The organism is Sphingopyxis sp. OPL5, from assembly GCF_003797775.2.
GTDB lineage: Bacteria > Pseudomonadota > Alphaproteobacteria > Sphingomonadales > Sphingomonadaceae > Sphingopyxis.
Genome location: NZ_CP060725.1, coordinates 449806 through 675877, shown reverse-complemented (window position 1 = coordinate 675877; position 226072 = coordinate 449806). Strand labels below are relative to the sequence as shown.

Sequence of the window (226072 nt, the reverse complement as noted above, 5' to 3'; positions counted from 1 at the left end):
AGATGTCGTCGGCGCCGAGTTCGCGGCTCGTCTCGTCGGCGAGCGCCTGGACGATGTGGCTGAAGCTTGCCTGCATCTTCTTGGGCAGTTTCAGGCCCTTGTCCTGTTCGAGCACCCAGGCGACGCCGCCCTTGCCCGACTGGCTGTTGACGCGGATCACCGCTTCATAGCTGCGGCCGAGATCGGCGGGGTCGATGGGCAGGTAGGGGACGTGCCAGCGTTCGTCATTCTGGCGTTCGCGCGCGGCGAAGCCTTTCTTGATCGCGTCCTGATGGCTGCCCGAGAAAGCGGTGTAAACCAGTTCGCCGCCATAGGGGTGGCGCGGGTGGACGGGGAGCTGGTTGCAATATTCGACCGTCGCGATGACCTCGTCGATGTTCGAGAAGTCGAGGCATGGGTCGATGCCCTGCGTGTACATGTTGAGCGCGATGGTGACGAGGCACGAGTTGCCGGTGCGCTCGCCATTGCCGAACAGGCAGCCCTCGACGCGGTCGGCGCCCGCGAGCAGGCCGAGCTCGGCCGCCGCGACCCCGGTGCCGCGGTCGTTGTGGGTGTGCAGGCTGATCAGCGCGCGGTCGCGGTTCGGCAAATTCTTGGCGAAATATTCGATCTGGTCGGCGTAGATATTGGGGGTCGCCGCCTCGACCGTCGCGGGCAGGTTGAGGATGATCGGGTTCTCGACGGTCGGCTGCAGAATGTCCATCACCGCGGCGCAGCATTCGAGGCTGAAATCGAGCTCGGCGGTCGAGAAGGTTTCGGGGCTGTATTCGAAGCGCCAGTCGGTCTGCGGCAGGCGCGCGGCATTGTCGCGCAGCTGCTTGGCACCCTCGATCGCGATTTGTTTGATCTCGGGCATTTCCATGCCGAAGACGATCTGGCGCCAGGCGGGGCTGACCGCGTTATAGACGTGGACGATCGCGGTCTTGGCACCGGCGAGGCTGTCGAAGCTGGTGCGGATGAGGTCGGCGCGGCTTTGGGTCAGCACCTGCGGGGTGACGTCGTCGGGGATGCGGCCGTCGCGGACGAGGCCCGAGATGAAGTCGAACTCGGTGGCGCCGGCGCTGGGGAAGCCGACCTCGATTTCCTTGAGGCCGACGCGGACGAGCAGATCGAAGAAGCGCGCCTTCTTTTCGGCATCCATCGGGTCGATCAGCGCCTGATTGCCGTCGCGCATGTCGGTCGACAGCCAGATCGGCGCCTTGGTGGTGACGCGGCTGGGCCAGTCGCGGGTCGCCAAGGGAACCTGCGGGAAGGCGGTATATTTGACCGAAGGGTCGCGGAGCATGGTCATGGGTCTGGGTTCTTCTGCGAGAAGGGAGTTGGTGTCGAATTACCCTTGGGCGGTCGCGCGCCACCTTGGGCGCAGCGTCATCGTCACGCCCAAGGGCGTGTAAGTCGCAGAAGAAGGAGGGCGTTGCCGCGCATGGGCGACCCAATGATGCAAAATGTCGCGCTTGGCAAGGGGGAGGGGCGCAAAATGTCGCCGGACCGCGATACGGCGTTCGCGGTCCGGCGCAGGGGGGATGCGGCGGCGGCGGGCGTCAGGCGGCCTCGCTGTCGGCGTCATCCTCTTCCTCGAATTCGAAAATCTCGTCCTCGACCAGATTGTCGATGGCGTGGACGCGGACGCCGACGACCCAGTCGTCGAGCGGGCCTTCCCACGCGGCCTCGACCGGGGTGAGGGCGTCGGCCGACGTTTCCGCAGGACGATCGCCGACGAGGTCGAAGTCCTGATAGCCGTCCTCGGGCGGGGTGATATAGACATGCGCGTCGAGCCGGACGGCGGTCCAGCCGGTCGTCGCGGCCAGACCCTCGGCCTCGACGGTGAGCAGCGGATTGTCCTCATCGCCTTCGATGAAGGCGTTCACTTCGACGATTTCGCGTACCAGTTCGCTCATCACATACGCTCCTTGCGCAATGGGGCGGGGCGGGGATGGCCCCGCGTCCGGGCATAGCGGGCGCGTGTGACAGATTGGGGGGCGGAGCTAGCCCTTCACCCAGCCGACCGCGGGATCGTCGAAGTCGACGACGTCGCCGAGTTCCCAGACATTGGCATAGCCATAGCCGACGAGGTTGATGAAGGTCTGGATGTTGAGCGCCAGCGGGCGCGCCTTGGTCGGCACCGGGGCGCGGTTGTTCGAGAAATTATTGTTGCAATAGATGAGGATGGGGCGGTCCGGATTGGCGCCGACGACCGCCGCGAGGCTGTCGGCGGTGAAATCGGTGAAGGGCAGGTTGACCGCGCCCGCGATATGGCCGCGCGCGAAGGCATCCTTCGAGCGGGCATCGAGGAGCAGGACTTCGGACTTCGCGGCCTCGGCCTTGAATGCGGCGAAGGGGAGCAGGCGTTCGGCGCGCTGCGGCCCGACTTCGGCGGTGAGCGCCTGGAAGCCGGGATAGTCGATCAGCGGATTGGTCTGCGCCAGCGCGGGGGACGCGGCGAGAATGGCGGCGAGCAGCAGGGCCTTGCGCATGATGATCCTCCCTCTTGGTGGCGGGAGGTTAAGGGGTGGGGGATGGATGGGCGATGAACCATATCCCGTTGTCATTGCGAGCGAAGCGAAGCAATCCAGGGCGGCTTACGCACGCTCTGGATTGCCGCGTCGCTTCGCTCCTCGCAATGACGAGGGTGTTTACTGTTTCTCGAACGCCGCGTGGATTTCGAGGTCGACCGCATCGCTGACCGCGGGGATGCCGAAGGCGATGCCGAAGTCGCTGCGCTTGATCGTCGCCTCGGCGTTGAAGCCGACGGTGGCCTTTTTGTTATACGGGTTGGTGCCGGCGCCGTGGAAATCGACGTCGAGGGTCACGGGCTTGGTCACGCCGTTAAGGGTGAGGTTGCCGGTGACCTTGGCCTCGTCGCCGTCGTCGTCGAGGACGACGCGGGTCGAGACGAATTTGGCGTCGGCGGGGGCGGCGCCGAAGAAGTCGGGCTTGCCGCCGTCCTTGCCCGCGCGCAGCAGGTGGCCGGTGAGGCCGGCGCTGGCGGTGGTGACCTTGGCGACGGGGATGGTCACCTCGACCTTCGACGCCGCGGGATTGGCGGGATCGATCACCAGCGTGCCGGTGACGTCGCCGAAGAGGCCGGTGTATTTGCTGAAGCCGAAATGATCGACCTCCCACACGACCATCGTGTGGCCGGGGTCGGCGGCATAGGTGCCCGCGGTGACGCGCGCCTTGTCGGGCGCGCCCGGCGGGCCGCTCTGCTGCGCGATGACGGGAACCGCGATGATCGCGGCGATGGCGGCGAGGGGGAGGGCGTAACGCATGAGGAAGCTCCGGGCTGGTGGGGGAGGGCGGAGGCTAGAGCGGCGCGGGGGGCGGCGTCAATGGCGCGCCCCCGGGCGCGGCGGCGCTTTTTCGCCGCAATGGACGATTTCGCGGTCATCAAGTTGACGGGGGCGGCACGCAAAGATAGCTTAAAGATCAAATAAATAGAAAATCGAGCATTTCCTTCGATTCGCGGAAAAAGGGATTGATCGCTTATGAGGATCTACCGAACGGCGTTGACGATTGCTGCCATATTGGTACCAATTACTGCGGTTAATGCGGCAGAAACTATCGCATATAGTTACGATGCTAAGGGCCGGCTGGTGAAGGTCGTGCGCACCGGTACCGTGAACAACAATGTCACGGTGGAATACACCCATGACAAGGCCGACAACCGCACCCGCCTGAAGACCACCAACTCGCCGAACCCGCCGCCCTAGGGGCTGTCGGGCGGCGTTTGGCCGCTCACCAGAAACAGATTGGGGCGCAGGAAACGGGGCGATGGGCATCGCCGCGACAGCGCCTGCTTGTCCCGCGCCGAGGCGCACATCGCAGGGGTTTGTATGAAACAGGGTCGCAACAGGGGAAATATGCGGATCGCCGCATTGCTGGCGGGCACGATCATCGCGTCGGGGTCGGCGACGCAGGCGCTGGCGCAGCCGACGCCGGTCGTGCCGCCGGTCCGTCAGGAGATCGACGAGAATGGCGTCGATCTGATGCATATGTCGTTCAACACGTCCGAATCCGACCTGTCGATCGGTGAGGGTGAACAAGGGTTGAGTTTCGGACGCATCTGGAGTGAGTCGGCGTGGCGGTACAATCTGCTCGCGACGATCAGCTATGTCGGCTCCACCTATACGGTGAGCTTCGGCGGCCGGTCGGACAGCTTTACCTATACGACATGGCCCAATTTCGTGTCGACCGAGGGCAATGGCGCGACGCTGGTGCTGACCGGCAGCGAATTCACCTATACCGGGCCTGACGGGACCGTCGCGGTGTTTGGCGCTCCGGTCTCCGACTTCTATACCGGCAAGAATGTCGGCATGGCGCGGCACATCACTTTCCCGAGCGGCGACCGCTGGACCTATCACAACAAGACGGCGCAATATTGCCAGCCCGACTGGAATGGGGTGAATTGCAACCAGCCGGTGCAAATGGTCAGCGTGGAACGGCCGCAGTCGATCACCAATCGCGCGGGGTACCAGATCAAGCTGGAATATGCGTCGAACAGCCTGGCCGATTATCCTGGCCTGACCGAATGGCGGCGCGTGACGAAGGCGACCGCCGTCAACAATGCGGTCGAATATTGCGACCCGATGGCCGACAGCTGCTCCTTCGCCAATGCCTGGCCCTATGTAACCTATACCAAGTCGGGGACGAGCGAGACCGTCGCCGATTCCACCGGCACGCTGCGCAGCTATAGCTATGACGCGCCGGGAACGAAGATTGTCGGCATCCGCCGCGCGACCGCAGCGAGCGATTCGGTCACCGTTGCCTATGCCAGCGGACGGGTGTCGAGCGTGGTCAACGAGGGGGTGACCTTTAATTATACCTATTCGGCGGGACCGATTCTGCGGTCCGTATCGGTGGTCGGGCCGCCGTCCTACACGCGCAACGTCCAATCGCACGTCACCTATAATTTCGTCACCCGCGACAACGACGCGCTCAACCGCGACTGGAGCTATGTCCGCGACGCGTCGGGGCGCATACAGGTCGCTTCGCTCAGCTACGAAGGCATCCAGATCCATTATAGCTATGATGCGCGCGGCAACGTCACCCAGACGCGGACCGTTGCCAAGACCGGATCGGGACTGGCGGATATCATCACCACCGCCGGCTATGATGCCAGCTGTACCAACCCGCTGATCTGCAACAAGCCGCTGTGGACGCGCGACGCCAAGGGCAACCAGACCGATTATACCTATGACCCCGTTCATGGCGGGGTGCTGACGGTGACGTTGCCTGCGGCGACGGCGGGCGGGGTGCGGCCGCAGACCCGCTATACCTACCAGTCATATCAGGCCTATGCAAAGAACAGCGCGGGATCGATCGTCGCGTCCGGGGCGCCGGTGTATCGCCTGACGGGGGTTTCAAACTGCCAGACAGCGGCAAGTTGCACAGGCGTCGCCGATGAGACGAAGGTCGCGGTCGGTTACGGACCGCAGGTGGCGGGGACGCCGAACAATTTGCTGCCTGTTTCGGTCACCAAGTCCTCAGGCGACGGGGCGCTCAGCGCCACCGCCGCATTCACCTATGACAATGTTGGCAACCGGCTGACGGTCGACGGCCCCCTTGCCGGAACCGACGACACCAGCCGGACGCGCTATGACGCGCGGCGGCGCGTGGTGGGCACGGTCGGGCCCGATCCCGATGGCGCGGGCGCGCGCAAGCCGCTGGCGCAACGCACGACCTATAATCTCGACAATCGGCCGACCAATGTCGAAGTCGGCAATGTGAACAGCCAGTCCGACGGCGACTGGGCGGCGATGAGCGTCGCCCAGAATGTCGCGACCACCTATGACGCCAATGCGCGCCCAGCCAAGACCGAGCTGAAGTCGGGCGGGGTCACGCAGGCGGTGACGCAGGCCAGCTACGACGGCCGCGGGCGCGTCGATTGCGTCGCCGAGCGCATGAACCCGGCGATCTACACATCGCTGCCGACGAGCGCCTGTACGCTCGGCACCGCGGGCAGCTTCGGCGAGGATCGCATCACCAAGACCAGCTATAACGCCATGGATATGGTGACCAAGGTCCAGACGGGCTTCGGTACCGCGTAGCAGGCCGACGAAGTGACCGTGGCCTATAATATCAACTATGGCACCGTCGCGCATGTGATCGATGCCGAGAATAACCGCACCGCCTATACCTATGACGGGTTTAACCGCCGTTCGAAGACCGAATATCCCTCGACCACCAAGGGCGCCAATGCGGCGAATGCGGCCGATTATGAGGAGGTGACCTTTGACGCCAACGGCAATGTCGCCAACCGTCGGCTGCGCGACGGGACGAGCATCGCCTACACGATCGACAACCTTGATCGCGTGACGCTGAGCGATCTCACCGGGACGGTCGATGACACGTCGTACAGCTATGATCTTCTCGGCCGGGCGGTGAGCGCGACGCGCAACAGCGAGACTTTGACCTTCGCGCACGACGCGCTGGGCCGGCTGACGAGCGAGACGCAACATCTGGGGACGACGACGCACACCTATGATGCGGCGGGGCGGCGGCTGTCGCTGGCCTATCCGGGGGGCGTGCTGACGGTCAATTACGACTATGACGTCGCCGGCAATGTGACGAAGGTCCGCGAAAATGGCGCGACCAGCGGGGTCGGCGTGCTCGCCGACTATGCCTATGACAATCTGGGGCGGCGTTCGAGCATCACTTTCGGGAACGGCAGCGTCCAGAGCTTTGCCTATGGCGCCGACCAGCGGCTGGCGACGCTGACCAACAATCTGGGCGGCGCGGCGACGACGCACGACCTGGTGCAGAGCTTCGCCTATAACCCCGCGGGGCAGATCGCGAGCGTCACGCGCGGCAACGACGCCTATGCCTGGCCAGGGCATTATAATGTCGATCGCGCCTATGTCGCCGACGGGCTCAACCGCATCATGAACGTCGGCAGCACGGCCTTTGCCTACGACGCGCGCGGCAACCTGACGAGCGACGGGACGAACAGCTTCACCTACAGCCCCGACAATCTGTTGACCGGCGGGCCGGGCGGGTCGCTGTTCCGTTATGACGCGCTGGCACGGCTCGGCGGGGCGAAGGTCAATATCAGCTCGACGCTGATCCGCTATACCTATGACGGCACGAACCGCATCGCCGAATATCAGGGCGTCGCGTCGGTGCACCGCCGCTATGTCCACGGCCCCGGCGTCGACGAGCCGATCGTATGGTATGAGGGCAGCGCGATCAACAACACGACGCGCCGCTTCCTGATGGCCGACGAGCGCGGCAGCATCGTCAGCGTGACCGACAGCGCGGGCGCGACGATCGCGGTCAACAGCTATGACGAATATGGCATCCCGGCATCGGGCAATGTCGGCAAGTTCGGCTACACCGGCCAGATGTGGCTGCCCGAGGCGGGCATGTGGTATTACAAGGCGCGGATGTATTCGCCGACCTTGGGGCGGTTCATGCAGACCGATCCGATCGGGTATAGCGACGGGATGAACTGGTATAATTATGTGCGCAGCGATCCGGTGAACAATAGCGATCCGCTGGGGCTGGCGATCAATCGGTCTGAGGATTGTGCTAGCCGGCCCAATACTTGTCCGCCGGATGATCCGAACAGGGATCAGATCGTGGTTACGGGAACGCGGGCGGTGCCGATGCCCGCACCGCTTGGTCCGCTTTCTGTTGTTAGTGGTGTGCCGCGTGGCATGGCGGGTGGCGAGTTCGCGGGTATGGCCGCAGCTGCGGCAGATACGAAAAAAGGAGAAAGCAAAAAAGCTCCGGCGCGGAAGCATGATAGATGCAGTATTGGGAAGGCGGTTGCTAGTTCATCGGAAGCTACGATGGTTGCTGGAAGTACTATTGGGGCTGCTGGATTCTTAACTCCTTTGGTTCCTGATGGGGAAGCTGTCGGAGCTATACTTATCGTTCTGGGAGGAATCGGTTGGGCAGGAGGAAAGCTCGCATCGCTGGGTTGCCCGTGAAAAATTTTCTGAAAATTTCGATATTAATATTTGCTATTTTCTCTATTATTGCAATTTACTTTTATGTTTATAGTGGAGAATATGGCGCCATAGTAATATTTTCTTCTTCTGCATTTGTCCTGTCACTGATACTGAAAAGACATAATTCTGGTACCGTTGACTAGGGGAGTCATGGGTTTCGACAAGGAATGTAGCGAAGAGTAGGGTTGTCGTGCAGGCGTGGGATTCGGCGGGGTTACGGTTTTCTGTTCGCTAAATTACAGATTTCCCGTATCCTGCCATGATCTTGCCCGGCCCACGTATCATGTCACCAAGCGGGGTAATCGTCGCGATCGGATGTTTTTGAGGATGGGATTATGCACCGGGGGCCGCTGTACCGGGAGGCACAGATAGTTCGTGGCGTCGGCTCCATGAACGATGTGCAATTGCTGAGGCAGGTGCAACAATCCCTGAATTGTCGTGCTCGCAGACAATCGTACCGATCATCGGCGGGAGCACTGGTCGATGGCATCACTCGGTGAAGGTTCCTTCGTCGCCGCGAGCCAATGGCTCGCCAGCGTCGCCACCGGCTCGATCGCCACCGGGGCCGCGACCATCGCGGTCGCCGCGATCGGTTTTGCGATGCTCGCGGGGCGGGTCGATCTGCGGCGCGGGGCGACGGTGATCCTCGGCTGTTTCATCCTCTTCGCGGCGCCGTCGCTCGCGTCGGCGTTCGTGCAATGGGCCAATGGCGGTGATGCCGCGGTGCAGCAGGCCGCGCTCGCGCCGCCGTTGCCGGCGACGCCCGCGCCGCCGCCCTATCAGCCGCACGATCCCTATGCCGGCGCGTCGCTGATCCGCTAGGCGGGGGCGAGGCCTATTGCGTCGAGCGGCGCTCGGCGAACCACTGGCGCAGCATCGCGCTGGTGCAGCCGGTGAAGCCGTAGGTGCCGACCACCGAGCAGCTGTTCGGGCGGCTGAGGCGGGCGATGTCGTCGTACCCCTCGACCTTCGAGGCCCAGCTGCCGCCGCCGACATTGTCCTCTTCGCGCAGTTCCTCGCGCAATTCCTTGGGCACGCGGTAGCGGTCGGCCTCGGGCTCCTGCGCGCAGACGACGATCTCGTCGCCCTGGGCCTCGGGGCATTCGTCCTTGCCATAGGCGATGAGGAAGGAGAATTTTTCGGGCGGCTGCGACGACATGGCGAGGCTGTCGTCCTGCGCTTGCGCCTGCGCGGGTACGGCGAAGGCGAGCGTCATCGGCGCCAGCGCGGCGAGCAGCGGGAGCAGGAGGCGGGCAGGCGTGGTCATTCTGGCGTCATTCCCTCGAACCGTCCCCGTCCTGTGGCGACGATAGGCGGGCGAGATGAACCTAAGCCTAACCCGCGGGCAAGTCACGCCCGCGGGATCGGGGCGATAGCGGTTCGGTTCGCGCCGATGAAGGCGGCAGGCGTTGGCGCAAGGCCGCGGCCCCTCCACCACTCGCTTTGCGAGCGGTCCCCCTCCCCATGGCTTCGCCACAGGGAGGATCGCTTTACAGGGCGTCGAGCGAGGCGGCGATGCTGGTCCACACCTGCGCCAGGTCTTCGGGGGTGATGCAATAGGGGGGCATCACGTACAGCGTGTTGCCGAGCGGGCGGAGGAGGACGCCGTGGTCGCGGTAGAAGGCGATCAGGCGCGGGGCGAGGGCCGAGAGATATCCGCCGTCGGGCTGGGCGATGTCGAAGGCGGCGATGGTGCCGAGGCGGCGGGGGCGCTCGACGCGCGGGTCGTGGCCGAGCATCGCGAGGTGCGCGGCCTGTGCGTCGGCGAGGGTGTCGATGCGCTGCTGCACCGGCTCGTCGCGCCAGATCGCGAGATTTTCGTTGGCGGCGGCGCAGGCGATCGGGTTCGCGGTGTAGCTCGACGAATGATAGAAGGTCTTGGCGCGGTCGGTCGACCAGTGCGCCTCGAAAATCGGTTCGATGCAGAGGGTGACCGCGAGCGGCAGGCTCCCGCCGGTCAGCCCCTTCGACAGGCAGACGATGTCGGGGATGACGCCGGCCTGGTCGCAGGCGAAGCGGGTGCCGGTGCGGCCCCAGCCGGTCATTACTTCATCGGCGATGAAGAGCACGTTGTGGCGGGCGCAGATGGCGCGCATCTCGGCGAGCACCCACGCGGGATAGATCAGCATGCCGCCGGCGCCGAGGATCAGCGGTTCGACGATGAAGGCGGCGGGGTGCTGGGCGCAGGCGGCTTCGAGCGCGTCGAGCGTGGCTTGTTCCTGCCTCTCGTGCGGGAAGGGGATGGTATCGACGTCGAACAGAAGCGGCTGCCAGGCGCGGTTGTAGACGCCGCGCTCGCCGACCGACATCGTGCCGATCGTGTCGCCATGATAGCTGTGTTCGAGGACGAGGATGCGGCTGCGCGGCTCGCCGATATTATACCAGTAACCGAGCGCCATTTTCAGCGCGACCTCGACGCTGGTCGAGCCCGAGTCCGAGAAGAAGACGCGGGTGAGCGGCGCGGGGGTGATGCGGACCAGTTCGGCGGCGAGGCTTTCGGCGGGCTCGTGGGTCCAGCCGGCGAAGATGAGCTGGTCGAGCTTTTCGCTCTGGTCGCGGATCGCGGCCATGATGCGCGGGTGGGCGTGGCCGTGGGTGGTGACCCACCAACTGGAGATGGCGTCGATCCAGTATCGGCCGTCGGCATCGTAGAGGCGCGCGCCGTCGCCGCGGGCGATGAGCGGTATGGTGTCGCCGAGGCCGTGCTGGGTGAAGGGGTGCCAGACGGGGGATTGGTCGGTGTGGGTCATTGCTTATGTCCGTTATGTTCCCCGGCGAAAGCCGGGGCCAGTGCGACGCTTCCATGGACCCCGGCTTTCGCCGGGGAACACGAGGGGTTAGCCGAAATCCGCCAGGTCGAAGTTTGCTGCAAATGCGCGTGCAAGATTTTCCGGCGTTAGTGGATCGACGATCGGCAGGCGGCCGAGGCGGCGGACGCCCGATATCTCCGCAATGATTGCCTCACTGTCTTCGACCGCGTCGCCGAGGAAGGCGAGGCCGTGGATCGGAACGTCGCGGGCGCGGAGCGCCTCGATCGTGAGCAGGCTGTGGTTGATCGTGCCGAGGCTGGTCCGCGCGCAGATAATCACCGGAATCTGCCAGCGCGCGAACAGGTCGGCGTAGAGCAGGGTGCGGGTGAGCGGGACGAGGGCGCCGCCGGCGCCTTCGACGATCAGGTCGCCTTGGGGGGGTGTGAGCTGGTCGGGGTCGATGGTCACGCCGTCGATCTCGGCGGCGCGGTGGGGTGAGGCGGGGGTGACGAGGCGGTAGGCCTCGGGCACTACCGCGACGTTGGCGAGGCGGGCGACGACCTCGCTGTCGGTTTCGTCGTCGAGGCCAGCCTGCACCGGTTTCCAATAGGGGGCGCCGGTCGCTCCCGCGAGCGCGGCGGCAAAGACGGTCTTGCCGATGCCGGTGTCGGTGCCGGTGACGACGAAGCGCGGCATCAGGCGTCGGCCATCGCGGCGGCGAGGGTGTCGGTCATGCGGTCGATGTCGGCCTCGCCGACGTTGAGGGTGATCGCGATGCGCAGGCGCGCGGTGCCGTGCGGGACGGTGGGAGGGCGGATGCCGCGGACGTCGAACCCGGCTTCCTGCAGCGCGCCGGCGATGCGCATCGTGCGCGCGTTGTCGCCGATGACGACCGGGATGATCTGGCTGCCGCTGGCGGGCAGGCCGAGCGCGGCGAGGCGGGTTTCGGCGTGGGCAACGAGGTCGTGGAGGCGCGCTGCGCGTTCGGGTTCGCCCGCGACGATTTCGAGCGCCTGGCGCACGAGCCAGGCCATCAGCGGCGAAGGGGCGGTCGAGAAGATGAAGGGGCGGCCGCGGTTGACGATGAAATCGCGCACGATCGCGGGACCGCAGAGCAGGGCGCCTTCGCAGCCGAGCGCCTTGCCGCAGGTGTGGAGGGTGATGAGATTGTCGCGCGGCGCCAGCGCGTGGGCGAGGCCGGCGCCGGCGGGGCCGTAGACGCCGGTGGCGTGCGCCTCGTCGACGATCAGCACCGCGTCGTGGCGGTCGGCGACCGCGGCGAGGTCGGCCAGCGGGGCGCGGTCGCCGTCCATCGAATAGAGGCTTTCGACCGCGATCCACGCGGTGCCGGTGCCTCCCCTGGCGCGCCAGCCGGCGATCGCGTCGTCGAAGGCCTGCGGGTCGTTGTGCGCGGCGGCGGCGCGGTCGGCGCGGCCGAGTTTCATGCCGTCGTGGGCGCTGGCGTGGATGAGCTCGTCGTGGACGATGAGGTCGCCGCGCTGCGGCAGCGTCGCGAAGAGCGCGGCGTTGGCGGCGAAGCCGGTGGGGAAGAACAGCGCCGCCTGGCTGCCGTAGTGGCGCGCGGCGTGGGCCTCCAATGCTTCATGCTCTTCGTGGTTGCCGCGCAGCAGGCGCGAGCCGCCCGAGCCGGCGGGCAGGCCGCGCTGGAGGCCCTGCGCGACGGCTTCGTTGAGGACGTAGGAGCCGGCGAGGGCGAGATAATCGTTCGAGGCGAAGTCGATGCCGGCGCGCGGCACGAGGGTGCGGCGGCGGTCGTCCGCCGCGAGTGCGGCGAGGTCGGCGTGGTGGGCGGCGAAGGGGGCGTTTGGCATCCTAATCCTCATTCGTCATTGCGAGCGAAGCGAAGCAATCCAGAGTCGCGTAATCCGCTCTGGATTGCTTCGCTTCGCTCGCAATGACGAAGTTTAGCGGCGCAAGGCCCGCCGCTCTTCGCCGGTCAGGCGGTGCGGCGTGGCGATCGGTTCGAGCGTCCGGGTGTCGAACAGTTCGCAGCGGCGGCGATCGCCCGAGAGCATGTCCTTGATCATCCGCGGGAAGAAGCGGCGCATCAGCTGGCCCATGCTCATCTTGGGCAGCGCGCCGGTGTCGCCGATGCCGTCCTGCGTGAAGAGGTGGCCAAGCGGCGGGCCGACCAGCGTGTCGCGCGTCGCCGGGTCGCAAGCGGCGAGCTGGGTGGTGATGTAGGGGATTTTGCCGTTCGCATAGCTGTTGAACAAGGGCATGCCGCAGCAGGTCGCATACCAGCGCAGCGTCGGCTTGTCGGTCAGATGGACGCAGGCGAGCCGCTCGCGGCCGGTGTCGAGGCGCATTTTTGCGCAGCGCGACTGGTAGAGCGCGCTGCCGCCGTGCGCGTCGAGCACGCGGTTCGCGTGGCCGAGGTGGCGCGTCAGGTCCTGGCAGTCGGTGCAATGGCATATGACATGGTCGCCCTGGTCCGGACCGACGTTGAGGAGGGTGCCGGAAACGGTGCCGCATGGACAGGCGAAGGCGAGGTCGGAGGACATGCCGCGGTCCTAGCTCTTTGCCTGCGATTGCGGAAGGCCGTGCGATCCTCCCTGTCGCGGAGCGATGGGGAGGTGGCAGCGCGGAGCGCTGACGGAGGGGTAATAACGCTGGCGTCGAACCCCTCCACCACCGCTTCGCGGCGGTCCCCCTCCCCAACGCTTCGCGATGGGGAGGATCGGGCTTGTCGCCGACGTCAGTTCTTCGACTTGTCGACGAGCTGGTTCTTGGCGATCCACGGCATCATCGCGCGCAGTTCGCCGCCGACCTGTTCGATCGGATGCGCCGCGGCGGCCTTGCGGCTCGCCTTGAGTTCGGGCTGGCCGGCCTGGTTGTCGAGGACGAAGTCCTTCACGAAGCGGCCCGACTGGATATCCTGAAGCACGCGCTTCATTTCGGCCTTGGTCTCTTCGGTGATGATGCGCGGGCCGGTCTTGATGTCGCCATATTCGGCGGTGTTCGAGATCGAGTAGCGCATGTTCGCGATGCCGCCTTCATAGAGGAGGTCGACGATCAGCTTGGTTTCGTGGAGGCATTCGAAATAGGCCATTTCGGGGGCGTAGCCCGCCTCGACCAGCGTTTCGAAACCCGCCTGGATCAGGTGGGTGATGCCGCCGCAGAGCACAGCCTGTTCGCCGAAGAGGTCGGTTTCGCACTCTTCCTTGAAGCTGGTTTCGATGATGCCGCTGCGACCGCCGCCGACGGCGGAGGCGTAGGAGAGGGCGAGCGCCTTGGCGAAGCCGTTGCCCGACGAACCCGCGCCCTGCGCTTCCTGTGCTACCGCGATCAGGCAGGGGACGCCGCCGCCCTTCTGATATTCGCTGCGCACGGTGTGGCCGGGACCCTTGGGCGCGACCATGAAGACGTCGATGTCGGGGCGCGCTTCGATCAGGCCGAAGTGGATGTTGAGGCCGTGGGCGAAGGCGAGCGCGGCGCCGGGCTTCATGTTCGGGCCGATGTCGTCGGCGTAGATTTTCGCCTGATGCTCGTCAGGCGCGGCGATCATGATCACGTCGGCCCATTCGGCGGCTTCCTTGTTGGTCAGCACCTTGAAGCCCGCGGCTTCGGCCTTTTTGGCGGTCGCCGAACCGGGACGGAGCGCGATCGCGACCTCCTTCACACCGCTGTCGCGCATGTTCTGCGCATGGGCGTGGCCCTGGCTGCCGTAGCCGACGACGGCGACCTTCTTGTTCTTGATCAGATCCTGGTCGGCGTCGCGATCGTAATAAACCTGCATTGGATAAGTCCCTTCATATGCTCAATTAATTCGTCATCCCGGCGAAGGCCGGGATCTCGACGGTGCGGCAGGCCGCGAGGGTGAGATCCCGGCCTTCGCCGGGATGACGGGTGTGAAAATTCCTAAACCGCCTCCGCCCCGCGGGCGATGGCGACGACGCCGGTGCGGCCGACTTCGACCAGCCCGCATTCGCGCATCAGCGCGATGAAGCGGTCGACCTTGTCGCTGTTCCCGGTGATTTCGAAGATGAAGCTGGTCAGCGTGGTGTCGACCACCTTGGCGCGGAAGACGTCGGCAAGGCGCAGCGCCTCGATGCGCTTTTCGCCGGTGCCCGCGACTTTGACGAGCGCGATCTCGCGTTCGACATGCGCGCCCTGGTCGGCGAGGTCGACGACATTGTGGACGGGCACGAGCCGGTCGAGTTGCGCGATGATCTGGTCGATCACCGCAGGCGGGCCCGAGGTGACGATGGTGATCCGCGACAGCGCATGGTCGGCGCTGATGTCGGCGACGGTCAGGCTTTCGATATTATAACCGCGCGCCGAGAACAGCCCGGTGATCTTGGCGAGGATGCCCGCCTCGTTGTCGACGGTGACGGCGAGCACATGGCGCTCGCCCGCTTCGGTTTTGATTTTCATGTCTTACACCAGTGCCTTGGCTTCGTCGTCCATCGTGCCGGTGACGTCGCTCGGCTGGAGGAGCATTTCGGTGTGGGCGGCGCCCGACGGGATCATCGGGAAGCAGTTGGCGAGCTTGGCGACGCGGCAGTCGACGATCACCGGTCCCGGGGTGTCGATCATCTTCGCGATGCCGTCCTCGAGGTCGCCGAGCGTGTCGATGCGCAGGCCCGTCCAGCCATAGGCTTCGGCGAGCTTCACGAAATCGGGCAGGCTGTCCGAATAGCTGTTCGAATAGCGGCTTTCATAGGTCAGTTCCTGCCACTGGCGGACCATGCCCATATATTCATTGTTGAGGATGAAGATCTTCACCGGCAGCCGGTACTGGCTGACCGTGCTCATTTCCTGGATATTCATCTGGATGCTGGCTTCGCCCGCGACGCAGATGACGAGGCGGTTCGGGTGCGCGATCTGCGCGCCGACCGCGGCGGGGAAACCGTAACCCATCGTACCGAGCCCGCCGCTGGTGAGCCAGCGGTTGGGGGCCGAAAAGCCGAAATGCTGCGCCGCCCACATCTGGTGCTGGCCGACCTCGGTGGTGATGATCGGGTCGCGACCGCGGGTCGCGTCGAACAGCGCGCGGACCGCGCGCTGCGGCATGATTTCGGCGGCGTCTTCCTTCTTTTCGGGGAAGTCGAGGCAGCGCGTTGCGCGCCAGCCGTCGATGCGGCGCCACCATTCGCCCAGATCGCGCGCCTTGTGGCCCGCGTCCTGCCAGCCCGCGATGATCGCGTCGAGGGCGCGGCCGGCGTCGCCGACGACGGCGAGGTCTACGGCGACGATCTTGTTGATCGAGCTGCGGTCGATGTCGATGTGGATCTTTTTCGCTTCGGGCGCGAAGGCGTCGAGGCGGCCGGTGACGCGGTCGTCGAAGCGCGCGCCGACCGCGATGATCAGGTCGGCGCGGTTCATCGCCATGTTCGATTCATAGGTGCCGTGCATGCCGAGCATGCCGAGCCATTTGGGATCGTCGCACGGGAAGGCGCCGAGGCCCATCAGGGTCGAGGTGACCGGCGCGCCGGTCAGCGACACCAACTGACGCAGCGCGGCGCTGGCGTCGGGGCCGGCGTTGATGACGCCGCCGCCGGTGTAGAAGACCGGTCGTTCGGCCGCAGCGATCAGCGCGACGGCTTCGGCGATCGCATCGGCGTCGGGTTCGACCTGCGGGCGATAGCTTTTGTGCGCGATCTTTTCGGGGATGACATAATTGCCGGTGGCGACCTGCACATTCTTGGGGATGTCGATCACGACCGGGCCGGGGCGGCCGTGGGTGGCGATATAGAAAGCCTCGTGCAGGATCGGGCCGAGGCGTTCGGGGTCCATCACCAGATAATTATGCTTGGTGCAGTGGCGGGTGATGCCGACGGTGTCGCATTCCTGAAAGGCGTCGGTGCCGATCAAGGCGGTCGACACCTGGCCGGTGAGCACGATCATCGGGATCGAATCCATCAGCGCGTCGGTGATGCCGGTGACGGCGTTGGTCGCGCCGGGTCCAGAAGTGACGAGCACGACGCCGGGCTTGCCGGTCGAGCGTGCATAACCCTCCGCCGCATGCGTCGCCGCCTGTTCGTGGCGGACGAGAATGTGCTTGATCGTCGGGTGCTTGTAGAGCGCGTCATAGATGGGAAGGACCGCGCCGCCCGGATAGCCGAACACCGTGTCGACCCCGAGGTCGACCAGCGCCTGAACCACCATGTCGGCACCACTCATTTCCGTCACGACTATACTCCTCGTTTCTCGATCGTTGCGCACAAAGGCGAGGCTTGTGCGCTGCAACAGGTCGGCGGGCAATAGGTATATGATTCTATCCTGTCAACAGCATATCACGTAATATAATTGCTATTTTGTTGATAGAATCCTTGTTTAATGATTCTGTATGGCGTGGCCAGTCGGCGGGTGGCTGGTGGCGGAACCACGTAAACTGGCGCTTGGCATATTGGCGGGTGGCGGCCTGGGCGAGGGTGAGGGCTTCGGCGCGGTCGATCTCGCCGCGCAGATATTGCGCGATCTGGGGCACGCCGATCGCGCGCATGACGGGGAGATCGGGATCGAGGCGGCGCGCCAGCAAAGCCTCGACCTCGGCGATCGCGCCGCCGTCGAACATCGCGTCGAGCCGCAGGTCGCAGCGCTCGCGCAGCCAGTCGCGCGGTGGGAGCAGGAGGAAGGGGGCGAGCGCGATCTCGCCCGCGATGCCGCCCGCCTGCGCCGCCTGCCAGTCGGCGAGGGTGCGGCCGGTCGAGCGGACGACCTCGAGCGCGCGGGCGACGCGGGTGCGGTCGGCGGGGTTCAGCCGCGCGGCGGCGGCGGGGTCGGCGGCGGCGAGCGCGGCGTGGGCGTCGGCGACGTCCATCGCGCGCACCGCCTCGCGCACTGCGGGATCGATTTCGGGGACGGGGGCGATGCCGTAGAGCAGGCTGCGCAGATAAAGGCCGGTGCCGCCGACGAGGATGGGAACCATATCCGCGGCTTGGGCGTCCGAGATGGCCGCGCGCGCCTCGTCGGCCCAGCGTGCGGCGTTATGCGCCTCGGCGCCGTCGATATGGCCGAAGAGGCGGTGGGGAATCCCCGCCATCTCTTCGGTCGAGGGACGCGCCGAGAGGATGGCGAGGTCGGCATAGACCTGGCTGGCGTCGGCGTTGATCACGACGCCGTTGGTGCCGACGTCGCGAAGGGCCTTCGCAAGCGCCACCGCCAAAGCGCTCTTGCCGCTGGCGGTCGGTCCGGCGATAAGCGCGATGGGCGGCCTCGCGGCCGAAGAGAGTGAAGGAGATGCCATGTTCGTTGCGACGCTGATAGCAGCCGGGAAGCTGACCGACGAGGTGGTTCGCGAGGCTATCGACCGGCTTGATGCGACGGGGCACGAGGTCGGCGCGCCGCACTGGCTCGACGTCGGCGATGCCGCCGATATCGTCTTCCAGGGCAGCCTGGTCAGCGCGCGCGAGGAACTGGCGAAGATGGACCATGGCGCGCTCGACGTCGTCGTCCAGCCGCTGGGCGACCGCACCAAGAAATTGATCGTCGCCGACATGGATTCGACGATGATCACCGTCGAATGCATCGACGAACTCGCCGATTATGCCGGGATCAAGGACCAGATCGCCGCGATCACCGCGCGTGCGATGCGCGGCGAACTGGATTTCCGCGCCGCGCTGTTCGAGCGTGTCGGGCTGCTCGGGGGCCTCGCCGAAGGCGTGCTCGCCGAATGCCGGATGGAACGGGTGCGGCTGACCCGCGGCGCGCGGACGCTGATCCAGACGATGAAGGCGCATGGCGCTTATTCGGTGCTGGTGTCGGGGGGCTTCACCGCCTTTGCCGACCCGGTGGGGGAGGCGATCGGCTTCGACAAGGTGGTCGCCAACCATCTGGAGATTTCGGGCGGAAAATTGTCGGGCCGGGTGCTCGAGCCGATCGTCGACAGCGCCGCGAAGCTGGAAACGTTGAAGGCCGAGGCCGCGAAGCACGGCCTGCCGCTCGCCGAGACGCTGGCGGTCGGCGACGGCGCCAACGACATCCCGATGATCACCGCGGCGGGACTGGGCGTGGGCTATTATCCGCACCCGTCGGCGGGCGCGGCGGCGGCGGCGGTGATCCGGCACCATGACCTGACGGCATTGCTGTGGGCGCAGGGTTATCCGCGGCGGCAGTGGGTGATGGGGTAGCGGCGAGCGGCGAGTTTCGACCGGCTTCTACCGTATCCCGGCGGAGGCCGGGGTCCAGAGCGGAGCTAGCAAACGCCTGCTCTCCACAGCCCTGGGCCCCGGCCTTCGCCGGGGTACTGGAGTTGTAGCCAACGGCAGCTTCCCACCTCAAATCCGACAGATGACGGCGGGTCTCCGGATCAAGTCCGGGGTGACGGGGATGGGCAAGGGGAGTATCGTGCGGGTCGGAGGATCGCATGGCCCAACACCGCATCTATTCGATCAGCGTCGCGAGCGTGTACCCGCATTATATCGCCAAGGCCGAGAAGAAGGGGCGCACCAAGGCCGAGGTCGACGAGATTTTCCGCTGGTTGACGGGCTATGACCAGAAGGCGCTGGAGGCCGAGCTCGCGGCGGCGACGAGTTTCACGGATTTCTTTGCGCAGGCGCCCAAGCTCAATCCCGCGCGCGAGCTGATCACCGGGGTGATTTGCGGCATCCGCGTCGAGACGATCGAGGAGCCGCTGATGCGCGAGATCCGCTATCTCGACAAGCTGATCGACGAGCTGGCGAAGGGCAAGAAGATCGAGAAGATCCTGCGCGGCTAAAGGATGAAATCGCTGGCGCTCAGCAGGCCGAGATTGACATTGTGCAGGACGATGAAGTCGCCGTTGCCGAGATTGATCGCGCCGTCGCTGCCCACCTGACTGAACCCGGCCTTGAGCGCGGCGAAGCTTGTGAAGCCGAAGGCCGCCAGGTTGATCTTGTCGGTACCGCGAAGGAAATCGCCGATCACGTCGCCGCCGGTGCCGCGCTCGAACACAAATGTGTCCGCCCCGGCCTCGCCGAACAGCACGTCATTGCCGCCCTTGCCGTTCAAGATATCGTTGCCTGCGCCGCCGAGCAGATAGTTGGCGACCGCATTGCCGGTCAGCCGATTGTCGAGGGCGTTGCCGACGCCGAATGCGGTTGTGCCGCGCAGTTCGAGATTTTCGACATTGGCGTAAAGATAGACGCCGGCATTGGGGACGTTGATTTCCGCAATCACCGTGTCGTTGCCGCCGCCGACCGCCTCGAAGGTCAGATCTGCGCCGGTATCGACATAATAGATGTCGTCGCCGGCACCGCCGTCCATCAGGTCATAATCATTGAGCCCGGAATTGCCGAACAGCTGGTCGTTGCCCGCGCCGCCGACCAGGATGTCGGTGTCGAAGGTTGCGCCGCCGTCAAGGATATCGTCGCCATCCTCGCCATAAAGCGCGTCGGCGTCCTCGCCGCCGTAGAGCTTGTCGTTGCCCGTGCCGCCGGCGAGATAGTCGACGCCGATGCCGCCATAAAGGGTATCGTCGCCGGCTTCACCGAACAGGCTGTCGCGCGCATGGTCTGGATGGCCGATGCGCGAACCGCCGCCGTAAATGATGTCGTTGCCGCCGCCGCCGATCAACAGATTCTCGGAATCATTGCCGGTCAGGATATTGTCGGACGCGTTGCCAACGAGCCAGGACGTTCCCGCGTCTTCGGCGATCACGCCATTTTCGACATTGGCGTACATATAGTGGAAACCGCGGGTGATGACGGTGTCGTTGCCCTCGTCGGGATTCTCGAAATAGACGGTGCGATGGATATTGTCGCTGAATGCCGTGAGATAATAGACATCGTCGCCGGTGCCGCCATAGAAGCGGTCTTGACCAAGGCCGCCCTTGAAGCTGTCGTTGCCGGCGCCGCCGATGAACAGATCGTTACCGTCGTTGCCGAAGAACTGGTCGTTGCCGCCAAAGCCATAGATGGTGGAATCGCCGACACCGTTCGAGACGAGGATATTGTCGCCCTCGTCGCCGTTCAGATTACCGCCGCGGGTGTCGAGGATGATCAACCTCAGCCCGCTGTCGACGCCGAAGGCCGCGATGCGGCCGTCGCCGAGCGGTACCAGCGACGTTTGAGAACCCGGCAACATGATGGTCAGCAGCGAATCCGACAGAGGCGTGCCGTCGGCGTCGAACCAGCGAAAGCCCGCGGCCGGGGTGCCGTCCTGGCTGCCGGCATAGGATATGATGAAACTGTCATCCTCCAGGATCGTGATATTCGGGGCGCTCGCCGAGGAACGTTCGTTGACGACAAATTCGCTGCCGATCGGATTGCCGTCGGGATCGAACAGTTGCGCGTGCGCCGAATAGCCGCCGTTCGCCGCCTGGAACTCCCACACCGCGAGGTAATTGCCGTTCGCAAAGGTTTCGACATGCGCTCTTCCCGACGAGCCGCCGGCGTCGGTGGACACGGCAAATTCGTTGCCGATCCGTTGCCCGGTCAGCGTCATCATCTGACCGCGGATATCGCCGGTTTCGCGGTCCCACCAGGCGATGAACAGATTGTCGCCATTGGTCGCGATCCGCGCGTCGAGCTGATGGCCCGGCGTCGTGGTGTTGATCAGGATAGGGTCGCCCGGAACGCCATTCGCGCCAACGATGCGGAGCGCGATATTCGCGCCGTCGGCAGGGGGCATCGAGTAGACGATGGCATAGGTGCCGTTGGGCAGCGTTTCGATGGTGGCGGGGCGATTGCTGCCGGTCAGCAGGAAATCGGTCGCGATGCGGATCGCCGGCCCGGTCGGTTCCATCGCGGCATTGTAATGCCGCATGTTGAGCACGTCGCTGTTGTTGACGATCTCGCGCGTGAGTATCGAGAAACCCCCGTCGTCATGGAAGTCGATGTCGAAGAAGCCACCGGGGTCGATCGTGCCGCTGGAAACGGGGCGTCCAAAGAGATCGAACGTCCTGTACTCCATGCCGGAGCTGCCGTTCACGATGACGACGAAATTGCCGTTGGGGAGGCGATAGCTGGCGGGATAACCCGCAGCACTGCCGCCGACGCCGGTTTCGAGTTTCCAGATATCCAACGCCATGACGCAGCCCTCTCCCTTGATCCTTCCCGCGTCCTAATCGAATAGCGGGAAAGCGCAACGGATGGTCCGCTTGCAATGACAGCTATTTAGCGGCGAGGGTTCGCCGGTTATTTGCTGTTCATCACCACGCAGGGCTGGCTCGCCGATCCGACGGTGGCGCAGAATTTGTCGGCTTCGGCCTTGGTCGCGAAATTGCCAGCCTGGAGGCGAGTGAGCTTGCCGTTCTTGACGAGATAGGGCTGGCGGTCGGCGAGGCCGGGATATTTGCGTTCGAGCGCGGCCCACAGATTGCGGGCGTTGCCGTCCTGCGAGAAGGCGCCGAGTTGGGCGCGCCAATTGTCCGCGCCGGCGGTGTGGACGGCGGCGGCGGGCGGGGCGGGTTGCGGTTTGGGCGGGGCCGCCTTCACCGGAGCGGGCACGGGTTTCGGCGCCGCGGGTTTCGGCGGTGCGGCGGGGGGCAGGTCGCCGCTTTCGGGTGGCGCGGCGTAGCTGGTGCCGGGCGCCGCCTTCGCGTCGGTGGCGGCAGCGGCAGCTTCGGCGGCGGCGTTTGCCGCGGCGTTGGCGGCGGCCGACGGCGGCAGCTCGGCGGTCTTGATCGGTTGCGGCACCGCGGGACGCGGCTCGGGCGGCGGCGGCGCGGGCAGGTGGTCGGGCGCGCGGGGCGGCGGCGGACCCGGGTCGGCCTTGATCACCGGCGGCGGCGTGTAGCTGGTGCCGGGGACCGAAACGGGCAGGCTCGCGGTCTTGACCGGCGAGGCGGCGGGCCTGGGCGGCGGCGGCGCGGCGGCGTTGACCGCGGCGAGGCGTTCGCGCTGTTCAGCCTTTTCCATCTCGGGCAGCATCGCGAGCCCCGCCTGGCGCTGTTCGAGCGGGATCAGGCTGTCGAGTTGGGCGAGGCGCGCCGAGGCGATGCCGAGCCCGGCGTCGCTGGCGCGCTTGGTGAGCGCATAGGCGCGCGGCCAGTCCTGCGCGGCGAGGTCGCCGTTGAAGTGCGCGGTGCCGAGGACATATTGCGCGCGGGGCTCTCCGCGCGCCGCCGAGCGGACGATCATCGGCATCGCCTCTTCGCGGCGGTTGGCGGTGAAGAGCACGAGGCCGAGATTATCCTCGGCCTGAAGATGCCCCTGTTTGGCGGCGCGGCGGTACCAGCTTTCGGCCTGCGCGAGGTCGGCGGGGACTCCGCGGCCGAGCTTGTACGCCTGGCCGAGATTGAATTGCGCATCGGGATCGCCAGCGAGCGCGAGCGGGCGCCAGATCGACACCGCCTGCTGGGCGTTGCCGGCCTCCCATTGATCGACGCCGTCCTTGACGCTGGGCGTCGCGGCGGCGGGCTTGCTCGCCGCGGGCGTCGCGGGCGCCGCGATGGCGGGTGCGGCGGACATCGCAACCGACAGCAACGGAAGCAAGGCGATGGTGCGGAATAGACGCATGACAATCTCCACTGACGTCAGCAGCCCGGACCCGGGCGGCGACAGTCCCCGGCCCGGCGCTAGGGGGTAATGGCTAACACCCCGTTAGCGACGCGTCGACCAGAGTGTTTCTGATCCGATACGGCACAGTTTTATCTTAAGTCGCTGTTTACCATGATGTCCAACGGACCGTTTACCGTCATTTTCACATCGTTAACCCAATCTTAGGCCCCCGCGTGGCATTCCACCGCCAATTCGTGGTCACATTAGGGGGACAGCTGTGCGCGTTTTGGCATTGGCTTCACAAAAGGGCGGGTCGGGTAAGACGACATTGTCGGGGCACCTTGCGGTGCAGGCCCAACTCGCCGGAGCAGGGCCCGTTGTCCTGATCGATATCGATCCGCAGGGTTCGCTCGCCGACTGGTGGAACGAGCGCGAAACCGACCTTCCGGCCTTTGCCCAGACCACGGTCGCACGGCTCGCCTCGGACCTCGAAATCCTGCGCCAGCAGGGCTTCAAGCTCGCGGTCATCGATACGCCGCCGGCGATCACCATGGCGATCCAGAGCGTCATCGGGGTTGCCGAGCTGATCGTCGTCCCGACACGCCCCAGCCCGCACGATTTGCGCGCCGTCGGCGCCACCGTCGACCTATGCGAACGCGCCGGCAAACCGCTGGTGTTCGTCGTCAACGGCGCGACGCCGAAAGCCAAGATCACCAGTGAGGCCGCGGTCGCGCTGTCGCAGCATGGCACCGTTGCCCCGATCACCTTGCACCACCGCACCGATTATGCCGCGTCGATGATCGACGGCCGCACGGTGATGGAGGTCGACCCCAACGGCCGCTCGGCCGACGAGATCCGCCAGCTCTGGTCCTATATGAACGACCGGCTGGAAAAGAATTTCCGCCGCACCGTGTTCAGCGGTGCGCCGATGCCGTCGCAAGGCGGCTATGGCGCCGTCCGTCCGATGGGCGGTGGTTTCGGCCGCCGCATCGCCGGTCAGTAAGGGGAGATGGAAGCCATGGGCGAACCCAAACCCCTCGCATCGCTGAACGCCGGCCTGCTCGCCCGCAAGGGCGCCGCGCGCCCCGCGATGCGCCGCCAGCCGCTCGGCAGCGGCCCGGTTCCGGTCAACACGGTCGGTTACGACGACCTGGGCTGGAACGACATGGGCTATGACGTCGACCCGGTACAGTCGAGCGAACCGACGCATATGGTCGACCTGAAGCCTTTGCTCAGCGGATCGGTGCCCGAACATAATCTGGAGGCCGAACATGCGGTCGAGGACAGCGCCGGCCACGAGGTCGTCGATTGGCTCGGCGAAAGCGAAGCCGCCGAGGAATTCGTCCCCGCGCCGTTGCCGGTCATTCCCGAAATCGTCCGCCAGCAGGAATCGCTGAGCGACCGCGTCGCCGCGGTAGCGCGCAAGGTCGAAGCGCGGCCCGCCGAGCCGAAGGCGCCGCGCGCGTCGCGCGCCCTGCGCGCCCGCGACAAGGCCGCGTTCACGCTGCGCCTCGACGCCGAACGCCATCTGCGGCTGCGGCTGGCGAGCGCGGTGACCAACCGCTCTTCGCAGGTGATCCTGACCGATCTGCTCGACGAATTTCTGTCAACGCTGCCCGAAATCGACGCGATGGCGAGCCGCCTGCCGGCCACGCGCCCGTCGCGCCGGACGATGCAGTCCTAAGTGAACAAGGGGGACCTGTCATGAACCGCAATATGCTGATGAAGCTTGCCGTGTCGGGCTTTGTGCTCGGCCTCACGACCACCGGCTGCAGCATGAACAAGATGGCGAATGCGCCGTCGAACGCACTCGGCAAACCCGAAACCGCAGTGAAGTCCGCCGACAAGGCGCGCGACGCGCTTACCGACGGCAAGGTCAGCAAGGCTGTCGCCTACGCCGAAGCCGCGGTCGCGGCGAGCCCGCGCGACGGCGCCTATCGCGCGCTGCTCGGCCAGGCTTACCTCAGCGACGGACGGTTCGCCTCGGCCTCCGCCGCGCTGACCGAAGCGATGGAATTGGGCACCACCGATGCCAATACGGTGATCGCGCTGACCCTCGCCAACCTCGCGCAGAACAAGACGAGCGAAGCGATGGCGCTGCTCAACGCGCATCGCGATATCTTGCCCGCACCCGACATGGGGCTGGCGCTGGCGCTCGCGGGCGACAGCGAGTCGGCGATCTATGTGCTGAGCGAAGCGGCCCGCGCCGAAGGCGCCACCGCGCGCACGCGCCAGAATTTCGCGCTCGCGCTCGCGCTGTCGGGCCGCTGGGCGCAGGCGCGCATCTTGGCGTCGCAGGACCTGTCGCTCGACAAGGTCGAGGGGCGGATGGCCGAATGGTCGAAGCTCGCCAATGACAACAACAGTGCGTTGCGCGTCGCGAGCCTGATCGGCGTGACCGCGCAGGCCGATGGCGGGATGCCGGTGCGCCTCGCGCTCAGCAATTTCACCGGCACGCAGATGGCCGCCGCCGACGCGCCGATGGTGCTGGCGAGCGCCGATCCGGCGCCGGTCGACAGCTTCGCGCCGCCGCCGCCGGCGGTCGAAGCCGCCGCGATCCGTACTGTCGAACTGCCGATGCCGCAGCGCGATGCCAATGGCGTCGTGCCGGTCACCGAACTGCCGGTGCCCGCCGCCGCCCCCGTGATCATGGCCAACGCCGCGCCCTATCGCGCCGCGCCGCGCGTCGCGGGCGAAGCCGCCGCCGCGCGTCCGTTCCACGAAGAAGCGCGCGCGCTGGCGACCAAATTCCTGCCGCAGCTGGCCTTCGACGCCAAAAAGCCCGCGGGCTGGGCGGTGCAGCTGGGCGCCTATGACAGCTTGGGCATCGCCAAGGAAAAATGGGGTTCGCTGAAGTCGCGCAACGCGATGCTGGCGAATTTCCCGGCGTCGAGCCACGCCGCGACCGTGAAGGGCCGCACCTTCTATCGTCTGACCGTCAACGGCATCAAGACGCGCGCCGACGCCGACAGGCTGTGCGGCCAGTTGCGCGCGGACGGCCAGAAATGTTTCATCCGCCAGATGGGCGGCAGCGAGAGCATCCAGTGGGCCGCGCGCGGCACCCCGGTGCGGCTGGCGTCGCGCTGATATAGCGCTTTCCGGTTTTGGGAGAGACGAGGGGGCGTGGCCGCTAGGCTGCGCCCCTCTTCGTTTTGGTGATCCTCCCCATCGCTACGCGACAGGGAGGATTTGGATTACCCGTCCTTCGCCGCCGGCAGCCGCGCGAGGGTGGCGACGAGCTGGGCCTGGCTGGTCGCGCCGGTCTTGCGGAACACGCCTTTGAGCAGGAAGCGCGCGGCGTTGACGCTGATCGCGCGCCGCGCGGCATAGTCCTGCACCGACTGGCCGGCAACGAGCGCGACCGCGAGGCGCGCTTCGGACGGGGTGAGGCCGAACCATTGCGCGACGCGGTCGACCTCGACCACCGGGGTCTCGCCGGGCGCGCTGCCCAACGTGACGATCAGCGACGCGCCGAGCACGACGCCGCCGATCTGCGGCGCCGATTGCCGGGTGATGCGCGCGACGAGCACGGGGCATTCGCGGTCGTCCTTGCCGAGCGCCTGAAAGGCGAGCCCGGCCGGATTGGGGCTGCGCAAGAGGTCGTGCAGCCGTTTCTGGCTGGCGGGATGGGCGAAGGCGAAGCGGTCGCCCGCGATGTGGATGAAGCCCGCCTTTTCATATTGCCCGGCGCGGCTATTGGCGGCGAGGATGTTGAGCTGGTCGTCGAGGCTGAAGATCGCGAAGGGCGCGGCGTCGGCGGCCGCGCGTGCGGCGCCGGCGGCGAGTTCGAGCGTGGCGAGGCGGTCGCTGATCCGCATCGCGCGCTGGATGTGCGGCGCGAGCGTGCGCAGACCGCGCTTCAGCCGGTCGACATCGCGGTCGCCGGGGCCGGGGAGCAATAGCCCCAGACGCTCGCCGCCCCGACGGTCGAGCAGCACCGCGATCAGGCGGTCGATCCCCCAGGGGGCCAGGAAATTGCGCGAAAATTCGGTCTCGGCAAACTCTTCGCGGGTCATGATGTCGTTGCTGTCGATGACGCTGCCATTGCCGTAGCGCATCATCTTGTGCGACCATTCATGGCGCCCGGCATAGACCGCGGCATAGATTTCCTGCACCCCGGCGGCGAGCCCGGTCGCCGCGACGAAACGGGCGCCGGGCGGATTGCTGCTTTCCCACAGGATGAAGGCGGCGTCCCAGCTCAGCGGGCAGAGCGCGTTGCTGATGTTGGCGAGGGTTTCGTTCCAGCGTTCGGGGTGCAGCACCGAATCGTAAATCTCGCCGATCAGCCCGTTGAGGACCTCCCATTCGGCCGACGCATTATGGCCGGACGGCGCAATCTGGACCTGATCGTTCGGCATCGGCTTCCCCAAAAGACGACAGCGGTGGGCGGGACGGTCGGATGGGGAAGAATGTCCCCATTTATCAGCGGATAATCATATCCTGCAAAAAAGTTTCGATCCTACCCATATGGGTAGCGCGAGCGGGGGTCAAATGGGTCATTCCATGGGGGCGACCCAAGCACAGGATGGCCGGAAACGGCCATCCTGTTTTTCTTGAAGCCCGTCGGTTTCCCGGCGGGCTTCTTTTTGTGGGTGAGCGGGCCGCGCATTTCAGCGCGCGCACCCCGGTCCCGTTCGCATCGAGCGAAGTCGAGATGCCCCTAGGCCTTGCGCTGCCCCGATGGGTGTCTCGACTTCGCTCGACACGAGCGGAAAGAGGGCGCTTCCTATCGTCAGTGCGTCAGCGAATTCTTTGGCCACCCTTCCAGAGTGCGGTCGCGCGGCCCTGGACCGGCATGCCGTCGAAGGGGGTGTTGCCGGCCCATGCCGCCATCTTTTTCGCATCGACCTGCCAGGGCGTGTCGGCGTCGATGAGGATGAGGTCGGCCTCCTTGCCCGTCGCGAGTTTTCCGGCTTCGACGCCGAGCAGGCCGGCGGGGGTGGCCGCGAGCAGTTCGAACAGGCGGCCGGGCGTGACATGACCGTCGCGGACGAGATTCAGGCCGAGCGCGAGCAGCGTTTCGGCGCCCGCCATGCCGGGCTGGGCCTCGGCGAAGGGGAGGCGCTTGTCCTCGGGGCCGCGCGGGTCGTGGCCCGAGGCGAGGACGTCGATCGTGCCGTCGGCGATCGCGGCGAGGCAGGCGTGACGATCATCCTCCGACCGCAGCGGCGGCGACAGGCGCGCGAAAGTACGGAAATCGCCGATCGCGGTGTCGGAGAGCAGCAGGTGCGCCGGGGTGATTCCGCAGGTGACGGGGAGGCCCTTCGCCTTGGCGGCGCGGATGAGATCGAGGCCGCGCGCGGTGCTGACCTGGCGGAAATGGACGGGGGCGCCGGTTTCCTCGACGAGCGCGAGGTCGCGGGCAATCGCGATCGCCTCGGCGATGGCGGGCGCGGAGGCGAGGCCGAGGCGGGTCGCCATCTCGCCATCGGTCGCGACCGCGCCGGCGGTGAGGCCCTCGTCCTCGGCGTGGATGATCGTGACGAGACCGAGCGCGGCGGCATAGCTCAGCACGCGGCGCATGACGCCGCTGTCGGCGATGCGCGCGCGGCCGGTGGCGATGGCGCGCGCGCCGGCCTGTTTCATCAGGCCGATTTCGGCGAGTTCCCGGCCCTCGAGGCCCTTGGTCGCGGCGGCGATCGGATGGACCCAGAGGTCGGGCTTGCCGCCCTTGGCGGCGCGCTCGACAAGGCCGGCGCCGTCGAGCGGGCCGCTGTCGGGCATCAGCGCGGCGCGGGTGATGCCGCCGAAATGGAAGGCGGGCTTGTCGGTCGCGAAGACGCCGAGGTCGATGATCCCGGGGGCGAGCCACTGGCCCCTGGCATCGACGGTTTCGGTGCCATCGGGAACTTCGGTCGGGTCGATCGCGGCGATGCGGCCACCGACCGCGAGCAGGCTGCCCGGGCGCGGCGTGTCGCCGTCGACCAGCAGCGCGTTGACGATGTGAAGCGGGGTCACGCCCATCCTGCGACTCCCCGCTTGCGGCGCGTGAGGATGTCGAGGCACGCCATGCGCACCGCGACCCCCATTTCGACCTGTTCGGTGATCGTCGAGCGGACGGGATCGTCGGCGACATTGCTGTCGATCTCGACCCCGCGGTTCATCGGGCCGGGGTGCATGACGATCGCATCGGGTTTCGCTTTTTCGAGGCGTTTGGGGGTGAGGCCGTAGAGCGCATGATATTCGCGTGGCGACGGCAGATAGGCGCCGTCCATGCGCTCGTTCTGGAGCCGCAGCATCATCACGACGTCGGCGTCCCTTATGCCTTCGTCCATGTCGGTGAAGCTGGTCACGTGCATGCGCTCGATCGCGGGCGGGGTCAGCGTCGGCGGGGCGACGATACGCACCTCGTTACCGAGCAGGGTGAGCGCGAGGATGTTCGAGCGCGCGACGCGGCTGTGCAGCACGTCGCCGCAGATCGCGATCGTCAGCCCCTCAACCTTGCCCTTGCGGCGGCGGATGGTGAGCGCGTCGAGCAGCGCCTGGGTCGGATGTTCGTGGCGACCGTCACCGGCATTGAGGACGGGGCAGTCGACCTTGTCGGCGATGAGCTGGACCGCGCCCGAACTGCCGTGACGGATCACCATCGCGTCGGCGCGCATCGCGTTCAATGTCATCGCGGTGTCGATCAGCGTCTCGCCCTTTTTCACGCTCGACTGCGCGGCGTGCATGTTGACGACGTCGGCGCCGAGGCGTTTGCCGGCGATTTCGAACGACAGCAGGGTGCGCGTCGAGTTCTCGAAAAAGGCGTTGATGATCGTGAGGCCCGCGAGCCGGTCGTCATGCTTGGCGGCGCCGCTGCGGTTGAGGTCGACCCACTCTTCGGCGGCGTCGAGGACATAGCTGATCTCCCACGGGGTCAGCTGCGCGATGCCGATCAGGTGGCGATGGCGAAAGGCATCGCCGCCGGGCGGATAATCGCTGGCGGGTCGGGTGGTGGAGGTTGTCATTAAAGCCGAGCGTTTAAGAGGCGGCGCGCCAATAGGCAAGCGCCGTGGCCGCCAGCGGATCGAGGAAACCGAAAAGCCACAGGCCGAGCAGCAGGAGCTGGAGGCCGAGGTAAACGAACATGGTGGTCGCGAAAGGCTGTTTGCGCGTTTTGTGGCGGACGAGCCGCGACGCCAGGACGGTGCCAGCCGCGCCGCCGAAAAAGGCCCAGCCGAGCAGGGCGTTTTCGCTGATCCGCTGATCGCCGGTCTCGGCGCGGCGCTTGTCGATCACCATCAGGACGAAGGCGATGCCGTTCGCGGCGATCAGCCAGTAGAGGATATATTCGGTCAAGCGCGCGGCGTCAGGCGCGGGTCAGCGCGTCGATCGCGCCCTGCAGGATGAAGGCGGCGGCGGCGCTGTCGACGCGTTCGGCGCGTTTGGCGCGGCTGACGTCGGCGGCGATCATCGCGCGTTCGACCGCGGCGGTCGACCAGCGTTCGTCCCAGAGCAGGATCGGCAGGGCGAGGGGGAGGAGGTTGCGGGCGAAGGCGCGGGTCGACTGGGTGCGCGGGCTGTCGCTGCCGTCCATGTTGAGCGGCAGGCCGACGACGAGGCCGACGACCGATTGCGTAGTGACGAAGGCCCGTATCGTCGCGAGGTCGGCGGTGAACTTCTTGCGGATGATCGTCTTGTCGGGGGTCGCGAAGGACCAGCCGGCGTCGCAGACGGCGACGCCGATGGTCTTGGTGCCGACGTCGAGGCCCATGAGGCGGCCGCCGTTCGGCAGCGTGGCGGCGAAATCGGGGGCGGCGGTGGTGATCATCGTCCGCCCTCTCTAGCCGTTGGTGTCGAGCGAAGTCGAGACACGCTTGGGACGCGCAACGCCTCAGCGTGTCTCGACTTCGCTCGACACCAACGGGATCAGGGGCGGGCGCCTTGGGTCAGGACCGGGCCTTCTCTTCGGCCACAGCTGTTTTGGGCGTCGCCGCCGCGGGCACCGCTACCGGCTCCGCCGCCGGCGGCACCGGCGAGGGTTTGCCTTCATAGGTCGCCAGCCGCCGCAGCACGTCGGCGCGGACATTCGCCCAGAACAGGGTGATGTCGAAGACGTGGTAGTTGTTGCCCGGCAGCACGTAGCTCGGCGCATAGTCCTTGGCGATATCGGCGTTGCCGACCATCAGCAGGCCGCGCGTGTCGTCGCATCGGGCACCGATCTTGCCCGCGATCAGCGAGCCGCCCTTGAACCCGTCGATCGGCTTGAGCGTACCGATGTTGGCCTTTGCTTTCGCCGTCGTGTCGGGGATGCCGGTGATCGGGTTGGTGCAGAGCATGCGCGTGTCGCGGCGCGGGCGGCCGTCGAAGCCGACGGTGCCGTCATAGGCGCCCAGCACCATCGACGGATCGGCGGGTTCGGCGAAGCTCGCCCAGCTGAGGATACAGCCCTTTTGCTCAGGGGTTTCGCAGGCGGGAAGGCCGAGGCCGGCGAGGTCGGTGTCGACGCTGACCGGCCAGCCGATGATGTAGGCGGCAACGATGCGTTTGGCGAGCGGGGTGCCCGCGATGCGGTTCTTGAGCAGGGTGGTGAGGTGCAGCGCGCCCTGGCTGTGGCCCGCAAGGATGATCGGCTTGTTCTTGGGAATGCCCTCCAGAAACGCGTCGAACGCCTGTTCGACGTCGCGATACGCCGCGTCGATCGCCTTGCCCGCGGTGACGCGGTCCTCGGCGAGGAAGGCGCCCAATGTCGCCTGGCGATAACGCGGCGCCCAGACTTCGCCGGCATCGCCGAACGCGCTCGCCATGCCCTGCATGAACAAAGTCGCGCGGTAATTGGCGTCGCGGTCGTCGAGCGGGGCGTTCCAGCTCGACCGGCTGTAATAGCTGGTCGGGTGGACAAAGAAGATCGCGGCGTCGCCCTTTGACGGGGCGGTGTCCGCCGACGCGGTTTCGACCGCTGTAGCCGCGGTGGCGGCCCTGGCGGGCGGGATCAGCTTGTCGGTCGCCGCCTTGGCGCTGTCGGGGGCGCGGGCTTCGCCGCCTTCGGCGGGCGGGCGCCAGTCCGACGGGTCGTTTTCGAGACCGGGGCGCGAGAACCACATTTTCGGATCGTCATAGGCATTGGGCGCCGCCGCTGTCTGTTCGACGAATTCGGCGCTGGGCACCAGCGCGGTGCGCGCGAACCAGCCCGGCGCGAATTGATAGGCAAGACCGACGCCGAGGATGAGGAAGATGACGGCGGCGATGAGGTAGAGGAACTTGCGGGCCATTTGGGCTCCATTGGGGACGGGGAGAGATGGGGGTCGGCGCCTCTTTACCCGTTCGGATCGCTTGAAGTCGAGATGCCCCTCGGCGACGCGTGCCTGCGGGGTGCCTCGACTTCGCTCGACACGAACGGAAACAACAGTCCGGTCGTCCGGCGCCATCGCGTGCTATCTGGCTTGCGCGCGCGGCTTAAACAAGCCCAGATGTGGGGAATGACCGACATCCCCGCAAGCGCGCCCGCGCCCGATTCGCCCCATCCGTCGCACCGTCTGGACGACAGCGACGCGCCATGGCCGCAGCGGCCGTGGATCATGGCGGCGATCTGCGCGGTTGCGGGGCTGATCTTTCACATGCTCGTCGATCGCGGTGACGCGGCCAGCGAGCCGGGACGCAGCGCCCTTGCGGCGTTCGTGGCGATCGCGACGGTGGTTTTCGTGCTGGGGGCCGAATTGCGGCGCTGGCATTGGGCGCTGGGCTTCGCGCTGTTGTGGGGCGCGGCGATGGGGCTGATCGCCTGGTCGTCGGCGGGGTACAATCTGCATAGCTCGATGATCGAATGGCCCTTCTGGTCGGGCCTGCTCGCGGTGCTGGTCGCGACGCCCTTGTTCCAGACGCGGCGCGATGTCGCGCCCGACGGACGGTTCTGGAAGCTGTGGCAGATGCCCTATGCGCGGCTGCACAGCCATGCGTGGACCGATGCGGTGATCGGCGCGGCGGGGCTGGTCTTTACCGGCATCACCTTTCTGCTCGTCTTCCTGATCGGCCAGATGTTCAGCCTGATCGGGATCGACCTGATCGAGCGTTTGTTCCGCGACGACTGGTTCCCGTGGATGCTGGCGGGGGCGGCGTTCGGCGGTGCGGTCGGGTTGCTGCGCGAGCGCGACAGGCTGGTCTCGACCTTGCAGCGGCTGGTGATGATCGTGCTGGCGGTGCTCGCGCCGGTGCTGGCGGCGGCGCTCGTGATTTTCCTGTTGTCGCTGCTCGGCACCGGGCTAACCAAGCTGTGGGATTCGGGGTTCTCGACCGCGGCGCTGATGATGGCGGTGGCGGCGTTCGCGGTGCTGCTCGCCAATGCGGTGATCGGCAATGGCACCGACGACCGCGCGAACAATAGCCTGTTGCGCGTGGCGGCGGCGGTGCTGGTCGTCGCGGTGCTGCCGCTCGCGGTGATCGCTTATTATTCGATGCATTTGAGGGTGATCCAGTACGGCTGGACCCCCGAGCGGATCTGGGGCGTCGTCGCGGCGATGATTGCGCTGGCCTATGGCGTCGCGGGATTGTGGTCGGTGGCGAAGGGGCGCCGGGGCTTCGACGATGTGCTGCGGCCGTTACAGCAGAAGCTGGCGATCGGGCTGACGTTGCTCGCGCTGTTCCTCGCGCTGCCGATCGTCGATTTCGGGGCGATTTCGACGCGCGACCAGGTGGCGCGGCTGAAATCGGGCGCGGTGGCGTCGGAAAAATTCGACTGGGCGGCGCTGGCGTTCGATTTCGGACCCGATGGGCGCGCGGCGCTGAAGGATCTGGCGAAGTCGGTCGACAAGACGCGCGCCGGCCTCGCCGAATGGGCGCTGAAGGCGAAGGATCGCTGGGAATTGAACGGATCGGGTAGTGCGGTCGACGAAAGCGACATGGTCTATGGCGCGAAGCCGATCGAGCAGAAGATCCGGATTTTCCCCGTGGGCCGTAGCTTGCCGGCGGAGGCCTATGCCGCGTTGGCGGCGCAGGGCCAGTGCAAGACCGCGCCGTGCATCGCCTATGTGCTGGGCGACAGCCGCATCGCGGTGGTCAGCCGCGGCGGCAATGTCGGGCTGCTGGTGCGCGATGCGAAGACGCAGCAATGGTCCGAGAATTATGACGCGTTCCGGTCGGGGGATACGACCCGCGGGCTGACGATCGACGAACTGGAGAAGGTGGTCGTCGAGGTGCGGCCGGTGACGCGGCAGCAGGTCTTTGTCGACGGCAAGCCGGTCGGTGAGGATTTCGAGTGATCTGATCCTACCTGTCGCGCAGCGATGGGGAGGGGGACCGTCCGCGAAGCGGATGGTGGAGGGGCCGCAACGTCGCGCCAATGCCCCTCCGTCAGCGCTTCGCGCTGCCACCTCCCCATGGCTTCGCCACAGGGAGGATCATGGTTGAAGCATTTCGGCGGTGATGCTAGCGGCGCAGCTTCTCCCGCAAAGGCAAGATGAATGGCAATCGATCAGGCAACGGTAAGGAAAATCGCGTCGCTGGCGCGCATCGCGATCAGCGATGCGGAAGCCGCCGCGATGGAAGGCGAATTGAACGGCATCCTCGGATGGGTCGAGCAACTCGGCGAGGTCGATGTGACCGGGGTCGAGCCGATGACCGCGGTGATCCCCAATGTACTGCGGCTGCGCGACGATGTGATCGACGCCGACCCGCTGACCGGCGGCAACCGCCGCGACGATGTGCTGGCGAATGCGCCGGCGGCGATGCACGGCTTTTTCGGCGTGCCCAAGGTGATCGAATGATGGTCCATCATTCGATCATCCCGGACAGCGGCGTAGCCGCGACCGATCCGGGATCCAGAAACGAAAAATTGGGCGCTGTGACGCCCTGGGCCCCGGCTTTCGCCGGGGAACGGTGAAAAGACATGACTGATCTTACGAATTTAACGGTGGCCCAGATCCGCGACGGGCACCGCGCGGGCGATTTCAGCGCCGTCGAGGTCGCCGAGGCGTTCAGCGCCAATGTCGCGGGCGCGAAGGCGCTCAACGCGTTTATCGTCGAGACCCCCGAGCATGCGCTGAGCGCGGCGAAGGCGGCCGATGCCGATCGTGCGGCGGGGGCGCTGAAACCCTTGTCGGGTGTGCCGATCGGGATGAAGGATCTGTTCTGCACCGACGGCGTGCAGACCACGGCCGCGAGCCATATGCTCGAAGGCTTTGTCCCGCGCTATGAATCGACCGTGTCGGCGAAATTGTGGGACGCGGGCGCGGGGATGTTGGGGAAACTCAATCTCGACCAGTTCGCGATGGGGTCGTCGAACGAGACGAGCTATTTCGGCAATGTGATCAGCCCGTGGAAGCGCAAGGACGGCGGCAATGCGGCGCTCGCGCCGGGCGGGTCGTCGGGTGGCAGCTCGACCGCGATCGCGGCGCGGCTGTGCCCCGCGGCGACGGGGACCGACACCGGCGGATCGATCCGCCAGCCCGCGGCCTTTACCGGCATTTCGGGGATCAAGCCGACCTATGGCCGCTGCTCGCGCTGGGGCATTGTCGCCTTCGCGAGTTCGCTCGACCAGGCGGGGCCGATGGCGCGCGACGTGCGCGACTGTGCGATCATGCTCGAAAATATGGCGGGTTTCGATCCCAAGGATTCGACGAGCCTCGATTTGGCGGTACCCGCTTGGGAAGCGGCTTTGTCGGGCGATCTCAAGGGCAAGAAGGTCGGTATTCCCAAGGAATATCGGCTGGAGGGCATCGATCCCGACATCGACGCGATGTGGGATGCGGGGATCGCGATGCTGAAGGACGCGGGGGCCGAGGTCGTCGAGATCAGCCTGCCGCACACGAAGTACGCGCTGCCCGCCTATTATATCATCGCGCCCGCCGAGGCCTCGTCGAATCTCGCGCGCTATGACGGCGTGCGTTATGGTTTGCGTGACCTGCCCGATGGGGCGGGGTTGCAGGATATGTACGCCGCGACGCGTGCCGACGGCTTCGGGCCCGAGGTCAAGCGCCGGATCATGATCGGCACCTATGTGCTGTCGGCGGGCTTTTACGACGCGTACTACACGCAGGCGCAGAAGGTGCGGACGCTGATCGCGCGCGATTTCGAGGCGGCGTTCGGGACGTGCGACGTGATCCTTGCGCCGACCGCGCCTTCGGCGGCGTTCGGGCTGGGCGAAAAGATGGCCGATCCGCTGGCGATGTACCTCAACGACGTGTTCGCGGTGCCCGCGAGCCTGGCGGGGCTGCCCGCGATGTCGGTGCCCGCGGCGCTGAACCGTGAAGGGCTGCCGCTGGGGCTGCAGATCATCGGCAAGGCTTTCGACGAGCAGGGCGTGCTGAACGCCGGGCTGGCGATCGAAGAGCGGGCTGGGTTTACAGCGCGGGCGGAGAAGTGGTGGTGAGCGCATTAGGAGAAATCGTCGAAGCGGCTATTCAGGCCATTGGCGAACTCCTATCGGGACCTGGAAAGAAGGATTCTCAGCTAACCGACCAGGATTGTGCCCGGCACAAGCGGAAGGTTTGGCGCGAGATTATCCGTTCAAATCGAAGAGACGAGAGATGAGCGATTATCGCATCAAGGGTGAAACCGGCGAGTGGGAGGTCGTGATCGGCCTCGAGGTCCATGCCCAGATCACGACCAACGCCAAGCTGTTTTCGGGCGCCGCGACGGCGTTCGGTGCCGAGCCGAACACGCAGGTGTCGCTGGTCGACGCCGCGATGCCCGGCATGCTGCCGGTGCCGAACCGCGAGTGCATCCGCCAGGCGGTGCGCACGGGGATGGCGATCGAGGCCGAGATCAACAAATATTCGCGCTTCGATCGCAAGAATTATTTCTATGCCGATCTGCCGCAGGGTTATCAGATTTCGCAGCTTTATCATCCGATTGTCGGCGAAGGTTCGCTGACGATCGAGGCCGATGAAAAGGCCGGACTGCCCGAAGCCAAGGTGATCGGGGTTGAGCGCATCCATGTCGAGCAGGATGCCGGCAAGCTGATGCACGACCAGCATCCGACGATGTCGTACGTCGACCTCAACCGGTCGGGCGTCGCGCTGATGGAGATCGTCTCGCGCCCCGACATGCGCTCGCCCGCCGAAGCCGGCGCCTATGTGCGCAAGCTGCGCTCGATCCTGCGCTATGTCGGGTCGTGCGACGGCAATATGGAAGAAGGCTCGATGCGCGCCGACGTCAACGTCAGCGTGCGCAAGCCCGGCGACGAATTCGGCACGCGCACCGAGACGAAGAACGTCAATTCGGTGCGCTTCGTGATGGCGGTGATCGAGGGCGAGGCCAAACGGCAGGTCGAACTGATCGAGAGCGGCGGCACGGTGGTGCAGGAAACGCGGCTGTACGATCCCGACCGCAACGAGACGCGCTCGATGCGGTCGAAGGAAGATGCGCATGATTACCGCTACTTCCCCGATCCCGACCTGTTGCCGCTGATCCTCGACGAGGATTTCCTGACCGAGTGCCGCGACAGCCTGCCCGAACTGCCCGACGCCAAGCGCGCACGCTATCTGGCGGCCGGGATTTCGCCGTATAATGCCGATGTGCTGACCGCCGAGGTCGAGAGCGCACTGTGGTTCGATACGCTGCTGGCGACCGGCGCGAAGCCGGCCCCGGCGGCGAATTGGGTGACGAGCGAATTGTTCGGGGCGCTCAACCGGCTCGGCAAGAGCTTCGAGGATTGCCCGGTCGGCCCGGCGCAGGCGGGCGAATTGCTCGGCCTGGTCGCCGACGGCACGATTTCGGGGACGATCGCCAAGACGGTGTTCGAGAAGATGCTCGAAAGCGGCGACGGCGCGGGCGCGATCGTCGAGCGCGACGGGCTGAAGCAGACGAGCGACACCGGCGCGATCGAGGCCGAGATCGCCAAAATCCTGGCCGCCAATGCCGACAAGGTCGAGCAGTATAAGGGCGGCAAGGAAGCCTTGTTCGGCTTCTTCGTCGGGCAGACGATGAAGGCGATGCAGGGCAAGGCGAACCCGCAGGTCGTCAACGAGTTGCTGAAGAAGGCGCTCGGCTGACGCGAGGGTCCAGGGTTCGTTGCAAAGTGGCCGCAAAGGCCCTTGTCTCCCCGCAAAAACTGTCATAGCAAGCCGTTATTGGGGAAAAACGGGGGTTTTCAGTGGGTCGCAAAACGGGTGCGGCAGCGTTGCTGCTGCTTTTATCGTCATGTCCGGCGTGGTCGGGGGTGGCCCTGGCCGCCGCGCCGGAGTCCGAGGCCGAGCAAGCCCATACGGGCGACGATCGCGCGAAATTCTTTCTGTTTCACAAGGCCGGGGTTTCCATCGATCAGGCGCGCGGCGACCTGATCTATTGCATCGGTCAGGCGCGACCGATCCTGTCGTTCCGCGACCGTTACGGCGGCAGCGGCGGGCTGTTGGGCGCGATGATCAATGGCCGGATGGCGGAGATCGACCGTTTCCGGATGCGCAATGCCGCCATGCGTAAATGCATGGGGATGATGAATTACGATCGTTACGCCATGCCGCAGGAGCAGTGGAAAACGCTCGTCAACGAGGGCGATATCGTCCTCGACAATGATGGGCTGGTGAGCGCCGAAGTCGTCGAACGCATGGCCGCCTATGCCAGCGGGCCGGTGCCCGCGACGGAGAAATTGTCGCGATGATCAGGAAAACCGCAATCGCCCTCGCTGCCGCCGCGATGCTGTCGGGGCCGCTGGTGACGACGGCCTCCGCCGCCGAGAAGCCGGCGAAGGTTCCGAAGATCAAGCTGGAGCCGCTGAAGCCCGGGAAGATCAAGCTCGATCCGCGGCTGGGCTACATCCTCGTTCGTATGGGGCCCAGCAACGCCAGCGAAAAGCCCACTCCCGTCGCGTTCGTCCGGATCAACGCCGCCACCGGCAAGCCGTTCGAACCGGGCGACGAAGAAGCCGCCGCGCCCAATTTCGACCGGACGGTGCTGGTGGTCGTGAACGCCGGACGCAGTTTCGGGGAAGTCGATGGGCAGTCGGTCTATTTGCTGTCGGCCTATCCCGGCCAGTGGATAATCTCGAACGTCGGCGAAACCTGCCTGTCACTCGGCACCTATCAATTCGAGGTCAAGCAGGGCGAAGTCGCCGATATCGGGAGCCTGTGGACGGCCCGCGAGGATGGAAAGTCCGCCGTTCCGCAACTGGCCGGCGTCACATTGTCGCAGGATCTCGTCGAATTCGGGACGATGATGAATATCGTCATGTCGACCGCGCTGTTCGCCGCGCCTGCTGAGAGCACGCCGGCGCTTCCCGCCGAACTCGCCGGCTTCCCGGTGTCCAAGGCGGCTCTGTCGCCCGATTTCCGTATGGAAAACCGGTGCCAGGGCTTGATCAATCGTGCGGCAAGCCTGCCCCCGATGGAAAGCGCGCCGCCGATGACGCAAGCCGAAGCCTTGGCCGCCATCGACAAGATGAACCCGCCCGACCGGGTCGAAGCCGCGCGCAAACGCGCCGCGCAGAAGGCTGCGTCGGCAGCGGCGGCCAAATAGCCAAGGCCTTTGCAGTTGGTCGATGAGGCCGGGAAGGCGCTCAGCGGACCGGTGGGGGTCGATGATCGGTGCGCATGTGGGGGTGAAATGCGGAATTTCCATCTATCGGTCGCGATCGCGGCGATCTGTCTGACGATAGCGCCACCGGACGGCCACGCGCAGGCGATCAAGCCGCCGCCGCCGATGCGGGCTTTCTCCGCCGAGGAAGTCGCGGCGGTCGCCATGCCGGATACTGCGTTCGCGGCAACGCCCGACGATATCAAGACATATGACAAATATTTTTATTTCCATCGCGACGGCACGGATTTCGATACCGCCTTCAACGATCTGAGCGAATGCGATGCGCTGGCCAGTGGGCTTATCTATTATGCGGGGCGGGATCCGGTCCTGGCGAGTTATTATGCCACACAATATGGACTTGCCGGGGCTTTGAGCAACGTGATCACCGCGCCAATCGACGATGCGATCCTTGGGTCGACCGAGCGTCGCAAGATTCGGCGGCTCAATATGCGCAACTGCATGGGATATAAGGGATATGACCGTTACGGCCTGGAAAGGGAGCGCTGGCAAGCCTTTCATTTCGAGGAAGGCTTCAATCGCGTCGATGACGACAAGCGTACCGCCTATCTGATGAAACAGGCGCGGGTGGCGTCCGGTCCCAAGCCGACGGCGGAGGTTCTGATACGATGATCCGTATGGTGACGCCCGCGCTGGCGTTTGTGGCGGTCGCCGTCTCGTCGATCGCCTGCGCGAAGCCGGCCGGCTATGCCGACACGATCCAGGAGCGGGACCTGTTGTCGGGCAAGGAAAAGATCGAGCCGGAGAGCGGTTATGTCTATATTCGCAGTCCGATTCCGCAAGGCGGCGTACTGCTGCTTTTGCCCGATGAGGCGGCGATCGCCCGATACGAAGCGGAATGGACGGCGGCGCTGGCGGTTGTTCAGCAGAAATATCCCGCCAAGCTGGAGGATTGGGAGTTTCGCACCCGCCTCGCCCACGGCAAGGGGCAAAAGTTGCCGGAAAAGCCGATCGAGCCGACGCCGGAGAATTTTTCGATCGAATCCATCGAAGAACGCAATCCGGTATTCTATGGTCTGCATATCTCGGCCTCGACCGAAAGCCCGCAGAGCTACAGCTATTTGTTGCGCGTGGAGCCGGGGCGCTATGCCTATTACGGTCCGATTTCCAAGAAACCGGGCGGCTTGAGCGGAACCTGCTATTGCATGGGCACGGTTTCGTTCGAGGTGAAGGCGGGAAGGATCACCGACACCGGGAAATTTTTTCCCGGTGGGATGCTCGCCTTTGGCCTGCCCGCTTCCCTGCAATCCTATCCCAACGAACAGGCGGATTTTCGCGCCCATGGGAAACTCGACAATTTTTTCGGCCTTGCCATCGGACGCATGCCACGGGTTGCCGGCATCCTCGCCTATGACCGCGACAGGGTTATCGACCTGAAGGCGCAGGCCGAGGCTGCCGCGGTCGCGACGCCGAATGCCGGAGCGGTCGAAACGGCACCCGTCGCGGCGGCGGGGGCCGAAGGCTAAGCGGCCAAGGGGGCTTGGACCCTAGAAACGCCGCTGGCCCGCGCCCCAGTCGCCGCTGTCGCACTGGCCCGAAAAATTGGTGATCGCGTCGATCGTGATCCGGCCCGAGCGGCGGTCGACGGTCAGCTTCGGCTTGTTGAGCCCGTTGATGCGATAGCTGGCGGTGATGCGGTCGGGGGTGACGACGAGGTTGTCGAGGTCCCACCAGCCATGATCGTCGCCGCTGTGGATCGGCGCGACGAGCTTCGGGCCGAGGTGGATACGCCCCTGATCGCCGTAGAGTTCGATCTGGACGTCGCTGGTGAAGCCCTGCGCGCTATTGCCGACCTGGTTGCTCCACTCCCACTTATGATCCCACGGGTTCCACTTGTAGGTCGGTTTGACATCGACGGTGGGACGGGTGCCGGCGCCGTAACAGACGAGGACGAGCGAGCCGGGGTCGCGATAGCCGCTTTCGGCGGGGCGTTCATAGCTGTGCGGTTGCGGCGCATAGGCATCGCGCGGCGGGCCATTGTCGCAATTTTCGGGGGGCACCGCGATCAGTGCGCCATAGCGGCCGTCGACGGTCGAGACCGACAGGCAGCGGCCGGTGCGCTGGCTCCACCAGAAGGTGTAGCGCTGTTCGCCGACGGTGGTCGAGTGGCGCGATTCGTAGCCGCGTGCGAGCAACTGGGTTTCGCCGCCCGCGGCGCGCGCGCCGACGAGGTCGGCGACATCGGACGCCGGCTGGGCCGAGGCGGCGATGGGCAGGGCGACGGAGGCGAGAAGCAGGATGGCGAGAGGCGAGCGCATGGCGTGTCTCCTGTTGCGAGGCATGGTCAAGCTTATCAGAAAAGCGTCTCGCCCCAAAATGTTACCGCGCGGCGACGCGGGTCGAACGCTATCATTTTGGCGTCATTTTTCCGCCCGCCACACGCTGCGGCCTTCCTTGATGGTTTCCAGGACCTTGATGGCCTTGATACCGTCCACCGGCGTGGTCAGCGGGTTGCGGTCGAGGACGACGAAGTCGGCGAGCAGGCCGGCTTTGATGCGGCCCTTGCGCTTCTCCTCGAAGACCTGCCAGGCGGGGGCGGTGGTGAGCGCCTGCAGCGCTTCATAGGCGCCCAGCCGCTCGTCGGGGCCGCTGACGACGCCGGTCGGTGAGACGCGCGCCATCGAGGTCCAGAGCATGAAGCGCGTGTCGAGCGGGGTGACGCTGTAGTCGCTGTGGTTCGATGGCGTCAGGCCCGCCGCACGCGCCGAGCGGAAGGGGCTGATGAAATCGACGACCTCTTTCGGGAAATTGGTGCGGTGGACATCGGCCCAATACCAGGTGTGGTTCGAGAAATAGGCGGGACCGACGCCGATGCGCTTGTAGGCGGCGAGCTGGTCGGGACGCTGGAACTGCGAATGGATGACGATCGGGCGGCGATCGTCGGCGGCCTTGATGCCGAGCGCGTCGAAGCAGCGGATCGCCATGTCGATCGCCGCGTCGCCATTGGCATGGGCGAAGATCTGCCAGCCGCGGTCGTGGACCTTGCGCGCCTGGGTGCAGAATTCCTCCTCGGAAAGGACGGGCTGGCCGTGCCAGGGGTGCGAGCCGTCGGGGCTGCCGCGCTGATAGTCGCGGGTGAAATAGCCGGTGCGCGCCTGGACCGATCCGTCGAGGACGAACTTGATCCCCTGCAGCTTCACATGGTCCTGATAGACGCCGAATTTGACCGCCGGATCGGCGAGCAGCGCATCGAGGCCGGTCGAGAAGGGCAGGAGGGCAAGGTCGATTTTCAGCCGCTCGCGCGCGGCGGGGCTGGTCAGGAAGGCGATGTCGGGGGGCTGGGTCGCGCCGTCCTGCGCATGAGTATAGCCTTCGGCGAAATAGGCATTTTGCGCGGCGTCGAGCGCGGCGAGCTTCTGTTCGGCCGTCGGCTGCGGCATTTTGGCGAACAGCAGATACATCGCCTTTTCGAGGAGAACGCCGTTGAGCTTGCCCGCGTCGTCGCGGAGCATGATGCCGCCGGGCGGGACGGGGGTCGCGTCGTCGATCCCCGCAGCCTTGAGTGCGGCGCTGTTCGCCACCGCGCCATGGAGTGAGACATGGAGCACGACGATCGGCCGGTCGGCGGCGACCGCGTCGAGTTCGGCGCGGGTAATGTGGCGCTTTTCGGCGAGGGTTTCATGATCATATTGCCAGACGACGATCCATCGGTCGGCGGGAAACGATTTCGCATAGTCGCGTATCGCGGCCTGCAATGCGGGAATGTCGGTCACGCCCGCGTGCGCCTTGTCGCGCAGGTCGAGTCCGCCCGCGCTCATCGTCGCCGCCGTGAAATGCGAATGGGCGTCGATGAAGCCGGGGAGCATGGTCGCGCCGTTGAGGTCATGGACCGCGGGAGCAGGCCCGGCGGCCTGGCGCGCTTCCGCTTCCGACCCGGCAAAGGCGATCTTGCCGTCTTTGGTCACGACGGCCTCTACTGTCTGCGGTGTATCGCCGTCCATCGTCAGGATCGGGCCGCCACGGTAAATCGTGGCGTCCTGCGCAATGGCGGGTGCCGCCAGCGCCGTGAGCATCAGGGCAAATGCCCCGGTCGATATTTTCATCATCGTCTCTCCCCGCCCGCATCGTGGCGGCGGGAGAGGGGGTGGGTCAAGTGGTTCGCTTGCTAATTTTCTCTCCGCCCGATCGCTGTGCAACAGGCGGGGGTGGCCTCTATATCTGCTGCGGTGGCACTTCGCTGGGGCCGCGCCCCGGCTGGTCGATATCGCCGCCACCGGGGCTCCCGGGAATTTCGAGCGGCTGGCCGGCGGGGTCCTCCTGCGGGGTCGGCTGGACCGGATGTTCGGGCGGCGCCATCGGTTCGATCGTGTCGGGCTTGGGCTTCGGCAGCGGGTCGGCCGCATGGACGTGCAGGCTGGCGCTATAGCTTGTCATCATTCGTCTCCTTAGCCGACCAACGTCCGGCACGCCCCGACGTTCCGGCTGCGTTGCGGGCCTTGCCCTCATCCGTCCGTCTGCTATAGCGCCGCGCGGCCCGCACGGGCGTGCGCGGCTTTTTCGCGCGTATTCGTGCATCCGGCCGAAGCTTCTCAAGCGGGCGTGGCGGAATTGGTAGACGCGCTGGTTTTAGGTACCAGTATCGCAAGATGTGGGGGTTCGAGTCCCTTCGCCCGCACCATCTTCGCGAGCAGAGGCACGGAAATGGGGAACGCCGTCGTCAAGACGGGGTTCGGATAGAGATTTTGAGCAAGGATAAGACCAAGGCAATGAAGACCGTCGAAACGCTGAACGAAGGCCTGAAGCGCGAATATCGCGTGACCATCACCGCCAAGGATATCGATGCCCGCGTCGATGACGAAGTGAAGAGCATTGCCCCGACGGTGCGCATGCCCGGCTTTCGCCCCGGCAAGGTGCCGGCGAACCTGATCCGCAAGATGCACGGCGCCGCACTGTCGGCCGACGCGCTGAACAAGGCGATCGAAGCCGGCGTTCGCGACCTGATGACCAGCGAAAAGCTGCGCCCCGCGCTGCAGCCCGCGGTCACGCTCGACGAGGGGTATGAGACCGGTAAGGACGCCGAGATCACCGTCGCGCTCGAAGTGCTGCCGGTCATCGAGACCCCGTCGATCGACGGGCTGAAGCTCGAGCGCCTGACGGTGCCCGCCGATGATGCTGCGGTCATGGCCAAGATCGAGGAATTCGCCACCCAGATGAAGCGCTTCGAAGAGGCGCCGAAGACCAAGAAGGCCGCAACCGGCGATCAGGTCATCATCGACTTCGCAGGGTCGGTCGACGGCGTCGCCTTCGACGGCGGCACCGGCGAGGACATGGCGGTCGAAATCGGTTCGGGCCAGCTCATCCCCGGCTTTGAAGACCAGCTGGTCGGCGTGAAGGTCGGCGACGACAAGATCGTCAAGGTGACCTTCCCCGCCGATTATCCGGTCGCGGACCTCAAGGACGCCAACGCCGAATTCGCCGTCACGGTGAAGGAAGTGAAGGTCCCCGCCGCGTCGAAGATCGACGACGAGTTCGCCAAATCGCTGGGTCTCGAGAGCCTCGACAAGCTCAAGGAGATCATGAAGGACCAGGTCGAGCAGGAACTCAACGGCCTGACCCGCACCCATATGAAGCGCAAGCTGCTCGACCAGCTCGCCGCGAGCCATGACTTCGAAGTGCCGCCGACGATGGTCGAGGCCGAATTCGGCCAGATCTGGCAGCAGCTCGAGCATGAAGCGAGCCACGAGGAAGACGTCGAGGCGGCGAAGGCCGAACTCGAAAAGGACAAGGACGAATATCGTTCGATCGCCGTCCGCCGCGTCCGCCTCGGCCTGCTCCTCTCGGAAATCGGCCAGGCGCATGGCGTCCAGGTCAGCCAGCAGGAAATGCAGCGCCTGGTCAGCCAGGCGGCCCAGCAGTATCGCCCCGAAGACCGCCAGCGCTTCCTGGAATATGTCCAGCAGGACGCGCTCGCCGCTGCCCAGCTCCGCGCGCCGCTCTATGAGGACAAGGTCGTCGACTTCCTGTTCGAAAAGGCAGAGATCAGCGATCGCGAAGTGACCCGCGAAGAAATCGAAGCGGCGATCGAAGCCGACGACGATGGCGGCCACGTTCACGGCCCGGGCTGCGGTCACGATCATGACCACGACGCCAAGCCCGCCAAGAAGGCGGCGGCGAAAAAGCCCGCCGCCAAGAAGGACGTAGTGACCGAAGACGTCGCTGCCGAGGCGCCCGCCAAGAAGGCACCGGCGAAGAAAGCGGCTGCTCCGAAGGCTGAAGCCGAGGAAAAGCCGGCTGCCAAGAAGCCGGCCGCGAAGAAGGCTCCGGCGAAGAAATAAGCTTTGCGCTTAGCGCATGGCAAAAGGCCGGGTGGAGCGATCCATCCGGCCTTTTTCTTTTTGGGCGGTGTGAAGGGGGTGCCTGTCGGCGATCGGTCCTAAATCGTCGCCCCCGCCTTCGCGGGGGAGACGGGAAGTCAGAACGCCCGCGTCCAATATTGCAGTTCGTGCCGCTCTTCCCCGCCTCCGACGGTCTTCCAGTCGAACCACGCCGTGACGCCCGCCAGCGGCGCATAGCCGCGGCCGTGCCAGAAGGTGTCGAGCGGGCGGTGATCGGCAGGGCGGGCAGGGTGATCCGCGGCGCGGATGACGCTGCAGAAGGCGGCGGCGGTGGCGCCGCACGTGCGGGCCTGCGCCTCGCGGTGGTCGAAGAAGGCGTGGCCGATGCCACGGCCGCGATATTCGCCGCGCAGCACCGATTCGCCGAAATGGAAGGTGCGGGCGATGTCGAAGCCGGCGGCGGCGAGCGGCGCGCGCCAGGCGGTGTCCTGCGTCGCCAGCGGGGCCGCGGTGGCGGCGCCGACGATTTCGCTGCCGTCTCGCGCGACGACGATCACGGCGCCCGCGGCGGCCGCGAAATCGGCGAGATAGGCGGCTTCATAGGCGGGGTCGCCATCGTAGAGATAGGGGAAGTCGCGGAACACCGCGATGCGCAAACGCGCGAGCGCGGGCAGCACCTCGACGAGGGCGCCGCCCGTGACCGGCGCGACGGTGACCGTCATGCGCCGACCTGTTTCAGCCAGTCGGAGAGGTTATAATAGGTGGTGATGCGGTCGATCCGCCCCTCGGCATTCACCGACAGGAAGGCGCCGGCGGGCAGGCGGTAGGTCTGGCCCGTCGCTTCGGGCAGGCCGTCGTCGGTGGCGAGATAGGTGCCATTGACCATGAACTCGGCGGCGGCGCGCTCGCCCTCGGCAAAGATCAGCATGTCGGTGAGCCGTTCGCTGTAGCAGCGTGTCATATGCGCGTTGAAGTCGGCGAACAGCGCCTTGCCGTGGCGCGGTTCGCCCTGGTTGACGTCGTGGCGCAGATCGTCGGCGACGAGCGCCAGCATCGCGTCGGTGTCGCCCGCGTTGAAGGCGGCGTAATAAGCGGTGACGATGTCGCGGGTCGTGGTCATGGCTATTCGGTCCCAATTTCAAGCTCGTCATTGCGAGGGAAGCGAAGCAATCCAGGGCGGTGCCAGGCAACGCTGGATTGCCGCGTCCCCCGGATCAAGTCCGGGGTCCTCGCAATGACGAAGTTTGTGATATTTCGGCGCTAAATCACCGCCATATTATAGCAATGCCAGCTGAAGATCGCCGCGGCGCCGCGGTGGGGGCGCCAGGCTTCGGCGATCTCGCGGATCGCCTTTTCGCTCGGGCGGGTCTCGTGCTGCATGATGCGGCCGACCGCTTCCTGCACCGCGAGGTCGCCGGCGGGCCAGATGTCGGGGCGTCCTTCGGCGAAGAGCAGGTAGATTTCGGCCGACCAGCGCCCGATGCCCTTGACCTTGGTAAGCAAGGCGATCGCCTCCTCGTCGTCGGCGGGGAGGGCGTCAAATTGCAGCTCGCCGTCGCGGATCAGCTGCGCGAGGCTTTTCGCATAGCCCTGTTTCTGTCCCGACAGGCCGCAGGCGCGCAGCGCGTCATATTCGGCCGCCGCCATCACCTCGACCGGACAACCCTCGCCGAACGCCGCCTCGAGCTTGTTCCAGATCGAGTTCGCGGCGGCGACGCTGACCTGCTGGCCGACGATGGTGCGCAGCAGGGTGGTGTAGCCGGGGGCGCGGATGCGCGGTTCGGGATAGCCGGCATGGCCGAGCGCGCGCGCGAATCCCGGCTCGATCCCGGCGAGCGCGTCGATTCCGGCGTTTAGCTGCTGCTGGGTCAGGCCCATGCCGATATTCTCCTTTTGTTCCGAGTTGTCTAACTAGCAGCGCTTGATTTGCCGCGCAACGCGCGACATAGCGCACTCGAATCGAACGATATGGGGATGCACATGGCCAAGCTGATTGTCGTGACGCGCGACGGGACCGAACATGAGATCGAAGGCGACACCGGCCTGACCGTGATGGAAAATATTCGCGACGCGGGGTTCGACGAACTGCTCGCGCTGTGCGGCGGTTGCTGTTCGTGCGCGACCTGCCACGTCCATGTCGAGGCTGGCGCGACCGACCAGCTGCCCGCGATGAGCGAGGACGAGAACGACCTGCTCGATTCGACCACCGACCGCGACGACACATCGCGTCTGTCGTGCCAGCTGCCCTTTACCGAGGCGATGGACGGGCTGAAGGTGCGAATCGCCGCCGAGGATTGAGGCGTCGCCCCCGCCAAGGCGGGGGCTGCCATCAATTTAGCGCCAAGTTGACAGCGGCCCCCGCCTTCGCGGGGGCGACGATCACTTTGCCGCCGTCGCGACCGCGTAGAGCGCGACCGCCGCGGCGTTCGAGATGTTCAGGCTTTCCATGCGCGGCGAGATCGGCAGTTTTGCCAGCACGTCGCAATGTTCCATGACATTGTGGCGCATGCCGTCGCCTTCGGAACCGAGGACGAGCGCGACCTTGCTGCCGTCCAAGACCGACCCCAGCGTCGTGTCGGTGTCGCCCATCAGCCCGATGCGCCAATATTGCGCTTCGGCGATCTCCTCGAGCGCGCGCGACAGGTTGACGACGCGAATCCACGGCACGATTTCGAGCGCGCCCGACGCCGAGCGCGCGATGACGCCGCTTTCGGGCGGGCTGTGGCGGTCCTGCGTGACGATCGCTGCGGCATCGAAGGCGGCGGCCGAACGCAGCACCGCGCCGATATTATGCGGGTCGGTGACCTGGTCGAGGACGATGATCGGGCGGCGGCTGTCCGAATCGATCTCTTCCTGCAGCAGGTCGCCAAGATAGATGCTCTCGAGCGGGTCGACCTCGATCACCAGCCCCTGGTGCGGCGCATCGCGCGCGACGAGGCGCGCGAGGTCGGTGACCTCGGCATAGCTGATCGGAATCACCGGCGGCAGGTCGAGCTGCCCCAGCGCTTCGCGGGTGCCCCAGATGCGCTTGACGGTGCGTTCGGGGTTGGCGAGCGCGGCGAGGACGGCGTGGCGGCCCCAGAAACGGATGGGCTGGCCGCGCGTGCTCGGGCCCTGCGTACGGCGATGACGGGAAAATTGTCTCATGGCCGCGCCTTTCCCATGACTGCCATTGACAGGCAAGCCTCGTTTCGCCATTGGGCCACTTCCCAAAGCGGACCCCATGGACAGGTGGCCGAGTGGTTAAAGGCAGCAGACTGTAAATCTGCCCGGGTTTCCGTACGCTGGTTCGAATCCAGCCCTGTCCACCACCCTCCGATCCGAGGGCATCCGCAGAACCCCCTAGAAGTCCCAGAAAACCTAGTGTATTGTCCTCGCATCGTCCGCATGCGTCCGGGGCAATTTGCCTGCAGCCGGAACGCAGTGTGGGGGAAGTGTGGGGGAAGATCGGCTTTCCCCCACACTCTCGTTCCCCAAAATGTGGGGAGAAAGTGTGGGGGAAAATCCCATGGGCAAACTCACGGCGGTTGCGGTCAAGGCCGCTCTTGCGAATCCGGGCACCTATCAGGACGGTGACGGATTGTTTTTGAAGGTCGACAAGCGGGGCGGGGCCTCTTGGACTCTTCGCCTGCAGCGCGATGGCAAGCGCCAAGACATTGGATTGGGCAGCGCGAAATTGTTTACCTTGGCGCAGGTCCGCGAGAAGGCCGGTGTGCTTCGCAAGGCGGTCAAGGTCGACCGGCGCGACATATTGGCTGAGCGAAAAGACGAGGCGGCGGCCAAGATGACCTTTCGCGAGGCAGCCAAACAGTATCACGCCGAGAACGAGGCAGGCTGGAAAAGCGACCTTTACGCTCGCCAATGGCTGACTAGCCTCGAGAATTATGCCTTCCCAAAGCTAGGCGACGAGCAGACCGGTGCGATTGTCTCGGCTGACATCATAAATGTTCTCACGCCGATATGGCAGGAGATACCCGAGACCGCCCGTCAGGTGCGCAACCGGATCTGCACAGTGCTGGATTATGCTCATGCCAAGGGATGGCGATCACGCGAAGCTCCCTCAGGCAATGGCAGCCTCAAAGCGGGGCGCGGCTTGCCGCGGCAACTCAAGAAGCCCGAAAACCGCAAGGCGATGCCATATGCGGCTTTGCCCGGTTTCATCACGGCCCTGCAGCGCAAGCCTTCCTACAGCAGGCTTGCCCTTGAGCTACTCATTCTGACCGCTGCGCGCAGCCAGGAGGTGCGTCTGGCGACGTGGGACGAGTTCGATATCGAGGCGCGGCTGTGGACTGTGCCCGCCGATCATATGAAGCGGGGCAAGTCGCACATCGTACCACTGTCAGATGCCGCTCTGGAAGTGATTGCGAAAGCGCGTGCCCTCCGACTCTCGAATACAGACGTTGTTTTTCCCGGTTCTGGTGGGAAGACGATGTCCGATATGACGCTGCTCAAAGTGCTTCGAGACATGGCCGAGCCATTCCATGTCCATGGCTTCCGGTCGACGTTTACCGACTGGGCTGCGAATGAAGGCTTTAATGACGCTGTCGTCGAGGCGGCGCTAGCACATAAGACGCCCGATGCCGTGCAGGCTGCTTACCGTCGAACGACCTATCTCGGCACCGAGGATAAGCCCGGCGCACGCGTCAATCTCATGGGCGCCTGGGGGAACTATTGTCTTGGAAGGGAAGCGGTTACGAAAGCCGGAGAAGACACGGACGTTGGTGAACCCGCAAAGTCATAGGAGCGGTTATTTCGACGATGCCGGGATGAGTGGCCATCTTCCGCGCGATTCGCGGGCGCTGTCTGCTGGGGCAGAGGCCGCGATTGGTGTTCCGTTCTACACCGTAGCGACACACTTTCTCGGGATGGCCCGGCCTGCGGCCGGAGAGAGATAGAGGCGGATTGGCCTTTGCGGCGCACATGGAGCGGGGAGAGAGTCTTCCGGCGGTGCGCCTCGGAGGTGGCTTATGGCCAAGCATCAATCCAAACTCGTCCTTAACCCGTCGCGCGACATCCCGCTCGACCGGCTGGAGCTTTCCCAATCCAATGTCCGGCGCATCAAGGCCGGCGTATCCATCGAAGCACTCGCCGCGGATATTGCGCGTCGCGGGTTGCTCCATGGCCTCAATGTGAGGCCCATTCTCGACGAGACGGGGGAGGAAACCGGCCGGTATGAGATACCGGCCGGTGGCCGGCGCTACCGCGCGCTCGCCCTGCTCGTGAAGAGGAAGCTTCTCGCGAAAGATGCGCCGATCCCCTGCGTTGTCCGCGCCGCTAACGATGACATCCTCGCCGAAGACGACAGTTACGCTGAAAACGCGATGCGCGAGGCGTTGCATCCCCTCGACCAGTTTCGGGCCATGCAGGCGATGGTGGACAAGGGCGACGATGTCGAGGCGATCGCCGCGCACCATTTCGTCACTCCGGCAGTGGTCCGCCAGCGCCTGAAGCTCGCCGGGGTCTCGCCAAAGCTGCACGACGCCTATGCGGACGACGAAATCTCCCTCGAACAGTTGATGGCATTCACCATCTGGGAATTTCACAAGGCTTTCCGAACGAGCGTCTTACAACTCGGCATCGCGCGCCTGCTTGCCCGATGCAGGACAAGCATAGCCCGACGTAACGTCAGGGCAAGCCCGCGGTGGCGAGATTGGTCCAGATTGAATCAATCGGCTGCCGGTCAGCGGCCGCGATAGGGCTCGCAGGCGATGCCGTCGCCATCGCCATCCATCTCGGGCCGGTAGCCCGGCTGGCCGCGATAGATTGGCGCCGCGCCTGCGGCCCATGCTTCTTTGCAATTCCGGAAGAAGGTGCCTGAAGGCTGGGCCGGTCGGTCGGGTGCAATTGATCGTGCCCGGGTGTCCGGACGGGCCGCCGGCCGGGGATTTGCCGCCCGGTAGTCTGCCGGCATCTGGAAGGATCCGGCCCACAGGCCTATCTTGGCATCGCGTGCGCGGGCCTCTGCGCCGACATATTGCGTGCTGAACTGAGTAAAGGCGACGGCGAGCCCTGCGCTCACCATCGCATCTCCCAGGTCGGTGGAGCCGACCCGGCAGGCGGCGACAACGCGTCCATGGTCGTCATAGTCTCGCTGTTGGCAATAGACGGATCCGCCTGCGACCAACGCGGCGAGCTTCGCAGCTGCTTCTCTCCCGCACGACCAAGTCGATCCCGCTCGCTCGCAAGTCTGGGCCAGTTCCGGGGCATCGATGCCGTGGATCCGGACCGCGATCCCGCCGAAGTCGAGCGAATCTCCGTCGACCGCCCGTGCGGAGCCGCTGACATCCTGGGCGCACGCCGGGAAGGCGAGCAGGGCTAGCAGGGCGGCGACGATCCATCTCATGCCCATCTCTTAGCGCCAACCGATGAGCAAGTCCTTGCCGACAAGTGCCATTCTGAACCGGGACGGGAAGCCATCCGGGGCTAGATCGGCGCTGTGAATGGCGCGCTCGCGGGCGCAACGGCGGCGCCCCGCCTTTTTCCCCGGCCGCCTTGCGGCCTCCTCGCGGGCGCTTCGCGCGCAAAAAGCCGGGGCGCCGCCGTCCTTCGCTGGCGCTTCGGCCCGTACGGGTGCGCCCGCTTCCTGGCCGCCATTCCCGGGCTGCCGACGCCCCGGGGGATGGCCCCGGGCGGTGCAGGAGAATGGATCATGGGTGCTATCGGCCTTGTCAGCGGGACGATGGAGAAGGGTTATGTCGGCCAGCTCACGACCATTACGATCCGCGTTCCAATCGAAATTCGCCTCAACCCGTCCAAGAGGGGCGACGTGCAGCCCGACTATCGCGTCTGGTCCGATGGCGTGGAATGCGGGGCAGGTTGGCTTCGTAGAAGCGAGGCTTCGGGAAAGCTCTACGTGACGCTCAGCCTCGAGGCCCCCGAATTCGGGCCGCGACGGATCTATGCGCGGCTCGGCCGCGCTGCGGGCCAGGACAATCCCGAGGTGTATGCTCTCATCTGGAATCCGGTCGACTAGGAGGCGAAGCGATGCTTTCGAGGACGACCATATTTTCTTGTTTCCCTTACGGTCAGGCCGTGCCTATCGCCGCCGAGCCAGCAGGGGGGTTCCGGCTGGCGACAGGGGCCAATCATCTCTCCCTTCCTGACTCCGGTCGGCCGGGCAAGCGACCCGTCCGGCCGCAAAATGGCGGCATCCTTGCGACCGGATCAATCTCGGCGTGCAAGGGTGTCGCCATCTTGTTAGGGTGACGGGCAATGCGTAGCAGCCTCGATCACCTCCCACCCCATAAACAGCGTGAGCTGGAACGGATCGTCGAGATCGTCTTCGAAGAGTTCGAGGATGCGCTGGCCCTCGCGACCCAGGACTGGAAGCGCAAGGGGCGGATTTCCAAGATCATTTTGTACGGGAGCTACGCGCGCGGCGGGTGGGTCGACGAGCCGCACACGGCGAAAGGTTATCAGTCGGATTATGACCTGCTGATCATCGTCAACGACGACCGGCTGACCGACCGCGTCGAATATTGGTCGAAGCTCGACGACCGATTGATCCGTGAGCTGTCGGTGACCAAGACGCTGCGGACGCCAGTGAATTTCATTGTGCATAGCACCGGCGAAGTGAATGCTGGCCTGTCGCAGGGGCGCTATTTCTTCATGGATGTCGCGCGTGACGGGATCGCGATTTACCAGGCGGTCGATGACGAGTTGCCCGAGCCGCAGCCGAAAACGCCGCATGCGGCATTGGAGATGGCGCGGGAATATTTTGACGAGTGGTTTCCGAGTGCTGAGAGCTTCGTTCGCGGGTTTCGTCACGCAGTCAATGACGGAGATCTAAATAAGGCGGCTTTCGATCTACATCAGGCTACCGAGCGCTTCTATCACTGCGCCTTGCTAGTATGTAGCTTCTACACGCCACATGTGCACAATCTCGCCTTTCTCCGGACGCAAGCCGAGCGGATCGATGCAAGGCTGGCCGAGGTCTGGCCTCGCGAAGCGAAGGCGGATCGGTCTCGCTTCGAGAAGTTGAAAGAGGCCTACATAAAGGCACGGTATTCGAAGCATTACCGGATCAGCGAAGAGGAACTCTCATGGCTCGGTGATCGAGTGTCCGCGCTCGCAACAATCGTGGAAGAGATTTGCCGCGAGCGGATCGCCGATCTTGAATCGACTGCAAGGGATGCTGGCTAGGCCTACTTGCCGCGGAAGCGCTTGAAGCGCTCCCGATCTTCGGCGACCTTGGCCGCCAGGGACGCGTTTGTGCATTCTGCACCCGTGACGGATCCGTCGGTGCAAGCCGCGATCACCTCCTGCGCCACGTTGGGATGTGCCTCGAAATATTCGACGCTGCGAGCCTCGCGATGGGAACAGGCAGTGAGGAACAAGGCCGCCAGCACTGCACTCACTTTTCGCATTCAACCCTCCTGCGGATCGCGGAAGGCATGATCCTTGTTTTGCGCGGCGAAAGCGAGAAAAACTGGGTCATTTTGATTGCAATCTCATTTCGGGTTTGCGCCCGAAATCCGACATTCGACTTAGCGGCAGTATCGGCAGAAAGCGGGCGTATTCCTGATGGTGATTATGTCAGCTTTCGGCCAGAAACTGCGGCTCTGTTCGCGGAATCGGCACGATCGGCAACCTCGAGCCTAGTTCGGGTTGCGCCAGTCAGGAGCGCCCGGGTCAACTGCGCCTGGCTGTGCTTCCCGGTCTCCTCGACGATCGCGCGAAGACGACCTTTTGCCGTCGAGCTCTTCAGCGGCGCCAAGTTCTTTTGCCTTGACCCCGGCGCGAACAGATGGTCGGCGACGGCAGGCGGGAACAGGAGAGGCGAGGCAGAGATGGCAGTGACGATCGAGACGCTCCTCGACGAGCGCGAAATCCACCGGCAGCTTTGCCGCCTCGCGGCCATCATGGACAGCCGCGATTGGGAGGCGCTCGGTGAAGTCGTAGCCGATGATGCTGCGGGGGACTTCGGCGAGGGCTATGATGTCAGCGGCTGCGCCGGCTTCGAAGCGATCTTCCGCCAGTTTCTCGGGAAATGCGGGCCGACGCAGCACCTGCTCGGCAATCTTGTCGTCGAGATCGAGGGAGATGCGGCCACCAGCCGCTGCTATGTGCGAGACATGCACCAGGGCCTGGGTGAGCGCGCCGGGCTTTTTCTGTCGACGCCGGGCGAGTATCGCGATCGCTGGATCCGGACCTCGTCGGGATGGCGGCTGGTCTACCGGCAAAAGATCAATCTGATGATGATTGGTTCGGTCGGCGCGCTCGGCGTGGATGAGGTCTGAGCGGCTAGCTTATGGGATCATTGCTCCGGCAAGCCGCGCATGTTGGCGTGCCGGGGCGCGAGGCGGAAAAAAAGGGGCGCCGCCGAGAGAGAGGTGGCGGCGCCCGGACCGGCCGGTCAGAACTTGATCGATAGGTCGATGCCGTAGTTGCGAGGCGTCTGGAAGCTTCCCACCACCCAGGTATCGAGGATCGGGAACAGGAACTCGAGCTCGTCCGAGTCCGTCAGGTTCTTGCCCCAGAGCGATATCGCCGCTTTCGTCGAACCGAGCGGGATGTCGCCGAGCGTCACGCGCGCGCCGAGCTGCCAGGTCGCCGGGATGATGAGCGCCCGGTCGAGCGCGAGGTCGGCGGCCGCGAGATTCGAGCACCCGATGAGGGGCGACTGCGTCGATCCGATCGGGCACTGCAGGCGGACATGGCGCCCGATATATTGCCCGTCGACGCGAAAGCTCAGCACAGAATTGTTGGCGGCGCGAGCCGATCCCGGCGGCGGCGAATATGTCGTCGGGGGTGAAGCCGAGCCGATCCATCAGCGCGACGAGGTCCTGTCCGACGACGGCGGCGTCGTGACGCCGCGAGACTTTCGCCACATGCTTGCTGGGATGCGATCGGTGCGGGGCTGCTCGCAGACGCTGGCTCATTGCGGCGTGCACCGGCATGGCCCTCTACGCAGGGTCGAAAGTTCCAGAAGATGATTTCCGGTCATGCCATCGTTTCCCGTTGCACAATGCCGCAAAACATGAAAATCCTAATGGCGAACGCAGCTTTGCGTATAAGATAAAATGGTGGAGCGGGATATGCGTCATGACGGAGGCAAAGAACGAGAATGATCGGTCCGGCGCCTGGGGCTGGCCGCCCTTCGTGCCCGAACAATTTCTTTCCTACTGGCCGGTCGGATGGAAAGCCGAGCCCTGGATGGCAGCGGGCGCTGACTTCCTGAAGGAAATGACGAGCATCGCTGCCGGAACCTCGGCGCTGGCACCCGACAGCAAGGACTGGCGCTTTAAGGACAAGGCCTGGAGCGAGAACCCGCTCTACCAGCGCTGGGCGCAGGCCTATCTCGCAATGTGCACGGCGGTTGAGGCGATGATCCCCGACAATATCCCGTGCAAGGAGCGTGCGCGCGCCGAGATGGTGACGTCGATCGTCACCAGCATGTTTGCGCCGACCAATACGCTCGTCGGAAATCCCGCGGCGCTGGCCAAGACGTGGGATACGAAAGGCGACAACCTCGCCAAGGGCTTCCAGAATTTCCTGCGCGATCTTGGCGAGAATGGCGGGATGCCTGCGCAGGTCGACGACAGCGGCTTCGAGGTCGGTCGCAATCTGGCGGTCACGCCCGGCAAGATCGTGCTCAGGACGCCGATGTTCGAGCTCATCCACTATGCCGCGGCGACCGACAAGGTCAGCGCCGTCCCGGTTCTGCTCGTCCCGCCGCAGATCGGCCGATATTATTTCACTGATCTCGCCCCCGGCCGCAGCTTCGCCGAATATACCGTGTCGCAGGGGATCAACTATTTCGCGATCAGCTGGCGCAATCCGTCGCCGAGCGAGCGCGAATGGGGTCTTGATGATTATCTCGAAGCGGCATTCGAGGCGGTCGAGGCCGTAGCCGAGATCGCCGGGGTGCCGAAGATCAACATCGTCGGCTTTTGTGCGGGCGGAATTCTCTCGGCGATCCTCGCAGCATGGCTCGAGGCGCGAAAGATCTCGCTCATCAACAGCCTGACGCTGTGCGTGACGATGCTCGATTTCAGCAGCGACGCGGCCCTCGGCGCGTTCCGCTTTCCGGCGATGCTAAGCGTCGCCAAGGCCCAGTCCGAACTGAAGGGCGTGTTGCCTGGCGACGATCTCCACAAGGTGTTCACGCTGATGCGGCCGAACGATCTCCTGTGGAATTACTGGGTCAATAATTATCTGATGGGCGACAGCCCGCCGGCTTTCGACATCCTCGCCTGGAACAAGGACGGCACCAACATGCCGGCGCGGCTCCACAGGGATTTTCTCGAGCTCTTCGAGACCAATCCGCTGATCGAGCCAGGCCGCTTCAAGATCGCGGACGAGGCTGTCGATCTAGGGCGCATCGGCTGTGACGCCTTCGTCGTCGGCGCGGTGACCGACCATCTCACCCCGTGGAAGGCTTGCTACAAGGCAGTCCATCTCCTCGGCGGCGAGGCGATGTTCGCGCTCAGCAACGGGGGACATATCGCAGCGCTCGTCAATCCGCCCGGGAACCCCAAGGCGTGGCACAAGCTCGCACCGGCGACGGCGCCCGACGCGGATGGCTGGGAGGCGGCGGCGGTAACGATGCCGGGTAGCTGGTGGGAGAGTTGGACAAAGTGGATTGCCGACCGGAGCGGCAAGGCGGTCAAGGCACCGGGCTCGCCCGGCTCCGCGAAACACAAGCCGATTGCAGACGCGCCGGGTCAATATGTCAAGGAAAGCCCGGCGCTCTGACCGGGCCAATGCAGGGGGATGAATGATCTACACAGCCTATGAAGCCGCCAGGCTCCTGACGCGGCCCATGGCGGCAACGCTCGAGACATGCGGAACGATCGCGCGTCACGAACTCAACCCGCTTCGCAACAGCTTCGCGAACAGGGCCTTTTCCACCCTTTGCGAAGTGCCGTTCCGGGTGCTGCGCGACTATCCGAAGCAGGGCTTCAATGTGGAGAGCGGCGACGGCTATTACCGCGAACATGTCGTCCGGAGGCTGCCGTTCGCCGACCTCATCGGCTTCGATGTGCCGGACGCCGACGCGAGGCCGAAGGTTCTGATCGCCGCGGCGCTCTCGGGGCATCATGCCACGCTGCTGCGCGATACGGTGCGCGGCTTCGCGCGCGACTTCACCCCCTATATCACCGACTGGCGCGACGCGAGGCAGGTGCCACTGGCGGACGGGGATTTCGGCCTCGACGACTATGTCGCCTATCTCGTCGATTTTCTCGAAACGCTCGGCCCCGGGACGCATCTGGTCGCGAGCTGTCAGGCCGCGCCGCCCGCATTGATGGCGGCGGCAGTGCTCGCGAAGCGCAGGCCCGAGCTGGTTCCGGCGAGCCTCACGCTAATGGCGGGGCCGATGGATACACGCGTCAACAAAGGGCTTATCAACAAGGTCGCGGACCATGTGCCGCTGAAACTCTTGCGGGCGAACAATATCAAGAAGATCCCGCCCGGTTTTCCGGGTTCGGGCCGCCGCGTCTATCCCGGTTTTTACCAGCTTGCCGGGTTCATGCTGCTCAATCTCAAGCCGCACGTCAGGAAGCACACGGAATTCGTGAAGGACGGGCTGCGGGGCGATGCCGATGCGCAGGAGGCGTTTCGCGGCTTCTACGACGAATATTTTGCCGTGCTCGACATGACCGAGAGCTTCTACATCGACTCGCTCCAGCGGATTTTCTTCGAGCATCACATGCCTCGCGGGGTGATGACATATGAGGGGGAATCGATCGATTTCGAGGCGCTCGATACGATGCCGCTGCTCACCATCGAGGGAGCGAAGGACAATATGTGTACGCTCGGGCAAACCGAGGCCGCCCATGCCCTCTGCCCGAACATTCCCGACGCACTGCGCCGGCACCATGTGCAGGAGGGGGTCGGTCACTACGGAGTGTTCTCGGGCTCGCGCTTCCAGAACGAGATCTATCCCGTCGCGCGAGATTTCATTCGCGCGCATGACAAGGGCTGAGCGACGGTAGGGGCAGGCGTAGCGGCGGCCCCGACGGCCTGGCTTAGGCGAGGCCGGCAGCCTTCAAAAGCTCGCTCGAGTCCGGAGCGGCGTGCAGCGACTGCCCGCCGTCGACGCTGATTGCCTGACCCGTGATCCAGCGCGCGCCCTCGCCGAGCAGGAAGCAGGCTAACTCGGCGACGTCGCCAGGCTGGCCGAGGGGGCCTGCAAGCGGCACATTCGCGCGGCAGGACTGGTGGAAAAGCGTGCCTTCGCCGACATATTTGTCGTTGATCTCGGTGTGGATATAGCCCGGCCGGATCGAATTGACGCGAATGCCGTCGCCGCCATATTCCGCCGCTGCGACGCGCGCCATCTGATCTATCGCTGCCTTGGCCGCCGAATAGGCGCCGGTATATTTGGCGGCTACGCGCGCATCGCCGTTCAGCGACGAGATGAGCACCAGCGCTCCGCCACCCGCCTCGCGCATCGGTGCGATACCGGCCTTCATCGTCACAAGCGTCGAGATGATATTGGACGTGAGCACGCGCTGGAACTCGTCGACCGATATCTGGTGCATGGCACCGGGCATCCCGCCACCCCCGGCGTTCGCGACCATTCCGTCCAGACGGCCCGCAACGTCGAGCGCTGCCTCGACCACCCTGGACATCGCGATCTCATCGGATGCATCCGCGGCGACATAAGCAACCGAGCCATTGCCGCTGAGCTGATCTCCTATGCGCGATGCCGATGCGGCCAATGCGCTTTCGGTGCGGCCGCAGATGACGACATGGGCGCCGCGCGCCGCCAACCCCGCCGCGCAGGCATGGCCGATGCCCGTTCCGCCGCCGGTTACGACAAATGCACGGCCCGCAAAGTCCTGCTGCATGGTGGTCACGCTCTTCGATCCTTCTCGGCAGCAGCGAGGACGGATCGAGGCCGCTTCCTTCTGCCTGCATGCTTGGCCAATGCCGCAACAACGACCAGACCCAGTATCGAGAAAGCTTCGGATATGATCAGGGGATAGCCTGGCATCAGGCAGCAGCCTTGTTGCGGACCAGTCGCCCAGGCAGGGCTCCGGTGCGCTCACCGCGGCGCCTTGTGATCACGCCGCTCACGATCGTGGCATCATAGCCGTCGGCGCGTTGCACGAGCCGGCGCCCGCCGGCGGGAAGGTCGTGGACCGCCGTCGGCGCGTGGAGGCGCAGCCCATCATAGTCGATGACATTGATGTCGGCCTTCATGCCCGCCGCGATGAGACCGCGATCCTTGAGGCCGAGCGCCACCGCATTGTTGTTCGTCAGCGCCTTGACCGCCCAGGGGAGTGGCAGCCTCGGACCCCGGGAGCGGTCGCGGGTCCAGTAGGCGAGCAGCGTCGTCGGGTAACTGGAGTCGCAGATCATGCCATAATGGGCTCCGCCGTCACCGAGCGCGACGAGCGTGTCCGGATGTTCGAGCATCGAGCGCACCGGCTCCAGCGAACCGCCGACATAATTGGCGGCCGGCAGCATGAGCGTGGCATGGCCCTCCTGCTCGAGGAGCAGGTCGTAGGCCAGTTCTTCCGGCGACATGCCGAGGGCCTCGGCGCGCGCGCCGATGCTATATTCGGGAAGCGGCTCATAGTCCGGCGGATCGCCGAGCGGAAAGAGCTGGGCCGTCTGTCCCGCCAGATAGAGAAAGGTCGGATTGCTGTGCTCGGCCTTCTCTGCGAGCAACCGGGCGCGCATCGCAGGATCGCGCATGGCGGCGACACGCTCGGCAAGCGATAGCGCCTCGATCTTTCTGTAGCTTGGGTGGAAGCGGAAAGGGTGGAAGGAGAGATCGAGGCCGTAGAGGATACCCACCGCGCGCGGAAAGACCTGGGCGCGGATCGGAAGTCCGTCCCCGGTCGTCTCGGACAGGAGTCCGAGCGTTGCTTCCATATTGTCCGGATGTTGAACCGTGTTCAGCAGGGAGAAGGAAAGGGGGCGCCCGGCGATCTCCGACAGGCGGCGCAGCATGGCCATCTCCTCGGCGGGGTCCTTGCCTTCCTGGGCGCCGGGAATGAGCTGGAATACCCCCGACCCGGCAACGCGAAGTCCTTCGGCAAGCGCGCGATATTCCTTTTCCTCCGAAGTTACCGTCGGGGCGAGATCGCCGCTGGCGGTTCGGTGCGCGAGGCTGCGCGATGTCGTCACGCCGAACGCGCCGGCGCGCACGCCTTCCGCGACGATGCGCGTCATCTCGGAGAGATCCTCGTCGGACGGCGGCTCGCGGTCGGCGCCGCGCTGGCCCATGACGTGAATGCGGACCGGCGCATGCGGGATCTGCGCCGCGAAATCGATGTCGGCTCGCCGTGCCTCGAGCGCGTCGAGATATTCGGGAAAACTCTCCCAGTTCCAGGGCAGCCCTTCGACCATCACGACTTCGGGAATATCTTCCACACCCTCCATGACCCGGACGAGCATGTCACGATTCTCGGGCTTGCACGGCGCGAAGCCGACCCCGCAATTTCCCATGACCACTGTGGTGACCCCATGATTTGACGACGGAGCAAGTGTGTCTTCCCACGTTACCTGGCCGTCATAATGGGTGTGGATGTCGATGAAGCCCGGCGTGACGATGCGTCCTCGCGCGTCTATCTCTTCTTCGCCCGTGCCCTCGATGGTCCCGACAGCGCAGATCTTCCCGTCTTGCACGGCAACATCGGCTTCGTAGGGGGCGCTTCCGCTCCCGTCGATCACCAGACCGCCGCGGATGACAATGTCGAAGGTCGGCGCGCTCGCTGCCACTCTGTCTCTCCCCATTTTACGCGAATCATCATTATATGTTCGATTTTCTTCATTATGCGGCATTTCTGCGGCGATTGCTCTAGCAAATCGTCGCAGTTGGCGCGATGGTCATCTCATAATCAGGCCCCGCCGCATGAGCGTGGGTCGAAGCGGAGAGAGTCAATGACGACTGGTTTTGACGAGGCGACGGCGATCGGAAAGGGCGCGATCGATCCCGAGGCGCGAGCTTCGCGGCTCGGACGGCGGATGGTCGCGATCGGTTTCCTCTCGATCAACCTTGGAATCGGCCTATGCTACGGCACCTTCGGTGTGATGGTGCTCGACATCGAGCGCCATTTCGGCGTGGGACGTGCCGAGGTGTCGCTGGCGCTCTCGTTCGTGGCGCTGGCGCACGGGCTCATCGCGCCGGTCATCGGGATGCTGATCGGCCGGATCGGCATCCGGCCCCTGATGATCGCGGGCGCCTTGATGTCGTCCCTCGGTTTCATGCTCATTCCCAGTGCGAGCGGCAGCCTCGCGATGTTCGCCATTTACGGGCTGCTCGTAGGGCCGGGAACGGCGCTCCTGGGCGTCGTCCCGGTGCTGACCCTCGTCAACAACTGGTTCAGCAGAAACCAGGGACGGCTCATGGGCATCGTCATGATGCCGGTCGTGATCACGGTTGCGCCGCTCGCCGTTGTTGCCGCCAAGCCCGTCCTCGGCCTTGCGGGGATCTTCTATGTCGTGGCCGGCCTGTTCATCGGGGCATTGCCGCTGCTTTTCGCCGTGATCGACGCCCCGGAGCGAGTCGGCTTGGAGCCCGTCGGCGGTGCGCCCGCACATGCGAGTGCGTCCGGCGCATCGGAAGCGCTCACGGCGTTCCAGCTCTGGCGGAGCCCGCACTTCCTGCTGATCGTGCTGGCGTCAGGGCTGATCGTCGGCGCCGGTGTCAGCAAGAATGTGCACTTCGTACCGATCCTCACCGAACAGGGCTGGGACATCTCGCGGGCAGCGTTCCTGCTGTCGATCTCGGGCGCCACGGGGATCGCGGGGTCGCTCCTCTTCGGCTATCTCGCCGATCGCTTCTCTTCTTCCGGTGCCCTCGCAATCAATGCTCTTCTCCAAGCCTGCGTGTGGCTCATCCTTATTTTGCCGTCGCCCTTCGCACTGCTCGTCGTCGACGCTGTGGTCATCGGCGCGTGCGGCGGCGGGGTAGCGAGCGCGAAGGGTGTCTTCGTCAATCGCTTCTTCGGACGGGCGAATTTTGCGCGGGTGAGCGGGCTCTCGGCGCTGACCACCATTCCATTCGTCTTCGCGATCTCACCGATTGTAGGAGCTCTACGCGAAGGTTTCGGCAATTATGATTTGCCGCTCGCCGCCATCATCATTCTCTTCATCGTCGCATCGGCCTGCTGTGCATCGCTCGTCCGGACCGAGAAGCGATTGATCGCAGCGAATTGACTGGGGAGGCGGTTTGCACGGCTCTCGGCGCCGCCAACAGGCGTCGGCGGTTCAGCTTGCCGTCTCTGTATCCGCGGCGGTGCAGGCGTCCCTTGGCTCAGTCGGCGCCGTTCAACAGCGCACGCGCTCTCGCCTCGCGTTCCTCGCGCGTCGCGATGTAGAACAGCCCGGCAGCAACCACGAAAAGTCCGACCATCAGACCCATCGGCAGATGATAGCTGCCGCTTGCCTCGTAGAGGAGGCTCGCGATCGGGGTGAGCCCGAACAGGAAGGGTAGAGTGAAGAGCGCCATCAGCCCGAATGCGCGGCTGAATGACCTGGTGCCGTACAGGGTTGCCAGCGTGACGCCGAAGGCCGCTTGAGCGCCCGCTCCGCAAGCGCCGACGACGACCGCGTCGAGTATCAGCACCGGCAGCCCGACAGGCGCGAGAAAGACCGTCCACATGACCGCCTGGACCAGGCAATTCGCCATCAGCGCCTTGGCGCCTCCGATGCGGTCCGCGATCGCGCCAAACAGAAAAGATCCGAGCAAGCCGGCGCCGCCGGTGATGGCGAGGAGCGTATTCGCCTCTTCGAACGTCCGTCCCTGTTCGATGAACAGGGGGACGAAGTGCGCAAGCTTCATCGTACCCGCGCCGACAAGCAGGCCCTGGGCTACGACGAGGATCCAGAAGATCGGTCGCCGGGTGAGCGGTGTCGATGGTTCGCGACCCCCTTTCGCGATGACAGGTGCAGCCTCGCTCATCGCCAGTTCCTGGCGATCGCGCACGAAAAACAGCAATGGCAGGAACAGGACCATGGCGCCCGCCAGTGCCTGGTAGACGGTTCGGATGCCTTCCGCCTGAAGGAGCGGTGCGATCGTGATCGGAACGACCATGACCATGAGCGGCATGTTGACGATCCCGAGCGCAACGCCGCGGTGTCGGCTGCTGGCCCAGCGCGCTGCGAGCGTATTCGATGGCAGGGTGCCGAGCATGGCCGTGGCGGGGCCGAGAAGGAAAAAATAGACGGCTAGCAGATGGCTTGCTTCCTTCACTTGGGAAGCGGCCAGGAAGGCGGCGGCAGCAAGCAGTGCGCCGAATATCATGATGGTGCGGATGGAGACTTTCTCGACGATGCGGCCGAGGGCGGCAGCAGTCAGCGAGAGAGAAACGAGCATGAGCGATATTGCGAGCGACGAGGTGGAACGGGTCGCGTCATATTCCTTTTCCATCGCCAGAACGAGTGTGCCGAAACTGCCGAACGCGAGCCCGGTGGCAAAGTTTTGCGCGAGGGTCGCGATCGCGACCTGGAACCAGTTGGTGCCGTTAGCGGTGCGTGCGCCGAGCATCTCATCTCCCTTGGCGTCGTTGCGCCGGATCGCTTCTCGATATGTTTTTCAGGCTATCTCAAAAATGGGCCGGACAGGCCAGACGATCGGATCCTAAGAAACCGAACCGTCTGGCTTGCCCGGCCATCAGGTTGAGGATGCCGTGGCCGGAACGCTTCTAGCAAGGCGAAGCGCTCCGGCCGAACCCGGATTAGAATTCAAAGCCGACGTCGAGGCCGTAGGTGCGCGGGACCTGGAAATTGCCGATCACGTTGGTCGAGAGGTTGCGCGCAAATTCGAGCTTCTTGTTGTTGGTCAGATTCTGGACCCAGGCCGAAATCTTGGCCTTTGTGCCGCCGAGCGGAAGATCGACGAGCGACAGGCGCGCGTTGATGTCGAAGCGCGAGGGAAGCGTGGTGAGCGAGGCTGTGGCTGCGTTCACGATCGGGTCCGACAGGCGCTTGTCCTTGAGGAACCCGTCGACGCGAAACTGCAGGAAGCTGTCGTTCGAGAAATGCGGCGAGTCATATTGCGCGCCGACGCTCAGCGTATTTTTCGGCGCGAGCGAGGCGACCGGACCGGCGACGGGATCGTCGGCAAGCTTCGCATCGAGGTAGCCGTAGCTCGCATTGAACGAGAAGTTGTCGGAAGGCTGTGCCGTCAGTTCGAGCTCGAAGCCGGTCTCGCGCGCTTTCGGCGCCGAGATGATGAACGTGCCCGCCGATGCGCTGAACGACAAGGTCTGCACGTTGCGGCGATCGCTGCGGAAGACCGCCGCATTCAACCGCAGCGTTCGGTCGATGAGATCGGCCTTGAGCCCGAGTTCGTAGCTCTTGACGGTCTCGGGGCGGAACTCGACCCCGCCGAGGACGCCGCCCGAGAGATAGCCCGTCGCGAAACGGGCATAGGCGCGGATGTCGCTGCTCGCGATCCAGGTGGCGGTCGCATCGAAGTCCCAATGGTCGAAGCTGACGTCATAGGTGCCCGGAGGCGCGAAGGCCGGAACGAGACCCGCGGCGCGGACCACTTCGCGGCGATCGTCCTTCGTATAGCGGATGCCGCCGGCGACTTCGAAGGCATCGGTCTTGTAGCCAAGATGCGCATAACCCGCGATCGACTTGTTGCGCACCGACGTGTCGGCTCCTGCGAGATAGTCGCTCGGAACGCCGAAGATGTCGATGGTGTTGCCGTCGGTCGGCGTCGTGCGGGGCACGATCGTCACACCCTGCGGAAAGAGCACGCCGATGAAGACCGGGTTGTTGTCGCGGCCCGTTTCGCGGAAATAGAAGCCGCCCAGCACCCAGTCGAGATTGCCCATCTTCCCAAGCAACTGCACTTCCTGCGTGAACTGCTTCTGGTGACGGTCTTCGATCGACGAGATGTTGGTGAAAGGCAGGCCGCCGACGATGTAGGCGCCGCCATCGATGTCGTTGCCGCCGACGAATTCGTCGAGCTTGCGATAGCCTGAAATGCTCTTGATCGTGATGTCGTCGCTGAGATCATAGGCGAGCGTCAGGCTGTGGCCCTGGATCTTCAGGTGCGAAGCGGTCGTCAGGTCGAGCGCCAACGCGTCGCGGCGCGTCGTCGACGGCGGCAGGAACACACCTGGTGCACCGGTGTAGAAAGGCGGATTTCCAACGCCGGCAGTGAAGCTCGGATCATAGCCGAGAAGCTGCTGGCCGAGCTGGGTGCTGACCTTGTCGGTATAGTCGAACTTGTAGTCCGCAGTGAAAGCGCCACCGTCGAAACGGACCGCCGCCGAGAAGGCGTCGGTATTTTCGGCGCCGAACGTCTTGGCGGACGTCACGGTGCCGAAGGGTTCGGCGAAGGTGAAGGTGCGGCCGGGGGTCAGGTTGTCGACATATCCGCGATTCTCATCATGAAGATAGGAAACGCGGGCGGAGAACGGCCCGAGCGCGGGCAGGTTGACGGTAATGCGGCCCGAATAGCGATCGTAGTTGCCGACCGTGCCCTGCGCCTTCACGCCGAACTCGCCCGAGGGAGCTGCGGTGATGAAGTTGATGGCGCCGCCCGTCGAGTTGCGGCCGAACAACGTGCCCTGCGGACCGCGGAGGACTTCGACGCGTTCCACGTCGGCGAGATCGAAGGCGGTGCCGGCCGGACGGCCGAGATAGATGCCGTCGATATAGAGGCCGATGCCCGCGTCGGCTTCGAACTTCAGCGTGCCGGTCGAAACGCCGCGAAGATAATATTGCGGGGCGCTCGCCGAGCCGAACTGACGCTGCACGTCGAGATTGGGAACCGTCTTCCCGATATCGCCAAAGCCCTGGATGTCGAGGGCGGCGAGCTGCTCCTGATTATAGCCCGTAACCGCGACCGGCACGTCCTGCAGCCGTTCTTCCGAGCGGCGGGCGGTGACGACGATATCCTGGATGCCTCCTTGGCTTGCCCCTTCCTCGCCCGCAGTCTGGGCAAAAGCGGTAGCGGGCTGCGCGCCGGCCAGGATGGTGCACGCAAGCATCGCGAGACGGTAGTTCATTCTCTCTCTCCCTCTGGTCGTATTCTCGGCGGCCGTTCATCGACCGTTCCATCATTCGCGACGGTCTATGACAGTCTTTGCCGAGCAAATCAAACCGATTTTAACGTAAACCGTAATTTGTGTGCCAGCATATTGACGATTTGCGTAATCTAGAGCACATCGAATGACGAAATCCGCCTTCCACGGCAATGCCGGAAGAGGGGGCGGCGAACGGAAACAGGAGAGGTCAGGCCATTGAATCCCGTCATTATCTCGGGTGGAGCATCGGGGATCGGACTCGCGACGGCCGTGGCGCTGTGCGAGGCCGGACGGTCCGTCCTGCTCTGGGATTATGATGCACCGAGCCTTCAGGATGCGGGGTCGCTGCCCCGGTCCCGCACCAGCGCGAATGTCTCGAGCCGGCTGGGCGACCTTCGAGATGTCGACGCGATTCGGTCAGCGGCGGATGCGGCGAGTGCGTATCGGAGAGGCCAAAGAAGTCGGTCGCGCCATCCGGTTCCTCCTGTCATCCGACGCAAGCTACATCACCGGGGCCGAACTCGTCGTCGATGGCGGAACGATGCCGTCGCAGCGACAATGATATAAAAACGGGAGAGACTTTGATGCAATATTCTTATCCGGAACCTTGGTCGATAACGCCATCGGTCGCACCGGCCATCGCGGGCCTCGGGCTCGAGCAGAATGTCGTCCAGCTTCGCGACGAAGGCTATACCATCGTCGAGAACGCCTATTCCCCCGACTTCTGCGCGCGGCTGCGCGAGGCGATCCTGCGGGTCACCCGCGAGGAAGGCGGACATTATTTCGACATCAAGCCGGGCGAGGGAATCTCGGCCTATCACCTGCTCGGCGCCGACGACCTCTTTGCCGAAGCGCTGCTGAACCCAAAGCTTAGCGCCCTCTCGGAATATCTTTGCGGCGGCGATTATCTCCTGAGCCAGATCGCCGCATCGGTCCGCTTCTCGGGCGCGTCCGCCATGGGACTCCATGTCGATGCGCAATGGGTTCCGCCGACCGATTACAATCCCTTGTTCACCGCGTGTCTGGCGCTCGACGATCTCACCGAAGCCGCGGGAACGACCAAGGTCATTCCAGGGTCGCACAAGTTCATGCGCAATCCGGACGATGCGGAAGCGGCGGCTGCGGTCGGCGCCGTGCCGATCGCCTGCAAGGCAGGATCCTTCGCGATCTGGACCGGCTATAGCTGGCACTCCAACTATCCGCGCACGTTGCCCGGCGAGCGGGTCATGCTGCACATGACCTTCTGCCGCCTCGCGTACAAGCCGGCCGAGGACTATAGTGCGCTCGGGGACGAATTTCTGGCCAAATGGCCGCCGGCCATAGCGACGATGCTTGGCCGCAACAGCTGGCTCGGCGTTGCCGGGCGCAATGGGGGAGCTTGCGACATGACGCAATATTCGCGCATGTGGTCGGCGGCGCGCAGCTAATGGCACCGCCTTCACTGGACTTCGCCGGCAAGGCGATCATCGTAACGGGCGCGGCAAGCGGCATCGGCGCCGCGACGGCGCGCCTTCTCGGCGCTGCGGGCGCCAATGTCATCGTCGCCGACCGGTGTGGAGAGGCGGCCGAAAGGGTCGCGTCGGAAATCGCCGGTTCGGTCGCCTGCCAGACCGACGTCACCGATCCGGCGGCCTGCAAGGCGATGGTCGAGGTCGCTCGGCAAAAATTCGGCCGGCTCGACGGTGCCTTCAACAATGCCGGCATCACCGAGGTCAGCCTGCTGAAGGACGCCCCGATACCCGAGACGCATCTCCTGCCGCTCGAGATCTGGCGCGGCGTTCTCAGTGTCGATCTCGACGGGGTCTTCTACTGCCTGCAGGCCGAACTGCCTTTGATGCTCGAGACGGGTGGCGGCGCGATCGTCAACACGACCTCGCTGCAGGCGCATATCAGTTATCCGCGTACCGCGCCCTATACCGCTGCCAAGCATGGCGTTCTCGGGCTCACCAAGACCATCGCCAAGGAATATGGCGGGCAGGGGATACGGTGCAACGCCGTCTCGCCAGGTGTCGTCGACACGCCGCTGACATCGGACGTCATCCACCTTCCCGACTATAAGGACATGCTGCTCGCACCAATCCCGCTGAAGCGCTTCGCCGAACCGCTCGACATCGCTCGCGCGGCGCTTTGGCTGCTTTCAGACCAGTCGGCTTATGTCAACGGCGCCGTGATCGCGGCCGACGGGGGCTATCTCGCCTGAGGTCTTGAGGCCTGACGCATCGCGTCAGGCCGCTGCTATCGCATATTTGCCGTGCGCGCTGAGATCGCCGAACAGGTCGTTCGTGATGTAGCGCTCGGCGAAATGCCATTCGCCGCCGGTCTTGAGGAAAGTGTCTCGATAGTCTCCGGTGATGATCGGCTGCAACGGTCCGCCGGGCGCCTGCTGTACTACAAGGACGGTGCTTGTCGCGGTCGCGCGTCCGGGTCCCGCGGGCGTCACGATGAGGTTGACGATATTGTGGCGCGTTCTCGGCACGCCTTCGTACATCCTGACGAAGTCGGCGAACATCTTCGTGATCTCGCCCGGATCGGCCGTCACCGGCTCGTCGCGGTCCTCGAAATGCACAGCGGCGCGGTCGAAGAGCTTGCCGAGCCTCACGAGATCGCCCCCGTCGAGATAGCGGGGATAGGTGTGCACGAGCGCCTGGATCGCGAGAAGGTCCGCCACGGTGAAGTCTTCGTCTGTCATATCTGTCATCCTCTTGCTGCGTCTACCGTCCAGGTCCAGTATCCCGCAGGCGGACCGTCCTCGAAACCGAGCGCCTCTCGCGCCACTTCCGTCGGCACGTCGATCCAGTCCTCCCATTTGATCATGAAGAGCGGCTTGGTTTGCTTATTGCCAAGAGCATCGCCGCGCGCGAACGCATCGAGCATAGCCGGTACGACCGTAGGATAGTGGCAGGCCATGCGCATCAGGCTCGTCGACGCGAGAAACATCGTTTGAAAGGTGAGTTCTCCCGCCAGCTCGGGCGAGAAATAGCGGTGGATCGCGCTGCAGTTAGCCACGATCAGGCCGATTTCGCCGACCGGGCTCGGATCGAGTCCCGTGACCATATGTTCGATATCGTGATTCTGAACCCGCCGCTTCGTCATATATTCGAAGTCGTTCGCCGGCTCGCCGCGAAACATGAAGTCGATCTCCATGCCGCTCTCGGCGATAAACTGGTGAATGAGCCAGCCCACCGTTCCTTCGGCGCAGTGCGCCACCTTCTCGGCACACCAGTCGGATACGAACCGTGCGTCGAGCCAGGCGGCAAAGTCGGGAAGACGGTCGCGCTCGGCAGCGATCAGGGCATGGAGCCTCGCGAAATCGGACTCCTCGGCGATCGCCCGGTTGACCTCGGGAACAAGAAAGGCGTCGGGCAGATCGTCGCCGTTCCGCTTCAGGCCCATCTGGGCATAGATGTCCCGCATTCGCGGATTGTTGAGGAAGCGCGAATTGCTCGTGAGCACCGAGCTGCGCGCGGGCTCGACGTTGCCCATCAGATATGCGGCGTCGCTTCCCTTGATTTCCATCAGGCTTCTCCCGGCCGGACCTGCTCAGCGAGCGGGGTCGAAAATGTCGGAGTAGAAAGCGAAATCCTGCTTCAGTGCATCTGACGATACACCGAAGTCCGCGACGTCATATTTGTGCGATGGCCGGTTATCGCGCTGGTTCGCCGCCAGCCACGCTGACCATGCTGCCTCGTCGGCATCGGTTAGCGGCATTCCTGCCGCCTCGAACGTGCGGCGCGCGTGAACCAGCGGCTCTTCGAGCAGCGAGCGATAGTGAACGTCGATGAAGCGGTCCTCGGCCTTGGCCCGCGCTGTCATCATGTCCTCCAGATTGCGGCGCAGGCGCTGCGTCCAGTGCGCGGCCTGCGCGGCGGAGAAATCGGTGTCGGTGTTGCCGCCGGTCAGCGAGGCAACCATCGAGTACCAACTTCCCATGACATGATCGACCCGGCGATGCGTCATCGCCATCACCGCTTTGGGGAACGCGTCGAGAACCGTTTGCACGGCGGTCAGGTGATGCGGCGCTTTCAGGATCCACTTCTGCCCGGCGCGCGTCGGATCCTGCCACTGGAGGATGCGGAGCCAGTCGATCAGTTCTTCATAGGCGGGGCGCTGATCGGCGCCGAGGAGATATTCGCCATAGCTCGGTACATAGAGCATCGACTCCGGAATGTTCGACATGAAGGACTGCTCGATCAGCGGCAGTTCTTCATCGAAGGCGTGGGCGTCGAGCGGATGGATCGCGTCGAACCCCGCCGATGATTCGAGAAGCTGCGCGGCAAGCGCTTCAGCGTCGGTTTTCCTGGAGGCGATGTCAGCGTCGCCATCATCGCGGCGCGGCAGAGGAAAGATCGTCTCCCACCAGCGCGTGGCGGTAGCGTGGGGCGAGGCGGCAAGCAGGCGATGGAGCATCGTGCTGCCGGTACGTGGCAGGCCGACAATGACCGCGGCAACATGGACCTCCTGCTCGCGGATTTCAGGCTGTTTCGCGAGAAGAGCGTGTTTTCGCAAGCGATTGGAGAGGGCGTTGACCAGTCGACCGCCGTGTACGGCCGAACCGGTATCGTTGAGCTGCGCCTCTTCCACCATCGCCCGAACGAGAATCGTCAGCGGCTCGACGAAATGGTCCGGGCCGAAATCGGTTAGCCCGGTGCGCTGGCGCGCGAGAGCCATCAGGCCATCGACGTTGAACTCCGCCGGATAACGCATTTTCTTATCTCTCCCGTGACAAAATATCTATTTGCGTAAACAGATATGCCATTATGCGACGCAATATGCAATTCTTTCGTTGACCTGTTGATCATCTGCGCTATGTTCCCGCGAAAATTCAGGAGAGCAAAATGACGTATCCACGGGAAGAGGTTGAACGCGCGATCGAGGGTCTGCGCGAGGCGTTCGTCGAGGCCGAGAAGCGCAACCACTGGGCGTGGATCGCCGACGAATTCTACCACGAAGATGCGACCTATTATTGCCCCTATGGCGGCATCATGCCGGTCTTCGCCCGAAGCCGGGACGAGATCCGCGCGACCCACTATGGCCGCGATATGGACGTCGGCTCGGGCTGGACGGGCTGGAGCTTCCCGATCGTCGACTTCGCCGTCAACGGCGAACGCATCTTCAGCCGCTGGGTCAATCGCGGTCCCGGCACGCGCCCCGATGGCAGTTTCTATGAAACCGAGGGCGTGAGCTTCATCACCTATGGCGGCGACGGCAAATTCTCGTCGCAATATGATCTGTTCGATATCGGCCACCAGATGAAGCTCTGCGATGAACTCAAGGAAGCCGGGCTGCTCAACGAAAGGCTCGAGACCGAATGGGTGCGGCCGATGAAGCGCCGCATTCTCGATGGGGTGATGCAGGGCATTCAGCCGGCCTGATCCGCAGCCGCACTGGGCAATTTTTGCAAGAACGACAATCACCTGCCGCTGCTGCGGCAGCGGGGAGGATATGATGAGAGTGAACTACGGCCTTTCGGCGCTCGCCTTTGCCGCCGCGCTGGCGGTGCCGCATGCCGCGTTCGCGCAGGCAGCGGCTGAAGGCCAGGACGATCAGGGCGTCTCGGACATTGTCGTTACCGCGACGAAGATGGGCGAAACGCGCCTGCAGTCGACGCCGATCGCGGTCACCGCTGTGTCGGGCGAGGAACTCGCCGCGCGCGGCATCCGCGACGTTCAGGATCTGAAAGCCTATGTCCCCAGCCTGCAGGTCTCCGACCTCAGCGGCTACACGCAGCTCTATGTCCGCGGCATCGGCTCGAACAGCGTCTTCATCGGCTCGGATCCGAGCACGACGATGCACCTCGACGGCGTCTATCTCGCTCGCCCCCTCGGCTATCTCAACGACTTTCTCGACGTCGAGCGTATCGAAGTCCTCCGCGGACCGCAGGGCACCCTCTATGGACGCAACTCGGTCGGCGGCACGATCAACATCGTCTCGCGCCGCCCATCGGACGAGTTTACCGCCGAGGTCCGCGGCGAATATGGCAGCTACGACCGCTATGCCTTGAAGGCCTATGTATCAGGCCCGATCGGTAAAGGCGGCGTCGCAGCCAGTCTCGCTGCGGACCTCTCGGGGCATGATGCCTTCCGCGAGAATGTCTCGACCGGCAACGACATGGAAGATCTGAAGTCGCGCGGCATTCGCGGACAGCTACTCGTGCCGTTGGGCGAAGGCGCGCGGGTAACCCTTCGCGCCGACTATTCCCGCCAGTCGGGTGCTTTTGGCGGATATCCGAAACTCATCGGTCCCGTCGGGGTTCCGCTGGACGATTCGATCCTCGGTGATCCCGACAAAGTGTCGCTCGATGGTGTCAGCCATACCGTGCTCAAGAACCACGGCGTATCGGCAGAAATCGAGATCGAACTTGCCGATGGTATCGATCTGCGCAGCCTGTCGGCGTACCGCGGCTTCCGCGGGTCGATCGACGCCGACGCCGATTCAAGTTCGATCACGCTCTTTCGCAACCTTGTCGCGCCCATCCGCCAGAGCCAGTTCAGCCAGGAATTCAACCTCGTCGGGAAGAGTGAGAGCTTGGATTGGGTTCTCGGCGCCTATTATTTCGAGGAGCGGAACCGCGAGCCTCTTACACTGACGCTCTATCCCTTTGGAGCCTCGCATGTGCAGCGCCCGCTGCTGCGGGCGGATTCGGTGGCATTCTTCGGGCAGGGCGAGTTCCACATTTCCGAGCAGCTTTCCGTCGTGTCCGGACTGCGTTACACGACGGAGCGCAAGCGCTACGAACTTGAAGACCGTTTCACGGCCTCCACGGACCCTGACCCCGACGTCGTCGAGGCGGCATTCCCGATCAGCGGTGCACCGGGCATTCCCGACCCCTTCATTGTCGACACGCGTCGGCGCGACAATGCGTTGACGCCGAAGTTCGGCATCAACTTCAAGCCCTCGAATAACCTGCTGGTCTACGTGTCGGCGACGCGCGGCTTCAAGAGCGGCGGCTATGACTATGGCGCCAGCAACGCCGCCGACGCCTCGGCGGGCTATGGACCCGAGAAACTCTGGTCCTACGAGATCGGGGTCAAGAGCGACTGGCTCGATCGCCGCCTTCGCGCCAATCTTACGGCCTTCTACTACGACTATACCGACCTTCAGGTGCAAAGTTTCGTACAGAACGGGGCCTCGTTCGGCGCCCGCACGCAGAATGCAGCGACCGCACGGGTCAAGGGCATCGAGGCGGAGTTCGTAGCCAAGCCGGCGGGCGGGCTGACCCTGCATGCCAATCTTGCCTATCTCGACGCGCGCTACCGCGAATATCTCAACGCGTTCGTCCCGACGTTCGGAAGCTTCGATGCGTCGGGAATGCGGCTCAACAATGCTCCCAAATGGTCGGCCACGCTCGGTGGCAGCTACGAATTCGATCTTAGCGGAGCGGGGCGTCTCAACGCAGGCGCCGATGTCCATCTCCAGTCGCGGGTCTTCTTCACGGCAGCCAATGATGGCGTGAATGGCGTTTCGGGATATCCCGAGCAGCAGAAGGGGTACAGCCTTCTCAATGCCCGCATCGGATGGACGAGCGCCGACGATCGCTGGGGGATGAGCCTCATCGCCTCGAACCTGTCCGACAAGAATTACTATGTCGGGACCGCCAATTATACGCCCGCCATTTCCGCCCGTCAGGGCCGTCCGCGCGAGATCGTCGGGCAGGTTTCCTTGAAGTTCTGAAACCTGCCGCGACCGGTGGTGCACGTCTTGCGAAAGCGGGCGTCGCCAACCGGGGCAGGACGAGTTGGGAGGCTCGCCGAAGATGCGCATCGCTGTCTTGAAGGAGCTCGCCCCCGGCGAGACCCGCGTCGCCGCGACCCCGGAAACCGTGAAGAAATTCATCGGGCTGGGTGCTGAAGTTGCCGTTGAAGCCGGGGCAGGGGAGCAGGCGTCGATCGCTGACGCCGATTATGCCGCCGCGGGTGCGAGCGTTGCCTCGCGCGCCGATGTGCTGAAAAGCGCGAACATCATCCTCGGCATTCAGGGACCCGATCCCAAGGGGCTGAAGGGCTTTGCCGACGGCGCCTGGCTGGCGGCGGGCCTCAACCCGTTCGGCGAGCGTGCACGCGTCGACGAATATGCCAAGCTTGGGCTCGAAGCGCTGGCGGTGGAATTCATGCCGCGCATCACGCGCGCGCAGTCGATGGACATCTTGTCGAGCCAGGCGAACCTTGCGGGCTACAAGGCGGTGCTGATCGCCGCCAACGCCTATGGCCGTGCCTTCCCGATGATGATGACCGCGGCGGGCACCGTCAGCGCCGCCAAGGCGTTCGTGATGGGCGTCGGCGTCGCCGGGCTTCAGGCGATCGCGACCGCGCGCCGGCTGGGGGCACAGGTCAGCGCGACCGACGTGCGTTCGGCGACCAAGGAACAGATCATGTCGCTCGGCGCCAAGCCGATCTTCGTCGAGGCCGTCGCCGGCATCGAGGGTGAGGGCGCGGGTGGCTATGCCACCGAAATGTCCGACGAATATAAGGCGGCGCAGGCCGAACTCGTGTCGTCGCACATCGCCAAGCAGGACATCGTCATCACCACCGCGCTGATCCCGGGGCGCCCCGCGCCGCGGCTGATTTCGGACGCGCAACTCGCGACTATGCGCACCGGCAGCGTGATCGTCGACATGGCGGCCGAAAGCGGCGGCAATGTCGAGGGCGTGGTTTCGGGCGAGGCGAAGAAGATCCACGGCGTCACCGTGATCGGCGCGAAGAATATCGCCGCGCTGATGCCCGCCGACACCAGCGCGCTGTTCAGCCGCAACCTGTTCAACTTCCTGTCGGCCTTCTGGGACAAGGAAGCGGGCAAGCCCGTGCTTGACGAGGAAATCGGGACCGCCGTTCGACTGACGCAGAGCGGCAGAATCGTTCACGAAAGGCTGATGACATGACTGCCATATTGTTCGGTATCGGACTTCTCGCGATTTTCGTTCTCGTCGTTTTCCTGATCGGGTACGAGGCTCCCCCGCCCGGCGCGGCCGATGGTTTCGATAGCTCGGAGCGAAACAGCGAAGCCATTCTGGAGGGCTTCAGGGACTATATTCGCCAAGCGGAGATCGAAGCTTTGCGGATCGGCGATGGCGCCCCTTCGCCGCGCCGAGTTTCGGGAAGCAAGTGATGGATTTCATCGCAATATTCTCGATTTTCGTCCTGGCATGCTTTGTCGGCTATTTCGTCGTCTGGTCGGTGACTCCGGCGCTGCACACGCCGCTGATGAGCGTCACCAACGCGATTTCGTCGGTGATCATCGTCGGCGCACTGATCGCCAGCGCCGCTGCGGGATCGGCCTCGTCGAAATGGCTCGGCCTCGCTGCGGTCGTGATGGCCAGCATCAATATCTTCGGCGGCTTCGCGGTCACCGCGCGCATGCTCGCGATGTACAAGAAGAAGGAGCGCTGAGATGGAGTTTCAGTCGATCCTTTCCGCCGCGACCGGCGGCCATGGCCTCGCGGTCAATCCCTGGGCGGCGGTTGCCTATCTGGTAGCGGGCGTCCTGTTCATCCTCGCGCTGCGCGGGCTGTCGAGCCCGGCGACGGCGCAGGCCGGTAACCGCTTCGGTATGGCGGGCATGCTGATCGCGGTCGTGACCACGCTGCTCACCCACGCGCCGGCGACCGCCGACGGGCTCCTCGATACGGTCGGGCTGGTCGAAATCCTCGCGGCCATCGGCATCGGCGCCGTGATCGGCATCTTGATGGCGCGCAGGATCGCGATGACCGCGATGCCGCAGCTCGTCGCGGCGTTCCACAGCCTTGTCGGTCTCGCCGCGGTCGCGGTGGCGGCCGCCGCCTATCTCAATCCCGTCGCTTTCGGCATCGCCGATGCCGCGGGGCAGATCCATGTCGTCAGCCGTGTCGAAATGGGCCTCGGCATCGCGATCGGCGCGATCACCTTTTCGGGCTCGGTCATCGCCTTCCTCAAGCTCAACGGCAATATGTCGGGTTCGCCGATCATGCTGCCCGGACGGCATATCATCAACCTCGGCACGCTCGCCGCGATTGTCGCGCTGACCGCCTATTTCACGCAGGACCAGTCGCCCTGGGTGTTCTGGACGATCACGGGCCTCAGCTTCGCGATCGGCTTCCTGCTGATCATCCCGATCGGCGGCGCCGACATGCCCGTCGTCGTGTCGATGCTGAACAGCTATTCGGGCTGGGCTGCGGCGGCGATGGGCTTTACGCTCGGCAACACCGCGATGATCATCACCGGCGCACTCGTCGGCTCGTCGGGTGCGATCCTGTCGTACATCATGTGCCGCGCGATGAACCGCAGCTTCATCAGCGTGATCGCGGGCGGTTTCGGCGGCGACGATGCCGCAGCAAGCTCGGGCGGGTCGAAGGAACAGCGCCCGTGGAAGCCGGGCAGCCCCGACGATGCCGCCTTCCTGATGAGCCAGGCCGAAAATGTCATCATCGTCCCCGGTTACGGCATGGCGGTCGCGCAGGCGCAGCATGCACTCCGCGAAATGGCCGACCAGCTCAAGAAAGAGGGCGTGAACGTCAAATATGCGATCCATCCGGTCGCGGGCCGTATGCCCGGCCATATGAACGTCCTGCTGGCCGAAGCGAACGTGCCCTATGACGAGGTGTTCGAGCTCGAGGACATCAATGGCGAGTTCGCGCAATGCGACGTAGCCTTCGTCATCGGCGCCAACGACGTGACCAACCCCGCGGCGAAGACCGACAAGTCGTCGCCGATCTACGGCATGCCGATCCTCGACGTCGCCAATGCCAAGACGGTGCTGTTCGTGAAGCGCTCGATGGGCGGGGTCGGCTATGCCGGCGTCGACAACGACGTCTTTTACATGGACCAGACGATGATGCTGCTCGGCGATGCCAAGAAGATGGCCGACGATATCGTCAAGGCGCTGAGCGGTAGCGGCCACTAAGGCCCCAGACGGCAGCGGGCACTAAGGCGCGGCGGGCACTAGCGAAAATTGTAGCTGTTGCTCCCATTCTCGAAGACGGGATGCTCGACGCGCGAGCTGATGCGCCAGCCCTCCATCGTTCGCACATAACAAGTGCGGTAGAAACCGCCGACAAGACCCTGCCGGACGTGGCCATCGCCGCCGGTGCGCAAATGCCGGAACTCGAAGAATATGAGCGACGTCGCGTCGCCGTCGCCGATGTCGACCCGCGGCGGATGCATGAAATGAAGTCCTGTCCACTGCTTCGAAATGTCGGCGCAGAAGGCTTGCAGTTCGGATCGGCCAACGAGCTTCACCGCCGGCATCGCGCCGGCTTCAACGATCTCGAAGCGGCCGTCCTCGACATAGAGGCGGCTCCAGCCCTCGGCATCGCCAAAATCCCACAGCGCCGCATAATCGGCCTCGAGATCGGCGATGGCAAACCGGTCCTCGATGCGCCGGAGGCGAGCCTCCGTGTCGCCAGCCATGTCACCCACCAGCGGTGGTCGGCGCGATCCCGAAGCTTCGTGCAACAGTTTCCGCGAGGCCAGCGTCCTTGACGGCGCTGCCGACGAACTTGGCGAGTACCTGCGAAAGGACCGGATAATCGGCGCTGCCGGCGGCCTCGCCGCCGGTGAAAGCGCCTGGCGCCGGGAGACCGCAGATCGCGCGAAGCAGGAGTGCGCGTGTCTCGAACGGCATATTGCCCTTGAGCATCGCAAAAATCTTCGAATCCTCGCCAAGCTGCTGCCGGAACGGGACGGCGGGCGCGGTCACCGCGTCCGCGATCGGTCCGATCGCCAGGGCCGGGTCCCGGCCCCATGCGTCGAGGTTCGAAATCCCCGGAAGCGCGCCTTCGATCCATTGGGCATAGGCACCGCCGGTTCCCGACACGAACTGGACATTGCCGGCAAATTCGGTGCGGTGGGCGCCGGGCTGAATGAGCGCGAGATCGACGCCATAGGGAGCGATTTCCATGGCGAGGCCTTCGGCCCAGCCCTCCAGTGCCCATTTCGAAGCGGCATACATGGTCAGAAGCGGATGCGGCGAATTGACGGCGTTGCTCGTCACGACGACGATCCGCCCATGCCCGGCGTCACGCATCGACGGGAGCACCGCGCGGGTCACCGCCAGCACGCCGAAAAAGTTGGTTTCCATCTGCTGGCGGCAGTCGGCATCGCTGAGGTCTTCGAAGGCGCCCAGCACGGAATAGCCGGCATTGTTGAGAAGCCCATCGAGCGTGCCGCCGCAGCGGGCGAGAACATCGGCAACAGCCGCCTCGACCGACGCCGGGACCGTGACGTCGAGCTCCACGACCTCGATGCGGTCGGCGACACCGCCGGCTTCGGCGGCCTCGATCAGACTGCCACTTTTCCCGGTATCGCGCATCGCGGCGAAAACGCGCCAGCCGCGCTGCGCGAGCTCGACCGAGACGCCGCGGCCGAAGCCGCTCGATGCACCGGTGATCAATATGGATTTCATCGCAAAATATCCTGTACCGCGAGGAAGCCGAAGGTCATGGCGGGCCCGAGGGTCGAACCCGCTCCGGGATAGGCGGGCCCCATCACCGACGCGGCATTGTTGCCGATGGCATAAAGACCGGGGATCGGTGCGCCCTGGCCGTCGAGAACGCGCGCTGCCTCGTCGGTCGCCAGCCCGCCCTTGGTCCCGATATCGCCGGGATAGACCTTGAGCGCATAGAAGGGCGCCTGGTCGATCGGAGCGAGATTGGGGTTGGGCTTCACCGACTGGTCGCCATAATATCGGTCATAGGCAGCACCGCCGCGTCCGAAATCCGCATCCTCGCCGCTGCGGGCAAAGCCGTTGAACCGGGCGACCGTCGCCTCGAGCGCGGCGGGCGGAACCCCCATCTGCCCGGCCAGCGCTTTCAACGTCGGCGCCTTCAGATACATCGACCGGAAGCGCGCGGGTAGGGTCCAGTCCGGGAAGACCGGGATGAGCGGACCCATCGGATATTTGCTGCGGAACCGCGCATCGAGGACGATCCACGACGGGATCGTGCGCGCATCGGGCCGGTCCGCGTCGATCATCGCCTTGCCGGCGATATCGTAGCTTCGCGCCTCGTTCATGAAGCGCTCGCCGCGCTGATTCACAATGATGTTGCCCGGAAGCGCCCGCTCGTAGAACAGAGGGCGCCCGCGCGGTTCGCCCGGAACGCTGAGCGTCGGCGCCCACCAGGCTTCGGCCATAAGATCGGTCGCGGCGCCGATCCTTATTCCGGCCTCGATCGCGTCGCCGGTATTGCCTTCCTGTCCTCCCGACCATTCGGGTCGGCCTTCGCCTGGTAGATAGCGGTCGCGCATCGCCTGGTTCCGCTCGAAGCCGCCCGCGCCGAGGATGACACCGCGCGTCGCGGTCACCGTCACGGCCGCCCCGCCACGCTCGATCACCGCGCCCGTGACACGGCCGCTCGCGTCGCGCGTCAGTTCCTTCAGCGCCGCACCGAGCCAGAGCTCACCCCCGTCGCGGTCGAAAGCAAGTTTCAGATGGCCCGCGATCGCATTGCCGAAAACGAGAAAGCGGCTGCGCTTCGATCGCAGGCGCTGGCCCACGTCGCTATAGTAGCGCCACAACACCTTCGCCATGGTCCGCATCCAGCCCGGACCTCGGGTCACCATCGGCGCGGCTTCCATGGTCGTCCAGGGGATGTAGCCGAACAGCGCAGCTGCGGGATGCGTCGGGCGAAGCGTCTCGAAATCCCGGCGCGGAAGACGCCGCGCGTTGAGCGTGTTGGTCTCGTGGCTGCGAAAGCCCATTTTGCCGCCAGGATTTTCGGCATGGTAATCGGTATAGGGAATGGCGGTGAAGCGGAGATCGGAGATGCTCTCGACATGCCGCACCATGAACCGTGCGTTCTCGACGAAGGCCCGGATCTTGGCATCGGCCACCGTGTTGCCGGTCAGGCTCTTGATATAGGTGAAGGCCTCGTCGGGGGAATCGGACTGGCCCTGCGCGATCGCGGAGTCGCTCGCGGGAATCCAGACGCCGCCGCCCGATGCCGCCGAACTGCCGCCGTAAAGCGGGGTCTTTTCGATCATCAGAACGCTGGCACCGCGCGCTGCTGCCGTCGCGGCGGCAACCATCGCCCCGGCTCCCGTGCCAACGACGAGAATATCGACGGTCTTCTGAGCCGGCGTGGTCACGAACTGGCAGCCTCGTTGACGAAGTTTCCATAGGTCTCGAGGATCGGAAGGGGGTTCACATACTCCTTCCAGTAGACGACGAGGTCGCCCTCGAAGCGCAGGATGCCGAGATAGGTGTTGGCGTATCGGTCGCCCGACGGTTTGACGACCGAATCCGAGTGATATTCGACGATCAGTGTGTTTGGGTCGAGCTGGTCGTAGAAGCGGTCGACCTTGTGATTATAGCCGTCGCTGTTCGCCATCCCGGTCTTGGACGTCTCGATGAAGGCATCGCGGCCCTTCATCGTCGTCGGGAATTCCTTGAGCGGCAGATAGGGCCATTCGAACAGCGCATCGGGATCGACGAAGCGAGCGAAGGTCTCGAAATCCTTGCTGCCGTAGGCAGCGATCAATTGTTCGAACAGCCCGCGAATATGCTGGCGCCGCGCGTCGTCTTCCATATCCAATCTCCCTGCGCCGATTTTCAGGGAGTCGCCGCGGCTTGTCAACGCAAAACATAATTACTATCTCAAAAAATGATGCTTTGCGTAAAACCTGTAGCGAACAGAAGCGCGATCCATCGATTTCGTGTCTTGCGGATGCAGGCGTCTGCACATTGCTGATGGAGAGGGGGCCATGCTTGCTGCCATGCCGGGGATGCCGGAGCTTCGCGCCGGCGCGTTCGATCTCGCGTCGCAAGGCTATGTCGCCGCAGAGTTCGAACTCTCCGGCACTGCATCCTCTTTCCGGCTGAGCGGGGCCGGTACGGACGGCCGCTGGAGCGCCGACAGCGAAACAAGGGCCGGTTTCGTCACGCGGCTGGTCGTCTTCCGGCCCTCCAATCCCGATCGCTTCAGCGGCATCGTTCTCGCCGAATGGCTCAACATAAGTTCGGGGGGCGACGTCGCAGCTGCATGGGCCAATTTGCACCGCGAAGCGATCCGCGCCGGCCACGCCTATGTCGGTATTTCGTGCCAGCTCGGAGGTATCGAGGGCGGCGGGGGCGATCTCGGCATCGGCAATCTTCCGCTGCGAGCGGCCGACCCCGGTCGCTACGCGCGGCTTGATCATCCGGGCGATGCCTTCTCCTTCGACATCTTCGCGCAGGCGCTCGCTGCGATCGAACGCGAGCCGGGCAAGCTCTTCGGAAGCTCGGGCTATCGCTACGCCATCGCCACCGGCGTCTCCCAGTCGGCCTGGTTCCTGACGAGCTTCTTCAATGTATTTGCCGGAAGCGCGGCTTGTCGAGGCTATCTCGTCCATGCGCGCTTCGATGGCGTCGCCCCACTTGAAGCGCCCGACATCTATGCGCCGCCGGCCAACAGCGGCGTCGGCTTTCGAACCGACTTCGACATACCGCTCCTCGCCATCCTGTCGGAAACCGACGTTCTCGATCTCGGCCTTCCGCAAGGCGGCTATGCGCATGCGCGCCAGCGTCCGAGCGACCATGTCCGGATATGGGAGATCGCGGGTTCGGCCCATTCGGACCAGGCGATATTCTCGGTCGCCGAACATGACGTCGACGGGCTCGCGCCTTCGCGTCGCCGTCTCGTCTGGCGGCCGCGCGCGAATATTCTCGGACGCGAACTTGCGCAGCCGATCAACGCCGCGCCGCAGCAATATTTCATCGCGCAGGCCGCGCTCCGCCGGCTCGTCGAATGGATCGACCACGGCATCGCGCCGCCTCTCGTTCCGCCGATCGCGCTTGCAGCGCCCGAACCCGCCACGGCCCGCAGGGACGCTTCCGGGATCGCCGAGGGCGGGGTTCGCTCGCCTTGGACCGACGCGCCGCTGATGGCGCACTCGGCGCTGCCGTCGAGCCCGGACATCGTCGCGCGTCTCGCCGGTCAATCGCGTCCGCTCGGCCGCGAGGCGATCGAAGCGCTTTATCCGGGTGGGCGCGCCGATTATCTCGCGCGGTTTAGGGCCGCGCTCGACCGGGCCGTCGCAGCGGGCGTCCTGCTCGAAGACAACCATGCCGAAATCATCGATCTCGGCGATGCGGCCTGGGACTGGGCCAGCCGGTACGCCGGGGCCGGTGAGGCCAGCTAGCGGACGATCGTCGTCAGACGATAGTCGTGCTTGATGAGGCGGTGGGTCAGCTCATAGTGAATTCGGCCGATGCCCGGGATACGGTCGATCGTATTGTGCAGATAATCGGCCAGCTGGCTTGCATCGCGAACCCATGTGATCGCCAGAATATCGGCGCGCCCCACAAGCGAGGCGACGTAGGAAATTTCGGTCTGCTGGACGAGCGCGTCGATCACTTCCGACATCGGAAAGGCAGTGTCGACATGGATCCAGAGGTAAGCGACGAGAGGGTCGGGGAGATGATCGTAGCTCGTCACCGCGGTGACGTGGATCGCATTTTCGTCCGAGAGCCGCTTCAGGCGGGCGCGTATCGTGCCCTCGGTCATCCCGAGGTCGCGCGCGATCTCGCGGTTGCTCTGCCGCGCGTCGACCGAGAGCCGGTCGAGGATCTGGCGATCGAGGTCGCTGAGCTCAATTGCCTTCATCGAAGCGCCCCCAAGGCTGGACATATTTGTGGATTTTCAGCGCGAGCGCGGACTCGAGCGAGATGATCCCGGAGATAGCAGGGATCCGGTTTGTCAGCAGCTCGTTGAGCGCGTCGGTCGTCGGCGCGATGATCTGGATTTCGAGATCGTTGCGGCCGATCACCGACAGGATCGAGATAATCTCGGGAAAGGCCAGCAGATCCTGACCGACTTCGTCGATCGAGCGTCCCTTGATCTTGAGCCCGACGACCGCCGAAAAGGGATAGCCCGCCGAGCCGAGATCGACGCGCGCGACCACGCGCATGATGCCAGCCTGTTCAAGACGCCTGATGCGGGTACGCACCGTCGCTTCGTTGAGGCCGACACGCTCGGCAATCGTCCGGACCGCCATGCGGCCATCTTCTCGCAGCAGTTCGATGATCGCCTCGTCGTGATCATCGAGCGGCTTCTTGACTGGGGTTTCGCTCATCGCTGCTGGACTATGGGAACGGCCTTCGCAAATCAATCGTATTTGCGCCGATTTTGCTCATTCTCGTCACCGGGCGGCACCCGGTTCTGCGCACATGCCGTGATTTGCGCGCGATGTCGGTCGGATCGCGATGCGGATCGATCTTCGGCGCAGTATCTGATCTATCCAAGCGCCTGAAATACGCAAATGATCATTTCGATGCATTAAAAATAGCATGTTGCGTATCGACAAAGCTGTTTTGATCTGCAATTAGGCAATCAATATCGAATGAAACGGGAGAGAGAGACGTGATTCGTTCCCTTGGGTCCGATTTTCCGGATGGCGTTGCGCTCGTCGTCGGCGGCAGCGGAGGCACCGGCCAGGTCATTTCCGAGCGCCTTGCGGCAGCGGGCGCGAATGTCGCCATCACCTATCGCAACAATCGCGACGGCGCGAGCGAAGCGGCGAACGACGCTGCCACACATGGCGGCAAGGTCGAGCTCGTTCAGCTCGATGTTACCGATCCTGCCAGCATCCAGAAGGCGGTGGCCGAACTGGTTGCCAAATTCGGCCGTCTGCACACGGTCATCGTGGCGACCGGCTACGACATCCAGATGCGGATGATCCATGAGGTGACGCCCGACGAGTGGCGCAAGGTCGTCGACAATGATGTAAACGGCTTCTTCAACATCGTTCACGCGACCCTTCCCGAACTTCGCAAGTCGGGCGGCTCCTATGTTCACATCGGTTCGGCCGGGGTGGGGAAGTGGCCCGAGCGCGACGTGCTCTCGGTCGCTCCGAAGGGCGCGATCCAGCAGCTGATGAAGGGCATCGCCCGCGAGGAGGGCGGCAATGGCGTCCGGGCCAACACGATCGCGATCGGCGTGATCGATGCCGGCATCTTTCATCGCCTGAAGGACACCGCCTTCGACGCCGCCTGGCATGAGCAGGTGCAAGCGACGATCGCGCTCCATCGCTACGGTCTTCCCGAGGAGGTCGCCGAGACGGCGGTGTTCCTTGCGTCGGCACGCGCCGGTTATGTGACCGGGCAGACGATCAGCTGCGACGGGGGGTGGAACCTGTGACCCGCGCGCTTACCCATCTCGAGCGGCTTGAAGCCGAGGCCATCCACATCATGCGTGAAGTGGTGAGCGAGGTCGAACGGCCGGTGATGCTCTACAGCGTCGGTAAGGACAGCGCGGTAATGCTCCATCTCGCGCGGAAGGCCTTCTACCCTTCGCCGCCGCCGTTTCCGCTGCTGCACGTCGATACGACGTGGAAGTTCAAGGCCATGTACGAGCTGCGCGACAAGATGGCGGCCGAGATCGGCATGGATCTGCTCGTCTACCAGAATCCGGAAGCGGCCGAGCGCGGGATCAATCCGTTCGACCATGGGGCGCTTCACACCGACATGTGGAAAACCGAGGGGCTGAAGCAGGCGCTCGACAAATATGGCTTCGACGCGGCCTTTGGCGGCGCAAGGCGTGACGAGGAAAAGAGCCGCGCGAAAGAGCGCATCTTCTCGTTCCGCACCGCGAGCCATGGCTGGGACCCGAAAAACCAGCGGCCTGAGCTCTGGAATCTCTACAACGCGCGCAAGGCCAAGGGCGAAAGCATCCGCGTCTTCCCGATCTCGAACTGGACCGAGCTCGATGTCTGGCAATATATCCAGCTCAACGACATTCCGATCGTCCCGCTCTATTTCGCGGCGCCAAGGCCCACCGTCGAGCGCGACGGGATGCTGCTGATGGTCGATGACGAACGGTTCCCGCTCGCAGAAGGCGAAGTACCCGTCGAGCGGTCGATCCGCTTCCGCACCCTCGGCTGCTACCCGCTCACCGGAGCGGTCGAGAGCGAGGCGGCTACCCTGTCCGAAATCATTCAGGAAACGCTGCTGACGACGACCAGCGAAAGGCAAGGCCGCGCGATCGACAAGGATGCCGGCGGCGCTGGCATGGAGAAGAAGAAGCAAGAGGGGTATTTCTGATGGTCGAGACCCTGACCGACGAGCCGGTCTACAAGACCGATGCTCTCATCGCCGAAGATATCGACGCCTATCTCGATCAGCATCAGCACAAGACGCTGCTGCGCTTCATCACCTGCGGCTCGGTCGACGACGGCAAGTCGACGCTGATCGGCCGCCTCCTCTACGACAGCAAGATGATCTTCGAGGATCAACTGGCAGCGCTCGAGGCCGACAGCAAGCGTGTCGGTACGCAGGGGGGCGAAATCGATTTTGCCCTGCTCGTCGACGGCCTCGCGGCCGAGCGCGAGCAGGGGATCACCATCGATGTCGCCTACCGCTTCTTCACCACCGAGAAGCGCAAGTTCATTGTCGCCGATACCCCGGGGCATGAGCAGTACACGCGCAACATGGTCACCGGCGCCTCGACCGCCGACCTGGCCGTCATCCTGATCGACGCGCGCAAGGGTGTCTTGACGCAGACGCGGCGGCACAGCTTCCTCGCGCACCTTATCGGAATCCGCAATATCGTGCTTGCGGTGAACAAGATGGATCTCGTCGGCTACGACCGGAAGGTCTTCGACGATATTCTGGCCGATTATCGCGCCTTCGCCACCTCGATCGGCATCAAGGAATTCACAGCGATCCCGATCTCGGGTTTCAAGGGCAACAATATCACCGGCCCGTCGGACAACACCCCCTGGTACCAGGGTCCGGCGCTGATGGAACATCTCGAGACGGTCGAGGTCGACCAATTGTCGGCGCAGGCGCGCCCGTTCCGCATGCCGGTCCAGTGGGTCAACCGTCCGAACCTCGACTTCCGCGGTTTCTCGGGGCAGGTCGCGACTGGTCGGATCGCGCCGGGCGACGCCGTCCGCATCCTGCCGAGCGGCAAGACGTCGACCGTCAGCCGCGTCGTCACGCTCGACGGCGACCTTGAGGAAGCCGTCGCGGGCCAGTCGGTGACGCTGACGCTCGCCGACGAGGTCGATTGTTCGCGCGGCGACGTGATCGCCGCGGCCGATGGTCCGCCCGAAGCGGCCGACCAGTTCGAATCCACCATCGTCTGGATGGACGACGAGCCGATGCATGTCGGACGCGCTTATTGGCTGAAGATGGGCTCCCAGACCGTGTCGGTCACGGTCCAGCAGCCGAAGTATCAGATCAACGTCAACACGATGGAACATCTGGCGGCCAAGACCCTCGAACTGAATGCGATTGGCGTCGCCGAGATTTCGACCGACAAGCCGCTCGTCTTCGAGGCCTATAACGACAACCGCGCGCTCGGCGGCTATATCCTGATCGACAAGATCACGAACCGCACCGTCGGTGCCGGCATGCTGCATTTCAGCCTGCGCCGTGCGCAGAATGTCCATTGGCAGTCGACCGATATCAGCCGCGACATGCATGCTGCGCTGAAGAACCAGAAGCCGCGCGTTCTCTGGTTCACCGGCCTGTCGGGTTCGGGCAAGTCGACGATCGCGAACGAGCTCGAGAAGGTCCTCGCGGTCATGAACCGCCACACCTTCCTTCTCGACGGGGACAATATCCGCCACGGGCTCAACAAGGACCTCGGCTTCACCGAAGCGGACCGGATCGAGAATATCCGCCGCGTCGGCGAGGTTGCGAAGCTGATGGCGGATGCCGGCCTGATCGTCATCACCGCCTTCATCTCGCCCTTCAAGGCCGACCGCGAGCTCGTGCGCTCGATGATGCCCGACGGCGAGTTCATCGAGATATTCGTCGACACGCCGCTCGAAGTCGCCGAAGCGCGCGACGTCAAGGGACTCTACAAGAAGGCGCGTGCGGGCGATCTCAAGAACTTCACGGGCATCGACAGCCCCTATGAGGCTCCGACATCGCCCGAGATCCGCGTGAACACCGTCGAAATGTCGCCGCAGGAGGCCGCCGAATATATCGTGCGCGCCATCATGCCGCTGAAGTGAGGTCCTGACCATGTTGGATGATGCGGAACTTGCAACGCAGCTCGCAGAGCGCGCTGGGGCGATCCTTCTCTCGGTGCGCGAAAGCGGGATGCTCTCGCTCAAGGCGCTCGGAAAGGCCGGCGATGCGACGGCCAACCAGTTCCTTGTCCATGCGCTGCGCGAACAGCGGCCCGACGACGGGCTGCTCTCCGAAGAAAGCAAGGACACCGACGAACGGCTCGGCAAGTCGCGCGTCTGGATTATCGACCCGGTCGACGGCACGCGCGAATATGGGGAGGCGCGCGCCGACTGGGCGGTGCATGTGGGCCTTGCGATCGATGGAGTCGCGACTGTCGGCGCGGTGGCGCTTCCGGGAGCGGGAGTTGTCCTGCGCACCGATCGGCCTGCGGCGGTGCCGCCTGCGCCCGCACGGCTCAGGATGGTGGTGAGCCGGACGCGTCCGGCGCGCGAGGCGACCGAAGTCGCCGCCGCCCTCGACGCCGAACTGGTGCCGATGGGATCGGCCGGGGCCAAGGCGATGGCGATCGTCCGCGGTGAGGCCGATATCTATCTTCACAGCGGCGGCCAGTTCGAATGGGACAGCTGCGCGCCGGTTGCGGTCGCGCTCGCCCATGGGCTCCACTGCAGCCGGATCGACGGCAGTCCGCTCGTCTACAACCAGTCGGATACCTATATGCCCGACCTTCTCGTCTGCCGGAAAGACCATGCCGAAGCGGTGCTTGCCGCGGTGAAGGCGCTCCCGCAGCAAGTCGCGGCATGACGCTCCTTACGGGCAAGTCGGTCATCATCACCGGCATCGGGCCCGGTCTCGGCCGCGTCATCGCGGAAGAGGCGGCGCGTCTCGGGGCGGACGTCGCGATGGTCTCGCGCTCGGGTGCGATCATGGCCGAGGTCGCCGCATCGGCTCCCGCCGGCGCGCGAATGATCGCGATCCAGGCGGACATCACGAGCGATGCCGACTGCGCGGCGGTGGCCGAGCAGACGGTTGCAGCATTCGGGATGATCGACGGGCTCGTCAACAGCGCCTATCGGCCGGGCGATATCAAGCCCGTCATGGACATCGATCTCGACGAACTTGCGCGTGCCTTCGACGTGACAGTCCTCGGGACGCTTCGCATGATCCGCGCGGTGGTTCCGCAGATGGAACGCCAGGGCGGCGGCGCCATCGTCAATATCGGCAGCCAGGTCGCGCGCAAGCATGTCATGAACCAGGGCGGCTATGCCGCGACGAAGGCGGCGCAGTCGGCGCTGACGCGTTATCTCGCGATCGAACTGGGGCCCAAGAACATCCGCTTCAATACGCCCTCCTTCGGCTGGACGATCAGTCCGCCCGCGCGGGCCTGGCTCGAGCAGCAGGAGGCCGACGGTGGCCCGAGCGTATCGGAATCGATCGCCGGCATTGCCGGCGGCCTCGCCCTCAACCGGGTGCCGGCGGACGAGGAATATGCAAGGGCTGCACTTGCGCTCGTTTCGGACTATTTCTCCAGCGTGACGGGCGCGACGCTCGATGTGAACGGTGGGGAGTATATGCCGCTATGACCATATTTGCCGGGAAGGCCGTGCTGGTAACCGGCGCGGCCTCGGGTATCGGCAAGGCCGCTGCGATCCGCTTCGCGCAAGAGGGCGCCCGGGTCTTTGCTGCCGATCTCAACGCCGAAGGCGTACGACAGCTGGCTGGCGACATAGGGAATGGGGCGGTCGCCATCGAAGTCGACGTCGCCAGCGCGGCGGCGAACGAGGCGATGGTCGCAGCGGCGGTGCATGCGGCAGGCGGCGTCGATGTGGCCTTTCTCAACGCTGGATATCTCGGGCCCATGGACGGCCTCGAGGCGACCGACGAGGCGCTTTTCGACCGTCATGTCGCGATCAACCTCAAGGGCGTTTTTCTCGGCATCAAGAGCCTGCTTCCCGCGATGAGGCCTGGCGGCGCCGTGGTCGTCACATCGTCGACGGCGGGCCTGCTGGGCCTGCACGAAAGCCCTGCGTACAGTGCCGCCAAACATGGCGTGATCGGCCTCGTCAAATCCTGCACCCCCGCCTTTGCGGCACGGGGCGTGCGCATCAATGCCATCTGCCCGGGCGCGGTCGCGACCCCGATGATCGGGGGCGAGGACAGCGGTATTGTTGCGCCGGCCGACCTGCAGCGAGTAGCGCTCCGTGACATGGGCTCGGCGCAGCATGTGGCCGAGCTTGCGTTGTGGCTTGCCAGTCCGGCCGCGGGATATGTGAATGGTCAGGCCCATATCGCCGATGCGGCGCTGCTCTCGACCTTCGTGCCTTCCGAGCCTGGACCCTGACAGCGGTTCAGTCGAACAGACAGCCCTCGTCATAGGCAATGCGAACATGGGCGATTTCGCCGCGGTCGTTGAACCTGAAATTGTGGATGAGGTGCAGGCGCGCGGGAACCTCGCCGCGGACGCCCCAGCTGCCTCGCGTGATCACGAAGGCTTCGTCGCCCATCACGATGATCTTCTCGGGTTCCATTTCGACGTCCCAGCCCGTCCCTATGATCAGGCGAAAATAGTCCGCGGCGGCGTCGCGCCCGATCGCGGGCGGGGGCACGCCGACGGTGTCCTCGAAGACGACATCTTCGGAAAGGAGCGATGCGCGCTTTTCCCAGTCCTTGACCCGGTATGTGGCCTGAAAATCCCTGACCGCCGCCTCGATATGCTCGCGGGGAAGCTTGCCGCGCGCGGCGGCAATCTGGTCGAGGGCTGACTGGCGTGACATGGCGGCTAATCTCCGAGTGCAGGATAGTCGGTGTAGCCCTGCGGGCCGGGGGTATAGAGACAGGCGGGATCGAATCCGGCGAGCGGGGCGCCGCGGCGCAGACGTTCGACGAGGTCGGGATTTCCGATGAAGGGACGTCCAAAGGAGACCGCGTCGGCGATGCCTGCGCTGACGGCTGCGGCCGCGGTTTCGGGCGTGAGCTCGTTGTTGAGGATCAGCGGTCCGTCCCAGGCGGACCGGACGAGGTCGAGCGTGTCACGATCCGGCAGGCGAAGACGAATGAGGTGGAGATAGGCTAAACCCAGGGGCGAGAGCGCCCGCAGAAGCTCGCCGTAGCTTGCCTCGGGATCATCGTCCTGGACATCGTTATAGTCAAAGCCCGGGCAGATGCGGAAACCGACGCGGCCGCTGCCGATAGCCCGGCTTACTGCCTCCAGGAGCTCGACGGGGAAGCGGCAGCGCTTCTCGACACTTCCGCCGTATCCGTCGGTGCGGTGGTTCGAACTCGGCGAGAGGAACTGCATCGGGAGATAGCCGCTCGCGCAATGAATTTCCACGGCGTCGAACCCGGCGGCACGAGCGGCGCGGGCCGCCGTCATATAATCATCGATCACCGCGGCGATTTCGTCTTCGCGCAGCGCCCGCGGCTCGTCCATCGGCACGAGACCGTCGCGATCGGTGAAGATCGTTCCGCGGGCCCGGATCGCCGACGGGGCGACGATTTCGCTGTCGTCTTCCTTGTTCACACGTGCCGCAACGCGGCCGCAATGCATCAGCTGCAATGCGATACGGCCGCCGCGGGCGTGCACGGCATCGACCGTCAGGCGCCAGCCGCTCTGTTGCTCGTCGCTCGTTATTCCGGGCGTGCGGCAATAGCCTTTTCCGACCGGGGAGGGCTGGGTACCTTCGGTTATGATCAGTCCCGCCTCGGCCCGCTGAGAATAGTAGCTCGCCATGAGCGGCGTTGCGACGTCGCCGGGCCCGGCCCGGCTGCGCGTCATCGGCGCCATGGCGATGCGATTGGCGAGGTCGATTTCGCCCAGACGGACCGGCTCGAAGAGCGGGCCCAGCCGCTCCATCGGGGAGGGCAATTCCCCGCGGGCGATGGGATCGTCCGAAATATCCTGGCTGATATCGTTCATGACGCCCGTCAGGGAAGGTCGATGAGGCGGGTCGTGGGAATGGGATGGCTGCCGGCACGCACCCAGCGCAGCAGGACAAAGCCGCGATCATGCCCTGCGGTCGTGATCCAGTTTCCGAAGCCCGGATCGCGGGGCGCGAGGACGATCGTTGCGCGGCCCTTGTCGTCGAGCTTGGCCGAGGCCTTGTTTACATGAGCGTTGAGGTAGCGATAGTCGAACGATTCCATCCACCAGTTATTGGCCTGGATGTTCCAGTGCTCACATTCTGGAACGTCGGTCTCGATGACCAGCGCCTGGTCGGGACCGAGTTCCCAATAGCCGTGCACGTAGAAGATCGCGGGATCGCCGCCCGCCTTGATGAATATGTCCTGGCCCCAGTCGCGCATCTCGTTGGGTGCCGACATGAAGAGCTCCGCCCAGCCGGCAAACAGTTTCGAGGTGCCAACGACGAAGTCGGCCGCCGCCATCATCCGCTTGTCGAGCGCCTCCGGGTCGAGGGGTGCCGGCGCGTCGGGGCCGGGACTGATTCGCCGGATGGAGAGCGTCGCCGGCGTTTCCCGGTGGCGATCGAGGAAAGTCTGGCGAACGTGTAGCATCGTCGAGTCGGCGGCAAGCGGCAGCCAGGCCTGACCGGGGTCGTCGGGCCGCTCTACCGACGCGATCACCGAGAAATTCCCGTTGGCGTCGGGCCGAAGCTCCGAGCTCGCAAGCTCCCCGGTCGACGGCATCGTGCCGTCGATCGCGTAGCGATTGGCCTTCGATCCCAGACTGAGGTAGGTCACGGTCCCGATATTGCCGTCGATCCGGTAGACACGATCGCCTGCGATGGTCGAGGACAGATAGTAATTGTCGGGATTGTCGCCGCCCATCTTGGCGGTCTCGTGACTCGGCACGTAGAAGGTCGGAAAATCGGGATCGCCCGCCTCGACATAGATTTCGAGGCCGAGGCGAACGAGCCGGCTGAGATAGCGCGTGCCTTCCGCCTGGTCGAAAACGGATGTCGGCGCACCCGGCGCCTGCAGCGTCGCGCGCGCTTCACCGAGGCGGGCCGTGAACCTGTCCCAGAGGCCGGTGGACGGATCACTCATATATTCTCCCGATTATCCGCAAAGCGTGATTTTGTCTGGACTTGATAGCATATAGTGCGGCATATTCGAGATAATAAATACGCAAAGCGAAAATATGGCGGCGGAGAGGGTAGGTGATGACGGCGGCGCATTCTGACGCATGTCCTGACCCCCGGTTCGCGGTCCAGATCGGAAAACCACCTTTGCAAGACCCATTCGCATGCAGCCGGCAGACTTTGTCGGCGCTGCCCCGAAGAAAGGAAAATATGTGACCGCAACCCTCGAAGCGCTCGCCGCCCGCCTTGCCCAGCTCGAGGCGAAGGACGAGATCAAGGAACTCAAGGCTCGCTATCTGCGGGCGTGCGATGTCAAGGATGTCGCCGCGTTGCGCGAGACGCTGCTGCCCAAGGGCGCGGTGATCGCCTATGAGGGGTTCCCGCCGTTCGACGACCGCGAGGCCTTCGTCTCCATATTCGAGCAAATGGGATGTCAGCCTGGTGTCTACGACATCCACCATGCGACCAACGCAGTGATCGAGCTGGTCGGCGAAAACGAAGCGACCGGCAAATGGTCGCTGAACTTCCAGTCCATCATCCTCGCCAATCGCAGCATCACGCAGATGGGGGTCGAATATGAGGACCGCTATCTCCGCGAGGACGGCCGATGGTATATTGCGGAGACCCGGACGCGCCGGATTTCCTGCCTGATCCAGACGCTCGACGACGACGGCCGCGCGCAATATGTCGCGGTCGGCGATCCGCCGGCGGTTTACGGCGACGCGCCGGCCTGAGGGTCAGCGCGCGAAGGCGCGGGCGAGGGCGGTGCGCCGTTCGGCTTCGGCGCGTTTGCTGACATCGGCTTCGGCAGCGAGTTCGAAGCCGTGAAAGGCTCCGGGAAAGAGGTGAAACTCGACGGGGACGCCCGCCCGCATAAGCCGGCGGGCAAATTCGAGGTCTTCCTCGACGAAGAGGTCGAGGGCGCCGACACTCATATAGGTCGGCGGCAGCCCGGATAGATCGGCCGCCCTCGCTGGCACCACATAGGGGCTGTCGCTCGCATTCTCGGCGAGCAGCGAATCCCAGCCGAAGCGATTCGCCGCGCGGGTCCAGACGAACTCGCCCGTGAACGGATGCTCGTCGCCGCTTTGGCCGGTCGACGCATCGAGCATCGGGTAAATGAGCATCTGGAAGCAGGGCACGACCTCTCCGCGGTCGCGCGCGAGCAGCGCCAGCGCGGCGGCAAGTCCGCCCCCTGCGCTTTCGCCGCCGACGGCGATCCTGCTCGGGTCGATGCCGAGATCGTCAGCGTTTGTCGCAAGCCAGGCGAGCGCGGCATGGCATTGTTCGACCGCGCCGGTCCCGCTCGTCTCAGGTGCGAGCGAATATTCGACCGATGCCACGAGACATCCCACCTCGCGAGCGGTCCGCATGTTACCGAGCGCCGATTGCGTCGCATTGCCGAGGACGTAGCCGCCACCGTGAATGTGGAGGAACGCCGGCAAGGGTGCGCTTGCCGCGCCCGCTGGGCGGAAGAGCTGCAGTTCCAGCGGTGCGCCGCCCGGCCCGGATATGGTGACGACCTCCACGTCGACACCGTCGCATGGAAGCGTCTCGAGCTTCGGGATCAGCGCGTCCATTCCGGCGCGCAGCTCGGCGAGCCTTGCCGCATCGAGGTCGAGGTCGGGCATGAGATCGAGCGCCGGAAGCAGCTCCGGATCGACAAGGTGGCGCGAACCTGCGTTCATCAAAGTCTCCTGTAACGGACCTGTGGCGTGTCGGGGGCAACCTAGCCGGTCGACTGCCCGCCATCGAGGATGAGGACGGTGCCGGTTGCGTAACGCGCTTCGTCGGACGCGAGATAAGCGATCGCCGCCGCAATCTCGGGAGGCGTGCACGCTTCTCGGTCGGTGAGCTTCGGCATGTTGCGGGCAGCCGCTTCGGTGAAGATCGACGGATCGACGCCGCCGCCGGCGGCGCTCTTCTCGTGCATCGGCGTCGCGACACCGCCGGGGGCAACAGCGTTGACCCGAATGCCGTCACGGGCGAATTCGAGTGCGCAGGCTTTGGTCATGGCGATGACGCCCGCCTTCGACACGCCATAGGCGGTCGTCCCGTAGACCGGATGCATTCCGCCAACCGAGGCGACATTGACGATGCAGCCCTTGCTCTCCCGCAGCGGCGGTATCGCGGCCTGCGACAGGTAGAAGGGGCCCGACAGATTGATGTCGAGCGTTCGCTGCCAGGCCGATGCGCTCGTCTCCTCGAAACGTCCCCAGGTCATGATGCCGGCGACATTGAGAAGACAGTCGATCCCGCCGAGCGCCTCTTTCGCCTTCGCAACCAGCTCTCCGGCAGAGGCGGGGTTCGAGGCATCGTAAGCAAACGCCTCTCCGCCAAGCTCTCTTGCGGCCGCCTGCGCTCCGGCAAGGTCGATGTCCCCTATGACAAGCCGCGCTCCTTCGCGCGCGAAGAGCTCGGCGGTCGCGCGCCCGATCCCCGATGCGCCGCCGGTCAGCAGGACGCGCTTGTTCTCGAAGCGACGACTCATGTTTCACTTTCCTTCTGCAGAAGATCCCGGCGATGGCGCAGGATGATATAGATGCCGACGACGAGGAGGACTGCGCCGACCACCAGGAACGCATTTCCCGGGCCGTACGATCGGCGAAGCGGGTCGAATATAAGCGGATTGAAGAATTGGCCGGCGTTGAGCGCGCTGACGATCAGGCCCATCGCGATGGCGTGGCTGGCGGCGCTGGCTTTCCTGAAGATCAGCGACGCGATCGCGGGTTCCGACATGCCGGCACCGATCCCGACGAGGCAGCATCCCGCGAAGATCATGGCCGTGCTCGATGCGAGCCCGATCAGCACGATTCCGGCGCCCATGCACATGGCGTCGATCACGAGGAAGCCGTGGAGTCCGATCCAGCGCCTCAGATGTCCATAAGCCCAGGCTGTAAACATGGCGACAAAGGACGTTGCCGCGATGACGCTCCCGATCGTCTGCTGGCTGCCGATGCCGCGCGCCTCAAGTACGAAGCCCGCCTGGATCGCAGGCGTAAACATGCCGAGGGTGAGGAGGATCAGAAGCAGATAATAGGGCCACACCTTCCCGATCTCGCGGGCATGCCCCCGTGGCGCCGCAGCGGCCCGGGCCTCCTGCTCCGCCGCGCGAACCGGCATGTCCCGAATAACGGCCATCGCAACGAGCAAAGTAGGGATTCCAAGTAGATATAGCGCGAAGGGGGCCTGCCATCCCGCGACGTCCACGAGTCGGCCGCCGAACACCAGCGCCAGTCCCGCGAGCAGTGACGCCGCCGAGGTTGCATAGCCGAGCAGCCGTTCGCGGGCATGACCTTCGAAATGGTCGCCGATGAGCCCGAGGCAAGACGTCAAGACGCCGCCGCCCGCGATCCCGAGCAGGACGCGCAGCGCCATCAACGCTTCGCTGCTCGAGATGAGCAGCACGCCCGCACCGCCAATCACATACAGGACGAGGGAGGCGAGCAGCACGGCACGCTGGCCTATTTTGCCCGCAAGAAGCCCTGCAAGGGGCGCAGACAAGACCAGCATTGCGGCGGGCAACGTCATAACGATCTGCGAGAAGAGCTGGCTGTCCGCGCTTGCGCCGAAATGGCGCGCCATCGCCACCATTGCGGGCGCCGCCGCCATCGGGATCAGCGAAACCAGCGCGGGGCCGCCTATACAGACCGCAGCGACGAGTCCGCTGCCGCTGCGGTGCTCGGCGCGGGGCATTGTCTGGTCCATCACAGGGCCTGCGTCGCAAGCGTCGCGTCGCGCATCGCCCCCTCGATATAGCCGACACCCGTACAGTCGCCGACGAGCTGAACCGCAAACCCTGCCGCCTCCAAACTGTCTGCAAGGGACTGATCGCCCGTCGCGCCCTGCGCGACGATCACGGTGTCGGCGCGCACGCTGCGATCCTGACCGCCGTCGTTCCGATAGGTCACGACATGATCGCCGATGCGGAAGTCTCCGCTATTGGTGACCATCGCGACGCCAAGCTCGCGGCACTCGTCTACGACGCGGAAGCGCCGTACCAGCGGCAGGCCCTTACCGACCCGGCTGGTCTCTTCGAGGACGGTGACCTTGCGGCCGCGGTGCGCTAGAAATTCCGCGAGTTCGAGTCCGACGAGCTCGCCGCCGATGATCACGACGCGCTCGCCGATCGGCATCCAGTATTTGGAGCCGAGCCGCAGCATCTCGAGCTTGCCCGTGATGCCGGTAAGGCGTCCCATTTTCATCGCGAGCCGGGTCGCGCCTCCGACCTTGTCCGAAATGCTGTCGAGATTCTGCCCCAGCACGAGATTGCGCATGTCGTCGCCCGAGAAGACGAAGTCGCGGTCGCTCCCGGCGATGGGTGGCATCGTGCGCTTGGCGCCGGTCGCGACGACGATCTCGTCGGCGCCGAGCGCTCGCGCATAGTCGGCGTCCACGGTAGTCGAGAGCCGGACGTCGATCGGCCTGCGGGCGACCTCACGCTTCAGCCAGTCGACGATGCGCTGGTTCGGCGCATAGGCGACCGAAGCGAACTGGGCCGTGCCGCCGAGGCGCGGCCCGGCTTCGCACAGGATGACCTCATGCCCCTTGTCCGAGAGCAGGCGCGCCGATTCCATGCCGCCGGGACCTCCGCCGACGACAAGAATGCGCTTGCGGCTTGAGGAGGCGATCGGCTGGCGCTCGGTTTCGAAGCCGGTCATCGGATTGACCGCGCACATGATGTGCTCGGAATTGAAGATTGCGCTGATGCAGGTGTAGCAATAGACGCACGGCCGGACGCGCTCCGGCGTGCCTTCGCCGAGCTTGCGCGGCAGATGCGGGTCGGCGAGCAGCTTGCGGCCCATCGTGACGAAATCGAACTTGCCCTCGGCGATGAAGCGATCGGCATCCTCGGGCTCGATGCGGCCGGGACAGATGACCGGAATGCTGACAGCGGCCTTGATGGCCGCGGCATTGTCGACGAAGCAGTTCCGGATATCGGTCGCATGGCCGGTCGAATAGGTCCGCCCATAGTTGCCGTCGCCATGCGCGCTCACATGGATTGCATCGAGCCCTGCGGCCTCGCCCAGCTGCGCCACGCGCACGGCGTCCTCGATCGAAATGCCGGTATCCATCAGGAATTCCTGGCTGTCGAAGCGGATCCACACCGGATAGTCGGGCCCGACAGCCGCGCGTACGGCAGCGATCGTCTGTGTGAGGAACCGCGCTCGGTTCTCGACCGAGCCGCCATATTCGTCGGTGCGCCGGTTGTAGGCCGGCGAGATGAAGCTCGAGAAGATATAACCGTGCCCGCCGTGGATCTCGACGGCATCGATACCTGCTGCCTTGGCCCGGACGGCAGCGGCGGCGAACATCGCGATGATGCGGTCGATGCCGGCCTGGTCGAGCGCATTATACTGGATCTCGCCCATCGTTGCATAAGGTTCGAAGAAGCGCTGCTGCTCCTCGTCGAGCATGACGTCGACGAAATCGCCGCTATCCTTCGACGCCTTGGGAGGCGAGGGGCAGGCGACGGGGCGACCGTCGAGCATGTCCGTCATGGCAAGGAGGCCGCCATGCTGGAGCTGCGCCGCGAGCTTGGCACCATGTTCGTGCACCTCGTCGGCGAGACGCTTCAACCCGGGAATGAAGCGATCGTCCGAAATCGCTTCCTGCCGCCAGTTGCTCGCGCCTTCCGGAAAACCCACCGAGACCGAGCCCATGGTGACGAGTCCGGCGCCGCCCTTGGCGCGCTCGACATAATAGGTGCGCAGGGCATCGCCGACCGTCCCATCCACTTCGGCGAGGTTCGATCCCATAGGCGAGAAGAAGATTCGGTTGCGCAGCTCCATGCCGTTGATGCGGCCTGGGCTCAGCAAATGCTTTAATCGCGCCGCGCTCACAGCGGTTTAGTCCCGGACATGATCACTCTCCCACCGCTATCTCGCGGCATTTGACTCTACGCCTAACGGTAGAATCGTTCGCCAGCAATCACAAAATCAGCAAAATTCCCGTCCGCGCTCTACGCAAACGCGTATCTTCAATTGACTTATGCTGCGTATTGCGTATTTCACAATGCCACCAAGCCCGCGAAGAAGGGCCTCGACATTTGGGAGAGCGGCCATGTCCAGCCTGTCATCCGACAAGCTCGAAACCATGTTTTACCGGATGGCCCTTGCAAGGTCCATCGAACGGCTGATCCAGAAGCACACGCGCGAGCATAAGTTCTCGGGCTGGTGGCATCCGGGCGAAGGGCAAGAGGCCGCGCCGATCGGTGCCACCGCCGCGCTCGAGGATGACGACTACCTCTGGTATCAGGGACGCGGCAGTGCCTGGGCGCTCGGCAAGGGCATGAAGCCCGGACCCATTCTCGGCGATCTTCTCGGCAAGATGAACGGCGCGACGCGCGGCAAGGGCGGCGGCGTGCCGCATTGGGCGGACTATAGTATCGGCGTGATGGGCGAAGGCGCAACGCTCGGCAGCGTCTATCCGCTCGCCGGCGGCTCGGCGCTCGCCTCGAAGATCCGCAAGGACGGCCGTGTCAGCCTCGCCAATTTCGGCGATGGCACCACCGCCCGCGGCACCTTTCACGAGACGATGATGCACGCGGCTGCGTGGAAGCTGCCGCTCATCTACTTTTGCGAGAACAACGGCCTTCTGGTGGGGACGCGTCTCAGCGACGTATCGCCGACCACGAACATCGCCGATTTCGCCGCCGGCTATCATATTCCCGGTGTTACCGTCGATGGCCAGGATACGGTCGCCGTCTACGAAGCGACCCGCGAAGCGGTCGCGCGTGCGCGCGCCGGGGAGGGGCCGACCCTCATCGAGGCGAAGGTCGTGCGCCGCCGCGGCCATTATTCTGGCGACCCGCAAAACTATCGCAGCGAGTCGGAGTTCGACGATTACCGCGATCCGCTCGACGTCCATGCGCTGCTGCTCGGCGGCAACACGGCGGCGCGCCTTCTGGAAGAGGCCGAGGCCGATGTGAAGGCCGCCTATGACGAAGCGATGGCGGCACCGTCGCCCGATGCCTCGGTAATCGAACGGGATCTGTATCATGTCGCATGAAATGATGGGCTATAACGCGGCGATGGGGCTCGCTCTTGTCGAGGAAATGCGCCGGGACGATTCGATCTTCATTCTCGGACAGGGTGTCGCGACCGGCGGCTGGTTCGGTGCCGAGAAGGGACTTGCATCCGAGTTCGGCACCGACCGGGTCATCGACTGCGGCATCTCGGAAGCCTTCGAGGCCGGCCTCGCGGCCGGTGCCTCGATCGCGGGCATGAAGCCCGTCGTGAACATGGGCTTCGGCGACTTCGCGCTCATCGCGGGCGACGAGATCTACCACAAGCTCGCGAAATGGCGTTACATGCACGGCCTCGACGTGCCGATGCATGCGGTAATCATCTTCCCGATCGGCACAATGGGCGGCGCAGGCCCAGAGCATTCGAGCTGCACCGAAGTGCTCGGGATGCATTTCCCCGGTCTCAAGGTCGTCGTGCCGTCGAACGCCGAGGATGCGAAGGGATTGATGAAGGCGGCACTCCGCGAGCCCAATCCCGTGCTCTTCCATTCGGTGCAGGGGCTTGGCTGGAGCCGCGGCGATGTTCCGCTCGATCCCGAATTCATCGTCCCGATCGGCAAGGCGGCCATCAAGCGGCCGGGCACGAGCCTGTCGATCATCACCTATGGATCGATGGTCCCGAGGTCGCTCGAGGCGGCGGAGGCGCTTGCGGGCGAAGGCATCGACGCCGAGGTGATCGACCTGCGCTCGCTCGTTCCGCTCGACTGGGACTGCGTGCTGTCCTCGGTCAGCCGGACCCACCGCGCGATGGTCGTGCACGAGGCCGCCAAGACCGCCGGTCCCGGCGCCGAGATTGCGGCGCAGATCCAGGAGCGCATCTTTTTCGATCTCGAAGCGCCGGTCATGCGGCTCGGCGCCCGCGATTTCCCGCTCGCCCAGCATGCCGACCTCGAGGCACTGGCGATCCCTTCGGTCGACGCCATCGCTGCCATGGCGCGCGAACTCGCGGCAATCTAGGAGCAGGCCATGAGCATATTGAAGGAACTCAAGATCCCGCACATGGGATCGGTGGAAAATGCGAAGCTGCTGTCCTGGGTCGTTCGCGAAGGCGAGACCTATGCGGACGGCGACATTCTCTACGAGGTCGAAACCGACAAGACGGCCACCGAAATCGAAGCGGATGGCCCCGGCATTCTCGTCCGCCAGCTCGCCGAGCCCGATGCGCCGATGAAGGTCGGCGACCTCGTCGGTCTCTGGGCTGCGGCCGGAACGTCGCAGGGCGATATCGCGGCGGCGCTGGCGGCGCGCGATAGCGCGGCGCCGGCTGAAGCCGGAGCGCCGGCGGCGGTTGCCGCCGACGCGCCTGTCGCCCCGGCAGCTGCCGCCGCTGCGCCAACCGAGGAGGGGCAGCGGCTCTCGCCGCTCGTGCGCCGCCTTGCCGCGGAGCATGGGGTCGACCTGACGACGCTGGCGGGGACCGGACCCGGGGGCCGCATCACCGGTGACGACGTGCTTGCGGCTGCTGGCAAGTCCGATGGCGGAGCAGGGGCGCCGGGCGACTGCGAGACTATCGCCCACAGCCTCCGGCGCCAGACCATCGCGCGCCGCATGACCGAGGCCGCTGCGATCCCGACGCTGACCGCCGACATGGAAATCGATCTTGGCGGGCTCTTTGCGCGCCGCGCGGCGGACAAGGCGGCGGGGCGCTCGATCTCGGTGCTCGGCCAGATCGCGCACACGGCGGTCGAAATACTCGTCGAGCAGGGGCTTCTCAACGCGCACTGGACCGATAGCGCGCTCCTGCGTTTCAAGTCCGTGCACCTCGGTGTGGCGGTCGAGACCGACGACGGTCTCGTCGTGCCCGTCATTCGCGACGCCCAGTCACTCGATGCCGAGGGACTGACCGCGGCTATCGCCGAGCTCGCCGAGAAGGCGCGCTCGGGCGCGCTGAAGCCTGCCGATCTCGAAGGCGGCACCTTCACCATTTCGAACCCGGGTTCGCTCGGGCCCACGATCCGCGCCGAGGCGCTCCTCAACCCGCCGCAAATCGCGCTGCTCGGGCTGCCCGGCATCGTTCGTGCGCCGCGCGCGGTCGAACGGGACGGCGCGTGGGCGGTCGAGGTCCGGCAGGTCGTGCGGCCGTCGCTGTCCTTCGACCATCGCGCGGTCGACGGCGGTCCCGTGATCGCGTTTCTCAACCTGCTCAAGGAGCGCCTGGAACAATTATGAGCAAGCCACTGAGATATATTGTCGTCGGGGCCGGTATGTCCGGCATCCTCGCCGCTGTCCGCCTGAAGCAGCAAGGCATCGACGATTTCACCGTCTACGAGAAGGGCGAGTCGATCGGCGGTACCTGGCGGGAGAATAGATATCCCGGCCTCACCTGCGACGTGCCGGCGCATAACTATACCTACAGCTTCGCGCCGCACGCGGGCTGGAGCGCATTCTACGCACCGGGACCCGAGATCCGCGACTATTTCGAAAAGGTCGTCGACGACTTCGGCGTTCGTTCGCACCTTCGCCTGAACAGCAATGTCACCGCCTGCGAATGGGATGGCGCGCGCTGGAATGTCGAGATCGAGGACGGCACCAAGGACAGTGCGGACATTGTGATCGCCGCCTCGGGGGTCCTCCACCATATCAACATGCCCGCCATCGAGGGCATCGAGAGCTTCGCCGGCGACATGTTCCACTCGGCGCGCTGGAACTACGACGTCTCGACCGCCGGCAAGCGGATCGGTGTCATCGGCAACGGATCGACGGGCGTCCAGATCGTCACGGCGCTTTCGCAGCAGGACTGCGAGATCGTCCATTTCCAGCGTTCGCCGCAATGGATCATGCCCGTCCAGCAATTTGCGTACAGCGACGAGGATCGCGCGCAGTTCGCCTCGGATCCGTCGCGGATCGAGGCGCTCCGCAACGGCGATGAATATTGGGGCGGCATCCGCCGCTTCAACGAGGCGATCATCGATCCCGATTCGCCCGCGATGGAAGAAATCGAGCGGCTTTGCCGCGAGAATCTCGAAACCTCGGTGCGCGATCCCGAGCTTCGCGAGAAACTGCGCCCCGACTATCGGGCCGCCTGCAAGCGTCTCATCTACAGCTGGGGCTATTATGACGCCGCGCAGCGTCCGAACGTTGCGATCGAAGTTGGCCGCATCGCGCGGATCGAACCCGAGGGCGTCCGCATGGCTGACGGCACCTTCTACGAGCTCGACGTCATCGCGCTCGCGACCGGCTTCCGCGCCGACCGCTTCATCCGGCCGACGCGGGTCATCGGCCGCGACGCGATCGATCTCGACGATGTCTGGCGCGAACGCCCGTCGGCCCATTATGCCGTGACCATCCCGGGCTTCCCCAATTTCTTCATGCTCAACGGGCCGACCGGTCCGGTCGGCAATTTTTCGCTGATCGACATCGCCGAACGTCAGTGGGACTATATCGAGCAGCTGCTCGAACCGATCCGGTCGGGAGCGAAGGCGCAGGTCGAATGCCGGAGCGACGCCTTCGACGACTATAACGAGCGCCGGACGCTCGCGGCGCGCGACACCATCTTCGGGAGCGGCTGCACGAGCTGGTATCTCGACAAGGACGGCGTCCCGCTCACCTGGCCGTGGAGCTACGATGCATTCGCCGAAGCGATGGAAAAGCCCCGTCTCGGCGATTTTGCATATGCCTGACGCAATCCACGAAAAAGCGCGCGACCGGTCGGGCCAAGGCTCCGGCTACCCGCGGCCGGTTGCGGCGCCGAGACGCTATCGGGCTCCATCCGAGTCGGACCTGGAGGCCTATCTGTTCGATTTCGGGCTCGAGCGCAGGGTCCATGACGAGCTGATTTCAGCCTGACGTTCGAGACGGCCTCGGCTCTTGGTGGAACCGTCGAGATGCGCTGGAACGCCGCTTCGCGCAAATGGAAAAGGGGGTAAGGCATGGGACATTCTGCATGGCTGGGGGTCGCAGCGTCGCTCGCGGTCGCCATAGGCTCTGCGGGAGCGCGCGAGGGCGGGGGGCCGCAGGTTCGGACCACGCTCGGCACGCTTGAAGGGGTCCGCGAAGGCGAAGTCGACCGGTTCCTCGGAATCCGTTTCGCCGCGCCGCCGACCGGCGAACTTCGCTGGCGCGCCCCGCAACCCGCTCCGTCCTGGCAGGGGGTGCGCGCCGCCAAGAGCTTCGGGCCGAGTTGCCCGCAGGCGCTCGAGGCGCCGACGCAGTTAGCGCCCCTGGGGCCGACGAGCGAGGACTGTCTTTTCCTCAACATCTGGCGGCCCGCGGGCGCCGGAAAAAAATCGCTTCCCGTTCTGGTCTGGATCCACGGCGGCGGTTTCATCGCGGGATCGGGCAGCGAGGCGGTCTTCGACGGCACCCCATATGCGGAGCGCGACGTCATCCTCGTGACGATCAACTACCGGCTCGGGCGCCTCGGCTTCTTCGCGCATCCGGCACTGGCCCTCGGACATGAGGACGAGCCGACCGGCAATTTCGGATATCTCGATCAGGTCGCCGCGCTCCGCTGGGTGCAGGCGCATATCGCCGAATTCGGCGGCGACCCGGGCAACGTCACGATCGCAGGAGAATCCGCGGGCGGTGCGGCGGTGCTGGCGCTCGCGGCGTCGCCGGTGACCGAGGGGCTCTTCCACAAGGCGATCGTCCAGTCTGGCGCCGGGCTCGAGCCCGCACGTTCGATCGATGTCGATGCCCCCGGCCGACCGTCGGCGATCAGCGCCGGGCGAAGCTACGCCGAGCGCAACGGGATAAAGGGCGAGGATGCGGCCGCAGCGGCGGCGCTCCGCGCGCTTCCTGTCGACGTGCTCGCGCCGCCGGCGCCGTCGATCGTGGAGATCATGGGTATTTTCGCCGAGGGCGGGCCGATGATCGACGGCCGGCTCGTCGTTGCCGCGCCCGGAACGCTGCTCCGCGATGGGAAGGGCCCGGCTATTCCCTTCCTGATCGGCAACACAACCATGGAGACCGCCGTCTGGTCGTTCAATGCCGCTGGGCCGGGACTTGTGCCGCTCGGCGGTCCGTTCACGGCCGAGGGACTTATGCCGGCCGCGACGCCGGAGGAGCGCGAGGCGCTCGTCGGGCGCTATCTCGAAACTGCCAGGGGCGACAGGCAGACCGCGCTCGCGATGCTCTCTAGCGCACTGCAATGGGGAATGGCGTCACGCGATCTGGCCGCCGCGACCTCGCAAAAGGCGCCGACCTATTTCTACAGGCTCGAGGCGGTGCCGACCCCGGGGCGTGCGGTCACGGCCGGTTCGCCCCACGGGACCGACATCTTCTACATGTTCAGTGCGATCGACCACTTTCGCGCTCGGCCAGAACTCGTCACCGATCAGGATCGGACGACGGCGGCGCTGATGACCGATTATTGGGCGGCGTTCGCAAAGTCGGGCGTTCCGTCATCGCGCGCGGGTCCGGTATGGCCGGCCTACACGCCCGCCGACGAGATGGCGCTTGTCATCAGCAACGGTGGCGCCGCCGCCGGGCGCATTCCGAATGTCGATGCACTGGCGGCTGTGCGGCGCTGAAGCGGCAGGCGAGGGAGCTCTGCGCATCCCGCCGACAAGGGGAGGGGAGGTTGTGCCAGCAGGGTCAGGCGCAGCCCTCACCCGCATCTGGTCCGGAACCGCTCCTTACTCGTCGGCCTCCATCCATGATTGCATTTCGGCGATCCCGATCGGGCGGGTCATCATGAAGAGCGAACTCCACTGCCGGTCTTGCGAGGGATGCCCCACATAACCGGGTCCCCGCAGAATCTCTTCGCAAAGCGCCTCGAACCGGGAAAACACATATTCGCGGCCTTCCTCGTCAAGGAGCGCGAATTGCGAGACATAGTGCGTGCCCTCCCTCCCGAAGCCGGGGCCCAACATCATCGACATCACCGTTTGCTCGAATGCCGTTGCGAGCGGTCCGCCAGGCTGCCAGCGAACCGATCTGCTGACGAGAGGGCGAAGGCGTCCGCTGCTCGTCTTTGCGACCAGCCCCAGGCGCGCCAGCCTTTCGACGAGATCTTCGCACCGCTCCGGCTCGATCGCGAAATCGCGTTCGAGCGACTCCCGCTGTGCGCCGTTCAGGATCAGAAAGAACAGGAGGGACAGCCGCCGGTCGGCGGCCAAAATGCGCTCCTGCCGGAGCGACAGCCGATCCGTGCCGGGATCGCTGGCCTGCTCGATCAGGGTTTTGAGATCGGTGCCGATACAGACGCATAGTTGATCGAGCGCGTCGACGGTAAGCGCCTGCCCGCGTAGCCACCGCGAGACGGTGGGCTCCGAGACACCCATCTGCCGTGCGATCCGGTCGATCGAGATACCGCTTCGCTTGCGGGCGCTTCTCAGCTCGCTGAGGATCATCGTCACAACTGGGCTATTGCCGGCCATTTTCCGAAACCATCATCATGTGAAAGAAACATTTCATACCATGAAGTTCCGGAGCTGCGCCAGATTGTGATGCGGGCTCAATGCACGCATCGATGGGGCAAGAGAAATTGACGTGGAGCGTGACGGGATGGAAGCGGTCAGGGATCTGACAAACGAAGAGCTCACGACGTTTCGGGAGCAGGGCTGGGTCTACGTCCCGGGCCTTATTCCCCCGGAACTAGCCGGCCGTCTGTTCGAGCGTGCCCGGGATGTGATGGGCGCAGACGCCCTCGTCTCGACCGGAGCAGGGGGCGGCGCAGAGGACGATGTCTTCGCGGAATATAAGGACATCCTGCGCAATTATCTCGGCATGTGGCGCGTCGAACCGATGATGGAGCAGCTGTCGCACTCGCCTCGGCTGGCTCGGAACATATCCCGGTTGATGCGGGATCATCCCGTCCGCTTCTTCAACGACGAGGTGCTGGTCAAGCCGCCGGCAGAGCAGGGGGGCAAGTCGACGCCGTGGCATCAGGACTTTCCCCACGGCGCCTTCGATCGGACGGGTCTGGTCAATATCTGGTTCGCGCTCACGGACCTGCCGGCGAATGGCGGCGGCATGTCCTTTCTTTCCGGCTCGCACCATAAGGGACCGCTCGGCCGCACGCTTCTCGACAGCGAGGACGTGCTGGCGCAAAACCCGTGGCTCGCGACGGAATGTCCGCCTTCTCCGGTCCCGGCGATGAGGGCGGGTGACGCGACCATCCATGGCGATCTCACCGTTCACGGCGGACCGGCGTTCCGCGGTCCGCATTGGCGCTGGGCCTATCTGGTCAATCTCATGGACGCGACGGTGCGCTATTCCGGCGGTCCGAGCTACGGCGAGGATCTCGATGGCCTCGTTCCCAACGAAGCTTTTCCCGCCGAGCGCTTCCCGGTCCTTTTCGGGGACGCGATGTGAAAGCATCGGCTGGGTCAGGGGGCTTGCCCGAGACCGGTCAGGGCGGGGCAATCAAAAGAGGGGGCAAGCGAGCCGGTCGTTCGGTGAGCGGGCTATGCCGTCTCCCTTGCCGGATTTGACGCCTCCTCCGCATCGTCCTCCTGCACAGCCGTGATACGCGCGATGCGCGCATCATATTTGATGGTGCGGACGACGATCGAGGTCTCGACATGATGAACGCCGTCGATCGACAGGATCTGGTCCGAAGCCAGATGGAAGAGATCGTCGAGCTCGCTGAACATGCACATGGTGAGGATGTTGAACTGCCCCATCATGATGAGGACGGCATTCACCTCGGGCATCGTCGCGATCTCGCCGGCGATGCGCCGGACATGCTCGATCTCGGCCTGGACGCGGACGAAGGCCATGCGCGAGCGGTCGGTGACCTCGAGCCCGCGGATCGCGGTGAAGGCAATGAGGCCCTCCTGCTGGAGGCGGCGGATGCGCCCGCGAACCGTTCCCTCGGTCACCCCGAGTTCGGCGGCGATCTTGCGGTTCGAGATGCGTGCATCGGTTCCGAGCAGGTCGATGAGCTGCATGTCGAGGGCGTCGAGTTGAGCGGCTCTCATCTCAGCTCTCTCCACCGATCGGGGCCACGTCGAACTGATATTTGACGATATCGACCGCAATCGACGGCACCGCGGACCGGATCCCGCTCACCTGCGAAATCTTCTCGAGCACGAGCGGCGCGAGCTCATCGACATCGCGAAGCGCAACGAGCATGTCGATATCGTAGCGGCCGGTCACCTGATGGGCAGCAAAGACCTCGGGGAAGCGCGCCAGCTCCTCGATCACGTCGCTCGCGGGGCGGCCTTCGACCTCGATCATCACCTGCATGAGCAGCGAATAGCCATGCGCAGTGAAATCGGAGACGGCCACCACGCGCAGCAGGTTCGCCCCCTCCATGCGCCGGATGCGGCCGGCGACCGTCGTTGCGGTGAGGCCGAGCCGCTCGGCGATCTGTTGGTTGGTAGCGCGCCCGTTGCGCTGAAGCTCCGCGACGATGTCGCGGTCGATGCTCTTGACCTGGCCGTTCGCCCCCACCTCGCGGCTCAATAGACTGCCGCCGGGTTCTTCTGCCGCGGACTTCCCAGCATCTCGCGATAGGAGGGGCGCTCGGCGCCGCGGTCGGTGACCCCGAGCTCTTTCGCAATCTCGGCGCCGATCAGCGTCTCGCCCGATAGCTCGGCAAGGCGCGGCGAGCGCGCGATCGCATCGAGGATCTGCGCGGTGAACTCGGGATTTTCGGCGACCGCCATGAAAGCCTCGAACTTCTCGGGCTCGGCGTCCTTCGCGATCTGCGATCGTTCGGTGACCTGCGGCCCGAGCCAGATCGAGACCGCGCCGACGCCGGTGCCGCGAAGATCATGTTCCATGTCGTGCGCAAGCTTGTCGATGCCGGCCTTCTGGGCGCCATAGGCGGGGCCGTGCATGTAGCAGCTCGCCCCGAAGGAGGAGGTGAAGGCAATGAGCCCCGATCCCTGCGCGACCATGATCTTCGCCGCGTGCCAGCTCGCGACATAGGAGGAGCGCAGGCCGACATCGATGATCTTCTGTGCATCGAGCGATTTCTCCCAGAAGGGCTTCTGCGCGATGAGCTCGGGATCGATATAGGCGGCGTTGTTCACGAGAAGGTCGAGCCGGCCGCTCTCGACTTCGATCCGGCTGAAGAGGCCCGCGACATCTTCGTCATTGCTATGGTCGCAGGCGACCGCGATGCCGTGGCCGCCAAGCGACGTTACCGCCGCGGCGACTTCGGAGATCGTGCCCGGCAGCGTGCTGCCGTCCCAGCCGACGGCGCTGCTCGACTGGACCGAGCGGCCCGTCACATAGACGGTATAGCCAAGCTCGCCGAGACCTCTGGCGATGCCGGCACCCACGCCGCGGCTTGCGCCGGTCACGAGCGCTACCTTGTCATTCTGGCCAGCCACTTCTCTCTCCTCATCCCGTTTTATCTTTGGTTTCGGTCGATCGCCTCAGGCGGTGCGCGCCTTCAGCATGTCGAGCGCGACATCGACGATCATGTCCTCCTGGCCGCCGACCATCTTGCGGCGCCCGAGTTCGACGAGGATCTCGCGCGTGTCGAGGCCGTAGGTCTCGGCCGCCTTCTCGGCGTGGCGAAGGAAGCTCGAATAGACGCCGGCATAGCCAAGCGCGAGCGTCTCGCGGTCGACGCGCACCGGGCGGTCCTGGAGCGGACGGACGAGGTCTTCGGCGGCATCCATCAGCGCCATCACGTCGCAGCCATGGTTCCAGCCCTTGCGTTCGGAAGCGGCGATGAACACCTCCAGCGGTGCATTGCCGGCGCCGGCGCCCATCCCGGCGAGACTCGCGTCGATGCGCACCGCGCCCTCCTGCGCAGCGACGATCGAGTTGGCGACGCCGAGCGACAGATTGTGATGCGCGTGCATCCCGCGCTGCGTCTCGGGTTTGAGGACCGCGTCATAAGCGCGGAGGCGCTCGCGCACCCCGTCCATATCAAGCGCGCCGCCGCTGTCGGTGACATAGACGCAGTGCGCGCCATAGCTTTCCATCAGCAGCGCCTGCTGCGCGAGCGCCTCGGCCGGAATCATATGGCTCATCATAAGGAAGCCGGAAACGTCCATCCCGAGATCGCGCGCGATGCCGATATGTTGCTTCGCGACATCGGCCTCGGTGCAGTGGGTCGCAACGCGAACCGATCGGACGCCGAGATCATAGGCGCGGCGCAGCTCCTCGACGGTGCCGAGACCGGGCAGGATGAGCGTCGTGAGCACGCTCTTCTCGAGCACCTCGGCAACCGCTTCCAGCCATTCCCAGTCGGTATGGGCACCGAAGCCATAGTTGAAGCTCGTGCCCGACAGACCGTCGCCATGCGCCACCTCGATGGCGTCGACGCCGGCGCGGTCGAGCGCGCTCGCGATCGCGCGGACATGCTCCAGACCGTACATGTGGCGGATCGCGTGCATTCCGTCGCGCAGCGTGACGTCCTGGATGTAAAGCTTGTTGCCCGCGGCAACGTCGAAACTGGCCATGGTCTTGCTCCTCAGGCGGCGGCGGCGAGGCGGCGCGCGGCGAGCAGCTCGCCCGTGGCCTTGGCGGCGGCGGTCATGATGTCGAGATTGCCCGAGTAGCTCGGCAGATAGTCGCCGGCGCCCTCGACCTCGAGCAGGATCATCGTCTTGATCCCGGTGAACTCGCCGAGCCCCGGGATCTTGACCGGGTTGTTGTCGCCGTAGCGCTCGAACTGCACCTGCTGCTTCAGCCGGTAGCCCGGTACATATTCCTGCACCTTGGCGACCATCTTCTCGACCGAGGCACGGATCGCTTCCTCGTCGGCGCCCTCGGAGAGGGTGAAGACCGTATCGCGCATGATCATCGGCGGCTCGGCGGGGTTGAGGATGATGATCGCCTTGCCCTTGTCGGCGCCGCCGACGACCTCGATGGCGCGCGCGGTGGTGCGGGTGAACTCGTCGATGTTGGCGCGCGTGCCGGGTCCCGCCGAGCGCGAGGACACCGAGGCGACGATCTCGGCATAATGGACCTTGGCGACCTGGCTCACGGCGGCGACCATCGGGATCGTCGCCTGGCCGCCGCACGTCACCATGTTGACGTTGGGCTGGTCGAGGTTCGCCTCCATATTGACCGGTGGCACGGTGAAGGGGCCGATCGCGGCGGGCGTTAGGTCGACGACCTGGATGCCGTCGGCGCGCAGCGCCTCGTCGTGGACCTTGTGGGCGTAGGCGCTCGTCGCATCGAAGGCGATGCCGATCTCGGAATAGCAGGGGAGGCGCTTCAGCCCCTCGATGCCTTCGTGCGTCGTCGCGATGCCATGCGAGCGCGCCATCGCGAGCCCTTCGGAGGCTTCATCGATGCCGACCACGGCGGCAAGTTCCATATTCTGCGGATATTTGATCATCTTCATCATCAGGTCGGTGCCGATATTGCCCGAGCCGATGATGGCTGCCTTTACGCGGGTCATTGCCATTCCTTCATTCAAAGCGCGCGATGCACTGGCCGACCGTGCGGTGGCCATCGCCGAGGATCATTTCGAAATTGTCGCCCTTCCGGGCGGGCTCGAGCGGCACGAGGCTGCCCGACAGGATCACATCGCCCGCATCGAGCGTGACGCCATAGGCGCCGAGCGTGTTCGCGAGCCAGGCCACCGCCTGCGCGGGATCGCCCTGGACGGCGCGGCCATAACCTTCGGAGAGCGGCCGGCCATTCTTGATGACCGCGACATGGAGGTTCGGAAGATCGAGGCCCGCGGGATCGAGGCGCGCCTCGCCGATGACGAAGACGCCGCACGAGGCATTGTCGGCAACCGTGTCGACGATTCCGATCTTCCAGTCGCTGATGCGGCTGTCGACGATCTCGAAACAGGGCGCGACATAGTCGGTCGCAGCGATCACATCGGCCGCGGTGACCCCGGGTCCTGCGAGCGACGACTTCAGCACGAAGGCGATCTCGGCCTCGGCGCGCGGCTGAATGAGCCCCGCCTTGTCGATGTCGATCGCGCCTTCGATCCACATGCGGTCGGTGAGAAAGCCGAAGTCGGGCTGATGGACGCCGAGCATGTCCTGCACGGCTTTCGATGTGACGCCGATCTTCTTGCCGACCACACGCTCGCCGTCGGCGGTCCGGCGCGCGAGCGCCCCGAGCGAGATGGCATAGGCGTCGTCGATCGTGAGTTCGGGATGGCGCTCGATGAGCGGAGCGACGGTTCGCCGCTCGCGGAGCGCGGCATAAAGCTCGTCCGACAATTGCGCGTTCAACGCTTCACTGGCGCTCACAGATAGGCTCCGTCCTGGTAGATGAGTGGGGCGACGTCGTCGCTAATGCGGGCTTCGAGCACGCGGGCGATGACGATGCTGTGGGTGCCGTAGGCCAGCATCGCGTCGATGACGCAGCACAGATTGGCCTGCGCGCCCTCGAGCGCGGGGAGACCGTTGCCGCCCTCGTACCAGCCGCCGATCCCGAAGCGCTGCTCGCGCGGCACGCCGCCGCCGAAGGCCGCCGAAACATCCTGCTGGTGCCGCGAGAGAAGATTGACCGACAAGGGCGCAGTCGGGACGAGCAGTGCGTGGAGGCTCGTCGCCCGGTTCACGCAGACGAGCACCGCCGGCGGATCGACCGTCAGCGACGTGATCGAGGTCGCCGCCATGCCGACCGGGCCGTCGTCGCCCTTGGCGACGACGATCGAGACCGAGGCGGCGAGCCGCCGCATCGCCGCGCGGAATATCTGCGGCACGTCTTCGGGAATTTCGGGATAGCCCTCAGGCACGGAGGAATTCGATCGCGTGCCGGTTGAACTCGTCGGCGCGCTCGACCTGGACCCAGTGCCCGACCTTGTTGAAGGTAATGCACCGCACATCGGGGCAGGCGTCCATGAAATAGCCGATGCCGCTGAGCGGCATGAAGGTCTCGTTGTGACCCCAGAAGAGGAGGATCGGCATGGCGAGTTCGCCGAGGCGTGGTTGCACATTGTGCGTGCGCATGCGCGCAAGCACATCCTTGGACTGGGTTTTCGCGACCGCGTAGCGCTCGGCGACGAGCGCGTCGGTGATATGGCGCTTGTCGTAGACGAGGCTTTCGCCGAGCCGGCGCTGGTCCTCGAGCGAGAATTCGGGGCTGCCGAACGCGGACTTCATGTTCGCGATGCCGGGCATCGCGAAATAGACGGGTAGCTCCTCGATGCAGCCGGGCGCCATCAGGACGAGCCGGTCGACGAAGGAGGGATCGTCGAGCGCCATCTGGATCGCGATGCCGCCGCCGAGCGAATTGCCGACGAGCGTCGCCTTCGCGACGCCATGCGCCAAGAGCGCTTCCTTCAGCGTGTCGGTGAAAAGCGTCAGCGTATAGTCGACGTCGTCGGGCTTCGACGATGCGCCATAGCCGAGAAGATCGGGAAGGATCACGCGGTAGCCGGCCGCGACGAACGCCTCGACATTCTGCCGGAAGTTGGAAAGGCCCGACGCGCCGGGTCCGCTTCCGTGAAGAAAGACAAGGGCGGGACCGCTGCCCGCTTCCTTGATGTGGATCCGGTGCCCGCCGGCGACGTCGTAGGCCGCTTCCTTGATCTCGGTCATCGCGTCGCTCCTCAGAGGAAGTTGAAGGCCGGCGCTTCGCCGAGGATCGTGCCCACGACATCGCCGGTTCGGTTCGCGGGATCGTTCGCGACGTGCGCGCGGCCGGCGTGAAGGTCGAGCCAGGGCTGGATGATCTCGCTGGTCATATAGATGGCGCGGCCGCCGAGGAGCTGGACCATGCCGTCGGTGAGCTCGGCGAGACGCCGCACAACGGTCGAGGACTGGTAGGTGAAGAAGGCCCGCTTCTCCATCGGGATATCCTCGCCGGCCTCGGCGTAGCGCATCAGCTCGTCGAAGGTCAGGCGGAGCGTCGCTTCCATTTCGACGATCTGCGCATGCGCCTTGGCGATCGCGGCGTGGAGCATCGGATCGGCCTTCGATGCCTTGCCCGTGTTGGTCGAGATGCGATCCTTCATGATGGCAAGCGCCGCATTGACGGCCGCGCGGGCGCCGCCGAACGCCGCGGTCGAAACCGAGCGCGTAAAGACCTGCGCCCAGGGCAGGCGATAGAGCGGGGCGTCGTTCTCGGCCTGGCCGGGATTCTGGCAAAGGAAACCGTCGATCGCACGGTGGGTGCGATATTCGGGCACGAACACATCCTCGACGATGACGTCGTGGCTGCCGGTTCCCTGAAGGCCGAACACCTTCCAGGCGTCGCGTTCGATCCGGTAGTCGCTGCGCGGAATGAGGAAGGTCCGCATGTCGGGCGGTCCGCCGGCCTCGGCGGGGGGAACGAGCGCACCGAGCAGCACCCATCCGCAATGCACCGAACCGGTCGAAAAACCCCAGTGGCCCGAGAGGCGGAAGCCGCCTTCGACCCGCGTGACCTTGCCGACGGGCTGATAGGAGGAAGAGGCGAGCATCGCCGTATCCTCGCCCCAGACCTCGCGCTGTGCCTCGTCGTGGAAGAGCGCGAGTTCATAAGGGTGGCATCCGACGACGCCATACATCCAGCCTGTCGACATACAGCCCTCGGCAAGCGCCTTCTGCACATCGAAGAAAACATTGGGGTGCATCTCATAGCCGCCCCAGCGGCGCGGCTGCAGGATGCGGAAGAAGCCGGCTTCCTGCATCTCTGCGATCGTCTCGACAGGAACGTCGCGGGCCTCGACGCACTGGCGTGCGCGCGCTTTGAGCGTCGGAATCATCGCACGAGCGCGCGCAACAAGCTCGGCGGGATCGGGAATCGCGCCAGTCGGGTTCGTATCAGCCTGCAAGGTTGCCATCGCCATTCTCTCCGTATTCCCGGCGGGCTTTCTGTCGTGGCGCCGCCTCTTCGTAAAAATAAGTCTCACAGAATACGCAAATCGTCAATTGAAAACGTCAAAATTATCGTATAGTGAGTTTTGGAAGGCAAAAAATGCGGCAATTCGTGAAATTGGTGCCTAAAATTGGAGAGAGGGCTTTGGAAGGCCGGCAAGAGTTCGATTTCAAAGGGAGAAGCGCGATCGTCACCGGCGGTACGCGAGGCCTTGGGCGTGCGGTCGTCGCGCGACTCGCCGACGCGGGTTGCCGTGTCGCGACCTGCGGACGAAATGCACCCGCTGATCTCCCCGATGGCGTGAGCTTCCACCAGGTCGATGTTCGCGACCCTGAGGCGGCGGTGGCCTTCGTCGACGCGGTCGCTGCCGACCAGGGCGCCCTCGACATTCTCGTCAACAATGCCGGCGGCTCGCCGGCAAGCCCGGCCGAGGCCGGTTCGCCGCGCTTTCACGAGGCGATCCTCCGGCTCAACCTGCTGGCGCCGCTCACGCTCTCGCAGGCTGCATTCCGCCACATGGCCGGGAAGGGCGGGAGCATCGTCAATATCGCGAGCGTCTCGGCGCAGCGTCCTTCGCCGGGGACGGCCGTCTACGGCGCCGCAAAGGCGGGGCTGGTCAGCCTGACCCAGAGCCTCGCCCAGGAATGGGGCGGACAGGGCGTCCGCGTGAACGCGATCATCGCCGGCCTGATGGCGACCGAGACCACCGAGGCCACCTATGGCAGCGAGGCATCGCAGGCGCGGATCGCGGGCTCGATCCCGCTCGGTCGGTTCGGCGATGGCGACGACATCGCCGGCGCCGTGCTCTGGCTCTCGTCCGACGCGGCCCGCTGGGTAAGCGGTGCGCGCCTCAATGTCGACGGCGGCGGCGAACGGCCGCTCTTTCTCGAACTTTTGAAAGGAAACTGACGGCAATGGCAATCAAGGCGCTCGGCTATGTGGTTATTGAGACCGCCCAGCCCGAAAAATGGGACGAATTCCTGACCGAGCTCGCGGGCGTGATGCGTGCGCCCGACGCCGAAGACGGGGCCGCGCTCTACCGGATCGACGCGCGGCCTTTCCGCTTCCGGATCGAGACCGGCGCGCGCGAATATTTCCTTGCCGCGGGCTATGAGGTCGCGGACGCGGCCGAGCTCGATCGTCTTGCAGGCGCGATCCGCGACGCCGGCCGGCCCGTCGAGATCGCCTCGGCGGAAGAGGCCCGGCTCCGCGGCGTCGCCGCGCTGCTGCGCACAAGCGATCCCGCGGGCAACACTATCGAACTCTTCCATGGCGACAGCCGCACCGATGCCGCTTTCGTCTCACCGAAGGGCGTACCGGCCTTCGTGACGGGGCCGATGGGCATGGGCCATGCCGTTTTCTCGGCCCCCAATTTCGACGAGACGGTCGCTTTCCACCGCGATGTTCTCGGTTTCCACGAAACCGACATGCCGCGCTTCCAGCTTTTCGGCCCCGAGGGGCCCTCGATGGGCTTCGCCTTCCTCCACGCGGACAATGGACGGCATCACAGCATCGCCTTCGGCGAAGGACCGGTGCCGCCATCGGGCGCGGTCCATATCATGCTCGAGATGCCGACGCTCAACGAGGTGGGCAAGGCCCACGACCGGATGAAGGCGCTTGGATATGCCGAGTCGGCCACGCTCGGGTGCCACATGAACGACGAAACCACCGGCTTCTATGTCCAGACGCCCGGCGGCTTCGATCTCGAGATCGGCTGCGACAGCCTCGTCATCGACCCGGCGAGCTGGGAGACGACGCGGCACGAGGCGATCAGCACATGGGGCCATGAATGGGCATGGCAAAAAGCCATGAAGGAACAGGAGGCAGCAGGATGAGCGGGCAGGCACCGGCGCTCGACAAGCGCATGACGGCCGCCGACATCGTCGGCCGTCTCAAGGACGGCATGACGATCGGCATCGGCGGATGGGGACCGCGGCGCAAGCCGATGGCGCTAGTTCGCGAGATCCTCCGTTCGGATCTCAAGGACCTCACGATCGTTGCCTATGGCGGCGCCGACGTCGGCATGCTCTGCGCGGCGGGCAAGGTGAAGAAGCTCGTCTTCGCCTTCGTGTCGCTCGACGCCATCCCGCTCGAGCCCTGGTTTCGCAAGGCCCGCGAGGCGGGCCAGCTCGAGGTTCTCGAAGTCGACGAGGGCATGTTCCAGTGGGGCCTCAAGGCTGCGGCCTTCGGTCTGCCTTTCCTGCCGACACGTGTCGGCCTCGGCACCGACCTTGCCGCGCTCGGCGGGCTGAAAACGGTGCGCTCGCCCTATGATGACGGCGAGACCCTCATCGCGATGCCGGCCCTGAAACTCGACGCGGCGCTGCTCCACGTCAACCGGTCCGACTGGCGCGGCAACGTCCAGCTCTTCGGACCCGACGTCTATTATGACGAATGGTTCGCCAAGGCCGCGGCCGCGACCTACCTCTCGTGCGAGGAACTGGTCGACGGGATGGAGGATCATTATCCGGACGATGCGAAGGCGAATGTCTTCGAGCGCTGCTTTGTGACCGGCGTCGTCGAAATTCCCTGCGGCGCGCATCCAAGCTCGATGCCGCCGGCCTATGGCTGGGACATGAAGGCCCTCAAGGCTTACGCGGACGCCGCGAAGGACCCGGGCGACTGGCAGGCGGTTGCCGGCCGGTTCGTCGGCTCCGACGAGGCGGCCTATCTGGAATCGGTTGGTGGAAAGGAGGCGGTAGCGGCTCTGGCGCTGCCGATATTCTGATGCGCGATATCACTCTGGCAGAACTATGCATTTTCGCCTGCTCCGAGGCATTTCGTACCGACCGCGAGATCGTCGCGACCGGCATCGGCCCGGTGCCGCGCATCGGTGCGGGGCTTGCGAAGCTCACCCATTCGCCCGGTCTCATGATGACCGACGGCGAGGCCTATCTCGTCGAACAGCCGGTGCCGCTCGGCCCGCGCGGCGACTATCAGGTGAAGTTCGCGGGTCATCTTCCCTTTTCGCGCTTCTTCGACAGCGCGGTCTGGAGCGGCCGGCGCCACGCGATGGTCACCCCGACGCAGATCGACCGCTTCGGTCAGACCAACCTCTCGCAGCTCGGCGGCACCCACCATCAGCCGAAGACGCAGATGCTCGGCGTTCGCGGCTTTCCCGGCAACTCCATTTACCACGCCAATTCGATGTTCGTGCCGGCGCACAGTCCGCGCGTCTTCGTCGCCGGCGAGGTCGATATGGTCTCGAGCGCGGGATATAATCCCGCAAAGCGCATCGAGGGCGGCAATTATTCGGGCATCGACCTTCGCTGCATGGTGACGAACCTCTGCGTCATCGATTTCGGCGGCGCCGATCATGCCCCGCGCGTCGTGTCGCTGCATCCCGGCGTCACCTTCGAGGAAGTGCAGGAGGCCACCGGCTTCGGGCTCGAACGCGGCGAACTTTCCGAAACACCGCTCCCCGGCGAGGAAGCCCTCGCCATCATCGACCGTCTCGACCCGCATAATTTCCGGGCGAGCGTCATCAAGGACAATCCGCCAGCAAGGAGGGCCGCAGCATGAGCGACGCACTCGTCCCGCGCCAGGACCAGAACCCCGTCTACGAAACCGACACGCCGATCCGCTACGAGACCGACGGGCCGGTGGCGTGGATCATCATGGACCGGCCGCAGTTCAACAATGCGCAGAACAGCCAGATGACCTATGCGCTCGACGAGGCATTCCGGCGCGCCGTCGACGACGACGCGGTCAAGGTCATCGTGCTTGCCGGCGAGGGCAAGCATTTCAGCGCCGGGCATGACATCGGCACACCCGGCCGCGACCATCTCGTGCCGTTCGATCGCAAGCTTGTGTTCGGCGATCACACGACCCGGCCGGGCGCAGAGCTCCTCTACACGCGCGAGCAGGAAGTCTATCTCGGCATGTGCCGCCGCTGGCGCGATCTCCCCAAGCCGACGATCGCCATGGTGCAGGGGGCCTGCATCGCGGGCGGGCTGATGCTCGCCTGGGTCTGCGATCTCATCATCGCGTCGGAAGACGCTTTCTTCCAGGATCCCGTCAACCGCATGGGCATCCCCGGGGTCGAATATTTCGCACATGGCTTCGAGCTGCCGCCGCGCGTCGCGAAGGAATTCCTCCTTCTCGGCGAACGCATGCCGGCCGCGCGCGCCTACCAGTTCGGCATGGTGAACCGCCTCTTCCCGCGCGAGACGCTCCGCGAGGAAACCTCGAAGATCGCGCAGGAACTCGCGACGCGCCCGCGCCTCGGCAACTGGCTCACCAAGCAGGCCTTCAATCATGTCGAAGATCTGCGCGGCAAGCGGACCGCGATGGATGCGGTCTTCCACATGCATCATTTCGCGCACGCGCAGAACGATCTGGTCAGCGGCAATTCGCTCGGCGGCCTCGACGGGTCGGCGATGGCGAAGGCCAACAAGAAGCAAGCGGGCGAGGGCTGACCCTTGGCTGACGTGCTCGATACCGCGCTGACGCGGCGCCTCGGCTGCCGCCTGCCCGTGATCCAGACCGCGATGGGCTGGATCGCGACCCCGGCACTCGTCGCGGCGACGAGCAATGGCGGCGCGTTCGGCTTCCTCGCCGGCGCGGTGATGAAGCCCGCGGAGCTCGGGGAGGCGATCGCGCGGCTGAAGGACATGACGCCGCATAATTTCGGGGTGAACTTTCACAGCTTCCAGCCGGGCGCCGCCGAGATTGTCGACATCATCATCGCCAATGCCGACCGGGTGCGGGCGGTGAGTTTCGGGCGCGGGCCCGACGCCAAGATGATCGGCCGCTTCCGCGATGCCGGCATCCTCTGCATCCCCACCGTGGGCGCGGTGAAACATGCCGAAAAAATGGTCCAGCTCGGCTGCGAGATGGTGACCGTGCAGGGTGGCGAGGGCGGGGGACACACCGGCGCCGTGCCGACGACCGTGCTGCTGCCGCAGGTTCTCGACGCGGTGGGCGTACCCGTCGTCGCGGCGGGCGGCTTCGGCGACGGACGCGGCCTCGCGGCGGCGCTTGCTTATGGCGCGTGCGGGATCGCGATGGGGACGCGCTTCCTGATGACGGCCGAAAGCCCTGTGCCGCCCGCACCGAAGGCCGCCTATGTCTGCGCCGGAACCGGCGACATCGCGGTATCGACGAAGGTCGACGGAATTCCGCAGCGCATGATCCTGAACCCGCTCCTCAAGCGGATCGAGGCGTCGGGCCGCATCGCGATGTGGAAGCGCGCGGCCGAGGCCGGCCTCGAGATGAAGCGCCAGACCGGAATGAGCTGGGGCGAAGTGCTGGCTGCGGCGCGCGGCATGACCAGCCACGGCGAGATGCCGCTGGCGCAGGCCATGATGGCAGCCGCCGCGCCGATGATGATCCAGCGCGCGGTCGTCGCTGGCGACGCGGAAAATGGGCTCATGGCCACCGGCGTGGTCGCCGGACGCCTCGCGGATCTTCCGCCCTCGGCCGATCTTCTCCGGTCGATCGAAATCGATGCGCGCGACCGGCTCGCCGCGCTTTGCAGCAAGGACTGACTTCATGGGCATTGAAACCATCATCAAGGACCGCGTCGCGGAGATCGTCTTCGACGTGCCGCCGGTCAACGCGTTCGACAGCGCCACATGGATGTCGATCCCCGACATCGTCACTGCGGCGAGCCGCAATTCCGAGGTCAACTGCATCCTGATCCGCGCCGAAGGCCGCGGCTTTTGCGGCGGGGTCGATATCAAGGAGATGCAGGCGCATCCCGAGCGCATCACGATCCTCAACCGCGGCAATTATCTGACCTTCAAGGCGATCCGCGATGCCGAGATCCCCGTGGTCGTCGCGGCGCACAAGTTCGTGATCGGCGGCGGCATTGGCATTTGCGGCGCGTCGGACACGATCATCGCCGCCGACGATGCCTATTTCTCGCTACCCGAGGTCGACCGCGGCGCGATGGGCGGTGCGAGCCATCTTTCGCGCATGCTGCCGCTCCACAAGGTCCGGGCCGCCTTCTTCACCGGCGGCAATATCCCCGCGGAAGAAGCCTACCGCCTTGGCGCTGTCGAGAAAGTCGTGCCGCGCGACGATCTGGAGGACGAGGCGCGCGCCTTCTGCGCGGTCGTCGCCTCGAAGAGCCGCAAGGCGCTGGTGATCGCGAAAGAGGCGCTGAACGGGCTCGAGGCGCGCGACGTCGACCGCGGCTACCGCTGGGAGCAGGGGTTCACGCTCGAAATGTACATGCATGAGGACTCGCAGAAGAGCCGCGACGCCTTTGTGGAAACCGGGAAGGCGGCGAGTTTCTGATGGATCTCAATTATACCGAAGGGCAGAAGGCCTTCCGGGCCGAAGTGCGCGCCTGGATGGAAGCGCATGTACCGAAGGAGCCGCTCGTCACGCTCGAATGCCGCGAGGGCTTCGACCAGCATGTCGAATGGGAGCGCACGCTCGCGAGCGGCAACTGGGGGATGGTCACCTGGCCCGAGGCTTATGGCGGGCGCGGCGTCGACCTCATCCAGTGGCTGATCTTCGAGGAGGAATATTTCCGCGCCGGCGGCCCCAATCGCGCGAACCAGAATGGCATCTTCCTTCTGGGCCCCACGATCATGGAATTCGGCACCGACGAGCAGAAGGCGCGCTTCCTGCCGCCGATGGCGCGCGGCGAGCTCATCTGGGCGCAGGCCTGGTCCGAACCCGGCGCAGGGTCCGACATGGCGGCGATCCAGTCGCGCGCGGTTCGGGACGGCGACCATTATGTCCTGACAGGCCAGAAGACCTGGTCGAGCCGCGCCGCTTTCGCCGACTGGGGCTTCGGCATCTTCCGGACCGATCCCGAGAGCAAGCGCCACAAGGGGCTGACCTTCATCCTTTTCGATCTCAATACGCCGGGCATCACCCGGCGTCCGATCCGGCAGCTTCATGGCGATACCGGCTTTGCCGAACTCTTCTTCGACGAAGTGCGGGTGCCGGTGGAGAACCGGCTCGCGGGCGAGGGCGAAGGCTGGAATGTCGCAATGGCGACTGCGGGATTCGAACGGGGCCTGATGCTCCGCTCGCCCGGCCGCTTCCAGGCGACGGCGAAGCGTCTCGTCGATCTCTACCGCCAGCATGAGGCCGAGGCCTCGCCCGCGGCGCGCGAAGCGGTGGTCCAGGCGTGGGGCGCGGCGCAAGCCTATGCCTATAACACCTATGCCGTGGCTGCGAAGATCATGGCGGGCGGGAAGATCGGCGCCGAGGCGAGCCTCAACAAGATCTTCTGGTCCGAACTCGATCGCTCGATGCACCGCACGGCGCTGCAACTTCTGGGCGCAGCAGCGGAACTCAAGCGCTTTGCCGATGGCAGCATGAACCAGTGGCTCGAGGGTTATATCTTTTCGCTCTCGGGGCCAATCTATGCCGGTTCGAACGAAGTGCAGCGCAACATTACCGCCGAACGCCTGCTCGGCCTTCCGCGCGTAGGAGCCGGCTGATGGATTTCCGTTTCACCGAAGACCAGCTGATGCTCGCCGACAGCGTTCGCGATTATCTCACCGGAACGCACGGGCCGGAGGTGCTGCGGCGCCTCGATGCCGAGGGCGCGCGCGATCCTGCCATCTGGAACGGCCTCGTCGAGATGGGTCTTACCGGGCTTCTCGTTCCCGAGGACCAGGGCGGGCTCGGGATGGGCCTCGTCGACGCGGTGCTGATCGCGGCCGAATGCGGCCGTGCCTGCGTCGCCGAGCCGCTCGTCGACACGGCGTTCGTCGGTGTGCCGTGGCTTGCCGAGATTTGCGATACGGCCGATTTCTCCGCCGTGCTCACCGGTGACCGCAAGATCGCGATCCCGCACAGCATCAATCCCTGGGTTGCCGACGCCGACGGCGAGCCGCTCGAAAGCGTCGATCCGCTGCGCAAGCTCGCCCGGGGCAGCGGCGAGGATGATCCCTATCTTCTCGATCTCGGGGCCTTGATGAGCGCCGCGCAGCTGGTCGGCATCGCCGGTGCGATGCTCGAGCAGGCGACCGAATATGCGAAGATCCGCACCCAGTTCGGCCAGCCGATCGGCGCCTTCCAGGCCATCAAGCACCAGCTTGCGAGCTGCTCGGTCGCGATCGAGTTCGCGAAGCCCGTCGTGTGGCGCGCCGCGGATGCGCTGGACAACCGCCTTGCGAGCGCTCCGGTCCATGTCAGTCACGCGAAGGTCGCGGCCACTGACGCGGCGATGCTCACGGCTGAGACCGCGATCCAGGTCCATGGCGCGATGGGCTACACCTATGAGGTCGATCTCCATTTCTGGATGAAGCGCGCCTGGGCGCTCGCCGGCGCCTGGGGATCGCGGGCCTTCCACCTCGCGCGCGTCGACGCCGCCGTCCTTGGCGGCGCGCATCCCGTCGGCCCGGCCCACACATTCGATTGAAGGAAGACAGAATGAGCGAAGCATATATCGTCGACGCGATCCGCACCCCGACGGGCAAGAAAAAGGGCAGTCTTGCCGAGTGGCACTCGGCCGATCTCGGTGCGCTCCCGATCAAGGCGCTCATCGAGCGGACCGGTATCGACCCGCTGGCGGTAGACGATGTCGTCTGGGGCTGCGTCGACGCCGTCGGCTCGCAGGCGGGCAACATCGGGCGGAGCTGTTGGCTGGCGGCCGGGCTTCCCGAGGCGGTTCCCGGCGTCACGATCGACCGCCAGTGCGGCTCGTCCCAGCAGGCAGTCCATTTCGCCGCCCAGGGCGTACTCAGTGGAACGCAGGATCTCGTCGTCGCGGGCGGCGTCCAGAATATGAACGCCATTCCGATTTCCGCGGCGATGTATGCGGGGCAGGCCTATGGCTTCGACACGCCATTCTCGACGTCGCCGGCGTGGAACGCGCGTTACGGCGGCGAGGAAGTCAACCAGATCTACGCGGCCGAGAAGATTGCGGCGAACTGGGACATCAGCCGCGAAGACATGGAAGAATTCGCCTTTCATTCGAACGCCCGCGCCGGGCGCGCGATCGACGAGGGCCGGTTCGATCGCGAAATTCTTCCCGTCGGCGACTTCAGGATGGACGAGACCGTTCGCCGCGGGACGACGCGCGAAGGGCTCGCCGGCCTCCGGACCGTTCGCGAAGGCGGGATCATCACGGCTGGGGTATCGAGCCAGATCTCGGATGGTGCCGCCGCGCTGCTGATCGCGAGCGAGCAGGCGGTCAAAGACCATGGCCTCAAGCCGAGGGCGCGCATTCACCACCTGACGGTCCGCGGCGACAGCCCGATCTTCATGCTCACCGCGCCGATCCCGGCGACGCGTCATGCGCTTCAGAAGACCGGGCTCAAGCTCTCGGACATCGACCTCGTGGAAATCAATGAGGCCTTTGCGAGCGTCGTGCTCGCCTGGGCGAAGGAGCTCGATGCCGACCTCGACAAGGTCAATGTCAACGGCGGCGCGATCGCGCTCGGCCATCCGCTCGGCGCGACGGGTGCCAAGCTCATGACGACGCTGCTCCACGAACTCGAGCGCACCGGCGGCCGCTACGGTCTGCAGACCATGTGCGAGGGTGGCGGTCTCGCCAACGTCACCATCATCGAAAGGCTGTAAGATGGGCATTTGCGAAGGACGGACCGTCATCATTACCGGCGCTGCGCGCGGCCTGGGACGCGCCTATGCGCTCGCGTTTGCCGCCGAGGGTGCCAATGTCGTCGTCAACGACATCGGGGCCTCGCTCGGCGGAGAGGGACGCGACACCAGCGCAGCCGACGGCGTCGTCGCCGAGATCGTCGCGGCTGGCGGCCAGGCGGTCGCCAATTATGAAGACATTACCGACTGGGACGCGGCGAAGCGGATCGTCGATGCAGCGGTCGCCGCGTTCGGCGACCTGCATGTCGTGGTCAACAACGCCGGCATCGTGCGCGACCGCATGTTCGTCTCGGCGACGCTCGACGAATGGGACGCGACGATGCATGTCCATCTGCGCGGCCATTTCTGCGTCGCGCGCCATGCGGTCGACTATTGGCGCGGCAAGCAGAAGGCGGGCATCAACCCCGACGCGCGCATCATCAACACCACCTCGGGCGCGGGCCTTCAGGGCAGCATCGCGCAGGCCGCCTATTCGACGGCGAAAGGCGGCATCGCCGCGCTCACGCTCGTCCAGGCGGCGGAGCTCGGGCGGTACGGCATCACCGCGAACGCCCTTGCCCCGGCGGCGCGCACGCGCATGACCGAACAGGCTTTCGCAGAGAAGATGGCGACCGAGACCGCGGCGTTCGACGCCATGGACCCGGCCAATGTCGCTCCGACCGTGGTCTGGCTCGGAAGCGGTGCCAGTGCGCATGTGACGGGCTGCGTCTTCGAACTCGAAGGCGGCAAGATCATGCTCGAGGACGGCTGGCGCGAAGGCCCTTATGTCGATCCCGGCGCCCGGTGGGAGCCGTCCGACGTCGGGGGCGCGGTCGACACGCTGCTGGCGGCACGCGTCGCGCCCCGGAAGGTCTGGGGCAGCGCCTGACATGGAATTCGCGCTCACCGACGAACAGCAGATGATCGCGGAGACGGCGCAGGCCTTCTTCGGCGAGCGAGCTTCGAGCGAGGCGACCCGCGAGGCGATGGAGCGCGGTGGTTTCGACCGTCCGCTCTGGACGGGCTTCTCGACCGAGATGGGGCTTGCCGGACTTGCGCTTCCCGAAGCCTATGGCGGTGCCGGTCTCGGGATGATCGAACTTGCATGTGTCGCGGAAGCTGCGGGCGCGCAGGTTGCCGCCATTCCGCTTCCCGGCCTCGCGATGGTGAGCGCAGCCTTGCTGGCGGGCGGAAGCGAAGAGCAGAAAGCCGAATGGCTTCCGCGGTTGGCCGAAGGCAGCGTCGTCCCGGCCTGCGCGGCCGAATTCGTTCGCGAGGGGAGCGGCGATCTGCTGTCGGGCGAGAGCCGTTTTGTCGCCTATGGCGCGCATGGCGATCTGCTTCTCCTGCTCGGGCAGGCGAACGCATGGATCGTCGACCCCGGTGCGCCGGGCGTCGAGATCGAGACCTTCCTCACCATGGACCAGACGCGGCCGCTCGCCGCGCTGAAGCTTGCGGGGGTCAGGGCCGACCGGCTGGCCGACGGAGCGGCGGGCCGGGCCGCCGCGCTGCGGGCCGGATGGATCACGCTTGCCGCCGAGGCCCTTGGCGGCGCGCAGGCCGCGATCGACCGCACCGTTGCCTATTCGCTCGAGCGCAAGCAGTTCGGGCGCGCGATCGGATCGTTCCAGGCCTATAAGCACCGCCTCGCCGACCGGGTGGTCGACATTGAACAGGCGCGCTCGGCGGTCTATTGGGCAGCCTGCGCGCTCGACGAGGGGAGCGACGAGGCTGCGATCGCCGTCCATGCCGCCAAAAGCTTCGCCGCCGACACCTTCTTTCGCTGTGCTTCGGACATGATCCAGCTTCACGGGGGCGTCGGCTTCACCTGGGAGCATGACGCGCATCTCTTTTTCAAACGCGCGCGCGCCATCCAGTCGGCGCTCGGGAGCGGCGCTTGGCACCGCGAACAGGTCGCGTCGCTTGTACTTGGAGAAGCGGCATGAGGCTCGGCTTTTCAGCGGAGGAAGAGGCGTTCCGCGCCGAATGCGCCGCATGGCTCGAAGGCCAGATGGCGGGCGAGTTCGCGGACATCCGCGGCATCACCAATCTCGTCGACAAGGCGGAGCGCCGGCGCGAATGGGAGCAGCAGCTCGCCCGGCACGGCTGGTCGTGCATCGGGTGGCCGAAGGCCTGGGGCGGTCGCGACGCGACGCTCACCGAGCAGGTGATATTCGCGGAGGAATATGCACGCGCCGGGGCGCCCAACCGGATCAATCATATCGGCGTCGAGCTGGCCGGCCCGACCATCCTCGCCTTTGGCACAGAGGAGCAGAAGCAGCGCTTCCTCCCAGGCATAGCGGCGGGCACGAGCATATGGTGCCAGGGTTATTCAGAGCCTGGCGCAGGGTCCGATCTTGCCGCTGTGCGTACCAAGGCGCGGCTCGACGACGGCGAATGGATCGTCGACGGGCAGAAGATATGGACGAGCCTTGCGCAATTTTCCGACTGGATCTTCGTCGTTGCGCGGAGCGAGCCTGGCACCAAGGGGCCGAAGGGCCTGACCTTCCTGATGATGGAGCTCGATCAGCCGGGTATCGAGATCCGGCCGATCCGGCAGATCAACGGCGAGGCCGAGTTCAACGAGACCTTCTTCACCGAGGCCCGCTGTCCGGCCGACAGCCTGATCGGCGCCCCGGGCGAGGGCTGGAAGATCGCGATGGGCCTGCTCGCCTTCGAGCGCGGCGTCTCGACGCTCGCCCAGCAGATGCAGTTTCGCAACGAGCTCGACGCGATCATCGCCGCGGCGCGGGCGAACGGGGCCGCGGCCGATCCGCTGATCCGCCAGCGCATCGCCGAAGCCGAGATCGGGCTACGGCTCATGCGCTATGGCGCGCTGCGCATGCTTTCGGGAGGAGAAGGCGGTGCGACGGGCGGAGCCGCGCTCACCTACAAGATCCAGTGGTCCACCTGGCGCCGCTCGCTCGGCGAGCTCGCCATGGATGTGCTCGGACAGGCTGGCGAGCTGGCGGCCGGTGAAGACTATGTCTTCCCGATGCTGCCCAACCTGTTCCTCTACGCCCGTGCCGACACGATCTACGGCGGCACCAACCAGATCCAGCGCAACATCATCGCCGAACGCGGCCTTGGGCTTCCGCGCGAACCGAGGGGAGACATATGACCAGCATTCCAGCCTATCCCGAGCCGCGCGGGCTGCTGAAGGGAAAAACGGTCGTCGTGACCGCCGCCGCCGGCACCGGCATCGGTTTTTCCGCCGCGAAGCGCGCCGCCGAGGAGGGCGCCACTGTCCTGATCAGCGACTTCCATGAGCGGCGTCTCGGTGAGGCGGCCGAGCGCATCGGCGACGAAACCGGCGTGAAGCCCGCGACCTTCGTCTGCGACGTGACGCAGCAGGACCAGGTCGACGCGCTTCATGCGGCAAGCCTCTCCACGCTCGGTGCCGTCGACGTGCTCATCAACAATGCCGGGCTTGGAGGCGAGGTCCCGGTCGTCGACATGACGGACGAGCAATGGTCGCGCGTGATCGACGTGACGCTGAACAGCGTCTTCCGGATGAGCCGCGCCTTCCTTCCCTCGATGTATGCGCGAAAGACCGGCGTCGTCGTGAACAACGCCTCGGTCCTCGGCTGGCGCGCGCAGAAGGGTCAGGCGCATTATGCCGCGGCGAAGGCAGGGGTGATGGCCTTCACCCGCTGTTCGGCTGTCGAGGCGGCCGAGCATGGCGTCCGGATCAACGCGGTCGCGCCGTCGATCGCAATGCACGCCTTCCTCGCCAAGGTGACGACCGACGACCTGCTTGCGAAGCTCTCGGCGCAGGAAGCCTTCGGACGGCCTGCGGAAGTCTGGGAAGTCGCCAATGTGATGATCTTCCTCGCATCCGATCTCTCCTCCTACATGACCGGGGAAATTCTCTCGGTCTCCAGCCAGCGAGCCTGATATGCCGAAGATATTCGAGACCCCGGCGAGCCTGGTCGGAAGCGAGGGCACGCTCCTCGGCCCCACCGAATGGCTCGCGATCGAACAGGACCGGGTCGATGGTTTCGCCGAGGTGACCGGCGATCACCAGTGGATCCATGTCGATGTCGAGCGCGCCAAGGACGGCCCGTTCGGCGGCACGATCGCGCATGGCTATCTGACGATGAGCCTTGCCAGCCTGTTCCTGCCCGAACTCATCGACGTTCGCGGCTTCTCGCACGCGGTGAATGTCGGCACCGACCGCCTTCGCTTTCTCAACCCGGTGCGGGTCGGCTCGCGCATTCGCGGGACCGGCGAGATCGTGAAGGTCGAGGAAGCCAAGGGCGGCATCCAGTCGGTGCTGCGCATCACGGTCGAGATCGAGGGCGAGGACAAGCCCGCCTGCGTCGTCGACACGATCAGCCGCTATTATCCGGAGTAAGCCGATGCCGACCCCAGAGGAAATGACCGCGGTGGTTCACGCGTATGTCGATGGTTTCGCGCGCGAAGATGCCGCATCGGTGATCGCACTCTTCGCGAGCCACGCGGTGGTGAAGGATCCCGTCGACAGCCCCTCGAAGACAGGGCGATCCGAGTTCGCGCCCTTTTTCGAGCAGACCGTCGGAAGCGGCGCCAAGCTGACCCTCGATGGCCCGCTACGCTTCGGCACCGACCATGTTGCCTTTCCCTTCCACGTCAATCTCGAGTGGGAAGGCAAAGCCATGCGGATCGACGTGATCGACGTCTTTCATTTCAACAAGTCCGGAAAGATCAGCCGGATGGAAGCCTATTTCGGCCCGACGAATTTCGTCCCGGCCTGACCCAGGAGATGAGCATGCGTGACGCAGCAATTGTCGCTACCGCCCGAACCGCAATCGGCAAGGCCTATCGCGGCGCATTCAACGATACCGAGGCTCCGGTGCTCACCGCGCATGTGGTGAACGCGGTTCTCGACCGGTCGGGGGTCGATCCGGCGCGGGTCGACGATGTCTATCTCGGCGTCGGCAACCAGTGGAACACCCAGAGCTATAATCTTGGCCGGCTGAGCGTGCATGCCTCGCGGCTTCCGAACAGCGTCGCGGGCTTTTCGCTCGACCGCAAATGCTCGTCGGGGCTCAACGCGGTTGCGCTCGCGGCGCGTTCGATCCGCTGCGACGAGGTCGATCTCGCCATCGCGGGCGGAGCGGAGTCGGTGTCGCTGACGATCGGCAAGTTCGCGCCGAGCTATCGCAATCGGTCCGAGGCGGTCATCGCGGCCGATCCCTACGCCTATATGACGATGATCGAGACCGCAGAGATCGTCGCCGATCGCTACGGGGTGAGCCGCGAGGACCAGGATGCATTCGCGGCGCTCAGCCAGCAGCGCGCAGGCGCGGCGCAAGCGGCCGGCCGGTTCGATGACGAAATCGTGCCGATCACGGTCCGCAAGCTGCTGCGTGACAAGGAAGGCAATGAGACCGGTCATGAAGAGGTCGCGCTTGCCGCGGACGAGGGCGTGCGCGGCGACACGACGGCCGAAGGCCTTGCCCAGCTGAAGCCGGTCTTCAAGGACGGGATGCAGATCAAGGAAGGGCGTCACATCACCGCGGGCAATGCCTCGCAGCTTTCCGATGGCGCCTCGGCGCAGCTCGTCATGGATCTCGATATGGCGCAGAAGGAGGGCCTTCCGGTGCTCGGCGTCTATCGCGGTTTCCAGGTCGCGGGGTGCGAGCCCGATGAGATGGGTATTGGACCCGTCCTCGCCATTCCCAAGCTCCTGCAGCGCGCGGGACTTTCGATCGGCGACATCGGCCTGTTCGAAATCAACGAAGCCTTCGCCAGCCAGGCGATCTATTGCCAGCGCAAGCTCGGCATCGATCCCGAAATTCTCAACGTGAACGGCGGGGGTATCGCGCTTGGTCACCCCTTCGGCATGACGGGAAGCCGTCTCGTCGGGCATGCGCTCATCGAGGGCAAGCGGCGCGGCGCGAAATATGTCGTCGTCTCGATGTGCGTGGCTGGCGGCATGGGCGCGGCCGGGTTGTTCGAGGTCGCCTGACATGCTGTCTCCGCTCCCTCTGACCATACCCCATGCCGCGGCCGCGGCGTCGGACCGCTGGGGCGATTTGCCCGCGGTGATCGAGGATGGCGATGTCTGGAGTTTCGCGGAGCTCTGGGCGCGCAGCCGTGCCGTCGCATCGGCGCTAATCGGTCGCGGGGTGGGCAAGGGAGACCGCGTCGCGATTTGGGCGCCGAACAGCCGCGAATGGATCGTGGCTGCCATCGCCGCGATGAGCTGCGGTGCCGCGGTGGTGACGCTCAATACACGGCTCAAGGGCCGGGAGGCCGGCGACATCCTGCGGCGTAGCCGCGTGCGCCTGCTGTTCACGGTCAGGGAATTTCTCGGCATAGACTATCGGGCGCTCATCGCGGACGAGAGCCTCCCCGCGCTCGAGGAGACAATCCTCTTAGACGAGGGGCTTCAGGCATTTGCGGCAAGCGGCGATGGACCCGGTGACGACGCAGTCGACGCGGCGATGGCTACGATCGACGCCGAAACCATCTCCGATATCCTGTTCACCAGCGGGACGACCGGGGCGCCGAAGGGCGTGCTGATGACGCACGGCCGGGTGCTGCCGCAATGCGCGGTGTGGATCGAGAATACAGGTCTCGGCGAAGGCGAACGCTATCTCATCGCCAATCCCTTCTTCCACAGTTTCGGGATGAAAGTGGGCTGGGTTGCCTGCCTTCTCGTCGGCGCCGTCGCGGTTCCGATGCGCCAGTTCGGGGTCGAGGAGGCCATTGCGATCATCGAGCGCGAGAGGATCAGCTTCCTCCCCGGGCCCCCGACGATCTTCCAGATGTTGCTCGCACGCCATGAGCAGCGGCCCTTCGATGTCTCGTCGCTTCGCGGCGGGACGACGGGGGCCGCGACCGTTCCCCCGGTGCTCGTCGAGCGGATCCGGACCATCCTCGGAATGCCCGACATCATTACCGCCTATGGCATGACCGAATGCGTCAACATCACGGGCTGCCGGCGAGGCGACCCGGTCGAACTGATCGCGAACAGCTGCGGCGCCCCGATCCCCGGCAACGAAGTGATCATCGCCGATGAGGGCGGCCGCGAGCTTGCGCGCGGCACGGCCGGCGAAATCCTCGTGCGGGGCCAGGGCGTGATGCTAGGCTATCTCGACGACCCCGAGGCGACGGCAGAAGCGATCGACGGCGCGGGCTGGCTCCACACTGGCGATATCGGCACGATGGACGCTGATGGCTATGTCAGGATCACCGACCGCAAGAAGGATCTGTATATTTCGGGCGGCTTCAACGTCTATCCGGCGGAGGTCGAGAAGCTGCTCGCCCAGCATCCCGGAGTTGCGATGGTCGCGGTGATCGGCGTTGCCGACGAGCGGATGGGCGAGGTGGGCAAGGCCTTCATCGTCGCCCGGCCCGGCGCCGAGCTGTCCGATGCGGCGCTCGGCGGCTGGTGCCGCGAGAATATGGCCAATTACAAGGTTCCGCGAAGTTTCGAGATCGTGACCAGTCTGCCGACAAACGCATCGGGCAAGGTCTTGAAAACCGAGTTGCGGGCGACTGCCGGCTAGGGCGCCAAGGTTACAGGAGAGAAGGGCGGCATGACGACGGATAGCGGTAGCGGCAGCGCCGATACGAACGCTGGAACCATGTCGGTCCGCGAGGGCTATGCGTTCGATGAAGGACGCCTAGCCGAATGGATGCGCGGGAATGTCGCCGACTATTCGGGGCCGCTGCAGGTCGAGCAGTTTCGCGGCGGACAGTCGAACCCGACCTACAAGCTGATCACGCCCGGTCGCTCCTATGTGCTGCGGCGCAAGCCCCCCGGCGACCTGGTGCCGGGCGCGCACGCGGTCGAGCGAGAGGCACGCGTTCTGCAGCGTCTCGGCGAGACGGGGTTTCCGGTCGCCCATGTCTATGGTCTCTGCACCGACGACGCGGTGATCGGGACCTGGTTCTACGTCATGGAACATGTCGAGGGCCGGATATTCTGGGATGCGACCTTTCCCGATGTCGGCCGCGAGGAGCGGCCCGCCTATTTTTACGCCATGAGCGAAACGCTCGCCCGTCTGCACGCGATCGATCCCGAGGCGGTGGGTCTTGGCGACTTTGGCAAGCCCGGCAATTATTTCGCGCGCCAGATAGGCCGCTGGACCAAACAATATCTCGGTGACGAGGCGGCGGGGCGCAATCCCGACATGGATGCGCTCATCGAGTGGCTGCCGGCGCATATCCCGGCGGGCGACGAGACGCGCATCATCCATGGCGACTTTCGCTGCGACAATATGTTCTTCGACCCGGAGCGTCCCGAAATCCGCGCGGTGCTCGACTGGGAGCTTTCGACCCTCGGACATCCGCTTGCGGACTTCGCCTATAGCGCGATGATGTACCGGATGCCGCCCGATATTGTGGCCGGGCTCGCGGGCGCCGATCTTGCGGCACTCAATATCCCCTCCGAGGATCAATATATTGCGCGCTACTGCGCTGCGGCGGGTCGGTCCGATATCGCGGACTATGAGTTCTACATTGCCTTCAACCTCTTTCGCCTCGCCGCAATCTTCCACGGCATCAAGGGAAGGGTGATCCGCGGAACCGCCGCGAGCAGCGAAGCGCCCCGGCGCGCTGCCTCCTTCCCGCTTCTCGCGCGCATGGCGCGTGACGCGGCGCGCTCGGTTGGCGGCTGACGAGACGAGGCACAGGATCCAGAATATCAAAGGGAGAGCGTCATGACGGTACAATCGAGCATCTCTGCGACGGAGGGGCCTATCCCGACGCGCGACATCGAGCAGGGCAAGCGCAACCTCGATGCCTATGGATTTACCGTGCACGAAGATCTTCTTACCCCTGACGAGGTGTCGCAACTGCGCGATCGCCTGTGCGAGCAGGCCGAGTTGGAGTGCGAGGAAGGCGTCGCAACATATCGGCTGGCGGAGCGGGTCGATGGCGCGATCGCCGATCGCAAACTCGGAAAACCGCCCGCTGGCGCTTCGATCGCATGGCAGGGCGTCCTGGCGCTCGTGAACAAGGGAAGGGACTTCATCGATCTCGCCATGCACCCCGTTGTGCACGAATATGGACGGCATATTCTCGGGGGAACGCCCTATTATATGGCGCAATCGACGGGTCTTGTCGTGCGCAAGGGATCGGGCGGACAGGTGATGCACATCGATCACCAGCCGATCCCCTTCCAGATTCCGGTTCCGATTTATTTTCACGCCATGGTCGCGCTGAGCGATTTCGAGGGCGACATGGGCGCGACCCAGGTCGTTCCCGGAAGCCATTTGTCGGGACGCGCGCCCGGTATCGCGATAAACCCCGAGACCGGGAAGGCCGAGACGCTCGAGACCGTCGATACGGTGCCAGCCGTCTGCCGTGCGGGTTCGGCGATCATCTTCGAAAGCCGCCTTTGGCATTTCCAGGGGACGGCGACGTCCGACAAGACGCGCCTCTCGATCCTGAATGGCTATTGCATGCACTTCATTCGCGCGCAGGACGATTACGTCGCCTCGCTTCATGACGATGTCTATCAGGAACTCAGCGAGGAAGAACGGCGCATGCTCGGCTTCGAAGTCGTCACCGAATATACGGGGCGCTACTATCCGCGCTATGCTGGCGACGAGCGCAGCAACACGAACGCACGCTATCCCTTCATCCCCGAATTGCGACGCGGCGGCTCGAAACATGCCCGGCCGTTCGAGGGAATGGGATCAAACGAGCATTAAGGAGCGCCTTGGCTCGTCACCAGCTGCAGCGTTTCGCGGGCCGGCTTTTCTGACAAGGTTTCGAGCAAGGCGGCAAACAGGCCCTTGTCGATCCTGCCGCTTTGCTGATCATGCGCCTCGGCGGATAACCAGCTCTCCTCGAAACGATAGGAACAAGGCCGGGAGAGATTGTCCAGCAGTCTCGTCCCGGCAAGCCCGTCGAGCGTGTCGAGAGCCTGTTGCAACCGGCCGATCGCCGCGAGGAAAGCCTCGTGCCGATCGGCCCGGTGCGTGAGATCATAGGCGTAGACAATCATCGGCTGAAACGCAGGTCAGGCCGCTGCCTGTTCGATGTCGATCATCACCTTGACGGCCTCGGGCGTCCCTTGTGCCTCGAACGCATCGCTGACCTCGCCGAGCGGAAAATGGTGCGAGATAAGGATATTCCTGTCGACGGTGCCGCTGCGCATCAGTTCGAGCGATTCTGCGAGTTCTTCGGCCGCGTAGCCGTTCGATCCCATGATCACCGGCTCCTTCTTGATCACATAGCCGAAGTCGATCGACATGCGGTCTTCATATCCGCCGAAGCAGATGATCCGGCCCCCGCGATTGGCAAGGCAGTGCAGTGCGATCTCGAGCGGCGGCGGACCCGGAATATGCTTGATATAGCCCGCGCAGTCGAAGACCACCGCGATATTGGCGGACTCGCCGCGATAGTCATTCTCACGTCCGCATAGGCGCGCCGCTTCCTCGAAGATATCGTGCTTTTTCGGGTTAATGCCGTCGGTCGCACCCACCGTCTTTGCCATGTCGAGCCTGCGGTCATGGATGTCGACGGCGATGATCTTGCCGATATCCGGCACCTTGGTGCGCAGCGCCTGGATGACGCCGAGCCCGATGATGCCGACGCCGATCACCATGACATTCTCGCCCGGAGCGACCGCCGCCTTGCGCACCATCTGGAGCCCGTCGGCCATCGGTTCGGTCGTCGCGGCTTCGGCGAAGCTAACCCCTTCGGGGATGCGGACGAGCTGGAAAGGGTTGACCGGAACTGTGACGAATTCAGCCATCCCTCCGCCATAGCCGGTGACGCCGACGACGGCCTCGCCGACGTCCCATCCCTCGACGCCCTCGCCAAGCTCCGCGATACGGCCCGAAAATTCATGACCGGGTACGTCATAACCTTCGGGTGTGCTCCGCACGAGGCTCTCTCGGTAGCTGTCGTTGCGATACATGTGGAGATCCGACCCGCAGATTCCGCAGGCCTCGACGGCGACAAGCACTTCGCCGGCCCCGGGAGCCGGACGCGTCGCGTCGTCGCGCGCCTCGATGCGGCCGGGCTCGATGTAATTGGCTGAAAGCATCTTCTTTCTCCTCTCTGTGCGAGCCTAGCGGCTTGCGACCGCAGCTTCGACCTGCTGCGGCGCTGTGGCCGCGTGCTTCTCGAACGCCCGCTTGGTTGCGCTGGTGATGGTCTCGATGAAGCCGTCGCGGTTGGCGCGCGCCCAGTCGAAGGACTCCTGTCTCAGACGGTTCTCGCCGTTGATCGCCGGCAGAACATAGCGCCCGATCATCTCCATCGAACGCTTTTTGTCCGCCGTATCGGCCCAATTCTTGTCGAGGACGAGCAGGCAGCCGAAATCCGGCACCTTGAGCTCTAGACGGCGTACCTGTTCGATCGCATCGTCGGGTGTTCCGACGACGATCTGGTGGGTTTCGATCAGTTCCTCGAGCGTCTTGTGCGCGGGTGATTCCTTCAACTGCTCGGACTGGTTCTTGATGTAGAGGAGATAGCGTTCATAGCCTTCGCGAACCTGGTCCATCGCCTTGTCGCGCGTCTCGGCGACATGGATGTCGGTCGCGCAACGGATGCCGCTGGGATCCATCGAACGCCCGTCACGCGCGGCCGCTTCGCAGGCGATTTTCCAGTTTGTCGACAGCGCGTCGAAACCGCCCATGACCGTCGACGCGAGGCAGAGCATACCTGCGGAATATTTTGCCGCCAGCGTGCCGCCGTTCGGCGAAAAGGTGCTTGCGACGCAGACTTCGAGATCGCGCTGATAAGGCAGGATCTGGCAATGGGCGTCGCGCAGGTCGTACCAGCCCTCATAATGTTCGGTAATCCATTCGCCGCGCAGCAGCCGTGTTACCACCGACAGGCCGACGTCGAGCTTGTCGCGCGACTCCTTCGCGTCGAGACCGATCATGTGCGCGTCGCTCACCAGAAGTCCCGGGCCAGCGCCGAAGATAGCGCGTCCGAACGACAACTGATCGATCTGCGCGATGCGGTTCGCGGTCATCAGCGGGTTGTGATAGGGCAGGGACGCGACGCCGGTGCCCAACTTGATCCGCTTCGTCCGCTGCGCGGCGGCGGCAATCATGAGCTCGGGCGAGGCGCTGATCTCATAGCCTCCCGAATGATGCTCTCCGAACCAGAATTCTTCGAAACCGATCTCATCGGCATAGCGCGCGAGCTCCAGATCGCGTTCGAGCGCCAGCGTCGGACTTTCATCCAACGGATGGAAAGGAGCGAGGAAAACCCCCGCACGAAGCTTCACCTTGCGCATGATTCGTCTCCCGTCTATTTATATTACGTTACGCATCGTAACGAAATGACGGGGCGCGCGCAAGCCCTTGTGCGTGGAACCGCGGAAGGTAGAATGATCGTGCAGACGTTGGAGAAGAGGGGAGCGGACATCGCTGGAACGAAGCGCGCGCCGGGGAGGAAGCCGGCTGCCGGGCGACCGCGCAACGAGGAGATCGGCGATCAGATCCTGAGCGCCGCGCGGGCGCTGCTTGCCGAGAGCGGTTATGATGCGCTCACGTTTGAGGCGATAGGCAGCCGGACCGGGATCGGACGGCCAACCATCTATCGCCGCTGGCCAAGCAAAGTGCATCTTGTGGCCGAGATTGCCTATGGACCCGATGGTGAAGATTTGAGGGAAACCGGCGGGGATCTCTTGTCGCAGCTCCTTTCGCTCGTGCGGCAGGTCGCGCAGAATTATTACAAGCCTGAGGTGGTGGCAGCGACCGCAGGTCTCAACAGCGCCTTTCAATACGAACCGGCTCTTCGCGAGGAACTGCATAAACCGGCTGAAGCGGGTGCGCGGCGCCAATTGGCCGGTATTGTCGACCGCCTGAAGGCGCGGGGAGAAATTGTCCTTGATGCTGATCCGGATCTTCTCTTTGACATGATTATCGGAGCCGTGACGTTTCGCCTCATCTTCAGCTCCTTCGATCGGGAGGACGATTTTGAAGCGGCGCTTGCGCAAAAGCTTCACCGGGCTTTCAAGGTAATCTGAACGCGCCTGGGCCTGAAGGTGGCCGAACTGGCGCCATCATTTTCGCGATCAGCGATCAGCGATCAGGGTCGAGGTCACCGTGCGGAAGTGTTGCAGGGAGCGAGGGATAGGCCGGCCCGCCGCGCGCGCGCGGGATCAGGCGCTGGCCCTGATTGACCGGAAATCCCCAGTTGGTTTCGCGCTGCGCCACGAAGAGCGTATACCATTGCTTCTCCTCGCTCTTGGCGCCCTGGTCGATGCGATGCAGCGTGCGCACCTGGCGAACGAGGTTGCGCATATGACCCTCGAGTTGCCGGATGGAGGATTTCGTCAGCCGCACGGATTCATATCCGAAAAACTCCTCGGTGTTGGCGAAATCCATCGCGACGAAATTCTTGCGGATATCGTTCTCGATCGTCCGGCGGATCGGGCCGCCGGGCCTCCATTCAACGTGGCGCGTCCCCCGGATCCGGACGCGATTGCCGGGCAGCAGTTCGATGAGCTTCAGGCGGTCGAGACGGGCAAGCAGCCGGACGACCGTCGGCTCGTCGATCGCATATTCCTCCATGATCTCTGGAACGGTCATCCCGCTGTAGAGTAGCAACCGCATCAGCGCGAGCGCATAGTCGGCGGCCAGTTCGGTCTCCTGCTGCAGTTCGAGATCGAGCGCGTCGCCGCTGTCGTCCGCCTTGGCAATTTCTGCGAGTTCGAGAAGGCCCAGGCCAAGACAGGCCCCGATATCCTCAAGCGTCTCGACCGGCACACGCTCGGAATTGAGGTAGCGCTTCACGGTCATGACGCTGACACCGAGCTGGTCGGCGATATCCTTGTAGCGCATGCCCCGGATCCGGATCTGCTGCTTGAGGACGGTCTTCAGAAGCCTGCTCTGGCGGTGGCGGCGCGCTTCCAAGTCGGCGCCGCGAGCGTGGGCCTCGCCTGGTGCCGAGCGCGACTCCGAGACCGGACCGGCGGTGTCTTCATCGTTCATAGTCTCTCCCGACCATGCGCCCGGCAGCGCTTTCATGGTCCGTTGCTTCGTGCGGTCCTTCGCGAGCGCACTTTTATGTCGCATGGCCTATATCGCATATGCCATCCGGGTAACAGTTATTGTTACCTGAGGTGTCAGGAGAGTGAAGCGGGCGCAGATTATGAAGCTGAATCGCGCCATTGCGCTTGCCGTGAGCGCGTAAAATCCGGACCTTCCCTCCAGCACCCGGCGAGGTGCACAGGAGAGGAAAGCCGACGTGCTCACCAATATCTATGTCATCGACTATGTCCTGAAGGATCTCGAAGGAGCCAAGGACCGGCTCGACCGGATTTTCGGAACCGAACCTCTGTGGATCCACCCCGACATGACGCCGGGGCAGTCGATCACCGCCATGTATTATCAGCTCCCAGGGAACGGCGAGATGTCGCATGCGCTCGGCTTGTTCCAGGAAGGCGGAGACTCGATCCGGGTTCCCGAGGACCGTATCTTCCTCATCGGGGTCATGTGCGACAACCTTCCCGCGACCATGGCAGAGCTCCGCGGCCGCGGCCTCGAATTCGCTCACCCCGAGCCGCAGACTTATGCCGTCGGCGAGAGCAACACCCTCGGCACGCTTCACGGGCTCGAAGTCTTCATCGCGTGCCATGTTCCAGGTGGTGAAAAGAAAGCGCGCGAAATGATGTTCACGCGCGACGGCTCATCCGATTTTGGCGACGAGACGCAGGGCGGCCTCTTCCGCGGCATCGGCGGGATCGATCTCGTCGTCGCCGACCTCGAAGCGGCGCGCGAGACCTATGCGAAGGTCTTCGGGTCCGACGCGGTCGATACCACCGCGCGCTCGGCCGAACCCGGTCTTCGCTCGGTTCACTTCAAGGCGCCGGGCAACGGCTGGGGCGTTCGCGAGGTGGGCCTCTATGCGCTTGCCGATGGCGAGACGCGCGGTCGCCTCGCCGAACGGCTCTCCTCGATCATCGCGAGCCGCGGCGAGGGCGTGTTCCGTCTCGACATGCTCATGAGTGATCTGGACGCGGCACGGGCGCTGCTTGCCGGCCGCGGGATCGATCTTCCCGCGGGGCCGTCGCCGATACTCGAAGACATCAATGGCGCAGACCTGCGCTTCGTCGCCGATGCGGCGCCGGCACGGTCCTGAGCTTTTCCAGGAAGGATAGACGCATGGTTCGACAAACACGGGTCGCACGCGAGGATTCGATCTTCGCGCAGCACCGCAAGCAGCCCCTGATGCTGGGCATTTTCGCCACCAACGGCACCGGCTCGGGCGGTATCCACACCGTGCCATCCTCCTATGAAGTGACCTGGGACCATAGTCTCGCTATTGCGCAGCTCGCAGACCGCCTCGGCTTCGAACTCTTCATGCCCGTGTCGCGCTGGAGAGGATTCGGCGGCGAGAGCAATTTTGCCGGCGAGACCTATGAAACACTGACCTACATGGCGGCGATCGCAGCGGTCACCGAACGGCTGATGACCATCACCACGATCCATCTGCCGATGGTGAACCCGGTGTTCGCGGCGAAGGCGGTTGCGACCATCGATCATGTGTCGCGCGGCCGGGGCGGCATCAATATGGTGATGGGCTGGTACAAGGAAGAAATGGGCATGTTCGGCCTCGCGCCGCACAAGCAGGAAGACCGCTATGCCTATGCAACCGAGTGGCTCGACATCGTGCGCCGGCTGTGGAGCGAAGAGGAGCCGTTTGATTACAAGGGCGAGTTTTTCGACCTGAAGAATCTTGTCAGCGCGCCGAAGCCCATCCAGGCGTCGCCCCCGCTCGTAAGCGCTGCGACCTCGGCCGACGGTATCGCTTTCGCGTCACGGCATGCTGATGTGACCTTCGCCCGGTCCGACGATCGCGAACGGCTGAAAGCGCATGGCATCACGCTGCGAGAAACGGCGGCGGCGGCGGGCAATCCCGACGTCGGTATGGCATCGCTCGCTCTTGTCGTCTGCCGCGAGACCGAGGAAGAGGCGCGCCGCCACCATCAGCTGCTGCGCGACAATGCCGACCTCGTCGCCGCGCGCCGGCTCGCCATGTCCTCCGGCATCCCGGTCGACAAGATACCCGAAGAGAAGCAGGACGCGGCGCTCCGCGATATCGCGATGTCGGCCGGAAGCGACGCGCTCATCGGAACGCCCGAGCAGATCGCCGACAAGATCGCAGGCTTCCACGACGCCGGCGTCGATGCGCTTTTCCTCGGCTTCCACGACTATCTCGAGGAAATGCCCTTCTTCGCCGAGAAAGTGCTTCCGCTGCTCGAACAGCGCGGACTCCGCCAGCATTCCGGCCGCAGCCCGCCAGCGTGAAAGCCGCCTGATACCGCGCCGCCGGCGCTTCCGGCAAAAATCAAAAAGGACCCCGAAGATGGGTCTACAAGGGAAGGGGAAAGACCATGTTGAAGACCAAGCCACAGGTCCGCGCTGCGCGCGCGCTGCTTTTGTGCAGCGCCGCCGCGCTTCTCGCCGCCGTCCCGGCCGCGGTGGCTGCGCAGGAGAATGACGCAGCCGCTGCCGATGCGGGGCTCCAGGACATCATCGTCACCGCGCAGAAGCGCGAGGAGAATTTGCAGCGGGTGCCGATCGCGGTGACCGCGCTCACGAGCGACGCGCTCGAGGCGCAGCGGATCACAAGCGTTGCCGGGCTCGGCGCAGTCGTGCCCAATTTCCAGGTCATTCGCCAGCCGAGCAACGCCGCGCTGCCCGTCTATTCGCTGCGCGGCATCCTTGCCGGCGAAACGGCGGCGCAGGTCGACAATGGCGTCAGCATCTACATCGATGGCGTCTATCTGGGCCGGGCTTCCGGCAGCCTGTTCGACGTCGCGGACATCGAGCGTGTCGAGGTGCTGCGCGGGCCGCAAGGCACCTTGTTCGGACGGAACACGACCGGCGGCGCGGTGAATTTCATCACGCGGCCGCCGAGCGGCGAGTTCGGCGTCAGGCAGGATCTTACATATGGCCGCTACAATGAGTTCCGCTCGCGCACTCGCGTCGATCTCCCCGAATTCGGCGGGCTCAGTGCATCAATCACCTACGCGCACCGCGAAACCGATGGCTATGTGAAGAACCTCGCAGCCGGGGTCGAGCGTATCTACGGGCCCGGAACGGGAGGCGAGATCGGCACCAGCCGTGCGGCCAGGACGCTCGGCGAGGAAAATTCGGACTCGATCTTCGCCGCGGTGCGATATGATCGGGGCGGTCCTTTCACCGCCGACTACAAGTTCGACTTCACCGATTTCAGGGGGTCTCAGCTGGGGTTTCAGGCGCTCGGCTTTCGCGGCGCGAACGATCTGCCCGGGACCAACCCTCTCGGCGCCACCGCCGAATTCATCTTCTCGCTGCAACCCGGGCTCGGCGGAACCAACATCATTTCGTCGGAGCCGCTCGACGCTATCTACGAGGCGCAGCGCGCGACCGACCGGCTGCGCTCGCAAGGCCATAGCCTGACGCTGGCCTATGAGGTCAGCGATGCGATCACCGTTAAGAATATCGCTGCCTATCGCAAGCTTCGCCAGCTCAGTCTTGGTAACAGCTTCGACGGCAACAAGCTGATCGATCCCTTTGGAGGGACGGGCAACGAGTTCACCATCCTCAACGCCATCTCGAACCGCAAGCAGCATCAATATTCGAACGAGCTGCAGATCAACGGCAAGTCGGACGCCTTCGACTGGGTAGCTGGCGCCTTCTATTTCGAGGAGAATGCGACCAACTACAATCCAGTCATGTTCTTCAAGACCTTCCCGCCGCAGGGACAGCCGGTGCCCGTCACCGCTGCGGACCAGTTCTCCAATGTCGACGTTACCAATCGCTCTTATGCGGCCTACGCGCAGGGAAGCCTCAAGCTCTTCGACCGCCTGACGCTGACGGCGGGCGCCCGCCACACATGGGACAAGCGGCGCGAGGTCAATTTTCTTACGGCTCCGGCGACCGACAGCCGCGCGTCCTTCAGCCGCCTGACCTGGCAGGCCGTCGCCGAATATCAGGCAAGCGACGGCGTCATGGTCTATGCGAAGGCCGGAACCGGATATCTTTCGGGCGGCATCTACAATGGCACGCGCTTTAACCCGGAAAAGCTGATCTCGTATGAAGTCGGACTGAAAGGACAGTTCTGGGACAATCGGGTTCGCCTCAACCTCGCAGCGTTCGATGCAGATTATGACGATCTGCAAGTGTCGGTGTTCACCACCGTTCTGAACTATGAAAATGCCGGCAAGGCACGCATCCGCGGGCTCGAGGGCGAACTGACCATCGCGCCCGTCGAAGGTCTGCAGATCGGTGCCAATCTCGGTCTCCTCGACTTCGAGTATAAGCGCTTCATGTCGACCGCCGCGACCGGCACCCCACAGGATATCGCCGGCATTGCCAAGCGGACCCAGACGCCGAAATTCACCTTTGCACCCAGCGTCCAGTATCGCACCCGCCCGACGGGAAGCGGCGCCTACGCATCGGTGCAATTCGATGCGTCGTACAAGAGCGACATCAGCTTCATCCTCATCCCGCCCGCCGACCCGGCGCTCCGCCGCGCTGCGACGACGCAGGCGCACTGGCTCGTCAATGGCCGCCTGTCGATCGCCGACCTGCCGCTTGCCGGAGCGCAGATGAAGGTGTCGCTCTGGGGCCAGAACCTCTTCGACAAGCGGGTGGTCGAATATGCGTCGGATATCAGCGGCTTCATCTCGGCCAGTTTCAACCGACCGCGCACCTATGGCATCGATGCGACGATTGAATTCTAGACGGGGGGTGGTCCGGCTCGGGAGGGGCTCCCGGGCCGGCCAATGTCATGATGGAGGAATGGTTTCACCGATGAGCAGCAGAGATACGGCGACGACGCTCGGGGAGCTGTTCCTTGACGCACGCTCGCGCAACAGCTGGAAGAAGGAGCGATTGCCCGACCGCCTGTGGTGCAAGCTCTACGATGTCCTCAAGATGGGGCCTACATCGGCGAATGTCTCGCCGGCCCGCTTCCTGTTCTGCGTCACCGACGAAGCGAAAGCGCGCGTTGCGCGCCACATGTCGGCGACCAATGCTGCGAAAAGCATCGATGCTGCGGCGATCGTCATCATTGCGCAAGACCTCGCATTTGCCGACAGGATGCCGGAGCTGTTTCCCCACAATCCCGGGGCAAGGCACTGGTTCGCCGATCCGATCACGCGCGACGAGACGGCCTTTCGCAACGGCACGCTGCAGGGCGCCTATCTCATGATGGCGGCGCGAGCGATGGGCCTCGATTGCGGTCCGATGTCGGGCTTCGACCGGGCGGCGCTCGACGAGGAGTTTTTTGCAGGTACCGAACTGCGCTCGAATTTCCTCTGCGCGCTCGGGCATGGAGACGACGAGCCGCTTGAACGTCTGCCGCGCCTTTCATTCGCTGATGCCTGTTCGCTTCTCTAGCCGCGAGCCCCGATCGCCGCTCCGGAGTAGGAAATGCGACCCCTCTGGTCGCTGACTGGCGGCATCCTCCTGACCGATTGACGGTAATCGGTACAGGGGATGCCGTCTCCTTTCACTTCGCTAATTGCGGTCGGCTAGCGGTCGGCCGCCGATGGGAAAAATTTGAACCGAATAGAAGCGGGGCGGCGTCGGTTGTTATGACCGAGCTTTGGCGCTGTGGCGGCTGCAGCGCGGAGCGCGGATCGCTCGACCGCACGCCGGCCTCGCAGGCTTGGCCCGGGGTCGCATCTGCCGTCCAGCCATGCGAGGGATCAGGAGCTCGGTCTTCGAATGTTCGACAATCCGTTTGAAACGAAGCAGCGTCATTTTGGCGTCGTCGATGCGGGCAGGCGCATTCCGGAAGATTATGTGTCACTAGGGAATGTCGGGCTAATGGCGCTCAACAGAAGAGAAAATCGCAGGGCTCGAACGAGCTTCTTACAGCTCGCCATCGCGCGCCTTCTCCTCCGATGCATGGCAACATAGCTCGACGTAGCGTCAGCGCCAGCCTGGGTCGCGCATCATGGTCCAATGTGAACTCATCCCGGCGCCAGCTCCCCGGTTGCGTGCATGGATCGGGTGCTGGCGAGACCTGCGAGGAATCGACGCAACCCAGGTTAACTTGCTGCAACCGCGGCAAGAGAGGTCGGTTTCAGCAGCATGCTACCACCAACCGACGACAGTTCCCATCCTCTGGCTCAACGCTTCCAGGCCTTCATCCGTTCGGCGGATTTTCCGTGCGTCGGAGCGAAGTCGGCGCTGGCGCGAAGCCAGATCCGTTTCGTGGTCGGCCGCGACATGCGCTCGGCCTGGGACGATCTGCGCATTTACCCCAATCTCCTCGATCTCGCCTGGAGTTATGCGCGTTCGCCGAGCCTCTTCCATTCGCTCGTGGTGATCTTCGAGGAGGATGGTGGGCTCGACGAGCAAGCGTTCGAGACATTCCTGTGGGAGCGTATCGACTCGCTGAGCCGGAAGGACGACTGGGCAGGCCAGCCGCCAGATCCACGCGTCAGTCACAGCCCCGATGATCCGCACTTCTCGCTGAGCTTCGGCGGCGAGGCCTTTTTCGTCGTCGGCCTCCACCCCCGAGCCAGCCGTCCCGCGCGCCGCTTCCAACGCCCCGCACTGGTGTTCAACCTCCACGACCAGTTCGAGAAACTGCGCGAGACCGAGGTCTATGAGACGATGCGCGGAAAGATCATCGCACGCGACATCGCCTTGGCCGGAAGCGCGAACCCCATGCTTGCCCGTCACGGCGACGTGTCGGAGGCACGGCAATATTCGGGGCGGGCTGTCGGACCCGATTGGCGGTGTCCCTTCTCCGGACGTAACGCGGCGCCCTGAGCGCCGTTGCGCAGCCTATTTCGCCGGGCGGCGCGGCGCCAGGTCGAAACTCTCCCCATCGCGCAGCGCGTGAAGCGTCGCGCCGTGAAGCGATACGATGCCGCCGGACGAGGCGCCCGCCGCGGCGGAATGGCTCGCCCGCGACGCGTCGACGATCGTGACGCCGCCGCTTCCGATCACCCGCGCGGTGCCGGCCTCGATCCGGAGCGCGGTGTCCTCATCGATCCCGATTCCGAGACAGTCGGGACGACGGCTGACCGCGCCGAGAAGCCGCCCGATGCGCCCGCGCTCCGCGAAATGCTGGTCGATGATGCAGTCGGGGATGAGGCCAAGCCCCGGCGCCAGTTCGATGTCGCCGATGCGCGGCGTCTCTTCGCCGCTTCCGCCGACGAGCATCGTCTCTCCCTGCGCCGAGGCTCCCGCCGACGTTCCCGCGATAAGTCCCCCGCGATCGTGGAGCGCGTGAATGGCCGCCTCAATCGGCGTACCTCCGGTCAGGCTCATGAGGCGCGACTGATCGCCGCCGGTGAAAAAGATACCGTCGGCTTGGTCGATCATCCGTACACGCGCCGGATCCCGGGCTTGATCCCGATCATCGAGGTAAAGCTCGACGAGCCGGCCGATCCCAAGCGGCGCAAAGCCCTCGCAATAGGCCTCGAAATATCCATCGCGCTTCGCGCTGGCGATAGTAGCAATGACGAGCGTGCCTTGGCCCAGCTCAGCAGCGATGGCACCGAGTATCTTGCGGCTGCCATCCTTGTCTTCATGGCCGCCGATCACGAAAAGGGGGCCGCGATTAATGGGCATGGTGATCCTTCCAGACGATGTCGGAAACCGCGGACATTCCCTCGCGGGCGTAGGCGGCGGCGAAATGCGGACTGTTGTGCGCGATGCCGATCGCGCCGTCGCGGTCGAGAAGGATGACGCCCGCCTCGGCTCGGAGGCGCGCCATAGGCTCGAAAATAGTTGTAACCGCCGCGCTGGCGCTCATTGTCTCGAGCGCGCGCATCACGCGCGCGGCAAGCAGCGTCCGTGCGATCGCCTCACCGTCGCCCGAAAGCGACACCGCACCAATTCCGTCCTCGGCATAGAAGCCGCAGCCGGGAAGGGGTGCGTCGCCGACGCGCCCGGCGAGCGTGCCCGCCAGTCCGCCGGTCGATGTAGCCGCGGCAACATGTCCCGCCCGGTCGCGCGCAACGCAGCCGACCGTATCATGGTCGCTCTCGCCCGCTGTCGCCGGACGCATGGCTTCCGTGGATTCCGCGATACCGCTCGCTCGTGCGAACGCCTCGGCGCCGGCACCGACGAGGAGCACGGGCGGCTCGCGAAGCATGGCATGCGCTGCTTCGACGGGATTGTAGAGGAACCGCACGCAAGCAACCGCCCCGACGTCGAGGGTGGCGCCATCCATGATACCCGCGTCCATCTCGACCTCGCCGTCTGCATTCGCCACCGATCCCCGGCCCGCGTTGAACAGCGGATCATCCTCGAGCAGGCAGACCGCGGTCTTGACCGCCTCGAGCGCGCTGCCGCCGCGCTCCAATATCATCCTGCCGGCTTCCAAGGCTGCCGCGCACCCCGCGCGGCGCGGCGCCTCCAGTGCAGGAGGGATCCGGCACGCTCCGCCGTGGACCGCGATCGCCCAACGTCCGTCAGCCATGCGCCGCCTCCAGCAATCGGGCGTCCTCAGGACCGGCGCCCGCCGCCCAAGCTTCGACGATCCTCCATATTCCGTCGACGTCGGTCGGCGTGAGCACCACGATATCGCCGGGGCGCGCGGCCGCAAGGCAAGCCGAGGCAGCGTCATACTCACCATCGTGCATACCGATCGCGGCCGCATCGAGCCCCGCTGCGAGGGCGCCCTTGCGCATCAAGGCATTGGCTTCGCCGGGTGGGCGTCCCCTGAGGTCAACATTCTCACGCAGCATCAGGACATCGAACATCCCGCCCGAGAGAGCGCCGATATCGACGAGATCGCAATCGCGCCGGTCACCCGGAATGCCGATCATTCCGATCACGCGGGCATCGCTGTCGCCGCGCATCGAGCCGAGCAACTCGGCGAGCGCGGTAAGCGCGGCGCGGTTGTGGGCGTAATCGACGACGATCCGCACCCCGTGCGCCTCGGCAAGGCTGAGACGCCCCGGAGAATCCTCGAAGCTCGGGCGAAAGGAGGCGAGGCCGGCAGCGATCGTGCCCGGAGCAACTCCATAGGCTGCCGCCATCGCGGCGGCCGCGGCGGCATTCTCGACGTTGAACCGGGCGGCGCCGTCCAGTGTCGCCGGTATATTCGCGATGGGAATGATCGGCATGGATTCGCTGCCCCGATGCAGCATGAGCGTTCGGCGCTCGCAGCTTACCGCCAGTCCGCCACTCTCGAGATGCGCTTGGATCGGTGCCAACGCATCCGCTAACGCTCCGCCGGTGAACCAGACGATCCGTCCGCGGGCGCGGCGTGCCATCCGCACGGTGAGCGGGTCGGCGGCGTTGAGAACGCAGGCGCCGCTCTTCTTGACGTTGCGGGCAACGATCTCTTTGACGCGCGCCAGGTCGGCGAGCGTCTCGACGCCCTTGAGGCCGAGATGGTCGGGCGTGACATTAAGGACTGCTCCCAAGTCGCACGCGTCGAAGGCGAGCCCCTCGCGCAACATCCCGCCGCGGGCGGTCTCGAGAACCGCCGCTTCGACGCGGGGGTGGCGCAGCAGCATGCGCGCGCTCTTGGGACCGCTCGCGTCGCCCCCGGCGCTGCGGGTCTCGCCGACATAGACGCCCGAGGTACAGGTGAAGCCGGTGGTGAGGCCATGGTGTTCGAGGATCCGCGCGAGCATGCGCACCGTGGTCGTCTTGCCGTTCGTTCCGGTCACCGCGAAGACGGGGATGCGGCTCTTTTGGCCCTTCGGAAAGAGCGAGGCGATGATCGGCCGCGCAACGTCGCGCGGCGTCCCTTCCGATGGAGCAAGATGCATGCGAAGCCCGGGCGCGGCATTGACTTCGACGATGCCGCCCCCCGCCGCACGGACGCTTTTAGCGATGTTCGGGACGATCATGTCGATGCCGGCGACGTCGAGTCCGAGCGCGGCGGCCGCGTCGATCGCGATCGCCGCATTTTCGGGATGAATGACATCGGTCCGGTCGATCGCGCTCCCGCCGGTCGAGAGGTTGGCGGCGCCGCGGAGCGTCACGATCTCGCCTGCCTTGGGCACGCTTGCGAGAGTGAACTTCGCCTCGGCGAGAAAGGCCTCGAGCGCGGCGTCGATGCGGATCCGGGTGAGAACGGCCTCATGCCCGACACCGCGGCGTGGATCGTTGTTAACCGCCTCGATCAGATCCGCGATGCTGTTCCTGCCATCGCCGGCCACATGCGCGGCGACGCGCTCGGCGACCGCGACCACGGCTGTGCCGACGACGAGAATGCGGTGATCGGCTCCGACGAGCTGCTGCTCGACGATGACGCGCGGTGCGATGGCTTGCGCTCGCTCGAAGGCGTCGCGAAGAGCTCCATCGTCGGCGACGCTCGTGGTGACACCGCGGCCCTGATTGCCGTCGAGCGGTTTTACGACGACCGGCCAGCCGAGCTTTAAAGCAGCGCGTTCCGCCTCCGACACCGTCTGCACGAGTTCGCCGCGCGGTACGGGGATACCGATGCTCGCGAGCATCTCTTTCGCCGCCTGCTTGTTGGCGGCGAGTTCGGCGCCGATCAGCGATGTCGCGCCGGTCACGCTCGCCCGAATGCGGCGCTGGCGGTGGCCGGTGCCGAGCTGGATGAGGCTTGCCTTGTCGAGCCGGAAGACCGGGATGTGCCGGCGCCGCGCTTCCGCCACGAGCGCCGCGGTGCTGGGGCCGAGCCCGTTCTTGCGGACGATCGCTCGAAGCGCGCCCACCCTCGTGTCTGTATCGGTCGCTCTGCCGTCCAATTCCGGGGCGATACGATCGAGCCCTTCGGCACCCTGCATCGCAGTCGGAAGCAGCGCGTTCACGAGTTCTATGGCTGCCCGCCCGGCGGCTAGGCCGCTCGGCGCATCGGCATAGCAGTAGAGAATATCATATTGGCCCGGCTTGCCGCGCACCCTGCGCGTCTTGCCCCTCGTGACCGCGGCCCCGGCGCTGGTCTGCAGCTCGATCGCCACATGTTCGATGATATGGCCGAGCCGGGTTCCGTCGGCGAGCCGGCGCAAGAAACCGCCAGGCGCGCCATAGCTGCAGCCATGGTCCGCGAGGCCGGGAAGCAGCGATTGCAGGGCGTCGCCGAAACCCGGGAGGCGGTCGCTCGGATAATCGTCGAGGATGCCGAGATCGACGCGGATCCGGATCATCGGACGCCGGCTGTAGAGGTTGGGGCCACTATAGACCGAGCGTTCGAGCACGCGGAGCTGGGCGGAACTCAATGCGCCGGCCTTGCAGGGGGCAGCGATCGGATGCCGCGGTCGAGGGGCGCGGGGCGAGCCGGGGCGCGCGAAAAGATGGGGCCGGGAGGGAAGAAGGGGTAGGGCGGCATGCGTGTCCTTGGGTTGGGTCCTGCAGCTGCCAACGCGAGCGGCTGGGCCCGGTTGCCGGGGTTAACCTGGATCATGGCGATTGTTGCCGGCGGGTCGGCAACTGCACGCCCGGGGGCGCGTTGGGGAAGCAGGCGATGACGCATCTCCTGCCAGAGCGGGGCGCACCCTTCGGGCTCGACCGTTCTCCTCTGAAACCCGTCTCGAGGGGAAGAAGGGCAAGGTCGATGCGCGCGCCTGTTCTTCATTCGGGGGGACCGGACAGAAGGCACAACGATGAAATTCGACAGCGAGACCAGCTTCCTTACCGCATTCGACAATGAAGAGAGCCGCCACGGAGGGCCCATTGCCGGTATTGCCGCGCGCGCCCGGCGCCTCGCGCTCATCGGCTGTTTCCGGCCGCGCCAGTGCGGGATCGCGACCTTCACCGCCGACATTTACGACCATCTGACGACCGCGCGTCCCGACATGGCGATCGATGTCTATGCGATGGCAGCTAGGCCGGGCGATGCGAGCGATTCAGCGGCCGCCTGCGGAATCGACGAGCGCGATGCCGACGGCTATCGCGCCGCAGCGGAGGCGATCAACGCGAGCGGTGCCGACGCCATATGGCTCCAGCATGAATTCGGGATTTTCGGGGGTCCCGCGGGCGACATGATACTGGGGCTCGTCGACCGCGTTGCGGCGCCGCTAATCGTCACCTTCCATACCATCCTCGCCGAGCCGAGCGCCGACCAGCGGCGCGTGATGGAGCATCTCGTCGCGAAGGCGGCGAAGCTCGTCGTGATGAGCGCCTTCGGCCGCGAGACGCTGATCCGCGTTTATGGCGCGAAGGCCGAGCGCATCGAGCTCATCGAGCATGGCACCCCCGACCGGGCCTTCGAGGCATGTTCGCCGCTTCGCGAGCGGCTCGGCCTTGCGGGCCGTCCGGTCGTCTCGACCTTCGGCCTCCTCGGCCCGGGCAAGGGGCTCGAAGCGGCCATCCGCGCGCTGCCGGCTATCGCCGCCCAATATCCCGACATTCTCTATCGGATCGTCGGCGCCACCCATCCCAATCTCGTCGCTGCCGAGGGCGAAGCCTATCGGCAGAGCCTTGCCGATCTCGCCGAGGAGCTCGGCGTCGCGGACAATATCGCTTGGGAAAACCGCTTTCTCGACCTGCCCGAACTCCTCGAGCAGATCGAACTTTGCGACATCTATCTCGCGCCTTATCCCAATCTCGCGCAGATCACTTCGGGTACGCTCGCCTATGCGGTGGCGCTCGGCCGCGCGGTCGTATCGACGCCCTTCGTGCATGCACGCGAACTGCTCGCCGACGACGTGGGCATCCTGCTCGGCGGGGCCGACAGCGACGCGATCGCCGAGGCAGTGCTTCTCCTGCTCGCGCACCCAGGCGAACGGCGCGCGCTCCAGGAGCGCGCCTATGCGCGCGGCCGGTCTACCGCCTGGCCGGTCATCGCGGCGCGCTTTGCATCGCTGATCGAAACCGTCGCGGCCGTGCCGGCGCGGCGCGAACCCCGGCGGATGTTCCCCTCCTTCGCCGCGATCCGCGCGCTCTCGGACGATGTCGGCATATTGCAGCACGGGACGGGGCTCATTCCTGACCGGAATCACGGCTATTGCATCGACGATAATGCGCGCGCGCTGATGCTCGTCAATGCGAGCCCGTCGCTCGGCGAGGAGGAATATGGCCTGCTCTTCGCGCGCTACGCCGCCTTCCTTCACCATGGTTGGAACCCCGATCGCGGGCGCTTTCGCAACTTCATGGCCTATGACCGGCGCTGGCTCGAGGACGAAGGGTCCGAGGACAGCAACGGGCGCACGCTCTGGTCGCTCGGTCATGGCGCAGCGCACGCGCGCACGCCGGAACTCCGCGCATGGTGCGCCGGACTATTTGCGCGGACCGCCGCGCTTGCGGCCGACCTCAAGAGCCCGCGTGCGATCGCATTCGCACTTCTCGGAGCCGACGAACTCTTGGCGCGCGAGCCGGGGAATGCCGAGGCAGGCGCGATCATCGAGCGCGGCGGCGCCTTTTTGCACGCCCTCTGGCGAAGCGCGCGGCGGAGCGGCTGGGAGTGGTTCGAACCCGCTCTCGCCTATGACAATGCGCGTCTCGCCGAGGCGCTGCTGCGCGCTGGGCGGCGGATGGACTCCGTTCCGATGGAAGAGGCCGGCATCGGGGCGCTCGACTGGCTCTGCGATATCCAGACGAGCAGCGAGGGGCATTTCCGCCCGATGGGCTGCGAGGGCTTCGGCGCCGAGGGCGAGCTTTTTCCGTTCGACCAACAGCCGCTCGAAGCCTGGGCGACGGTCGATGCCGCCGCGACCGCCTACCGCTTGACGGGCAAGCTGCGCTGGCATGACCGGGCCGAGCGGGCCTATGGCTGGTTTCTCGGCGCGAACGACCGCGGCGCGGTGATCGCGAGCTCGGCAACGGGGCGCTGCTGCGACGGGCTGACCCGTCACGGGGTCAATTCGAATGTCGGGGCTGAGTCCGCGCTGGCTTTTCACCTTGCGCACCGCGCGATGGCCGATACATTCTGGACGCGGGGGATAGCGAAGGACACCAGCGCCAGCGATGTTGATCTGCAATCCGAACCACACGCCGCTGCACATTCTTCATGACAAGCTTGCGGCCGACCCTGCGCGGGTCGTGCTCAGGCCCTTTCACCTCGCCTGGCAGTCCAATGTGTCCGAACCATCGCGGGCGTCGCAGCTCGCCGCCGACATATTGGCGATGGACGAGGAGGAGGCCGAGGCGCAGCTCGGCCTCGTGTGGAAGGATTTTTCCGAGCGCCACTGGCAGATCGGGCGGATCTTCGACGAACGCTTCGCCGAGGTCGCGGAAGATCTGGAGCTCGATCCCGCCGTCGTCTCGCCCGTCAAGCGGCGGCTGATCGGCGCCTATTTCTGCCACGAATATAGCTATGCCGCCGCCGCGCTCATGAACCCGAGCGTCGTCCCGCATCCCGACCAGAGCGGGCTTGCCGCCGACCAGCAACGCTTTCTCATGTCGATGCGCGCGGTGGGCGAGGGCCATATCAGCTCGGTCGCCTTCCGCGAGGGGATCATCGGCGAGGGCGGCGACTTCACGCTTTGGCCCCAGTCGGGGCCCGCGATGGCGGCGGTTGCCGACGACCGCCATCGGCTTGGCGATGACGGCAAGGTGAATGTCCACCGTCAGCCCGACAGTGCGATCTCGAACAGCGTTCTCTTTCCGATGACCGAGGCGCAGCGCGGCGGCATCGAGGATCTGCGCCTCGTGCCCTTCGTCCACGACGATGGCCGCACGGAATATATCGGCACTTATACGGCCTATTCGGGGCAGACGATCCGCTCGGAGCTCCTGCGCACGACCGATTTCTCGGGCTTCTCGCTCGAACCACTGTCGGGGCGCGCCGCGCGCCACAAGGGCATGGCGCTGTTTCCGCGCAAGGTCGGCGGCCGCTATCTCATGATCGCGCGGCAGGACGGCAAGAACATCACCATCATCGCGTCGGACAGTCTCACCGACTGGGACGACGAGGGACAAATCCTCATGCGTCCCGCCTATGCGTGGGAGCTCATCCAGATGGGCAATTGCGGCAGCCCGATCGAATGCGACGAGGGCTGGATCCTTCTCACGCACGGCGTCGGTGCGATGCGCAAATACAGCCTTGGCGCGGCCTTGCTCGACCGCGACGATCCGACCAAACTCATCGCGCGCACCGAGTGCCCGATCCTATCGGCCGCCGAGAGCGACCGCGAAGGTTATGTTCCGAATGTCGTCTATACCTGCGGCGCGATGCGCGTCGGCGGCGATCTCTTCATCCCTTACGGGATTTCGGACAGCGCGATCGGCTTTGCGACGACGCCGATCGAGCGGCTGCTCGCGAGCATGCGTTAGAGGCCGGGCGCCCTATTTAAAGGGCGCGGGACGCTCGATCTTCCGCCTGGCATCGACCGATGCGACGAGCACGGCGCAACATAGGCAGCCATCCTCGTCGGTCACCTCGATCCGGAGCGTATCGACATCGTTGATGAGTTCGGGATTGTCGCCGAGGAGGTGCCCCGCATAGCGGGCCGCCTCGACCCTTGCTGCGGCCGTGTCGGGCAGATCGACGCCTTCGTCGTCGAGCTCGCGCTGGCCGCTGCTGCTGTGGAAATAATAACGGGGCATCCAACTTCTCCCACCTTCGGCAACTCACAAGTCTGCCTAGGGTTTCGATCCGGCCACCGCCCCTTCGTCACTGCACCACGACACATGCCGATCGGGCGGGCCTCATTCCCGCCTATGGCGCTCAGGCGGCGGCAAATCCAGCCTTGTTCATCACCGCGGTCACATGTTTGTTGCCGTCGTCGCCGAGCGCAGCCCTGAGGCGAGGGAAAAGGCGCTGTTCCTCTTCCTCGACATGCGCCTCGATCTGGCTGCGAAATTCGCGGACCTTGGCGATCCAGGCGGGGTCGGTGGGGTCCATTTCCGAGAGGTCGAAAAGATATTGCTTCACATAGCCATGGTCGTGAACGAGCTTGTCGGCTTCCTCGATCTGGCCATGGTCGCGCATCGCCGGATAGACGACATTCTCTTCCTCGAAGGCATGTTTCGCGAGCGCGTGCTGGAGCTGGACGAGCAGCGTCTTGCGCCTTTTGACGTCGCTCTCGTCGGTTGCTTCGAGCGCGTCGAAGAGTTTCATCGTCAACCGATGTTCGGCCCTCAGGCCCTCGTCCCATTGTTCCTTGAGCGCGGTGAGGCTCTGCACCGCGGCCTTGCGGCCGAGATTGGCGACGAGGCCGACGGCAAATCCCGCCGCGGCTGCACCAAAGAGGAAGGCCGGGTTGCCCAGCGGCTGGCGCGCGTTGGCGAAAATGTTGAGGGACATGGGAAGGCTCCTTCGAAAGGTCAGGGATGGTCGAGGCGGGTCTCGACGCGGATGAGCGATACCGCCGTGCGTCGCGGCTGAACGAGCATGAAGTGGGCCGCGACAGCGATGTCCTCGGCGCGAAGCATCTGATGCTTGCCGATCAGGTCCTTCTGCTTCTCGGGCGGGAATTCGGGATATTGGAAGTCGGCACCAGTAAACCCGGGCTCGATCAGTCCGACCTTGATATCCTGCTCCGCCAGCTCCTTGCGGAACGACTGGACGAAGCCCTGTATGCCGCTTTTCGCCGCGACGTAGATCGAGCTGCCCGGACCGCGCGACACCGCGGTCATCGATCCGATCACGATGATGTCGCTGCCCGCCGACATGCAGCGCGCCGCTTCCTGGGCGCAGACGAGATAGGCGGTGAAGTCGGTCTCGAGCTGGTAGCGCGCCTCACTCTCGCCTGCGTCGGCAAGCGCCGCCGCCGGGACGGCGGCGTTGATCACCGCGATGTCGATTTCGCCGAGAAAGTCTCGCGCTGCCTCGAAAAACCGGTCGACATCTTCCGCCATTGAAAGATCGACGTTGATCCCGTCGCCTTCGCCCACTTCGCGGATGCGCTGCAGGGCATCCTCCAGATGTTCGGGGGTACGGCCGCAGATGAACACCTTCACGCCGTAGCTTGCGAGGAGGACCGCGATCGCGCGGCCGATCCCGGTCGTGCCCCCGGTTATGATCGCCCGCCGGCCCTTGATGTCGGGGGCCTCGGTGTGCGCGTCTGCTTCATCGATCATGGCTTTTCCTCGAAGGACGCGGAGACGGGATCGGCTCTCGTTCGCGCTGTCGGCGCGGCGACGACCCAGTAGGGATTGTCATCGTCGGCCTTGAGCAGGCTGCAGAGCGGCGCGCCGTCGACGAACAGCCGTGCGGAGCGGCCTGCCGCTTCGCCGGCGGCGATATCGAGCGCGCTTGCGGGGCTCGCCGCCTCGAAGAGGAGGCGCTTCTTGAGGCCGATATGATCTTCGTCATAGTGCAGCATGAGCGTCGGCTTGCGTGCGGGCGCCGGGCCGTCCGATGTTACTGCCGCGACTTGGTCGGTGACGGGAGCGTTCATCGTCAGCCCCTCAGTAAGCTGGCGGATCGCTGCTCGGGAAGGATTCGTCGGCGGCCTGGTCGACGCGGTCCCATTCGCGCCGGACCTCGTCGCGCATGCCTTCCGGTCCCGCCGAGCGGGTCTGATCGAAATTTTCGGCATGCGTCTCGCCGTCGGCGAAGGCGGCCGAATGGCCGTCGTCCTTCGCATCGGCGGGCGCATGCTTGCGCGTGAACCAGAAGAGCGCCCCGAGGACGCCGATACCGAGAATTTTTCCGAACCCCGACGAGCGGCGGGGCGCCGTCATTGCGTGTGCCATGTCTGTCTCCAGCTTGAGAGAAAATCCGGGAGGCTGAAAGGGCAACGGGGGGGCGGCCTCAAAGTTGCCGCGGCGCCGCTCCGATTAACAAATGTTGCGCTGTTTGTACCGGGCGCGCGTGGCGGACGCCTCACTTCCAGCTGAGAAGGAGGCTGCCATTCGCCGGAACGAGGAAATCGAGGCGGTCGCCGCTGTTCCCGTCGGGCCGGATCGCATCGCCGTCTGCCGCGGCGACGCGTATCGCGGGAAGCTCGCCCCGGCTTTTCCGGACGAAGCTGAGCCGGGCCGTGCAGCCTTCACCGCCGTCGAGGCGAAGCGAGAGCCGCGCTGGCGCCATGCGCTCGAGGGCACGGACGAAATGATCGCAATAAAGGTCGAACGGCGCGCCGTCGACGCGGTGGAAGGCGCGGGTCGCGAAGATGAACGCGGCCCCGGCGCCGTAGATTTCCTGCCCCACCTGCCCGGCGGGTTGACCGTCGGCATAAAGATCCTCGACGGGGAAGGAGAGGGCGGGGTCGATGCGTCCGTTACCGGGGCGCTGTTCGTCTGAGACGGCCTCGGCGGGCAGCGCGTCGGGATAATAATACCAGGCCCGATCAAGCGCATAGCGGCAATATTCCGAAATCAGCATGCGGGCCGCAGGCTCGAGGTCGGGTCCGCTGTCGGCAAGATAATGTTCGAAAGCGGCGAAGCTGTCGAAACATTCGTAGATCGCCATATAGGGTGCGTCCTGCAGACAGGTTGCGCCCAGAAAGTTGCGGTGGTGGACGGCGAGGCCGATCTCGCTTTCCCAGATTTCGGTGTGATGAAAGAAGCTCGCGAGATAGACATAGCCCTGCTCACGGTACGTGTCGCGGCCCGTGACCCGCCACAGTCGCATGCAGGCGGCCGCCCCCCAGGCGGTGAGGTTGGCTTGATAATTGATGTCGAAACCCAGACCGACCGCGGTGTCGATCGCGGCGCATGCCTCGTCGAGATACAGCTTCTCGTCGGTGAGCTCGAAAGCCTCGAGCATCACCCAGGCATAGATGCCGCCGACATCGGTCTGGCCGCGCCCGTCGGCTCCGGCGGTTTCGGTGATAACCGAGAAATCGGTGACCTTGTACTGGATCGGCCATTTGTAAGCGAAATGCCGCGCTGCGCGGATCGCATAAGGAAGCGATTTCAGAAACAGCCGCCGCGCCTTCGCGTCGCCATCGAGAGCGAGTTTTCCGAGGTTCAGCAGCGGGTGGTAGAGATACCAGCTGTCGACGGCGTCGGCATCCTTGTCGTCACCGACATTGGGCAGATAGCGGCGCAGCGTCTCGAGCTTCGGATCGTAAAATTTGCCGAGGCCGGCCTTGAACTCATCCTCGAGGGGATGAACCTCGCCGCGCCATTTCCCCCAGTCGTGCAGCGCCTGCACGATCGACATCTGGACCATGGCGTCCGGATATTCGGCATCCGTATAAGGGTGCACGTACCGATGACCATAATGGCGCACGGTCGCCTCCGGCGCGGCGCCGAGGTGCCGCGCCGTCCGCGCGGCCCTCTGCCGCCAGTCGCGGTATTCGGTCGGCGGCAGGGAGAGCGAGCGATAGACGGCGCCCAGCATCTGGAGAAATCGCCGCGCGCTGTCGCGCTCGTCTGCCGGAGAGCCGTCGCGGACGACGAGCCTCGCATCGCCCAGCGTATAAGAGATCCCGGGCGCCAGCGGTGCGGCTTCGTCGGCAGTGTGGAGCGTCTGGCCGGGAAGGCGGAAGCCCAGCCCCGGCCAGATGCCTCCCACCGCGGCATCCGGATTGGTGCCAGTCGCCTGGAAATAGGGATTGAGCGCGGTGAAATCCTGGAAATAGAAAAAGGTACCGAAGGCGGGGTCGGTAAGTTCGCCATAGAGGAGCCCGGCGTTGAGACCGCGTTGCACCGCCTCGACGGTGCCGCGGGTCCCCATCGGATCGTCCTGAGCGTCGAACGGAAAGAGATCGCGCGCTCCCGGCGGAAGGAGCAGCGGCGCCGAGGGGCAGAGTGTCGAGACAAGGCGGAGGCAGGGGAGCGGCCCGGGTCGCGCCTCGAGTGCGACCTCATGCGCACCGATCGCACTGTCGACATGCACGCGGGCGAGCTCGCCGCCCGCGCGCTTGACGCGGCGGACCTTCGCTGCGCCGGGCCACGAGGCCGCGCGCAGGGCGACGCCGCCTCTGTCGGCGCGCCGGACGAACAGCCAGAGCGCTTCGCCGCCCGCAGCAAGTTCGACGGAGAGGTCGTCGATCCTCTGCGAGACGATCGGAGTGGCGGCCGCGAGCTCGCCGCGAACGCGAACGAGATCGGGCGTCAGCGGCATGTCGCGGCGCGTCTCCACGCGCTGGTCAGTCACCGAAACAGGCCTTGGGGACATGGGTGATCCGGCAGGCAAGATCGGCTTCCCCCGACGCGACGACATAATGATCGCCGCCGTCGGCGATGCCCGTCGTGAAGACGACATCGCGTATATAGAGCTTGTCTTCGAGCGGACGCGTAAGCTCGGGGTTCGCCTCGATGAGCGGCCGGTGATCGGTGCGGAGGACGACCGAGGGATCGTCGAGATCGAGGAGCGACCAGTAGGTGCGGTAAATGCCGACGATTTCTTTCGGCTCGACCCCATGCCAGAGCGTGAGCCATCCCGCGTCGGTGCGGATCGGCGGGGTGCCGCCGCCGATGCGCGCGGTCGCCACCGTGTCGGCATGCGGACGGATACCGGGGGCCTCATGAGGCTTCCAGTGCAGCGCATCGGGCGAGGTCGCGAGGTTGATCGAGGGCCCCGCGCGCCACTTCGATCCCGGCGGATAGGCGAAATAGAGATCGCCGAGCGGCCGCGTCTGCGCCCAGTAGCGGCCGTCGATCAGGCCCTCGAAGATCAGCATGTCCTTGTTCTGATGATCGAGAACGATCCCCTCGAAGACCCAGTCGAGGCCGTTCGCCGAACTGTAGAGCGTCGTCGAGTGGCGCTCGGGGCTCACCGAACAGGTGGTCATCAGCCAGCGCCTTCCGACCCGGCTGATGCGCGCGTCCTCGACGCCATAGCATTGGAAATCCGCGCCCGGATCGACCGCCTTGTCGTAATGGACGGCAACGATCTGGAGCCCGTCGGGCGAGAGCTCGACGGGAAGCAGCCACGAAAGCGAGGTTAGTGCCATGACCCGCCAGCTAGCGCCGTGCACAATGAACTTTCTGGGATCCGACGTATCGCAAAGCTCGAGCGGCCAGCTATCGACCTTGTAGCGCCCAGCCTCCCACCGGATCGAATGGACATGACCATCCTCGATCGGGGCCCGGAGCGCCTCGGCGACGCGCACCATCATCAGGAGATTGCCCGAGGCGAGGCGCAGCAGGCCCGGGTTCAAGGCCCCGAGCACATAGGTCTCGCGGCCGAGGTGGCCCGCGAGCGGCGAGCGCGACAGATCGACATCGTCGGGGCCGAAGACCAGCCGATCGGTCGCGAATTGCATGGGCACCGCTCCTTCGCTGCGGTCGGTCAGCGTGCCGGCTTGGAAGCCGGTTTCGCTGCCGGAGCGGATACCGCCTTGCGCGATGCCGATGTCTCGGCCGCCTCCTTCGTTCCGCCTTTTGCGTCGAGGTCTACGCCGGCTTCACGCGGCCAGTGCCGAAGCGCCACGCAGGCATCGAGGAAGGCGGTGACATCGCCCGGTTTGGCCAGCGCGATGCAGGCCTCGTCGAGCTTGTCGGCGAGGCCGGCGGCTGCGAAGAGCGGCGCCGCTTCGGCGCCATGCCCGATAAATTTGCAATGCGCGAAGGCGTCGCTGACGAAGTCCTTCGCCGCCGCATCGCCTGCGAGCAGCGCCGCCCCATCGTCGCTCGGGAGAAGCGCGACCGCGTCGAACAGGACGGACGGCCCGCCGTCGATCTTGTGCCGGCCCGCGACGCTCGTGCCGTCCGAGAGCGTGATCCCGCCAATCTTCGGTGCAACGAGTTCCCAGACAGCGCCGGCGGCGTCGACCGCCTTGGTCAGCGCCTTGAAGAGCCGCGCATCCGCGCCGTCGGTCGCGAGGATTCCGAGCTTGCGTCCGGCGAAGCTCGCCGGGCCGTTGAGCAGGATACTGAGCGGCCGGGAAGGGGGAAGGTCGGCGAGGGGCTTTTTTGCGGCCTTGGCGGGCGCCGGAAGCGGCAGCCCCAGGCCATCGGCCACCGTGGCTGCGAGGCCGCGGTCGATATGGAGGAGATGCGATACGGTGCGGGCGCGAATATCGGGGCGTTCGACCTTCGACAGCTCGAAAACAAGCGCGTCGCCGATATGCTTCTGCTCGATCGGGGTCTGGCTCACGAAGAATTGCCGCGCCTGGCTGTAGTGGTCGGCGAAGCTCTCGGGGCGGATGCGGCGCTTGGCGCCTTCGGCCTCTTCGGCGAAGCTCGCAAAGCCGCGCGCGGGATCCTCGCGCGGGCCGCCTTCCGTCGGTCCCCAGCTGTTCGGCTCGTAATTGGCGCGGCCGACGGGGTTTCGCATCGCCATATGACCGTCCTGCTGGAAATGCGCCATCGGGCATTTGGGCGCATTGATCGGGATATGGGTGAAGTTCGGGCCGCCGAGCCTTTTGATCTGCGTGTCGAGATAGGAGAAATTGCGGCCCTGCAGCAGCGGATCGTTCGAGAAATCGATGCCGGGGACGATATTCTGCGTGCAGAAGGCGACCTGCTCGGTCTCAGCGAAGAAATTGTCGACGACGCGGTCGAGAACGAGACGGCCGACGGTGCGGATCGGCACCTGCTCCTCGGGGATGAGTTTGGTCGCATCGAGCACGTCGAATTCGAACTTGTCCGCAAAGGCGTCGTCGAACAGCTGAACGCCGAGTTCCCATTCGGGAAAATCGCCGCTGTTGATCGCATCCCAGAGGTCGCGGCGATGGAAATCGGGGTCGGCGCCATTGATCTTGACCGCCTCGTTCCACACCACCGACTGGAGCCCCTGCTTGGGCTTCCAGTGGAATTTGACGAAGGTGGACTTGCCCTTGGCGTCGACGAGGCGGAAGGTGTGGACGCCGAAGCCCTCCATCGTGCGGAACGAGCGGGGGATCGCGCGGTCCGACATGACCCACATGATCATGTGGAAGCTCTCGGGCATCAGGCTCACGAAATCCCAGAAATTGTCGTGCGCCGACGCCGCCTGCGGGAAGGCGCGGTCGGGCTCGGGCTTCACCGAATGCACAAGGTCGGGGAATTTCATCGCATCCTGGATGAAGAAGACCGGGATATTGTTGCCGACCAGGTCCCAATTGCCTTCCTTGGTGTAGAGCTTCACCGCGAAGCCGCGCACGTCGCGCGCGAGGTCGAACGAGCCTTTGGAACCCGCGACGGTCGAGAAGCGCACGAAGGCGGGCGTGCGCTCGCCGACGCGCTGGAAGATGTCGGCGCGGCTGACGTCGGCGAGGCTGTCGGTGAGCTCGAAATAGCCGTGCGCGCCATAGCCGCGCGCATGAACAACGCGCTCGGGGATGCGCTCATGGTCGAAGTGAAAGATTTTCTCGCGGAAATGGAAATCCTCGAGCAGCGTCGGGCCGCGCGCGCCCTGCTTGAGGCTGTTCTGGTCGTCGGCGACCGGCACGCCATGCTGGGTGGTGAGCGGCGCATGGCCGGCGGCCGCCTGATGCGTCTCGCCGCCGGTGCCACGATCCTCGCCAAAACTCGCTGCGATCGGAGCGTCCGCTGGAAAGACTGGCGCTTTTCGCACCGACTCGCCGCCCATGTCCTTGCCCGCGATCGCAGCGGCGCTCTGGCCGCGGCCGGGCTTGGGCTTTTTAGCGCCCGGACGGGTGGGTGCGGGGAGGTGGGGGATTTGGCCATGGCGGATCTCGCTTTGTCTGAAGGGGCGCAGCAGTTGGGCGGAACGCGGTCCGCGGGCGTGCAAGCACGCCCTCCGGACCCGGCGATGGAACGAGTTTGCGCTTTGAAAGTTGCTGCACCGGGTTTGCAATTAACCTCGATCATGACGATTCCGCTTCCCTTGTGAGGGGTTGCTGGGCTTTCGGAATTTTCGAAGTCGAGCAGGCCCGCTCATGCATTTCGGACGAAACAGGGAACGTCAGTGATGTTAACCGATCGCTTCTTGAGAGACCGTCGCGGGGTAAGCCTCGAGGCTGGCGAGCGCGCGCGTCTCGAGGCCTCCATCAGCACGACAATGACGGTCGATGCCCGCAAGATCATCGCGCGCGCTGGCGAGCGGCTCGACCAGAGCACGCTGCTCGTCGAGGGCATCATGTCGCGTTACCTCGATGACCGGAACGGTCTCCGCCAGCTTGTCGCGATTCACCTGCCCGGCGACTTCGTCGACCTCCACGCCTACCCGCTGAAACACCTCGACCATGATGTCGGTACGATGACCCCGGCGACGATCGCGATCGTCCCGCATATCGAGCTCGACGCGATCACCGAGGAAATGCCTGAGCTGACGCGCAAGCTCTGGTTTGCGACCTTGCTCGACGCCGCGATCCACCGCGCCTGGCTCTTCCGGCTTGGCCGCCTCGACGCCATCGGGCGCGTCGCGCATTTCTTCTGCGAAACCAATGTGCGTCTCCAGTCGGCGGGGCTGAGCGACGGGCGCCAGTTCACGCTCGGGCTGACGCAGGCCGATGTCGCCGAGATCTGCGGCCTCACGACTGTGCATGTGAACCGGGTGGTGCGTCATCTTCGCGAGGAAGGGCTTTGCACTTTCCGCAACGGCAAGGTCGAGATTCTCGATGCCGCGAAGCTCGCGCGGCGCGGCCAGTTCGATGCCGCCTATCTCTATATCGACGATCCCGAATCTCCGCCGCCCCCAGACCAGAGGCCCCGCCGATGACCGATGAATTATCTTCGCCCCCGCCGCCCGAGACGGAAGCGGGGATCGCCACCGCCGAAGATGGCCTCGTTCTCCTCGATGGCCCCGACGGTGTCGCGTTGACGATGACCGCAGCGGCGGCGCGCAGTACCGGCGAAAGCCTCATCGAGGCGGCGAGGCGCGCGGAAGACCAGCTCGCGGCCAGGCGGTCCTGAAGGATCGCCTGATCGCGCCCGTACGGGGGCGGCGGCCGTCGCCGATTTGGCGCCAGGGAGCCGACCCACAGCGCGCGGCGCCGATAAACGCATTGATCGATGTTGCATCGCCGCCGTCTGGGGGAACGCGGTGATACGGCGGCGGGTTCTGCCCGGGAGCGGCGCCAGCGGGCGCTGCCGACCGAGGAGAAGCCGCACGTGGAAGAGGCCGCCGGACTGATTGCGCCTGCCGCGACGATGATCGCGGCGATGATGACGGCAGCCAATCTCGGCGCGCGCGTGACCGGCTCGGGCTTCGTCGTGTTCACTTTGGGCTCGCTCGCCTGGTCGGTCGTCGGGTTCACATCGGGCCAGACCAATCTTCTTGCGACGAACCTGTTCCTGACGCTCGTCAATCTCGTCGGAATATGGCGATGGCTCGGCCGCCAGCGCGGCTATGAGGATGGCGCGCGGCGCGCCGCGAACCGAAGCCGGCTCGCCGCCTCGCCGGCGCTCTTCGCCGCCAGCGCGTTAGGCGGTCTTCCGGTAAGCGACATCCGCGGCGAGAAGATCGGCCAGACCGTCGATGCGATGATCGAATGCGAAAGCGGCTGCCTCTCTTATGTCGTCGTCGCCAGCGGCGGGCTCGGCGGCATCGACGAGACGCTCCGCGCAGTGCCGGCGACGATGCTCGACTGTCATGCCGACGGGCTCGTGCTGCTGATGAGCGCTGCGGAATATGAGATGCGCGAGACGCTCGACGGCGCCGCCTGGCCTGCGCGGCCCCCACGCGGACAGGTGGCCGTGGGAGCGTCGCTCGCCCCCGCAGCGGCGGCGGCGGGCGAGGCGCCGCGGGGCGCCGGAAAGGAAGGGGCTCATGACGCGGCTCAAGGATAATGGTCTCACCATCGTGCTTCTGCTGCTGTTCGCAGCGTCGATCGTCGGCCACTGGGTAACGGGGTGGCACGTCGCGCTCGCGGACGTTGCGCGGCACCATCAGCCCGGTCTCTCGCTCTGGGCCTATGGCGGCAGTCCGCAATTCCTGTCCTCGGTGTTCGAAAACTGGGAGAGCGAGTTTCTCCAGATGTCGGCCTATGTCGTGCTGACGGCGATGCTCGTTCAGCGCGGCTCGTCGGAATCGCGGGGTCCCGACGCGCCCCTGCGCGAGGCCGATCTTGCCGCGCAGGCGCGCAAGCCCGGTGCACCTGCGGTGCTGCGCAAGGGGCGTCTCGCGCGCGCTCTTTATGCCCGCTCGCTGGGGCTGGTGCTCGCGATGCTGTTTCTTGCCTCCTTCATCCTCCACTGGACGCAGAGCGCGCGCGCGGCCGCCGAGGACGCGCGCGAGCATGGCGAAGTCGCCCTTTCCACCTTCGCCTATCTCGGCGACCCCGGCCTCTGGTTCGAATCCTTCCAGAATTGGCAGAGCGAATTTCTGTCGACCGCCGTTCTCGTGCTCTTGTCGATCTTCCTTCGTCAGAAAGAGTCGCCCGAATCGAAGCCTGTCGCCGCCCCGCATGCGGAGACGGGATCGTGACGGCGAATGGCCCAGCGAACCGGCGTGGGTGTTACGGCCCCGCTGCCCCGGTGCCTGTCTCACTGGGCGCTCGGAGCGCCGATTTAATCCTCGAACCCCGGAACGATCGCAGCGGACGGGCGTCAGTCGTTCATCGCCCCGAAGCCGGGGCCGCTTCCCCCGACCGGCGCCGGCCCCGCCGACGCTCCCCAGATGACGCCCGGCCTCTGCCCGGGCGGGAGATGATCCATGTCCAGATCCAAGAATGACCTTCCCGATCCGCTGATTCTCGCCGCCGCTGGCGCGGGCATCGCCGTGCTCGCAACCGGCGCGGCGCTCTGGCAGCGCCGTCGGCACCGCGAGAGCCGAGGGCAAGAAGAAACAATCGCGACCGACGCGCCGCATTGGACGCTCGACAAAGCCTCCTCCCGCGCGATGTTCGGCAAGTCGGTGCTGATCAATCGCCCCCGTGCCGAGCTCTACGCGGCATGGACGCCCGAACGCTTTCCTGACTTCATGGAGAATGTGGTCGCGGTCGACGACCTCGGCGACGATGTCTCGCAGTGGACGATCAAGGCGCCCGCCGACCGCGAAGTGACACTGGTCAACCGCATCACCGAGCGCGTCGAGGACACATCGATCTATTGGCAAAGCACGCCCGCCTCCGACATCGCGAACAGCGGCGAGGTACGCTTCACCGACGCGCCGGCGGGGCGAGGCACCTACGTAAGCCTGATCCTCGCCTATGACCCGCCCGCGGGGAAGGTCGGGCGCCTCGCCGCCAAGCTCCTTCAGCGCGAGCCCGAAGTGCAGGCGCGGCGCGACCTTCACCGTTTCAAGCAGCTTATGGAAACGGGCGAAGTGACGAGCAATGCCTCGCCCTCCGCGCGAGGCGCCGAGAGCCCTGCCGAGCCGCACATCTGAACGCCGAGCCGTAGCACAATCACATCAAGGAGAAGGCCATGCGCGCCGTTACCTGGCAGGGACGCCACAAGATCAGCGTCGAAACCGTTCCCGATCCCGAAATCGTCAACCCGCGCGATGCGATCATCCGCGTGACCTCGACCGCGATCTGCGGCTCGGACCTTCATCTTTACGACGGCTATATTCCGGGCATGCGCGCGGGCGATATCGTCGGCCACGAATTCATGGGTGAAGTGGTCGAGACCGGCGCATCCTCGACGCTGCATCGGGGCCAGCGCGTCGTCGTGCCTTTCACGATCAGCTGCGGGCAATGCTTCTTCTGCGAGAAGCAGCAATATAGCGCCTGCGACAACAGCAACCCGTCCGAGACGCGCGATGTATCCGAGCTGATGATGGGTCATGCGATGGGCGGGGCGTTCGGCTATGCGCACCTTACCGGCGGATATGCCGGCGGACAGGCCGAATATGTCCGCATTCCCTATTCGGATGTCGGGCCGGTGGTCATTCCCGACGGCCTTGCCGACGACGACGTGCTCTTCCTCTCGGACATTTTGCCGACGGGCTGGCAGGCGGCGGTCAACGCCGATATCGAGCCCGGCGACACCGTCGCGGTGTGGGGCTGCGGCCCCGTCGGCCTGTTCACGATCCAGTCGGCGCTGCTGCTCGGCGCCGGGCGCGTGATTGCGATCGATCACTTTCCGACGCGCCTCGCGCTCGCGAAGAAATATGGCGCAGAGATCCTCGACTATACGAAGGTCGATGTCCGCGAGGCGCTCGCCGAAATGACTGGTGGGATCGGGCCCGACGCCTGCATCGACTGCGTCGGCATGGAGAGCCACGGGTTCACGGTCGACAACATCCTCGACCAGGTGAAGGTCAAACTGCTCTCGTCAACCGAGCGCATCCACGCCTTGCGCCAGGCGATCCTTGCATGCCGCAAGGGTGGCCGCCTTTCGATTCCCGGGGTTTATGGCGGTTTCGCCGACAAATTCCCGCTCGGTCAGCTCATGGAGAAGGGCCTCACCGTCAAGAGCGGACAGACGCATGTCCAGCGCTATTCGGGCGAGCTTCTTGACATGATCCAGGCCGGCAAGTTCGACACCGTCTCGCTCATTTCGCACCACGCATCGCTTGAGGACGCCGCCGAGATGTACCGGCACTGGCACGACGAGCAGGACCTCTACACGAAGATCGTGCTCAAGCCCGGCCTCGCAAAGGGGGCCGTCTCGGCCCGGCAGGAGATGGAACATGCCTGACCGCAAACTCGCTATCGTCACCGGCGCCTCGAGCGGTATCGGCCGCGAGATCGCCCTACTCGCCGCGAAGGATGGTTACGACCTCATCGTCGCGGCCGACGAGCCGCTCGTCGATGCTGCCGCGGGCCTCCTTGCGAAGGGCGTCGAGGTCGAGGCGGTCGAAGCCGACCTCGCGACCGCTGCCGGGGTCGCACGTCTTCTCGCCGCGGCGGGCGGCAGGCCGATCGACATTCTCGTCGCCAACGCGGGTCACGGCTTGGGGCGCGGCTTTCTCGACCAGCCCGTCGACGCGTGGCGTCACGTCATCGACACCAATATCACCGGCACGCTGTTGCTGCTCCAGCCGGTCCTGAAGGCGATGGTCGCGCGCGGCGAAGGCAAGGTACTGATCACCGGCTCGATCGCCGGTCATCTCGCCGGCTCCTTCCAGGCGGTGTATAACGGCACCAAGGCCTTCATCGACAGTTTCGCCGCGGCGATCGGCAACGAATTGAAGGACAGCGGCGTCACCATCACCTGTCTCAAACCCGGCGCGACCGAGACGCGCTTTTTCGAGCGGGCCGGCATGCTCGACACGAAGGTCGGGCAATCAGAAAAGGACGATCCCGCCGATGTGGCGAAAACCGGATGGGATGCGCTCCTCGCAGGAGAGCATGCGGTCGTTCACGGGCTCAAGAACAAGGCACAGGTCCTGGCCTCGGGCGTTCTCAGCGAAGCGGCGACAGCCGAGATGCACCGGAAACTGGCCGAGCCGGGGTCGGGGAAGCAAGACTGATCTGGCCGATCCGGCCTCATTTGGTGAAGAGGAGACGATCATGAACAATCGCAATGACAGCAGGGGTGGAGCCTCCGCCAGCGATGGCTCGCTGCCGCAAGAACCTGTGGAACGCCGCGAGAATGTCGGGACGACGACGCCCGAGCGCTATCCCGCCGGCGAGCGCGAGGCCGGCGACGTATCGGGGGCCGCCAACCGCGGCCATCGGCGCAGCACCGGCAGCGGCCCGGTCAGCGGAAGCGGCGCGGGTGCCGGCGGCAAAGGCAATGCGGAGGATTATGACAGCGATCCGCAAGGCGGCGGCGGGCGCGCTGCCGAACCCGATACGCCCCCGCCCGGCAAGGGAGCGGACGCGCCGGTTGGCGGGAGCCGTTAGGCCCTCGCGGCGGTCGGGCGGCGCGGCGCAATCGCTCTGGCAGCGCCGTACCCGGCCGTTCACTCGATCCGGTAGTCGATCGGCTTGAAGCTGCCGCCGCAGCTGTCGTAGGCCGAGCAGGCGGTGAGCCCGACGATCAGGTCGTCGAGCGCGCGAAGCCGTATGAAGTCACCGGCCTTCGTCGTCGGCGGAAGGACGCGGATCTTGCCGTCGCTGCCGACCGGCACATTCATGAACAGGTTGAACGCGACGGGAATGGCGTCGGCAGCAATCCCATATGGCTCGAGCGCTTCGGCCAGATTGCCGAAGCAGCCGCGATGAACGGGCTTGTCGGCGTAGAAATGGCGAAAGGTAGCCTCGCTGCACGGCGTCAGCAGAAAATCATGCACCCCGCAGCTATCCTCGACGATCTCGAGCAGCGCGTTTGACCGGTTCGACCACAAGCGGTTGCCGGTCGTCAGCCGGATCGTCTCTTCATAGTCGAACGTCCGCCCGTTCGAGATCGCTTCGCGGGGATCCGCCGCACGAAACGCAAGAAGGTCGCCGACCTGGCCGCCCTCGGGGTCGGTCACGCAGAGAATCTTGTCCTTGGGAAGCGTGAAGGCGACGCCGCTGCGGGGCGCGATCCGGTCGGTCATGAATGCTCCTGAACTGAGAAGGTGCGGCGGGAATGAACTAAGATGTCATGAAGCGGTTGCCGGGAGGAGGACGAAATGCGGCGAGCGAAAGCCGCCGCGCTAATCGCGCGGCGGCTTTGAAACGCCGGTTCCGAGCCTCTGTCAGGGGGCCAGCTTGCCGAGTTCGGCTCGGTGCGCTTCCACCACCGGCACAATCTCTGCTGCCGCCTGCTTGAGTGCGACCGCCTCGCCCGAGGCAGCATAGCCTTGGTGCAGCGCCAGTGCCGCACCATGCGCGGTCTTCTGGTGGTCGAGATAGATTTTGTCGATGCCCGCGGCATCGGCGGCCTTGATGTCCGCCAGCATCTTCTCCTGGTCGGGAGCAAGTGTCGGTGCCGGCGCCTGGACCCCGGCGCTCGCGGCGGCCGCCTTCACTTTCGCGGTCGATTTTCCGTGATTGTCGATCATCATCTCGGCAAAGGCCCTGACCTTTGCATCTTTCGATTTGGCGAGCAGGGCTTTCGACGATTCGATCTCCCAGAGGTCGCCGGCACCCGCCTGCGCGATATAATCGGCCGTGCTGACTGCTTGCGCCGGCGTTGCGGCGGCCGGACCGGGCTCGGGTGCCACAACGGCCGTGTCAGCAGACGCGGCGGCTTGCTCCTCGTCGCGCGTATCGGGTCCGCCGCATCCCGCGACGATCGCGGCGATCGCCGCGGCTCCAATCCATGTCTTCATCTCGTCTCTCCTCAAATGATCTTCTGCGCTTCGGCCTCGCGGCTTTTCCGCATGCAAGACCGGGCCGCGGCGCGCGCGGCCCGGTCTTTCACCCGGAAAGCGGGGGCGAAGGTCAGCTGCGCTGTTTGCCCTGGTCCTTGCTGCCCGACTGCTTGTCGTCTCCCGACTGGCTCTTGCCGCCGTCCTGCTGCTGCTGGCTGCCCTTGCCGGACGAGCTGCCCTGCTGCTTGCCGTCTTTCTTCTCATTCTGTGCCATGACGCATCCTTTCCATGCGGCCCGAGGCGGGCCAATACGGAAACCCCGCGCCTGTCCGGCTTGTTGCGTGAAAGAGGAGCTGGGTTGATCGAAGTTATACGCTTTTGGCGTGCGGCAGCGGTCCGGGGCGCCGTGCGTGTTCCGGCCGCCTTTCGCGACGGCGCGGCCCGTGGCGGCAGGGCGGGGCGGGCAGGCGCGTTCGGGGCTTCGCCGGACTCATCATGCGTGCGGGAGGGCGGCGGCGCGGCGCCGGTGCGGCCAAAAAGGGCCCGGCGCGCGGCGCGGCTCGCGGTCGCCTGACGCACCTTCAACCAAGGCAGGCGACGATCGTCTCGATCACCGCGATCGTTTCCCTGGGGTCGCGCACGCGCACCGTGTCGAGTCCTAGCAACTTCGCCGGATAGTCGTTGCCGCCCGGAAAGATCGCGTCGCCGATGAAGATCATGTCGCCGAGCGCGATTCCGCTCTCGGCGCTCAGCTTCTTGAGTCCATAGCCCTTGTCGACGCCCTCGCGCGTGACGTCGATCGAAGTCGCGCCGCCCATGTTGATCGACAGGCCCGGGAGCCGCTCGCCGAGATCCGCCTGGATGATCCGCCGCTTCGCGAAGTCGGGATCCCAGACTTCCTTGGCGGCGATCGGCGCCTGCTGGCCGAGCGCCGAGAAAGTGATCTGGCTGCCGCGGTCCTCGATGCGGTCGCCCCAGACTTCCTCGGGAACGAACCCCGTCGCCTCGAGCGACGCGTCGAAGGCGGCGAGGATGCGCGCCTTTTCCTCGTCGCTGAACAGCTCGGCATAAAGCGGCGTCCAGGCGCCGCCGCGGTGGACGAAAAGCTTCGTGCCCGTCGTCGGCATCAGCCAGAGCCGGCCCCGATCGGCGTTTGCCGGAAGTCGGCTCGCGACCTGCTTGTCGAACTGCGGCCAGTCGCCTCCCGAAATCACCGCGACCTCGGCGACGCCCAGGAGCTTCGCGATCGCCGCGCCCATTTCGGGGGCGAGCGGCTGCTTGCTTTCCGCCAGCGTTCCATCGAGATCGAAGGCGACGAGTTTCTTCATGATTGTCTCCTCTGTTCGCTGTCGCCGGCGCGCGGCCGGCAAAGCCTCACAATCGCCCGACGCCGGACTAGGTTCCTGCCGGATTTTCCTCGGTCCTCGCTCGAGCGGGCAGCCGCGCCGGCATGGCGGGCAGCGCTCGTCGGCATGGAGGGACCGCGGCGGCGGCGTCAGACCGCTTCCCGGAAGCCCCGCACGGCCAAGGCAACGAGTTCGGCTTTAGAGGCGTTAGCGTCTCGATGACGAGGAAAGCCATTCGATGACGCCGCGCTGGCCTTCGGTGCTCTGGGTGGTTCGCCACGGCCAAAGCGCGGGCAATGTCGCGCGCGATGCCGCCGACGCGGCGGGTGACCTGCGCATCGCGCTCGACCACCGCGATGTCGATGTGCCCCTCTCGGCGCTGGGCGAGCAACAGGCGCAGGCGCTCGGCGCCTGGTTCGCAGCGGGCGAAGAAGACGGCCGCCCCGAGATCATGCTCGCCTCGCCCTATGTGCGGGCCGTGCAGACCGCCGAAATCTTCCGCAGCGCGGGAGGCTGCGCGGCGGACGAGAAAATCTGCATCGACGAGCGGCTGCGCGAGAAGGAGTTCGGCATCCTCGATGGCCTCACGCGCCGAGGCATCGAGGCGGCGCATCCCGATCAGGCCGAATTCCGGCTTGCGCTTGGCAAATTCTATCACCGCCCGCCGGGCGGCGAGAGCTGGTGCGACGTGATCCTGCGCCTACGCTCGCTGCTCGATACGGTCTCGCTCCATTATGGCGGGCGGCGCGTGATGATCGTCGCGCACCAGGTGGTCGTCCTTTGCTTGCGCACCATCATCGAAAATCTGGGAGAGGCCGAGATATTGGCAATCGATAGCGAAGGCGACGTCGCCAATTGCGCGATCACCGAATATCGTTTCGACGCTGACGTGGGCCGCGACGGCAACCTCGTCCTGTCGCGCTACAATGTGACTGCGCCGATGGAGGGTGAAGTCCCGGTCACCCGCGAACCCGATGCGATGGTGGCCGCGCGTGGCTGAGGCAACCCCGCTCGACACCGCCTGGCTGAAGGCGCATCCGCTTCCCGATCATCATGACAATGTCGACAAGAACGGACGCGGCCGGGTGCTCGTGATCGGCGGTTGCCGCCGGGTGCCAGGCGGCATGCTGCTCACCGCCGAGGCGGCGTTCCGCGCCGGGGCGGGCAAGGTGACGATCGCGACGATCGCCTCGGCGGCGATCCCGATCGGCATCGCCTTTCCGGCCTGCGCCGTCGTCGCGCTCCCCGAAACCGAAGCGGGCGAGATTGCGCCCGAGGCGGCCGAACTGCTGCTCGCCGAGGTGGCGCTGCACGACGCCATCGTCTTCGGGCCCGCGATGATCGACGCCGACATCGTCCGGACCCTGCTCGAAGCCCTGCTGCCGGCGCTGCCCGAGGACATCTTCCTCCTCCTCGACGCCGTCGCGCTGCGCGCAGCGGCCGCACATTCGGATGCGATCCGGCCGCGCGCCGCGCACACAATCCTCACCCCGCACGAAGGCGAACTTGCCGCGATGCTCGATGTAGCGAAGGAGGAGGTCGCACGCGACCCGCTCGCGTCGCTCGGCAAGGCGGCCGACCGCTTCGGCGCGGCGGTGATGGTCAAGGGCGCGACGAGCCATCTCATCGCCGAGGGGAGCTGCCTGGCTTATGCGGGCGGCGGGCTCGGCCTTGCCGTCAGCGGCTCGGGCGACGTGCTGGCGGGCCTCATCGCCGGGCTCGGCGCGCAAGGCCTCTCGCCCCTGCAGGCGTCCGCCTGGGGCATCTGGCTGCACGGCGAAGCGGGGCGGCGGCTCGGCGAAACCATGGGGCCGCTCGGCTATCTTGCGCGCGAGCTGCTGCCGCTCGTCCCGGGGCTGATGCGCGGTGTCTGAGCTCGATCTCCTCGACCCCGATCTCCTGCTGCCGATCGCGGGCGCGGTCATCGCCGGCGCGATTATCGGCGGCGAGCGCGAATATCGCGCGAGCCCGGCGGGCCTGCGCACCCATATCCTCGTCGCGCTGTCCTGCTGTCTCCTCATGCTGTCGGCCGTTCACCAGATGGAATGGCTCACCGACACGCCGACCGAGGTCGTGCGCATCGATCCCGTGCGCATGGCGCATGGCGTGCTCACCGGCATCGGTTTCCTGTGCGGCGGCGTGATCTTTCGCGAGGGGCTCAATGTCCGCGGGCTCACCACCGCTGCATCGCTCTGGATGACCGCGACGCTCGGCATCCTGTTCGGCGTAGGCTTCTACGAACTCGCCATCTTCGGCGGCGTCGCGACCTTCCTCGTGCTCGCTGCCGTCACCTGGACCGAGCGCCACGCGCCGCAGCGGCGTATCGCGCATGTCACGCTCGATTATCGGGCGGGCACGAGCATCGCCTCGGCCGAGGTCATCGCCTTGCTCGGGGAACATGGCCTCAAGGCGATCACCGTCGAACAGCGCCGCGCCGGCGGCGCACCCGGCTTTACCGCGATCGCCGCAGGCTATGGCGAGGAATGTGCCGATGCGCTGGCGGCGGCGCTCAGCGGGGACGATCGCATCGCCGCCTTCGACATCAGGCCGCAGCAGGGATGAAGGGTGGGGCCGGAACGGGAGGGCGCATGCCCGCTGGCCGCGACCCTTCAGGCGAGCTCGCTTATGACGCGCTCGTCATCGGCGCCGGACCCGGAGGGCTCACCGCTGCTCTCTATCTTGCGCGCTATCGCCGCCGCACCCTCGTGCTCCATGACGGACGCTCGCGCGCGCTTGGCGCGCCGATGGCCTGGAATGTGCCCGGATTTCCGGACGGGATATCGGGAGCCGATCTCGTCGCGCGGCTCACCGATCAGGCCGGGCGATACGGTGCCGAAATCGAATTGGCGCGCGTCGACTGTCTGTCCGCAGGCGCCGGCGGTGCCCCCTTCGCGGCGCGGCTCGAGGACGGCCGCTGCCTGTCGGCGCGCGGGCTCATTCTCGCGACGGGCGTCATCACCAACGAGGCGGTGCTTGCCAGCGGCGACCATGACGCCGCCGTCCGGAGCGGCGCGCTGCGCTACTGCCCGATCTGCGACGGATTTGAGCATCGCGGGCGCAAGATCGCCGTACTCGGGTCGGACCTTCATGGCGCCGCAGAGGCGATGTTCCTGAGGCAATATACCGACGATGTGACCCTCATCCCCAAGTGGCAGGTCGAGCTCACGCCCGCGCAGCGCGCCGAACTTCTGGCAAGCGACGTGCGGATCGAGGAGCGGCAGCTGCTTCGCCTCGCGCACCGGGACAGACGCATCGCGGTGCAGCTGGAGGGTGCAGAGGACGCGCTTCTCTTCGACACCCTCTATCCGGCGCTCGGGTCCGAACCGCGCAGCGAATTGCTGGCGGGGCTCGGTCTCCAAGGCGACGCCAATCGCTGCCTGCCGGCCGATGCCTTTGCCGAGCCCTTGATGCCCGGCGTCTATGGCGCCGGCGATGTTCTCGCCGGGCTCGACCAGATCAGCACCGCGACGGGCCATGGCGCGGCGGCTGCGACGCGGCTTCACAACTGGCTGCGCCGTGTCGAAGGGCATGTAATGGTGGACCAGCACTGAAGGGCACGGGGCAGGCTATCGCGTCGACGGATGCACGAAAGCTGCTCGGCCGGGCGCGTTCGGCCCACATGGTTGTTGGGCAAAACCTGCCTCGATGGATCTGGCGACGCGACGGGCGGATGGGGCCCAGCCCGCCGCACCGCGTGCAGGATTGATCTCGATCATCACGATTTTCGCGCCTTGGGGTGCCAAATCTGCTATGCAGAAGTGGCTGAGTCCCACCCTCGTCGGCGTCTCTTGCGGCTGCCTGATTTTGCAGTCCGCCCTTTGCATGAGGCCTTCCGATCGGTGCTGAGAGCAGGGTCGCGCTTGCTCCGGAACAGGAATGGAGCATGTCATGCGCCTTTTTCATCTTCTTTTTCATGGCGAGGATGCGCGCGAGCCGCGCCGCGTCGAATTTCGCGCGCCCGACGCCTATCAGGCGTTCCAGTTCGCGCTCAACGATCGCGGCAGTGCCGAGGTCGAACTATGGGACGGCGAGCAGCTTCTCGTTCGCATGAGCAAAACCGAAGCCAATCTCTGGAAGCTGCACGGCCTCCCCCCATCCCAAGGCACCGCGGGGCCCTCTGCTCAGTCAGGGGCGGCCGCCGCCTGACCCGCGCTGCGGAGGTGACGGGCGCGCGATGGACGCGTGACAGGTGGATCACGCCCGCTTGCCCGCCTCAGGCGGGCCGGCCGTCTTGCCCGGCGCAGAGGCCGAGGCATGCATCGACGAGCGCGCTCATCAGCACGGGTTTCGAGAAGAAGAAGCTGCCCTCGACCTGTCGATCGGCAAGCGGCACATTGGCCGAGGCATAGACGACGCCGCCGCCCGGATGAGCGGCGCGATAGGCTTCCGCAAGGCTCCATCCGTCGAGAGCGCCGGCAAGCCGGATATCGGTCACAAGGATATGCGGTCGCTCCTCGCCGATCAGGAGCAGTGCGTCCTCGGCGGTTTCGACCTCGCGAACCGCGAACCCGGCTGCCTCGAGCGCCTCGACGATGTCGATGCGGACGAGCCATTCGTCTTCGGCGACGATGGCCGTGCAGAGAGGGGCGGGGGACGGGTTTGGCACGCTGATGACTTTCGCCCTGAAACATGGATCGAAGTTGAGAGGTCGCTCGGCGTCACGGCTGGGCGCATGGCAGTCTCGGCGGAACGCATCAACCACTCAAGGGTTTCTTTGCCATAGCGAATTCCCGTTTCGGGAACGCAAGGGGCCATCGGAGGGGCAGGGACCATGACATATGCGTGAGACGCTGATCGAGGACGAAGCGGCGCAAGGGGGCTTAGCCGTTCGCGAAAGTGCCGCGCACCTCGCGGCGCTCGTCGACGGGTCGGACGATGCGATCATCAGCAAGACGCTCGATGGTATCATCACCAGCTGGAATCCCGCGGCCGAACGCATGTTCGGTTATCGTGCCGACGAGATCGTCGGCCGCTCGATCCTCAACCTCATCCCCGAGGAACGCCGCAGCGAAGAAACCGCGATCATCGAGCGCATTCGCGCCGGGGAGCGCGTTCCGCCTTTCGAGACGGTCCGGCGGCGCAAGGACGGCAGCCTCGTCGATCTCTCGATCACCGTGTCGCCGGTGCGCCGCGCCGACGGCACGATCATCGGCGCTTCGAAGATCGCGCGCGACATCTCGGAACGAAAGGCGGTCGAGGCGCAGCTCGCCCGCCAGGCCGAGCGGCTGACCCACCTCAATCGCGCCGCCCTCCTCGTCTCGCAGGATCTCGACCTCGAACGGATCGTCCAGGCGGTGACCGATATCGCGACCGAGCTCAGCGGTGCGCGCTTCGGCGCCTTCTTTTACAATGTGCTGGGCGACGAGGGCGAAAGCTATCTGCTCTTCTCGCTCTCCGGCGCCCCGCGCGAGGCGTTCGAGCGCTTCGGCATGCCGCGCAACACCGCCGTCTTCGACCCGACGTTCCGCGGAGCGGGGACGATCCGGTCGGGCGATATCCGCAAGGATCCGCGCTACGGCCTGAGCGCGCCGCACCACGGCATGCCGGAGGGGCATCTGCCCGTCGTGAGCTATCTCGCGGTTCCCGTCATCTCGCGCTCGGGCGAGGTGCTCGGCGGTCTTTTATTCGGCCATGACGAGCCCGCCATGTTCAATGCCGAGGTCGAGGAGCTTGTCGAGGCCTTGGCTGCGCAGGCGGCGGTGGCAATGGACAACGCCCATCTTCACGAGGCGGCGCGCGTCGAGATCGCGGCGCGCGTGAGGGCCGAAGAGGAGCTCCAGCTCACCCTCGCCGAAATGCGCCACCGGGTGAAGAACACGCTCGCGATGGTCCAGGCGATCGCCGCACAGACGTTTCGCGAGACGCCGGCCGCCGAGCGGCAATCTTTCGAGGCGCGCGTCCGCGCCCTTTCCGACGCGCACGACCTCCTCACCGAACGCCACTGGGGCACGGTATCGGCCGGCGAAATGATCGAGCGCGCGCTCCACGCCTTCGACAAGATGAAGCCGGGCCGCATCAGCCTCGCGGGGCCGGACGCCGAGGTGCCGGCGTCGAGGGCGCTGCTCGCGGCGATGGCGCTGCACGAACTCGGGACCAATGCGGTAAAATATGGAGCATTGTCGGGCGATGCCGGCACGGTCGCGGTCGAGTGGGACATGGTGAACGAGAGCGACCGGGATCGGCTCCGCCTGCGTTGGAGCGAGCAGGGCGGTCCCCCCGTTTCGCCTCCCGCGCGCACGGGTTTCGGCACGCGGATGCTCGAACGGGCGCTCCGCGGGAGGGGCGGCAGCGCTGCGATCGAGTTCCGGCCCGAGGGTGTTTGCTGCACTCTCGAGCTTCCTGCATGACAAGCATCGCGGGCGCGGCGGGATCGCGCGAGGCTCGCGCGCTTCGTGGGTCGAGGATCGAAGGTGAGGGTCGATGGTCGAAGGGAGCGGGTCGAAGGGTGGGCGTCTCAAACCTTGCTCGTGGCTGGCGAGTATGGCGCGGCTCGGCTAAGGCGTAGCCATGGCTGGAATTGGATCACGCATCGACGAGTCGGGTACGCTGCTGCGCGTGGCAGGCGGCTTTGCGCTTCGCCGCGACCTCGGCGGCCGCTGGCGGCTCGACCTTCGCCGCACCCCCGTCGACCATGTCGAGAAGCGCGTGCGCATCACGGGCACGCTCGTCGGAGAGGATCTTGTCGAGGTCGACGGCGTCGCCCCGGAAGGCGCTACCGCGGCGGGTGGTGCTCTTCCGGACAGCGGCTCGCCGATCGAAGCATAGCCGCGCCGCCACTGGCCGGAGCTGCCTGGCGGGAGGATCGTAAAGCCGGATGTCCGCAGGCGGTCCGGATGCCTCTCATTTTTGACGGTCTCGAGCCGCGGAACAAAGTGCTGCGGCGCCGGTTGAACCTTGCATGACCGAGACCATCGCAACCCCCGCACCCGCCGCCGATCCGGCGCGTATCGTCGTCCTTCTCTGTGCGCTGGCGCAGATCGGAGCTGCCCTCTTGCCCGTGATAGGGATCGGCACGCCGGTCGGCGATCGCTCGGACGCCGTGCAGACGCTGATAACGCCCGCGGGCTGGGCCTTCTCGATCTGGGGCGCGCTTTATCTGGGATCCCTGGTTTTCGCGCTCCTCCAGTTCACCGCTTCCGGGCGCGATAGCGCGTTGTTCGCCGCGCTGCGCTGGCCTGCGGCCGGCGCCTTTCTCGGCAATGCGCTTTGGGCCACCTGGGTGCAGCTTGGCGACATAGACGCGGTATCGACCCTCATCATTTTTGGCTCGCTTGTCTCGATCCTTCTTGCCTACCGGCGCTTCGCCGCCTGGAACGCGCCCTTTTCGGCGGCCGAGCGCTGGGGCGCCATCCTGCCGCTGTCGGCGCTCGCTTCCTGGTTGACCGCAGCCTCGATCGTCAATGTCGCGGCCACGTTGCGCTACTATGGCGTCGACGCTGCGCCCGATGTCGCGCCGCTCATCTCCGCCGCGATTATCGTCGTCGGCGGTCTGATCGCGGCCACGGCCCTTGCGCGGGGCAAGGGCAATCCGCCCTTCGCCCTCGTCTTCCTCTGGGCGCAGGCAGCAATCTTTGCAGCCGGCGGACAGGAGGCGGCTGCCGTCGCGGTGGCGGCAGCGATCGCGGCGATCCTCGTGCTGATCGGAATTTCGCTGGGCTGGCGCGACGGCGGCGCGCACCATTGGACCGGTTCGAGATCGTAATTCTGTCTCGGGGACGCTTGAGCGTCTTCGCCGCAGTCGGTTTGAATTCGAACATTGCCAGGGTTGATCGCGTGATCGGCACCTTCTTACGGCCAGGGCCACCGGGCGTCGCCGCGTCCCCGCGGCCAGCCGCGATCCCGACCCGCGCTTGAGGCGTCTGCCGGGGCGCGGCCCCGGCGCAACGGGCTTCGCCCGTCCTCCACTGCCGTTGCGGCCCTCTGGGTGCGCCGGCGCCTTGCGGCGCCCCGGCTGCCTTCCTGCGCCGCGGGACGGGCTCGCGGGCAAGGTCAGGAGACACATCATGGGAGCCATCGGCTTCGTTAGCGGCACGATCGAGAAGGGCTTTGTCGGCGAACTTCGCACCCTCTCGATCCGGGTGCCGATCGAAATTCGTATCAACCGCGGCAAGGGGAGCGATGTGCAACCCGACTACCGCGTCTATTCCGACGACGTCGAGATCGGCGCGGGATGGGTGCGCCTCGCGGCAGTTTCCGAGCGCCGCTATGTGTCGCTCGCGCTCGAAGCCCCCGAGTTCGGGCAGCGACGACTTTATGCGAACCTTGCCCGCGCGGCGGGGCAGGACAATCCCGACGCTTATGCGCTGCTCTGGAACCCCGCCGACTGACGGCGTTAGAAAAACGCGCGGCTTATCCTCGCACTGGCTGCAATAGCTGGTGCGCAGGAGGCGCCGCCTTGATAGGGTGACGACGATGAAAAGCGGTATCGACCATCTTCCCCCGCACAAGCAGCGTGAACTCGAGCGCGTCGTCGAGATCGTCTTCGAAGAATTCGAGGATGCGCTGGCGCTCGCGACGCAGGGCTGGAAGAAGAAGGGCCGCATCTCGAAAATCATTCTCTACGGCAGCTATGCGAGGGGAGGCTGGGTCGACGAGCCGCACACCGCCAAGGGCTATCAGTCCGACTATGACCTGCTGATCATCGTCAACGACAAGCGGCTGACCGATCGCGCCGACTATTGGTCGAAGCTCGACGACCGGCTCATTCGCGAACTGTCGGTAACGAAGACGCTGCGGACGCCGGTGAACTTCATCGTGCACAGTCTCGACGAGGTGAATAGCGGGCTGTCGCAGGGGCGCTATTTTTTCATGGACGTCGCGCGCGACGGGATTGCGATTTATCAGGCGGTTGATGATGAGTTGCCTGAGCCACAGCCTAAAACGCCGCATGCAGCGCTGGAGATGGCGCGGGAATATTTCGATGAGTGGTTTCCCAGCGGCGGCGAGTTCTTCGATAACTATAGCTTCAATCTCGCTAAAGGCCGGCTGAACAACGCCGCTTTTCAGCTCCACCAGGCGACAGAGCGGTTCTACAACTGTGCGCTGTTAGTCTGCTCATTTTATTCGCCGCATGTGCATAATTTAGCGTTTCTGCGGACGCAGGCTGAGCGTATCGATCTTCGGCTCGCGGACGTCTGGCCGCGTGACGCGAAATCCGACCGGTCACGTTTTGAGAAGCTCAAGGAAGCTTACATCAAGGCGCGCTACTCGAAGCATTATCGCATTACCGAGAATGAGCTTTCCTGGCTCGGCGAACGCGTCACAGTACTGGCAAAGGTGGTGGAATCGGTTTGCGCCGAGCGGATCGCTCTGCTGGAATCCACCGCAAAGCAGGCAGGCTGATAAGGCTCGACCGCTCGCTTATTTGCCGCGGAACCGTTCGAATTTTTCTCGGGCTTCGGCGGTTTCGACTGCGATGCTTGCGTTCTGGCACTCATCGCCGCGGTGAGTATCGTCCTCACAAGCAGCGACGATGTCCCGCGCTTCCTCCAGATGGCTCTCGAAATACTGCAGACTGCGCGGCTCGCTTCGTCCGCACGCCGCCAAGGTGACGGCAATCGCCAAGGTCATGATCGCACGCAAATCGCCACTCCTGCTGAACCTCCGTGGCCCAACTTAGCGTCGCAGCTCATAAGTGCGAGGTCGTCGACCAGAGATGCATCCAAACTGAGAGCATCTCTCAGGCGGCTTTGCGCCTCATGTCGGTCGTTATGAGGATGCTTAGATTGGTCTGAAAGCAGACACTCGTCTCTCGGCACGAGGCCATATTAATTTGCCAATACTGGCCGTCCGACTGGATCGCGTCGCTTGATCTGCGTATTCTCCAGAAGGTGCTCTTCATGTCGAGCCGCACCGCGGCGGAGAGGGGGGGGCTCCACGAGCTTCAGATTGTTCCGTATCGGATGGATTTTCTCCGCTCCGATTGCGCGCGTCTTGATCGCCCGATAGCATGCCGAGAGACAGGCGGTCCTGCGAACATCAGTGGCGACAGATCGTAGGGCAAGGGATCATGGTCGCAGCTGAAGCGCCGAGCTTGGCTATGACGTGAGAACCGAAGGCCTGTCGAAGCGGGGTTGAGATGATGCCTGGACGTTGAATGGCTGCGTTCCAAACGGAGACTTGATGTGAGCAGCTTTACCTTTGTCCATGCGGCCGATCTTCACCTCGATAGCCCGCTCCTTGGATTGGCGGGCAAATCGTCCGACTATGCCGCGCGCGTGGAAGCAGCATCCCGCGAAGCTTTTGACAATCTGATCAAGCTGGCGATCGACGGACAATGCCGGTTCATGTTGCTCGCAGGAGATATTTTCGATGGAGATCTGCGCAATTTCCAGACCGGGCTCTATTTCATTGAAGGGATGCGCCGCCTCGGTGCCGCGGGCATCAACGTTTACATGGTGCTCGGGAACCATGATTCAGAAAACCGGTTTGCCGAAAAATTGTCTTTGACGGACAATGTCCATGTCTTTCCCAAGGCAAAACCCGCGACCCATCTGATCGAAGACTTGGGTGTGGCGATCCATGGGCAAAGCTTTCCGCGCCCCGATGTCTCCGAAGATTTGGCGCGGGGCTACCCGCCGGCGCTCAGCGGGGCCTTCAATATCGGCGTGCTGCACACTGCTTGCGCGGGCAGCGAAGGCCATCATGCGCGCTATGCTCCCTGTACGCCCGAGCAGCTAGCCAATCATGGCTATGATTATTGGGCGCTGGGTCACGTCCATGCGCATGCCATACTCTCAGAATATCCGCACATCGTATATCCCGGCAATCTTCAAGGGCGGCATCCCCGCGAAACGGGGCCAAAAGGCGCGGTCCTTGTCACGGTCGACGAGGGCAGGCTTGCCGGTCTCGAGCATCGCGCGCTCGATGTCGTTCGCTGGGCTACGCTTAGGGTCGACGCCAGTGGCGTCGAAGAGGAGCGTGATCTGCTGGACCTGATCCGCACAGAGCTGGCCGCGTGCCTCGTCGACGCAGGCGGCAGACCGGTGGCGCTTCGTCTCTCAATTGTCGGAACATCGCCCCTACATGCGCGGATGATTTTGGGACGCAGCCGCTTTCGTGACGATATCGAAACGCTTCTTGCAACGCTCTCGCACGATATATGGCTGGAAAAGCTCAAGCTTGAAACGCAGCCTCCGGCGGCAACGGAAGCGATCGACCCGACCGTTGCCGGGCGGCTCGACCGGGAGTTGGTCCGTCTGAGCAAGGACAAGGCGCTCGACGCTGTCCTGGAAAGCCGACTCGTCGAAATCCGGGCGAAGCTTCCCGCAGGTGCGCATGCCGATGCCTTCATCGAGCAGATGCGCGCCGAGATGCCCGAACGCGCCGCAACGCTGGCGCGCAGCTTGGTAAGCGAAGCCGACCATGCGCCTGACTGAACTCAGCCTCGAAAATTATGGCGGATTCGCCAACCGCGAACTGACGATTCCTGAAACAGCCGGGCTCACGCTCGTGTTCGGCGCCAACGAGGCGGGGAAAAGCACGTGCCTCGAAGCCATCAGCGATTTTCTATTCTCGATCCCGAAAAATACGCAGCGCGGAAGCTTGTTCGGATATGACGGCATGCGCATCGGCGCTTCCATGCGTCTCGTCGACGGGACCTCGCTGACGCTCAAAAGGCGCAAGGGCAATGGCCGGACGCTGGCCGACGCGGCAGGCACCGCATTCGAGGATAGCATTCTCGCTCCCGTCCTGGGGGCCATTACCCGCGACCGGTTCGAAACGCTGTTCGGGCTGAATCACGAAACGCTGCGTAATGGCGGCGAACGGCTCTTGCATGCCGAAGGCGAGATAGGCCGGCTGATCGTCGAAGCGGGCGGCGGTTTGCGCGCCTTGGTGAGCCGCCTCGACGATTTGGGCGCCGAAGCGAATTTGTTGTTCGACACGCGCCGTTCGGCAAGCCGCCTATATTATCAGCAGTTGGCGGTCTTCGAGGCGGCCGACAAGACGGCCCGGGGTGCACAGCTTTCCAGGGAGACTTACGAGCAATCCCGTAGAGCCGCGATCGCGGCGGAAAAGAGCTTGAGCGGTTTGCGCGACGAGCGCCGCAACTTGGCCATATCTCGGTCGAAACTGGAACGCGGGTTGCGCGTGTCCCCCCATCTGCGCCAGCTCGACCATCTGACGACGGCACTCGCCGCATATGAGGACATAGCATTTTTTCCCGCCGATTTTGCGGCGCGCGCGCGGGCTGCGGCCGATGCGCGCGATGCCGCGGTAAATGCCCAAGAAAGGGCCGTAGAACGCCAGGATCGCATCAAGGCGCGGCTCGATGCCATCTTTGTAGACCTGCCGCTGAAAGAGCGCGAAAGCGACATTCGAAGCCTCGGGGAACGAGCCCTGCACGTCAGTAAGGCGCGGTCCGATCGCGCCAATCGTCAAGCCGAGATCGACAAGGGTGAAGCCGAGATGGCTTCGTTGCGCCAGATGCTCGGCGTGACGCCCGATACAGACCTCCTGCCGTTACTACCCGGGCAGGCGGCTCTCGAGAAGATCCGCCGCCTTGCCGATGAAGCGACCGAACGCAGGCCCGGCCTTGCCAACGCCGAGCAACGAGCGATCGAGTTACAAGAGAAGATATCGGTGCTGGACGATCGCCTCGATACCGCGCGGCAAAAGGGTTTTGACGTTCCATCCGAGGCTTCCTCGTCCGCGTTCGCCAGTCTCGCGGCTCAGAAATCGTCGCTGCTGGCTCGCCAGCAGCAACTCGATGCTGGTACCGTCACGCTATCGACCGCGCTGACCGCGCTCGGTTTCCGCTCGCTCGAAGAGCTTGCTGCCTTTGCCTGTCCTTCCGCCGACGATATCCGGGCCGAAAAAATTGCCCAGGAGGGGCTGGCAGCGCAGATTGACGCGCAAGCCCAGCTCAAACGTCAGGCCCAGCGCGATATTGCAACCGCCGAGCGTGAGGCTGCCGACCTCGAGGCTTCGGGACGGATCGCGACCGATGCGTCACTTGCTGAGGCACGTGAACTCCGTACCGAAGCCTGGACTCCGATACGATCCTCTTATGTGGACGGACAACTGCCGGAGGACGGCAACGTCCGCGAACAGGGCGCTGCGGCGTTCGATGCAGCGCTGACGTCTGCGGACGAGCTGGCGGACCGCCGCGCCGAGGAAGCCGAACGCGCCGCCTCGTTCGCGCAAACACACCGGCGTATCGCGGAGGGCAAGGACAGAGTATCGGCAGCGCAGGAAGAAGAGAGCGCATTCACGCAGCACTATGAGCGAAGGGTGGCGGCCTGGTCGAACAGCCTTCCCGAAGCCCATGCCAGACATGCCGATCTCCCCGCGTTGCTTCTGTTCGCCGAAAAGCGCCATCAACTGCTTCAGGACGCCGAAAAACTCGGCCAAGAAGCCAATGCGCTGCATCTTGAAAATGCGCAACTCGCGCCGACGACGGACCTGCTCGAACGCGTGGAACGCGGGCGCGGCTTGGATCCATCCCAGCCATTCGGAGAGCGGGTGGGCGCTGTCCAGAGCGCTATTTCGAGACACGAGCAGGCGCATGCCGATTTTCTGCGCGATGAGCGGGACCGGGCGGATCTCTTGCGGCAGCACAAAACGTCGGAAACGGACCTGCGCGATTTACGGGCAGCACAAGCGACCTGGGACGCCGCATGGCCACTCGCATGCAGCGTCCTTGGGCTCAGCGGCGACATTGCCCCGGCACAAGGCAGCGATGCTGCCGCCGAATGGGCCAATGCCCGCGGCGTGCTCTCGGCGATCGGACAATCGCGGCATCGCCTCAAGCGAATGGACGAGGACGAAGCCCTCCTCGGATCGGACGTTGCTGCGGTCGCCGCCCAATTGCAGATCGAGGTGGGCAGCGATTGCGTCGTGGCAGCGCAGATGCTGGTCACGCGGCTCGACGCCAATGTCATCGCGCAGACCCAGTATGACGGACTTCTCCCGGACTATGAAGAGGCGAAGGTGGATAGGGGTCTGGCCCAGGATGCGCTGACGGCGGCCGACGAGCAGCTGGCGAGCCTCGCCGCGATTGTCAAATTAGAGGCAACGACAGTCCCCTTGGCGGATGCGGCCGCCCGGTGCGAAGCGCGTGCTGCCCTGCTGCGCGAGAAAAGCCAAGCTGAACACACCGCAAGCGAAATCGGGGACGGCCTTGATCTTCTCTCGCTGCGGACCGAGTGGGGCGGCCGCGACCTCGATGAAATTCGTGCCGAGCTCGAAGATCAGACGTCGCGCGCGGCAGAGGTCGAAAGCGAGATCGAAGCGGCGGTCCTCGCGGAGAAGCAGGCGCTGGACGAACTGGCCGGCTATCTCAGTGAAAGCCAGGTCAATCATGCCGTGGCCGAACGCGAGGCTGCTAGCGCGCAAATGCATCTCGCTCTCGAGCGCTATCTCGAATTATCGGTCGCGCACGACCTTGTCATCTCGGCGATGGCCACCATACGCTCGGAGCAGCAGGACCCCTTGATTTTGCGCGCCGGCGCGCTTTTTGCGGCAACAACGCTCGGCGAATTTTCGGGCATCGAAACCGATATCGACGACAAGGGGCAGCCGGTCGTCGTGGGACGCCGCGCCAATGGCGGCCGCACCTCGGTGGCTATGATGAGCGACGGGACACGCGATCAGCTTTTTCTGGCGTTCCGGCTCGCAAGTCTCGAAAATTATGCCGAGGCAACCGAGCCGCTGCCCTTTATCGCCGACGACATTTTGGTCCATTTTGACGATGATCGCGGTCGGTCGACACTTGAGCTTCTCGGTGAATTTGGCAAAAAAAATCAGGTACTTCTTTTCACCCATCATCGAAGTGTCCGCGATATGGCCATGCCGCTGGTCGAGCGCGGCGATGCAAGCGTCATTGACTTGGCGAGACCCGCATGAATTATCCCGGCGGCAATGTAGTGCTCGACTTCTGCTCTGAAATCGTCCGGCGCCGGACCTTCGAAGATTGCGTTTCCGGCTTTTGAGCGGTGCTACAGCCTTTTGGGGGATGGCATGACGGATGATGTGGGAGCCACAGGCGGCGGCTCGGATATGGCGCAGGCTGGATCGTCGCCGGCGCCGCAAACCAGCATCTGGGAGGAATTGAACCAATGGGGCAGCGGGCTGCCCGACTGGCAGAGGCTCATCCTCTCGCATAGCGTGCGCGATGGAAGGCTGACTGATGACCGGGTCGGTGAAAGTTACCGCCTGTTTCTTCGCGAAAAGACGCTCGACAAGGGGGATGAAGAGCTTCCTACAGTGCCGAGCTCGGTCACGGGTCGCGCTCCGGCGCAGGGGACGCCGCTTCAGCTCTTGGGCGTCAAAGCCCTGACCAACGTCAACGCGATCCCCGAAGCCGCGCATATCCTGTTCGGACCGCAGCTCACAATCATCTACGGCCATAATGGCGCAGGAAAAAGCGGATTTGCCCGCATTCTCTCGCGCGCCTGTTTCAGTCGCTCCAATCCCGAAATCATTCGCAACATTTATGAGGACGGCGCGGCGGATAGCCCGGCGACCGCGCAATTCATCGTCAACCGCGACAATGGCCTCGATGAAGACATCGCTTTCACGATCGGCGACGAACATCATGATCTCAAGCGGGTCAGTGTTTTCGATTCCTCGGTCGCCCGTATCCACCTGGCCAAAGAAAATGAACTCGGGTTTCAGCCTGCGGGATTCGACGTCTTCGACGAAGCGATACGCGTCGTCACCCTGATCGGTCAGAAGCTCGACGCTGACGTCCAACAGAAGACACGACCCAACAAGTTCGATCAGCTCTTCGCCGATCCCGGCCTCGTTGCGGACCATATCTCGGGACTTACCGCCCAAACCGATGTTGCCGCACTGCAGGCGCTCGCAACCTTTGGTCCGGAAGAGCAGGAACGCCTCGAGGAAGTGGCGCGGCAGGAGAAGGAGCTTCTTGCCAAGTCGCCAGTTGAAACGCTGAAAGCCTTGGCGGCGGCGCGCACAGATATCCAGGCGCTGCATGCGAAGATCCCGATCCTCGCTGGCAAGCTCGGCGCCGACGCCGCCGACCGGGCGCGCACGCTGCTCGCAGACCATAAGGCGGCATTGCTCGAAGCCGTTAAGGCGGGGAGCGAGTCCGTATCGCACCCTGGTCTCCATCAGACCGGATCCCGCCAATGGGACGCCTTGGTCCTCGCAAGCCGAACCCTCGGGCAAGCCGAAGCCGAATTTTATCCGATCGACGGCGATCCCTGCCTGCTTTGCCATCGTCCTCTCGATACGCCGTCGATTACGCTCATCCGGCGTATGTGGGCGTATCTGGACCATGAGGCACGGCAGAATGCGATGGCTGCCGACGCGCGGATCAACAGCCTTATCACCGAACTAAAGGCGCTCGATTGCGCGCTGCTGCCGATGGACAGCCGTATCCGCTCGGACCTTTCGAAGTTCGACCCTGCGCTCATATCCGCGATCGACGCGATGGCGGCTAGCCTCGACAAAAGGCGCGCAGATTTGGTCGATGCGCTCGAGACAGGCGTGGCAGAGGGTCTTCCGACGGGCGGGTTTGCCATCGCAGACGACGCGCTTGGAGCGGCACTGGTGAAGGTCGATGCCCAGGATGCCGCGCTGCGCGGTGGAAAATTCGACGACCTTCTCGCCAATTTGAAACGCGAGCATATCGAACTTCGGCAGCGACAGGTCTTGAGCAAGAATATCACCGACGTCCTTTCCTTCGTCGACGACCTCGCGTGGATCGACAAGGCAAGCCGCGCTCGCCCGAACACCCGCTTCGTGACCGATCGCCAGAAGCAGATGTTCGAAAAGCTGATCGAGGGAAGCTATAAGGATCGGCTCAAAGACGAGTGTGAGCGCCTTCACTGCGCCTTACCCTATGAATTCAAGGCGCGGGGCAGTGCAGGAAAAACGCTTCGCGGCCTGAAAGCGAAGGGCGGTCACAAGCCAGACGATATCTTCAGCGAAGGCGAGCAGCGCGCCTTGTCCCTGGCAGATTTCCTCACCGAGGTGAATCTCAATCCCGCCAGCGCCGCTATCATCCTCGACGATCCGGTCACGTCGCTGGACCATCAGCGCAAAATCGCCATCGCCAAGCGGCTGGTCGAGGAAGCGGCCGTGCGACAGGTCATCATCTTCACGCATGATCTCGTGTTCCTGACGCTGCTATCCGATCATGCCGAAACACTGGGGCATGCGATGCGCGGGCATTGGATCGATCGCCATAACGATCGTCCCGGCCATGTGATCATCGATGAGATCCCCGCGAACACCAAAGTCTATCGCAAGACGACCAAGGCCAAGGAATTCCTGGCGCGCGCAAAAAGTGCGAGCGGGCGTGAGAAGGTCGATCTGGTCCGGAGCGGTGCCGGCGCGCTTCGACGCACGATCGAGGAGGTCGTCATCTTTCACCTGTTCAAGGATACGGTCCGGCGCTGGAATGAGCAGATCCGGCTCGGCGCGATTGGAAAGATCGCCTGGTCCGACGCCGTGGCCGATGAAATCGTTACGCTTCAGGACGACACGTCGCGTCTCCTGGAGGGCCATTCCAATTCGGATGAATTTGCCGGCGGAATGCCCGATGTGGACGGGCTCGAACGGCTGATCGGCCGCGTCGATGCCGTCATCGACCAGGTCAAGTCCGAGCGCAAATCATCCTAGCCCGCCGGATCTGACGGGGCGTGCTGATGTGACGGCGTGCCGTTGCACGATGGCAGGGTGAGCGCCCGCCTCATCCTGTGTATAGCCATGAGCCCGGAACCGGAGATGGACCGCGAACAACCTTATGGCAGGAACGAAGTCGCGCGTGGGCACATCACAGGGCAAGAAGCTTGGAGGCCGCAAGGCGGTCGGCGGCGGCGTCAATTTTCAGGCGGCGGTTACCGCCATCGTCGCGGTGTATATCTTGCGCGGCACTCCGCTCGGATGGCCGAGCATCCTGAAGTATCGCGACCGCGCCCATGGCTTTACGCGCGGCAGGCTGATCGTGCGCCGCGCGCATCGCGCCAGCACCGTCGACGATTTCGAAGACATGCCGACCTATGTCCGCACCTATTAGAAACGGCTTAGCGACCGAGCTCGGTCTTCGAGTTCAATGACCGGAATCGGGACGCCCGGTCCGCCGTCCTCATAAAGCACCCCAGAAAGACCAAGTCTTGAGTTGCTTTGTGACCACGTTAGACCGACGACGGCGATAAGATTCTGAAATCTGGGGGGCACGATGAGTACCGAGAATGTGATCGACAGCCTAAAGCTAGCGGTCGATAACCGATCGCTGACTGTGGACGTGCTGAACCTTGTTCTACCAAACGGCAAACCTTACGATATGGAGGGTCAGCTTTGGGACTATAAGGTTAAGATGCCAGTCCTCGGCACCGACCCTGCTGAAGCCGACAAGCAAGCGCACCGCGTCGCGATCGGCGAACTCGTCAAAGATGCCGTCGCCTTCCACAATGCATTTGGTGGCTACATCATTTTTGGCATCAGCGACAAGGGCAAGAACCGATTGGTCGGGGTCGGTGATACTTTCAATTGTGCGGAGTTCAACAAATCGGTGCAGCGTTACGCGGGCACCAGTATCGAGTGCTTCTATAACAATCTCGACTTTTCGCATCCCGGATTGTCAAGACCGCTAACGATAGGACTGTTGCTGATCCCGCGGCGGGCGGTGGGTGCTCCGCCGGTTAAGATGCTGCGAAAAGGCCCCGAGAAGTCTGATGGCAAACTAGTTTTCCGCGACGAGGTTTATGTGCGGGTACGCGATGAATGCAGGGCCGCCGCAAACACTCACGAGGACTGGAAGTTTCTTCACTCCGATCGTCTTCCGCCGGAACAAGTGGCCGGTTCGATGGCTGTGCCAGTCCAGTCACATTTACCCGCTCGCGACGACGATCTGATCGCCTTCGTGGGTCGCGATCAGCAGCTTGCCAGCCTTCGCCAGTGGATTGGGGACCCTCGCAGTCCCGTTCGGTTGGTCACAGGGATCGGAGGCCTGGGAAAAACTACTCTGGCGTACCGATTTGCTGAAGAAGTAGCAGATACCGGTGCTGGCCAAGTTGAGGCGGTAATTTGGCTGACAGCCAAGGCGCAGACCTTTTCAGCGCTACGAGGAAAAATGGTCCCAACTTCGCGCGTCGATTTCTCTGATTTGAGTTCTTTGTTCAATGCGATTTTAAAGTACCTGCACTTTGAGTTACCCGTCTCCGAGGATGAGCCAAGCCTCGCTGAAATTACCGACAGGCTCGTAGAAGGCTTGCTCATCATCCCCTCTCTAATTATCGTCGATGACCTCGATACATTGATGCCTGACGAGCAAAAAGAAGCAGTCTCCGCATTAAATAGCCTCGCATTACGTACTGTTGGCCGCGAACAACCGCCGTCGCGAGTCCTCATGACCTCACGAATTGACCAAGGTCTTCCTCCAACAGCAATCGTCAAGATTCGGGGCCTTGAACGCGATGCTTTTGATACTCATCTCGGCAATCTGTGCGTGGCCTTCGGCATCGCACCATTTGTCGGGAACGATCTCGATGACGTGTTTGAGGCATCGTCGGGCTCCCCTCTGTTCGCCGCGTCGATCGTCCGGCTGGTTAAACTTGGGGAAGATCGCCGCGAGGTAGTCGAAAAATGGAAGGGCGCTGACGGTGAGGAAGTGCGCAGCTTCGCTTTCGAGCGCGAGCTTGTACGCTTGAGTGCTATTCAGTCGCGTGTTCTCTACGCAGTAATGTTACTCGGAGAGACCAATCTCAACGATATTGCAGAAGTTCTTGAATTGCCTGCCCGTACAGTGCGCGACCGCGTGTCCGAACTACAAGCCTATCACCTCATTTCTACCATTACGCGGACGCACGGCGACTCCGCAATCAGTGTCCCAAGCGAGCTCCAAGCCGTTATCGACCTGATTAAGGACAATCTCGGCGCGATGGCTCAAACCGTGGAGGCGGCAGTCGCGCGAGCTCACGAAAAAAGTGGGAACCAAGATCGACAGGTTGGCGCGGGCATTCGAACTATTGTCCGTTTGTGGACGGCTGAACAACAAAATGAGGCATTGATCGTTGCTCAAGAGCTTAGCGAAAAATTTCCTGGAAATGGGGATGCCGCCAGCATCTTGGGATCGGCCTATCTCCGTCTCCGACCGTCAAAATACCGAGATGCTGACCGAGAATTGGATCGCGCCGTAAAACTTGGAAGTACAAAATCTGAGCTTCTACCTAATATCATCCAGGCAAAGACAGCACTTGAAGACTGGGCTGGACTACGTGATTTCACGAGGACCCGCATCTCAAATGAGACTGGGCGCGACATCTCGCTTTCCGCGCACCTGAACGCCAACAGTCAACTCATCAAGATCGCTCGCGTTCGCGCCGATCGGAAGCGCGTCGCCGAGCTGTCTATCGAGGCGGTCGAGAGGATCACTGCCAAAGTGAGACGTGCGCGGCTGGAGCCGAACTATTTTGCTTCGCTTACAAGTCAGCGTATGGATTTTGCACGCTCCTACATCGAAGCAGTAGATCTAGATAACCCTCAGAATGGGGATCGCCTCCGCGTCTTCGAAGCAGTCGCCCGTCTGGCCGCTGCCGATGTCATTATCTTAAAATTGTTAGAGAAGGGCGTCGGTGCATTAGAGCAGTGGTGGAAGGACGTCGAACGACGGCCGGTAGCGGATATATCGGCGTGCAAAATCCTGAGCAGGATGCTAGCAAAACTTGAAGGAATGGAACAGGAGATAGCCGGCTTCAAGCGCGATACATCTGTGTCTAGCGATATAGCATCTCGCCGACGTGAACTTGAGTATCGTGGCGGCGCATTACAAGCATCTATCGGATAACAAGGTCCGAAAATCGCACAAGCCAACAATGTTCTCGGTCAATCTATTCAGGATATATTCCACTTGTCTCGACTTTTCACCATAAGTTGCGCGTTCGCAAGCGGCCAGTCGTCCCGGCTGAGCGCGGGGCCGCCTTCCGACGCTCGAGATATGACGGATGTTATGGCTCCGCGTAAGACAGGAGGTGTCCCGCGGCGAAGCGAAATCGCGAACAGGATAAGCTGATCGGCGTGAGAGTGGGATTTGAGCTCGGGCTGTTTGGCGGCCGTGCCGGTCACCACAGAGATTTCTGGCGGCCAAGTGGCCGGCAGGCGCGCGCCCGGGCCAGATCGGCTGAAGCCCCGCTGTGCATCAACATGGTGCCCGGTTTAGCGACGTCGAAGGGAAGCGCGCTTCCGGCGGCTACGCCCGCCTGGCCAGCAACGTCACGCGGAGGCATTCAGGCAATTCTCCGGCGCAGCACTAGGCGGTCGGAGCCTTGACTCAGACATCCTGCCGGTCAGGACGGCGCACCGGGCATCGGCAAGCCACGCGTTTTTAACGCATTTGAGCCAGACCGGATCGGGAGCAATCGGCCTAGGCGATCCTCGCGCGAGGCGTTATCAGCACTTTACAGAATGAGGTCGCGCCGGGGACGGGGCGGGGGAGCCAGGATGCAGACGATCAGCCCGCGCTGGGTGCGCGATTTTTCCAGATTCTTGCCGCTGAAGAGCCAGTTCCTGCTCACTGGCAATGTGCGCGATCTCCACATCCGCCCGGTCGGCAATCACGTGACGGCTGCGCCGCTGTGCGACGTCCTCGCCGAAACGCTCCATGCCGCCGGCTACGCCGATGTCATTCGCTACGATCCGGTGTCGGGCTTCGAGCTTCTGCACCGCCCCGACGGCACAATTGGAGACGAAGCCGTCCTAACCGGGCTTGGCCTTACCGTCGCTGGGGGAAAGGCCGCGGGCGGGGCCGACCTCCTCGGGCATGTCATCGATCGCCTGATCGCGCGCGAGGGCGCGCCCGTAGCGCTCGTCGTCGACTTCGCCTCGCGTCTGATCATCAGGAGCGATGCGCTGCAACCCCCCGAGCAGGCGCTGTTCACGCGCGCGCTTGTCGCCAGTCAGACTGCAATCGCCCGGCCGACGGGTCCGGGAAGATCGCCACGGTTCAACAGCGTCATCTGGATCGCCGAGAAGGAGGGCGATCTCCCGGATTGGCTCGTCGTCGAAAACCCTCGGCTGCGCCACATCCCGGTAGCGCCGCCCGACCGCGCCGCGCGCCGCGCCCTCGCGCCCTCGCTCCTCAGGGCGCTGCCCGGTGCAGCCGATGCGGATGCGGAGGCGCTTGCTCAAGCGGCAGACGATCTGATCGACGCGACCGAAGGCTTGCTGCTCGTCGACCTGGGCGCGATCGCGCAGCTGGCGCGCGCCGAAGCGGTCGACGTGTCGGACATCGCCGAGGCCGTCCGCCGGTACAAGGTTGGCGTGACCGAGGATGCCTGGCGCAAGATCGAGCACGACCGTATCCGCGATGGGGCCGCGGCGATCGAGAAGCGCGTCAAGGGCCAGTCGCATGCTGCGGTCCATATGCTCGACATCATCAAGCGCGCGGCAACCGGGGTCGGAGCCTCGAAGCGCGGCGGCAGGCCGCGCGGCGTAGCGTTCCTCGCCGGGCCAACCGGGGTCGGCAAGACCGAGCTCGCCAAGACGGTGACCGAGTTGCTCTTCGGCGATGAAAGCGCCTACATCCGGTTCGACATGTCGGAGTTCAGCGCCGAGCATGCCGATCAGCGGCTGATCGGCGCACCGCCCGGCTATGTCGGTTATGACGTCGGCGGCGAGCTCACCAATGCGGTGCGCGAACGCCCGTTCAGCGTCGTCCTGTTCGACGAGATCGAAAAGGCGCATCCGCGTATTCTCGACAAGTTCCTGCAGATCCTCGACGATGGCGTCCTAACCTCGGGACGCGGCGACCGCGTCTATTTCTCCGAGGCGCTGATTATCTTCACGTCGAACCTTGGTATCTACGCCACCGCGCTCGACGGGAGCCGCAGCGCGGTGGTGTCTCCGGACCAGCCGTTCGACGATGTCAGGCGCCGCGTGCGCGGCGAGATCGAAAATCATTTCAAGCTCGTGCTCAACCGCCCCGAAATCCTCAACCGCTTCGGCGAGAATATCATCGTCTTCGACTTCATTCGCCCCGATGTCGCTGCCGAAATCTTCGAGGCTATGGTCGATGCCGCCCTCGGCGATGCACGGGGTGCGGGTTATGATATCGCCATGAATGACGATGTGCGTGGCAAGCTTCGCTCGCTTTGCACCGCGGACCTCACCAACGGGGGGCGCGGCATCCGAAACAAGATCGAGGCGCACCTGATCAACCCGCTTGCCCGCGCGCTGTTCGACGCGCCGCCCGACGGGCGCGTCATGATCGCATCGATCGAAGCGGGCGCGACGACGACGCTCGGCCTGGTGCCGGGATGAGCGATATCCGCATCTCGCGCCTCCACTTCCCGGTCACGACGCTCGGACCCGGGCGCAGAGTCGGCCTCTGGTTCCAGGGCTGCTCGATCCGCTGCCCCGGCTGCATCTCGGTCGACACCTGGGACAGCGACGAAGGCCATGTGTCGATCGCTAGTGTCAGCGGCGAGCTCGCGCGGCTCGCTTCTGCCGCGGATGGCCTGACGGTGTCGGGGGGCGAGCCCTTCGATCAGCCCGAAGCTCTTGCGGAAATGCTCACCGTCTGGCGCAGCGTCTCGCAAGCCTCGGTCTTTCTGTTCACGGGCTACGAGCTGGAGCGGATCGCGCCCTGGCTTTCGCAGCATCCCGGGCTTATCGACGCGCTGATGACGGGGCCTTTCCGCTCCGACCTGCCACAGAGCATGGCGCTGCGTGGAAGCGACAATCAGCGACTGCACGTCCTGACCGAGCTGGGCAACGCGTTTCTTGAGCTTGAGCGCAAGGCGGATGCTGCGGACCGCCGGCTCGACGTGCTCTTCGACGGCGAGGGGCACGCCTGGTTCGCGGGTATCCCTGCGCGCGGTGATCTCGCGCGGCTCCGCCGGCTGCTCGCCGCGCAAGGACACCGTGCCGAGACGTCCGATCGCGCTGCGGGAGAGCGTGTGCCATGATCCGCTTCTGCCCCAATTGCGAGACCGAAAGACCCGCCGACGAAAGCTTCTGCGAAGGGTTCGTGGGCGACGTCCAATGTGCATGGCCTCTTTCCAGCGTGCCGCTGCGTGCAGAAGGCTGGCGGCCTGCGCCTGCTTCGACAGTCGCAGGTGACGCGCCTGCGCCCGCATCGGCGCAATGCCCTAACGGACATCCGGCCGCGCTAGGCGACCTCATCTGCAATATCTGCGGCGAGGATATTAACGACGCCGGGGAAGGCGGGTCTGGTGTGGACGTGCCCGCAGCTGCGGGGGACGAAGCGGCCGATACCCCGACCAGCATCGATGGCTGGACGATCCTCGACCGGTTGCCGTCGGCCGCCGACATCGAGCAACGCTTTTCCGCCGAGCGCGAAAGCGACGGTCAGACCGCCTTGCTCATCCTCTACCATGAGGCGAGCGAGCCCGACGCGGACGTCTATGACGCGCTCCGCCAGCTCGACCGTGCCCATGTCCCCGAGATCATGGCGACCGGCCGCTGGAACGGCCATGCCTATGAAGTGCGCGAGGATTTAGGCGGCGAAACGCTAGCCGAACTCGGGCTGTTGCCCGACGATCATGAGACGCTCCGCGCGATCGTCGAAGAGTTGGGTTCTGCTCTCCATGCGTTGGCGGAGTGCGGGCTTCGGCACCGGGACCTCAATCCCGGCGCGATCCTTGTGCGACACCGCGAGCCGCTCGATCTCATCGTCACGGGGTTCGGCTCGGCGCGGCTCTCGGACTATGACCTCGACATCGTCTCGCCGCTCGAGATCACCCGCTATACCGCGCCCGAAGCGGTAGCGGGCGGGGTAGCCGCGGCGAGCGACTGGTGGAGCCTCGGAATGATCTTGCTCGAGCAGGTCACCCGCGGCGATTGTTTCGCCGGCGCCGACGACCAGACTTTCCTGATCCATGTCCTCACCAACGGCGCTCCGGTGCCCGATAGCCTCGCACCCGAGGTCGAGCGCCTCCTGCGCGGCCTTCTCGCCGCCGATCGTCGCCAGCGCTGGGGCTGGGACGAGGTGCGCCGCTGGCTCGCCGGCGAAATGCCGCCGGCGCCGGAAGCCGACGCCGGATCCGAGACCGCGGCGGGCCGCCGCATGATCGGACTCGGCACCTCGCGTTACGGCAGCGCGCAGCGATTTGCGCTCGCCGCCGCGCAGCCCGCAGACTGGGACGAAGCCTCCCGCTTGCTCCAGGGCGGGGAGCTTCTGACCTGGCTCGAAGACGCGGGCCATCCCGTGGAGGAGCGCCGCGAAGTCCGCGCCTATGCCGAGCTCGAAGGCGTCACCGAAGACCTGCGCCTGGCGCTCGCGCTCAAGACGCTCAACTCCGCGATGCCGCTGGTGGTACGCGGCCAGATCGTGACGCCGGGCTGGCTCCTCGATCATCCCGACGACGGCTATGCCCTGATTACCGGACCGGTGCCGGAGATCCTCGAGCGCGCCGACAGCGAATTATGGCTCGCGCGGCTCCAGCGGCGTGAAATCCAGATCCGCGAACGGGCGCGCCTGCTCGAGGTCGAGCTCGACGAGGCGCTCCTGCGCGCCAACGTCCTCTCGACTTCGAAAAGCCGTCTCGCCGCTATCTGGGAGGAGCGGCGGCGCATCCTCGCCGACACCGAGCATCCCGGCCTACTGGCGATCGTCGAGCGACGGATCACGGCGGAGGAAGATTATATCCTGTTGCTGAGCGCTGCGGTGCATCAGTTCAGGACGGTCGATGCGATCCTCGACGAGACGGAAAAGACGGCCTTTCGCGCTGCGGTCGTCCCGTTCGACCGCGCGGTTGCCGAGGAGTGGCTGACGCGGACCCGCCGCGATCTCAACGCCGCGATCGAAACGCGGCTCGAAGGGTTCGCGCGATGCGGTCTCGAACGCGTCGACGAATGGGCCGACCGTTTCCGGATCGAACGCCGCCTGCCGATCGTGCAGGCGCTCGCCTTGCTTTCGGTCCCCGATGACGCGTGGCAGAAGCCAGCGCGCCAGCAATATGTCGCGACGCTCTTGGAGTTTTATGCGCGCCGGATCACCGGCGCAATCATGCGCGGGCCGCTCACGCGGATGGTGATCGGCAAGACGACCTCGCGGCTCGACCTCATGGAAGTCGACAGCGCGCGGCGCCCGGCAGGCTCGATCCTCGACCACATCCTGCTGCGCGGCGAGCAGACGATCAGCGTCGACCCGGCGCCCTTCATCGCCGACCCGAAGATCGAGCGCCGCCTGCGCACCCTCCACAGTCACGCCACCCTCTATCGGCGCGACACCGGGATCGACGGTCTCTATCTCGGCTTCCCTTTCCTCGTCCTACAGGAAGCCAAGCTCGGCGTGCGCCCGCGGATCGCGCCCGTCCTGCTATGGCCGGTGCGCCTCAATCCCGAAGTCGGCGCGCGCGCCAATGTGACGCTCGCCTTCGATCGCGGGCGCGAGGAAGTGCGGCTCAACCCTGCTTTCGACACGCTGCTCGGGGTCGATACGGCGCAGCGGTGGAAAGATGCCGCCGACGCCCTGCTCGGGCGCGCCTCGGTCACCGCGGCCGAGGTCATGGAAGCCATTGCCGGCTTCGGCGCCGTGGCGAGCGAAGCGATCCAGCCGCTGCCATCGAAGGACATCAAGGTCGCGCCGGGCGAAGATCGACTTTTCTGCTCGGCCGCGCTTTTCCATCTCGGCTTCTTCGGCCAGGCGGTGATGGAAGATTTGCGCCAGCTGAAGTCGGTACCGCCTTCGGGCACAAGTCTCGAAACCGCGCTGCGCGTCGGCGAGGAGGTACTTCGGCCGCAATCGGACCAGCCGCACGAGGGCGACCGCTATTTCACCTCGGACAGCGATCCCTCGCAGGAAGCCGCGGTCATCGAGGCCCGGTTCGGACGCGGTCTTGTCGTCGAGGGGCCGCCGGGCACCGGCAAGAGCCAGACGATCGTCAACATGGTCGCCGACGCGATCGGCACCGGGCGCAGCCTTCTCGTCGTCTGCCAGAAGCAGACCGCGCTGGAAGTCGTGCACAAAAGACTCGAGGCCGCCGGGCTCGGTCAGCGCATCGTGATGATCAACGACGTCAACCGCGACCGCGAGAATGTGATCAGGGTGATTCGCGAGCAGATCGAGGATTTGCATGCCCGCCCGGGATGGATGTCCTTTTCTCCGGCCCGCCGTATTCAGACGGCGGCGCGCATCGAAAATATCGAAGGCGAGCTCGATCGTCATCACCGCGCAATGCACAGCGTCGATCCGGCAACCGGGCTCAGCTTCCGCGCGATCCTCGGCGAACTCATCGCGCTCGCCGCATCGGGGGACCTGATCCCGGTGCCGTCGCTGCGCCGCAAGCTGGGGCCCCTCGACCCCGGCTCGGTCGCGACGCTCGAGGAAATTTGCGGCCCGCTCGCCCGCGTGTGGCTCCCGGCACGCTATGAAGGCAGCGCGCTTGCGGTGACGCTTCCGTTTGCGCACGACGATGCCACGGTTGGTTCGTTCCGATCCGACCTCGATGCTTTGGCTGAAAGCGAAGAGGAGCGTCTGGCCGTGATCGAGCGCACCCCAAATGCGCTCCTCATCTTCGATCCCGAACCCTATCGCGGCTGGTCGCGCCAGCATGGCGCGGCGCTGCTTGGTCTCGCGGATCGCGAACGCGTCCGCCTCGCGCGCTGGCTTGTCCCGCTTGCGGGAGCGTCGAGCCGTGAAGCTGGCAGCACACCCTGGCAACGCGAACTCGCCGATCTCGAAGCAGCCTTTCTTCGGCTGCCCCCCGACGATGTTCCGGTCGACGCGTTACAGCCGGTGCTGGCGCTCGAAGACGAGGAGCTGGGCGAATGGCTGGAGCTGTCCGACCGACTGGCTGAAAAGCCCGGCTTCTGGGGCCGCCTGTCACCGGCGCGCTGGCTCGCGCGGCGCAAGCAACGCGCCTTCGTGAAGGCCGAGGGTATTGTCGAGCTGGCGGAGTTCCGGCGGGCGCTGCAGCGCGAGCGCGATCTCCGTCCGCTGCGCGAGCGGCTCGTCCACACTCTGGTCGAGGCGGGCGAGCCTGCAGGCGCGCTCGGATCGGAGCGCGTCGATACACTCGTCGCGGCGACGCGCGACCTTTCCGGCGCGCTGGCGTCGGCCGAAGCGTTGGTAGCGCGGCTCGAAGACTATCCCGAGCCCGCCGTTGCGGTCGCCATGGCCAAGGCCGCGACGCGAGAGGCCGTCGACGACTTGATCGAAGGTATCGACCAAGGCGTTGCCCGTCATGCCGCGCGCACCGCAAGCCTTGCGGCGCTCGCCAGGCTAGAACCCTGGATCGAGGCGGTGTGGCTCACCGGCTGCCGCGAGAATGTGGCTGCCGATCGGTCCAATGCGCAGCGATTTGATCCGATTCTGGAGGAAGCGTCGCATGTCGGTCCTTACCAGCGGTTCCGTGCCCGTGTACCGCAGCTCGCTGCGGACATCATGGCCTGTTTCAACGAACTGTCGCGCATTCGTGGCGAACTTGAAGAACTACCCGCCGAGGAGCTCGAGCCCGCTGTTCGGCGGATCCTTGGCGCCGAGGCCCGTCTCGCCTGGAAAGCGCGGCTCGAAGCCGGGGCCCCCGAGCTGCTGCTGGAAGCCGACGAACTCGAAACAAAGGTGAAAGGTCTTGCGGAAGCGGACCTCGAGATGCGCCGGCTCAACAAGGAGCTTCTCGTCAACGGTACCGACGAGCGCGACCTCGCGCCGCGCCGTGACTGGGAGAATATCACCAGGCTGCGCGGCCAGCGCGCGCGCCGACTGCGCGAGTTCGTGGAGCTCGGCGCCGATCTTGGGCTCATGAAGCTTCGTCCGATCTGGCTCGTGAACCCCGACGTCGCGAGCCGCCTGCTGCCGCTTCGCAAAGCGCTTTTCGACACCGTGATCTTCGACGAAGCCTCGCAAATTCCGATCGAATATGCGCTGCCTACCCTTTACCGCAGCGCCCGCATGGTGGTCAGCGGCGACGAAAAGCAGATGCCGCCCACAGCCTTCTTTTCGAGCCGGGTCGAGAACGACGAGGCCGAGATATTCGAGGGGCACGCGGCCGACGAGGATCTCGACGAAGCCGAACGCGCCGAGGTCGATGAAAGCTGGAACCGGCGCGAGATCAAGGATTGTCCGGACCTGCTTCAACTTGCCAAGTCGTCGCTGCCCGCGACAACGCTGCAGATCCACTATCGCTCGGTCTACCGTGAGCTGGTCGAATTTTCGAATGCGGCCTTTTATGCGAACCGCTTGAGCGTGCCCGCGCGGCATCCCGCCGAGGAAATATTGCGTAAGCGACCGATCGAGATGGTGCGCGTAGATGGCGTCTATGATGATCAGACCAACCCCGACGAAGCGCGCCGCGTCGCCGAGATCGTCCGCGACCTCTGGCGCGAGGGCGGCTCGCGGCCGCCGACGCTCGGCGTCGTGACCTTCAACCGCAAACAGGCCGACCTCATCGACGAAGTACTTGAAGAGCTGGCCGAGGGCGACCGGGGATTCCGCGAGGCGCTGACACGTGAGCGCGACCGGGTAGAAGGCGGCGAAGATGTAGGCTTCTTCGTCAAGAATGTCGAAAATGTTCAGGGCGACGAACGCGATATCATTCTTTTCTCGTCGACCTTCGGTCGCAACGCGCAAGGCGCCTTCCGCCGCGCCTTCGGTGTGCTCGGCCAGACGGGCGGCGAACGGCGGCTGAATGTCGCCATTACGCGCGCCCGCCAGAAGATCATCCTAGTGACCTCGATGCCGATCGCGCTGATCTCGGACTTTCTCTCAACGCGGCGGCCGCCCGCGAGCCCGCGGGATTATCTCCAGGCGTATTTCGAATATGCGCGCCTCCTCTCAGACGGCGACAGCTCGGGCGCGGAGGCGCTTTTACGGCGGCTTTCGCCCGGCCCCGCCGACGGCGATGCGACTCGGCGTTTTGCCGCCGATGGCCTCGAGACGCTTATCGCGAACGAAATCCGTGCGCTGGGATGGGAGCCCGTTCGCGTCAGCGACGTCGGGGCCTTCGGGCTCGACTTCGCGATCGAGGATCCCCGAACCGGGCTCTACGGCATCGCGATCGAGTGCGACGCGCCGCGGCACCGGCTTCTCGAGACTGCGCGGGCGCGCGAAATCTGGCGGGGGCAAGTGCTGCGGCGAGCGATCCCCGCGATTCACCGCGTCTCGTCGCATCGCTGGTTCGACGAACCCGAAATCGAGCGCGCACGGCTTCGCCGCGCAATCACCCGCGCGCTCGGAGAGGCGGCATGAGCGGTCCCAAAGTCGTGCGGATCGTCACCCGCGAAGAAATATTGGCGCTCTGCGAAGGGCAGTTGGCGCGCGTCGATGCGGCGCTTGCCGACTGGCGAAGGATCGCCGGCGCCGACGCGGGAGCGATCGCGCAAGCCGAGCAACGCCGCGCCTCGCTCGCGGCGCATATCGCAGCCGACCGGTTCATGGACCTGCAAAAGGAGGCGCCACTCGAGGAAGCTTTCCTGCGCGACGACATCGCCGCGCGTCTCGCCGCAGCCGCCGCGCAGGAGGCCGCGAGCCGCGCCCGCGGGCGGCGGCAGGCCGAAGCCGGGAAATCGGTGGCTGCCGCGCTGGAGCGGGGAGGGCAGACCATCGATGCCGATCTCAGGCGGCGGCTCGAATCGGGCGATGCCGAGGCTGTTGCGGCAGGGCTGGCGGCGTTGGGGCAGGCAAGCCCGGGCGGAGCAGCCAGCCGACAACAATCCGAACGTCTCGGCGAGGGTGCCGAGCGGCGCGATTTTGCGGCGTGGCTTTCAGCGGAAGGAATAGAAGAAGAAAATCCCGAGATCGCGAGGCTCGACGCGCGCATTTCGGAAATCGCCTTGCTCGAGTCTGCGGCGCCGGTCGCCGATTGGCGCGGGCGGCTTCACGGCGCGATAATGGCCGATGCGCGCCGCCGACCGCTTCTGCTTGATGCACTCGGTGGTGAACTCCGCCGCGCGCTCGAAGCCGAGAAAGCGCGCGCGCGGTTGTCGGCAAATCTGGCAGGCCTCCTCGCAGAAGCCGCTGCTGCCGGGCTCGACACATCGGCGTGGCGTGAAGATGAAGGCGAACTGGCCGGTGTCCGTATATCCGAGCGCCTTGCATCGGTGACAGCAGCGCTCGATGCGCACCGGGCTGCGCGGGCGGCCGGCGAACGACGCGGCGCCGTCCTCGAAGCATTGGCGGAACTCGGATATGAGGTTCGCGAAGGCATGATGGGCGCGTGGGCCGAGCAGGGAGAGCTCGTCCTCGCTAATCCTTCGCGCCCGGGTTACGGCATGGAAGTTCGCGGGGGCGGTGAAAAGGCCGAGCGCATCCAGATGCGCGCCGTCGCTTTCGAGGGCAATGCGGCAAGCACCGATCCGGGCCGGGATCGCGACGCCGAAACCTTGTGGTGCGGCGATGTGATGCGCCTGCGCGCCCAGCTCGCCGAAGAGGGCGGGCGGCTCGATATCGAAAAGGCGCTCGACATCGGCGCGGTACCGCTCAAGCGCATAGCCATCGTCGGTAGTCCCGCGACGATCGGCGGAACATTGCCGGCGCCGGGCAAACGAACGCTGCCCAGCCCTTGACCCGTTTGGTCGCGGACGGGGGAGACTCTAGACGCCGTACCGCTTGTTGCCCCCGCTGGTGATGCAATAGCGACCGCCGCGCGGGCCGATGCACACCTGACTGCCGCTACACGGACAACCCGACTGGCTGCTGCTTCCGCTGCGGCGCTTGGAGGATCTGGGCTTCTTCTTTGCGGAAGCGCGCGTGCTCGAGCTCAGTCCATAGCTGCTCGATCCAGACGTCGACGACCCGTAGAACGACGACGGCCCCGACGAGGAAGAGGAAACATAGTCGCCGGAGAGATAGCGCGTCAGCACCCAGCAGTCGGGGGCGGAAAGGCGCGACCAGGTGCCGCTTTTTTCCCGGACGGTGACGCTCTGTCCGCGCTCAAGCTTTGATACAACTGCCTCCGACGCGGCAGGTCCTGCGCGGCAGTTCAGCACATTCGCCGACACATATTCGGCTGCGGCTGGTGTGCTCATGAAAAAGGCGGCGCTTCCAACCAGCGCCGCTGACATAATCCGCTTCACGATAATCCCCCAAATTTCTTGGCCCAGGATAGACTGCCTGATGCGCCGTTGCAACGTCCTCAAGGCGCCGATTTGCGCCAATTTGGTGGCATGAATGCGCGGCAGCGGAGCATGTCGACGTCTCACTCAATACTGATGATCACTTTTAAGCTGTCATGCCCAAAATCGAAGTAGGTCTCAATGTGATCGAGGTCTATTGCGACCAGTGCTTTCTAGGGAAGCTGGCGTCCGCTGGCGGAATTCGCGGTGGCAAGATTTGCGTCAGCTTTCCCCGCATGTCGCCTAAAAGCGGAATGTCTCCAAACGGCCAATTTTTGTTGTGTAGGGGTGCCGGCGCCACACCGGCGGCCCGCGAGGCAGCGCAACTCGCATAGGAAGCATTGCCTCCGGTCAGGCGTTGCGGCCGCTCGGCAGGCGCAGACCGAGAGGAAAGCCATAGCAATGCCGGCCGCCATTCTTGCGATTGTTGTCGCAACCCTCTGGGGGCCGCCCGCCCGGATGGCTCTGCGCCCCTCCAGGAATCCCGGCGGCGACGAGCGAAATTACCATCGCGATTGTTCGCATCTCCCGCGCGGACCCTCCAATTCGGTTCGCGAGTCATCGCTGCAGTGTGAAACGGCGGTCTAAATTCGGACAGCGACAATCGCAGCCTCAGGACGCGTTGTAGAAGACCGTGTCCTGATCATTCAGATTGCCGATACCACCGGCAGTTCTGCGCAGCGGCACAACGGAGCGCAATTCGGGCGCTCCAGTCCTTGCGGACGGTGGGGAGGTCGGTGTGTTCGGCGGCCATCATGGTGCCTCCACGTCGTCAAAGGCGACGGCTCAAGTAGAGCCGTCGCAGTTGAAATGGAGAAAGCTCTCCATTGGGTCGCGCGCCGTGCTTAGCATCGCCGTGCTGGAGTCGCAAAGGGCGTATTGGGTCGTTCACGAGGCCCAAATTTTATGTCGCCCTGATCGTTGTGGTCGCCTGCGCCGCCTGCGGTCTTTTGCGCCGGGCTAATTTCACCGACACCTGGCAAGTACGCATTTCGAGAGGGGGAGGCCCGCCCGGAATCGAAGGGTGGGGTTGCAGAACGCCAGGCGGGCCTCGCGATTGATCGCGCGACTTTCGAAAAAGATGCGCGGATAGTGAAATTTCCGGGTCGCTATCGCTGGCGAACAGCTTAGTGGACGCGAGACGGCCAGCAGTGGGGACTGCGCCGATCCGAGGGACTGTCATGGCGGAGATAGAGGTTCGGGGACCCGACGAGCGTGGCGACTGGTTTTTGGTGGCTGTTGATGGCGAACAGGAAACCACTTTCGCAGAAGGATACAGCACGGAGGCCGAGGCCCAAGCGGCCGCCGCCGCGATGAGAATGAAGCGCTTATGAATGCGCTGGCGAGCCAGGGCGGCTGCCGAGCTTAATCACTTGGCCTTTCGGTTACGGTTAAAGGATATGTTATTGCTAAGGCCGTAAGTCACTCAGATGACCGGTAGGGCATATCTTGGCACATGGGCATTCGTCTGATCGCATGGCTTTGGCTGACGAATACGCCGCCCGACGTGGCGGTGGCGCAGCTTCGTGAACTTCGTCGTCAGGTCCCTCTCCTTTACGTGCTGCTAACGATGAACGCGTTCGCAGTTGCCTCTACCCATTATCCTTTTGCCCCCGCCTATCTAACGATCGGGATTCCCGCTGCGCTGACGCTGCTGTGCCTGGTTCGAATCGCGACGTGGCTGCGGGCTACGGACATCAACGATGTCACACCGGAATATGCTGTGGGGCGGCTCCGGCGCACAACAGTGCACGCGGGCATCCTCGGCGCCGCATATATTGCTTGGTCCCTTTCTCTCGATCGGTACGGAGGCGCGTACGAACAGGGCCATGTCGCTGTCTTTATCGCCGTGACCGTGATCGGTTGCATCTTTTGCCTGATGCATCTCCCGCAGGCGGCGTTGCTGCTGACCGCAGTCGTAATGGTGCCCTACCTCATTCACTATATCAGCGCGGACAATTCAGTCTTCACTGCAATCGCTTTCAACGTCGCGCTCGTGACCGTGGTGATGATATGGGTGCTATTCAACAGCTTTGCCGGGTTCACGAGCCTGGTGCAGTCGCGAGACAAGCTTGCTGCCAAGCAGCGCGAAACTGAACAATTGAACCGCGAGAACGCGTTGGTCGCTCTCACAGATAGCCTTACCGGCCTGCCAAATCGCCGGTATTTCTTCACGAAGCTGGATGAATTGCTGCGCGCCAAAGCCGCGGCGCACGGTCGGTTCGCCGTCGGTATCCTGGACCTTGATCGCTTCAAGACACTCAATGACAATCATGGCCATGCGGTTGGGGATCGTCTTCTCGCCGAGGTTGGGGCGCGCCTGAAAGCGGCAACCGACGATAGCGTCATCGTCGCAAGGCTGGGCGGCGATGAATTCGGGCTGTTGATCGTCAATGAAGTCGACCGCGCTACTGAGATCGGACAGCAATTTTGCGATCTCCTCGCCAAGCCCTTCAAGTTCGACGACTTCCACGTCTCTCTTGGCGCTTCTTGCGGTCTTTCGGTCTATCCCGAAGCAGGCGCTAACGCGCATGAGCTGTTCGATCGATCAGACTACGCGCTCTACCATATAAAGTCCGAGGGGAAGGGCGGAAGCGGCCTATTCTCGTTGGCGCACGAGACCGCCATACGCTCGGAACGCTCGCTCGAAAGCGCTCTAAGGGAAGCAGATCTTCACGCCGAGCTCGATATAGAATTTCAGCCGATCGTGGATATCGACACCATAACGGTAATCGCCGTGGAAGCCTTGGCCCGATGGACCAGCCCGAAGCTGGGGCGGGTACCCACCGACAGCTTCATCGCCATGGCCGAGCGCACGGGATTGATCCACGCCGTTACTCTCACCCTCTTTCGCAAGGCGCTCAACCGCGCATTGTGCCTGCCCGGCCACATCGGCCTGTCGTTCAACCTCTCAGCGAATGACATTACGTCCCCCGCGACAATCACCTCATTGGTGGACATCATCAAGGAAGGTGCAATTTCCTCCGGCCGCATCACCTTGGAGCTGACGGAAACCGCATTGCTGCGCGACTTCGACGCCGCAGAAGCCGCGATCGGAAAACTGCGATCCCTAAACGTCAAGATTGCCTTGGACGATTTCGGCACGGGCTATTCCAGCTTGAACTATCTACGCCGCCTCGTCCCCGACGAGATCAAGGTCGATCGCAGCTTTGCCGCGGACCTAGACAGTGTCTCCGGCCGTAACATCGCTGCCGCAATCTTGGGACTTTGCGACAATCTTGCCCTGGAGTGTGTGTTTGAGGGCATCGAAAGCGACGACCAACTGACGAAAATCCGCCGTATGGGATATCGCTACGCCCAAGGTTATTTGTTTGCCCGCCCAATGACGATGCCGGCACTTCTTACCTGGCTTCAGCAGGACGTCTTGCGAGATTTGCGACCGGCCGCTCATTTGCGGCACGCAGCGGCCGCGAGGCTCGGTCGCGTCGCCTGAGCTTGTGATGCCTGACGATCCAGGCTCCGCGTCGGAGATTCAAATCCGAGCAATACTCTAATACTTTTGGGCTTCACGTGATTGTTACATACGGCCCTCGCGTGTTTTAGGTGGTCTCCGGTTTACCGTAGTCGCCGCAAGGTTGCGCGCAGTCGTGCCCTGCCGACTGGCCGTAAATTTCGGCGGAAGGTTCCTAGCGGCCGAAAGCAGGCCATTTGCCGCGCCGTTTGACGAGGCAGCGCGATATGCCGACTGAATTCACGAGGGCGTGATGATCGACTTCGAGGATATCTTGTTGGCCTGGCGGGGGAACTGCCGCCAACCGACTTCGCGCAAAAGGTACCCGCTCGGCGATGCGTCAGAATCGCCTTACCGACAGAATAGACCTTGCTCAGCGGAAGACCCCGGTCCGCTATGGAGACCATGATTTGCGACCAGCGACATTGGCGGCGGCCGGGACCAGCGACCGCCGCCCTTGTCGGTGCCGCCAGAGGTGGGGGATGACGGCACCGGTCGTTTCTGGGCGTGAGAATGATCGTCAATGGTTAACAATATGCTAATTCTGGCCCGCTTTCGCGGCGTGCTGGCGTCCTGGCAGGTTCTTCATTTGGACGCCGAAAGCAGTCTGGCCGCTAGCGGCCATTCAGCGCCGGCGGCCTCGCGGATTTCCGGACAATGAAATGACCGGAATACCGAGGGAAATGGACCATTAACCCTTGTCTGCCATTGCAATGCGTTAGTCGAAATCGAGAGTCTGCGCTGTGCCGAATTTTGCGTCTTTCCCCACCTTAGGCGGCGCGATGAATGACCGTTTTCGCGGGCATGCAGACAGAGACTTTTCTGTGTGGGGAGAATGTTACGCATATACGCAAGCATGCGATGTCCCGGCCGATGCGCAAAACGCATGGATAGGTCGGCAAAAGCTTAACTATCGGGGCATTGGTGGACGGCAGAACTTACGCCACCTGATCAGCGGAAATGTCGACCAATCATTCCTGAACGAAATTGGCAGTCTCATCGGTCTCGAGCGGCTCGAGTTGGAGTGGCCGATGGTCGCCAAGGATCTTAGCCCGCTGCTTGCCCTGAAAGGCCTGACTTACCTGAGCATCGATAGTCCAAGACATATCTCGGACTTTCGCGCTTTGCTCGAGCTTCCTGCGCTGCGGACGCTTATCATCACCAATCCGAACAAAATGGCAGATTTAAGCTGGCTCGCAGGTGCCCACCATCTTGAGGTCATCGGCATCGAGGGCGGAATGCTGACCCCATATAATATTCCCACTCTCGCGCCGCTCGCGGGACTACGTTCGCTGCGCGCCTTTCTCGGCGTGTCAACGAGGCTTGCAGACCAAAGCCTTGAACCTTTGATAAATTGCCCGCGCCTCGAGTATCTTGGCATCGCCTGCGTCGCGCCTCAGTCCGAGTTTCACCGGCTCAAGAACGCAAAGCCCAACCTAATTTGTGATTGGTTCAGACCTGAAATGTGGGCCGCACTTCGAACAGCGCGAGTTTAGAGATGTGGAGCCGAATAGTCTTTTGTCGTCTCCGAAGGGCGTTTGACGGTGGGAGGCCGGAAAGGTGAGCGCGCGGATGATATTCACATCACACTGGACCGGCCGATGAACAGTCATGGACCACACTAGGCGCAACCTGCTGATCGGCGGCTCCATTTTCGGAGTCTTTGCCCTCGGCGGGCTGCTGCCTTCTGCCTGTGCCATGCTTCAGATCGCGAAAAAGCCAGCGATGCCGATGAGCAGCATCCCCTAGCGGCCAGAGGGCGAAGCGAAGCCGATGCTGGAGGAAGACATTGCTCCGGTGCTCGCGCGTCTCGACGCTTGGTATGGCGCCAATCTGGCGGCGGATAAATATGTGTTCAATCCACCGTCCAACGATGCGGATCTCGATGCCTTTCAACAGCTTGTCGGCTTGAAGATGCCGAATTCGTATCGCCAGCTTTACAAGTGGCATGATGGCGAGAACGACGATCGCTGGGGTCAAATCTACGGACTTCCGCTGCTGTCGCTCAAACACGCAGCGGCAGACTGGAAGTCTTGGGCGAGCACATTGGCCGGGTTTGCAGGCAATCGTTACGCCATCCCAGGCGGAGCGTGGCCCAAAGGCGCAGTGGACCCAGCCTATATTAATCCTCGTTGGATACCTCTGACCAATGACGGCTCTGGCAATCATGTCGGTCTCGACTTCGACCCATGGCCGGGCGGTCGGGTTGGGCAAGTGATCCTTTATGGGCGGGATGAAGATGTAAAGGTCGTACTCGCGGAATCCCTCGGTCAGTTTCTCGAATGGATCGCTGGATTGCTAGAGGGGGGCAATTTCCGATTGAGTGCGGCGGCCGACGAGGTCGTGATGCGGCAGTTCCGGTTGAAGGAACCGCGTGTAGATCACTTTCATGAAGGGGCGCGAAGAATTTTAGGTGCCCCCGGCCCGTTCTTGTGAAAAGCTTGGGGTCCCGAGAATAGGCAGAAAGCAATAATCGCAACATTCATATGGAATGTTTGGCGTTTGGACCGGGGAATATGGGAGCTGGCCATGCAACCCATTCCAACCAACGCCAGAGAAGCCTTAGCAATCTATACCGATCCCAATTCAGAGGATTGGGAGCGCGATTACGCGGCGAAAATGATTGGCGAATTGGAAGAGGGTCGGGATGCTCTGCTAGCGACTGCTCGGGACGACAATGCAGATGGCATGCTTCAACAGCGCGCCGCCGAGTGCTTGTCATATGCATGGCGTGACCAGGGCGTCCTAATGTCAGCGGAAATATCGGGATTCACCACAACGGCGCTCCAAGAAATTCTTTTTCAGCGGGGCGAAGGTCCACCGTTCCGCGCCTGAACGTCCGCATCAAATGAATTCTCGCCAATACCCGTCTGACCGCTTCCGGCCAACCTTGATCAGCGCCCCCGCGCATTGGGCGAGCTCAATTGTCGCCGATCGATAGCGGTGGCTTGCATGCGACGACGAAGTCGCGGCTTCTACCTAGTCGCGGTCATTGGCGATTCTGCGACGACGTTGCGCGACCATCAAATCGATGAACAAACTTCGCGTAGAAGCAATGTATCCGACGCGCTCAGCGTCGGAAACCAGCTGTCCAGTTTGACATCCTTTTCAGGCGGCGGCTGGATCGATCCATCCGCCTTGAAGCGTTTTATCTCCATGATCTTCTTGCGCTTGCCCACGCAATCATAGGTCACCTGTTCATAGCTCGTGGGAACGCCGAGTTTGCTCATGGACGGCGTCGGCACGGATACCTTCCACAAACTTGCGTTCGTTCCGTCGCGGACGATCGCCGGGTCGCGATAATAGCTATAGCTGCTGTCAGCAAAATAGCTTTCCCAACGGGAAGCCACTTCAGCCGGTGGTGGAGGAGACTTCGCATCCGCCGATGTCATGACGACCACTGCCGCCATGGCGGCACCCGTGATAAGATAGTTTCCTTTTGCCATCGTCGGTCTCCCTTTGCTTGCTCATCGATATTCGACCGTTGGACTGGGTGCGGTTCAAGCCGTTCGATCCTTAAAACCTTACCTCGGTACCGGCTGTCTTCCTGATGTGCGGGTGCATTGTAGATATGCTTTGCCCTCAATAGGCTCTGGCGCCGATCGTCTGGGCCTGAGACGGGGTCATCAGGCGATCGCCGAGGTAATTGCCTTTGCTGTCATAGGTGCGGACCGTGACAAGCGACGGATCACTCGGGCGGCTGGCCGCTGCCGCCATGGCATTCGCGAATGCAGCGGCTTCGGCGCCACGCTCGGCGCGCGCGGCCTTGGCGGCATCGAGCGCAGCGAGACGCGAGCGCTGACTGTCGCAAATCATTGCATTCCGGCCACCGGTGCACAGAACGGCGAGGTCCTGCGGTTCCAGCGGAAAGCGCCGCGCATAGGTCAGAAGATAGTCTCCGCCGAGCCTGCGTGCCTTGGCGATCAGGCTCGTGCCGTCGGGTGAATAGGCAGGCGTGTCGAGATGGGCCTGGAAATCCGCGATTAGCTGGCCTCGGTCGCCTTTGCTTCGCGCGGCCTGAGCGGCTGCGTAGGCGGCGGCACCGATGTTACTGTTACGGCGCGGCAGGTCGGCGACGGCGTCGGCGACGCTCGCATAGGTCTGGCGCGCCGGATCTTCGACTGCGGTCCATTGCCCGGTCTCGAGCCGTCCCAATACCGTCTGGCGCCCGGTGCGACCGCGGAAATTGCCGAAGAAAGCCGGTATCAGCGCTGGATCGGTGACGAGCGACACATATTCGCCGCCAGCGTAACGGTAGCGGATCCCGCGCGGCGTCCGATAAACGCTGACGCGCAAATTCCCGTCGTACAATTCCCACTGCGGATCGGGGTGGCTGGCCACGAACCCGATCCAACCATCGGGCCGCGTCTCCAACTCACCGTTCGCTGTGAGCGGACGGTAGACCCGGTTGCCATCGATCGGTTCCACTGCGGCGAGGGTCGTGAGCCGCCATTTGTCGTCACGTGCGATGACAAGGTCGCGGTCCTTGTGAAGTTCGGTGAGCGATCGGTCGAAGATGCGCACAGGGGTGATGTGGCTCAACGACGTCTGTCGGAGCACCAGCACTTCGCCGTACAATCGCAGGAGGTTGGCGCCGCTCGAGCCCCCGCCTTCGAGGCTGACATCACCGAGAACCCGAAACCTGTTGCCGTCCCACGCCCGGAAACGCTGGTGGTTGAACGGCACGGCGGCCTCGGAATGTCTGTCATTGTAACCCACGACATAGCGATGGCCCGACGCGGTCAAATAGGTTTGAGGACGGAAGAAGGTGGGGAGACCGGGGTCGGCAGGCCGAGATACTCCGGTCGTGAGGTCGATCATCAGATTGTCGTACCGCGCAGCCTTGCCATTCATCGTCAGCAGCACGGCGTAGGCGGTATTGTCATCGACGATCGCGACATGATTGTAGAGCGGGGGCAAGACGACCGCTCCGGATGCGTCGGCAATCCCGAGCTTATACTGACCCATCGGGCCTTTGCCCTGCGCGCCGCGCTGCTGTTTGCGCCATTCCTCCGCGCTGTAGGCCTTGAGCTTGCGCAAATCGCGCGCTGACGACTGAACCGCGACGGCAAGATCGGCGGCGTCCAGCCTTTCAATGCAATGGGCGCCTTCTACGACCGCGGTGCAGGTCCAGCTTTCGAGACCGGCTTGGGCCTGCGCGTCTGCACCCGCGCCAAGTGCCAGCATCAGCAAAGTGGATAGTCGGGATAAAACAGGTATGCGCATCGTGTCGCCTCGGCGAGAGAAGAAAAGCGGCGCGACCCAAGACGCCGATAGCTTGAGACGTTCTGATTGTCACGTTGCCGATCAAGCGACATTCGCAGCGCGCGCGAGAAGCGCTCGACCTGTCCGCAAGATGACTTATGTAAGGGCGTTTACCCCGGCGTCGACGTTGAAGATGCGCTGACCCTGACGGAAAACATCAAAGTTTAGCCAGTAAATCTCGCTATCCCGTTGAGCGAGCTCTCCGGTTCTTCGTTGAACGTCCGCTCTCCTTGTTTGACACCCAATTGCGGACAGTCTGCAACCGGCCAACTTCGCACGCTCTATTTGTTGCTCGGGCCGCTCAGATCGGCTTTCTGGCCATCTGGCGCTCCAAAACGGATCGATATGCGGCGGCTACGCTCTCGGAGGCGGGACTGGGCCTTTCGATTCTGCCATTGAGCGTCGCTGGCACTCACAAGCTGGAGAAATCTTTGCTGTTCGGTCCTGTCCGGCCAATGGTCCTTTCCGTCTACGGGTGCCGCATGGGCCCGATCAGGAAAGGGCGGCGGTCACGATGATTTCGACGCGATAGTCCGGCGTCGCGAGCTTCACCTCGCCGGTGGCGCGGGCAGGCGCGTCGGCGCCGCCTACCCATTGGTCCCAGACAGCGTTCATGGCGCCGAAGTCGCTCATGTCGGCAAGCCAGATCGTCGCGGTCAGGATGCGTGATTTGTCGGTCCCCGCCTCGGCGAGCAACGCGTCGATCTTGCCGAGAACCGCGCGGGTTTGGGCCGCCGCGTCTTCCCCCGGTGCGCCGACCTGGCCGGCCAGATAGACCAGATCGTTATGGATCACCGCTTGGCTCATCCGCGGCCCCGAATGAAGTCGTTCGATAGTCATAATAGTCCTTTCCTTTTGCCTTCACATGTAGCGATCGATGCCGATACCGGCGGGGTCGAGCGGGGGGCGCTCGCCGCTGATCAGCGATGCTATAAGCCGTCCCGATCCGCATGCCATCGTCCAACCCAATGTACCGTGCCCGGTATTGAGAAACAGGTTCGGGATCGGCGTGGCACCGATGATCGGCGTGCTGTCGGGCGTCATCGGGCGAAATCCGCTCCAGAAATGCGATGGCGCCATCATGTCGGCACCGTCTGGAAACAGGTCCTTCAGCGAGTGACGCAATGTGGCCTCGCGCTCGGGCGGCAGCGCGGCATCGAAGCCAGACAGCTCGGCTATCCCGCCTACCCGGATCCGATCGCCGAGCCGGGTGATCGCGATCTTGTAGCTTTCGTCGAGCAATGTCGACACTGGCGCGCAATTCGCGTCGGCCACCGGCAGGGTGATTGAATAGCCTTTTACGGGATAGACCGGGAGGGAAACCCCGGCCGGGCGAAGCAGCGCTGGCGAGTAGCTACCGAGTGCCACCAAATAGGCATCGCCGCGGACCAGACCGGCATCGGTCCGGACGCCCGCGACACGGCCGCCGTGCATTTCGAGCCCGGCGATATGCGAATTGTAGCGCAGCTCGACGCCCATCTCCGGGAGGTGACCGGCAAGCTGGCGCGTGAACAGGTGGCAATCGCCGGTCTCGTCGCCGGGCAGGCGGAGACCGCCGACGAAGCGGTCCTGCGCGGCTGCAAGGCCAGGCTCGGCGCCCACGCAGCCGTCGCGGCCGAGCAGGGTGTATGCGACGCCATAATTTTCGAGCACCGCGATATCTTCTGCGCTGGCGTCGAACTGCTCCTGGGTCCGGAACAACTGAAGTGTGCCTTGCGAACGCTGGTCATAGTCCAGCCCTAGCCGCTGGCGCAGCGCAATCAACTCGTCGCGGCTAAATTCTGCAAGTCGCACCATCCGGCTCTTGTTGAGGGCATAGCGCCCGGGCGTGCAGTTTCGCAGCATCGCCAGGATCCACCGGATCATTGCCGTATCGATGCGGGGGCTCACGATCAGCGGCGCATGCTTCACGAAGAGCCAACGCATCGCCTTGAGCGGAATTCCGGGCGCCGCCCAGGGCGAGGCATAGCCCGGCGAAATTTCGCCTGCGTTGGCGAAGCTGGTTTCGAGCGCGGGGCCTGGTTGCCGGTCGACCAGCACGACCTCATGCCCCGCCTCGGCGAGATAATAGGCCGACGCAACCCCGATCACCCCCGCGCCGAGGACGATGACCCTCATGCCGCTGCCCCTTCGTGTGCAGCCCGCATCTGCCCGTTCTCGATGGCGAAGCGAGCGTGCCGCGGTCCAAGTCCGGTCAGGATGTCATAGGCGATGGTGCCCGCATCGCGCGCGACATCCTCAAGCGATTGCGAAGGCCCCAGCAACTCCACGAAATCGCCCTCCGCAATAGCGTCACCGGCAAGACCGCCGATGTCGATCGTGAGGCTGTCCATGGATATGCGCCCGACGACCGGAAGGCGCACGCCTCGGTGCCAGGCCGCGCCTTTGCCGCCCAGGCTCCGCGGCCAGCCGTCAGCATAGCCCATCGCAACCGTCGCCAGCCGCTGAGGCGCGATCGCGATATGATCGAGTCCATAGCCGACGCCCGTGCCCGGCTCGATCATGCGGATCTGAAGGATGCGCGCATCGAGGCGCACGACGGGCTGCAAGCCTTCCGCCGCCGCGACCGGCGCGACCCCGAACAGCGCGATGCCTGGACGCGCCACATCACAGTGGAAGTCGCGCGGCAGAAAGGCACCGGCACTGTTCGCGACAGACCTGGGCACCGCGGAAAAATGGGCGGCGACCGCCTCGAACCGGCGGAGCTGTTCGCTATTCGCTGCGCGGGCTGGCTCGTCACCGCAGGCAAGGTGCGTCATCAAAAGCTTGAGCTCGAGCTCACTCTCCAATGCAGGATCTCCTGCAGCTGCCAGCGCCGCGTCGGGCGACAAGCCGAGACGCGACATGCCGGTGTCGATCTGCAGCGCGGCCGGTAATCGCCGCGCGGCAGACCGGGCGTACCCCCGCCAGGCAGCGAGTTGCGTGGCCGAATTCAGGACCGGAACGAAGCCGGCCTCCGCACATGCCGCTTCGCTGCCCGGATCAAGGCCATTGAGGATGGTGATTTCGGAACCGGAACCCACGATAGGTCGCAGCCTTTGCGCCTCGCACAGCCGCGCGACGAAGAAAAGGCGGCAGCCCGCATCAAGAAGGGCGGTGGCGATCGCATCGATACCCAGACCATAAGCGTCAGCCTTGACGACCGCGCCGCATTCTGCAGGCGTGACGCGCTTTGAAAGACGATGGAAGTTCGCCGCGATCGCATCGCAATTGACGATCAGGCGGCTCGAGTGGGGCGGGGCAGGCGGTTCCAATTTGATCTCCCTCGCGAACGAGGATAGCGCGCGTCATGCGAAATTTTTCGCCGAATTCACCAACATTGATGCTAAAATCGGTCTTTCTTGACATTATTTGCGATATTTTTGGGGAATCTTCATGCCGAGCCTCGGTGACATGGATCGCCGCATCGTGAACGTTTTGCGGCTGAACGCACGGATCACGAACAGCGATCTTGCTGCCGAGGTCGGACTGTCTCCCTCCGCCTGCTTGCGGCGTGTGCGGCTTCTGGAGCAGTCAGCTGTGATCCGAGGATATACGACGATCGTCGCGGCTGGCGCGTCGGAGGAAGGCACGATCGCGATCGTGCAGGTGGAACTCGAGCGACAGTCGGAGGAATATCTCCTGCGTTTCGAGGCGGCGCTCCGGCGGCATGCAGAAATCCAGGAGTGGTTCCTGATGACCGGCGATGGCGACTATATTCTGCGTGTGCAGATCGGTGGGATCGACGATTATGGCGTGTTTCATCGCGATGTATTGTCGCGATTGCCCGGCGTCGCCCGCATTAGCTCAAGCTTCGCCATGCGCAGCCACCGCAGGATGTGACACTCTTGATAGCGCGCTCAGGGCGCAGCAGGTCGTCGGATCGGCGCTGCGAACAACTGCACGCTCGAAATCCTCCCCAAGATCGACCTCGCCGCAAGCGGAGGCGAGGCAGCAGCGCAGGGGCTGATCCGCAAGAAGCTTGTTCACTTGCTCGCCGTCGCGGTGGAACTCGATATCGCCGGCGGCACCTTCAACGGCAAAGATCCGAACCATCGGTCCTGAATGTTGCTCAGGGCTCTATCCTCGCTATTTCCGCCGATCGCATCTCGCGGCTTTGAGCGAAATGACCGTGAATGCCTGATCCCGATGCGACGCATTTCATCGTGCCCTGCTGCGCTTCATGTGGCCGCTCATCTCTGCCCACTCCTGCGGTGGAGCATTTTTGACCCGCTTCCGGCTTCAGCTTAAATCGGCGACTTTGCACAGACTTCTTGCTACGGGCCTCCGATGAGCGTGAATTTTGCAAACAGCCGCGCCGAATTTGCGATAGATTTCGGAACCGCGAATTTGAGAGTGATCCATCGTGACGATGGCGTCATTTTTGACGAACCCTCGCTCTGTTGCCTCGCGGACGGGGAGTGGGGACCCGCGCTGGTCGCTGCCGGCTTGCCCGCGAGCGAGATGAGCGAACGAACGCCTTCTGGGTTGCGCGTTCGGAGACCCCTGAAACGCGGCGTTCTTCAGGATATCGGTTCAGCGACGCAGCTGCTCCGCTATGCCGTCCCCAAAGTACGCAGACGGCACTTGTTCGGAACGCAGAGGGTGATTATCGGGTTACCGGCCGATGCGACGCAGGCCGAGCGCCGCGCCATGCTCACCGCTGCGCACGACGCCGGGCTCAATCCTTTAGACCTGATACCCGAACCGCTTGCGGCCGCGATTGGAGCCGGCCTGGCGGTTCGAGAACCCAGGGCCACCATGCTCGTGGAGTGCGGGGCGGGGACAACGGAAGTGGCGGTGCTGTCGCTTGGCGGAATCTGCCAGACGCGCGCGCTCCGCGGCGGCGGCGACGAGCTGGACCAGGCCATCATCGACCATCTTCACTTTCATCACAAACTGCTGGTCGGGCGCCGAAGTGCTGAACGGATCAAGCGGGCTCTGGAGACCGCGGCGCAATCTGCAAACGGAAAATGCTCGCTGATCGAGGTCAAGGGGCGCAGTCTTGTGTCGGGGCTCCCGACAAGCCTTTGGATCCCGTCCGCCGAAATCGCAGGCGTCGCCGAGAAGCACGCGCAGCATATCGTCGATCTCGTGCGAGAAGTGCTCGGCGCGACCACCCCGGAACTGAGCGACGATATCCACACGCATGGCATTTTTTTGACCGGCGGCGGCGCTGCGTTGCCCGCGATCCGCACCATGATCGAAGCGCAAACCGGGCTTGGCGTGACGCTCGCCGACACACCAGATCAATGTGTTGGGCGTGGGCTATTACAGATTTTGCGCGGAGAACAAATAAACTGAAGTGTCATGTCCGGCGGATTTACGCCGTTGCTCGTCACATGGCCTCATTGGTCCGACGCGCGTGCGCGCACCCGCGTTCCACCAGCTTTTTGGTGCGCCATGGCCACAGCTGTCTATTCATGCTACAGAGATCACATGCGATTGAGTTCTGAAAATCTTCGCTTCATGACGCGCGGAGGCAAGCTTCCGACGCGCCTGCGCCCCTCGGGACCGCCGTACCGCTAAGGCGGTACGCGGGCACCGAGGCCGCGTCCCTGACCGCTCGTCAGGGTTCCCCAAATTATTGAATGGGCAGTCTTGCGGCCCGAAAGTCGGCGTTTTTACGCCGACGGAGCCGCGCGCCCATGGAGCAGAACATGGAAGAAAATCCAAGTCTCGCTGCGCTGATTGCACAGCGCGCCGAATTCGTAAATCAAATGTCGGCACGCCTTGGCGATGCATGCGCTGACGCGGGAGGCGATCCGCGACAAATAGCGTCGCAGCTTCTCGATATCATCCTTCGATCCTTTGAGAAGCAGGGCCTTCACGCTGCCGCCGCAAAGATCTTCGACAAATCTTGCGTCAGCCGCTTTGGCGACGAGCTCATTCCAATCTTGCGCGATATTCTAGGGCACGATGTCCCGATCGGCTTTCTTGCCCACTGCATCGACGGCTATTGGCGCGGCGTTCGTCACGTGCTTCAGCATGCCGCCTGACGCCGGCCGGGTGTGGGTCACCCGCACCGCGCCATTCAACCAACTGACCGCCAAGCGCCTCGCAGCGATAGGATATGAGACATTGCTCATGCCCGCGCTGCGGGTCGTGCCCGTTGCGACGCATGTTCCCGTCGCAGTGCCGGACGCGCTGATATTCACCAGTCTCAACGGCATTCGTCTTCACCGGTTCTTGCCGGCGCTTGCCGATCGCCAGGTTTTTGCGGTGGGCGACCACAGCGCTCGCTTTGCCCGCGCCATAGGCTATCGGCGCGTTATGTCCGCGAGCGGTGCTGTCTCGGACCTCGCGAAGTTGATCGTGGCACAATGCGTGCCCGGATCGACGGTCCTGCACATCGGGGCGGTGCAACCTGCCGGCGATCTTGAGGTTTTGCTGGCTGCTGGCGGGGTGCGGCTACGCCGCCATCCGGTTTATGATGTCGTTGAAAGCAACCTTGCAGGGATGAGAAGAGTGGTCGCCAGTCCCGCGGGGCTTGCCGCGGCCCTGATCCACTCGCCGCGTGCGGGCGCGCATGTCGCGGCGTGGCTCGACCGCCGCCAACCCGCGTGGCGGGGGGCCGTCGTCTGTATATCCGAAGCTGCTGCCTCGTCCTTCCGAAATGGGAGAGGGTTGGACATCAAGGTTGCGAAGCGCCCGGACGAGGCATCGATGCTCGCATGTCTTGGCATGTCTGGGACTGACCGATCATGATCGCATGCGTTACTGCCATTTTATCCTGTCTCGCCGACCCGGCGCGACGCTTACCAATTAATGAAGTTGACTTAGTGTGGGCAATGGCCATGATGGTCGGCGATGAATAATTCACTCCTCTTGCGGCGCTCGGCGCACCACGCAGGCCGGCTTCTCGAAGGCTAGCCGCCCCGAACTCGCATCCGGCGGGGGCGGGGCACAGCTATGACCTAGCAAGCAAAACGACCCCAGCGGGTCCGAGTGACACCATGAACAGCATCGATACAAAATCTTCCGCGCGAGCGGAGGATGTTTCTGCGCAGCCGCGCGAACAATCCGGCGATGACAAGATCATCAAATTCCCTGCCCGTGAAACGGGAGCGCGACCGGTTCCGCCGATGCCGCCGTCTAAGCCGCCGGGTCCGCCACGCGCCGCTTAATCGTCGTCAGGGCTATTGGAAGAATCGAGACTATCATGGAAATCAAGCCGCCGGACGCGCTTTTTGCGCGTCTGCTTCGCAGCGCATCGTTGCGAGCTAACGAATTATTGTCAGTACCGGGAGGTGCGGCCCGCGTGCGAGTGATCGCTGACGATGGCTATAACGATATCGAGCGGCTGGCATTATCGCCGTTCGCCGACGACCAACTTGTCGCCGTCGCTTTGCGCCTGAGCGATGCCTGCCGCGGCGCCGGTCAGCCATTGGTAGCGCGGATGGCGCAATATTTTCACATCCCTGCGCCTTCGATCGAAGTCGAAGCTTTACGCCGGTCGATCTGGTCCGAGCAGGAGCGAGCGGGCCTGCCTCTCGACGAAGCCCGGCGCGAAGTCGCAACCTTTGAAAGCCGAATGATCGACGGCGAGCGATCTCGTCGCTCCGAACTGAGAGCTTATGCCGCCCTTTATTCCGATCTTTGGTGCGATCCGCGAACGGCTGCCCCATCGGCGACGCGCCGTATGATGCTCGCGATGGTGACAGGCTTTGCCGAGCGATCGAACGCATCGAGCGTATCATCCGGCCGTCTGGAGACAGTGTCGTGAGGGGAGATGTTTCAGATCACCCGAATGCGCCTCTGCAACTCGGCTGCCGCGCGCAGGCGCTTTACGTCTTCACGTTCGTCCTGCTCTTTATCCTGGCATGCTGGTTTGTCGGCTCGCTCATCGCCCAGCCCGCATAAGCGGCGAGACATTCGATGTACTCAATACTCGCCGATCCGCTCGCGCCGACGCTCGCCGTTTCCGAACCGATGTCAGGCATTATCTTCGTCCTGATGGTCGCGGGGCTCTACTGTCTGGTTTTCGCGTTCACGCGGCGCCGGCGGATTTGCTGGGCGACCGCTGCTATCGTTTGTTTCTCTGGCGTGATCGCGATCGTCTGGACAAGTCCAATAGGTAGCAGTTCTGCCACAGGCGCTGCGATAGATAATACACTTAGCGTGTCGACGCAGTTCGGCGAGCAAAGCCACCCACCGACACTTTGGTCGGACGATGACGCACTAGTCGGGGGGCTCGATTGACTCTCTCACGCGCGACGAAGCCGCGAAAACAGCCAGCTGCGGCGCATGGACGCCGATACTCTTCGCCACCTATTTCGAGTTGGGAGCAATCCAAATGGGCATCCGCGCCCGCCTTCGCTCAAAAGCTGTAGCGCGCCGTACGCGTGACGTAGAGGCCATACTTGTGCGCTACCCGCGGCTCACGAGCGATGAAAATGCGCGCCTGCTGGCACTCCTCCCATCAATTCCATTGCTCGACACAGCGATCATCATGGCTGACGAGCATTTATCGAAGAAGCTCGATGCCTTCTATTTGGCTCATCGGAACGCGTTCGCCGCCCGATGGTCGCGGCTGCTGCCCGTCATTATCGTTCTCGCCCTTTCTGTCCTGAGTCTCCCATCCCCCTGAGCGACCCGATTTACTGGTGAACCATCGGCGCCGACCCGGCGCGTCATCCGCGGAGGCACAGCACTTTTGCGGCATTTTTCTTTTTTCCCGAGCCGTCCGGGTTGCAGCGCGGACATGAATGGAGCTTCTCGTGCTGATCAACCGCTATTCGCCGCTGCTCATCAGCGTCGCCGCCACAGTGGCATTTACGCTATTCCTGCCGCACCCCTGGGCAATCCTCATGATCATGATATCAGGCGGACTGGCGCTGACGGGTGTAATGGATCTCGCTCAACCCGAACATTCGGTCCGGCGAAATTATCCGCTTGTCGGACGACTGCGTTGGCTCTTCGAAAGCGTTCGTCCAGCGATCCGGCAATATCTTGTCGAGGGCGACCAGGAACAAACGCCCTTTTCGCGCAGCCAGCGCTCGCTCGTCTATGCGCGTGCCAAGAATGAGATCAGCGACCGGCCGTTCGGAACGCTGGTCGATGTGTATCGCAACGGCTATGAGTTCATCGCCCACTCGACGCGGCCCGGGGCCGTCGCCGACCCGGCGAGCTTCCGCATACTCATCGGCGGGGCAGATTGCGCCCGGCCTTATCCGGCATCGATTTTCAACATTTCGGCGATGAGCTTCGGCGCGCTAAGCGCCAACGCCATCCGGGCGCTCAATAAGGGCGCGAAGTTGGGCGGTTTTGCCCATGATACGGGCGAAGGTTCGATCAGCCGCTATCATCGCGAGCAGGGCGGCGATCTCATCTGGGAAATCGGCAGCGGCTATTTCGGGTGCCGCACCGACGAGGGCGGGTTTGATCCGGTTCGCTTCGCCGAGCAGGCAGCCGATCCCCAGGTCAAGATGATCGAGCTCAAGATTAGCCAGGGTGCCAAGCCGGGAATGGGCGGCATCCTCCCCGCAGCGAAGATCACCGCGGAAATATCCGAGACGCGCGGCATCCCGCGCGGCCGCGACTGCATCTCTCCAGCACGGCACAGCGCCTTTTCCACGCCGATCGAACTCATGCAATTTATTGGCAAACTGCGAAAATTGTCGGGTGGCAAGCCCGTCGGTTTCAAACTTTGCATCGGACAGCCCTGGGAGTTCATGGGCATCGTCAAGGCCATGCTCGAGACGAATATCCTGCCTGATTATATCGTCGTCGATGGCGGGGAGGGCGGAACGGGCGCGGCGCCGTTTGAATTTACCGACCATCTGGGCATGCCCATGCGCGAGGGGTTGCTCTTCGTGCACAATACGCTCGTCGGCGCCGGGCTCCGTGGCAAGATCAAGGTCGGCGCGGCGGGGAAAATCATCAGCGCGTTCGATATTGCGACCGCGATGGCGTTGGGCGCCGACTGGACCAATGCCGGTCGTGGGTTCATGTTCGCGATCGGATGCATCCAGTCGCTGGCCTGCCACACGAACCGCTGCCCGGTGGGGGTTGCAACGCAGGATGCGGTCCGTCAGCGCGCCCTGGACGTCGGCGACAAGGGCGACCGGGTCTATCATTACCATCGCAACACATTGCTTGGCCTGTCGGAAATGATTGCGGCGGCTGGGCTTGATCATCCCGCGCAACTCAGCCCTCACCATCTGGTCAGGCGCGTGAGCCTAACCGAAATCCGGCTTTTCTCACAGTTGCACATCTTCCTCGAAGAAGGCGAATTGTTGGCCGGCGCTTCGGAACGGGATTTTTACAGCGCCGCCTGGCGTCTGGCGCGGCCGGACAGTTTCGAGTTGGCCGTGTGAGCGGTTCGGGAAAACAGCCATGAGAGCGCGAGCGAGGTCTTGCGCTCACCTGCCTTGTGAAGAAAAGTTGGTATCGCGGCTAATTCAGAAGCCTTGCGAAAAAGATCAAGCTCATGGCCGTGCCGACCATAATGATGACGGCGCGGACTAGGGCGGTCGGCAGCCTGCGTGCGAGCGGCGCGCCTGCATAGCCGCCAATCGTCGCGGCTGCCATCATCACCAGTGCCTGCGGCCAGGCTACCAGGCCGGCGAGGGCAAAGGTCGCGACTGAGGTGCCGGAGATCAATAGCGATATCGCGTTCTTCAGGCCGTTCATCTGATCAAGGTCGCGCATGCCCCAACACGCGAACAGCGCGAGCAAGACGATGCCAAGACCGCCGTTGAAATAGCCTCCATAAATGGCGACCACGATCAGCGACGCCATGTTATCGGCTTTGGCAAATCGATGGCGCTGGGCCCACTTCTGGACAGGTTCCGCGAAGGCGAAAGCGGTTGTGGCAATCAGCAGCAGGAAGGGAACAACGAACGAAAAGGCCTCGTTGGAAGACACCAGCAGCAGGAGTGAGCCCACCAATCCGCCGAACAGCGTCGCTCCGACAATCTTCAGAAGCTGGCGCCGCGGATAGGCGGAAATTTCCCTTCGGAACCCCGCTGCGCCGCCAAGATAGCCCGGCGACACCGCGACTGCGCTGGTCGCATTGGCTGTCACCAAGGGCACACCGGTGAACACCAGCGCGGGCAGCGTCAGAAATGTTCCTCCGCCAGCGATGGTGTTCAAGACGCCGGCGAAAAATGCGGCACATGCCAACAGGCCATAATCGCTCATCCAGAAATCTTTCGGCGGGATGGGGAATCAAAGGGGGGAGGCTGATCTGCGTTCATACAAGCGTCCTTGCGCTCCCCATGCTTTGATTCATTCGGCCTTCGCTGGCTGTTGAACCTTGAGAATGCTGAGCTTTCGTTCGCGTCCGTCACGATCGGGCCAGAGGATCGATTGTCCCTCGCGCAGCCCGATCAACCCGGCGCCGACGAGGGTCAGAACCGAAATGCGATACTCCGCGATATCGGCGTCCTTCGGGTAGACGAGCTCATAGGAATATTCGCGGCCGCTCGCTTCATCGAGGAAGCTCGCCCTGGCATGCATGGTGATGACATCGGGCGGAATGCGATCCGCCTTATGCAGGACGGCGCGCGTAATTTCGCCGAGAAGCATGGCGCTGACTTGCGGCAGGCGATCTTCGACCGCCATTGCCAGATTCGAGAGACTTTCCGCCTCGCTGTCGATCATATGGATTGCCGGACGTTTTCCGGCCCTGGGTTTGGACATGGTACTACTTTCGCGTGAATTGGGTGAGGTCGCGCTACCGGGCAGCGCGGTTCGTCGATCTGGAATGTTCGCCCCGAGCCCGGGGCGTGCTGCACCGAAGCTCGGGGCTAAAAGCCCGCGAGAAGCTGTCCCCCATGAACACGGAAGCGGGAAGGGTGCGGGCCGGATTGCATAGGGGCAGATTGGCCAAAGCAGATCGCAAAGTCAAATCTTCTCAAGGCATTTCGGCCTCTTCGCATTGGCCGCGTCGCTGCTTCTCGTCTTTGAACTCTTCTGTGCAAGACATATCGCTCGAGCGGCCGTTGGCGCGGTCAGCCGCCGGCGCGCGTGCGCGCTACAGGGCGATCAGGGTTGGCCCGGCGACCGGCCAACCGACAACTCGCACCGCCTTCACTATCCCAATTCGCTGGAACTGCCTCGATCGAATGGGCAAAACCGAAACCGCTTTTTCGACACTGTTACCGTTCGTCACGTCATTATTGTAATATCGCGGCGAAGCCACAGAGCGCGGCTCCGCCGCGGGGGCTAAAATGCTGGCGCGTGGTGACGCTCCGCCGCTTCAATTCGGGCGATCCGGTCCTTGATCGACAGCCTCGTCTTCTTGAGCTCGCCCAGCATCAAGGGATCATATCCCTTTGAACCCTGCCGCTTGGCGATGAGACGCGAAACCAGCTCGTGGTTTTTCTTCAGGCGACGATTTACCGACTTTGACATCATTGTCCTCCGTTAAATTCGGTGCGGTTGTCTCCGATCCGCCATGGATGTGCGAAACGGGTTGTCCCGCAACAATCTCGAGACGTTTGACGGCCAGTTCGCGCGGACGGCAGGGATCAGACAGGGGCTCTATTGCCTGGGGGGAGGCGAAATAGCCCCTGTCCTCACGACCTGAAAGATAGTGTCAGGCGTGTTTTCGCTGGCCCGGCAGCTGCTTGCGCAGCGCCGCTGACACCGAATTTTCGACGGCGGATGTGTCTTTCTGCTTCTTGGGCTTCCGCGGCTCGCGGTTTCCTCGTTGGTTCTTCTTTGCCATGTCGATGGCTCCGTTTGATCAGTTCATCCAAAGGGCGTTGCCCTGACGGTCGCACGCCTGACCCGGAGATATTGCGCATCCGGATCAGGCCGATCCAAGCGGTTGTGACGGCACCAGATTGGCTTTCCTGTAGTTCATCGTCAGATCCTGAAACGAAGGAGGATCATGGATTTGCCGAAGACATAGCTATGAGAGCTATGTTGATGGACGCGACAGAGAAGAAAATCAGTACTTTTAACCTCAACCTGAATTGGTGAGATTCCTGAGCTCGATCGGCGGCAGTTATATCGTCCTGCGATTGCGAAAAGGAGGTTGGCACGAACATCATCTCTTTCAATCCGCGCCCGCGTGCGGATGCGGCCTATCGTCACTCGGAAGGGAAAGACGACCGACCTCTCCCTCGAAGCGGTACGGAGTTCATGGTCTTTGAGAAAGAAAGCGCATCAGACGCGCCTCTTTCAATGGAAATTGCATATTTGAAAATTCAAGCAGGCCGAATGATCATTCGCGCTTCATTGCTTGATAAAATGGCCCCGAGCTCCCGGATATCAAATCATCCGGGTGGGGCGGGCTACAGCGTTAGCAGTTTTTCCGTGCTACGGAGCCAAAGGGAACATATTTCGGTAGCCATGGATCCGAGATAGAGGCGCAAAATTATTAATCAAGCTGGGAACCGGAATAGTTTTCTATTTTCTATTATATTTGGGCCTGATCCGCATCTTGCTTGTCAATATCATCGTCGGCAGCCGCAAATATCCACTGCAAGTCGCGCCGCTTGGTCAACAGATCCTCGAGGCAATATCCATCGAGCACCTTCATGAAGGCGGCGAGCGCCTCGTTCAGGGCACCGGTCAAACCGCAAGCGGGCGCAATGACGCAGCTGGCGCAATCGACGAGATTGAAGCCGTCTTCGGTGTGGCGGACGACTTCGCCAATATTGATGTCTCTCGGAAGACGCGCGAGCCGCACCCCACCATAGCGTCCGCGCACGCTCTCCAGATAGCCCGCGTTCACAAGATCATTGACTACCTTCATGAGGTGATTTTGCGAGATGCCATAGGAGCGCGCGATCTCGGCTATGGGTGACAGTTGCTCGCCCGCTTTGCCCCCAAGGTAAAGCAGCACGCGCATCGCATAGTCTGTGTAGTGCGTCAGTCGCATCAACCTCTCCCGCCGGCTCGCGAGTTTAATATGCATTTCTGTTGCATGTTTCAATCCGCCATCATACATGCGCGGACCATGCATGATTGGAGCGAGTCGTGATCGAGAGTGACGAAATCGACGAGGCGGGACTGGAGCGTCTGATTCCGCTTTTCTACGAGCGGGTTCGCGCCGATGCCGAGATTGGCCCGATCTTCAATGACGCGGTAGCCGACTGGCCGGGGCATCTCGAACGGCTCGTCGCCTTTTGGTCGTCCGTCATGCTCACGAGCGGGCGCTACAAGGGCAGCCCGATGGCGGCGCATCTCAAGCACAGAAGCCGGATCACACCGGCGATGTTCGATCGCTGGCTGACAATCTGGACGGCGACCACCGACGAACTGATGTCGGCGCGGGCCGCAGCCGCGCTCCAGAACAAGGCGGCGCGCATTGCCGAGAGCCTCGGCCTCGCCCTGTTTTTTCGCCTCGAAGATCCGGTTGCCGCGCGCGGCGGGATCAACTGATTTTCCGAAGGAGCACCTGAGCATGACCGAAGCCACGTTTGCCCATCTCAATGTCCATCATCGCCCCCTGGATATCTCCGACCGCATCGCGCTGGGCTTCACCAAGATGCTACGCTTCTGCGCCGATACTTTCTTTGCCAAGCGCTATGGGCACCGGGCGATCGTACTCGAAACCGTTGCGGCGGTCCCCGGTATGGTCGGGGCGACGCTGACCCATCTCAAATGCCTGCGCCGGATGGAAGACGACAAGGGCTGGATCCGCACCCTGATGGAAGAGGCGGAGAATGAGCGGATGCACCTCATGACGTTCATCGAAGTCGCTAAACCCTCCGTGTTCGAGCGTATGGTCATTCTTGGGGTCCAGTGGGTCTTCTACCTCGCGTTCTTCGCGCTCTATCTGGTCAGCTCCAAGACGGCGCACCGCGTCGTCGGTTATTTCGAGGAAGAAGCCGTGATCAGCTACACGCTCTACCTCGATGATATCGACAAGGGCCGCAGCGCTAACCTGCCCGCGCCTGCGATCGCCAAACATTATTGGAAGCTTGGCGACGACGCGACATTGCGCGATGTCGTTCTGGTCGTGCGTGCCGACGAAGCCCATCATCGTGACGTCAACCACGGGTTCGCGAACGAACTCGCCGGGATCGCCGTCGCCGCCAGCACCGCACCCTATCCGGAGCACGCCGATGACATCCGGATGGTCGCCTGAGATGACAGGACCCGTCCCATATCGCTCGACCCCTCTGTTTGACGAGGACACGCTGCCCAAGGCACTGCGCAACCGCCACAATACCAAGGCCGGGGTGTGGGGTCTGATCCGGGTGATCGAGGGCGAACTCAAGCTCACCTATGTGAACCCGTCATCCGAGGTCATGCTCGATCCTTCGCGCCCGGGTCTCATCCTGCCCGAACAAGTGCATTTCGTGACTCCTGTCGGCGCGATGAAGATCCGGGTCGATTTCTACGACCAGCCGCCTGGCGACTGATTTTCAATTCCATTCCTACGATATAAAGGAGTTTAGCATGTCGCAGAATCTGAGCGACCGAACGATCGCGCTCGTCAAGGCCACGGTTCCCGCTCTCGAGGCAAGGGGCCTTGAGATCGTCCATGAAATGTATGCGCGCATGTTTCAGAATCCGGAAATCCGGGACCTGTTCAACCAGTCGCATCATGGCGACGCGGGCTCGCAGCCAAGAGCGCTGACCGGCGCGATCCTGGCCTATGCGAGCAATATCGACAATCTGGCCGCTCTGGCGCCCGCGGTCGAACGGATCACC

General features: G+C 64.4%; 214 protein-coding genes, 2 tRNA genes and 1 pseudogene (2 of these 217 running past the window's edge). 122 read left to right on the top strand and 95 right to left on the bottom strand.

The genetic code is table 11. The features are described 5' to 3' along the window. From leuA to EEB18_RS03245, 4 genes are all read right to left on the bottom strand, one after another. Positions 1–1291 carry the 5' portion of a 2-isopropylmalate synthase gene (leuA, locus tag EEB18_RS03260; protein WP_187142444.1) on the bottom strand. It extends 374 nt beyond the left edge of the window, so the window shows 1291 of its 1665 coding nt (coding positions 1–1291); it begins with the start codon at positions 1289–1291; its stop codon lies beyond the left edge, outside the window. 250 nt (positions 1292–1541) lie between these two features. After that, entirely contained in the window at positions 1542–1898 is a 357-nt protein-coding gene (locus tag EEB18_RS03255) for a hypothetical protein (RefSeq protein WP_056349775.1), read from the bottom strand. Positions 1899–1985: 87 nt separating this feature from the next. Continuing rightward, entirely contained in the window at positions 1986–2474 is a 489-nt protein-coding gene (locus EEB18_RS03250) for a rhodanese-like domain-containing protein (protein WP_187142488.1), read from the bottom strand. A gap of 159 nt (positions 2475–2633) precedes the next feature. Beyond that, positions 2634–3269 carry a YceI family protein gene (locus EEB18_RS03245; protein ID WP_187142489.1) on the bottom strand — a complete coding sequence of 212 codons (636 nt, stop codon included), beginning with the start codon at positions 3267–3269 and terminating at the stop codon, positions 2634–2636. 216 nt (positions 3270–3485) lie between these two features. Here EEB18_RS03245 and EEB18_RS03240 point away from each other — a divergent pair, with 216 nt between their 5' ends. The 4 genes from EEB18_RS03240 to EEB18_RS03225 all read left to right on the top strand — a co-directional run bounded on the left by EEB18_RS03240 (position 3486) and on the right by EEB18_RS03225 (position 8774). Further along, on the top strand, positions 3486–3710 hold the full coding sequence (locus EEB18_RS03240) for a hypothetical protein (RefSeq protein ID WP_187142315.1): 225 nt from the start codon (positions 3486–3488) through the stop codon (positions 3708–3710). Positions 3711–3860: 150 nt separating this feature from the next. Next, positions 3861–6047 (top strand): hypothetical protein, encoded by a 2187-nt coding sequence (locus tag EEB18_RS03235; RefSeq protein ID WP_187142314.1) that lies wholly within the window; start codon positions 3861–3863, stop codon positions 6045–6047. 12 nt (positions 6048–6059) lie between these two features. Beyond that, positions 6060–7931 (top strand): RHS repeat domain-containing protein, encoded by a 1872-nt coding sequence (locus EEB18_RS03230; protein WP_187142313.1) that lies wholly within the window; start codon positions 6060–6062, stop codon positions 7929–7931. Between the two features lie 504 nt (positions 7932–8435). Beyond that, positions 8436–8774: a TrbC/VirB2 family protein gene (locus EEB18_RS03225; protein WP_187142312.1), complete on the top strand. Its 339-nt coding sequence runs from the start codon at positions 8436–8438 to the stop codon at positions 8772–8774. A gap of 13 nt (positions 8775–8787) precedes the next feature. On the opposite strand, the gene EEB18_RS03220 is transcribed toward EEB18_RS03225, so the two are convergent. The 9 genes from EEB18_RS03220 to miaA all read right to left on the bottom strand — a co-directional run bounded on the left by EEB18_RS03220 (position 8788) and on the right by miaA (position 17915). Next, the gene (locus EEB18_RS03220; RefSeq protein ID WP_187142311.1) at positions 8788–9219 is read right to left on the bottom strand and encodes a hypothetical protein; all 432 of its coding nucleotides are present in this window, start codon (positions 9217–9219) and stop codon (positions 8788–8790) included. Positions 9220–9442: 223 nt separating this feature from the next. Then, positions 9443–10702, bottom strand: coding sequence for an adenosylmethionine--8-amino-7-oxononanoate transaminase (locus tag EEB18_RS03215; RefSeq protein WP_187142310.1), 1260 nt, complete (start codon positions 10700–10702; stop codon positions 9443–9445). Positions 10703–10789: 87 nt separating this feature from the next. Beyond that, a complete protein-coding gene (bioD, locus tag EEB18_RS03210) occupies positions 10790–11398 on the bottom strand; it encodes a dethiobiotin synthase (RefSeq protein ID WP_187142309.1) in 609 nt (202 codons plus the stop codon). After that, positions 11398–12534, bottom strand: a complete 1137-nt coding sequence (locus EEB18_RS03205) for an 8-amino-7-oxononanoate synthase (protein ID WP_187142308.1) — start codon at positions 12532–12534, stop codon at positions 11398–11400. Before EEB18_RS03205 ends, bioD begins: the two co-directional genes overlap by 1 nt. 93 nt (positions 12535–12627) lie before the next feature. Then, positions 12628–13227: a DUF6151 family protein gene (locus EEB18_RS03200; RefSeq protein WP_187142307.1), complete on the bottom strand. Its 600-nt coding sequence runs from the start codon at positions 13225–13227 to the stop codon at positions 12628–12630. Between the two features lie 194 nt (positions 13228–13421). Beyond that, a complete protein-coding gene (gene ilvC, locus EEB18_RS03195; protein WP_187142306.1) occupies positions 13422–14462 on the bottom strand; it encodes a ketol-acid reductoisomerase in 1041 nt (346 codons plus the stop codon). Between the two features lie 122 nt (positions 14463–14584). Then, positions 14585–15100 (bottom strand): acetolactate synthase small subunit, encoded by a 516-nt coding sequence (gene ilvN / locus EEB18_RS03190; RefSeq protein ID WP_056349802.1) that lies wholly within the window; start codon positions 15098–15100, stop codon positions 14585–14587. Between the two features lie 3 nt (positions 15101–15103). Continuing rightward, positions 15104–16858 carry an acetolactate synthase 3 large subunit gene (locus EEB18_RS03185; protein WP_187142305.1) on the bottom strand — a complete coding sequence of 585 codons (1755 nt, stop codon included), beginning with the start codon at positions 16856–16858 and terminating at the stop codon, positions 15104–15106. Positions 16859–16943: 85 nt separating this feature from the next. Then, positions 16944–17915, bottom strand: a complete 972-nt coding sequence (gene miaA, locus EEB18_RS03180) for a tRNA (adenosine(37)-N6)-dimethylallyltransferase MiaA (protein WP_187142304.1) — start codon at positions 17913–17915, stop codon at positions 16944–16946. Here miaA and serB point away from each other — a divergent pair. Together serB and EEB18_RS03170 are read left to right on the top strand one after the other, a co-directional pair. After that, the gene (gene serB, locus EEB18_RS03175) at positions 17914–18798 is read left to right on the top strand and encodes a phosphoserine phosphatase SerB (RefSeq protein WP_187142303.1); all 885 of its coding nucleotides are present in this window, start codon (positions 17914–17916) and stop codon (positions 18796–18798) included. The two genes, miaA and serB, sit on opposite strands and share 2 nt — an antisense overlap. Before the next feature lie 236 nt (positions 18799–19034). Beyond that, on the top strand, positions 19035–19385 hold the full coding sequence (locus tag EEB18_RS03170) for a DUF2200 domain-containing protein (RefSeq protein ID WP_056349809.1): 351 nt from the start codon (positions 19035–19037) through the stop codon (positions 19383–19385). Here EEB18_RS03170 and EEB18_RS03165 read toward each other — a convergent pair. Then, complete coding sequence (locus tag EEB18_RS03165) at positions 19382–21676, bottom strand: calcium-binding protein (RefSeq protein WP_187142302.1); 2295 nt, start codon at positions 21674–21676, stop codon at positions 19382–19384. The genes EEB18_RS03170 and EEB18_RS03165 overlap by 4 nt on opposite strands. A gap of 107 nt (positions 21677–21783) precedes the next feature. Then, positions 21784–23106 (bottom strand): SPOR domain-containing protein, encoded by a 1323-nt coding sequence (locus tag EEB18_RS03160; RefSeq protein ID WP_262408097.1) that lies wholly within the window; start codon positions 23104–23106, stop codon positions 21784–21786. Between the two features lie 259 nt (positions 23107–23365). On the opposite strand from EEB18_RS03160, the gene EEB18_RS03155 reads away from it, so the two are divergent. The 3 genes from EEB18_RS03155 to EEB18_RS03145 are packed head-to-tail and all read left to right on the top strand — an operon-like array spanning position 23366 to position 26175. Next, positions 23366–24091, top strand: a complete 726-nt coding sequence (locus tag EEB18_RS03155; protein ID WP_056349814.1) for a ParA family protein — start codon at positions 23366–23368, stop codon at positions 24089–24091. 15 nt (positions 24092–24106) lie between these two features. Further along, a complete protein-coding gene (locus EEB18_RS03150; protein WP_187140438.1) occupies positions 24107–24772 on the top strand; it encodes a hypothetical protein in 666 nt (221 codons plus the stop codon). 20 nt (positions 24773–24792) lie between these two features. Then, the gene (locus tag EEB18_RS03145) at positions 24793–26175 is read left to right on the top strand and encodes an SPOR domain-containing protein (protein ID WP_187140439.1); all 1383 of its coding nucleotides are present in this window, start codon (positions 24793–24795) and stop codon (positions 26173–26175) included. 107 nt (positions 26176–26282) lie between these two features. On the opposite strand, the gene EEB18_RS03140 is transcribed toward EEB18_RS03145, so the two are convergent. The 6 genes from EEB18_RS03140 to EEB18_RS03115 all read right to left on the bottom strand — a co-directional run bounded on the left by EEB18_RS03140 (position 26283) and on the right by EEB18_RS03115 (position 32282). After that, a complete protein-coding gene (locus EEB18_RS03140; protein WP_187140440.1) occupies positions 26283–27446 on the bottom strand; it encodes a helix-turn-helix transcriptional regulator in 1164 nt (387 codons plus the stop codon). A 382-nt stretch (positions 27447–27828) separates the two neighbouring features. Further along, on the bottom strand, positions 27829–29052 hold the full coding sequence (locus EEB18_RS03135) for a dihydroorotase (RefSeq protein WP_187140441.1): 1224 nt from the start codon (positions 29050–29052) through the stop codon (positions 27829–27831). Continuing rightward, positions 29043–30038 carry an aspartate carbamoyltransferase catalytic subunit gene (locus tag EEB18_RS03130; protein WP_187140442.1) on the bottom strand — a complete coding sequence of 332 codons (996 nt, stop codon included), beginning with the start codon at positions 30036–30038 and terminating at the stop codon, positions 29043–29045. Before EEB18_RS03130 ends, EEB18_RS03135 begins: the two co-directional genes overlap by 10 nt. Positions 30039–30051: 13 nt before the next feature. After that, positions 30052–30369, bottom strand: coding sequence for a DUF1294 domain-containing protein (locus tag EEB18_RS03125; protein WP_262408095.1), 318 nt, complete (start codon positions 30367–30369; stop codon positions 30052–30054). Positions 30370–30379: 10 nt separating this feature from the next. Next, the gene (ruvX, locus tag EEB18_RS03120; protein ID WP_187140443.1) at positions 30380–30841 is read right to left on the bottom strand and encodes a Holliday junction resolvase RuvX; all 462 of its coding nucleotides are present in this window, start codon (positions 30839–30841) and stop codon (positions 30380–30382) included. Between the two features lie 118 nt (positions 30842–30959). Beyond that, a complete protein-coding gene (locus EEB18_RS03115) occupies positions 30960–32282 on the bottom strand; it encodes a DUF3089 domain-containing protein (RefSeq protein WP_187140444.1) in 1323 nt (440 codons plus the stop codon). 207 nt (positions 32283–32489) lie between these two features. Between EEB18_RS03115 and EEB18_RS03110 the strand changes: the two genes are divergently transcribed. The 8 genes from EEB18_RS03110 to EEB18_RS03075 all read left to right on the top strand — a co-directional run bounded on the left by EEB18_RS03110 (position 32490) and on the right by EEB18_RS03075 (position 41000). Continuing rightward, positions 32490–34265 (top strand): DUF4153 domain-containing protein, encoded by a 1776-nt coding sequence (locus tag EEB18_RS03110; protein WP_262408094.1) that lies wholly within the window; start codon positions 32490–32492, stop codon positions 34263–34265. Positions 34266–34466: 201 nt separating this feature from the next. After that, positions 34467–34769 (top strand): Asp-tRNA(Asn)/Glu-tRNA(Gln) amidotransferase subunit GatC, encoded by a 303-nt coding sequence (gatC, locus tag EEB18_RS03105; protein WP_187140446.1) that lies wholly within the window; start codon positions 34467–34469, stop codon positions 34767–34769. Between the two features lie 122 nt (positions 34770–34891). Next, positions 34892–36373: an Asp-tRNA(Asn)/Glu-tRNA(Gln) amidotransferase subunit GatA gene (gatA, locus tag EEB18_RS03100; RefSeq protein WP_187140447.1), complete on the top strand. Its 1482-nt coding sequence runs from the start codon at positions 34892–34894 to the stop codon at positions 36371–36373. Between the two features lie 157 nt (positions 36374–36530). Then, positions 36531–37997: an Asp-tRNA(Asn)/Glu-tRNA(Gln) amidotransferase subunit GatB gene (gene gatB / locus EEB18_RS03095; RefSeq protein WP_187140448.1), complete on the top strand. Its 1467-nt coding sequence runs from the start codon at positions 36531–36533 to the stop codon at positions 37995–37997. A 101-nt stretch (positions 37998–38098) separates the two neighbouring features. Beyond that, positions 38099–38602 (top strand): hypothetical protein, encoded by a 504-nt coding sequence (locus EEB18_RS03090; protein ID WP_187669070.1) that lies wholly within the window; start codon positions 38099–38101, stop codon positions 38600–38602. Continuing rightward, positions 38599–39456: a hypothetical protein gene (locus EEB18_RS03085; protein WP_187140450.1), complete on the top strand. Its 858-nt coding sequence runs from the start codon at positions 38599–38601 to the stop codon at positions 39454–39456. Before EEB18_RS03090 ends, EEB18_RS03085 begins: the two co-directional genes overlap by 4 nt. A 9-nt stretch (positions 39457–39465) precedes the next feature. Next, the gene (locus EEB18_RS03080) at positions 39466–40146 is read left to right on the top strand and encodes a hypothetical protein (RefSeq protein WP_187669069.1); all 681 of its coding nucleotides are present in this window, start codon (positions 39466–39468) and stop codon (positions 40144–40146) included. Beyond that, positions 40143–41000 (top strand): hypothetical protein, encoded by an 858-nt coding sequence (locus EEB18_RS03075; protein WP_187140452.1) that lies wholly within the window; start codon positions 40143–40145, stop codon positions 40998–41000. Before EEB18_RS03080 ends, EEB18_RS03075 begins: the two co-directional genes overlap by 4 nt. 21 nt (positions 41001–41021) lie before the next feature. Here the strand turns inward: EEB18_RS03075 and EEB18_RS03070 are convergent, their stop codons facing one another. The 3 genes from EEB18_RS03070 to EEB18_RS03060 all read right to left on the bottom strand — a co-directional run bounded on the left by EEB18_RS03070 (position 41022) and on the right by EEB18_RS03060 (position 43908). Then, positions 41022–41792, bottom strand: coding sequence for a hypothetical protein (locus EEB18_RS03070; RefSeq protein ID WP_187140453.1), 771 nt, complete (start codon positions 41790–41792; stop codon positions 41022–41024). A 102-nt stretch (positions 41793–41894) separates the two neighbouring features. Beyond that, positions 41895–43580, bottom strand: a complete 1686-nt coding sequence (locus tag EEB18_RS03065; RefSeq protein WP_187140454.1) for an amidohydrolase — start codon at positions 43578–43580, stop codon at positions 41895–41897. Between the two features lie 106 nt (positions 43581–43686). Next, complete coding sequence (locus EEB18_RS03060; protein WP_056352064.1) at positions 43687–43908, bottom strand: hypothetical protein; 222 nt, start codon at positions 43906–43908, stop codon at positions 43687–43689. Between the two features lie 159 nt (positions 43909–44067). Between EEB18_RS03060 and EEB18_RS03055 the strand changes: the two genes are divergently transcribed. Together EEB18_RS03055 and tig are read left to right on the top strand one after the other, a co-directional pair. Further along, positions 44068–44152 (top strand) — tRNA-Leu (locus EEB18_RS03055). Between the two features lie 88 nt (positions 44153–44240). Then, positions 44241–45809 carry a trigger factor gene (gene tig / locus EEB18_RS03050; RefSeq protein WP_187140455.1) on the top strand — a complete coding sequence of 523 codons (1569 nt, stop codon included), beginning with the start codon at positions 44241–44243 and terminating at the stop codon, positions 45807–45809. Between the two features lie 137 nt (positions 45810–45946). Here tig and EEB18_RS03045 read toward each other — a convergent pair whose 3' ends face one another. The 3 genes from EEB18_RS03045 to EEB18_RS03035 all read right to left on the bottom strand — a co-directional run bounded on the left by EEB18_RS03045 (position 45947) and on the right by EEB18_RS03035 (position 47687). After that, the gene (locus EEB18_RS03045; RefSeq protein WP_187140456.1) at positions 45947–46531 is read right to left on the bottom strand and encodes a GNAT family N-acetyltransferase; all 585 of its coding nucleotides are present in this window, start codon (positions 46529–46531) and stop codon (positions 45947–45949) included. Next, entirely contained in the window at positions 46528–46929 is a 402-nt protein-coding gene (locus EEB18_RS03040) for a ketosteroid isomerase-related protein (RefSeq protein ID WP_187140457.1), read from the bottom strand. Before EEB18_RS03040 ends, EEB18_RS03045 begins: the two co-directional genes overlap by 4 nt. Before the next feature lie 140 nt (positions 46930–47069). Beyond that, positions 47070–47687 (bottom strand): DNA-3-methyladenine glycosylase family protein, encoded by a 618-nt coding sequence (locus EEB18_RS03035; RefSeq protein ID WP_187140458.1) that lies wholly within the window; start codon positions 47685–47687, stop codon positions 47070–47072. 102 nt (positions 47688–47789) lie between these two features. On the opposite strand from EEB18_RS03035, the gene EEB18_RS03030 reads away from it, so the two are divergent. Then, positions 47790–48107 (top strand): 2Fe-2S iron-sulfur cluster-binding protein, encoded by a 318-nt coding sequence (locus tag EEB18_RS03030; RefSeq protein WP_187140459.1) that lies wholly within the window; start codon positions 47790–47792, stop codon positions 48105–48107. Between the two features lie 81 nt (positions 48108–48188). Here the strand turns inward: EEB18_RS03030 and rlmB are convergent, their stop codons facing one another. Continuing rightward, the gene (gene rlmB / locus EEB18_RS03025) at positions 48189–48956 is read right to left on the bottom strand and encodes a 23S rRNA (guanosine(2251)-2'-O)-methyltransferase RlmB (protein ID WP_187140460.1); all 768 of its coding nucleotides are present in this window, start codon (positions 48954–48956) and stop codon (positions 48189–48191) included. Between the two features lie 78 nt (positions 48957–49034). On the opposite strand from rlmB, the gene EEB18_RS03020 reads away from it, so the two are divergent. From EEB18_RS03020 to EEB18_RS03010, 3 genes and pseudogenes are all read left to right on the top strand, one after another. Beyond that, positions 49035–49120, top strand: a tRNA-Tyr gene (locus EEB18_RS03020). Positions 49121–49317: 197 nt separating this feature from the next. Continuing rightward, positions 49318–50550, top strand: coding sequence for a tyrosine-type recombinase/integrase (locus EEB18_RS03015; protein ID WP_187140461.1), 1233 nt, complete (start codon positions 49318–49320; stop codon positions 50548–50550). A gap of 226 nt (positions 50551–50776) precedes the next feature. Then, a pseudogene (locus tag EEB18_RS03010) lies at positions 50777–51355 on the top strand (ParB/RepB/Spo0J family partition protein); the annotation flags it as partial. 134 nt (positions 51356–51489) lie between these two features. Here EEB18_RS03010 and EEB18_RS03005 read toward each other — a convergent pair. Further along, complete coding sequence (locus tag EEB18_RS03005; RefSeq protein WP_187140463.1) at positions 51490–52152, bottom strand: thermonuclease family protein; 663 nt, start codon at positions 52150–52152, stop codon at positions 51490–51492. Positions 52153–52458: 306 nt separating this feature from the next. Between EEB18_RS03005 and EEB18_RS03000 the strand changes: the two genes are divergently transcribed. Both EEB18_RS03000 and EEB18_RS02995 read left to right on the top strand, forming a co-directional pair. Next, a complete protein-coding gene (locus EEB18_RS03000) occupies positions 52459–52782 on the top strand; it encodes a DUF736 domain-containing protein (protein ID WP_187140464.1) in 324 nt (107 codons plus the stop codon). A 239-nt stretch (positions 52783–53021) separates the two neighbouring features. Further along, positions 53022–53951: a HEPN domain-containing protein gene (locus EEB18_RS02995; protein WP_187140465.1), complete on the top strand. Its 930-nt coding sequence runs from the start codon at positions 53022–53024 to the stop codon at positions 53949–53951. Positions 53952–53953: 2 nt separating this feature from the next. On the opposite strand, the gene EEB18_RS02990 is transcribed toward EEB18_RS02995, so the two are convergent. Next, on the bottom strand, positions 53954–54175 hold the full coding sequence (locus tag EEB18_RS02990) for an EexN family lipoprotein (RefSeq protein ID WP_187140466.1): 222 nt from the start codon (positions 54173–54175) through the stop codon (positions 53954–53956). Between the two features lie 27 nt (positions 54176–54202). Between EEB18_RS02990 and EEB18_RS22650 the strand changes: the two genes are divergently transcribed. Continuing rightward, complete coding sequence (locus EEB18_RS22650) at positions 54203–55048, top strand: nuclear transport factor 2 family protein (protein ID WP_262408093.1); 846 nt, start codon at positions 54203–54205, stop codon at positions 55046–55048. Between the two features lie 116 nt (positions 55049–55164). Here the strand turns inward: EEB18_RS22650 and EEB18_RS02980 are convergent, their stop codons facing one another. Next, a complete protein-coding gene (locus tag EEB18_RS02980) occupies positions 55165–55506 on the bottom strand; it encodes a hypothetical protein (RefSeq protein ID WP_187140467.1) in 342 nt (113 codons plus the stop codon). A gap of 347 nt (positions 55507–55853) precedes the next feature. Here EEB18_RS02980 and EEB18_RS02975 point away from each other — a divergent pair, with 347 nt between their 5' ends. Then, a complete protein-coding gene (locus EEB18_RS02975; RefSeq protein WP_187140468.1) occupies positions 55854–57506 on the top strand; it encodes a PHA/PHB synthase family protein in 1653 nt (550 codons plus the stop codon). Positions 57507–57528: 22 nt separating this feature from the next. Further along, complete coding sequence (gene phaZ, locus EEB18_RS02970; RefSeq protein ID WP_187140469.1) at positions 57529–58737, top strand: polyhydroxyalkanoate depolymerase; 1209 nt, start codon at positions 57529–57531, stop codon at positions 58735–58737. Positions 58738–58780: 43 nt separating this feature from the next. Here phaZ and EEB18_RS02965 read toward each other — a convergent pair whose 3' ends face one another. Together EEB18_RS02965 and EEB18_RS02960 are read right to left on the bottom strand one after the other, a co-directional pair. After that, positions 58781–59605, bottom strand: coding sequence for an SDR family NAD(P)-dependent oxidoreductase (locus EEB18_RS02965; RefSeq protein WP_262408219.1), 825 nt, complete (start codon positions 59603–59605; stop codon positions 58781–58783). 145 nt (positions 59606–59750) lie between these two features. Continuing rightward, positions 59751–61487 carry an N-acyl-D-amino-acid deacylase family protein gene (locus EEB18_RS02960; RefSeq protein WP_262408092.1) on the bottom strand — a complete coding sequence of 579 codons (1737 nt, stop codon included), beginning with the start codon at positions 61485–61487 and terminating at the stop codon, positions 59751–59753. A 162-nt stretch (positions 61488–61649) separates the two neighbouring features. On the opposite strand from EEB18_RS02960, the gene EEB18_RS02955 reads away from it, so the two are divergent. Continuing rightward, a complete protein-coding gene (locus EEB18_RS02955) occupies positions 61650–62927 on the top strand; it encodes an MFS transporter (RefSeq protein WP_187140471.1) in 1278 nt (425 codons plus the stop codon). Positions 62928–63024: 97 nt separating this feature from the next. On the opposite strand, the gene EEB18_RS02950 is transcribed toward EEB18_RS02955, so the two are convergent. Together EEB18_RS02950 and EEB18_RS02945 are read right to left on the bottom strand one after the other, a co-directional pair. Further along, on the bottom strand, positions 63025–64257 hold the full coding sequence (locus tag EEB18_RS02950; protein ID WP_187140472.1) for an MFS transporter: 1233 nt from the start codon (positions 64255–64257) through the stop codon (positions 63025–63027). 190 nt (positions 64258–64447) lie between these two features. Further along, positions 64448–66736, bottom strand: coding sequence for a TonB-dependent receptor (locus tag EEB18_RS02945; protein WP_187140473.1), 2289 nt, complete (start codon positions 66734–66736; stop codon positions 64448–64450). Between the two features lie 331 nt (positions 66737–67067). On the opposite strand from EEB18_RS02945, the gene EEB18_RS02940 reads away from it, so the two are divergent. The 3 genes from EEB18_RS02940 to EEB18_RS02930 are packed head-to-tail and all read left to right on the top strand — an operon-like array spanning position 67068 to position 68954. Beyond that, a complete protein-coding gene (locus EEB18_RS02940; RefSeq protein ID WP_187140474.1) occupies positions 67068–67316 on the top strand; it encodes an SDR family oxidoreductase in 249 nt (82 codons plus the stop codon). Positions 67317–67338: 22 nt separating this feature from the next. Beyond that, complete coding sequence (locus tag EEB18_RS02935) at positions 67339–68181, top strand: phytanoyl-CoA dioxygenase family protein (RefSeq protein WP_187140475.1); 843 nt, start codon at positions 67339–67341, stop codon at positions 68179–68181. Then, on the top strand, positions 68181–68954 hold the full coding sequence (locus EEB18_RS02930) for an SDR family NAD(P)-dependent oxidoreductase (protein ID WP_262408090.1): 774 nt from the start codon (positions 68181–68183) through the stop codon (positions 68952–68954). The genes EEB18_RS02935 and EEB18_RS02930 overlap by 1 nt, the downstream gene beginning before the upstream one ends. Positions 68955–68978: 24 nt before the next feature. On the opposite strand, the gene EEB18_RS02925 is transcribed toward EEB18_RS02930, so the two are convergent. From EEB18_RS02925 to EEB18_RS02915, 3 genes are read right to left on the bottom strand one after another with little or no spacing between them, the layout of a single operon-like run. Beyond that, positions 68979–69443: a nuclear transport factor 2 family protein gene (locus tag EEB18_RS02925; protein ID WP_187140476.1), complete on the bottom strand. Its 465-nt coding sequence runs from the start codon at positions 69441–69443 to the stop codon at positions 68979–68981. Between the two features lie 5 nt (positions 69444–69448). After that, positions 69449–70270, bottom strand: a complete 822-nt coding sequence (locus tag EEB18_RS02920) for a hypothetical protein (protein WP_187140477.1) — start codon at positions 70268–70270, stop codon at positions 69449–69451. Positions 70271–70294: 24 nt separating this feature from the next. After that, positions 70295–71458 carry a sulfotransferase family protein gene (locus EEB18_RS02915; RefSeq protein WP_187140478.1) on the bottom strand — a complete coding sequence of 388 codons (1164 nt, stop codon included), beginning with the start codon at positions 71456–71458 and terminating at the stop codon, positions 70295–70297. Positions 71459–71589: 131 nt separating this feature from the next. Between EEB18_RS02915 and EEB18_RS02910 the strand changes: the two genes are divergently transcribed. From EEB18_RS02910 to EEB18_RS02885, 6 genes are all read left to right on the top strand, one after another. Then, positions 71590–72126, top strand: a complete 537-nt coding sequence (locus tag EEB18_RS02910) for a nuclear transport factor 2 family protein (protein WP_187140479.1) — start codon at positions 71590–71592, stop codon at positions 72124–72126. A 73-nt stretch (positions 72127–72199) separates the two neighbouring features. Then, a complete protein-coding gene (locus tag EEB18_RS02905) occupies positions 72200–74425 on the top strand; it encodes a TonB-dependent receptor (protein ID WP_410468119.1) in 2226 nt (741 codons plus the stop codon). Positions 74426–74507: 82 nt separating this feature from the next. After that, on the top strand, positions 74508–75629 hold the full coding sequence (locus EEB18_RS02900) for an NAD(P) transhydrogenase subunit alpha (RefSeq protein WP_187140481.1): 1122 nt from the start codon (positions 74508–74510) through the stop codon (positions 75627–75629). Then, a complete protein-coding gene (locus tag EEB18_RS02895; protein WP_187140482.1) occupies positions 75626–75856 on the top strand; it encodes a hypothetical protein in 231 nt (76 codons plus the stop codon). The genes EEB18_RS02900 and EEB18_RS02895 overlap by 4 nt, the downstream gene beginning before the upstream one ends. Next, complete coding sequence (locus EEB18_RS02890; protein WP_039573456.1) at positions 75856–76137, top strand: proton-translocating transhydrogenase family protein; 282 nt, start codon at positions 75856–75858, stop codon at positions 76135–76137. Before EEB18_RS02895 ends, EEB18_RS02890 begins: the two co-directional genes overlap by 1 nt. 1 nt (position 76138) lies before the next feature. Then, positions 76139–77626 carry an NAD(P)(+) transhydrogenase (Re/Si-specific) subunit beta gene (locus EEB18_RS02885; protein ID WP_187140483.1) on the top strand — a complete coding sequence of 496 codons (1488 nt, stop codon included), beginning with the start codon at positions 76139–76141 and terminating at the stop codon, positions 77624–77626. A gap of 38 nt (positions 77627–77664) precedes the next feature. Here the strand turns inward: EEB18_RS02885 and EEB18_RS02880 are convergent, their stop codons facing one another. The 4 genes from EEB18_RS02880 to EEB18_RS02865 are packed head-to-tail and all read right to left on the bottom strand — an operon-like array spanning position 77665 to position 81248. Continuing rightward, complete coding sequence (locus EEB18_RS02880) at positions 77665–78132, bottom strand: nuclear transport factor 2 family protein (protein WP_187140484.1); 468 nt, start codon at positions 78130–78132, stop codon at positions 77665–77667. Position 78133: 1 nt separating this feature from the next. Continuing rightward, the gene (locus tag EEB18_RS02875) at positions 78134–79126 is read right to left on the bottom strand and encodes an SDR family oxidoreductase (protein ID WP_187140485.1); all 993 of its coding nucleotides are present in this window, start codon (positions 79124–79126) and stop codon (positions 78134–78136) included. Beyond that, a complete protein-coding gene (locus tag EEB18_RS02870; protein WP_262408088.1) occupies positions 79123–80808 on the bottom strand; it encodes an FAD-binding protein in 1686 nt (561 codons plus the stop codon). The genes EEB18_RS02875 and EEB18_RS02870 overlap by 4 nt, the downstream gene beginning before the upstream one ends. Next, positions 80805–81248, bottom strand: coding sequence for a nuclear transport factor 2 family protein (locus EEB18_RS02865; RefSeq protein WP_187140486.1), 444 nt, complete (start codon positions 81246–81248; stop codon positions 80805–80807). The genes EEB18_RS02870 and EEB18_RS02865 overlap by 4 nt, the downstream gene beginning before the upstream one ends. A gap of 187 nt (positions 81249–81435) precedes the next feature. On the opposite strand from EEB18_RS02865, the gene EEB18_RS02860 reads away from it, so the two are divergent. Then, positions 81436–82839 (top strand): alpha/beta hydrolase domain-containing protein, encoded by a 1404-nt coding sequence (locus EEB18_RS02860; protein ID WP_187669068.1) that lies wholly within the window; start codon positions 81436–81438, stop codon positions 82837–82839. On the opposite strand, the gene EEB18_RS02855 is transcribed toward EEB18_RS02860, so the two are convergent. Both EEB18_RS02855 and EEB18_RS02850 read right to left on the bottom strand, forming a co-directional pair. Next, entirely contained in the window at positions 82836–83303 is a 468-nt protein-coding gene (locus tag EEB18_RS02855; protein WP_187140488.1) for an Lrp/AsnC family transcriptional regulator, read from the bottom strand. The two genes, EEB18_RS02860 and EEB18_RS02855, sit on opposite strands and share 4 nt — an antisense overlap. After that, entirely contained in the window at positions 83290–83772 is a 483-nt protein-coding gene (locus tag EEB18_RS02850) for an Lrp/AsnC family transcriptional regulator (protein ID WP_187140489.1), read from the bottom strand. Before EEB18_RS02850 ends, EEB18_RS02855 begins: the two co-directional genes overlap by 14 nt. 287 nt (positions 83773–84059) lie before the next feature. On the opposite strand from EEB18_RS02850, the gene EEB18_RS02845 reads away from it, so the two are divergent. The 6 genes from EEB18_RS02845 to EEB18_RS02820 are packed head-to-tail and all read left to right on the top strand — an operon-like array spanning position 84060 to position 89957. Beyond that, a complete protein-coding gene (locus EEB18_RS02845) occupies positions 84060–84836 on the top strand; it encodes an SDR family NAD(P)-dependent oxidoreductase (protein ID WP_222943140.1) in 777 nt (258 codons plus the stop codon). Further along, positions 84833–85738, top strand: a complete 906-nt coding sequence (gene cysD / locus EEB18_RS02840; protein ID WP_187140490.1) for a sulfate adenylyltransferase subunit CysD — start codon at positions 84833–84835, stop codon at positions 85736–85738. Before EEB18_RS02845 ends, cysD begins: the two co-directional genes overlap by 4 nt. Further along, positions 85738–87660: a sulfate adenylyltransferase subunit CysN gene (cysN, locus tag EEB18_RS02835; protein ID WP_187140491.1), complete on the top strand. Its 1923-nt coding sequence runs from the start codon at positions 85738–85740 to the stop codon at positions 87658–87660. The genes cysD and cysN overlap by 1 nt, the downstream gene beginning before the upstream one ends. Positions 87661–87670: 10 nt before the next feature. Next, entirely contained in the window at positions 87671–88420 is a 750-nt protein-coding gene (locus EEB18_RS02830) for a 3'(2'),5'-bisphosphate nucleotidase CysQ (protein ID WP_187140492.1), read from the top strand. Continuing rightward, positions 88417–89199 carry an SDR family oxidoreductase gene (locus EEB18_RS02825; RefSeq protein WP_187140493.1) on the top strand — a complete coding sequence of 261 codons (783 nt, stop codon included), beginning with the start codon at positions 88417–88419 and terminating at the stop codon, positions 89197–89199. Before EEB18_RS02830 ends, EEB18_RS02825 begins: the two co-directional genes overlap by 4 nt. Next, positions 89196–89957 (top strand): SDR family NAD(P)-dependent oxidoreductase, encoded by a 762-nt coding sequence (locus EEB18_RS02820; RefSeq protein WP_187140494.1) that lies wholly within the window; start codon positions 89196–89198, stop codon positions 89955–89957. Before EEB18_RS02825 ends, EEB18_RS02820 begins: the two co-directional genes overlap by 4 nt. A gap of 7 nt (positions 89958–89964) precedes the next feature. Here EEB18_RS02820 and EEB18_RS02815 read toward each other — a convergent pair whose 3' ends face one another. From EEB18_RS02815 to EEB18_RS02805, 3 genes are read right to left on the bottom strand one after another with little or no spacing between them, the layout of a single operon-like run. Further along, positions 89965–90390 (bottom strand): nuclear transport factor 2 family protein, encoded by a 426-nt coding sequence (locus EEB18_RS02815; RefSeq protein WP_187140495.1) that lies wholly within the window; start codon positions 90388–90390, stop codon positions 89965–89967. A gap of 5 nt (positions 90391–90395) precedes the next feature. Further along, positions 90396–91532, bottom strand: a complete 1137-nt coding sequence (locus tag EEB18_RS02810; RefSeq protein WP_262408087.1) for an alkene reductase — start codon at positions 91530–91532, stop codon at positions 90396–90398. A gap of 8 nt (positions 91533–91540) precedes the next feature. Next, complete coding sequence (locus tag EEB18_RS02805; RefSeq protein WP_187140496.1) at positions 91541–92620, bottom strand: hypothetical protein; 1080 nt, start codon at positions 92618–92620, stop codon at positions 91541–91543. Between the two features lie 247 nt (positions 92621–92867). Here EEB18_RS02805 and EEB18_RS02800 point away from each other — a divergent pair, with 247 nt between their 5' ends. Next, the gene (locus EEB18_RS02800) at positions 92868–93389 is read left to right on the top strand and encodes a nuclear transport factor 2 family protein (RefSeq protein ID WP_187140497.1); all 522 of its coding nucleotides are present in this window, start codon (positions 92868–92870) and stop codon (positions 93387–93389) included. Positions 93390–93392: 3 nt separating this feature from the next. Here the strand turns inward: EEB18_RS02800 and EEB18_RS02795 are convergent, their stop codons facing one another. Genes EEB18_RS02795 through EEB18_RS02780 form a run of 4 tightly spaced genes read right to left on the bottom strand, consistent with a single transcriptional unit; the run spans position 93393 to position 98498 of the window. Continuing rightward, positions 93393–94343: an alpha/beta hydrolase gene (locus EEB18_RS02795; protein WP_187140498.1), complete on the bottom strand. Its 951-nt coding sequence runs from the start codon at positions 94341–94343 to the stop codon at positions 93393–93395. A 41-nt stretch (positions 94344–94384) separates the two neighbouring features. Beyond that, positions 94385–95146, bottom strand: coding sequence for an SDR family NAD(P)-dependent oxidoreductase (locus tag EEB18_RS02790; protein WP_187140499.1), 762 nt, complete (start codon positions 95144–95146; stop codon positions 94385–94387). Further along, on the bottom strand, positions 95143–96351 hold the full coding sequence (locus EEB18_RS02785) for an MFS transporter (RefSeq protein WP_262408085.1): 1209 nt from the start codon (positions 96349–96351) through the stop codon (positions 95143–95145). Before EEB18_RS02785 ends, EEB18_RS02790 begins: the two co-directional genes overlap by 4 nt. Positions 96352–96362: 11 nt before the next feature. Then, on the bottom strand, positions 96363–98498 hold the full coding sequence (locus EEB18_RS02780; protein WP_262408084.1) for an NAD(P)/FAD-dependent oxidoreductase: 2136 nt from the start codon (positions 98496–98498) through the stop codon (positions 96363–96365). A gap of 220 nt (positions 98499–98718) precedes the next feature. On the opposite strand from EEB18_RS02780, the gene EEB18_RS02775 reads away from it, so the two are divergent. The 5 genes from EEB18_RS02775 (at position 98719) to EEB18_RS02755 (ending at position 105153) form a co-directional block, all read left to right on the top strand. Continuing rightward, positions 98719–99666: a thiamine pyrophosphate-dependent dehydrogenase E1 component subunit alpha gene (locus EEB18_RS02775; RefSeq protein ID WP_187140501.1), complete on the top strand. Its 948-nt coding sequence runs from the start codon at positions 98719–98721 to the stop codon at positions 99664–99666. Further along, positions 99656–100639, top strand: coding sequence for an alpha-ketoacid dehydrogenase subunit beta (locus EEB18_RS02770; protein ID WP_187140502.1), 984 nt, complete (start codon positions 99656–99658; stop codon positions 100637–100639). Before EEB18_RS02775 ends, EEB18_RS02770 begins: the two co-directional genes overlap by 11 nt. Before the next feature lie 9 nt (positions 100640–100648). Then, positions 100649–101851 carry a dihydrolipoamide acetyltransferase family protein gene (locus EEB18_RS02765; protein ID WP_262408083.1) on the top strand — a complete coding sequence of 401 codons (1203 nt, stop codon included), beginning with the start codon at positions 100649–100651 and terminating at the stop codon, positions 101849–101851. Beyond that, positions 101848–103302: a flavin-containing monooxygenase gene (locus tag EEB18_RS02760; protein WP_187140503.1), complete on the top strand. Its 1455-nt coding sequence runs from the start codon at positions 101848–101850 to the stop codon at positions 103300–103302. Before EEB18_RS02765 ends, EEB18_RS02760 begins: the two co-directional genes overlap by 4 nt. Positions 103303–103551: 249 nt before the next feature. Continuing rightward, entirely contained in the window at positions 103552–105153 is a 1602-nt protein-coding gene (locus EEB18_RS02755; RefSeq protein ID WP_187140504.1) for a carboxylesterase/lipase family protein, read from the top strand. A gap of 105 nt (positions 105154–105258) precedes the next feature. Here EEB18_RS02755 and EEB18_RS02750 read toward each other — a convergent pair whose 3' ends face one another. After that, positions 105259–105975, bottom strand: coding sequence for a helix-turn-helix domain-containing protein (locus tag EEB18_RS02750; RefSeq protein ID WP_262408218.1), 717 nt, complete (start codon positions 105973–105975; stop codon positions 105259–105261). Positions 105976–106129: 154 nt separating this feature from the next. Here EEB18_RS02750 and EEB18_RS02745 point away from each other — a divergent pair, with 154 nt between their 5' ends. Next, on the top strand, positions 106130–106939 hold the full coding sequence (locus tag EEB18_RS02745) for a phytanoyl-CoA dioxygenase family protein (protein WP_187140506.1): 810 nt from the start codon (positions 106130–106132) through the stop codon (positions 106937–106939). Between the two features lie 92 nt (positions 106940–107031). Here EEB18_RS02745 and EEB18_RS02740 read toward each other — a convergent pair whose 3' ends face one another. Genes EEB18_RS02740 through EEB18_RS02700 form a run of 9 tightly spaced genes read right to left on the bottom strand, consistent with a single transcriptional unit; the run spans position 107032 to position 114272 of the window. Further along, positions 107032–107547 carry an Lrp/AsnC family transcriptional regulator gene (locus tag EEB18_RS02740; RefSeq protein ID WP_187140507.1) on the bottom strand — a complete coding sequence of 172 codons (516 nt, stop codon included), beginning with the start codon at positions 107545–107547 and terminating at the stop codon, positions 107032–107034. Position 107548: 1 nt separating this feature from the next. Further along, positions 107549–108034: an Lrp/AsnC family transcriptional regulator gene (locus EEB18_RS02735; RefSeq protein ID WP_262408082.1), complete on the bottom strand. Its 486-nt coding sequence runs from the start codon at positions 108032–108034 to the stop codon at positions 107549–107551. Beyond that, complete coding sequence (locus EEB18_RS02730; RefSeq protein ID WP_187140508.1) at positions 108031–108909, bottom strand: SDR family NAD(P)-dependent oxidoreductase; 879 nt, start codon at positions 108907–108909, stop codon at positions 108031–108033. The genes EEB18_RS02735 and EEB18_RS02730 overlap by 4 nt, the downstream gene beginning before the upstream one ends. 45 nt (positions 108910–108954) lie before the next feature. Beyond that, positions 108955–109992 (bottom strand): 4-hydroxy-2-oxovalerate aldolase, encoded by a 1038-nt coding sequence (dmpG, locus tag EEB18_RS02725; protein ID WP_187140509.1) that lies wholly within the window; start codon positions 109990–109992, stop codon positions 108955–108957. 11 nt (positions 109993–110003) lie between these two features. Continuing rightward, complete coding sequence (locus tag EEB18_RS02720; RefSeq protein WP_187140510.1) at positions 110004–110939, bottom strand: acetaldehyde dehydrogenase (acetylating); 936 nt, start codon at positions 110937–110939, stop codon at positions 110004–110006. 10 nt (positions 110940–110949) lie between these two features. Then, the gene (locus EEB18_RS02715; protein ID WP_262408081.1) at positions 110950–111750 is read right to left on the bottom strand and encodes a fumarylacetoacetate hydrolase family protein; all 801 of its coding nucleotides are present in this window, start codon (positions 111748–111750) and stop codon (positions 110950–110952) included. Continuing rightward, positions 111747–112241, bottom strand: coding sequence for a flavin reductase family protein (locus EEB18_RS02710; protein ID WP_187140511.1), 495 nt, complete (start codon positions 112239–112241; stop codon positions 111747–111749). Before EEB18_RS02710 ends, EEB18_RS02715 begins: the two co-directional genes overlap by 4 nt. Continuing rightward, the gene (locus EEB18_RS02705) at positions 112234–113046 is read right to left on the bottom strand and encodes an alpha/beta fold hydrolase (protein ID WP_187140512.1); all 813 of its coding nucleotides are present in this window, start codon (positions 113044–113046) and stop codon (positions 112234–112236) included. Before EEB18_RS02705 ends, EEB18_RS02710 begins: the two co-directional genes overlap by 8 nt. 11 nt (positions 113047–113057) lie before the next feature. After that, positions 113058–114272, bottom strand: coding sequence for an acyl-CoA dehydrogenase family protein (locus EEB18_RS02700; protein ID WP_187140513.1), 1215 nt, complete (start codon positions 114270–114272; stop codon positions 113058–113060). Positions 114273–114406: 134 nt separating this feature from the next. Here EEB18_RS02700 and EEB18_RS02695 point away from each other — a divergent pair, with 134 nt between their 5' ends. Genes EEB18_RS02695 through EEB18_RS02600 form a run of 20 tightly spaced genes read left to right on the top strand, consistent with a single transcriptional unit; the run spans position 114407 to position 133470 of the window. Continuing rightward, a complete protein-coding gene (locus EEB18_RS02695; RefSeq protein ID WP_187140514.1) occupies positions 114407–115216 on the top strand; it encodes an SDR family oxidoreductase in 810 nt (269 codons plus the stop codon). A gap of 5 nt (positions 115217–115221) precedes the next feature. Next, the gene (locus EEB18_RS02690; protein WP_187140515.1) at positions 115222–116142 is read left to right on the top strand and encodes a VOC family protein; all 921 of its coding nucleotides are present in this window, start codon (positions 115222–115224) and stop codon (positions 116140–116142) included. Further along, entirely contained in the window at positions 116139–117035 is an 897-nt protein-coding gene (locus tag EEB18_RS02685) for a CoA transferase subunit A (RefSeq protein WP_187140516.1), read from the top strand. Before EEB18_RS02690 ends, EEB18_RS02685 begins: the two co-directional genes overlap by 4 nt. Beyond that, a complete protein-coding gene (locus EEB18_RS02680) occupies positions 117035–117829 on the top strand; it encodes a CoA-transferase subunit beta (protein WP_187140517.1) in 795 nt (264 codons plus the stop codon). The genes EEB18_RS02685 and EEB18_RS02680 overlap by 1 nt, the downstream gene beginning before the upstream one ends. Continuing rightward, entirely contained in the window at positions 117826–118725 is a 900-nt protein-coding gene (locus tag EEB18_RS02675) for an enoyl-CoA hydratase (RefSeq protein WP_187140518.1), read from the top strand. Before EEB18_RS02680 ends, EEB18_RS02675 begins: the two co-directional genes overlap by 4 nt. 12 nt (positions 118726–118737) lie before the next feature. Beyond that, positions 118738–119796, top strand: coding sequence for an NAD(P)H-dependent flavin oxidoreductase (locus EEB18_RS02670; RefSeq protein WP_262408217.1), 1059 nt, complete (start codon positions 118738–118740; stop codon positions 119794–119796). Positions 119797–119800: 4 nt separating this feature from the next. Beyond that, positions 119801–120550, top strand: coding sequence for an enoyl-CoA hydratase family protein (locus EEB18_RS02665; protein WP_187140520.1), 750 nt, complete (start codon positions 119801–119803; stop codon positions 120548–120550). Next, positions 120550–121713 (top strand): acyl-CoA dehydrogenase family protein, encoded by a 1164-nt coding sequence (locus EEB18_RS02660; protein WP_187140521.1) that lies wholly within the window; start codon positions 120550–120552, stop codon positions 121711–121713. Before EEB18_RS02665 ends, EEB18_RS02660 begins: the two co-directional genes overlap by 1 nt. After that, the gene (locus tag EEB18_RS02655; RefSeq protein WP_187140522.1) at positions 121713–122639 is read left to right on the top strand and encodes an acyl-CoA dehydrogenase family protein; all 927 of its coding nucleotides are present in this window, start codon (positions 121713–121715) and stop codon (positions 122637–122639) included. Before EEB18_RS02660 ends, EEB18_RS02655 begins: the two co-directional genes overlap by 1 nt. A gap of 11 nt (positions 122640–122650) precedes the next feature. Beyond that, positions 122651–123802 carry an acetyl-CoA C-acetyltransferase gene (locus tag EEB18_RS02650; RefSeq protein WP_187140523.1) on the top strand — a complete coding sequence of 384 codons (1152 nt, stop codon included), beginning with the start codon at positions 122651–122653 and terminating at the stop codon, positions 123800–123802. A gap of 1 nt (position 123803) precedes the next feature. After that, complete coding sequence (locus tag EEB18_RS02645; protein ID WP_187140524.1) at positions 123804–124709, top strand: SDR family oxidoreductase; 906 nt, start codon at positions 123804–123806, stop codon at positions 124707–124709. A 1-nt stretch (position 124710) separates the two neighbouring features. Then, on the top strand, positions 124711–125766 hold the full coding sequence (locus EEB18_RS02640) for an acyl-CoA dehydrogenase family protein (RefSeq protein WP_187140525.1): 1056 nt from the start codon (positions 124711–124713) through the stop codon (positions 125764–125766). Then, positions 125763–126941, top strand: a complete 1179-nt coding sequence (locus EEB18_RS02635) for an acyl-CoA dehydrogenase family protein (protein ID WP_187140526.1) — start codon at positions 125763–125765, stop codon at positions 126939–126941. The genes EEB18_RS02640 and EEB18_RS02635 overlap by 4 nt, the downstream gene beginning before the upstream one ends. Next, on the top strand, positions 126938–127717 hold the full coding sequence (locus tag EEB18_RS02630; protein WP_187140527.1) for an SDR family oxidoreductase: 780 nt from the start codon (positions 126938–126940) through the stop codon (positions 127715–127717). Before EEB18_RS02635 ends, EEB18_RS02630 begins: the two co-directional genes overlap by 4 nt. Position 127718: 1 nt before the next feature. Beyond that, positions 127719–128177, top strand: coding sequence for a MaoC family dehydratase (locus tag EEB18_RS02625; RefSeq protein ID WP_187140528.1), 459 nt, complete (start codon positions 127719–127721; stop codon positions 128175–128177). A gap of 4 nt (positions 128178–128181) precedes the next feature. Continuing rightward, on the top strand, positions 128182–128556 hold the full coding sequence (locus tag EEB18_RS02620; protein ID WP_262408079.1) for a nuclear transport factor 2 family protein: 375 nt from the start codon (positions 128182–128184) through the stop codon (positions 128554–128556). Positions 128557–128570: 14 nt separating this feature from the next. Next, on the top strand, positions 128571–129773 hold the full coding sequence (locus EEB18_RS02615; protein WP_187140529.1) for a thiolase family protein: 1203 nt from the start codon (positions 128571–128573) through the stop codon (positions 129771–129773). Between the two features lies 1 nt (position 129774). Next, positions 129775–131319: an AMP-binding protein gene (locus EEB18_RS02610; protein ID WP_187140530.1), complete on the top strand. Its 1545-nt coding sequence runs from the start codon at positions 129775–129777 to the stop codon at positions 131317–131319. Positions 131320–131349: 30 nt separating this feature from the next. Further along, positions 131350–132432, top strand: coding sequence for a phosphotransferase (locus EEB18_RS02605; RefSeq protein WP_187140531.1), 1083 nt, complete (start codon positions 131350–131352; stop codon positions 132430–132432). Positions 132433–132474: 42 nt separating this feature from the next. After that, on the top strand, positions 132475–133470 hold the full coding sequence (locus tag EEB18_RS02600) for a phytanoyl-CoA dioxygenase family protein (protein ID WP_187140532.1): 996 nt from the start codon (positions 132475–132477) through the stop codon (positions 133468–133470). Here the strand turns inward: EEB18_RS02600 and EEB18_RS02595 are convergent. Genes EEB18_RS02595 through EEB18_RS02585 form a run of 3 tightly spaced genes read right to left on the bottom strand, consistent with a single transcriptional unit; the run spans position 133467 to position 136016 of the window. Beyond that, on the bottom strand, positions 133467–133766 hold the full coding sequence (locus EEB18_RS02595) for a hypothetical protein (RefSeq protein ID WP_187140533.1): 300 nt from the start codon (positions 133764–133766) through the stop codon (positions 133467–133469). The genes EEB18_RS02600 and EEB18_RS02595 overlap by 4 nt on opposite strands. A gap of 15 nt (positions 133767–133781) precedes the next feature. After that, positions 133782–134813: a zinc-dependent alcohol dehydrogenase gene (locus tag EEB18_RS02590; RefSeq protein ID WP_187140534.1), complete on the bottom strand. Its 1032-nt coding sequence runs from the start codon at positions 134811–134813 to the stop codon at positions 133782–133784. A gap of 24 nt (positions 134814–134837) precedes the next feature. After that, positions 134838–136016, bottom strand: coding sequence for an LLM class flavin-dependent oxidoreductase (locus EEB18_RS02585; protein WP_187140535.1), 1179 nt, complete (start codon positions 136014–136016; stop codon positions 134838–134840). A gap of 93 nt (positions 136017–136109) precedes the next feature. On the opposite strand from EEB18_RS02585, the gene EEB18_RS02580 reads away from it, so the two are divergent. Further along, the gene (locus tag EEB18_RS02580; protein ID WP_187140536.1) at positions 136110–136751 is read left to right on the top strand and encodes a TetR/AcrR family transcriptional regulator; all 642 of its coding nucleotides are present in this window, start codon (positions 136110–136112) and stop codon (positions 136749–136751) included. A gap of 55 nt (positions 136752–136806) precedes the next feature. Here the strand turns inward: EEB18_RS02580 and EEB18_RS02575 are convergent, their stop codons facing one another. Beyond that, positions 136807–137718, bottom strand: coding sequence for a helix-turn-helix domain-containing protein (locus EEB18_RS02575; RefSeq protein ID WP_187140537.1), 912 nt, complete (start codon positions 137716–137718; stop codon positions 136807–136809). A gap of 256 nt (positions 137719–137974) precedes the next feature. On the opposite strand from EEB18_RS02575, the gene EEB18_RS02570 reads away from it, so the two are divergent. The 5 genes from EEB18_RS02570 to gntA all read left to right on the top strand — a co-directional run bounded on the left by EEB18_RS02570 (position 137975) and on the right by gntA (position 144504). Next, the gene (locus EEB18_RS02570) at positions 137975–138868 is read left to right on the top strand and encodes a hypothetical protein (protein ID WP_187140538.1); all 894 of its coding nucleotides are present in this window, start codon (positions 137975–137977) and stop codon (positions 138866–138868) included. Between the two features lie 23 nt (positions 138869–138891). After that, positions 138892–140037, top strand: a complete 1146-nt coding sequence (locus EEB18_RS02565; protein ID WP_187140539.1) for an LLM class flavin-dependent oxidoreductase — start codon at positions 138892–138894, stop codon at positions 140035–140037. 86 nt (positions 140038–140123) lie between these two features. Then, positions 140124–142460, top strand: a complete 2337-nt coding sequence (locus tag EEB18_RS02560; protein ID WP_187140540.1) for a TonB-dependent receptor — start codon at positions 140124–140126, stop codon at positions 142458–142460. A gap of 58 nt (positions 142461–142518) precedes the next feature. Further along, positions 142519–143118, top strand: a complete 600-nt coding sequence (locus tag EEB18_RS02555; RefSeq protein ID WP_316248990.1) for a malonic semialdehyde reductase — start codon at positions 142519–142521, stop codon at positions 143116–143118. A 699-nt stretch (positions 143119–143817) separates the two neighbouring features. Continuing rightward, on the top strand, positions 143818–144504 hold the full coding sequence (gene gntA, locus EEB18_RS02550) for a guanitoxin biosynthesis heme-dependent pre-guanitoxin N-hydroxylase GntA (protein ID WP_187140541.1): 687 nt from the start codon (positions 143818–143820) through the stop codon (positions 144502–144504). Positions 144505–144519: 15 nt separating this feature from the next. Here gntA and EEB18_RS02545 read toward each other — a convergent pair whose 3' ends face one another. From EEB18_RS02545 to cphA, 3 genes are read right to left on the bottom strand one after another with little or no spacing between them, the layout of a single operon-like run. After that, positions 144520–145311: a cyanophycinase gene (locus tag EEB18_RS02545; RefSeq protein WP_187140542.1), complete on the bottom strand. Its 792-nt coding sequence runs from the start codon at positions 145309–145311 to the stop codon at positions 144520–144522. Continuing rightward, positions 145301–146164 (bottom strand): isoaspartyl peptidase/L-asparaginase family protein, encoded by an 864-nt coding sequence (locus tag EEB18_RS02540; RefSeq protein WP_187140543.1) that lies wholly within the window; start codon positions 146162–146164, stop codon positions 145301–145303. The genes EEB18_RS02545 and EEB18_RS02540 overlap by 11 nt, the downstream gene beginning before the upstream one ends. Next, a complete protein-coding gene (gene cphA / locus EEB18_RS02535) occupies positions 146157–148886 on the bottom strand; it encodes a cyanophycin synthetase (protein WP_262408077.1) in 2730 nt (909 codons plus the stop codon). Before cphA ends, EEB18_RS02540 begins: the two co-directional genes overlap by 8 nt. Positions 148887–149270: 384 nt before the next feature. Between cphA and EEB18_RS02530 the strand changes: the two genes are divergently transcribed. Both EEB18_RS02530 and EEB18_RS02525 read left to right on the top strand, forming a co-directional pair. Further along, on the top strand, positions 149271–151619 hold the full coding sequence (locus tag EEB18_RS02530; protein WP_187140773.1) for a glycosyltransferase family 4 protein: 2349 nt from the start codon (positions 149271–149273) through the stop codon (positions 151617–151619). Then, positions 151573–152880, top strand: a complete 1308-nt coding sequence (locus EEB18_RS02525) for a glycoside hydrolase family 130 protein (RefSeq protein WP_187140774.1) — start codon at positions 151573–151575, stop codon at positions 152878–152880. Before EEB18_RS02530 ends, EEB18_RS02525 begins: the two co-directional genes overlap by 47 nt. 12 nt (positions 152881–152892) lie before the next feature. On the opposite strand, the gene EEB18_RS02520 is transcribed toward EEB18_RS02525, so the two are convergent. The 8 genes from EEB18_RS02520 to EEB18_RS02485 form a co-directional block, all read right to left on the bottom strand. Continuing rightward, a complete protein-coding gene (locus EEB18_RS02520) occupies positions 152893–153153 on the bottom strand; it encodes a DUF6894 family protein (protein ID WP_054728047.1) in 261 nt (86 codons plus the stop codon). Positions 153154–153274: 121 nt separating this feature from the next. Beyond that, a complete protein-coding gene (locus EEB18_RS02515; RefSeq protein ID WP_187140775.1) occupies positions 153275–153853 on the bottom strand; it encodes a hemerythrin domain-containing protein in 579 nt (192 codons plus the stop codon). A gap of 20 nt (positions 153854–153873) precedes the next feature. After that, positions 153874–154629 carry an SDR family oxidoreductase gene (locus EEB18_RS02510; RefSeq protein ID WP_187140776.1) on the bottom strand — a complete coding sequence of 252 codons (756 nt, stop codon included), beginning with the start codon at positions 154627–154629 and terminating at the stop codon, positions 153874–153876. Beyond that, the gene (locus tag EEB18_RS02505) at positions 154626–154949 is read right to left on the bottom strand and encodes a hypothetical protein (RefSeq protein ID WP_187140777.1); all 324 of its coding nucleotides are present in this window, start codon (positions 154947–154949) and stop codon (positions 154626–154628) included. Before EEB18_RS02505 ends, EEB18_RS02510 begins: the two co-directional genes overlap by 4 nt. Positions 154950–154959: 10 nt before the next feature. Next, on the bottom strand, positions 154960–155235 hold the full coding sequence (locus EEB18_RS02500; RefSeq protein WP_187669066.1) for a hypothetical protein: 276 nt from the start codon (positions 155233–155235) through the stop codon (positions 154960–154962). A 142-nt stretch (positions 155236–155377) separates the two neighbouring features. Next, the gene (locus EEB18_RS02495; RefSeq protein ID WP_262408076.1) at positions 155378–157600 is read right to left on the bottom strand and encodes a hypothetical protein; all 2223 of its coding nucleotides are present in this window, start codon (positions 157598–157600) and stop codon (positions 155378–155380) included. Then, complete coding sequence (locus tag EEB18_RS02490) at positions 157593–158711, bottom strand: glycosidase (protein ID WP_187140779.1); 1119 nt, start codon at positions 158709–158711, stop codon at positions 157593–157595. Before EEB18_RS02490 ends, EEB18_RS02495 begins: the two co-directional genes overlap by 8 nt. 26 nt (positions 158712–158737) lie before the next feature. Beyond that, positions 158738–160960, bottom strand: coding sequence for a catalase (locus EEB18_RS02485; protein WP_187669065.1), 2223 nt, complete (start codon positions 160958–160960; stop codon positions 158738–158740). 342 nt (positions 160961–161302) lie between these two features. Here EEB18_RS02485 and EEB18_RS02480 point away from each other — a divergent pair, with 342 nt between their 5' ends. The 8 genes from EEB18_RS02480 (at position 161303) to EEB18_RS02445 (ending at position 167069) form a co-directional block, all read left to right on the top strand. After that, entirely contained in the window at positions 161303–162052 is a 750-nt protein-coding gene (locus EEB18_RS02480) for a Crp/Fnr family transcriptional regulator (protein WP_187140781.1), read from the top strand. Next, on the top strand, positions 162049–162246 hold the full coding sequence (locus tag EEB18_RS02475; RefSeq protein ID WP_187140782.1) for a hypothetical protein: 198 nt from the start codon (positions 162049–162051) through the stop codon (positions 162244–162246). Before EEB18_RS02480 ends, EEB18_RS02475 begins: the two co-directional genes overlap by 4 nt. 198 nt (positions 162247–162444) lie before the next feature. Further along, the gene (locus EEB18_RS02470) at positions 162445–163122 is read left to right on the top strand and encodes a PRC-barrel domain-containing protein (protein ID WP_316248984.1); all 678 of its coding nucleotides are present in this window, start codon (positions 162445–162447) and stop codon (positions 163120–163122) included. Continuing rightward, positions 163103–163759, top strand: coding sequence for a DUF6766 family protein (locus tag EEB18_RS02465; RefSeq protein ID WP_187140783.1), 657 nt, complete (start codon positions 163103–163105; stop codon positions 163757–163759). The genes EEB18_RS02470 and EEB18_RS02465 overlap by 20 nt, the downstream gene beginning before the upstream one ends. Positions 163760–163987: 228 nt before the next feature. Further along, positions 163988–164662, top strand: a complete 675-nt coding sequence (locus EEB18_RS02460; RefSeq protein ID WP_187140784.1) for an SRPBCC family protein — start codon at positions 163988–163990, stop codon at positions 164660–164662. Between the two features lie 38 nt (positions 164663–164700). Next, positions 164701–165918, top strand: coding sequence for a zinc-dependent alcohol dehydrogenase (locus tag EEB18_RS02455; RefSeq protein ID WP_187140785.1), 1218 nt, complete (start codon positions 164701–164703; stop codon positions 165916–165918). Beyond that, positions 165911–166693: an SDR family NAD(P)-dependent oxidoreductase gene (locus EEB18_RS02450; RefSeq protein ID WP_187140786.1), complete on the top strand. Its 783-nt coding sequence runs from the start codon at positions 165911–165913 to the stop codon at positions 166691–166693. Before EEB18_RS02455 ends, EEB18_RS02450 begins: the two co-directional genes overlap by 8 nt. Positions 166694–166733: 40 nt before the next feature. Beyond that, a complete protein-coding gene (locus tag EEB18_RS02445) occupies positions 166734–167069 on the top strand; it encodes a hypothetical protein (RefSeq protein ID WP_137892530.1) in 336 nt (111 codons plus the stop codon). 59 nt (positions 167070–167128) lie between these two features. On the opposite strand, the gene EEB18_RS02440 is transcribed toward EEB18_RS02445, so the two are convergent. The 4 genes from EEB18_RS02440 to EEB18_RS02425 all read right to left on the bottom strand — a co-directional run bounded on the left by EEB18_RS02440 (position 167129) and on the right by EEB18_RS02425 (position 169734). Then, positions 167129–167707 carry a DUF1989 domain-containing protein gene (locus tag EEB18_RS02440; RefSeq protein ID WP_056350133.1) on the bottom strand — a complete coding sequence of 193 codons (579 nt, stop codon included), beginning with the start codon at positions 167705–167707 and terminating at the stop codon, positions 167129–167131. Positions 167708–167848: 141 nt separating this feature from the next. After that, positions 167849–168424, bottom strand: coding sequence for a DUF4142 domain-containing protein (locus EEB18_RS02435; RefSeq protein ID WP_187140787.1), 576 nt, complete (start codon positions 168422–168424; stop codon positions 167849–167851). A 112-nt stretch (positions 168425–168536) separates the two neighbouring features. Beyond that, positions 168537–168680, bottom strand: a complete 144-nt coding sequence (locus EEB18_RS02430; protein ID WP_156377776.1) for a hypothetical protein — start codon at positions 168678–168680, stop codon at positions 168537–168539. Between the two features lie 307 nt (positions 168681–168987). Beyond that, positions 168988–169734: an HAD-IIB family hydrolase gene (locus tag EEB18_RS02425; protein WP_137892532.1), complete on the bottom strand. Its 747-nt coding sequence runs from the start codon at positions 169732–169734 to the stop codon at positions 168988–168990. 256 nt (positions 169735–169990) lie between these two features. Between EEB18_RS02425 and EEB18_RS02420 the strand changes: the two genes are divergently transcribed. The 5 genes from EEB18_RS02420 (at position 169991) to EEB18_RS02400 (ending at position 173898) form a co-directional block, all read left to right on the top strand. Then, positions 169991–170752, top strand: a complete 762-nt coding sequence (locus EEB18_RS02420; protein ID WP_187140788.1) for a histidine phosphatase family protein — start codon at positions 169991–169993, stop codon at positions 170750–170752. Continuing rightward, entirely contained in the window at positions 170745–171626 is an 882-nt protein-coding gene (locus EEB18_RS02415) for an NAD(P)H-hydrate dehydratase (protein WP_262408075.1), read from the top strand. Before EEB18_RS02420 ends, EEB18_RS02415 begins: the two co-directional genes overlap by 8 nt. Next, positions 171619–172314, top strand: a complete 696-nt coding sequence (locus EEB18_RS02410; protein ID WP_054728014.1) for an MgtC/SapB family protein — start codon at positions 171619–171621, stop codon at positions 172312–172314. The genes EEB18_RS02415 and EEB18_RS02410 overlap by 8 nt, the downstream gene beginning before the upstream one ends. A 26-nt stretch (positions 172315–172340) precedes the next feature. Beyond that, the gene (locus tag EEB18_RS02405) at positions 172341–173303 is read left to right on the top strand and encodes an NAD(P)/FAD-dependent oxidoreductase (protein WP_187140790.1); all 963 of its coding nucleotides are present in this window, start codon (positions 172341–172343) and stop codon (positions 173301–173303) included. 337 nt (positions 173304–173640) lie between these two features. Continuing rightward, complete coding sequence (locus EEB18_RS02400) at positions 173641–173898, top strand: hypothetical protein (RefSeq protein ID WP_187140791.1); 258 nt, start codon at positions 173641–173643, stop codon at positions 173896–173898. 67 nt (positions 173899–173965) lie between these two features. Here EEB18_RS02400 and EEB18_RS02395 read toward each other — a convergent pair whose 3' ends face one another. After that, the gene (locus tag EEB18_RS02395; RefSeq protein ID WP_222943139.1) at positions 173966–174358 is read right to left on the bottom strand and encodes a response regulator; all 393 of its coding nucleotides are present in this window, start codon (positions 174356–174358) and stop codon (positions 173966–173968) included. A gap of 172 nt (positions 174359–174530) precedes the next feature. Between EEB18_RS02395 and EEB18_RS02390 the strand changes: the two genes are divergently transcribed. From EEB18_RS02390 to EEB18_RS02370, 5 genes are all read left to right on the top strand, one after another. Beyond that, entirely contained in the window at positions 174531–176099 is a 1569-nt protein-coding gene (locus EEB18_RS02390) for a sensor histidine kinase (RefSeq protein WP_187140792.1), read from the top strand. Positions 176100–176259: 160 nt separating this feature from the next. Beyond that, a complete protein-coding gene (locus EEB18_RS02385; protein WP_187140793.1) occupies positions 176260–176517 on the top strand; it encodes a DUF5818 domain-containing protein in 258 nt (85 codons plus the stop codon). Between the two features lie 133 nt (positions 176518–176650). Further along, positions 176651–177454: a hypothetical protein gene (locus EEB18_RS02380; protein WP_187140794.1), complete on the top strand. Its 804-nt coding sequence runs from the start codon at positions 176651–176653 to the stop codon at positions 177452–177454. Positions 177455–177755: 301 nt separating this feature from the next. Beyond that, positions 177756–178079, top strand: coding sequence for a DUF736 domain-containing protein (locus EEB18_RS02375; protein WP_187140795.1), 324 nt, complete (start codon positions 177756–177758; stop codon positions 178077–178079). Positions 178080–178164: 85 nt separating this feature from the next. Next, complete coding sequence (locus EEB18_RS02370; protein WP_187140796.1) at positions 178165–179094, top strand: HEPN domain-containing protein; 930 nt, start codon at positions 178165–178167, stop codon at positions 179092–179094. 18 nt (positions 179095–179112) lie between these two features. On the opposite strand, the gene EEB18_RS02365 is transcribed toward EEB18_RS02370, so the two are convergent. Then, positions 179113–179334: an EexN family lipoprotein gene (locus tag EEB18_RS02365; RefSeq protein ID WP_234716152.1), complete on the bottom strand. Its 222-nt coding sequence runs from the start codon at positions 179332–179334 to the stop codon at positions 179113–179115. Positions 179335–179876: 542 nt separating this feature from the next. On the opposite strand from EEB18_RS02365, the gene EEB18_RS02360 reads away from it, so the two are divergent. The 8 genes from EEB18_RS02360 to EEB18_RS02325 all read left to right on the top strand — a co-directional run bounded on the left by EEB18_RS02360 (position 179877) and on the right by EEB18_RS02325 (position 199873). Beyond that, a complete protein-coding gene (locus EEB18_RS02360) occupies positions 179877–181130 on the top strand; it encodes an exonuclease SbcCD subunit D (RefSeq protein ID WP_187140797.1) in 1254 nt (417 codons plus the stop codon). Next, a complete protein-coding gene (locus EEB18_RS02355; protein ID WP_187140798.1) occupies positions 181117–184599 on the top strand; it encodes an ATP-binding protein in 3483 nt (1160 codons plus the stop codon). The genes EEB18_RS02360 and EEB18_RS02355 overlap by 14 nt, the downstream gene beginning before the upstream one ends. A gap of 114 nt (positions 184600–184713) precedes the next feature. Next, positions 184714–187344, top strand: a complete 2631-nt coding sequence (locus EEB18_RS02350) for an AAA family ATPase (protein ID WP_187140799.1) — start codon at positions 184714–184716, stop codon at positions 187342–187344. 145 nt (positions 187345–187489) lie between these two features. After that, positions 187490–187741, top strand: a complete 252-nt coding sequence (locus tag EEB18_RS02345; protein ID WP_187140800.1) for a hypothetical protein — start codon at positions 187490–187492, stop codon at positions 187739–187741. A 162-nt stretch (positions 187742–187903) separates the two neighbouring features. Continuing rightward, positions 187904–190510 carry an RNA-binding domain-containing protein gene (locus EEB18_RS02340; RefSeq protein ID WP_187140801.1) on the top strand — a complete coding sequence of 869 codons (2607 nt, stop codon included), beginning with the start codon at positions 187904–187906 and terminating at the stop codon, positions 190508–190510. A gap of 653 nt (positions 190511–191163) precedes the next feature. Next, positions 191164–192981, top strand: a complete 1818-nt coding sequence (locus tag EEB18_RS02335) for an AAA family ATPase (protein WP_187140802.1) — start codon at positions 191164–191166, stop codon at positions 192979–192981. After that, positions 192978–193628: a 4Fe-4S single cluster domain-containing protein gene (locus EEB18_RS02330; protein WP_187140803.1), complete on the top strand. Its 651-nt coding sequence runs from the start codon at positions 192978–192980 to the stop codon at positions 193626–193628. The genes EEB18_RS02335 and EEB18_RS02330 overlap by 4 nt, the downstream gene beginning before the upstream one ends. A 269-nt stretch (positions 193629–193897) precedes the next feature. Further along, entirely contained in the window at positions 193898–199873 is a 5976-nt protein-coding gene (locus EEB18_RS02325) for an AAA domain-containing protein (RefSeq protein WP_222943138.1), read from the top strand. Between the two features lie 1343 nt (positions 199874–201216). Here the strand turns inward: EEB18_RS02325 and EEB18_RS02320 are convergent. Then, a complete protein-coding gene (locus EEB18_RS02320) occupies positions 201217–201780 on the bottom strand; it encodes an SH3 domain-containing protein (protein ID WP_187669064.1) in 564 nt (187 codons plus the stop codon). Between the two features lie 1139 nt (positions 201781–202919). Between EEB18_RS02320 and EEB18_RS02315 the strand changes: the two genes are divergently transcribed. From EEB18_RS02315 to EEB18_RS02295, 5 genes are all read left to right on the top strand, one after another. Continuing rightward, positions 202920–203072: a hypothetical protein gene (locus EEB18_RS02315; RefSeq protein ID WP_187140807.1), complete on the top strand. Its 153-nt coding sequence runs from the start codon at positions 202920–202922 to the stop codon at positions 203070–203072. Between the two features lie 122 nt (positions 203073–203194). Then, entirely contained in the window at positions 203195–205192 is a 1998-nt protein-coding gene (locus EEB18_RS02310; RefSeq protein WP_187140808.1) for a putative bifunctional diguanylate cyclase/phosphodiesterase, read from the top strand. A gap of 800 nt (positions 205193–205992) precedes the next feature. Next, positions 205993–206706 carry a hypothetical protein gene (locus EEB18_RS02305; RefSeq protein ID WP_187140809.1) on the top strand — a complete coding sequence of 238 codons (714 nt, stop codon included), beginning with the start codon at positions 205993–205995 and terminating at the stop codon, positions 206704–206706. A gap of 277 nt (positions 206707–206983) precedes the next feature. Further along, positions 206984–207646, top strand: a complete 663-nt coding sequence (locus tag EEB18_RS02300) for an SMI1/KNR4 family protein (protein ID WP_187140810.1) — start codon at positions 206984–206986, stop codon at positions 207644–207646. Positions 207647–207739: 93 nt separating this feature from the next. After that, positions 207740–208045: a hypothetical protein gene (locus EEB18_RS02295; RefSeq protein WP_187140811.1), complete on the top strand. Its 306-nt coding sequence runs from the start codon at positions 207740–207742 to the stop codon at positions 208043–208045. A gap of 188 nt (positions 208046–208233) precedes the next feature. On the opposite strand, the gene EEB18_RS02290 is transcribed toward EEB18_RS02295, so the two are convergent. The 5 genes from EEB18_RS02290 to alr all read right to left on the bottom strand — a co-directional run bounded on the left by EEB18_RS02290 (position 208234) and on the right by alr (position 213729). Further along, positions 208234–208656 carry a hypothetical protein gene (locus EEB18_RS02290; protein ID WP_187140812.1) on the bottom strand — a complete coding sequence of 141 codons (423 nt, stop codon included), beginning with the start codon at positions 208654–208656 and terminating at the stop codon, positions 208234–208236. Positions 208657–208792: 136 nt separating this feature from the next. Continuing rightward, the gene (locus tag EEB18_RS02285) at positions 208793–210397 is read right to left on the bottom strand and encodes a hypothetical protein (protein WP_187669063.1); all 1605 of its coding nucleotides are present in this window, start codon (positions 210395–210397) and stop codon (positions 208793–208795) included. Positions 210398–210967: 570 nt separating this feature from the next. Next, complete coding sequence (locus EEB18_RS02280; protein WP_187140814.1) at positions 210968–211315, bottom strand: RidA family protein; 348 nt, start codon at positions 211313–211315, stop codon at positions 210968–210970. Positions 211316–211336: 21 nt separating this feature from the next. Then, complete coding sequence (locus EEB18_RS02275) at positions 211337–212593, bottom strand: D-amino acid dehydrogenase (protein ID WP_187140815.1); 1257 nt, start codon at positions 212591–212593, stop codon at positions 211337–211339. Further along, the gene (gene alr, locus EEB18_RS02270; protein WP_187140816.1) at positions 212590–213729 is read right to left on the bottom strand and encodes an alanine racemase; all 1140 of its coding nucleotides are present in this window, start codon (positions 213727–213729) and stop codon (positions 212590–212592) included. Before alr ends, EEB18_RS02275 begins: the two co-directional genes overlap by 4 nt. Before the next feature lie 121 nt (positions 213730–213850). Between alr and EEB18_RS02265 the strand changes: the two genes are divergently transcribed. After that, a complete protein-coding gene (locus EEB18_RS02265) occupies positions 213851–214297 on the top strand; it encodes an Lrp/AsnC family transcriptional regulator (protein WP_187140817.1) in 447 nt (148 codons plus the stop codon). Here the strand turns inward: EEB18_RS02265 and EEB18_RS02260 are convergent. Continuing rightward, positions 214262–214510: a hypothetical protein gene (locus tag EEB18_RS02260; RefSeq protein ID WP_187669062.1), complete on the bottom strand. Its 249-nt coding sequence runs from the start codon at positions 214508–214510 to the stop codon at positions 214262–214264. The genes EEB18_RS02265 and EEB18_RS02260 overlap by 36 nt on opposite strands. Before the next feature lie 234 nt (positions 214511–214744). On the opposite strand from EEB18_RS02260, the gene EEB18_RS02255 reads away from it, so the two are divergent. The 4 genes from EEB18_RS02255 to EEB18_RS02240 all read left to right on the top strand — a co-directional run bounded on the left by EEB18_RS02255 (position 214745) and on the right by EEB18_RS02240 (position 218180). Then, the gene (locus EEB18_RS02255) at positions 214745–215758 is read left to right on the top strand and encodes a rod shape-determining protein (protein ID WP_187140818.1); all 1014 of its coding nucleotides are present in this window, start codon (positions 214745–214747) and stop codon (positions 215756–215758) included. A 344-nt stretch (positions 215759–216102) separates the two neighbouring features. Continuing rightward, positions 216103–216453, top strand: coding sequence for a hypothetical protein (locus EEB18_RS02250; protein WP_187140819.1), 351 nt, complete (start codon positions 216103–216105; stop codon positions 216451–216453). Further along, positions 216443–217162 carry a uroporphyrinogen-III synthase gene (locus EEB18_RS02245; protein ID WP_187140820.1) on the top strand — a complete coding sequence of 240 codons (720 nt, stop codon included), beginning with the start codon at positions 216443–216445 and terminating at the stop codon, positions 217160–217162. The genes EEB18_RS02250 and EEB18_RS02245 overlap by 11 nt, the downstream gene beginning before the upstream one ends. A 454-nt stretch (positions 217163–217616) precedes the next feature. Beyond that, entirely contained in the window at positions 217617–218180 is a 564-nt protein-coding gene (locus tag EEB18_RS02240) for a hypothetical protein (protein ID WP_187140821.1), read from the top strand. 61 nt (positions 218181–218241) lie between these two features. On the opposite strand, the gene EEB18_RS02235 is transcribed toward EEB18_RS02240, so the two are convergent. Continuing rightward, positions 218242–218397, bottom strand: coding sequence for a hypothetical protein (locus EEB18_RS02235; protein WP_187140822.1), 156 nt, complete (start codon positions 218395–218397; stop codon positions 218242–218244). Between the two features lie 353 nt (positions 218398–218750). On the opposite strand from EEB18_RS02235, the gene EEB18_RS02230 reads away from it, so the two are divergent. Both EEB18_RS02230 and EEB18_RS02225 read left to right on the top strand, forming a co-directional pair. Then, positions 218751–219044, top strand: a complete 294-nt coding sequence (locus EEB18_RS02230) for a hypothetical protein (protein WP_187140823.1) — start codon at positions 218751–218753, stop codon at positions 219042–219044. Between the two features lie 220 nt (positions 219045–219264). Then, the gene (locus EEB18_RS02225) at positions 219265–220773 is read left to right on the top strand and encodes an FMN-binding glutamate synthase family protein (RefSeq protein ID WP_410468129.1); all 1509 of its coding nucleotides are present in this window, start codon (positions 219265–219267) and stop codon (positions 220771–220773) included. 79 nt (positions 220774–220852) lie between these two features. Here EEB18_RS02225 and EEB18_RS02220 read toward each other — a convergent pair whose 3' ends face one another. The 5 genes from EEB18_RS02220 to EEB18_RS02205 form a co-directional block, all read right to left on the bottom strand. Next, complete coding sequence (locus tag EEB18_RS02220; protein ID WP_187140825.1) at positions 220853–221599, bottom strand: sulfite exporter TauE/SafE family protein; 747 nt, start codon at positions 221597–221599, stop codon at positions 220853–220855. A gap of 87 nt (positions 221600–221686) precedes the next feature. Continuing rightward, positions 221687–222061, bottom strand: coding sequence for a nucleoside diphosphate kinase regulator (gene rnk, locus EEB18_RS02215; RefSeq protein WP_410468118.1), 375 nt, complete (start codon positions 222059–222061; stop codon positions 221687–221689). Between the two features lie 564 nt (positions 222062–222625). Further along, positions 222626–222814, bottom strand: a complete 189-nt coding sequence (locus EEB18_RS02210) for a DUF465 domain-containing protein (RefSeq protein ID WP_187140827.1) — start codon at positions 222812–222814, stop codon at positions 222626–222628. Positions 222815–222998: 184 nt separating this feature from the next. Further along, positions 222999–223130, bottom strand: a complete 132-nt coding sequence (locus tag EEB18_RS22645) for a hypothetical protein (protein ID WP_262408071.1) — start codon at positions 223128–223130, stop codon at positions 222999–223001. A 696-nt stretch (positions 223131–223826) separates the two neighbouring features. Continuing rightward, positions 223827–224291, bottom strand: coding sequence for an RrF2 family transcriptional regulator (locus EEB18_RS02205; protein WP_187140828.1), 465 nt, complete (start codon positions 224289–224291; stop codon positions 223827–223829). Between the two features lie 101 nt (positions 224292–224392). Here EEB18_RS02205 and EEB18_RS02200 point away from each other — a divergent pair, with 101 nt between their 5' ends. The 4 genes in view from EEB18_RS02200 to hmpA are tightly spaced (at most 37 nt apart) and all read left to right on the top strand, a layout consistent with a single transcriptional unit that may run on beyond the window. Next, positions 224393–224794 carry a group III truncated hemoglobin gene (locus EEB18_RS02200; RefSeq protein ID WP_187140856.1) on the top strand — a complete coding sequence of 134 codons (402 nt, stop codon included), beginning with the start codon at positions 224393–224395 and terminating at the stop codon, positions 224792–224794. A gap of 22 nt (positions 224795–224816) precedes the next feature. Further along, a complete protein-coding gene (locus tag EEB18_RS02195; protein ID WP_187140829.1) occupies positions 224817–225503 on the top strand; it encodes an alternative oxidase in 687 nt (228 codons plus the stop codon). Position 225504: 1 nt separating this feature from the next. After that, positions 225505–225780 carry a DUF1971 domain-containing protein gene (locus tag EEB18_RS02190; protein WP_187140830.1) on the top strand — a complete coding sequence of 92 codons (276 nt, stop codon included), beginning with the start codon at positions 225505–225507 and terminating at the stop codon, positions 225778–225780. A gap of 37 nt (positions 225781–225817) precedes the next feature. After that, positions 225818–226072: the 5' end (the start) of an NO-inducible flavohemoprotein gene (gene hmpA, locus EEB18_RS02185; RefSeq protein WP_187140831.1), read on the top strand. Its footprint extends 957 nt past the window's final position; only the first 255 of its 1212 coding nucleotides appear in the window; it begins with the start codon at positions 225818–225820; its stop codon lies off the right edge, out of view.

What these genes read in the sequence shown, in the direction of transcription:
- EEB18_RS03255 (WP_056349775.1), bottom strand. Translation starts at nt 1,898, where the DNA reads ATGAGCGAACTGGTACGCGAAATCGTCGAAGTGAACGCCTTCATCGAA.
- EEB18_RS03250 (WP_187142488.1), bottom strand. Translation starts at nt 2,474, where the DNA reads ATGCGCAAGGCCCTGCTGCTCGCCGCCATTCTCGCCGCGTCCCCCGCG.
- EEB18_RS03245 (WP_187142489.1), bottom strand. Translation starts at nt 3,269, where the DNA reads ATGCGTTACGCCCTCCCCCTCGCCGCCATCGCCGCGATCATCGCGGTT.
- EEB18_RS03240 (WP_187142315.1), top strand. Translation starts at nt 3,486, where the DNA reads ATGAGGATCTACCGAACGGCGTTGACGATTGCTGCCATATTGGTACCA.
- EEB18_RS03235 (WP_187142314.1), top strand. Translation starts at nt 3,861, where the DNA reads ATGCGGATCGCCGCATTGCTGGCGGGCACGATCATCGCGTCGGGGTCG.
- EEB18_RS03225 (WP_187142312.1), top strand. Translation starts at nt 8,436, where the DNA reads ATGGCATCACTCGGTGAAGGTTCCTTCGTCGCCGCGAGCCAATGGCTC.
- EEB18_RS03220 (WP_187142311.1), bottom strand. Translation starts at nt 9,219, where the DNA reads ATGACCACGCCTGCCCGCCTCCTGCTCCCGCTGCTCGCCGCGCTGGCG.
- EEB18_RS03215 (WP_187142310.1), bottom strand. Translation starts at nt 10,702, where the DNA reads ATGACCCACACCGACCAATCCCCCGTCTGGCACCCCTTCACCCAGCAC.
- bioD (WP_187142309.1), bottom strand. Translation starts at nt 11,398, where the DNA reads ATGCCGCGCTTCGTCGTCACCGGCACCGACACCGGCATCGGCAAGACC.
- EEB18_RS03205 (WP_187142308.1), bottom strand. Translation starts at nt 12,534, where the DNA reads ATGCCAAACGCCCCCTTCGCCGCCCACCACGCCGACCTCGCCGCACTC.
- EEB18_RS03200 (WP_187142307.1), bottom strand. Translation starts at nt 13,227, where the DNA reads ATGTCCTCCGACCTCGCCTTCGCCTGTCCATGCGGCACCGTTTCCGGC.
- ilvC (WP_187142306.1), bottom strand. Translation starts at nt 14,462, where the DNA reads ATGCAGGTTTATTACGATCGCGACGCCGACCAGGATCTGATCAAGAAC.
- ilvN (WP_056349802.1), bottom strand. Translation starts at nt 15,100, where the DNA reads ATGAAAATCAAAACCGAAGCGGGCGAGCGCCATGTGCTCGCCGTCACC.
- serB (WP_187142303.1), top strand. Translation starts at nt 17,914, where the DNA reads ATGTTCGTTGCGACGCTGATAGCAGCCGGGAAGCTGACCGACGAGGTG.
- miaA (WP_187142304.1), bottom strand. Translation starts at nt 17,915, where the DNA reads ATGGCATCTCCTTCACTCTCTTCGGCCGCGAGGCCGCCCATCGCGCTT.
- EEB18_RS03170 (WP_056349809.1), top strand. Translation starts at nt 19,035, where the DNA reads ATGGCCCAACACCGCATCTATTCGATCAGCGTCGCGAGCGTGTACCCG.
- EEB18_RS03165 (WP_187142302.1), bottom strand. Translation starts at nt 21,676, where the DNA reads ATGGCGTTGGATATCTGGAAACTCGAAACCGGCGTCGGCGGCAGTGCT.
- EEB18_RS03160 (WP_262408097.1), bottom strand. Translation starts at nt 23,106, where the DNA reads ATGCGTCTATTCCGCACCATCGCCTTGCTTCCGTTGCTGTCGGTTGCG.
- EEB18_RS03150 (WP_187140438.1), top strand. Translation starts at nt 24,107, where the DNA reads ATGGGCGAACCCAAACCCCTCGCATCGCTGAACGCCGGCCTGCTCGCC.
- EEB18_RS03145 (WP_187140439.1), top strand. Translation starts at nt 24,793, where the DNA reads ATGAACCGCAATATGCTGATGAAGCTTGCCGTGTCGGGCTTTGTGCTC.
- EEB18_RS03140 (WP_187140440.1), bottom strand. Translation starts at nt 27,446, where the DNA reads ATGCCGAACGATCAGGTCCAGATTGCGCCGTCCGGCCATAATGCGTCG.
- EEB18_RS03135 (WP_187140441.1), bottom strand. Translation starts at nt 29,052, where the DNA reads ATGGGCGTGACCCCGCTTCACATCGTCAACGCGCTGCTGGTCGACGGC.
- EEB18_RS03130 (WP_187140442.1), bottom strand. Translation starts at nt 30,038, where the DNA reads ATGACAACCTCCACCACCCGACCCGCCAGCGATTATCCGCCCGGCGGC.
- ruvX (WP_187140443.1), bottom strand. Translation starts at nt 30,841, where the DNA reads ATGATCACCACCGCCGCCCCCGATTTCGCCGCCACGCTGCCGAACGGC.
- EEB18_RS03115 (WP_187140444.1), bottom strand. Translation starts at nt 32,282, where the DNA reads ATGGCCCGCAAGTTCCTCTACCTCATCGCCGCCGTCATCTTCCTCATC.
- EEB18_RS03110 (WP_262408094.1), top strand. Translation starts at nt 32,490, where the DNA reads ATGACCGACATCCCCGCAAGCGCGCCCGCGCCCGATTCGCCCCATCCG.
- gatC (WP_187140446.1), top strand. Translation starts at nt 34,467, where the DNA reads ATGGCAATCGATCAGGCAACGGTAAGGAAAATCGCGTCGCTGGCGCGC.
- gatA (WP_187140447.1), top strand. Translation starts at nt 34,892, where the DNA reads ATGACTGATCTTACGAATTTAACGGTGGCCCAGATCCGCGACGGGCAC.
- gatB (WP_187140448.1), top strand. Translation starts at nt 36,531, where the DNA reads ATGAGCGATTATCGCATCAAGGGTGAAACCGGCGAGTGGGAGGTCGTG.
- EEB18_RS03085 (WP_187140450.1), top strand. Translation starts at nt 38,599, where the DNA reads ATGATCAGGAAAACCGCAATCGCCCTCGCTGCCGCCGCGATGCTGTCG.
- EEB18_RS03075 (WP_187140452.1), top strand. Translation starts at nt 40,143, where the DNA reads ATGATCCGTATGGTGACGCCCGCGCTGGCGTTTGTGGCGGTCGCCGTC.
- EEB18_RS03070 (WP_187140453.1), bottom strand. Translation starts at nt 41,792, where the DNA reads ATGCGCTCGCCTCTCGCCATCCTGCTTCTCGCCTCCGTCGCCCTGCCC.
- EEB18_RS03065 (WP_187140454.1), bottom strand. Translation starts at nt 43,580, where the DNA reads ATGATGAAAATATCGACCGGGGCATTTGCCCTGATGCTCACGGCGCTG.
- EEB18_RS03060 (WP_056352064.1), bottom strand. Translation starts at nt 43,908, where the DNA reads ATGACAAGCTATAGCGCCAGCCTGCACGTCCATGCGGCCGACCCGCTG.
- tig (WP_187140455.1), top strand. Translation starts at nt 44,241, where the DNA reads ATGAAGACCGTCGAAACGCTGAACGAAGGCCTGAAGCGCGAATATCGC.
- EEB18_RS03045 (WP_187140456.1), bottom strand. Translation starts at nt 46,531, where the DNA reads ATGACGGTCACCGTCGCGCCGGTCACGGGCGGCGCCCTCGTCGAGGTG.
- EEB18_RS03040 (WP_187140457.1), bottom strand. Translation starts at nt 46,929, where the DNA reads ATGACCACGACCCGCGACATCGTCACCGCTTATTACGCCGCCTTCAAC.
- EEB18_RS03035 (WP_187140458.1), bottom strand. Translation starts at nt 47,687, where the DNA reads ATGGGCCTGACCCAGCAGCAGCTAAACGCCGGAATCGACGCGCTCGCC.
- EEB18_RS03030 (WP_187140459.1), top strand. Translation starts at nt 47,790, where the DNA reads ATGGCCAAGCTGATTGTCGTGACGCGCGACGGGACCGAACATGAGATC.
- rlmB (WP_187140460.1), bottom strand. Translation starts at nt 48,956, where the DNA reads ATGAGACAATTTTCCCGTCATCGCCGTACGCAGGGCCCGAGCACGCGC.
- EEB18_RS03015 (WP_187140461.1), top strand. Translation starts at nt 49,318, where the DNA reads ATGGGCAAACTCACGGCGGTTGCGGTCAAGGCCGCTCTTGCGAATCCG.
- EEB18_RS03005 (WP_187140463.1), bottom strand. Translation starts at nt 52,152, where the DNA reads ATGAGATGGATCGTCGCCGCCCTGCTAGCCCTGCTCGCCTTCCCGGCG.
- EEB18_RS03000 (WP_187140464.1), top strand. Translation starts at nt 52,459, where the DNA reads ATGGGTGCTATCGGCCTTGTCAGCGGGACGATGGAGAAGGGTTATGTC.
- EEB18_RS02995 (WP_187140465.1), top strand. Translation starts at nt 53,022, where the DNA reads ATGCGTAGCAGCCTCGATCACCTCCCACCCCATAAACAGCGTGAGCTG.
- EEB18_RS02990 (WP_187140466.1), bottom strand. Translation starts at nt 54,175, where the DNA reads ATGCGAAAAGTGAGTGCAGTGCTGGCGGCCTTGTTCCTCACTGCCTGT.
- EEB18_RS22650 (WP_262408093.1), top strand. Translation starts at nt 54,203, where the DNA reads ATGATCCTTGTTTTGCGCGGCGAAAGCGAGAAAAACTGGGTCATTTTG.
- EEB18_RS02975 (WP_187140468.1), top strand. Translation starts at nt 55,854, where the DNA reads ATGACGGAGGCAAAGAACGAGAATGATCGGTCCGGCGCCTGGGGCTGG.
- phaZ (WP_187140469.1), top strand. Translation starts at nt 57,529, where the DNA reads ATGATCTACACAGCCTATGAAGCCGCCAGGCTCCTGACGCGGCCCATG.
- EEB18_RS02965 (WP_262408219.1), bottom strand. Translation starts at nt 59,605, where the DNA reads ATGCAGCAGGACTTTGCGGGCCGTGCATTTGTCGTAACCGGCGGCGGA.
- EEB18_RS02955 (WP_187140471.1), top strand. Translation starts at nt 61,650, where the DNA reads ATGACGACTGGTTTTGACGAGGCGACGGCGATCGGAAAGGGCGCGATC.
- EEB18_RS02950 (WP_187140472.1), bottom strand. Translation starts at nt 64,257, where the DNA reads ATGCTCGGCGCACGCACCGCTAACGGCACCAACTGGTTCCAGGTCGCG.
- EEB18_RS02945 (WP_187140473.1), bottom strand. Translation starts at nt 66,736, where the DNA reads ATGAACTACCGTCTCGCGATGCTTGCGTGCACCATCCTGGCCGGCGCG.
- EEB18_RS02940 (WP_187140474.1), top strand. Translation starts at nt 67,068, where the DNA reads ATGATGCACCGAGCCTTCAGGATGCGGGGTCGCTGCCCCGGTCCCGCA.
- EEB18_RS02935 (WP_187140475.1), top strand. Translation starts at nt 67,339, where the DNA reads ATGCAATATTCTTATCCGGAACCTTGGTCGATAACGCCATCGGTCGCA.
- EEB18_RS02930 (WP_262408090.1), top strand. Translation starts at nt 68,181, where the DNA reads ATGGCACCGCCTTCACTGGACTTCGCCGGCAAGGCGATCATCGTAACG.
- EEB18_RS02925 (WP_187140476.1), bottom strand. Translation starts at nt 69,443, where the DNA reads ATGACAGACGAAGACTTCACCGTGGCGGACCTTCTCGCGATCCAGGCG.
- EEB18_RS02920 (WP_187140477.1), bottom strand. Translation starts at nt 70,270, where the DNA reads ATGGAAATCAAGGGAAGCGACGCCGCATATCTGATGGGCAACGTCGAG.
- EEB18_RS02915 (WP_187140478.1), bottom strand. Translation starts at nt 71,458, where the DNA reads ATGCGTTATCCGGCGGAGTTCAACGTCGATGGCCTGATGGCTCTCGCG.
- EEB18_RS02910 (WP_187140479.1), top strand. Translation starts at nt 71,590, where the DNA reads ATGACGTATCCACGGGAAGAGGTTGAACGCGCGATCGAGGGTCTGCGC.
- EEB18_RS02905 (WP_410468119.1), top strand. Translation starts at nt 72,200, where the DNA reads ATGAGAGTGAACTACGGCCTTTCGGCGCTCGCCTTTGCCGCCGCGCTG.
- EEB18_RS02900 (WP_187140481.1), top strand. Translation starts at nt 74,508, where the DNA reads ATGCGCATCGCTGTCTTGAAGGAGCTCGCCCCCGGCGAGACCCGCGTC.
- EEB18_RS02895 (WP_187140482.1), top strand. Translation starts at nt 75,626, where the DNA reads ATGACTGCCATATTGTTCGGTATCGGACTTCTCGCGATTTTCGTTCTC.
- EEB18_RS02890 (WP_039573456.1), top strand. Translation starts at nt 75,856, where the DNA reads ATGGATTTCATCGCAATATTCTCGATTTTCGTCCTGGCATGCTTTGTC.
- EEB18_RS02885 (WP_187140483.1), top strand. Translation starts at nt 76,139, where the DNA reads ATGGAGTTTCAGTCGATCCTTTCCGCCGCGACCGGCGGCCATGGCCTC.
- EEB18_RS02880 (WP_187140484.1), bottom strand. Translation starts at nt 78,132, where the DNA reads ATGGCTGGCGACACGGAGGCTCGCCTCCGGCGCATCGAGGACCGGTTT.
- EEB18_RS02875 (WP_187140485.1), bottom strand. Translation starts at nt 79,126, where the DNA reads ATGAAATCCATATTGATCACCGGTGCATCGAGCGGCTTCGGCCGCGGC.
- EEB18_RS02865 (WP_187140486.1), bottom strand. Translation starts at nt 81,248, where the DNA reads ATGGAAGACGACGCGCGGCGCCAGCATATTCGCGGGCTGTTCGAACAA.
- EEB18_RS02860 (WP_187669068.1), top strand. Translation starts at nt 81,436, where the DNA reads ATGCCGGGGATGCCGGAGCTTCGCGCCGGCGCGTTCGATCTCGCGTCG.
- EEB18_RS02855 (WP_187140488.1), bottom strand. Translation starts at nt 83,303, where the DNA reads ATGAAGGCAATTGAGCTCAGCGACCTCGATCGCCAGATCCTCGACCGG.
- EEB18_RS02850 (WP_187140489.1), bottom strand. Translation starts at nt 83,772, where the DNA reads ATGAGCGAAACCCCAGTCAAGAAGCCGCTCGATGATCACGACGAGGCG.
- cysN (WP_187140491.1), top strand. Translation starts at nt 85,738, where the DNA reads ATGGTCGAGACCCTGACCGACGAGCCGGTCTACAAGACCGATGCTCTC.
- EEB18_RS02830 (WP_187140492.1), top strand. Translation starts at nt 87,671, where the DNA reads ATGTTGGATGATGCGGAACTTGCAACGCAGCTCGCAGAGCGCGCTGGG.
- EEB18_RS02825 (WP_187140493.1), top strand. Translation starts at nt 88,417, where the DNA reads ATGACGCTCCTTACGGGCAAGTCGGTCATCATCACCGGCATCGGGCCC.
- EEB18_RS02820 (WP_187140494.1), top strand. Translation starts at nt 89,196, where the DNA reads ATGACCATATTTGCCGGGAAGGCCGTGCTGGTAACCGGCGCGGCCTCG.
- EEB18_RS02815 (WP_187140495.1), bottom strand. Translation starts at nt 90,390, where the DNA reads ATGTCACGCCAGTCAGCCCTCGACCAGATTGCCGCCGCGCGCGGCAAG.
- EEB18_RS02810 (WP_262408087.1), bottom strand. Translation starts at nt 91,532, where the DNA reads ATGAACGATATCAGCCAGGATATTTCGGACGATCCCATCGCCCGCGGG.
- EEB18_RS02805 (WP_187140496.1), bottom strand. Translation starts at nt 92,620, where the DNA reads ATGAGTGATCCGTCCACCGGCCTCTGGGACAGGTTCACGGCCCGCCTC.
- EEB18_RS02795 (WP_187140498.1), bottom strand. Translation starts at nt 94,343, where the DNA reads ATGAACGCAGGTTCGCGCCACCTTGTCGATCCGGAGCTGCTTCCGGCG.
- EEB18_RS02790 (WP_187140499.1), bottom strand. Translation starts at nt 95,146, where the DNA reads ATGAGTCGTCGCTTCGAGAACAAGCGCGTCCTGCTGACCGGCGGCGCA.
- EEB18_RS02785 (WP_262408085.1), bottom strand. Translation starts at nt 96,351, where the DNA reads ATGCCCCGCGCCGAGCACCGCAGCGGCAGCGGACTCGTCGCTGCGGTC.
- EEB18_RS02775 (WP_187140501.1), top strand. Translation starts at nt 98,719, where the DNA reads ATGTCCAGCCTGTCATCCGACAAGCTCGAAACCATGTTTTACCGGATG.
- EEB18_RS02770 (WP_187140502.1), top strand. Translation starts at nt 99,656, where the DNA reads ATGTCGCATGAAATGATGGGCTATAACGCGGCGATGGGGCTCGCTCTT.
- EEB18_RS02765 (WP_262408083.1), top strand. Translation starts at nt 100,649, where the DNA reads ATGAGCATATTGAAGGAACTCAAGATCCCGCACATGGGATCGGTGGAA.
- EEB18_RS02760 (WP_187140503.1), top strand. Translation starts at nt 101,848, where the DNA reads ATGAGCAAGCCACTGAGATATATTGTCGTCGGGGCCGGTATGTCCGGC.
- EEB18_RS02755 (WP_187140504.1), top strand. Translation starts at nt 103,552, where the DNA reads ATGGGACATTCTGCATGGCTGGGGGTCGCAGCGTCGCTCGCGGTCGCC.
- EEB18_RS02750 (WP_262408218.1), bottom strand. Translation starts at nt 105,975, where the DNA reads ATGATCCTCAGCGAGCTGAGAAGCGCCCGCAAGCGAAGCGGTATCTCG.
- EEB18_RS02745 (WP_187140506.1), top strand. Translation starts at nt 106,130, where the DNA reads ATGGAAGCGGTCAGGGATCTGACAAACGAAGAGCTCACGACGTTTCGG.
- EEB18_RS02740 (WP_187140507.1), bottom strand. Translation starts at nt 107,547, where the DNA reads ATGAGAGCCGCTCAACTCGACGCCCTCGACATGCAGCTCATCGACCTG.
- dmpG (WP_187140509.1), bottom strand. Translation starts at nt 109,992, where the DNA reads ATGGCCAGTTTCGACGTTGCCGCGGGCAACAAGCTTTACATCCAGGAC.
- EEB18_RS02720 (WP_187140510.1), bottom strand. Translation starts at nt 110,939, where the DNA reads ATGACCCGCGTAAAGGCAGCCATCATCGGCTCGGGCAATATCGGCACC.
- EEB18_RS02705 (WP_187140512.1), bottom strand. Translation starts at nt 113,046, where the DNA reads ATGACCGAGATCAAGGAAGCGGCCTACGACGTCGCCGGCGGGCACCGG.
- EEB18_RS02700 (WP_187140513.1), bottom strand. Translation starts at nt 114,272, where the DNA reads ATGGCAACCTTGCAGGCTGATACGAACCCGACTGGCGCGATTCCCGAT.
- EEB18_RS02695 (WP_187140514.1), top strand. Translation starts at nt 114,407, where the DNA reads ATGCGGCAATTCGTGAAATTGGTGCCTAAAATTGGAGAGAGGGCTTTG.
- EEB18_RS02690 (WP_187140515.1), top strand. Translation starts at nt 115,222, where the DNA reads ATGGCAATCAAGGCGCTCGGCTATGTGGTTATTGAGACCGCCCAGCCC.
- EEB18_RS02685 (WP_187140516.1), top strand. Translation starts at nt 116,139, where the DNA reads ATGAGCGGGCAGGCACCGGCGCTCGACAAGCGCATGACGGCCGCCGAC.
- EEB18_RS02680 (WP_187140517.1), top strand. Translation starts at nt 117,035, where the DNA reads ATGCGCGATATCACTCTGGCAGAACTATGCATTTTCGCCTGCTCCGAG.
- EEB18_RS02675 (WP_187140518.1), top strand. Translation starts at nt 117,826, where the DNA reads ATGAGCGACGCACTCGTCCCGCGCCAGGACCAGAACCCCGTCTACGAA.
- EEB18_RS02665 (WP_187140520.1), top strand. Translation starts at nt 119,801, where the DNA reads ATGGGCATTGAAACCATCATCAAGGACCGCGTCGCGGAGATCGTCTTC.
- EEB18_RS02660 (WP_187140521.1), top strand. Translation starts at nt 120,550, where the DNA reads ATGGATCTCAATTATACCGAAGGGCAGAAGGCCTTCCGGGCCGAAGTG.
- EEB18_RS02655 (WP_187140522.1), top strand. Translation starts at nt 121,713, where the DNA reads ATGGATTTCCGTTTCACCGAAGACCAGCTGATGCTCGCCGACAGCGTT.
- EEB18_RS02650 (WP_187140523.1), top strand. Translation starts at nt 122,651, where the DNA reads ATGAGCGAAGCATATATCGTCGACGCGATCCGCACCCCGACGGGCAAG.
- EEB18_RS02645 (WP_187140524.1), top strand. Translation starts at nt 123,804, where the DNA reads ATGGGCATTTGCGAAGGACGGACCGTCATCATTACCGGCGCTGCGCGC.
- EEB18_RS02640 (WP_187140525.1), top strand. Translation starts at nt 124,711, where the DNA reads ATGGAATTCGCGCTCACCGACGAACAGCAGATGATCGCGGAGACGGCG.
- EEB18_RS02635 (WP_187140526.1), top strand. Translation starts at nt 125,763, where the DNA reads ATGAGGCTCGGCTTTTCAGCGGAGGAAGAGGCGTTCCGCGCCGAATGC.
- EEB18_RS02630 (WP_187140527.1), top strand. Translation starts at nt 126,938, where the DNA reads ATGACCAGCATTCCAGCCTATCCCGAGCCGCGCGGGCTGCTGAAGGGA.
- EEB18_RS02625 (WP_187140528.1), top strand. Translation starts at nt 127,719, where the DNA reads ATGCCGAAGATATTCGAGACCCCGGCGAGCCTGGTCGGAAGCGAGGGC.
- EEB18_RS02620 (WP_262408079.1), top strand. Translation starts at nt 128,182, where the DNA reads ATGCCGACCCCAGAGGAAATGACCGCGGTGGTTCACGCGTATGTCGAT.
- EEB18_RS02615 (WP_187140529.1), top strand. Translation starts at nt 128,571, where the DNA reads ATGCGTGACGCAGCAATTGTCGCTACCGCCCGAACCGCAATCGGCAAG.
- EEB18_RS02610 (WP_187140530.1), top strand. Translation starts at nt 129,775, where the DNA reads ATGCTGTCTCCGCTCCCTCTGACCATACCCCATGCCGCGGCCGCGGCG.
- EEB18_RS02605 (WP_187140531.1), top strand. Translation starts at nt 131,350, where the DNA reads ATGACGACGGATAGCGGTAGCGGCAGCGCCGATACGAACGCTGGAACC.
- EEB18_RS02600 (WP_187140532.1), top strand. Translation starts at nt 132,475, where the DNA reads ATGACGGTACAATCGAGCATCTCTGCGACGGAGGGGCCTATCCCGACG.
- EEB18_RS02595 (WP_187140533.1), bottom strand. Translation starts at nt 133,766, where the DNA reads ATGATTGTCTACGCCTATGATCTCACGCACCGGGCCGATCGGCACGAG.
- EEB18_RS02590 (WP_187140534.1), bottom strand. Translation starts at nt 134,813, where the DNA reads ATGCTTTCAGCCAATTACATCGAGCCCGGCCGCATCGAGGCGCGCGAC.
- EEB18_RS02585 (WP_187140535.1), bottom strand. Translation starts at nt 136,016, where the DNA reads ATGCGCAAGGTGAAGCTTCGTGCGGGGGTTTTCCTCGCTCCTTTCCAT.
- EEB18_RS02580 (WP_187140536.1), top strand. Translation starts at nt 136,110, where the DNA reads ATGATCGTGCAGACGTTGGAGAAGAGGGGAGCGGACATCGCTGGAACG.
- EEB18_RS02575 (WP_187140537.1), bottom strand. Translation starts at nt 137,718, where the DNA reads ATGAACGATGAAGACACCGCCGGTCCGGTCTCGGAGTCGCGCTCGGCA.
- EEB18_RS02565 (WP_187140539.1), top strand. Translation starts at nt 138,892, where the DNA reads ATGGTTCGACAAACACGGGTCGCACGCGAGGATTCGATCTTCGCGCAG.
- EEB18_RS02560 (WP_187140540.1), top strand. Translation starts at nt 140,124, where the DNA reads ATGTTGAAGACCAAGCCACAGGTCCGCGCTGCGCGCGCGCTGCTTTTG.
- EEB18_RS02555 (WP_316248990.1), top strand. Translation starts at nt 142,519, where the DNA reads ATGGTTTCACCGATGAGCAGCAGAGATACGGCGACGACGCTCGGGGAG.
- gntA (WP_187140541.1), top strand. Translation starts at nt 143,818, where the DNA reads ATGCTACCACCAACCGACGACAGTTCCCATCCTCTGGCTCAACGCTTC.
- EEB18_RS02545 (WP_187140542.1), bottom strand. Translation starts at nt 145,311, where the DNA reads ATGCCCATTAATCGCGGCCCCCTTTTCGTGATCGGCGGCCATGAAGAC.
- EEB18_RS02540 (WP_187140543.1), bottom strand. Translation starts at nt 146,164, where the DNA reads ATGGCTGACGGACGTTGGGCGATCGCGGTCCACGGCGGAGCGTGCCGG.
- EEB18_RS02530 (WP_187140773.1), top strand. Translation starts at nt 149,271, where the DNA reads ATGAAATTCGACAGCGAGACCAGCTTCCTTACCGCATTCGACAATGAA.
- EEB18_RS02525 (WP_187140774.1), top strand. Translation starts at nt 151,573, where the DNA reads ATGTTGATCTGCAATCCGAACCACACGCCGCTGCACATTCTTCATGAC.
- EEB18_RS02520 (WP_054728047.1), bottom strand. Translation starts at nt 153,153, where the DNA reads ATGCCCCGTTATTATTTCCACAGCAGCAGCGGCCAGCGCGAGCTCGAC.
- EEB18_RS02515 (WP_187140775.1), bottom strand. Translation starts at nt 153,853, where the DNA reads ATGTCCCTCAACATTTTCGCCAACGCGCGCCAGCCGCTGGGCAACCCG.
- EEB18_RS02510 (WP_187140776.1), bottom strand. Translation starts at nt 154,629, where the DNA reads ATGATCGATGAAGCAGACGCGCACACCGAGGCCCCCGACATCAAGGGC.
- EEB18_RS02505 (WP_187140777.1), bottom strand. Translation starts at nt 154,949, where the DNA reads ATGAACGCTCCCGTCACCGACCAAGTCGCGGCAGTAACATCGGACGGC.
- EEB18_RS02500 (WP_187669066.1), bottom strand. Translation starts at nt 155,235, where the DNA reads ATGACGGCGCCCCGCCGCTCGTCGGGGTTCGGAAAAATTCTCGGTATC.
- EEB18_RS02490 (WP_187140779.1), bottom strand. Translation starts at nt 158,711, where the DNA reads ATGCAATTCGCGACCGATCGGCTGGTCTTCGGCCCCGACGATGTCGAT.
- EEB18_RS02485 (WP_187669065.1), bottom strand. Translation starts at nt 160,960, where the DNA reads ATGGGCGGCGAGTCGGTGCGAAAAGCGCCAGTCTTTCCAGCGGACGCT.
- EEB18_RS02480 (WP_187140781.1), top strand. Translation starts at nt 161,303, where the DNA reads ATGTTAACCGATCGCTTCTTGAGAGACCGTCGCGGGGTAAGCCTCGAG.
- EEB18_RS02475 (WP_187140782.1), top strand. Translation starts at nt 162,049, where the DNA reads ATGACCGATGAATTATCTTCGCCCCCGCCGCCCGAGACGGAAGCGGGG.
- EEB18_RS02465 (WP_187140783.1), top strand. Translation starts at nt 163,103, where the DNA reads ATGACGCGGCTCAAGGATAATGGTCTCACCATCGTGCTTCTGCTGCTG.
- EEB18_RS02460 (WP_187140784.1), top strand. Translation starts at nt 163,988, where the DNA reads ATGTCCAGATCCAAGAATGACCTTCCCGATCCGCTGATTCTCGCCGCC.
- EEB18_RS02455 (WP_187140785.1), top strand. Translation starts at nt 164,701, where the DNA reads ATGCGCGCCGTTACCTGGCAGGGACGCCACAAGATCAGCGTCGAAACC.
- EEB18_RS02450 (WP_187140786.1), top strand. Translation starts at nt 165,911, where the DNA reads ATGCCTGACCGCAAACTCGCTATCGTCACCGGCGCCTCGAGCGGTATC.
- EEB18_RS02445 (WP_137892530.1), top strand. Translation starts at nt 166,734, where the DNA reads ATGAACAATCGCAATGACAGCAGGGGTGGAGCCTCCGCCAGCGATGGC.
- EEB18_RS02440 (WP_056350133.1), bottom strand. Translation starts at nt 167,707, where the DNA reads ATGACCGACCGGATCGCGCCCCGCAGCGGCGTCGCCTTCACGCTTCCC.
- EEB18_RS02435 (WP_187140787.1), bottom strand. Translation starts at nt 168,424, where the DNA reads ATGAAGACATGGATTGGAGCCGCGGCGATCGCCGCGATCGTCGCGGGA.
- EEB18_RS02430 (WP_156377776.1), bottom strand. Translation starts at nt 168,680, where the DNA reads ATGGCACAGAATGAGAAGAAAGACGGCAAGCAGCAGGGCAGCTCGTCC.
- EEB18_RS02425 (WP_137892532.1), bottom strand. Translation starts at nt 169,734, where the DNA reads ATGAAGAAACTCGTCGCCTTCGATCTCGATGGAACGCTGGCGGAAAGC.
- EEB18_RS02420 (WP_187140788.1), top strand. Translation starts at nt 169,991, where the DNA reads ATGACGCCGCGCTGGCCTTCGGTGCTCTGGGTGGTTCGCCACGGCCAA.
- EEB18_RS02405 (WP_187140790.1), top strand. Translation starts at nt 172,341, where the DNA reads ATGCCCGCTGGCCGCGACCCTTCAGGCGAGCTCGCTTATGACGCGCTC.
- EEB18_RS02400 (WP_187140791.1), top strand. Translation starts at nt 173,641, where the DNA reads ATGCGCCTTTTTCATCTTCTTTTTCATGGCGAGGATGCGCGCGAGCCG.
- EEB18_RS02390 (WP_187140792.1), top strand. Translation starts at nt 174,531, where the DNA reads ATGCGTGAGACGCTGATCGAGGACGAAGCGGCGCAAGGGGGCTTAGCC.
- EEB18_RS02385 (WP_187140793.1), top strand. Translation starts at nt 176,260, where the DNA reads ATGGCTGGAATTGGATCACGCATCGACGAGTCGGGTACGCTGCTGCGC.
- EEB18_RS02380 (WP_187140794.1), top strand. Translation starts at nt 176,651, where the DNA reads ATGACCGAGACCATCGCAACCCCCGCACCCGCCGCCGATCCGGCGCGT.
- EEB18_RS02375 (WP_187140795.1), top strand. Translation starts at nt 177,756, where the DNA reads ATGGGAGCCATCGGCTTCGTTAGCGGCACGATCGAGAAGGGCTTTGTC.
- EEB18_RS02370 (WP_187140796.1), top strand. Translation starts at nt 178,165, where the DNA reads ATGAAAAGCGGTATCGACCATCTTCCCCCGCACAAGCAGCGTGAACTC.
- EEB18_RS02355 (WP_187140798.1), top strand. Translation starts at nt 181,117, where the DNA reads ATGCGCCTGACTGAACTCAGCCTCGAAAATTATGGCGGATTCGCCAAC.
- EEB18_RS02350 (WP_187140799.1), top strand. Translation starts at nt 184,714, where the DNA reads ATGACGGATGATGTGGGAGCCACAGGCGGCGGCTCGGATATGGCGCAG.
- EEB18_RS02340 (WP_187140801.1), top strand. Translation starts at nt 187,904, where the DNA reads ATGAGTACCGAGAATGTGATCGACAGCCTAAAGCTAGCGGTCGATAAC.
- EEB18_RS02335 (WP_187140802.1), top strand. Translation starts at nt 191,164, where the DNA reads ATGCAGACGATCAGCCCGCGCTGGGTGCGCGATTTTTCCAGATTCTTG.
- EEB18_RS02330 (WP_187140803.1), top strand. Translation starts at nt 192,978, where the DNA reads ATGAGCGATATCCGCATCTCGCGCCTCCACTTCCCGGTCACGACGCTC.
- EEB18_RS02315 (WP_187140807.1), top strand. Translation starts at nt 202,920, where the DNA reads ATGGCGGAGATAGAGGTTCGGGGACCCGACGAGCGTGGCGACTGGTTT.
- EEB18_RS02310 (WP_187140808.1), top strand. Translation starts at nt 203,195, where the DNA reads ATGGGCATTCGTCTGATCGCATGGCTTTGGCTGACGAATACGCCGCCC.
- EEB18_RS02305 (WP_187140809.1), top strand. Translation starts at nt 205,993, where the DNA reads ATGAATGACCGTTTTCGCGGGCATGCAGACAGAGACTTTTCTGTGTGG.
- EEB18_RS02300 (WP_187140810.1), top strand. Translation starts at nt 206,984, where the DNA reads ATGCTGGAGGAAGACATTGCTCCGGTGCTCGCGCGTCTCGACGCTTGG.
- EEB18_RS02295 (WP_187140811.1), top strand. Translation starts at nt 207,740, where the DNA reads ATGCAACCCATTCCAACCAACGCCAGAGAAGCCTTAGCAATCTATACC.
- EEB18_RS02290 (WP_187140812.1), bottom strand. Translation starts at nt 208,656, where the DNA reads ATGGCAAAAGGAAACTATCTTATCACGGGTGCCGCCATGGCGGCAGTG.
- EEB18_RS02285 (WP_187669063.1), bottom strand. Translation starts at nt 210,397, where the DNA reads ATGCTGGCACTTGGCGCGGGTGCAGACGCGCAGGCCCAAGCCGGTCTC.
- EEB18_RS02280 (WP_187140814.1), bottom strand. Translation starts at nt 211,315, where the DNA reads ATGACTATCGAACGACTTCATTCGGGGCCGCGGATGAGCCAAGCGGTG.
- EEB18_RS02275 (WP_187140815.1), bottom strand. Translation starts at nt 212,593, where the DNA reads ATGAGGGTCATCGTCCTCGGCGCGGGGGTGATCGGGGTTGCGTCGGCC.
- EEB18_RS02265 (WP_187140817.1), top strand. Translation starts at nt 213,851, where the DNA reads ATGCCGAGCCTCGGTGACATGGATCGCCGCATCGTGAACGTTTTGCGG.
- EEB18_RS02260 (WP_187669062.1), bottom strand. Translation starts at nt 214,510, where the DNA reads ATGGTTCGGATCTTTGCCGTTGAAGGTGCCGCCGGCGATATCGAGTTC.
- EEB18_RS02255 (WP_187140818.1), top strand. Translation starts at nt 214,745, where the DNA reads ATGAGCGTGAATTTTGCAAACAGCCGCGCCGAATTTGCGATAGATTTC.
- EEB18_RS02250 (WP_187140819.1), top strand. Translation starts at nt 216,103, where the DNA reads ATGGAGCAGAACATGGAAGAAAATCCAAGTCTCGCTGCGCTGATTGCA.
- EEB18_RS02245 (WP_187140820.1), top strand. Translation starts at nt 216,443, where the DNA reads ATGCCGCCTGACGCCGGCCGGGTGTGGGTCACCCGCACCGCGCCATTC.
- EEB18_RS02240 (WP_187140821.1), top strand. Translation starts at nt 217,617, where the DNA reads ATGGAAATCAAGCCGCCGGACGCGCTTTTTGCGCGTCTGCTTCGCAGC.
- EEB18_RS02235 (WP_187140822.1), bottom strand. Translation starts at nt 218,397, where the DNA reads ATGCCTGACATCGGTTCGGAAACGGCGAGCGTCGGCGCGAGCGGATCG.
- EEB18_RS02230 (WP_187140823.1), top strand. Translation starts at nt 218,751, where the DNA reads ATGGGCATCCGCGCCCGCCTTCGCTCAAAAGCTGTAGCGCGCCGTACG.
- EEB18_RS02225 (WP_410468129.1), top strand. Translation starts at nt 219,265, where the DNA reads ATGATCATGATATCAGGCGGACTGGCGCTGACGGGTGTAATGGATCTC.
- EEB18_RS02220 (WP_187140825.1), bottom strand. Translation starts at nt 221,599, where the DNA reads ATGAGCGATTATGGCCTGTTGGCATGTGCCGCATTTTTCGCCGGCGTC.
- rnk (WP_410468118.1), bottom strand. Translation starts at nt 222,061, where the DNA reads ATGATCGACAGCGAGGCGGAAAGTCTCTCGAATCTGGCAATGGCGGTC.
- EEB18_RS02210 (WP_187140827.1), bottom strand. Translation starts at nt 222,814, where the DNA reads ATGTCAAAGTCGGTAAATCGTCGCCTGAAGAAAAACCACGAGCTGGTT.
- EEB18_RS22645 (WP_262408071.1), bottom strand. Translation starts at nt 223,130, where the DNA reads ATGGCAAAGAAGAACCAACGAGGAAACCGCGAGCCGCGGAAGCCCAAG.
- EEB18_RS02205 (WP_187140828.1), bottom strand. Translation starts at nt 224,291, where the DNA reads ATGCGACTGACGCACTACACAGACTATGCGATGCGCGTGCTGCTTTAC.
- EEB18_RS02195 (WP_187140829.1), top strand. Translation starts at nt 224,817, where the DNA reads ATGACCGAAGCCACGTTTGCCCATCTCAATGTCCATCATCGCCCCCTG.
- EEB18_RS02190 (WP_187140830.1), top strand. Translation starts at nt 225,505, where the DNA reads ATGACAGGACCCGTCCCATATCGCTCGACCCCTCTGTTTGACGAGGAC.